The sequence below is a fragment of the Shewanella sp. SR1 genome (assembly GCF_020447145.1).
GTDB lineage: Bacteria > Pseudomonadota > Gammaproteobacteria > Enterobacterales > Shewanellaceae > Shewanella > Shewanella baltica.
The window spans coordinates 1-215,878 of sequence record NZ_JAJAEF010000009.1 but is presented as its reverse complement, the minus strand read 5'-3'; the positions used below and the strand labels follow the sequence as shown (position 1 = coordinate 215,878).

At 46.6% G+C, this 215,878-nt stretch carries 180 protein-coding genes, 3 tRNA genes, 1 rRNA gene, 3 pseudogenes and 1 riboswitch; of the genes and pseudogenes, 100 read left to right on the top strand and 87 right to left on the bottom strand.

What is annotated here, in order from left to right:
- Nucleotides 1-131: 131 nt before the first annotated feature.
- The gene (locus KV201_RS11120; RefSeq protein ID WP_226059353.1) at nucleotides 132-1,814 is read right to left on the bottom strand and encodes a pitrilysin family protein; all 1,683 of its coding nucleotides are present in this window, start codon (nucleotides 1,812-1,814) and stop codon (nucleotides 132-134) included.
- On the bottom strand, nucleotides 1,811-3,229 hold the full coding sequence (locus KV201_RS11115) for a pitrilysin family protein (RefSeq protein WP_226059352.1): 1,419 nt from the start codon (nucleotides 3,227-3,229) through the stop codon (nucleotides 1,811-1,813). The genes KV201_RS11120 and KV201_RS11115 overlap by 4 nt, the downstream gene beginning before the upstream one ends.
- A 217-nt stretch (nucleotides 3,230-3,446) precedes the next feature.
- Between KV201_RS11115 and KV201_RS11110 the strand changes: the two genes are divergently transcribed.
- Nucleotides 3,447-4,274, top strand: coding sequence for a M14 family metallocarboxypeptidase (locus KV201_RS11110; protein WP_012196740.1), 828 nt, complete (start codon nucleotides 3,447-3,449; stop codon nucleotides 4,272-4,274).
- A gap of 94 nt (nucleotides 4,275-4,368) precedes the next feature.
- On the opposite strand, the gene KV201_RS11105 is transcribed toward KV201_RS11110, so the two are convergent.
- Nucleotides 4,369-5,283: a L,D-transpeptidase family protein gene (locus tag KV201_RS11105; RefSeq protein ID WP_006082904.1), complete on the bottom strand. Its 915-nt coding sequence runs from the start codon at nucleotides 5,281-5,283 to the stop codon at nucleotides 4,369-4,371.
- Nucleotides 5,284-6,484: 1,201 nt separating this feature from the next.
- Between KV201_RS11105 and KV201_RS11100 the strand changes: the two genes are divergently transcribed.
- On the top strand, nucleotides 6,485-8,215 hold the full coding sequence (locus KV201_RS11100; protein ID WP_006082903.1) for a potassium/proton antiporter: 1,731 nt from the start codon (nucleotides 6,485-6,487) through the stop codon (nucleotides 8,213-8,215).
- Nucleotides 8,216-8,358: 143 nt separating this feature from the next.
- Here KV201_RS11100 and KV201_RS11095 read toward each other — a convergent pair whose 3' ends face one another.
- Nucleotides 8,359-9,285: an LpxL/LpxP family Kdo(2)-lipid IV(A) lauroyl/palmitoleoyl acyltransferase gene (locus tag KV201_RS11095; RefSeq protein ID WP_226059351.1), complete on the bottom strand. Its 927-nt coding sequence runs from the start codon at nucleotides 9,283-9,285 to the stop codon at nucleotides 8,359-8,361.
- A 103-nt stretch (nucleotides 9,286-9,388) separates the two neighbouring features.
- On the opposite strand from KV201_RS11095, the gene hldE reads away from it, so the two are divergent.
- From hldE to KV201_RS11060, 7 genes are all read left to right on the top strand, one after another.
- Nucleotides 9,389-10,819: a bifunctional D-glycero-beta-D-manno-heptose-7-phosphate kinase/D-glycero-beta-D-manno-heptose 1-phosphate adenylyltransferase HldE gene (gene hldE / locus KV201_RS11090; protein ID WP_226059350.1), complete on the top strand. Its 1,431-nt coding sequence runs from the start codon at nucleotides 9,389-9,391 to the stop codon at nucleotides 10,817-10,819.
- Nucleotides 10,816-11,643 carry a hypothetical protein gene (locus tag KV201_RS11085; protein ID WP_226059349.1) on the top strand — a complete coding sequence of 276 codons (828 nt, stop codon included), beginning with the start codon at nucleotides 10,816-10,818 and terminating at the stop codon, nucleotides 11,641-11,643. The genes hldE and KV201_RS11085 overlap by 4 nt, the downstream gene beginning before the upstream one ends.
- Before the next feature lie 151 nt (nucleotides 11,644-11,794).
- A complete protein-coding gene (locus tag KV201_RS11080) occupies nucleotides 11,795-12,274 on the top strand; it encodes a TetR family transcriptional regulator (RefSeq protein ID WP_006082899.1) in 480 nt (159 codons plus the stop codon).
- A gap of 156 nt (nucleotides 12,275-12,430) precedes the next feature.
- Complete coding sequence (locus KV201_RS11075) at nucleotides 12,431-13,015, top strand: hypothetical protein (RefSeq protein ID WP_107946634.1); 585 nt, start codon at nucleotides 12,431-12,433, stop codon at nucleotides 13,013-13,015.
- 145 nt (nucleotides 13,016-13,160) lie between these two features.
- Nucleotides 13,161-14,243, top strand: coding sequence for a rhomboid family intramembrane serine protease (locus KV201_RS11070; protein WP_006085935.1), 1,083 nt, complete (start codon nucleotides 13,161-13,163; stop codon nucleotides 14,241-14,243).
- A 203-nt stretch (nucleotides 14,244-14,446) separates the two neighbouring features.
- On the top strand, nucleotides 14,447-14,827 hold the full coding sequence (locus KV201_RS11065; RefSeq protein ID WP_226059348.1) for a hypothetical protein: 381 nt from the start codon (nucleotides 14,447-14,449) through the stop codon (nucleotides 14,825-14,827).
- 239 nt (nucleotides 14,828-15,066) lie between these two features.
- On the top strand, nucleotides 15,067-16,389 hold the full coding sequence (locus KV201_RS11060) for an alpha/beta hydrolase (RefSeq protein WP_226059347.1): 1,323 nt from the start codon (nucleotides 15,067-15,069) through the stop codon (nucleotides 16,387-16,389).
- Between the two features lie 207 nt (nucleotides 16,390-16,596).
- Here KV201_RS11060 and KV201_RS22530 read toward each other — a convergent pair whose 3' ends face one another.
- The gene (locus KV201_RS22530) at nucleotides 16,597-16,719 is read right to left on the bottom strand and encodes a hypothetical protein (protein WP_264175208.1); all 123 of its coding nucleotides are present in this window, start codon (nucleotides 16,717-16,719) and stop codon (nucleotides 16,597-16,599) included.
- A 216-nt stretch (nucleotides 16,720-16,935) separates the two neighbouring features.
- Here KV201_RS22530 and KV201_RS11055 point away from each other — a divergent pair, with 216 nt between their 5' ends.
- Nucleotides 16,936-18,189, top strand: a complete 1,254-nt coding sequence (locus KV201_RS11055; RefSeq protein ID WP_226059346.1) for a hypothetical protein — start codon at nucleotides 16,936-16,938, stop codon at nucleotides 18,187-18,189.
- Nucleotides 18,190-18,531: 342 nt separating this feature from the next.
- On the opposite strand, the pseudogene KV201_RS11050 reads toward KV201_RS11055, so the two are convergent.
- The 3 genes and pseudogenes from KV201_RS11050 to KV201_RS11040 form a co-directional block, all read right to left on the bottom strand.
- Nucleotides 18,532-18,769, bottom strand: a pseudogene (locus KV201_RS11050) (IS4 family transposase); the annotation flags it as partial.
- A gap of 154 nt (nucleotides 18,770-18,923) precedes the next feature.
- Nucleotides 18,924-20,408, bottom strand: coding sequence for a Re/Si-specific NAD(P)(+) transhydrogenase subunit beta (pntB, locus tag KV201_RS11045; protein ID WP_006085934.1), 1,485 nt, complete (start codon nucleotides 20,406-20,408; stop codon nucleotides 18,924-18,926).
- An 11-nt stretch (nucleotides 20,409-20,419) separates the two neighbouring features.
- Entirely contained in the window at nucleotides 20,420-21,946 is a 1,527-nt protein-coding gene (locus tag KV201_RS11040; protein ID WP_006082895.1) for a Re/Si-specific NAD(P)(+) transhydrogenase subunit alpha, read from the bottom strand.
- A gap of 419 nt (nucleotides 21,947-22,365) precedes the next feature.
- Between KV201_RS11040 and KV201_RS11035 the strand changes: the two genes are divergently transcribed.
- The 6 genes from KV201_RS11035 (at nucleotide 22,366) to KV201_RS11010 (ending at nucleotide 30,350) form a co-directional block, all read left to right on the top strand.
- Nucleotides 22,366-24,165 (top strand): assimilatory sulfite reductase (NADPH) flavoprotein subunit, encoded by a 1,800-nt coding sequence (locus KV201_RS11035; protein ID WP_063883805.1) that lies wholly within the window; start codon nucleotides 22,366-22,368, stop codon nucleotides 24,163-24,165.
- A 99-nt stretch (nucleotides 24,166-24,264) separates the two neighbouring features.
- Nucleotides 24,265-25,962, top strand: coding sequence for an assimilatory sulfite reductase (NADPH) hemoprotein subunit (cysI, locus tag KV201_RS11030; protein WP_063883804.1), 1,698 nt, complete (start codon nucleotides 24,265-24,267; stop codon nucleotides 25,960-25,962).
- Nucleotides 25,955-26,731, top strand: a complete 777-nt coding sequence (locus KV201_RS11025) for a phosphoadenylyl-sulfate reductase (RefSeq protein ID WP_226059345.1) — start codon at nucleotides 25,955-25,957, stop codon at nucleotides 26,729-26,731. Before cysI ends, KV201_RS11025 begins: the two co-directional genes overlap by 8 nt.
- Nucleotides 26,732-27,031: 300 nt before the next feature.
- Nucleotides 27,032-27,175, top strand: a complete 144-nt coding sequence (locus KV201_RS11020) for a hypothetical protein (protein WP_226059344.1) — start codon at nucleotides 27,032-27,034, stop codon at nucleotides 27,173-27,175.
- Nucleotides 27,176-27,487: 312 nt separating this feature from the next.
- The gene (mtgA, locus tag KV201_RS11015) at nucleotides 27,488-28,273 is read left to right on the top strand and encodes a monofunctional biosynthetic peptidoglycan transglycosylase (RefSeq protein WP_006082890.1); all 786 of its coding nucleotides are present in this window, start codon (nucleotides 27,488-27,490) and stop codon (nucleotides 28,271-28,273) included.
- Between the two features lie 340 nt (nucleotides 28,274-28,613).
- Nucleotides 28,614-30,350: a hypothetical protein gene (locus KV201_RS11010; RefSeq protein WP_226059343.1), complete on the top strand. Its 1,737-nt coding sequence runs from the start codon at nucleotides 28,614-28,616 to the stop codon at nucleotides 30,348-30,350.
- Between the two features lie 88 nt (nucleotides 30,351-30,438).
- Here the strand turns inward: KV201_RS11010 and KV201_RS11005 are convergent, their stop codons facing one another.
- Both KV201_RS11005 and KV201_RS11000 read right to left on the bottom strand, forming a co-directional pair.
- The gene (locus KV201_RS11005; RefSeq protein WP_226059342.1) at nucleotides 30,439-32,001 is read right to left on the bottom strand and encodes a S41 family peptidase; all 1,563 of its coding nucleotides are present in this window, start codon (nucleotides 31,999-32,001) and stop codon (nucleotides 30,439-30,441) included.
- Between the two features lie 193 nt (nucleotides 32,002-32,194).
- Nucleotides 32,195-33,079, bottom strand: coding sequence for a phospholipase A (locus KV201_RS11000; protein ID WP_006082886.1), 885 nt, complete (start codon nucleotides 33,077-33,079; stop codon nucleotides 32,195-32,197).
- 445 nt (nucleotides 33,080-33,524) lie between these two features.
- Between KV201_RS11000 and cobA the strand changes: the two genes are divergently transcribed.
- The 5 genes from cobA (at nucleotide 33,525) to cysC (ending at nucleotide 39,346) form a co-directional block, all read left to right on the top strand.
- Entirely contained in the window at nucleotides 33,525-34,361 is an 837-nt protein-coding gene (gene cobA, locus KV201_RS10995) for a uroporphyrinogen-III C-methyltransferase (protein WP_226059341.1), read from the top strand.
- Between the two features lie 140 nt (nucleotides 34,362-34,501).
- A complete protein-coding gene (cysD, locus tag KV201_RS10990) occupies nucleotides 34,502-35,410 on the top strand; it encodes a sulfate adenylyltransferase subunit CysD (protein ID WP_006085924.1) in 909 nt (302 codons plus the stop codon).
- A gap of 83 nt (nucleotides 35,411-35,493) precedes the next feature.
- Nucleotides 35,494-36,936, top strand: a complete 1,443-nt coding sequence (cysN, locus tag KV201_RS10985; RefSeq protein WP_226059340.1) for a sulfate adenylyltransferase subunit CysN — start codon at nucleotides 35,494-35,496, stop codon at nucleotides 36,934-36,936.
- 3 nt (nucleotides 36,937-36,939) lie between these two features.
- Complete coding sequence (locus tag KV201_RS10980) at nucleotides 36,940-38,664, top strand: SLC13 family permease (RefSeq protein WP_226059339.1); 1,725 nt, start codon at nucleotides 36,940-36,942, stop codon at nucleotides 38,662-38,664.
- Between the two features lie 64 nt (nucleotides 38,665-38,728).
- A complete protein-coding gene (gene cysC / locus KV201_RS10975; protein WP_006082881.1) occupies nucleotides 38,729-39,346 on the top strand; it encodes an adenylyl-sulfate kinase in 618 nt (205 codons plus the stop codon).
- Nucleotides 39,347-39,590: 244 nt separating this feature from the next.
- On the opposite strand, the gene KV201_RS10970 is transcribed toward cysC, so the two are convergent.
- The 4 genes from KV201_RS10970 to KV201_RS10955 form a co-directional block, all read right to left on the bottom strand.
- Nucleotides 39,591-41,489, bottom strand: coding sequence for a sensor histidine kinase (locus KV201_RS10970; protein WP_226059338.1), 1,899 nt, complete (start codon nucleotides 41,487-41,489; stop codon nucleotides 39,591-39,593).
- Nucleotides 41,486-43,630 (bottom strand): EAL domain-containing protein, encoded by a 2,145-nt coding sequence (locus KV201_RS10965; protein ID WP_226059337.1) that lies wholly within the window; start codon nucleotides 43,628-43,630, stop codon nucleotides 41,486-41,488. The genes KV201_RS10970 and KV201_RS10965 overlap by 4 nt, the downstream gene beginning before the upstream one ends.
- Before the next feature lie 231 nt (nucleotides 43,631-43,861).
- Complete coding sequence (locus KV201_RS10960; RefSeq protein WP_011847636.1) at nucleotides 43,862-44,701, bottom strand: TIGR03899 family protein; 840 nt, start codon at nucleotides 44,699-44,701, stop codon at nucleotides 43,862-43,864.
- A gap of 238 nt (nucleotides 44,702-44,939) precedes the next feature.
- On the bottom strand, nucleotides 44,940-46,148 hold the full coding sequence (locus KV201_RS10955) for an MFS transporter (RefSeq protein ID WP_226059336.1): 1,209 nt from the start codon (nucleotides 46,146-46,148) through the stop codon (nucleotides 44,940-44,942).
- Nucleotides 46,149-46,414: 266 nt separating this feature from the next.
- Between KV201_RS10955 and KV201_RS10950 the strand changes: the two genes are divergently transcribed.
- The 5 genes from KV201_RS10950 to KV201_RS10930 all read left to right on the top strand — a co-directional run bounded on the left by KV201_RS10950 (nucleotide 46,415) and on the right by KV201_RS10930 (nucleotide 52,362).
- The gene (locus KV201_RS10950) at nucleotides 46,415-47,821 is read left to right on the top strand and encodes a hypothetical protein (protein WP_107402542.1); all 1,407 of its coding nucleotides are present in this window, start codon (nucleotides 46,415-46,417) and stop codon (nucleotides 47,819-47,821) included.
- A gap of 41 nt (nucleotides 47,822-47,862) precedes the next feature.
- Nucleotides 47,863-49,023, top strand: a complete 1,161-nt coding sequence (locus KV201_RS10945) for an imelysin family protein (RefSeq protein WP_226059335.1) — start codon at nucleotides 47,863-47,865, stop codon at nucleotides 49,021-49,023.
- A 155-nt stretch (nucleotides 49,024-49,178) separates the two neighbouring features.
- Nucleotides 49,179-50,804, top strand: a complete 1,626-nt coding sequence (locus KV201_RS10940) for a di-heme oxidoredictase family protein (protein ID WP_226059334.1) — start codon at nucleotides 49,179-49,181, stop codon at nucleotides 50,802-50,804.
- A 389-nt stretch (nucleotides 50,805-51,193) separates the two neighbouring features.
- Nucleotides 51,194-51,715 (top strand): menaquinone-dependent protoporphyrinogen IX dehydrogenase, encoded by a 522-nt coding sequence (hemG, locus tag KV201_RS10935; RefSeq protein WP_107404864.1) that lies wholly within the window; start codon nucleotides 51,194-51,196, stop codon nucleotides 51,713-51,715.
- A 119-nt stretch (nucleotides 51,716-51,834) separates the two neighbouring features.
- Entirely contained in the window at nucleotides 51,835-52,362 is a 528-nt protein-coding gene (locus KV201_RS10930) for a cytochrome b/b6 domain-containing protein (protein ID WP_226059333.1), read from the top strand.
- Between the two features lie 156 nt (nucleotides 52,363-52,518).
- Here KV201_RS10930 and KV201_RS10925 read toward each other — a convergent pair whose 3' ends face one another.
- The 3 genes from KV201_RS10925 to KV201_RS10915 form a co-directional block, all read right to left on the bottom strand.
- Complete coding sequence (locus tag KV201_RS10925; RefSeq protein WP_226059332.1) at nucleotides 52,519-53,274, bottom strand: DsbA family protein; 756 nt, start codon at nucleotides 53,272-53,274, stop codon at nucleotides 52,519-52,521.
- A gap of 352 nt (nucleotides 53,275-53,626) precedes the next feature.
- Nucleotides 53,627-54,271: a DNA-J related domain-containing protein gene (locus tag KV201_RS10920; protein ID WP_006082872.1), complete on the bottom strand. Its 645-nt coding sequence runs from the start codon at nucleotides 54,269-54,271 to the stop codon at nucleotides 53,627-53,629.
- A gap of 346 nt (nucleotides 54,272-54,617) precedes the next feature.
- Complete coding sequence (locus tag KV201_RS10915) at nucleotides 54,618-55,271, bottom strand: oxygen-insensitive NAD(P)H-dependent nitroreductase NfsB (protein ID WP_011847631.1); 654 nt, start codon at nucleotides 55,269-55,271, stop codon at nucleotides 54,618-54,620.
- A 972-nt stretch (nucleotides 55,272-56,243) separates the two neighbouring features.
- On the opposite strand from KV201_RS10915, the gene KV201_RS10910 reads away from it, so the two are divergent.
- Together KV201_RS10910 and KV201_RS10905 are read left to right on the top strand one after the other, a co-directional pair.
- Entirely contained in the window at nucleotides 56,244-56,942 is a 699-nt protein-coding gene (locus tag KV201_RS10910) for a hypothetical protein (RefSeq protein ID WP_226059331.1), read from the top strand.
- Between the two features lie 112 nt (nucleotides 56,943-57,054).
- Nucleotides 57,055-58,389 carry a hypothetical protein gene (locus tag KV201_RS10905; RefSeq protein WP_226059330.1) on the top strand — a complete coding sequence of 445 codons (1,335 nt, stop codon included), beginning with the start codon at nucleotides 57,055-57,057 and terminating at the stop codon, nucleotides 58,387-58,389.
- Nucleotides 58,390-58,912: 523 nt separating this feature from the next.
- Here the strand turns inward: KV201_RS10905 and KV201_RS10900 are convergent.
- The 3 genes from KV201_RS10900 to KV201_RS10890 are packed head-to-tail and all read right to left on the bottom strand — an operon-like array spanning nucleotide 58,913 to nucleotide 61,053.
- On the bottom strand, nucleotides 58,913-59,638 hold the full coding sequence (locus tag KV201_RS10900) for an amino acid ABC transporter ATP-binding protein (protein ID WP_106649618.1): 726 nt from the start codon (nucleotides 59,636-59,638) through the stop codon (nucleotides 58,913-58,915).
- Nucleotides 59,631-60,311 (bottom strand): amino acid ABC transporter permease, encoded by a 681-nt coding sequence (locus KV201_RS10895; RefSeq protein WP_006082866.1) that lies wholly within the window; start codon nucleotides 60,309-60,311, stop codon nucleotides 59,631-59,633. The genes KV201_RS10900 and KV201_RS10895 overlap by 8 nt, the downstream gene beginning before the upstream one ends.
- Nucleotides 60,312-60,318: 7 nt before the next feature.
- Entirely contained in the window at nucleotides 60,319-61,053 is a 735-nt protein-coding gene (locus tag KV201_RS10890) for a basic amino acid ABC transporter substrate-binding protein (protein WP_226059329.1), read from the bottom strand.
- A gap of 369 nt (nucleotides 61,054-61,422) precedes the next feature.
- Here KV201_RS10890 and KV201_RS10885 point away from each other — a divergent pair, with 369 nt between their 5' ends.
- Nucleotides 61,423-62,304 (top strand): hypothetical protein, encoded by an 882-nt coding sequence (locus KV201_RS10885; protein ID WP_226059328.1) that lies wholly within the window; start codon nucleotides 61,423-61,425, stop codon nucleotides 62,302-62,304.
- 7 nt (nucleotides 62,305-62,311) lie between these two features.
- On the opposite strand, the gene KV201_RS10880 is transcribed toward KV201_RS10885, so the two are convergent.
- A complete protein-coding gene (locus KV201_RS10880; RefSeq protein ID WP_226059327.1) occupies nucleotides 62,312-63,202 on the bottom strand; it encodes a LysR family transcriptional regulator in 891 nt (296 codons plus the stop codon).
- A 122-nt stretch (nucleotides 63,203-63,324) separates the two neighbouring features.
- On the opposite strand from KV201_RS10880, the gene KV201_RS10875 reads away from it, so the two are divergent.
- From KV201_RS10875 to KV201_RS10855, 5 genes are all read left to right on the top strand, one after another.
- A complete protein-coding gene (locus tag KV201_RS10875) occupies nucleotides 63,325-63,759 on the top strand; it encodes a CidA/LrgA family protein (protein WP_006082862.1) in 435 nt (144 codons plus the stop codon).
- A 2-nt stretch (nucleotides 63,760-63,761) separates the two neighbouring features.
- A complete protein-coding gene (locus KV201_RS10870) occupies nucleotides 63,762-64,481 on the top strand; it encodes an LrgB family protein (RefSeq protein ID WP_071940135.1) in 720 nt (239 codons plus the stop codon).
- Between the two features lie 177 nt (nucleotides 64,482-64,658).
- Nucleotides 64,659-65,150, top strand: coding sequence for a GNAT family N-acetyltransferase (locus KV201_RS10865; RefSeq protein WP_226059326.1), 492 nt, complete (start codon nucleotides 64,659-64,661; stop codon nucleotides 65,148-65,150).
- 395 nt (nucleotides 65,151-65,545) lie between these two features.
- Nucleotides 65,546-66,511, top strand: coding sequence for a D-alanyl-D-alanine endopeptidase (pbpG, locus tag KV201_RS10860; protein ID WP_226059325.1), 966 nt, complete (start codon nucleotides 65,546-65,548; stop codon nucleotides 66,509-66,511).
- Between the two features lie 199 nt (nucleotides 66,512-66,710).
- Nucleotides 66,711-68,336: a rhomboid family intramembrane serine protease gene (locus KV201_RS10855; protein ID WP_226059357.1), complete on the top strand. Its 1,626-nt coding sequence runs from the start codon at nucleotides 66,711-66,713 to the stop codon at nucleotides 68,334-68,336.
- 29 nt (nucleotides 68,337-68,365) lie between these two features.
- Here KV201_RS10855 and KV201_RS10850 read toward each other — a convergent pair whose 3' ends face one another.
- The 6 genes and pseudogenes from KV201_RS10850 to KV201_RS10825 all read right to left on the bottom strand — a co-directional run bounded on the left by KV201_RS10850 (nucleotide 68,366) and on the right by KV201_RS10825 (nucleotide 78,874).
- Complete coding sequence (locus tag KV201_RS10850) at nucleotides 68,366-69,463, bottom strand: calcium:proton antiporter (RefSeq protein ID WP_071940138.1); 1,098 nt, start codon at nucleotides 69,461-69,463, stop codon at nucleotides 68,366-68,368.
- A 140-nt stretch (nucleotides 69,464-69,603) separates the two neighbouring features.
- On the bottom strand, nucleotides 69,604-71,916 hold the full coding sequence (locus tag KV201_RS10845; RefSeq protein ID WP_226059324.1) for a toxin-antitoxin system YwqK family antitoxin: 2,313 nt from the start codon (nucleotides 71,914-71,916) through the stop codon (nucleotides 69,604-69,606).
- Nucleotides 71,917-72,042: 126 nt separating this feature from the next.
- Nucleotides 72,043-73,758, bottom strand: a pseudogene (locus KV201_RS10840) (toxin-antitoxin system YwqK family antitoxin).
- A gap of 12 nt (nucleotides 73,759-73,770) precedes the next feature.
- Entirely contained in the window at nucleotides 73,771-76,068 is a 2,298-nt protein-coding gene (locus KV201_RS10835) for a hypothetical protein (protein WP_226059323.1), read from the bottom strand.
- A gap of 339 nt (nucleotides 76,069-76,407) precedes the next feature.
- Nucleotides 76,408-77,616 (bottom strand): NupC/NupG family nucleoside CNT transporter, encoded by a 1,209-nt coding sequence (locus KV201_RS10830; protein ID WP_226059322.1) that lies wholly within the window; start codon nucleotides 77,614-77,616, stop codon nucleotides 76,408-76,410.
- A 310-nt stretch (nucleotides 77,617-77,926) separates the two neighbouring features.
- Nucleotides 77,927-78,874, bottom strand: coding sequence for a LysR family transcriptional regulator (locus KV201_RS10825; protein ID WP_226059321.1), 948 nt, complete (start codon nucleotides 78,872-78,874; stop codon nucleotides 77,927-77,929).
- 220 nt (nucleotides 78,875-79,094) lie between these two features.
- On the opposite strand from KV201_RS10825, the gene KV201_RS10820 reads away from it, so the two are divergent.
- Entirely contained in the window at nucleotides 79,095-80,075 is a 981-nt protein-coding gene (locus KV201_RS10820; RefSeq protein ID WP_226059320.1) for a dienelactone hydrolase family protein, read from the top strand.
- 190 nt (nucleotides 80,076-80,265) lie between these two features.
- On the opposite strand, the gene KV201_RS10815 is transcribed toward KV201_RS10820, so the two are convergent.
- Genes KV201_RS10815 through KV201_RS10805 form a run of 3 tightly spaced genes read right to left on the bottom strand, consistent with a single transcriptional unit; the run spans nucleotide 80,266 to nucleotide 84,985 of the window.
- Complete coding sequence (locus tag KV201_RS10815) at nucleotides 80,266-81,558, bottom strand: cytochrome c (RefSeq protein WP_226059319.1); 1,293 nt, start codon at nucleotides 81,556-81,558, stop codon at nucleotides 80,266-80,268.
- Entirely contained in the window at nucleotides 81,558-82,091 is a 534-nt protein-coding gene (locus KV201_RS10810) for a (2Fe-2S)-binding protein (RefSeq protein WP_006082848.1), read from the bottom strand. The genes KV201_RS10815 and KV201_RS10810 overlap by 1 nt, the downstream gene beginning before the upstream one ends.
- A complete protein-coding gene (locus KV201_RS10805; RefSeq protein WP_226059318.1) occupies nucleotides 82,088-84,985 on the bottom strand; it encodes a xanthine dehydrogenase family protein molybdopterin-binding subunit in 2,898 nt (965 codons plus the stop codon). Before KV201_RS10805 ends, KV201_RS10810 begins: the two co-directional genes overlap by 4 nt.
- A 1,160-nt stretch (nucleotides 84,986-86,145) precedes the next feature.
- Here KV201_RS10805 and KV201_RS10800 point away from each other — a divergent pair.
- The 3 genes from KV201_RS10800 to KV201_RS10790 all read left to right on the top strand — a co-directional run bounded on the left by KV201_RS10800 (nucleotide 86,146) and on the right by KV201_RS10790 (nucleotide 88,400).
- A complete protein-coding gene (locus KV201_RS10800) occupies nucleotides 86,146-86,568 on the top strand; it encodes a hypothetical protein (protein WP_226059317.1) in 423 nt (140 codons plus the stop codon).
- Nucleotides 86,569-86,781: 213 nt separating this feature from the next.
- On the top strand, nucleotides 86,782-87,381 hold the full coding sequence (locus tag KV201_RS10795) for a hypothetical protein (RefSeq protein WP_226059316.1): 600 nt from the start codon (nucleotides 86,782-86,784) through the stop codon (nucleotides 87,379-87,381).
- Between the two features lie 11 nt (nucleotides 87,382-87,392).
- A complete protein-coding gene (locus tag KV201_RS10790) occupies nucleotides 87,393-88,400 on the top strand; it encodes a Kiwa anti-phage protein KwaB-like domain-containing protein (RefSeq protein WP_226059315.1) in 1,008 nt (335 codons plus the stop codon).
- Nucleotides 88,401-88,861: 461 nt separating this feature from the next.
- Here the strand turns inward: KV201_RS10790 and metH are convergent, their stop codons facing one another.
- The gene (metH, locus tag KV201_RS10785) at nucleotides 88,862-92,596 is read right to left on the bottom strand and encodes a methionine synthase (protein WP_226059314.1); all 3,735 of its coding nucleotides are present in this window, start codon (nucleotides 92,594-92,596) and stop codon (nucleotides 88,862-88,864) included.
- A gap of 428 nt (nucleotides 92,597-93,024) precedes the next feature.
- On the opposite strand from metH, the gene KV201_RS10780 reads away from it, so the two are divergent.
- From KV201_RS10780 to KV201_RS10735, 10 genes are all read left to right on the top strand, one after another.
- Nucleotides 93,025-93,756, top strand: coding sequence for a histidine phosphatase family protein (locus KV201_RS10780; RefSeq protein ID WP_226059313.1), 732 nt, complete (start codon nucleotides 93,025-93,027; stop codon nucleotides 93,754-93,756).
- Nucleotides 93,757-93,959: 203 nt separating this feature from the next.
- A riboswitch (cobalamin riboswitch) is annotated at nucleotides 93,960-94,125 on the top strand.
- A gap of 99 nt (nucleotides 94,126-94,224) precedes the next feature.
- Nucleotides 94,225-95,118, top strand: coding sequence for an ABC transporter ATP-binding protein (locus KV201_RS10775; protein WP_226059312.1), 894 nt, complete (start codon nucleotides 94,225-94,227; stop codon nucleotides 95,116-95,118).
- Nucleotides 95,087-96,244 carry an iron ABC transporter permease gene (locus tag KV201_RS10770; protein WP_226059356.1) on the top strand — a complete coding sequence of 386 codons (1,158 nt, stop codon included), beginning with the start codon at nucleotides 95,087-95,089 and terminating at the stop codon, nucleotides 96,242-96,244. Before KV201_RS10775 ends, KV201_RS10770 begins: the two co-directional genes overlap by 32 nt.
- Nucleotides 96,245-96,409: 165 nt before the next feature.
- Complete coding sequence (gene cobT, locus KV201_RS10765; protein ID WP_226059311.1) at nucleotides 96,410-97,492, top strand: nicotinate-nucleotide--dimethylbenzimidazole phosphoribosyltransferase; 1,083 nt, start codon at nucleotides 96,410-96,412, stop codon at nucleotides 97,490-97,492.
- Nucleotides 97,493-97,598: 106 nt separating this feature from the next.
- Nucleotides 97,599-98,387, top strand: coding sequence for an adenosylcobinamide-GDP ribazoletransferase (locus KV201_RS10760; RefSeq protein ID WP_006082834.1), 789 nt, complete (start codon nucleotides 97,599-97,601; stop codon nucleotides 98,385-98,387).
- The gene (gene cobU / locus KV201_RS10755; protein ID WP_226059310.1) at nucleotides 98,384-99,010 is read left to right on the top strand and encodes a bifunctional adenosylcobinamide kinase/adenosylcobinamide-phosphate guanylyltransferase; all 627 of its coding nucleotides are present in this window, start codon (nucleotides 98,384-98,386) and stop codon (nucleotides 99,008-99,010) included. Before KV201_RS10760 ends, cobU begins: the two co-directional genes overlap by 4 nt.
- Nucleotides 99,011-99,084: 74 nt before the next feature.
- Nucleotides 99,085-100,767 carry a cobyric acid synthase gene (locus tag KV201_RS10750; RefSeq protein WP_226059309.1) on the top strand — a complete coding sequence of 561 codons (1,683 nt, stop codon included), beginning with the start codon at nucleotides 99,085-99,087 and terminating at the stop codon, nucleotides 100,765-100,767.
- A 114-nt stretch (nucleotides 100,768-100,881) separates the two neighbouring features.
- Nucleotides 100,882-101,505 carry a cob(I)yrinic acid a,c-diamide adenosyltransferase gene (gene cobO, locus KV201_RS10745; RefSeq protein WP_226059308.1) on the top strand — a complete coding sequence of 208 codons (624 nt, stop codon included), beginning with the start codon at nucleotides 100,882-100,884 and terminating at the stop codon, nucleotides 101,503-101,505.
- 124 nt (nucleotides 101,506-101,629) lie between these two features.
- Complete coding sequence (locus KV201_RS10740; protein WP_226059307.1) at nucleotides 101,630-102,664, top strand: DUF2235 domain-containing protein; 1,035 nt, start codon at nucleotides 101,630-101,632, stop codon at nucleotides 102,662-102,664.
- Between the two features lie 23 nt (nucleotides 102,665-102,687).
- The gene (locus KV201_RS10735) at nucleotides 102,688-103,515 is read left to right on the top strand and encodes a cobalamin-binding protein (protein WP_226059306.1); all 828 of its coding nucleotides are present in this window, start codon (nucleotides 102,688-102,690) and stop codon (nucleotides 103,513-103,515) included.
- Between the two features lie 63 nt (nucleotides 103,516-103,578).
- Here the strand turns inward: KV201_RS10735 and KV201_RS10730 are convergent, their stop codons facing one another.
- Nucleotides 103,579-104,970, bottom strand: coding sequence for an NAD-dependent succinate-semialdehyde dehydrogenase (locus tag KV201_RS10730; protein ID WP_226059305.1), 1,392 nt, complete (start codon nucleotides 104,968-104,970; stop codon nucleotides 103,579-103,581).
- Nucleotides 104,971-105,208: 238 nt separating this feature from the next.
- Complete coding sequence (locus KV201_RS10725; RefSeq protein ID WP_226059304.1) at nucleotides 105,209-106,324, bottom strand: glycerol dehydrogenase; 1,116 nt, start codon at nucleotides 106,322-106,324, stop codon at nucleotides 105,209-105,211.
- Nucleotides 106,325-106,850: 526 nt separating this feature from the next.
- On the opposite strand from KV201_RS10725, the gene KV201_RS10720 reads away from it, so the two are divergent.
- The 3 genes from KV201_RS10720 to KV201_RS10710 all read left to right on the top strand — a co-directional run bounded on the left by KV201_RS10720 (nucleotide 106,851) and on the right by KV201_RS10710 (nucleotide 108,432).
- Nucleotides 106,851-107,369, top strand: coding sequence for an ATP-binding protein (locus KV201_RS10720; protein ID WP_226059303.1), 519 nt, complete (start codon nucleotides 106,851-106,853; stop codon nucleotides 107,367-107,369).
- Nucleotides 107,370-107,466: 97 nt separating this feature from the next.
- Nucleotides 107,467-107,862 carry a GNAT family N-acetyltransferase gene (locus KV201_RS10715; protein WP_006085872.1) on the top strand — a complete coding sequence of 132 codons (396 nt, stop codon included), beginning with the start codon at nucleotides 107,467-107,469 and terminating at the stop codon, nucleotides 107,860-107,862.
- A 186-nt stretch (nucleotides 107,863-108,048) separates the two neighbouring features.
- Entirely contained in the window at nucleotides 108,049-108,432 is a 384-nt protein-coding gene (locus KV201_RS10710; protein WP_011847592.1) for an MAPEG family protein, read from the top strand.
- Between the two features lie 9 nt (nucleotides 108,433-108,441).
- Here the strand turns inward: KV201_RS10710 and KV201_RS10705 are convergent, their stop codons facing one another.
- Nucleotides 108,442-109,899 carry a PLP-dependent aminotransferase family protein gene (locus KV201_RS10705; RefSeq protein ID WP_226059302.1) on the bottom strand — a complete coding sequence of 486 codons (1,458 nt, stop codon included), beginning with the start codon at nucleotides 109,897-109,899 and terminating at the stop codon, nucleotides 108,442-108,444.
- Between the two features lie 117 nt (nucleotides 109,900-110,016).
- Between KV201_RS10705 and KV201_RS10700 the strand changes: the two genes are divergently transcribed.
- The 3 genes and pseudogenes from KV201_RS10700 to KV201_RS10690 all read left to right on the top strand — a co-directional run bounded on the left by KV201_RS10700 (nucleotide 110,017) and on the right by KV201_RS10690 (nucleotide 113,459).
- Nucleotides 110,017-110,475 (top strand): GNAT family N-acetyltransferase, encoded by a 459-nt coding sequence (locus KV201_RS10700; RefSeq protein ID WP_012088437.1) that lies wholly within the window; start codon nucleotides 110,017-110,019, stop codon nucleotides 110,473-110,475.
- 565 nt (nucleotides 110,476-111,040) lie between these two features.
- Nucleotides 111,041-111,386, top strand: a pseudogene (locus KV201_RS10695) (ISAs1 family transposase); the annotation flags it as partial.
- A 171-nt stretch (nucleotides 111,387-111,557) separates the two neighbouring features.
- Entirely contained in the window at nucleotides 111,558-113,459 is a 1,902-nt protein-coding gene (locus KV201_RS10690; RefSeq protein WP_226059301.1) for a P-loop NTPase fold protein, read from the top strand.
- Nucleotides 113,460-113,801: 342 nt separating this feature from the next.
- Here the strand turns inward: KV201_RS10690 and KV201_RS10685 are convergent, their stop codons facing one another.
- The 3 genes from KV201_RS10685 to pyrC all read right to left on the bottom strand — a co-directional run bounded on the left by KV201_RS10685 (nucleotide 113,802) and on the right by pyrC (nucleotide 116,434).
- A complete protein-coding gene (locus KV201_RS10685; RefSeq protein WP_226059300.1) occupies nucleotides 113,802-114,197 on the bottom strand; it encodes a nuclear transport factor 2 family protein in 396 nt (131 codons plus the stop codon).
- Nucleotides 114,198-114,219: 22 nt separating this feature from the next.
- Nucleotides 114,220-115,263 carry a hypothetical protein gene (locus tag KV201_RS10680; protein ID WP_226059299.1) on the bottom strand — a complete coding sequence of 348 codons (1,044 nt, stop codon included), beginning with the start codon at nucleotides 115,261-115,263 and terminating at the stop codon, nucleotides 114,220-114,222.
- 139 nt (nucleotides 115,264-115,402) lie between these two features.
- Complete coding sequence (pyrC, locus tag KV201_RS10675; protein ID WP_107402502.1) at nucleotides 115,403-116,434, bottom strand: dihydroorotase; 1,032 nt, start codon at nucleotides 116,432-116,434, stop codon at nucleotides 115,403-115,405.
- A 376-nt stretch (nucleotides 116,435-116,810) separates the two neighbouring features.
- Here pyrC and KV201_RS10670 point away from each other — a divergent pair, with 376 nt between their 5' ends.
- From KV201_RS10670 to KV201_RS10625, 10 genes are all read left to right on the top strand, one after another.
- Entirely contained in the window at nucleotides 116,811-118,073 is a 1,263-nt protein-coding gene (locus KV201_RS10670) for an efflux RND transporter periplasmic adaptor subunit (protein WP_226059298.1), read from the top strand.
- Nucleotides 118,074-118,182: 109 nt separating this feature from the next.
- On the top strand, nucleotides 118,183-118,446 hold the full coding sequence (locus KV201_RS10665) for a hypothetical protein (RefSeq protein ID WP_226059297.1): 264 nt from the start codon (nucleotides 118,183-118,185) through the stop codon (nucleotides 118,444-118,446).
- 69 nt (nucleotides 118,447-118,515) lie between these two features.
- On the top strand, nucleotides 118,516-119,259 hold the full coding sequence (locus KV201_RS10660; RefSeq protein ID WP_226059296.1) for an ABC transporter ATP-binding protein: 744 nt from the start codon (nucleotides 118,516-118,518) through the stop codon (nucleotides 119,257-119,259).
- An 11-nt stretch (nucleotides 119,260-119,270) separates the two neighbouring features.
- The gene (locus KV201_RS10655) at nucleotides 119,271-120,581 is read left to right on the top strand and encodes an ABC transporter permease (RefSeq protein ID WP_226059295.1); all 1,311 of its coding nucleotides are present in this window, start codon (nucleotides 119,271-119,273) and stop codon (nucleotides 120,579-120,581) included.
- 10 nt (nucleotides 120,582-120,591) lie between these two features.
- On the top strand, nucleotides 120,592-121,791 hold the full coding sequence (locus tag KV201_RS10650) for an FtsX-like permease family protein (protein WP_226059294.1): 1,200 nt from the start codon (nucleotides 120,592-120,594) through the stop codon (nucleotides 121,789-121,791).
- A 123-nt stretch (nucleotides 121,792-121,914) separates the two neighbouring features.
- Nucleotides 121,915-123,396 carry a sigma-54 dependent transcriptional regulator gene (locus tag KV201_RS10645; protein ID WP_226059293.1) on the top strand — a complete coding sequence of 494 codons (1,482 nt, stop codon included), beginning with the start codon at nucleotides 121,915-121,917 and terminating at the stop codon, nucleotides 123,394-123,396.
- A 134-nt stretch (nucleotides 123,397-123,530) separates the two neighbouring features.
- The gene (locus KV201_RS10640; RefSeq protein ID WP_226059292.1) at nucleotides 123,531-125,219 is read left to right on the top strand and encodes a PAS domain-containing sensor histidine kinase; all 1,689 of its coding nucleotides are present in this window, start codon (nucleotides 123,531-123,533) and stop codon (nucleotides 125,217-125,219) included.
- Nucleotides 125,220-125,543: 324 nt separating this feature from the next.
- Complete coding sequence (locus KV201_RS10635; RefSeq protein ID WP_115335346.1) at nucleotides 125,544-125,954, top strand: curli production assembly/transport protein CsgE; 411 nt, start codon at nucleotides 125,544-125,546, stop codon at nucleotides 125,952-125,954.
- A gap of 10 nt (nucleotides 125,955-125,964) precedes the next feature.
- Nucleotides 125,965-126,360 carry a curli assembly protein CsgF gene (locus KV201_RS10630; RefSeq protein WP_006082812.1) on the top strand — a complete coding sequence of 132 codons (396 nt, stop codon included), beginning with the start codon at nucleotides 125,965-125,967 and terminating at the stop codon, nucleotides 126,358-126,360.
- Nucleotides 126,360-127,166, top strand: coding sequence for a CsgG/HfaB family protein (locus tag KV201_RS10625; RefSeq protein ID WP_006082811.1), 807 nt, complete (start codon nucleotides 126,360-126,362; stop codon nucleotides 127,164-127,166). Before KV201_RS10630 ends, KV201_RS10625 begins: the two co-directional genes overlap by 1 nt.
- A 177-nt stretch (nucleotides 127,167-127,343) precedes the next feature.
- Here the strand turns inward: KV201_RS10625 and KV201_RS10620 are convergent, their stop codons facing one another.
- Both KV201_RS10620 and KV201_RS10615 read right to left on the bottom strand, forming a co-directional pair.
- Entirely contained in the window at nucleotides 127,344-127,949 is a 606-nt protein-coding gene (locus KV201_RS10620) for a TetR/AcrR family transcriptional regulator (RefSeq protein ID WP_199850891.1), read from the bottom strand.
- A gap of 17 nt (nucleotides 127,950-127,966) precedes the next feature.
- Entirely contained in the window at nucleotides 127,967-129,391 is a 1,425-nt protein-coding gene (locus tag KV201_RS10615) for a coniferyl aldehyde dehydrogenase (RefSeq protein ID WP_226059291.1), read from the bottom strand.
- Nucleotides 129,392-129,634: 243 nt separating this feature from the next.
- Here KV201_RS10615 and KV201_RS10610 point away from each other — a divergent pair, with 243 nt between their 5' ends.
- The 3 genes from KV201_RS10610 to KV201_RS10600 all read left to right on the top strand — a co-directional run bounded on the left by KV201_RS10610 (nucleotide 129,635) and on the right by KV201_RS10600 (nucleotide 131,106).
- Nucleotides 129,635-130,018 carry an STAS/SEC14 domain-containing protein gene (locus KV201_RS10610; protein ID WP_006082808.1) on the top strand — a complete coding sequence of 128 codons (384 nt, stop codon included), beginning with the start codon at nucleotides 129,635-129,637 and terminating at the stop codon, nucleotides 130,016-130,018.
- A 41-nt stretch (nucleotides 130,019-130,059) separates the two neighbouring features.
- The gene (locus tag KV201_RS10605; RefSeq protein WP_006085854.1) at nucleotides 130,060-130,491 is read left to right on the top strand and encodes a universal stress protein; all 432 of its coding nucleotides are present in this window, start codon (nucleotides 130,060-130,062) and stop codon (nucleotides 130,489-130,491) included.
- Nucleotides 130,492-130,668: 177 nt separating this feature from the next.
- Entirely contained in the window at nucleotides 130,669-131,106 is a 438-nt protein-coding gene (locus KV201_RS10600) for a universal stress protein (protein ID WP_006082806.1), read from the top strand.
- Nucleotides 131,107-131,161: 55 nt separating this feature from the next.
- Here KV201_RS10600 and KV201_RS10595 read toward each other — a convergent pair whose 3' ends face one another.
- Both KV201_RS10595 and KV201_RS10590 read right to left on the bottom strand, forming a co-directional pair.
- Nucleotides 131,162-132,019 (bottom strand): ABC transporter substrate-binding protein, encoded by an 858-nt coding sequence (locus KV201_RS10595; protein WP_226059290.1) that lies wholly within the window; start codon nucleotides 132,017-132,019, stop codon nucleotides 131,162-131,164.
- 141 nt (nucleotides 132,020-132,160) lie between these two features.
- Complete coding sequence (locus tag KV201_RS10590) at nucleotides 132,161-132,712, bottom strand: DUF924 family protein (protein WP_226059289.1); 552 nt, start codon at nucleotides 132,710-132,712, stop codon at nucleotides 132,161-132,163.
- A gap of 207 nt (nucleotides 132,713-132,919) precedes the next feature.
- On the opposite strand from KV201_RS10590, the gene KV201_RS10585 reads away from it, so the two are divergent.
- Nucleotides 132,920-133,255, top strand: coding sequence for a winged helix-turn-helix domain-containing protein (locus tag KV201_RS10585; RefSeq protein ID WP_226059288.1), 336 nt, complete (start codon nucleotides 132,920-132,922; stop codon nucleotides 133,253-133,255).
- Nucleotides 133,256-133,279: 24 nt separating this feature from the next.
- Here the strand turns inward: KV201_RS10585 and KV201_RS10580 are convergent, their stop codons facing one another.
- The 7 genes from KV201_RS10580 to KV201_RS10550 form a co-directional block, all read right to left on the bottom strand.
- Nucleotides 133,280-133,624, bottom strand: coding sequence for a DUF2956 domain-containing protein (locus tag KV201_RS10580; RefSeq protein ID WP_071940176.1), 345 nt, complete (start codon nucleotides 133,622-133,624; stop codon nucleotides 133,280-133,282).
- 233 nt (nucleotides 133,625-133,857) lie between these two features.
- Nucleotides 133,858-134,730, bottom strand: a complete 873-nt coding sequence (locus KV201_RS10575) for a heme ABC transporter ATP-binding protein (RefSeq protein ID WP_226059287.1) — start codon at nucleotides 134,728-134,730, stop codon at nucleotides 133,858-133,860.
- 10 nt (nucleotides 134,731-134,740) lie between these two features.
- Nucleotides 134,741-135,757 (bottom strand): iron ABC transporter permease, encoded by a 1,017-nt coding sequence (locus KV201_RS10570; RefSeq protein ID WP_126491305.1) that lies wholly within the window; start codon nucleotides 135,755-135,757, stop codon nucleotides 134,741-134,743.
- Between the two features lie 222 nt (nucleotides 135,758-135,979).
- Entirely contained in the window at nucleotides 135,980-136,963 is a 984-nt protein-coding gene (locus KV201_RS10565) for an ABC transporter substrate-binding protein (protein WP_226059286.1), read from the bottom strand.
- Between the two features lie 247 nt (nucleotides 136,964-137,210).
- Nucleotides 137,211-137,648, bottom strand: a complete 438-nt coding sequence (locus KV201_RS10560) for a biopolymer transporter ExbD (RefSeq protein WP_226059285.1) — start codon at nucleotides 137,646-137,648, stop codon at nucleotides 137,211-137,213.
- Nucleotides 137,645-138,400, bottom strand: a complete 756-nt coding sequence (locus KV201_RS10555) for a MotA/TolQ/ExbB proton channel family protein (protein WP_226059284.1) — start codon at nucleotides 138,398-138,400, stop codon at nucleotides 137,645-137,647. The genes KV201_RS10560 and KV201_RS10555 overlap by 4 nt, the downstream gene beginning before the upstream one ends.
- A 164-nt stretch (nucleotides 138,401-138,564) precedes the next feature.
- Complete coding sequence (locus tag KV201_RS10550; protein ID WP_226059283.1) at nucleotides 138,565-139,431, bottom strand: energy transducer TonB; 867 nt, start codon at nucleotides 139,429-139,431, stop codon at nucleotides 138,565-138,567.
- 363 nt (nucleotides 139,432-139,794) lie between these two features.
- On the opposite strand from KV201_RS10550, the gene KV201_RS10545 reads away from it, so the two are divergent.
- The 4 genes from KV201_RS10545 (at nucleotide 139,795) to KV201_RS10530 (ending at nucleotide 145,312) form a co-directional block, all read left to right on the top strand.
- Nucleotides 139,795-141,885, top strand: a complete 2,091-nt coding sequence (locus KV201_RS10545) for a TonB-dependent hemoglobin/transferrin/lactoferrin family receptor (protein WP_226059282.1) — start codon at nucleotides 139,795-139,797, stop codon at nucleotides 141,883-141,885.
- Nucleotides 141,886-141,968: 83 nt separating this feature from the next.
- Entirely contained in the window at nucleotides 141,969-142,580 is a 612-nt protein-coding gene (gene hutX / locus KV201_RS10540; protein WP_226059281.1) for a heme utilization cystosolic carrier protein HutX, read from the top strand.
- 50 nt (nucleotides 142,581-142,630) lie between these two features.
- Nucleotides 142,631-143,188 (top strand): heme utilization protein HutZ, encoded by a 558-nt coding sequence (hutZ, locus tag KV201_RS10535; RefSeq protein ID WP_226059280.1) that lies wholly within the window; start codon nucleotides 142,631-142,633, stop codon nucleotides 143,186-143,188.
- A 219-nt stretch (nucleotides 143,189-143,407) separates the two neighbouring features.
- A complete protein-coding gene (locus KV201_RS10530) occupies nucleotides 143,408-145,312 on the top strand; it encodes an ABC transporter transmembrane domain-containing protein (protein WP_226059279.1) in 1,905 nt (634 codons plus the stop codon).
- A gap of 124 nt (nucleotides 145,313-145,436) precedes the next feature.
- On the opposite strand, the gene KV201_RS10525 is transcribed toward KV201_RS10530, so the two are convergent.
- From KV201_RS10525 to KV201_RS10515, 3 genes are all read right to left on the bottom strand, one after another.
- Nucleotides 145,437-147,038 (bottom strand): AMP-binding protein, encoded by a 1,602-nt coding sequence (locus tag KV201_RS10525; protein WP_126491312.1) that lies wholly within the window; start codon nucleotides 147,036-147,038, stop codon nucleotides 145,437-145,439.
- 504 nt (nucleotides 147,039-147,542) lie between these two features.
- Nucleotides 147,543-149,015 carry a cytochrome c oxidase accessory protein CcoG gene (ccoG, locus tag KV201_RS10520; protein ID WP_226059278.1) on the bottom strand — a complete coding sequence of 491 codons (1,473 nt, stop codon included), beginning with the start codon at nucleotides 149,013-149,015 and terminating at the stop codon, nucleotides 147,543-147,545.
- A 172-nt stretch (nucleotides 149,016-149,187) separates the two neighbouring features.
- Complete coding sequence (locus tag KV201_RS10515; RefSeq protein ID WP_011846018.1) at nucleotides 149,188-150,648, bottom strand: sigma-54-dependent Fis family transcriptional regulator; 1,461 nt, start codon at nucleotides 150,646-150,648, stop codon at nucleotides 149,188-149,190.
- A 382-nt stretch (nucleotides 150,649-151,030) separates the two neighbouring features.
- Between KV201_RS10515 and KV201_RS10510 the strand changes: the two genes are divergently transcribed.
- Entirely contained in the window at nucleotides 151,031-153,607 is a 2,577-nt protein-coding gene (locus KV201_RS10510; protein ID WP_226059355.1) for a TonB-dependent siderophore receptor, read from the top strand.
- A 122-nt stretch (nucleotides 153,608-153,729) separates the two neighbouring features.
- Here the strand turns inward: KV201_RS10510 and KV201_RS10505 are convergent, their stop codons facing one another.
- Nucleotides 153,730-154,281, bottom strand: coding sequence for a thioredoxin family protein (locus KV201_RS10505; RefSeq protein WP_226059277.1), 552 nt, complete (start codon nucleotides 154,279-154,281; stop codon nucleotides 153,730-153,732).
- Between the two features lie 235 nt (nucleotides 154,282-154,516).
- On the opposite strand from KV201_RS10505, the gene KV201_RS10500 reads away from it, so the two are divergent.
- Both KV201_RS10500 and KV201_RS10495 read left to right on the top strand, forming a co-directional pair.
- Nucleotides 154,517-156,058 (top strand): S10 family peptidase, encoded by a 1,542-nt coding sequence (locus KV201_RS10500; RefSeq protein ID WP_226059276.1) that lies wholly within the window; start codon nucleotides 154,517-154,519, stop codon nucleotides 156,056-156,058.
- 133 nt (nucleotides 156,059-156,191) lie between these two features.
- Nucleotides 156,192-156,806 (top strand): LysE family translocator, encoded by a 615-nt coding sequence (locus KV201_RS10495; RefSeq protein ID WP_226059275.1) that lies wholly within the window; start codon nucleotides 156,192-156,194, stop codon nucleotides 156,804-156,806.
- Between the two features lie 89 nt (nucleotides 156,807-156,895).
- Here KV201_RS10495 and KV201_RS10490 read toward each other — a convergent pair whose 3' ends face one another.
- A complete protein-coding gene (locus KV201_RS10490) occupies nucleotides 156,896-157,216 on the bottom strand; it encodes a DUF3144 domain-containing protein (RefSeq protein ID WP_226059274.1) in 321 nt (106 codons plus the stop codon).
- A gap of 73 nt (nucleotides 157,217-157,289) precedes the next feature.
- A complete protein-coding gene (locus KV201_RS10485; RefSeq protein WP_226059273.1) occupies nucleotides 157,290-157,853 on the bottom strand; it encodes a Tfp pilus assembly protein FimT/FimU in 564 nt (187 codons plus the stop codon).
- Between the two features lie 187 nt (nucleotides 157,854-158,040).
- On the opposite strand from KV201_RS10485, the gene ung reads away from it, so the two are divergent.
- Nucleotides 158,041-158,706, top strand: a complete 666-nt coding sequence (ung, locus tag KV201_RS10480; protein ID WP_226059272.1) for a uracil-DNA glycosylase — start codon at nucleotides 158,041-158,043, stop codon at nucleotides 158,704-158,706.
- Between the two features lie 84 nt (nucleotides 158,707-158,790).
- Here ung and ispB read toward each other — a convergent pair whose 3' ends face one another.
- Nucleotides 158,791-159,762, bottom strand: coding sequence for an octaprenyl diphosphate synthase (gene ispB, locus KV201_RS10475; protein ID WP_226059354.1), 972 nt, complete (start codon nucleotides 159,760-159,762; stop codon nucleotides 158,791-158,793).
- Nucleotides 159,763-160,033: 271 nt separating this feature from the next.
- On the opposite strand from ispB, the gene rplU reads away from it, so the two are divergent.
- The 7 genes from rplU to KV201_RS10440 all read left to right on the top strand — a co-directional run bounded on the left by rplU (nucleotide 160,034) and on the right by KV201_RS10440 (nucleotide 164,403).
- The gene (rplU, locus tag KV201_RS10470) at nucleotides 160,034-160,345 is read left to right on the top strand and encodes a 50S ribosomal protein L21 (protein ID WP_006080526.1); all 312 of its coding nucleotides are present in this window, start codon (nucleotides 160,034-160,036) and stop codon (nucleotides 160,343-160,345) included.
- Between the two features lie 14 nt (nucleotides 160,346-160,359).
- Nucleotides 160,360-160,614 carry a 50S ribosomal protein L27 gene (gene rpmA, locus KV201_RS10465; RefSeq protein WP_006080527.1) on the top strand — a complete coding sequence of 85 codons (255 nt, stop codon included), beginning with the start codon at nucleotides 160,360-160,362 and terminating at the stop codon, nucleotides 160,612-160,614.
- A gap of 214 nt (nucleotides 160,615-160,828) precedes the next feature.
- The gene (gene cgtA / locus KV201_RS10460) at nucleotides 160,829-161,998 is read left to right on the top strand and encodes an Obg family GTPase CgtA (protein WP_006080528.1); all 1,170 of its coding nucleotides are present in this window, start codon (nucleotides 160,829-160,831) and stop codon (nucleotides 161,996-161,998) included.
- A gap of 27 nt (nucleotides 161,999-162,025) precedes the next feature.
- Entirely contained in the window at nucleotides 162,026-162,787 is a 762-nt protein-coding gene (locus KV201_RS10455; RefSeq protein WP_107402474.1) for a threonine/serine exporter family protein, read from the top strand.
- Entirely contained in the window at nucleotides 162,784-163,257 is a 474-nt protein-coding gene (locus tag KV201_RS10450) for a threonine/serine exporter family protein (protein ID WP_226059271.1), read from the top strand. Before KV201_RS10455 ends, KV201_RS10450 begins: the two co-directional genes overlap by 4 nt.
- A 27-nt stretch (nucleotides 163,258-163,284) precedes the next feature.
- Nucleotides 163,285-163,767: a type 3 dihydrofolate reductase gene (gene folA / locus KV201_RS10445; protein WP_226059270.1), complete on the top strand. Its 483-nt coding sequence runs from the start codon at nucleotides 163,285-163,287 to the stop codon at nucleotides 163,765-163,767.
- A 222-nt stretch (nucleotides 163,768-163,989) separates the two neighbouring features.
- Complete coding sequence (locus KV201_RS10440; RefSeq protein WP_226059269.1) at nucleotides 163,990-164,403, top strand: DUF3718 domain-containing protein; 414 nt, start codon at nucleotides 163,990-163,992, stop codon at nucleotides 164,401-164,403.
- Nucleotides 164,404-164,713: 310 nt separating this feature from the next.
- Here the strand turns inward: KV201_RS10440 and KV201_RS10435 are convergent, their stop codons facing one another.
- From KV201_RS10435 to lptD, 7 genes are all read right to left on the bottom strand, one after another.
- Nucleotides 164,714-166,735: a methyl-accepting chemotaxis protein gene (locus KV201_RS10435; protein WP_226059268.1), complete on the bottom strand. Its 2,022-nt coding sequence runs from the start codon at nucleotides 166,733-166,735 to the stop codon at nucleotides 164,714-164,716.
- Between the two features lie 96 nt (nucleotides 166,736-166,831).
- Nucleotides 166,832-167,656, bottom strand: coding sequence for a symmetrical bis(5'-nucleosyl)-tetraphosphatase (locus KV201_RS10430; RefSeq protein ID WP_226059267.1), 825 nt, complete (start codon nucleotides 167,654-167,656; stop codon nucleotides 166,832-166,834).
- A 21-nt stretch (nucleotides 167,657-167,677) separates the two neighbouring features.
- Nucleotides 167,678-168,058 (bottom strand): Co2+/Mg2+ efflux protein ApaG, encoded by a 381-nt coding sequence (gene apaG, locus KV201_RS10425; protein WP_006080538.1) that lies wholly within the window; start codon nucleotides 168,056-168,058, stop codon nucleotides 167,678-167,680.
- 48 nt (nucleotides 168,059-168,106) lie between these two features.
- A complete protein-coding gene (gene rsmA / locus KV201_RS10420) occupies nucleotides 168,107-168,913 on the bottom strand; it encodes a 16S rRNA (adenine(1518)-N(6)/adenine(1519)-N(6))-dimethyltransferase RsmA (RefSeq protein ID WP_006085825.1) in 807 nt (268 codons plus the stop codon).
- A gap of 15 nt (nucleotides 168,914-168,928) precedes the next feature.
- On the bottom strand, nucleotides 168,929-169,915 hold the full coding sequence (gene pdxA / locus KV201_RS10415) for a 4-hydroxythreonine-4-phosphate dehydrogenase PdxA (RefSeq protein ID WP_006085824.1): 987 nt from the start codon (nucleotides 169,913-169,915) through the stop codon (nucleotides 168,929-168,931).
- Between the two features lie 6 nt (nucleotides 169,916-169,921).
- Nucleotides 169,922-171,226 carry a peptidylprolyl isomerase SurA gene (gene surA / locus KV201_RS10410; protein ID WP_011846029.1) on the bottom strand — a complete coding sequence of 435 codons (1,305 nt, stop codon included), beginning with the start codon at nucleotides 171,224-171,226 and terminating at the stop codon, nucleotides 169,922-169,924.
- 242 nt (nucleotides 171,227-171,468) lie between these two features.
- Nucleotides 171,469-173,766: an LPS assembly protein LptD gene (lptD, locus tag KV201_RS10405; protein ID WP_226059266.1), complete on the bottom strand. Its 2,298-nt coding sequence runs from the start codon at nucleotides 173,764-173,766 to the stop codon at nucleotides 171,469-171,471.
- A gap of 159 nt (nucleotides 173,767-173,925) precedes the next feature.
- Between lptD and KV201_RS10400 the strand changes: the two genes are divergently transcribed.
- From KV201_RS10400 to KV201_RS10380, 5 genes are all read left to right on the top strand, one after another.
- A complete protein-coding gene (locus KV201_RS10400; RefSeq protein WP_226059265.1) occupies nucleotides 173,926-174,969 on the top strand; it encodes an aminoglycoside phosphotransferase family protein in 1,044 nt (347 codons plus the stop codon).
- Nucleotides 174,966-175,643: an N-acetylmuramate alpha-1-phosphate uridylyltransferase MurU gene (murU, locus tag KV201_RS10395; protein WP_071940195.1), complete on the top strand. Its 678-nt coding sequence runs from the start codon at nucleotides 174,966-174,968 to the stop codon at nucleotides 175,641-175,643. Before KV201_RS10400 ends, murU begins: the two co-directional genes overlap by 4 nt.
- A 69-nt stretch (nucleotides 175,644-175,712) precedes the next feature.
- Complete coding sequence (gene djlA, locus KV201_RS10390) at nucleotides 175,713-176,501, top strand: co-chaperone DjlA (RefSeq protein WP_226059264.1); 789 nt, start codon at nucleotides 175,713-175,715, stop codon at nucleotides 176,499-176,501.
- A 41-nt stretch (nucleotides 176,502-176,542) separates the two neighbouring features.
- Nucleotides 176,543-177,175, top strand: a complete 633-nt coding sequence (locus tag KV201_RS10385; protein ID WP_226059263.1) for a porin family protein — start codon at nucleotides 176,543-176,545, stop codon at nucleotides 177,173-177,175.
- 35 nt (nucleotides 177,176-177,210) lie between these two features.
- A complete protein-coding gene (locus tag KV201_RS10380) occupies nucleotides 177,211-178,164 on the top strand; it encodes a D-2-hydroxyacid dehydrogenase (protein WP_226059262.1) in 954 nt (317 codons plus the stop codon).
- Between the two features lie 65 nt (nucleotides 178,165-178,229).
- Here the strand turns inward: KV201_RS10380 and KV201_RS10375 are convergent, their stop codons facing one another.
- The 4 genes from KV201_RS10375 to purT form a co-directional block, all read right to left on the bottom strand.
- Nucleotides 178,230-180,515: a hypothetical protein gene (locus KV201_RS10375; protein ID WP_226059261.1), complete on the bottom strand. Its 2,286-nt coding sequence runs from the start codon at nucleotides 180,513-180,515 to the stop codon at nucleotides 178,230-178,232.
- On the bottom strand, nucleotides 180,505-181,965 hold the full coding sequence (locus KV201_RS10370) for a DUF3142 domain-containing protein (RefSeq protein WP_226059260.1): 1,461 nt from the start codon (nucleotides 181,963-181,965) through the stop codon (nucleotides 180,505-180,507). The genes KV201_RS10375 and KV201_RS10370 overlap by 11 nt, the downstream gene beginning before the upstream one ends.
- A 144-nt stretch (nucleotides 181,966-182,109) precedes the next feature.
- Complete coding sequence (locus tag KV201_RS10365) at nucleotides 182,110-183,834, bottom strand: RluA family pseudouridine synthase (protein ID WP_226059259.1); 1,725 nt, start codon at nucleotides 183,832-183,834, stop codon at nucleotides 182,110-182,112.
- Between the two features lie 364 nt (nucleotides 183,835-184,198).
- Nucleotides 184,199-185,374 carry a formate-dependent phosphoribosylglycinamide formyltransferase gene (purT, locus tag KV201_RS10360; protein ID WP_226059258.1) on the bottom strand — a complete coding sequence of 392 codons (1,176 nt, stop codon included), beginning with the start codon at nucleotides 185,372-185,374 and terminating at the stop codon, nucleotides 184,199-184,201.
- 280 nt (nucleotides 185,375-185,654) lie between these two features.
- Here purT and KV201_RS10355 point away from each other — a divergent pair, with 280 nt between their 5' ends.
- Nucleotides 185,655-187,166, top strand: coding sequence for an AAA family ATPase (locus tag KV201_RS10355; RefSeq protein WP_226059257.1), 1,512 nt, complete (start codon nucleotides 185,655-185,657; stop codon nucleotides 187,164-187,166).
- Between the two features lie 106 nt (nucleotides 187,167-187,272).
- Here KV201_RS10355 and KV201_RS10350 read toward each other — a convergent pair whose 3' ends face one another.
- The 4 genes from KV201_RS10350 to cysP form a co-directional block, all read right to left on the bottom strand.
- Nucleotides 187,273-188,403, bottom strand: coding sequence for a sulfate/molybdate ABC transporter ATP-binding protein (locus KV201_RS10350; RefSeq protein ID WP_226059256.1), 1,131 nt, complete (start codon nucleotides 188,401-188,403; stop codon nucleotides 187,273-187,275).
- Nucleotides 188,400-189,266 (bottom strand): sulfate ABC transporter permease subunit CysW, encoded by an 867-nt coding sequence (gene cysW, locus KV201_RS10345; RefSeq protein WP_226059255.1) that lies wholly within the window; start codon nucleotides 189,264-189,266, stop codon nucleotides 188,400-188,402. Before cysW ends, KV201_RS10350 begins: the two co-directional genes overlap by 4 nt.
- Nucleotides 189,267-189,275: 9 nt before the next feature.
- Nucleotides 189,276-190,121: a sulfate/thiosulfate ABC transporter permease CysT gene (cysT, locus tag KV201_RS10340; RefSeq protein ID WP_012088487.1), complete on the bottom strand. Its 846-nt coding sequence runs from the start codon at nucleotides 190,119-190,121 to the stop codon at nucleotides 189,276-189,278.
- Between the two features lie 195 nt (nucleotides 190,122-190,316).
- Nucleotides 190,317-191,324: a thiosulfate ABC transporter substrate-binding protein CysP gene (cysP, locus tag KV201_RS10335; RefSeq protein WP_063883704.1), complete on the bottom strand. Its 1,008-nt coding sequence runs from the start codon at nucleotides 191,322-191,324 to the stop codon at nucleotides 190,317-190,319.
- 209 nt (nucleotides 191,325-191,533) lie between these two features.
- On the opposite strand from cysP, the gene cysM reads away from it, so the two are divergent.
- The gene (cysM, locus tag KV201_RS10330; protein WP_319000216.1) at nucleotides 191,534-192,415 is read left to right on the top strand and encodes a cysteine synthase CysM; all 882 of its coding nucleotides are present in this window, start codon (nucleotides 191,534-191,536) and stop codon (nucleotides 192,413-192,415) included.
- Nucleotides 192,416-192,507: 92 nt separating this feature from the next.
- Here the strand turns inward: cysM and KV201_RS10325 are convergent, their stop codons facing one another.
- Nucleotides 192,508-193,044, bottom strand: a complete 537-nt coding sequence (locus tag KV201_RS10325; RefSeq protein ID WP_226059253.1) for a DUF4136 domain-containing protein — start codon at nucleotides 193,042-193,044, stop codon at nucleotides 192,508-192,510.
- 205 nt (nucleotides 193,045-193,249) lie between these two features.
- Here KV201_RS10325 and KV201_RS10320 point away from each other — a divergent pair, with 205 nt between their 5' ends.
- A complete protein-coding gene (locus tag KV201_RS10320) occupies nucleotides 193,250-193,555 on the top strand; it encodes a DUF1289 domain-containing protein (RefSeq protein ID WP_011846045.1) in 306 nt (101 codons plus the stop codon).
- Between the two features lie 119 nt (nucleotides 193,556-193,674).
- Here KV201_RS10320 and KV201_RS10315 read toward each other — a convergent pair whose 3' ends face one another.
- The 5 genes from KV201_RS10315 to KV201_RS10295 all read right to left on the bottom strand — a co-directional run bounded on the left by KV201_RS10315 (nucleotide 193,675) and on the right by KV201_RS10295 (nucleotide 197,548).
- A complete protein-coding gene (locus tag KV201_RS10315) occupies nucleotides 193,675-194,943 on the bottom strand; it encodes an ATP-binding protein (RefSeq protein ID WP_226059252.1) in 1,269 nt (422 codons plus the stop codon).
- Nucleotides 194,944-194,954: 11 nt separating this feature from the next.
- The gene (locus KV201_RS10310; RefSeq protein ID WP_006080570.1) at nucleotides 194,955-195,668 is read right to left on the bottom strand and encodes a response regulator; all 714 of its coding nucleotides are present in this window, start codon (nucleotides 195,666-195,668) and stop codon (nucleotides 194,955-194,957) included.
- Nucleotides 195,668-196,078, bottom strand: a complete 411-nt coding sequence (locus KV201_RS10305) for a DUF3019 domain-containing protein (protein WP_006080572.1) — start codon at nucleotides 196,076-196,078, stop codon at nucleotides 195,668-195,670. Before KV201_RS10305 ends, KV201_RS10310 begins: the two co-directional genes overlap by 1 nt.
- A 5-nt stretch (nucleotides 196,079-196,083) precedes the next feature.
- Complete coding sequence (locus KV201_RS10300; RefSeq protein WP_226059251.1) at nucleotides 196,084-196,947, bottom strand: MipA/OmpV family protein; 864 nt, start codon at nucleotides 196,945-196,947, stop codon at nucleotides 196,084-196,086.
- Nucleotides 196,948-197,311: 364 nt separating this feature from the next.
- Nucleotides 197,312-197,548: a hypothetical protein gene (locus KV201_RS10295; RefSeq protein ID WP_006080575.1), complete on the bottom strand. Its 237-nt coding sequence runs from the start codon at nucleotides 197,546-197,548 to the stop codon at nucleotides 197,312-197,314.
- 781 nt (nucleotides 197,549-198,329) lie between these two features.
- Here KV201_RS10295 and KV201_RS10290 point away from each other — a divergent pair.
- Nucleotides 198,330-198,893, top strand: coding sequence for an acetate uptake transporter (locus KV201_RS10290; RefSeq protein WP_226059250.1), 564 nt, complete (start codon nucleotides 198,330-198,332; stop codon nucleotides 198,891-198,893).
- A gap of 73 nt (nucleotides 198,894-198,966) precedes the next feature.
- On the opposite strand, the gene KV201_RS10285 is transcribed toward KV201_RS10290, so the two are convergent.
- On the bottom strand, nucleotides 198,967-199,437 hold the full coding sequence (locus KV201_RS10285; protein WP_107946726.1) for a YcxB family protein: 471 nt from the start codon (nucleotides 199,435-199,437) through the stop codon (nucleotides 198,967-198,969).
- A gap of 279 nt (nucleotides 199,438-199,716) precedes the next feature.
- Between KV201_RS10285 and KV201_RS10280 the strand changes: the two genes are divergently transcribed.
- Nucleotides 199,717-200,055, top strand: a complete 339-nt coding sequence (locus KV201_RS10280) for a DUF1971 domain-containing protein (RefSeq protein WP_226059249.1) — start codon at nucleotides 199,717-199,719, stop codon at nucleotides 200,053-200,055.
- Between the two features lie 77 nt (nucleotides 200,056-200,132).
- Here the strand turns inward: KV201_RS10280 and KV201_RS10275 are convergent, their stop codons facing one another.
- Both KV201_RS10275 and KV201_RS10270 read right to left on the bottom strand, forming a co-directional pair.
- Nucleotides 200,133-200,549, bottom strand: coding sequence for a VOC family protein (locus tag KV201_RS10275; RefSeq protein WP_006080581.1), 417 nt, complete (start codon nucleotides 200,547-200,549; stop codon nucleotides 200,133-200,135).
- Between the two features lie 56 nt (nucleotides 200,550-200,605).
- A complete protein-coding gene (locus KV201_RS10270; RefSeq protein WP_226059248.1) occupies nucleotides 200,606-201,220 on the bottom strand; it encodes an NADPH-dependent FMN reductase in 615 nt (204 codons plus the stop codon).
- A 147-nt stretch (nucleotides 201,221-201,367) separates the two neighbouring features.
- Between KV201_RS10270 and KV201_RS10265 the strand changes: the two genes are divergently transcribed.
- Nucleotides 201,368-201,991, top strand: a complete 624-nt coding sequence (locus KV201_RS10265) for a metalloregulator ArsR/SmtB family transcription factor (RefSeq protein ID WP_006080584.1) — start codon at nucleotides 201,368-201,370, stop codon at nucleotides 201,989-201,991.
- A 106-nt stretch (nucleotides 201,992-202,097) separates the two neighbouring features.
- Here the strand turns inward: KV201_RS10265 and KV201_RS10260 are convergent, their stop codons facing one another.
- Nucleotides 202,098-203,024, bottom strand: a complete 927-nt coding sequence (locus KV201_RS10260; protein WP_012088501.1) for a hypothetical protein — start codon at nucleotides 203,022-203,024, stop codon at nucleotides 202,098-202,100.
- A 161-nt stretch (nucleotides 203,025-203,185) separates the two neighbouring features.
- On the opposite strand from KV201_RS10260, the gene KV201_RS10255 reads away from it, so the two are divergent.
- A complete protein-coding gene (locus tag KV201_RS10255; RefSeq protein ID WP_226059247.1) occupies nucleotides 203,186-203,893 on the top strand; it encodes a pseudouridine synthase in 708 nt (235 codons plus the stop codon).
- Between the two features lie 140 nt (nucleotides 203,894-204,033).
- Here KV201_RS10255 and hmpA read toward each other — a convergent pair whose 3' ends face one another.
- The 6 genes from hmpA to KV201_RS10225 all read right to left on the bottom strand — a co-directional run bounded on the left by hmpA (nucleotide 204,034) and on the right by KV201_RS10225 (nucleotide 208,661).
- Nucleotides 204,034-205,227 (bottom strand): NO-inducible flavohemoprotein, encoded by a 1,194-nt coding sequence (gene hmpA / locus KV201_RS10250; RefSeq protein ID WP_226059246.1) that lies wholly within the window; start codon nucleotides 205,225-205,227, stop codon nucleotides 204,034-204,036.
- Nucleotides 205,228-205,488: 261 nt separating this feature from the next.
- The gene (locus tag KV201_RS10245) at nucleotides 205,489-207,114 is read right to left on the bottom strand and encodes a methyl-accepting chemotaxis protein (protein ID WP_226059245.1); all 1,626 of its coding nucleotides are present in this window, start codon (nucleotides 207,112-207,114) and stop codon (nucleotides 205,489-205,491) included.
- A gap of 166 nt (nucleotides 207,115-207,280) precedes the next feature.
- A tRNA-Leu gene (locus KV201_RS10240) sits at nucleotides 207,281-207,367 on the bottom strand.
- Nucleotides 207,368-207,453: 86 nt separating this feature from the next.
- Nucleotides 207,454-207,540 (bottom strand) — tRNA-Leu (locus KV201_RS10235).
- Between the two features lie 54 nt (nucleotides 207,541-207,594).
- A tRNA-Phe gene (locus KV201_RS10230) sits at nucleotides 207,595-207,670 on the bottom strand.
- 229 nt (nucleotides 207,671-207,899) lie between these two features.
- Nucleotides 207,900-208,661, bottom strand: a complete 762-nt coding sequence (locus KV201_RS10225; RefSeq protein ID WP_226059244.1) for an outer membrane protein assembly factor BamD — start codon at nucleotides 208,659-208,661, stop codon at nucleotides 207,900-207,902.
- A 122-nt stretch (nucleotides 208,662-208,783) separates the two neighbouring features.
- On the opposite strand from KV201_RS10225, the gene rluD reads away from it, so the two are divergent.
- The 3 genes from rluD to clpB all read left to right on the top strand — a co-directional run bounded on the left by rluD (nucleotide 208,784) and on the right by clpB (nucleotide 213,265).
- The gene (rluD, locus tag KV201_RS10220; RefSeq protein WP_006080591.1) at nucleotides 208,784-209,758 is read left to right on the top strand and encodes a 23S rRNA pseudouridine(1911/1915/1917) synthase RluD; all 975 of its coding nucleotides are present in this window, start codon (nucleotides 208,784-208,786) and stop codon (nucleotides 209,756-209,758) included.
- Nucleotides 209,759-210,493: a peptidoglycan editing factor PgeF gene (gene pgeF, locus KV201_RS10215; protein ID WP_226059243.1), complete on the top strand. Its 735-nt coding sequence runs from the start codon at nucleotides 209,759-209,761 to the stop codon at nucleotides 210,491-210,493.
- 198 nt (nucleotides 210,494-210,691) lie between these two features.
- The gene (clpB, locus tag KV201_RS10210; protein ID WP_006080593.1) at nucleotides 210,692-213,265 is read left to right on the top strand and encodes an ATP-dependent chaperone ClpB; all 2,574 of its coding nucleotides are present in this window, start codon (nucleotides 210,692-210,694) and stop codon (nucleotides 213,263-213,265) included.
- A 270-nt stretch (nucleotides 213,266-213,535) separates the two neighbouring features.
- Here clpB and KV201_RS10205 read toward each other — a convergent pair whose 3' ends face one another.
- Nucleotides 213,536-214,003, bottom strand: coding sequence for a DUF4124 domain-containing protein (locus tag KV201_RS10205; protein WP_006080594.1), 468 nt, complete (start codon nucleotides 214,001-214,003; stop codon nucleotides 213,536-213,538).
- 94 nt (nucleotides 214,004-214,097) lie between these two features.
- On the opposite strand from KV201_RS10205, the gene pssA reads away from it, so the two are divergent.
- Nucleotides 214,098-214,949, top strand: a complete 852-nt coding sequence (gene pssA / locus KV201_RS10200; RefSeq protein WP_006085775.1) for a CDP-diacylglycerol--serine O-phosphatidyltransferase — start codon at nucleotides 214,098-214,100, stop codon at nucleotides 214,947-214,949.
- A 731-nt stretch (nucleotides 214,950-215,680) separates the two neighbouring features.
- Nucleotides 215,681-215,878 (top strand): 16S ribosomal RNA (locus KV201_RS10195); the annotation flags it as partial.

Genomic DNA, 215,878 nt, shown 5'->3' with positions numbered 1-215,878 from the left:
GCTTTTAGCTTTTAGCTTTTAGCTTTTAGCTTTTAGCTTTTAGCTTTTAGCTTTTAGCTTTTAGCTTTTAGCTTTTAGCTTTTAGCTTTTAGCTTTTAGCTTTTAGCTTTTAGCTTTTTTGCATTCAGAATTTAGTCCACCTTGACCCTTTCAAGCTGCCACTCTGGCAGCTTAGAGGTTAAGTCTGGGATTATTCGATCGATATCGCCCCGCAAGATAATCAATGGCTCACCGCTAAACGCCCCGTTGGCTAACTGCTGCAGCCTTTTTGGCGTTAGCGCCTGCAACTCTGCATTCAGCTTTTGCACATCAACTTGAGTTAATCCTGTTGCAAGTTGTTGGAGATATTGGTTTTCACGCTGAATGCTGTTGTCTTGGCTGAGTACATCCTCACCTATCAAATAGGTTTTAAGTGCATTGATTTCGCCTTGGCTGGCACTTTGGGTTTTAACGAGCGCGAGGTGATCAAGTATGCCCACCACAAACGCGCCCGTATGTTCTATGGCTGTACTGCCGTAAAACTTGATGCTGCTGGACAGCGGCGCATTGGCACATTGACCGTAAATGCCATAGGTGAGACCGCGCTTTTCCCGCAAATCATAATAGAGTCTACCCGAAAAACTGCGTCCCATCAGCGCGGATAAACTGCGACAGCTTAATGCGACTTCCTGTGAACTGAGTTGACTCGTCTCGGACATATCGCCTAATTCACTATCAACGGTATGACCTATGGCATGATTTATGGAATGGTCTATGCGATAGCCTATGCGATAGCCTATGCGATAGTCTATGCGATAGCCTAGGCGGACTTGGGTCTGCACACTGCCCGGCGCATCGATAAGGAAAATCTTCTTGGTTTGCTTAGGTGTAGTTGTTTCTAGCTTATCGGCTTGCTGTGGCGACTTAGACAAGGATTTAGGTAGCGATTTCGTCAACATAGGCCACTGTTTGATGCTGGCTTGAAGATCAAATTCGGCGTTTTTAGCCTGCATATTGGGTAGAAACAGATGCCATTGTGCTTGCGATGCGGCCTGCTGCTGGATCTGTTGCAGCTGCTTTAGGTTAAGTGAATCGAACAGCTCATCATTATTGAGTACTGTATTGTAGGGATGTTCAGGTCCGAGTAGCTTTTCGCGCCACAGTTTATCTATCTCGGCGCCACTAAAGGCATTCAAGTGTTTATTGAGCTTGAGTTGGCGGCGAATATTATCAATATCGACGGGGGCGGTTGTCGCATCAACAAAGGTATTGGGCTGCCAAAATTGGATTAGCAAGCCGTAGATATGATTAACATCGTCGGGGCAGGTGAGGCTTAGATTTATGCTATGTAAGCTAACGCGAATACTGAAAGTTTCAAGGCAAGGATCTGCGAGGCTAATCGCCAGTGCGCGGGCTTTCTGTTGCAGGGCAATCTGTAAAATATCGGGATTATTGAAGGGGGCCTGCGGACTTATCGCCGCTAAACTGACCCTGTTGCTTAGACTGTTACTGCTTAGAGCATGAGTGCTTAGACTATTGCTGTTTAGATCATGATTGCTTTGCACTGAAGCAAGTCTATGTAACTGATATGGTAATTCCAATTCGGTATAGACTTCATCGCTAAACATTGGATCCGTTGCGGGGATGATGACGCCGCTTTCGGGTAAATGACTGTTTAAAGGATAGGGCGTGTCAAAGCTGGCTAAGCTTGGCGGTTCAGTCGGCGTAAAGACGATTTGTGTTTGCTGGCAGGCGCTCAGTAATAACGCCACAACGCCGCACATTAAGCTTTGTAGTTGTTTAGTTCGTCCGTGAGTCGCAGTTAGATTCATCATAATACCGCATCCTCTAGGCTGTCGCTCATATCACTAGGTAGCCATTCCAGCAGTGTTTTTCCCCAGCGAATATACCAAGGTGGTAGTAGGTCGACCCGCACATAGTCTTGAGTAAAATACTGTTTTGCGACTCTTTGGATATCGCCTGCCGTGACTGCGTTAATCCGCTGCCACTGCGCGCTAAAGGGATTGTCTTTATCTTGAACTGAGGTCGCTGAAAGCTGCGTGGCTAATGCTTGGGTGTCACTGAGTTGTTGTAATCGATTGTTTAACCACACTTGTTTAAGTGCGCACAGGCTGGTTTCATCCAGAGTCTCTTGCTGTGTTTGTGCGACAAGTCCGAGTACTTTTTCCACTAAGGCATCGAGTGAAGTGCGAGCCCGCGGAACCAAGACAATATTGGCAATCCCATGATTTTCTAACTCAAAGGGCAGGGAATAACTGAGCATTTGCGCAGGATTATGCTGGCTCATTTTAGCAATTACACTGGCGGTATTTTGAAATAAATAGCCTTCGAGCAGTTGAATCGCTGCCGCATCGGGATGATTTTTACCTACGGTATGCCAAGCGAGCAATAATCCAGGCCAAGGTCCGCGCTCATCGACTAACTCAGCATGCACTTGTTTAGGCTGGATGTTCAACTCAGTGAATCTAGGCTCAGTCGTCGCAGGTTTAGGCCAAGTCGCAAAGTTTTGCTCAATCCATTGCAGGGTTTGTGGGCTCAACTTGCCGACAAGGGAAAGCTGCATCGCATCGGGGCGATAATAAGCACGGTGAAAGGCGGTTAGGCTTTCAGGTGTGGCTTGCAAGATATCTTCGCGACTACCAATAATACCGTGGCCGTAGGGCGTGCCTTGCACTTGGTCGAGTAAGAACGCCATCGCGCTGCGGACATAGGGTTGATTATCTATGGTTTGCGCCATTTCCTGCAGTACGGTTTCCTGCTGATTTTTAACGGTAGTGGCATTAAGGCTTGGACGGATAAAGCGGTCGGCTTCGAGATACAGCCCCAGTTCTAATGCTGGGCTTGGCAGCGTCACATAGTAATTGGTGTAGTCAAAATGTGTGCTGGCATTAAAACGTGCACCTAAGGCACTGAGCTGCTGGGCATAGGTATCGCCGGGGGCATTTTCGCTGCCTTTAAATAACATGTGCTCAAACAGATGGGCATAACCGCTCTGACCTTGGGCTTCGTTGCGGGCGCCTAAATTAAATTGGCTGGCGATTGTGACTGTCTGTTTATAAGCCATGGGCAGTAAGCGCACCGTCAAGCCATTTTCGAGTGTGTAGATTTTTAGATTCGCTTCGAGCGCGTATAAGGCTTGAGCATCCTGCTCGGCGCGACATTGTGCCAGCAGCGAATTGCTAAAAGCACTGGTCGCAAGGGCGATAAAAAAGGCGATGTGAGTTCTCATAAGTGCATCCTGCCGAGCATATTTTTTGAATTCGTTAAATAACTCATCGAAGCTGAATGCCGTTACCAAGTGGCGATTAACCCATCAACAGGTATCGATACCGATTGCGATGTGGTTAGCGACTGCTCGGATTTCATCGAAATCAGTTGAATAGCATTCAGTTTTTAAAAAGAACTGCTATGATGGCACAGTTCTTTTTCTGGCATAAGTACAAGATATGGTAAGCAGATCCCCGTTCGAATCCTTTCAGTGGAAAAGCGATATTTTTAACTGTGAAAGCACTGATATTGATAATTTTTATCTGCTGCTTGAGCAGGAAATGACCCGTTTGGGCATGGTTGAGAAGAATTTGGGTGAAGTCGGTAAATACAAGGTTAGCTTGTATCAGTCTCCCGCCGCTAAGTCAGGCTTACCTTCTTTATTGATCAGCGCAGGATTTCATGGCGAAGAATCTGCAGGCCCTTGGGGTTTGCTGCATTTTTTGAGTGAAGCGTCAGCAGACCTATTTGAACGGGTGAACTTGAGTTTATTGCCCCTCGTTAATCCAACCGGATTCAGCCGCGGCCATAGATTTAACAAATACGGTGAAAATCCAAATCGCGGTTTTGTATTTGAGAATGGTAAACCTAAAGCCAACGAACATACGTCGGTGGAAGGTAAGTTGTTGTTAGATCATGCGCAGTTACTGATTGCCGCTTGCCGTGACGGTATTTTAACTTGCCACGAAGATGTCTTGAGCCGTGAAGCCTATGTGTATTCTTTTGAGCCAAGCCAAGTGCCAGGACGCTTTAGCCTCGATTTGCGCGATACCTTAGGCGGTTATTTCCCGATTGCTGAGGATGGCGAGATTGATGCGTGTCCTGTGAAGGATGGCTTGATCTTCAATCACTTCGATACGTCGTTTGAAGCGTGTTTAGTGCGAAGCGGTGCCCGTGTGGGTGCTTGTACCGAAACACCAGCGCTGCAAAACTTCGATCAACGCGTATTGGCAAACAGTGCTGCTATGACTCACTTCTTAGCCCTATGTGCACCTTTATGTGATTGATCTTGTTATTCTATTAGGTGTTTAATTATCTAATAAATGACAAAAAAATACCCGCAGATAGCGGGTATTTTTTTAGGTGATATTTACCAGTGAATTATTGATTAATTCGCATCGGTACACCAGTACGTTCATCGAGCAGCTTTTTGATCACAGAAGAATTAGTGTCAGCTTTAGCGATAAACTTGGCGATATCTCTTGGTAATGAAATCGCGACTGGCTCATTGGATTCAAACTCAGCCACAGTGCGAGACAGAGGTTGATGCACGGCTAAGTAGCGCTTACCGTCTGGCTCTTCGGTTGCTTTAATCGGCTGGTTCACGAATTGTACGCGGGTGCCCACTGGGACATTCTTGAACAAGTGCTCGATATCTTCATGGCGTAAACGCACACAACCTTGGCTCACACGTAAACCGATACCGAAACTCGCGTTAGTACCGTGAATCGCATACAAGTTGCCGATATACAGTGCATACAGTCCCATAGGGTTGTCTGGACCCGCTGGCCATACTGCTGGCAGGATTTCACCCTTAGCAGCATATTCTTTACGAATGCGTGGCGTCGGTGTCCAAGTTGGATTGGCACGCTTACGTTGTACTGAGGTCACCCAGTTTTCTGGCGTGTCTTTACCAATCTGGCCAATACCAATAGGCAGGACTTCAACTGTCTTTTTGCCTTTTGGATAGTAGTACAAACGCATTTCGGCCACGTTGATCACTATGCCTTCACGGGGAGCGTTAGGCAGGATCAGTTGTAATGGAATTAACAGTTGGCTACCTGGCTTTGGCAGAAATGGATCTACACCTGGGTTAGCTTCGAGTAAGTTACTGAGACCGAGCTGGTATTTGGCTGCAATATCTTCGAGAGTGTGTTTACCCTCTGGAACCGTATAATACTGGTTCTCGCCAATTAGCCTGCTTTGGGCGGCTGGTAAAGGATATTCCGTTGCTAAAGCGGACAGACTAGGGAAAACCAAAGTCAATAATAAAGCTGTGGTGCGAAGCATACTCATAAGCGGATACTACGATTCCTGTTAATAAAAAAGCGTGTTTAACGCAGCTTTCTCTCTTAAAACGAGAGCGGCAATTTGACGAGCAAAATGCACTGGCGCGCGAAGCTCGCATCCTTCCTTATTTTGGACATTATTTCAACTGAAATATGATCCGTACAGCGTATTTATCGCTTAATTTTTGTTTTAACGGTTTTCATCGGCGACTGAGATTATCAGTATTTCGGCTTATCATTATACCAATCACATTAAATATCTAATCAGTTCAGAGCCTCACAGGCATTTCAATCCAAGGCGAATTGACGCAGAAATGGTCATTCCCTTTTAAGCCAATGCAACACGGGAGTGGGATGCCTGTGTAGCTCCCGAAGGGCGGCTGATGTTAACGGCATTGCAACGCGCTTTATACTGCGTTTAAGGCTTTCGACAGAGCACCACTATGCCTTCAAGCCTTCGCCTTGTCTAAAGCGCGTTGAACTCCCGCTGAATGAACAGATATTTAATACGATTGGTATTAAACCCTGTGCCTGCTTTATTGCTCTATGTGCTGCAAATCCCTGATCTAAGCTGCTGTGTTGCAACGTTTCTGTGATGATCACTCAGTCTAAAATATTGGAGTTATGCATAGTGTCTTCTTTGATGGCGAATTAAGGGGGTCTGAATTGATTGGTTTTGCGAAAACAGCGTTTGCGACATTTTCTTAAAGTACTTTTCTAACGGGGTGATGCTCAACCTGACAAAGTCCGCCTAGCTGAGCCGATTGTCGGATAAATGGAGTGAAAACAATTGGCTTGAGAGTGATGTTCGAATATTCGCCGTTTCAGTCGACATTGTTTTGTCTGGTGCTGAATTCACTATGATAACCCTAGTTTATACAGGTTTATGAGCTTAATTTTGCTTGAATGATTTAAGTTTACGTTTAGTTTGTTATTTTTAACTGTCTGATATTTATTTATTTTAATCTTTATAAGTCGTGTGAAAATGTTCTGCGCTTCTTTAGGTTTTACGTTAGCCTTTATCTCAAGGTTAATGCAAAGTTACATTTATGGCGTTTTCTATGTAGATGATTGAAATTTAATATTTAACGCTCCAATAATTCGCTATTTTTGTGCTAATATAAAATCATAAAATTGTAAGTTGAGTCATTTTTAACCTCGGTGATTTGTCTATCGTTTAACTAAACAACCTGTATAAGGAGGCGTTTGTGGATGCAAATTCCATCAATAGTTTTTTTCTGATTGGCGCCTTGCTAACTGCAGTGAGTGTTTTACTCAGTCCCATGTCTTCCCGTTTGGGTATCCCGATTCTTTTGATCTTCCTCGCCGTGGGTATTTTGGCCGGTGAAGATGGCCCTGGCGGAATATTGTTTGATGATTATTCCACCGCTTATTTAGTCAGTAACTTAGCGCTTGCTATCATCTTACTCGATGGTGGTATGCGTACCCGTGTCGCCAGTTTTAGGGTGGCACTGTGGCCTGCATTATCGCTAGCGACCTTTGGCGTCGCTATCACAACCAGTATCACTGGCATGATGGCCGCATGGCTGTTTGACTTGCATTGGTTGCAAGGTTTGCTGGTGGGCGCGATTGTGGGCTCGACCGATGCCGCCGCGGTATTCTCCTTATTGAAAGGGCGCAGTCTCAACGAGCGGGTTGGGGCAACCTTAGAAATCGAGTCCGGTAGTAACGACCCTATGGCGGTGTTTTTAACCGTGACGTTGATTGCGATTCTCGCCAATGTGGACACTGAGATGTCCTTCAGCTTTATGTTTATCAGCTTTATTAAGCAATTTGGTCTGGGTATTTGCTTAGGTTTAGGTGGCGGCTGGATGTTGTGGAAGCTGGTTAATTTGAGCAAATTAGCCGACGGCCTGTACTCTATTTTAGTCTTAAGCGGTGGTCTGATTATTTATGCTGCGTCTAACAAACTCGGCGGCAGTGGCATTTTATCGATTTACTTAGTCGGGCTTTTCCTCGGCAATAAGCCGACCCGTGGCCGTCATGCAATTTTAAACGTACTGGATGGCATGACTTGGGTCAGCCAAATCGGCATGTTCTTGGTATTAGGGTTATTGCTTACCCCTTCTGATTTAGTCGATATCCTGATCCCAGGTTTTGCACTGGCATTTGGGATGATTCTATTCGCCCGTCCTGTCGCTGTGTGGATCAGCCTATTGCCCTTTAAGAGCTTCAGCAGTCGCGACCGCTGGTTTATTTCGTGGGTAGGACTACGCGGCGCAGTGCCTATCATCTTGGCGGTGTTCCCTATGATGGCGGGCTTACCGGGCGCTCAGTTGTACTTCAACTTAGCCTTCTTTGTCGTATTAGTATCGTTACTGGTTCAAGGTGCGTCTTTGACCACTGCGGCGCGTTTAGCTAAGGTAGAACTGCCCCCAAAGCCGTTGCCCGTTTCGCGTTCGGGAGTTGAAATTTACCCGAGCAGCGAATGGGAAGTGTTTGTCTATCGTTTGAGTGAAAGTAAGTGGTGCATTGGTGAACCGCTAAAACGCTTAGCGATGCCAGATGGAACACGGATTGCGGCGGTATTTAGGAATGACACTTTACTGCATCCATCGGGCAGTACTCGCCTCGAAGCGGGAGATATACTCTGTGTGCTGGGTCAGGAGAAAAGTTTAGAAGCTTTGAGTAACCTCTTTAGCCAAGCGCCTGAAAATAAAGAAGTACAACGTTTCTTCGGTGATTTCTTTATTGAAACAGATGTTAAGCTGGCGGATCTCGCACCAATTTATGGCTTGAGTTTAGATAATCTCGCCGACGATATGACAGTCGCCGATCTGGTGGTGTCACAGCTTGGCGCAAATCCAGTGCTGGGCGATCAGTTCCAATGGCAGTCGTTGCATTGGGTGGTGGCGGGGCTGTATGAAGGCAAAGTTACTAACGTGGGTATTCGTTTACCGACCGAGCATTCGCTGTAATCTCATGCGCTAGATGCTTCTTGCCATATAGAGTTGCCATAGAGAGTTGAAGTTGAAAGTTGTAATCGACAATTGTAATCGAAAGTCGCCATAAAAAATGCCAGCTTATTTGCTGGCATTTTTGTATTCAAAAACTGAATGAGTTACTGATATAAAGATTTGTCCGTTGGATCTGGACGGGTTTTAAAGCGGCGATGCAACCACATATATTGGGCGCGGTTTTTATCTATGATGGATTCGATAATCTTGTTACCGCGAATGGCATCGGCTAACTCATCTTCGCCGGGGAAATTATTCAGCGGTGGCATCACTTCAATCCGATAGCCCTCATCACCTTCGGTACGTTCCACAAAAAAGGGCAAGACTTTGGCTTTGCCGAGTTTGGCTAACGTGGTGGCACCCGTAATTGTTGCCGCATCTGGCATGGCATAAAACGGGATAAATACCGCGCTTGATCGGCCAAAGTCTTGGTCGGCTGTGTACCAAATCACATCGGGATTACGCAGGCAGCGCACCATTTGGCGCAAGTCGCGTTTAGAAACAAGCCCTTTATTCGAGCGTAAACGGCCTTTAACTTGGAGGTATTCCATCACTGGATTGTTGTGTGGGCGATAAACCCCCACGCCGGGTTGGAATTGGCCGAAGATACGTGCGCCCATTTCCAGCGGTAAACAATGCACGGCAAAGAGGATGACGCCGTGGCCAGCATCGAGGGTGTCTTGCACGTGTTCTTTGCCTGTGATGCTCATGTGTTGCTGCACTTTTTCATCGGACCACCACCATGCATTGATGGTATCGAAAATGGCTTTGCCTGTTTCTTCAAAGTTACGCGTGAGTAGGGTTTCTCGCTGTGCTTCTGACATTTCAGGGAAACAGAGGCTCAAGTTACGGCGTGCCGTATGAGTGCGACTGCCTGCAAATTTCATCACTAAGCGACCTAAACCTTTACCCAGTTTCATCTGCCAAGAGAGCGGTAGAAGCTGAGTTAAGCGCATTAAAAATACGCCAAACCACATAGGCCAATGCTTAGGATGATATAAAGAAGATGAAAACTCGGCTTTCTCGACCACAAAAATACTCACTACTTTTGAAAATTACTGCTTATTCTAACTCAATTATTACTGAAAATTAGGTACAATCACGGTTTAATTTCTGCATAAAGATAAGAGCACTATGAAGGTTTCTCTGCCAGCATTTGAAAAAGCCAGAGTGTTAGTCGTCGGCGATGTGATGTTAGACCGCTATTGGGTTGGCCCAACGGGACGTATCTCCCCCGAAGCCCCCGTACCTGTGGTGAAGATTAATCAAGTCGAAGACAGACCCGGCGGCGCGGCCAACGTGGCGCTCAATATCGCGACCTTAGGTGGTCAAGTCCAACTTGCTGGGCTCGTCGGTCAAGACGATACCGCCCATGCCTTAACGCTTGGCGTGCAAACCTTAGGGGTTGAACCCCAATGGTTAACCATTGCAGACAAGCCAACCATCACTAAGTTACGGGTGTTATCACGTAACCAGCAGTTGATCCGCCTCGATTTCGAAGAAGCCTTCGACAAGGCCGATAGTGTGCGTTTGCTCAAGCAATCTGAGGCTTTACTCGATTCCGTCGATGTGGTGGTGTTGTCTGACTATGCGAAGGGCGCTATCGATCAGCCGCGAGATTTCATTGCCTTAGCACGCGCAAAAGGTGTGATGGTGTTAGTCGATCCTAAGGGCAGTGACTTTGGCCGTTATCAGGGCGCGTCATTGATTACCCCGAATATGAGCGAGTTTGAAGCCGTTGTTGGCGCAGTGACCTCAGAAGCGGATCTGCTGGAAAAAGCCCGTGGTTTACTTAAGCAACATAATTTTGATGCCATCTTAGTTACCCGCTCTGAAAAGGGCATGACCTTAGTGACCGCCAATGCGCCCGAGCTGCATATTCCTACCGTTGCCCGTGAAGTCTATGACGTGACGGGTGCTGGCGATACTGTGATTTCTGCCTTAGCAACCTCATTAGCCGCGGGCGCCGATTTACCGCAAGCTTGTGCGATTGCGAACACTGCCGCTGGCGTCGTGGTTGGTAAACTTGGCACTTCTACCGTGAGCCGCATTGAGCTTATCGAAGCGTTAGCTTTGCATCATGGAGAATCGGGTTTTGGGGTGGTGAGTGAAGATCAGCTCGCCTATGCCTTAGAGCGGGCCAAACTGCGCGGTGAGCGTGTGGTGATGACCAATGGTTGCTTTGATATTTTGCATGCGGGCCACGTGAGTTACCTCAAGCAAGCCAAAGCCTTAGGCGATCGTTTGATTGTTGCAGTAAACGATGATGCCTCGGTTAAACGCCTTAAGGGTGATGGTCGTCCGGTCAATCAGGTTGATCGCCGTATGGCCGTGCTCGCTGGCTTAGCCTCTGTCGATTGGGTGGTACCTTTTAGTGAAGATACGCCGCAGCGCATTATCACTCGACTGCTGCCAAATCTACTGGTTAAAGGCGGCGACTATAAGCTTGAAGATATCGCAGGCGGCGCTGAAGTGATTGCCGCCGGAGGTCAAGTACAAGTGCTGGGCTTTGAGGATGGTATTTCAACCACGGCGATTATTCAAAATATCATGGCTAATCAGTGAGCTTAGTTGCTCTGGTATTCGCATCTAGCTTGTCTTGGACGCCCATTGCCGATAAGCAGGCTTTGATTTGCCCTTTACCAGAGCTTGGCACTTGCTTGGCATTATTGCCTAAGCAAGTGTTGGCGCAGCTGCCCGCCACGTTAGATCAATTTAAGCGCGATTTAGGCCGCAGAAGTGCCATGGTCATGCCCGTCGATGACAATAAGATTGCAGGCCTAGTCTTAGTCAACGAGTTGCAGACGCCGCAAGTGCAGTTAGCCAGTGTCGATCTCGTGACTTATCAATTACCTTTGCTCGAACAGCCGCAATTAACCCTATGGCATGAGCTTGGTCATTTGGAGAACCTTGCCCTGCAAGGCACAGTGTTACCGACTCAATTGAGCGCATATCAGCATGAATGGCTAGCCGATATCTATCTGGTTTGGCGTATCGCGCGGGAGCGAGGGGGTTTTGCTTTGGCGTGGCAGCAATACCATAGACGCAACCTTGATGCGTTAACAAGTCCGCAACACTTGTCGCATTGGAGTTCACCCATGCTGATACAAGTGTTACATCACTACGAAGTGGCTCAAGTGGCGAGATTCGCCGATTATCGGGATTTTATGGCGTATTTTTATCCTAAAGCCGAGCAATTAGAGCCGAGGTTATTAGGAGAGTATTCGAGCTTAATGCAACGGACTTTTGGCGCGAGTGTGTTGCAACCCCTTCCTGAATATCTATTTTGGCGAAAAGCCGATCTTGGGCACTATCTACAACCTACCTTCGTTTTACTCATGGGTGAGGAAAAAGCGCATAACTGGTTGGTACAAAATTCAATGTTATGAGGGTGTTAACGGAATCGGCGTCTAGGCCTGTTTTAAACTGAACCCTAGCTGAACAAAAGCGAAATACGCTGGTTGCAGCCGAGTGAACAGCAGTAATCCCTGAGCGGCTTTGGTAAGCTTTCCCCCTAAAAAAAAGAGGGGAGACTTTACTATGGCTAAGCGCTCGCGAGTACAAACTGAGCAAACCATAAATCAGATTATGGATGAAGCGTTAAGACAAATTTTGACTATCGGCTTTGAGACTATGTCTTATACCACGTTATCTGAAGCAACGGGTATTAGCCGCACAGGTATTAGTCACCATTTTCCACGCAAGAGCGATTTTCTCGTTCGTTTAGATAGCCGTATCGGCAATCTATTTGTTGCGGCTCTGGATTTTTCTAGCCAAGAGGCATTAGAAACATCGTGGATGCAGGCAATGCAGGAAGAACATTACCGCGCAGTATTGAGACTGTTCTTTAGTCTTTGTGGTGGTGCCAACAATGAAATCACCCTCTTTAGAGCGGTGAGCACAGCACGTCAGCAAGCGATTGCTGAGTTAGGCTTAGCGGGCGATCGCACGATCAACCACTTATTAGGCCGTACTGCTGTGATGTTATTGTCCAATTTCGATGTGGCAAAAGCAGCATAATAGACTGACCAATTAATATAAAAATGGAGCCTGATGGCTCCTTTTTTATAGGTGAAAATCGTGATTTTTACTGAGGAAACTCATTCTTTAGTCGTGTAAGATATGCCCTTTATTGCGTTATACCGCCTTTTACTCTTGATTTGACAGGATAAACATATGGACATGACACCCAGCTCTAATGCCGCCGAGGCTCCCAAACGTAACATCAAGCTCGATAATACAGAGCTCATCAAAACCAGTTTTTGGGTGAGTCAGATCTTTATGATCATTGCGACGGTTGTCGGGGTGTATTTGGCCGCACAGGAAGGTTTATCGCAGGCGATTAAGTTCGATAACTTAAGTAATATGCAAAACAACTATCATCTGCGCCATGCGCTCTATGATGAGTTGAGTGACAACGTTGAAGTGCTAAACGCGTATGCAGAGAAGATTCGGACTGAGGCACCCTATGACATAAAGTCAGTGCATCCCAATATGGCGACCTTTGTATGGGAAAATATGCGTTATTCAGCCAATACTTTAGAAACTCCAAGCAAAATACTGAGTGATGCACGTCGTTTCTACCTCACATCGGCAAATGTGGTTGAAAAGATAGAAAGTAAATTCTATGGCCCACGTTTTGGGGCCACCCAACTTGTTGAGTTAACCGAAGAACTGACCAAATCCACTTTGCCCGCATTAAAAGCAAACTATGAGTCTTTAGCCGCAGAATTAAGAGCAAACGATATTTCGCTCGATTAATTCTAGGGAAGCCATTGCCAAAACGCTGGGTCTGATGCGCGTCACAAGCATGAAAAGTGGTGTGTAAACTGCTGGCTTTTTTGGTGATTAAGTCGAACTGTTGTATTTAAAAAAGTCAGCTCAAAGCTCAAAGAAAGGGAAGATTATGAGTTTCAAATGTCCTGGTTGTCATAACCATAAAATGCGTGAATATGAGTTTCACGGTGAAAAAGTGGATACTTGCGAGGCCTGTGGGGGATTGTGGTTTGATAACGGCGAACTCAACAAAGCGTTGTCGAAGGCTGACAATGGCGATGACAAAGTTCGTGTTGAAGAAACACTCGGTGCACATTTAGGTCAGGCTAAGCGCCAATGTGGCCATTGTGAGGTGTCGCTTGAGCGCTACCACTTGATGGATGGTTACCAAATAGAAGTCGATGTTTGCCATAGCTGCAGCGGCATATGGATAGACAGGGATGAAAGCGACAAAGTGGTGAAATCTCCACTTGTTAAAAACCTGCTCGCTGAACTGGACGCAAAAATAAGCACTAAGACTTGGATATTCCAATTCTTATCCCAGATGCCAGTTGAGTTTAACCTCAAGCCGAAAAAGCCGCCTGTGGTGACCTACTTGTTACTGGCGCTCAATATTTTGGTTTTTGTTGGCTATGGATTTGATCTGGATATGACTGATAACGTGTTTGCTCGTTTTGCACTACGGGCTGACGACGTAATGCACGGTAGCCATGTTTGGACTCTATTTAGCCATATGTTTTTACACGGTGATTTAATGCATCTTGCCGGTAATATGTACTTTTTATATGTAGTTGGCGATAACCTCGAAGATGCGCTTGGCCGCGCCCGCTTTTTTGTGTTGTATTTGGTGTGTGGTTTTGCCGCCGCTGCAACTCAAATTGCTGCCGATCCTGGCTCGAATATTTATATGGTTGGTGCAAGTGGTGCCATTGCTGGGTTATTTGGCATGTATTTAATGTGGTTTAGACATGCGAGTCTGACTTTCATGTTTATCATTTATCAGAAGAAGCTTTCGCCTATGGCATTCTTCAGCATCTGGTTAGTCTTTAATATTATTGGTTTAATCATGGCTGGTGAAGGCGTTGCTTACTGGGCACATATCGGTGGTTTTGTCGCGGGTCTGTTGATGGGTATTTTCCTAAAAGACAAAGTGATGCAAGCTAATCCACTGATTGCTATGCTCAACGAACCTGAGGTTAAGATAGCGCGCTAAAAGAGGCTCTTTACCAATTTGGCAGCTAGAGTGATATAGGATATAAAAAGGGAGCTGCTGGCTCCCTTTTCATTTCACATTTTTTTAAGCCTTTTAAGCTAGTCTCCGAACCCATAGGATGTGAGGTTTTTTCCCACAATACCCATCGTTTTCGCAGGCAAAAATACGAAGTGGGATCTAGCGCTATTTGAAGGAAAAAGTGAATGTTACTTGGACTGTTTATCCTGTCTGGCGTATTAATCAAAACCTCATTACTCGGATTTGGCTGGATATCGATTGCCATCGGCCTGAGTGGATATCTGTTATGTCGATGGTTCAATTTCAATTTGGATATCAAACTAATTGATAAATTTAGACGCCTTTTCATCACTGGCGCGGCTTTGCATCTTCTGGTCTATATCGGCTTAATCACTAAGCTTTTCCTTATCGACAGCTTAGAAGACTTACCCACATTCCTGATAAGTCACTTAGTATTTCACCACATCATCAGCGCCGCTATTTCTGCCGTATTAACCTTTATGGCAATTGGTATTTATCTACAGCAACAAAAAGTAAAAACGACTTATCCGCAGCAACTTAGGTAACGCGCTAAATGGCCTCAATACTATTTAAGCCACAGTTAACCCATTCACTCTGTTCTATTTTTACTTACAATTTATTCAGCCAGTGCACGCAGACTTATCTTTTCTATTTAAGCTGGATCAGTTAAAACTGTTCAACGGAATAGATAATTTCCACTGCAAGTCTGTCGACTCTAAATATCCCCAAACCATAACCTAGAACATTCACGATTGGTGAACTCAGCATCACAAGGAACACCTCAATGGACTGCACACTGAGATTATATTTAGCCCTTAGACACCAGATTAATCGCATCGCCTTGATAGCGTGTATTTTCCTTATATTACCGGCTCAGGCTGAGAATAGTTCGACTAACACAATTCCAGCACACCAGATAAGCAGCTTAGTTTATGGCCAAATTTTTACTCATAACTCCAACCTATATAATGCCGAACGTCGCTATATGGTGGCGCTGCCTGAACGCCATAACGCGACCCAACGTCATTACTCTGTACTGTACATTATCGATGGTGATTTTCAATTTCGCCATGTCTCAGCAGTGGTCAACAATCTCGCCCGCGTCGGTAAAATCCCACCAATGATAGTGGTCGGAATTGCGTTACAAGGCCAAGCGGATTATATAAAAAGCACCACGTGGGCGGCAGAGGATAATCCTGAATATGGTGGTGCAGCTTTATTGCAGAGTTATCTGAGTCAGGAGCTCATTCCTTTAATCAATCAGCAATTTCGCACTTCAGGTAACAATGCCTTGGCAGGATATTCTCTTGGAGGCTTATTCACCTTGTATAGCATGATGCAGCAGAAGACGCCCTTTAACGCCTATCTTGCCATGAGCCCAAGCATTTGGTTTGACAACTACAGCAGCAACGCCCTATTCACTCAGTATCTCAAACAAAAGCAGCAAGACAAATCTAAGCTGCCCCCCTTGTTTTTATCTGTGGCTAACGAGCAAGGCATGGGCGTGGTGGAAATGGTTGATGTGATTAACCCCATAGCAAGCGAGTTAATTGCAAATCAACAGTGGCGTTGGAAGTTCCAACAGTTTCCGAATGAAAACCACTACACCACAGCGATGCCAGCGCTGTTGGATGCTTTGGCTTTTCTTTCACCACAGTATTTTATCGACCTTGATGACCTAGTGAACATACCAAAGTACGCCGATGTATTCGCCTTATTTGCAGCTAAACAACAAACATGGGCAGGATTTCAACTCGAATGGTTACAGGCTTATACCTTCGCTAAATATGTCTTTATTTCAAAACAGGAAGGGCAAATTGATCAACTCCTAAAGGATGCCAAACAGCAATTACCAGCATCCTATACCGAATTATGTATTGGGCTCGCGAAAGTCTTTATTTATAAACAACAGGCTGATAAAGCGCAGCAAATATTACTCAGTGCAAAAAAAGAAGGCGAACTAAGCGCCGATTGGCAGCAACAGATGAGCCTAAGCTATGCCGCACTCGGCAATAAAGATGCCGCTCAAAAAACTCACCAACGCGCACTCTTCCTCGCTAAGTCACAAGGTCTAGAAAGTTGGGAATGGTGGGAGCTTGCACCTTAGCGCGTGCAAATACTTCAAACACTGTTAAAGGGAAAATATGCCCTTTAACAGTGTTTGGACATGGTGAACATCAACTTTATAAACGGATCAATCTACGGTAATGTCGTTATCGCTAAGCTCTTTTGACTGGGTTTCATAATTCGTTTTAAGCTTCGGCAAAGTATCTTCTTGGATCTTACTCAGTACATTTTGTAGCAGGCCCTTACCTTAGGAAACACTATAGTGGCGGGTTTCAATATCGCTAATGTTCTGCTCAGACTCTAAATAAAAACGACGAGTATCGGACAAGATGTGGCTCGGCGTCTCTAGGGCATTGGCTGAATAGCGCATATCGTGAGCTTTTTAATTGATTAATAATGAAATACTTATACATACTGTGAGTTTAAGTGTGTCACATTGTGAGAATGATGCAAAAGAGTTGCAGCGGCGCAAAGTTTCATTGCCATGAGTAGCTAGTTTTCGCAAGTATTTTATATCGCGAAGAATATGTCAGTTTACATGTTTACAGATTGAACCATTACTTGAAAAGTATAAGGATATATTTATATGTGTATAAATAATAAATTATTTTCAATTCGGAATTTCTATCTATTGGCTTCTGTATTTCTAGTTTTTACTAGTAACGTATATGCCAAGGAGCCAAGTGAGCTAGGTTTTTTGTATAAGCAAGTAATCGATGCGCCAAAAAATAACTCATACAATGATGCAATTAGTAAAGCCATTGAAGTAAATGATAAATATAAAGGCGATCAGCAAAGCCGATTTACTATAAATCAGCCGTTAACAACGTTATATTCATATGTGGGTCAATATGAAAAGGCAATAAGTTTCCCGACGGATGTTCCACTTATTTCAGAAGACCTTATTGAAAACCTTTCTGCCATATCGGCAGTTGATAAAATTCAAGCAATGTCCGAAGAAACTAAAATTGTTATGATAAATGAGGCTCACCACATAGCTCTTCATCGCACTTTAACAGCATCTTTATTGCAAAAGTTATGGAGTAGTGGGTATCGTTACTTAGCAATTGAAACGTTATCAAAGAGAGATGTTGATATCAATATTCGAGGATATGCTATCGAACGCTCTGGTACATATTCTAACGAACCCGTATATGCCGAAATGATCAGAACAGCTAAGAAACTTGGTTATCAAATTATAGCGTATGATGACTCAGGTAGTGAAAGGGAGAAGAAAGCCGCTGAAAATATATTTAATGCTACTTTTTCTATTAACAAAAATGCCAAGGTTATAGTACATTGTGGCTATAGTCATATTTTAGAAAAAAATATTAAAGATAAAAGAATCTGGCTGGCAAACGAATTGGCTAATCTTACCGGTATCAATCCGCTTACAATTAGTCAGACTAATTTAATGGAGTCGAAAACGTTAGAATTTGAAAATCCAATTTACAATAAAATTTTAAACAAATTTAACCCGAAAATCCCCATTGTTTTAACTGATAATTTGGGACTCGTATGGTCAACCATGCCAGGGCAGCATGATGTCGATGTCATTTGGCCGAGAACGACATACACTAATACTCGACCAGATTGGTACATTCAAAACTACGACTTAATTGCATTTGAAGGTAGATGGTGTAGAAATAAATACCCATGCATTATTGAAATAAGAAGATGGAATGAGTTGAACGCTATACCATTTGATCGACTACGTATTGAGGTTGAGCCAAATGAAAATGTTGTACTACGCTTACCTCTACATGAATCCATTATATTTGGTTTTAATGAACATGGAGAGAAAGTGTTTGAAGAAAAAATAAATGCTAGTAAAGGCTGATTTTATATTAGGATTTATTTTTATGGTTTAAAGTCTAACTTAATCCATAACAAGCTTACTCATACATTGAGGCATAGGTTGTTATACATAGGCATGTTCATAAGTTAAATGACGACTTTATAAATGTCGTGGCTTAAAATGAAGTTGGATTAAACTCAGGCATTAGTTAAATATGCGAATGAAGGTTATGATGTTTCTTACTTTATACTTATATCACGTTTTTGGTTAATAGTGTCTAAGTTTATTAGAGACTGGATTGTAGTTGGTGTTGGCGCCAGAATTCGTGCAACTGTATTCTCTAACTTCTGGAGTAATCAAAAAAATTTAAAATATATTTCTGGCTTGAGGCGAGACAATATCTTGTTTGTTGATTGATGTCCGAACAAACATCCTCGGAACAAGGTCATCTCGATAGCATTCTAATTTATTACATCTATTGGTGATTTACGCTGCCATCGCGTCATAACACCATTAGAACCCAAATAGGGCTGAACTAACTCGGCTCCAACGCATCAGCTATGCAGATGAATTCGGTGAGACGAGTAACGTGAGTATGGGCTAATGCTTTTGATAATTGCATAAAAAATCCGATGACATGATGTCATCGGATTTTTCAGCGGGATCTTTAAGCGAGCCTTTTTAACTGTTCGGCATTAAGCCAGCGGCTCCCTTTTTATCATTGAAACAGTGTGTTTCGCCTAAACGATTTCTACTCTGTTGAAGTTACATCAGGCTCAAAGCGCTTTTAAAATCGCTTCGACACTGGCCTTGGCATCCCCAAACAGCATTTGGGTATTATCTTTGAAGAACAGTGGGTTTTGCACGCCGGCATAACCTGTGTTCATCGAGCGCTTAAAGCCGATAACGTTTTGCGCTTTCCACACTTCGAGCACTGGCATGCCTGCGATTGGGCTACCTGGATCTTCCATTGCCGCAGGGTTAACCGTGTCGTTCGCACCAATTACGAGTACTACGTCAGTGTCGTTAAAGTCGTCGTTGATTTCGTCCATTTCAAGCACGATATCGTAGGGGACTTTCGCTTCCGCTAGCAGTACGTTCATGTGGCCGGGTAAACGGCCCGCAACTGGGTGGATGCCGAAACGGACTTTCACGCCAAGATCGCGCAGTCTTTTGGTGATTTCAGCGACAGGATATTGCGCCTGCGCCACTGCCATTCCGTAACCTGGGGTGATGATGACAGAGGTGGCATTTTTCAGCATATCCGCCACATCTTCGGCGTTGGTTTCACGGTATTCACCCATTTCTTCATCGGCAGTCGAGGCCACGCCATCTGTGCCAAAGCCACCAGCTATAACTGAAATAAACGAGCGATTCATCGCCTTACACATGATGTAAGACAGAATTGCACCCGATGAACCCACTAATGCGCCAACGACAATCAAGAGGTCGTTTGACAACATAAAGCCCGCTGCTGCCGCTGCCCAACCTGAGTAGGAGTTCAGCATAGACACCACCACTGGCATATCCGCGCCGCCAATCGATGCGACTAAATGCCAGCCAAAGGCGAAGGCAATCAAGGTCATCAACAGCAGTGCCGGCATAGTGCCGCCAGTTTGGACGAAGTACACCAACAGGGCGAAAGACACGAGCACAGCCACTAGGTTCAACTTGTGGCGATGTGGCAGCATCAAAGGTTTAGATGAAATCACGCCGCGTAACTTACAAAAGGCAACGATAGAACCTGTGAAGGTGACCGCACCGATGAAGATCCCGAGGAAGACTTCGACCAAGTGAATGTTAAGCATGGCGCCAGTGAGATGTTCTTTGCTGGCGGCTTTGGCCGCTTCACTTAGGGCATCGTGCACTGCGGCGAGGGTCGTATTGATATCGCCACCGACAGCTACGACGACTTGCGACACTTCCTGTGGGTGTAAGTCGATAAAGCTGTTAAAGCCAACCAATACCGCGGCCATACCAACAAAACTGTGCAAGATGGCAACCAGTTCAGGCATTTCAGTCATTTCGACTTTTAATGCTAAACGGATACCAATCGCGCCGCCAATCACCATGGCGATTAAGATCCACGCAATACCGTTAGTATCAGGGTTGAAAATGGTAGCCAGTAGGGCGATTGCCATACCTAAGATACCGAATAAATTGCCGTGTTTTGCCGTCTCTTGCTTCGACAGTCCCGCGAGACTGAAGATGAAGAGAATGGCGGCAATAATGTAAGCTGCTGTTACCAGTCCTTGAGACACGTTAAACCCCCTTAATCCTTACGGAACATCTTCAGCATGCGCTGAGTGACGGTAAAGCCACCGAAGATGTTAATACTGGCGATCAGCACGGCGATAAACGCCAGTACAGTGACCAACGTTGAACCCTGACCGATTTGCAGTAGGGCGCCGACCACGATAATGCCCGAAATCGCGTTAGTCACTGACATCAAAGGCGTATGCAGTGAGTGGGATACGTTCCACACAACATAATAACCCACGACGCAGGACAGCAAGAATACCGTGAAATGGGACAGGAACTCTGGCGGTGCAACCGATGCCACGGCTGCAAATCCGGCAACGCCTAAGGCGGCGAGCACGTATTTGAGCTTAGATGGCGCTTTCGGGGTGGTGTCTTTAGGCGCGATTTTCGCGGCAGGTTTTGCTGGCGCCGCAGAAACCGAAATCGGTGGTGGCGGGAAGGTCACTTCACCTTCTTTAATCACAGTCATGTTGCGCATGACCACATCATCGAAGTTGATGCTGGCAGTGCCGTCTTTCTCTTTGCACATTAACTTCATCAGGTTGACTAAGTTAGTGCCGTAAAGCTGTGACGATTGCGCGGGCAGACGACCGGGTAGGTCGGTATAACCAATCACTTTTACGCCGTTAGGAGTAACAAACAGCTCGCCAGATTGCGTGTATTCGCAGTTACCGCCAGTTGCAGCGGCTAAATCGACGATCACTGAGCCGCTCTTCATGCTATCAACCATAGCTTTGGTGATGAGCTTAGGCGCAGGACGCCCGGGGATCAGCGCCGTAGTGATGATGATATCGACTTCTTTGGCTTGCTCAGCAAACAGCGCCATTTCGGCAGCAATAAATTCATCCGACATGGTTTTAGCATAACCATCGGATGAGCCACCTTCTTCGTTACCAAAATCCAGTTTAAGGAACTGGCCGCCCATGGATTCGATTTGCTCGGCCACTTCTAAGCGCGTATCGAAGGCGCGCACTATGGCGCCAAGCGAACCAGCAGTACCAATGGCAGCAAGGCCTGCAACACCAGCACCAATCACTAGCACTTTAGCGGGCGGCACTTTACCGGCAGCGGTAATTTGACCGGTAAAGAAACGGCCAAATTGATGCGCGGCTTCAACAACGGCACGATAACCGCCAATGTTGGCCATAGAGGAGAGGGCATCAAGTGACTGGGCACGGGAGATGCGTGGCACCATGTCCATCGCCATCACGTTGATTTTGCGTTTAGATAACTTCTCAACCAGCTCAGGGTTTTGTGCGGGCCAAATAAAGCTGACGACAGTTGCTCCGTCTTTGATTTGTTCGATTTCGGCGTCGCTTGGCGCATTGACCTTAAAAATCAGATCGGCTTGCCAAACGTCAGTTGTCACCTTCGCGCCTGCAGCTTCAAAGGCTGCATCATCGAAACTTGACAGTTGACCCGCATTGGCCTCAATAACAACTTCAAAGCCGAGTTTTTTAAGCTGCTCGACGGTGGCTGGAGTCGCGGCGACCCTAGTTTCACCGGCGAGACTTTCTCTCGGTATTCCAATCTGCATGACTACTCCCTGATGGTTTATATAATCGTTCCGCCTGCTGTGCTTCCTTCATCGTACTCAACTGCAAAATCTGTCATCGCCAGCGATTACTCGGCTGGTGATTCGAGTCAGTTCGGGCATTCAATCTAGGATGGACACTTTTTGTTTTAAAAACAAACTATTCTGTGGGCAACAGAAATTTCTGTTCGACAGGCTCATGACCATTGTGGCAATACTTTAGCTTGGCACAAGTGCATATTTCTCAAGCAGGCCATTTCTGCACTGGTCGGATCAAAAACTTTTAACCAGTGCACACTTTTGTAGCTTAAATTTTGCACTTTGTATATTCCAAAATGGAATTAAAAATCCGATTTTATTCTTTTTTGCTTTTCTTAAACCGCGATAAGCTTGTGGACATTACACTGTCATAGGGCCGTCTCATGTTGTTAAAAGAACTTTCATCGCTGGCTTCGCCATTGTCTCAAGGACAAGTCGAGAAGCTAAAACAACTCACTTCTGAGTTAAGTGCTGTGCAACTGGCTTGGGTGAGTGGCTATCTTGCTGCCACCGCCAATGCTGGCCAACTAGCTCCCGCCGCAGAGGCGCAAACTGCTCAAACAGTGACGATTCTCTATGGCAGCCAAACGGGTAATGGCCGTGGTGTCGCCAAAGCGCTCGCTGATAAGGCACAGGCGCAAGGTTATGCGGTCAATCTGGCTTCAATGGGCGAATACAATGTTCGCCAACTGAAACAAGAAACTGTGCTCTTGCTGGTGGTCAGCACCCATGGTGAAGGTGAAGCGCCGGATGACGCGATTGAATTACATAAGTTTTTAGCATCGAAACGTGCACCTAAGTTAGACAATCTACATTACTCAGTGCTTGCGCTGGGGGATTCAAGTTATGAATTCTTCTGTCAAACCGGTAAAGACTTTAGTACTCGTCTAGCACTACTGGGTGCTAAGTCATTGTTACCTTTGGTTGAATGTGATGTGGACTATGAAGCCGCCGCCGGTCAGTGGCACGCCGATGTGTTAGAGGCCGTTAAGCCGCTTATCGAAACCTCGTCCGCCAGTGTGGTATCTATCGGTACCGCTAAAGCGATTGGCGAAAGCGAGTTTACTAAGCAAAACCCCTATAGCGCCGAAGTGCTAGCGAGCCAAAAAATTACCGGCCGCGGTTCAGACCGAGATGTGCGTCATGTTGAAATTGACCTTGGCGATTCAGGCTTAAGCTATCAAGCGGGCGATGCCCTCGGTGTTTGGTTTAGCAATAATGAAGTGTTAGTCGATGAAGTCCTCGTGGGTCTGTCGTTGGCCGCCGATGAGTTAGTGACCTTAGGCACAGAATCCTTGACCCTTAAGCAAGCTTTGCTTGAGAAGAAAGAGCTGACTCAGTTGTATCCTGGATTAGTCAAAGCGTGGGCCGAACTGAGCGGCAGTGCTGAACTGCTAGCATTGAGCGAAGATAAAGAGCAAGTGCGCCACTTTATCCTTAAGCATCAATTTGCGGATTTAGTTGCCCAGTATCCGTTAACAAATAGCGCTGTCACGTTAAGCGCGGCAAGATTGCTTGAGTTACTGCGCCCATTAACCCCAAGACTTTACTCTATCGCCTCAAGCCAAAGTGAAGTGGAAACCGAAGTCCATTTAACCGTGGCGTTAGTGGAAGATGAGCGTCACGGCGCGGCCCGTTTTGGCGGCGCGTCACACTTCTTAGCCTCTGCGCAGGAAGGCACTCAGGTTAAGGTTTATGTTGAGTCGAACAAGCATTTCCGTTTACCCGAGAATCCAGACACGCCAGTTATTATGGTTGGCCCTGGCACAGGTGTTGCGCCATTCCGTGCCTTTATGCAGGAGCGCGTGGCCCAAGGGATCCAAGGTGATAGCTGGTTATTCTTCGGCAATCCACACTTTGAGCAGGATTTCTTGTATCAAACTGAGTGGCAACAGTATTTGAAAAATGGCGATTTAAGCCGTATCGACGTGGCGTTCTCGCGCGATCAAGCCCATAAAGTTTATGTGCAGCACCGTATTAAAGAACAAGGCCAAGCCCTGTGGCAATGGTTGCAAAACGGCGCGCATCTGTACATTTGTGGTGATGCTGAACGTATGGCCAAAGATGTTCACCAAGCCTTGATTGAGGTGGCTGTCGAAGTCGGTGGTTTGAATACCGAAGCGGCCGAAGCCTATTTTGAAACATTGCGCAGCGATAAGCGTTACCAAAAAGACGTGTATTAATCTCAACCATTGCGCATATAAGAAACGCATAAGAATAGCCAATGCTGCACACGTGATGACTTGTGCAGTCAGCGAACCGAATTTGAAGAGGCAGTTGCCATGAGTGAGCAAAAGTTAGCGTTAAACGAATACCTAAAGACCGACAGTGATTACCTGCGCGGTACGATTAAAGAAGGCTTAGATTCTGCGGTAACCGGCAGTTTCAGTGACGGCGATCAGCAGTTGATCAAATTCCACGGCTTCTATCAGCAAGATGACCGTGATTTACGGAATGAGCGTAAAGAGCAAAAACTTGAGCCTCTATATAGCTTTATGTTGCGTGCCCGTGTGCCAGGTGGTATCTGTTCTCCGCAGCAATGGTTAGGTGTAGATAAAATTGCGTCGACCTTAACCAGCTCAAACAGCATTCGTTTAACGACCCGTCAAACCTTCCAATACCACGGTATTCCTAAGCGTAACTTGAAGACCATTATTCAAGACTTAGATCGTGAAGCACTGGATTCAATTGCCGCTTGTGGTGACGTTAACCGTAACGTGATGTGTAATCCTAATCCGGTGGAATCGAAACTGCATGAGCAGGCCTATGCGGTGGCGAAACAACTGTCTGATCATCTGCTGCCACACACGCGTGCTTATGCCGAAATTTGGTTAGACGAAGAAAAGTTACTCTCAACCGAAGATGAAACCGTTGAACCTGTATATGGCAAAACTTATCTGCCACGTAAGTTCAAAATGGCGGTTGCGGTTCCTCCCGATAACGATGTTGACGTTTACACTAACGATTTAGGCTTTATCGCCGTTGCTGAAAACGGTGAGTTGGTTGGCTTTAACTTAACGGCGGGCGGCGGCATGGGCTCGACCCATGGCGAGGTAGAGACTTTCCCACGTCTTGCAGATGACTTTGGTTTTATCAAAACTGAAGACGTGATGAAGTTTGCCGAAGCTGTCATGACAGTGCAACGCGACTGGGGTAATCGTGTTAACCGTAAACGTTCACGCCTTAAATACACTATCGTCGACCATGGCTATGAGAAATTTAAAGCCGAAGTCGAACTGCGCGCTGGGGTGAAGTTTGAGCCTAAGCGTGATGTAGTGATTGGCGATCGCGGCGATCGTTATGGCTGGGTCGAAGGCGTTGACGGTAAATGGCATTTAACCTTATTTATCGAAAGCGGCCGTATTAAAGATTTACCGGGCCAAACCCTGCAAACGGGACTGCGTGAAATAGCTAAGATCCACAAAGGCGATTTCCGCATGACCTCGAATCAAAACATGATCATCGCAGGTGTGGCGGCAGAAGATAAAGCCACGATTGAAGGCTTAGCCCGCAAACACGGACTACTGGGCCAAGTGTTAACGCAAACCCGCGGTCATTCGATTGCCTGTGTGGCGTTGCCGACGTGTCCATTAGCAATGGCGGAAGCTGAGCGTTACTTCCCTGAGTTTATCGATCATATCGATGCGCTGCAGGCAAAACACGGTATCAGCGAACAAGCGATTGTGGTGCGGATGACAGGTTGTCCAAACGGTTGTGCACGTCCATTTGCCGCTGAAATTGGCCTTGTGGGTAAAGCGCCAGGCCGTTACAACTTGTACTTAGGCGCAAGCTTTGAAGGGACTCGTCTGAACAAGATGCACAGAGAAAATATCCAAGAGGCGGAAATTCTCGCCGAATTGGATGCCCTGTTTGGCCGCTACGCCGTCGAGCGTGATGCAGGCGAAACCTTTGGTAACTTCACCGTCCGCGTGGGCGTTGTGAAGGCGGTGATTGATGCCGCTAAGGATTTTCATGGTTGATCAAAAAGCCAGTGATACAGTGCCGACTGTGGTCAGCACGGCCGAGTTAACGGCGCTATTGAGTGCGCCCAAGGCCGAGCAAACGATAGAGCTTGAGCGCATAAATCAGTTCTTAGCCGGATTGAGCGCACAAGAGCGAGTGTTATGGGGCTTAACTTATTTGCCCGGTAATCATGCACTGTCGTCAAGTTTTGGTATTCAAGCCGCAGTGATGCTGCATATGGTGAGCCAGGCACAGGCGAATATTCCGATTATCCTAACGGATACAGGGTATTTGTTCCCTGAAACCTATCAGTTTATCGATGAGCTGACACAGCGTTTATCACTGAATGTAAAAGTATATCAAGCGCCGATGACAGCCGCATGGCAAGAGGCACGCTTTGGTAAGTTGTGGGAACAAGGGTTAGACGGGTTAGAGCAATACAACCGTTTAAACAAAGTTGAGCCTATGCAACGCGCCTTAGCCGAGCTTGACGTCGGCACTTGGTTTGCTGGGCTGAGACGCAGCCAAGCCAGCACCCGTGAGGCGCTGCCGATACTGGCGATTCATGGCACTCGCTTTAAGTTACTGCCGATTATCGAGTGGTCGAATAAAGATGTGCACCTATATTTGACTCAATTTGACTTGCCGTACCACCCACTTTGGGACCAAGGCTATGTTTCTGTTGGTGATACCCATTCGAGTAAACCTCTTGAATTAGGGATGACAGAGGAAGAAACGCGCTTTAATGGGCTGAAACGTGAGTGTGGTCTGCACTACGAAATCTAGTCATCTTATTGATTTGAAATATTAAACGCCTCAATTGCCATTGGGGCGTTTTTTATCTCTGTAAGATAAGTGTTATCTTTGGTTGAATTTAATACTCTGGATTGACGATAAAGCGAATCGATGTCATTTAAGCGTCATTTCACTGAGATATATTGATATTCATAGGGTTAGTGTTAGTGGCTCTTTAAAGTATAAAAATGTTGTACATTTTTACTCACAGAGTTATGCACATTGGTTAAGCCTGAACTATATTTTGAAGTTCCCGTAGATGGTTTTGAGGGATTTTACTGTGAAATTGACATGATTCATGTCTTTTCCGAGGTTAAGTGGTTGTATATCGGTATTTATGGGCTGGGTTTGCTGTGTATTGATATCATTCGACTGGATGCAGTGAAAGCGTTGAAAACCGGACTCGCAGCTGCGAGTATCAAGCAGTTTGATTGACTTGCTAGCCCTCGTTAATCAGCCATCATTACCTCGGTCAGCTGTCGTCAAAGCTGCCGAGGTCAAGTTAAGTCAAGCCCTCGCCATCTTCAATAGTGATTTGTTATTGTGGTTATTTCTCTGCCTATCTTTGATTCTCGAGTAAGATATCCTTGGTGTTTCCTCCAATGTCGTAGCATGATCGACCCGCAACTCCCTTAACGCTTTAGGCGGTTTTCTAATAAGCCTTGGGTGTTGTAAAGAATGCCTAATGGATTGGCTTGACTGGATATCATAAATGAGAGATGAGAGTGCGCGGATGAGATGGTGTAAATGACGGCTCCTTTATATGCGATGCGAGATCATGTCAGGCGTCCTAGTGCCAATAAGTCGAGTAGTCCTGCTCCTCAAAGGCGTAAGCGTGGCTTTCGTCGTTTATTGTCTTGGCTATTCAAGGGATTAGTATGGGCATTAATTTGCTCAATCTTATTGGTTATTCTACTCAGATTCGTTAATCCACCCATGTGGACTTGGCGGATTGAGCGCGCCTTATTTCCACCTGCACCTATGGGGGAAGTCATGCATCAGTGGCGCGATTTAGCGCACATTTCTCCTGAGTTACAATTGGCGGTGATCGCCGCAGAAGATCAACGTTTTGCCGAGCATACGGGATTCGATTTAGCTGCGATAAGTTCGGCGCTGAAATACAATCAGAAAGGCACTAAAGTTCGCGGAGCCAGTACCTTAAGTCAGCAGGCGGCGAAAAACCTGTTTATGTGGTCTAGCCGCAGTTTCTTTCGTAAGGGACTAGAAGCTTGGTTTACCTTAATGATGGAACTGACTTGGGATAAGTCGCGCATCCTTGAAGTGTATTTAAATATCGTTGAATTTGGCCCAGGTATTTACGGCGCCGAAGCGGCATCAAAGCATTATTTTGGAAAGTCTGCGGCAAAACTAACCCAATATGAGGCTTCATTACTCGCAGCTATCTTACCCAATCCTTGGCGTTATAAAGTGTCACCTCCGTCGTCCTATGTGCAGCAGCGTTCCGCTTGGATCCGCAAACAAATGCGCCAGTTAGGTGACGTCACGCTTAAAAAAGTCCACGAAGCGGGATGAAGGTCTGGCGTGTGAGTTTGGCCCAGATGCATTTATGTGTCATTGGGCACTTTGTTTAATCGTCGACGACTTAAAGATCTTTTATTACTGAATTGAAATAAGATTGGAAACCTGTTGAATTAAGGTTAACGCTGATGCGTTTTAACGGTTTGATTCCCTATCCTGTTCGCTTCTGTATCGGTTTAATGTTAAATTATCGGGCAAAATTTATACCTTAGTTTTCTGATTTTGCATTATCTGCGTAAGGGATATGTAAGAGCGGATAAATATTCAAATACCTAGGGATTACTTTAGGTATTGATTTCATAAAATTGAATTGTCATTAAATGGAGTTTCTTAAATGAAAAAGATTGTGATTGCCGCGGCAATTATTGCAGCTGGTGCGGGTGGTTATTGGTATACGCAGAATGGTACTGGCTCGAGTGCCTCTGCAAATCCTTTGCTCGACTATGTGCCTGCTGATACGCCGATTTTTTCGGGTCAGCTTAAACCCTTCCCGTTAAAAACGTATTTACAGTCTATTTCTGGAAATTATCAGCAATATCCAAGTAATGCACTTGCTGAATCCGGTGAGCTGGATAGCCCTATGGGCAAGTTCTTCATCAGCATTTATCAGCAGTATATGGATGGCATTAAAGAGCCTGCTTTACTGTTGAAAACTTTTGGTTTTCCCGACGAAGTTAAGTCGTATTTTTATACTCTAGGTGCTTTACCTGTATTTAAGATTGATGTTAATCAGACGGATGCTTTTTGGGCTGCATTAGATAAAGCCGAAAAAGACAGTGGTGTGACCCACGAAATGCGTAAAGTGGGTGATGTTGATTATCGCGCTTATGCATTATCGGATGAAAATTCAACTGAGAAAGTTGAACTGTTATTTGCCCAAAAAGATGGCATTTTAACGATTACTTTCAGTACCTCTATTACCGAGCCAGAGTTATTAGAAATGGCATTCGGTATTAAGAAGGCACCGCACTCATTGGCTGCTTCTGGCATATTAGACGATATTATTAAGACCCATGGTTTTAAAGAAGACAGCATCGGCTTTATTAACCATGTTGAAATCGTGAAGGCGTTGACTTCAGCCGATAGCAATATGTTATCTAAGCAATTGACAAAGTTTTTTGCTAATGAAAGCGTCGGTGAAGATCCATTAACTCAAATTAGAACACCAGAATGTCGCACCGAATTAACTGCCATTGCTGCTAACTGGCCGCGTTCAGTTGCTGGGGTAACCGCGTTTTCTGTGACAGAAAAAGAAAGCCATATGGCGGTCTCATTTGTGGTCGAAACTAAGAATCAACCGATTCTTGCGGCCATGCAAAAGATGCGTGGCTTTATTCCTGCACATCTGGCGGATATCGACAGCACTATCTTCTCTATGGGCATAGGCTTAGATGTCAACGAAGTTGCACCTTCATTAACGGCTATTTGGGATGATCTGCAAAAGCCGCAATTGACCTGTGCGCCACTGGCCGAGTTGCAAGCTGAGTTGAGCCAACAGAGCCCAGCTATGCTAGGCATGTTCACTGGTATGGCGAACGGTGTGAAAGGCATGAGCGTTTCATTGCTCGACTTTAAAATGAGCACACAAGATCAAGAACCTAAGTTAGAAAGCTTAGATGCGTTAGTCAGCCTCAGCGCCGAAAACCCGTCTATGTTGTTCAATATGGTGAAACCTTTCGCGCCTATGTTGGCCGAAGTGCAATTAGCCGATAACGGCGATGCCACTGATTTATCACCCATATTGATGTTACCTCCTGAGTTAGGTATTAAGCCTATGCTCGCGATTAAAGGTCAGCATTTAGTGGTGTATAGTGGTGACAAAGGTTTGGCTTTGGCGAACAAATTAGCGGGCGAGAAACTGTCTGCGAATGGCATGTATAGCTTATCTGCTGACTACGGCAAGATGTTCACTCCAATGCTGACGTTGTTAGAAATGAGCGGCGAGCCAATCCCTGAAGAAATGAAAATGCTTAAAGATTACAACATGCGAGTTCAAATGAGCTTCGATGTGAATAAGCAAGGTTTGGTTATAGGTTCAGTTGTCAATTCTAAAGCGACTGAAAAGAAATAATTCTAGAATCCATTCTTTAGCTAACTGATATCAGTTAGCTAATCAATGTTTGAAATGAGCCAGCAGATTGCTGGCTCTTTTTTTTGGTTCAATTCAGCTTAGCTTGAGCTAGCTTAGTGGGTTGTGATGTTTGAATGATCTGAGTTTTTGGCTTAGCGGAACGCACTAAACTCACTAATCCTTGCCATTGAATATCACTGTTTTGGGGAAGCCAAATATCGGGCTCAGTCCCAGCACCTGACAAGAGTTTTCCCTGTGCGTCATAGGTCAATGAACTACTGAATCTTATGTCTAATCCACTGTTTGGCAGTTTAAAATGGTACTGTCGAGCAAAGTCGCCCGAGGTTTTTTCACCAATCAAATTCGCCCTAGACCAAGATTTAGTGCGATAGGCAATCCACTCACATTCTTGGCGGCATTTGGGGCTCACGAGCAGCGCTAAGCGATTTCGCCCTTCAGGAGTCACCGTAGGTTTAGTGCGAACGTACCAAGGGCTGAATTTATCTTCATCGACTGAGGGTAAGTCGCGGGTGAGAGATTTTAGTCGAGGCACACTGTATTCGAGCGCATCTAAAGGCTTAAAGTTGAGTGGCTGCAGATAGTCATTTCTCAGTTCCGGTGAGCGGCGATAGTGTGCAAATCCCATCACGTTCGGCGCTAAAGTATTATTTAAATCAGCATCTTGATATCGCGATAATAGGGTCAATAACTTTGGGCTAAAACCACTAGCGTCACGTAAGTCGATGATCAGTAGGGGATGCGTCATGCCCTTGAGCAGTTCTTGCTGTAGCTCTCTCTCTAATTCAAAGGCGTACAGATCGCTGATCTTCAGTTTGACCGTAGTATTGTTAACCGTCTCTAATTGATGTGGAACGTCTTGGAATTCGGTGCGCTCAAACTGAGACAACTGATTAATGAATTCCAAAACACTCATATCTTGTGTCTTAACATCTTGATTGTTTGTCGTTAATTGCGCTTGCGCTTGCGGTTCGTGGCTTGGCAGAGCGAGAGTCACCTGCTGGGTTTGCAGATCATCATTAATCAGCGTAACGAGCACATAGGGCTTGATACTGAGGCCTAAATCTTCACGCAGCAGGTTCAGTTTTTTCAGCCAAGGTAATTGCATTTCTTGGCTCTGTTTTGCAGGCTCAGGTAGATAGGCTTGGCTGGCCGCCACCCATTTACTCATAGGTAAACCGTCGATATGAGTCACAAAGGGGAAGTCGTTGTTGATTGGACTGTTACTGCTATCTAAGGCTAACCACTGGTCGTTGAGTGGCCGTAAGGTTAACGGGAGATCGCCGCTTTGATCGTTGAAGTTGTGCACTTGAGCGCCGGGATCTTTGAGGCTATTGAGTAGCTTAGTGATTTCAGCGGCAAAGCGGTCATTGGGAGTCATATCTTGATACTGCTCGACAATCAGGCTCGCCATATATTTGAGTTGCGGACTGGCTTTGTCGGGCGTTAACGCATAAAACGCTGAGTGTTGCTCGATTTGATCTAATAAGGCATAGAGATCTTGGCGTACCTCTTGCGCATTAAGCATAGGTGCAGTGTTATCTTTTGGCACAGCGAAAAACGCGAGCTTAAGTAAGCTCGCGAAAATAATGACACTGAGTAGCATGACTATGCTGCGGTAGCTAAAACTCATATTCCTCCATGATGTTAAGGCGTGGCTTCAGGGCACAAAAAGGTGTGCGACTATCGGCTTAAACGCCATTCGGATCAATGTAAATCGTCCCGCTGAGCCATAAACTCAGGTCCATCTGAGCAATTTAGCAGCAGGTTTTGTAGATTAGCAGCAAATTATGGCTGATTTTTGTACTCTGTCACTTTTATATTTGCTACAGAATATCGTTGAGCGAAATCCCGATACCAATACGTTGGTTGTGATAGTTGTAATCGATTAGGCTCTCGCCATAGCCATTAAAGTATTGAGTGTAAAGGCGTAAGTTACCGACGATAGGATAACTCCACGTCAGTTCTGCTGAGCCTCTGTCGATATCTTCTAGGTTTGTTTTAAGGGTTAAGGTGAATCTATGTTCATCGATACCATAGACACCAATAAACTCAGCTCTTCCTATGTAGTCATCAATATTGGGATTATCGTCACCGCGGGCTTGATGTGGATCTGTTTTTTCATCCTCAGGAATACGCCACCAGACTTTAGTTGAGAAGGCGAGTGGACCGGCATCAAAAATCATAGTGGCATAGAGTCGATTCCAGCTGCGAGAAAGCGGTCCTGATTTACCATTCGATTGATGCACAGCGCCAACGCCCCAAAAGGAATTGGTCACACTGCCTATTTTCCAATCGTTATTAAACAGCATAAAGACTTCAGGCTCGTGATTGGTTTCACGGAACGGAGATGAGGTGTCTTTGTTATAAACCTGCCAATAGGATTGATTGGTATAGGCAAAGAATAAATGACCATTATCACCAAAGACATTGTACCAAATAGGGAATTTGAAACTGATTTGAAACTTAGCCTCGAACTCATCCAAAGTGTAGGGATTGATGAGGGCATCTTCAGCGAACGGTGCCATGTTGGGATCTGGGCTATAGGTCGCAGGTAAAATGTAATTCACTTTATGTGGTGTAATCACAAAAGGCAGTTCTGCCGTGGCAAGTTCATCTTTGACTCTTCCTTCTACTAATGATTCTTCGGCATTTATACTCGTACAAGCTAATAGCCCAGCCATTGCAATACCTGAATAAAGTCGTTTCATCGGCCCTCCTTGATGTGCTTATTTGTGTATTTGTCAGTCGTACTCAACAAAGATAGTTATGCCCAGCTTACCATTAGAAAGTGAATTTATGGTTATGTAAAAATTCTGCATCATTTGGTGACAATTTATCTTGTTAGTGAGGTTTTCGCCCTGTTAGGGCAGGTTTGGGTAGAATTTTTGGCAATAACATAGTGCCAGAATCACACACTTAGCTGAGCGGTGTTCGTTTTATATAACAGATGAATCCATATTAAGTTATTTAAATTCAAATGGTTATTATTTTGTTGGGGCATTTTTAATTTTGAAACTCAATATTTTTCCACTTTAAATCGACATCAGCGATTTCTTTTATATCTAAATGATATAAAAACTAATAATTATCTATTTATTATGGAATATAAGACGCGCTATATTTCTACAGACTAAAGTGATCTTGGGGATACTGATGGAAATTTTATCTTTACCGGGCCAAGCGGCCAAAGGCAAAGTCTGGCTGGTGGGTGCAGGTCCTGGTGACGTTGAGTTATTGACGTTAAAGGCATGGCGCATCCTTAAAACCGCAGATGCTGTGCTATACGACGCTTTAGTCAGTCAAGATATCCTCAATCTTATTCCTAAAGACGCTGAAAAGATTGCCGTAGGTAAACGTGCGGGCAAGCATAGCGCCGCACAGGACGAGATTAATCAGTTACTCGTGACTAAAGCCTACACCCGTAAAAATGTGGTGCGTCTTAAGGGCGGCGATCCTTTTATTTTCGGTCGTGGTGGCGAAGAATTGCAAACCTTAGTCGAAGCGGGGGTTGAGTTTGAAGTCGTCCCCGGTATTACCGCCGCCAGCGGCACATCGGCCTATGCGGGAATTCCCCTGACTCACAGAGACCATGCCCAAGGCGTCACTTTTATCACCGGCCATTGTCAGTTAGAGAGTCGCCCTATGGACTGGCAAGGTTATGCGAATCCTAACAATACCTTAGTCGTGTATATGGGGATTCTTAACGCCGGCATTATTCGCCAAGGTTTAGTCGATGCGGGCCGAAGCCCTGACACACCGGTCGCGATAGTGTCAAAGGCGACCACTAAAGAGCAACGTCGTTTTATCGGCCGTTTAGGTGAGCTCGAACAGCTTGCCGCCGATCCTGAATTACAAATTCCAGCCTTGATGATCATAGGTGAAGTGGTTGCACTGAGTGACACTTTGCATTGGTTCAACCCTGAAGCGGTTGAATCGACTCAAGTCAGTGATGAGCACACTCAGTCGGTTAGCGTATCGCCGCGTCGATAAGCTAAGCCGCAAACAGTTAAAGATACTTAGCAGTTAAAGATACTTAGCAGTTAAAGATACTAAGTAGTTAAAGATATTAAGAAAATTAAGCTAACCCATGCTGTGGTAACGCAGCTAATTTATGGTAAACGGAGAATAGTATGGCCGGGCGTGAATTAAGCCACTTACAACAACTGGAAGCCGAGAGCATCCAGATCATTCGTGAAGTTGCAGCCGAATTCGATAATCCTGTGATGTTGTATTCCATCGGGAAAGATTCTTCCGTTATGTTGCACTTAGCGCGTAAAGCCTTTTATCCGGGCAAGATCCCGTTCCCGTTGCTGCATGTCGACACGGGTTGGAAATTCAAAGAGATGATCGCGTTTCGTGATGCGCAGGCAAAGAAATTTGGCTTCGAGTTACTGACGCACATCAACCCAGAAGGCTTGGCGCAGGGGATTAACCCTTTCGACCATGGCAGTGCGAAACACACTGACATCATGAAAACCCAAGGTTTAAAGCAAGCACTTAACCAATACGGTTTCGATGCCGCTTTCGGTGGGGCTCGCCGCGATGAAGAAAAATCTCGCGCCAAAGAGCGGGTGTATTCGTTCCGCGACCGTCACCACAGATGGGACCCTAAAAATCAACGTCCAGAACTGTGGCGCACCTATAATGGCGCAGTGAACAAGGGCGAAAGTATTCGCGTATTCCCGTTATCTAACTGGACTGAGCTGGATATTTGGCAATATATCTATCAAGAAAACATTGAGTTAGTGCCTTTGTATTTTGCGGCTAAACGTCAAGTTGTTGAGCGCGGTGGTCAGTTAATCATGGCCGATGACGAGCGGATGAAGTTAGCCGAAGGCGAGCAGTTTAAAGAAGAAGTGGTGCGTTTTAGAACCTTAGGTTGCTACCCACTTACGGCCGCCATGCATTCTGAGGCCGACAGCCTAGAGAAGATTATTGAAGAGATGCTGTTAACCCGTTCAAGCGAGCGTCAGGGACGATTGATTGACTCAGATCAAAGTGCCTCGATGGAGCAGAAGAAGCGTCAAGGCTACTTCTAATCTCGGCAAGGTTAGCCCTATTTCGCGAAGGTGGTGCAAGTAAAGCGCGACCTTCAGCCAAGCAGATCAAGAGTGAGAATAAGATGGACAAAGCGGTCAATAAAACCAATCTCATGGCGGCAGAAATTACCCTCCATGGTGTGAAAGAATATCTAGCCCTGCAGCAGCACAAAGGCTTACTGCGCTTTTTAACCTGTGGCAGTGTGGATGACGGCAAAAGTACCTTAATCGGCCGCCTGTTACACGACAGCGCCCAGATCTATGAAGATCAATTGGCGAGCCTCAAGAGCGACAGCGCTAAGATGGGCACCACAGGTGAAGCTATCGACTTAGCCTTGCTGGTGGATGGTCTGCAAGCCGAGCGCGAGCAGGGCATCACTATCGATGTGGCTTACCGTTACTTTTCAAGTGATAAGCGTAAGTTCATCATCGCCGATACGCCAGGGCATGAGCAGTACACGCGCAACATGGCAACGGGTGCATCGACCTGTGATTTGGCGGTGATCTTAGTCGATGCCCGCTACGGCGTGCAGACTCAGACTAAACGCCATGCGTTTATCGCGTCATTACTGGGGATTCGTCACTTCGTTGTTGCCGTGAACAAGATGGATTTGCTTGGGTTTGACGAGCAAGTCTTCAATCGCATTCGTGCCGATTTTACGGATTTCGTCAAAGATTTCGGTAACCTCGATATCCACTTTGTGCCGTTATCGGCGCTTAATGGTGACAACGTGGTTGAGCGCAGTAAGCAAAGCGACTGGTATCAAGGTGGTACTCTGCTTGAACTGCTAGAAACTATTGATACGCTACGTGAACTCAGCTCATTGCCAGTACGTTTTCCTGTGCAATATGTGTCGCGTCCTAACTTAGATTTTCGCGGTTTTGCGGGTACTTTAGCCTCTGGCATTATCAATGTCGGTGACGAGTTAGTGGCTTTGCCATCGGGCAAACGCAGCAAGGTTGAACGTATTGTCACCTTCGATGGTGACATACAAGAAGCGGTTGCTGGCCAAGCTGTGACCATCACGCTGGAAGATGAAATTGATATTTCCCGTGGCGATTTACTGGCAAAACCCGATTCTGCGCCCGCCGTCGCTAACGTGATCAGCGCTGACATAGTGTGGATGGATGAAAAGCCATTACAACTGGGCCAGTTATACGACATCAAAGTGGCCGGTAAGAAGACACAAGCCTCTGTGACGGCTATCGATTATGTGGTTGATGTTAATACCTTAGCGCGCAGCGCGACGGACACGCTTGGGTTAAACGCGATTGCTCGCGTGACCTTAGAGCTGACCGAAGACATAGTGTTCGATGCGTATTCGTTAGTACGCGATACTGGCGGAATGATCTTAATCGATCGCCTGAGCAATGCGACGGTTGCCGCAGTGATGGTGGTGTCGGGTCAGCATGTTAACAAGCAAACAGCATCACAATTTAGTGCTTTTGAAGTCGAGTTTAATGCCTTAGTGCGTAAACACTTCCCCCATTGGCAAGCGATAGATATCTCTAAGCTTGGAGCTTAATTTGTGAGTGACTTGTGGCTGTTAGCGATTATTTTGTTAGGTCTTGTGGCTGGCTTAATTAGCGGCCGTATCAATCCAGCGGTATTGTTTTTATTTGCATTTTTGCTCTGTTATTTGCTTGGCATGGTTGCGCTCGATACCGCATTAACAAGCTTTACAAATATTGGCTTAGTCACACTCGTCCTGTTGGTGTTGGCCGCGACGGCGTTAGAAAAAACCTCCCTGCTGGGTAAGTTGAGTCAAGTCATAGGCAATAGTTCTTTGCCTATGACAATGGCAAAGCTTGGGCTATCGACCGCCTTGCTGTCGTCCTTTACCAATAACACTGCGGTGGTGGCGTCGCTTATCGGGGTTGTGCGTCGCAATCAAGCACACACACCCGCTAAGTTATTGTTGCCGTTAAATTATGCGGCAATTTTAGGTGGCACACTGACCCTGATTGGTACCTCGACCAACTTGATTGTGAACTCCTTTGTGGAGAACGCCGGCTTACCCGCCTTAGGATTCTTCGAGTTCACGCCGGTCGCGGTTGTGATCGTCGTCGCTGGCATCTTGTTATTGATCTTACTAGCGAACATTCTGCCCGACAGACGGGAAGAGTCGGGTGAAGAGGCGCTGCCTTACTTGCTCGAAGCCCATGTGGCAAAAGGCTCATCCTTAGTCGGTCGCAGTGTGGTGGATAACAAACTCAGGGCGCTGAAGAAGTTATATCTGGTTGAACTAGAACGCAGCGGCATTTGTATTTGCCCTGTGCCGCCCCAGTTAGTGCTGCAAGCGGACGACGTGCTGCGCTTCAGTGGTGCGGTCGAATCGGTTGAGTTATTGCATCAATTCGATGGTTTAGATTGGTTTGGTAAGCATCAAGCTAAGGGACAAAATTTAGTTGAAGCTGTGCTCGCGCCATCATCCCGTTTAGTCGGCAGTTCGTTGAAAGAGTCGCGTTTTCGTGAACAGTTCGATGCTGCCGTGATGGCGATCCGCCGCGGCAATCATCCGCTGAAGGGCGGGCTTGGCGACATTATTCTGCAACCCGGCGATGTGTTGTTATTGACGCCAGGCGATGGTTTCAGCAATAGCGCAAAATTGAGTTCAGAATTTGCGGCGATCAGCGGCTTAGATTTGAATGTGCGCTTAGACAGTCGCCGTGGTCGTTGGGTATTGCTCGGCTTTGCGGTCACGATCGTTTTGAGTGTCACCGGTGTATTGCCATTGGCTAAAGGTTTAGTGCTCCTGCTGCTGAGTTATTTTGTTATTGGCGCTGTTACTTTGGCTGAGCTTAAACGCCGTTTTCCATTGGAACTAGTGGTGATAGTGGGGAGTGCGTTAGGGCTCGCTAACTTGATGATGAGCACTGGCCTTGCGGACAGTTTAGCCCAAGGATTACTCTCGGTTATTAATGGTTATGGGGTGTTTGGCGCTTTTGTCGGTGTGTATTTTATGACCTTGTTGTTGACTGAATTAGTCACCAACAACGCTGCCGCAGCGCTGGCTTTCCCTATCGCCTACGCGATTGCGCTTAATTACGGCGTCGATGCAAGGCCTTTTATTATGGCCGTAGTTTTTGGTGCCAGTGCGAGCTTTATTTCACCCTACGGCTATCAAACCAATTTGATGGTATTTAATGCGGGTAATTATCGCTTCAGTGACTTCGTCCGCCTAGGATTGCCGTTATCTGTGCTGTATTCCCTGATAGTGATATTTATGGTGCCGATCATCTTTCCATTTTAGTGATTAGCTTGAGTTTATTGCCCTTGTGTTAGCCGTTTAACAGCATGGGAATTGAGGAGTTTTTATGACAAATATCGTGTGGCATCAACATCCTGTAGATCAAGCCGCCAGAGCCGAACAGAAAGGCCAAAATCCAGTATTACTCTGGTTTACCGGACTGTCTGGCGCGGGCAAGTCAACACTGGCTGGTGCATTAGAGCGGGCGTTATTTGAGGCGGGATTCCACACTTATTTGCTTGATGGCGATAATGTGCGCCATGGCCTGTGTAAAGACTTAGGGTTTACGGTTGAAGACCGTGACGAGAACCTGCGCCGTGTCGGCGAAGTGGCCAAGTTAATGGTGGATGCTGGGCTTGTGGTGTTATCGGCCTTTATTTCCCCGACCCGTGAGGAGCGCGATAGCATTCGTGCCCGTTTCCCTGCCAGTCAGTTCATTGAAGTGCACGTGTCGACGCCATTAAGTGTGTGCGAGCAGCGTGATCCTAAGGGGTTATATGTGAAAGCACGCAGTGGTGAAATCAGTAATTTCACTGGTATTTCATCACCCTATGAAGCGCCATTAGCGGCAGAATTGACCATAGATACCAGCAAAGGTGATTTAGCGACTCAAGTGCGTGCCTTAATCGATTATCTAACGGCAATCAATGTTATCAATGCCGATAAGGCTAAAGCGCTCGCCTAGTGTTATGACTAGTTATACCTAGCCATGCCTTAGCAAGTGATTGAATGGTCATAAAAAACAGGAGCCTTGGGCTCCTGTTTTGTTTTGGGCGCAATGCGTCCGCTATGTTCAATGCTGACATTCAAGCGACATGGTTTAAGCACCGTGTTCAAACACCATAGTTCAAGCATCATGTTTAGACATCAAGTTTTAGCATCATAATCGGCCAGCGTATTAGCTATCTGTTGCCGCTGCGTATAACCGGTTAATTCAGGTTCAGCTCGGCGGCTTCTGGGGCTGTTACTGGGATTGCCAGACTAAAAACGCTGCCTTTACCTAACGTACTGCTGACCGTAATTTTCCCGCCAAGAAGTTGGCTGACAAGTTGATAGGTTAAGTGTAAACCCAGCCCAGTTCCGCCATTTCCCCTACGAGTGGTAAAGAAGGGATCGAAGATTTGTTTCATTGTTTCCTCGCTCATTCCTATGCCATTGTCTGAGACTGTGATTTCGACTATTTGCTCTTCTATCATCTTTGCCGAGATTTTGATTTGACCATTAACTCGCCCTTCAAAAGCGTGAGTTATCGCATTGGTGACGAGGTTTTCAAGGGATTGTCCGAGTGCGCCTGGGTAACTGTTCAGTTCGATATTGGCATCAACGTCGATTTCGAGCTCATGGGATTGCTTCTTCATCCGCAGCCATGAGGTATGTAGCATGTCCTGAACGAGGCTCGTGAGCTTAAAACTACGGCGCTCTTCCCTTGTTCTATCGACGGCTAAGCGTTTGAAACTACTGACTAAGGTTGCGGCTCTGCTTAAGTTGGCTTGCACTATCTCCGCGCCTTCATGGAAGTGAATAAAGTAAGTATCAACATCAGATCGCTTAAGACCCGTTTCGAAGGCGGTTTGCAACTTAGTGCATTCATTTTTCATGCTCGATAACGTGACCTGTGCAGCGCCGACTGGGGTATTGAGTTCATGGGCGACGCCAGCCACCATCATGCCTAAGGACGAGAGTTTTCCCGTCTCGATGAGTTGTTGCTGAGTGTCGTGTAAGTGCTGTAACGATTCGGCTAACGCGGCATTGGATTGGGTGAGTTTTTGCTGTTGCTCGGTTAACTCTTGATTCAACTTGTCCCGTTCTCGCATGGACTTTGCAGCGCGCCAACAGATCCCACCGCCGAGTAACAGTAATAAAATCCCTAGACTGAGCGCTTCTAGCAGGCTGCGTTGATTAATCTTTGAGAGTTGATCATTGGGGACCCGTATCACAAGTTTCCAATCTTGGTCAGAAGTGTTGGTGGCATCTTGTACATTTTCATAATCCCAGAGCCCTTCGGGGGTGATAAAGGCACCTTCGCTATCTTGAGTAATCTGTTGCCAAGCATCGGGATTGAGCTTAGCTAAGGTTAATTCCGGGCGATTAAACATAAATGCCCAGGTGAGTTCGGGATTGGATGAGAGTAGCCAGTAACCCTCTTTATTCAGCAGTGAAAGCTCGACATTGCTGTTCGCCGTAATTTTGGCAATGGCGTCTAACATGGATTGGGCGAGAAAATTGAGGGCAATAAAGCCTTGGCGCTCGCCCGAAGGTAAAAACACGGGAGTGGTGACTCTTAATACGGGCTTGATTGGATTTTCTATTTCTCCCTTTTCGACATTCAAATCTAAGGGCGAAAAGTAAAAACTATTAGGGGCTAAGCTTAAACTCTGGATGGCGTAATATCGCTTAGCCTTCAATTGCAATAATGGTTTAGCAACTATGTGTGGGAGATTCTGGACAAGATTGACTCTGACTTTTTCTAAGGCGTTATTATCGAGCCAACGTACTTGATCGTAGTTTTGTGATGCGGCACTAAAGCTCTCGAAGAAATGTTCGACCTGAGTGAGATCTTGCTCATTTCCCGCCGCCGCATCGAGGAGTGTTTGATATTTAGCAAGAAATAGGGCGTCGCGCTTAATATTACCAATATGGTAGGCAATGGTTTTAGCTGCATCACCTAAAAGGGTGTTCGCCTCTTGGTATAAGGGCACCATGGCATCTTCATGGCGCTTTTGATAAAGCAAAGTGGTGAGTATGGGCACTAACAATAACCACGGCAGCATGAATCTGAGCCAGTAGCCCCAGAAGGTAGGCTGAGTCAATTGCGATGGCGCTGTCATAGTGGTGTTTTTTGGTAGTTTTTAAGCCAAGTTAATAACTCCGGTAGTGGCATTGGCTTAGCATAAAAGTAGCCTTGGGCATCGTGGCAGCCGCGGTCGCTTAGCCATTTCGCTTGCTCTTTAGTCTCGACGCCTTCGGCAATCACATTCATGTGGAAGCGTTGTCCTAACAAGATAATGCTATCGACTATCGCAGCGGCGCCATCATCTGAGGTGACATTGTCGATAAAGGATTTATCAATCTTAATGCGGTCGAAGGTTAGTTTGCTGAGATAGGCTAATGAGGAAAATCCGGTACCAAAATCGTCAATCGCGACTCTAATATCTATCGAGCGTAAGTCATTTAACTGCTTGCGGATAGTTTCGAAATTTTGCATCGCAATCGATTCGGTGACTTCGACTTCTATCTGACCTGGAGGCATGTTAGCGTCGGCAATGTGCTGCTTTAAAATATCAACTATGTTCTCCTGTTCGAACTGCATAGCCGATAAGTTCACTCCCATACACAAATTGGTATAGCCCGCCTCATTGAGTGCGCAGAGTGCTTGGCAAGATTGCACGAATAGTTGCTCACCGAGTTGGGTGATCAAACCTGTCGCTTCGGCAATGGGGATAAAATCCAACGGCGGCACATTTTGACCATTTGGCAAGGTCCAGCGGGCCAGCGCTTCAACCCCGACGACTTCACCCGTTTTAATACAGACTTGCGGCTGCAGTGCAATATGGATGTCATTACAGGTAATACTGTGTTGCAGCGCTTGTAAGAGTTCGAAGTGATAGGCCACATTATCGTCATTGGCTTGTTGGTAAGTCACATGTTGTCTAATACCTAACTTTTTGGCAGTTTTCAGGGCCATGTTGACTTGTGTTATGGCATCAACCGCAGTGCCATCGGCTAATTCTAGCGGCAGTGTGACTGTGCTGATATTGACCGTGATCTTCGATTTTCCCTGTTGATAGGGTTGAATAAACAGTCGGCTAATAATGTCGGCGGTGACTAAGGTTTTAGGGCCGAGCACGGCAAATTTATCATCCTTGAGGCGAGCGACTAACACACAAGCATCAAAGTGTTCACGCAAACAAGAGGCAACGTGTTTGAGCATCTCGTTGCCTTGTGGCGAACCAAATACACGATTAAAGTCGGAAAACTTATCAATATCAATGATCAATAAATTAAATTTTTCACGAATGTCTTCCGCCAGCACGCCTTCTAAGGTGCGGATCAGCACGTTGAGATTAGGGATTTTGACGAGCGGATCTTCAAAAGCAATCTTATCTAGTTGGCTCATGAGCGACACGCTATGCAAGCCGCCACAAATATTCATACTAAACACACGGATCAGTTCAGTTTCCGTGATATCTAGTGGCCTACCTGTAGCTAAATAAACGGAGTAATCGGCGCCAGCGAGTTCGTCGGGGAAGAAGAGGCAAGTAAAGTCATTTTCGATACGAGACTGCCTGCGGCTGAGGCAAAGTTCAAGTTGTGCCCGGATATGTTGCTGCTCAAGCTGCTGTAAAGCATAGCCAAAATAAGGTTCAAACTCACCCGATGCGGCAATAATTTGGTGGGAAATACCCTGTTCAGTTAATTCCCCCGTTGATTTCACGCACACAATGCCGCCATGGGGCAGGTTTAATAGCTGGGATAATTGTCGCAGCATCTTGCCTGAGAGTTCTTTGATATTGCGAGAGGTGTAGAGCGCGCCGCTGGACTCGGCAATCAGTTGCAAACCCCGCTTAGCATTGGCAATACTGCTAATTTGTTGATATGAGCGTAGGTTAGTCGTGAGGATAGTTTGCAGTCTATCGGCCGATAACTCGGATTTAGTCCAATAGTCGTTGATATCGTAATTTCGCATTACATCGAAAATAGGGGCCATACCAGGCTGACCTGTAAGCAAAATAATGCGGATTTTTTCGTTACCGAGCACTTCCCGAATGGCACGGACTAACCGTAGCCCTGCATCTTCGGTTTCCATCACCACATCGATTAAGGCGATCGCAAAATCATTTTCCTTCGTTAACACTTGGCAGGCTTCTGCATAGCTAAAGGCTTGGGCCAGCTCAATTTTACAATCTAATACTTTGAGGGTAGATAACGCGAAGGCGGTCGAACGTTGGAAGTTTGAGTCATCGTCCACCGTGAGTATTTTGACTGTTTTTTGATTTTCGAAGTGCTGTGGTGAAGACTGTTCGTCTAAAAAAAGACATCTTGTTCTTGGCTAATCATTCTCTCTATCCTTGAGATGCCATTCGCATCCTTATTCACTCAATAAATAAAACGAGCATTTTTTATACATAGAGTATTTGCGACAGATGGGGTTTATTCAAGCAAATATTTTTATTAGTCAATAATATAAGCAATTATGTCGCTACTCGATCTTAAAATCCTTAGCGAACAAGAGTTGCAGGGCCTTGAGATATTCTTGATCCGGCTTAGGTTGCACGAGTTGGGCCAGTTCATCACCAATCGGCGTGAAGCGATAATAGCTAAAAAGCAGATTGCCGCTCTTAGGCGTGAGCTTCATTTGTATGCCTTGCAGGGCAAATTGAATCGGTGTTTTGTTGTTAAGTAAGCCGGTTTCGAACTCGCTGCTGTGCAGTATTCCCGCATCGACTAAGGTCAGAATGCTCGAGTAGGGTAGGCCAAACTGGGATAAGCCTAAATTGACTGAGGTCGTTTTACGAAAATACTGGCCAATACCACCGGATAAGCGATAGCCGCTGATGAGTTTTAGACGTTGTTCGCTATTGACTTTAGCCGCCATGCCGAGGGCTTTTTCAAGGATTTGTGCTTCCCTGTGCGTCAGTTGCTTGAGTAGCGCTAAGGTGCGCAGACTGAAGTTGCCGGGATTAACTATCTCGCTCGATAATATCCGTGCCCACAAGTCTTGCATTCTGCGGTTATGGATTTGCTCCGCCATCAAAAAGAATTGATGACTCCAATCGGGATCGAGATCGACTCCAGTCACATCCGATGGCGTATAACTGAGGGCTAAGGCAAAAATGGTTTCAACATTGGCTTGATACTGGCTCGATAACTTGCGGGCTCTATGTTGGGCGCGTTCGGCGATGGAAGCATTCGCAGGGCGATATTCTTGCTCACTGGCTAAGCCTAATTGACGGCCGAGTAGCAGGGCTTTTTTGCGAGCAGATGCCTCGGATGTTGACTCGCCTTCTTCTGCCAACATTAAAATATCTGAATCCTTCATCGCGTTAATCCTTGAGCCTGCATTGGTGGGGAGGTGAGAGCAAAGCGCTCACCTTTATCTGTTTAACTTGTTTGCCTAGCTTTAGCATTTAACTTGAATATCTTGTTTGAATAGCTCGCTTGAGTGCCTAGCTTAGATGGCGATCACTTTAGCGTTTAGTTCTAGACTCAACATTGAGCTTAGCTTATTCCTTGGCCCGTAATTATGCCGCTTTATTCGATCGCTTTATTCGATCGCTTTATTCGATCGCTTTAGCGATGGATTTCTCTTTTTTGCTCGTCCAAGACCATAAGGTTTCATTACCCGGTTCAGGATGGCGCGGTACATTGAGCGCCAGAATTAACGAACATACGGCAAAGCCTGCGCCTATGTAAAATACCAAGGCGGGATCGGTTAACCATAATAAGCCCAAAAGCACAGGAATAATCACTGCGGCAATGTGATTAATGGTGAAACTGACCGACATAGTGGCGGCAATATCTTTGCTGTCGGCAATTTTTTGAAAATAGGTTTTCATCGCGATAGCCATAGCAAACAGTAAATGGTCGATCACATACAGCGCTGCCGCCATGTGTGCTTGCTCGACTAAGGCGTAACTGATGAAGACTATGATGAGTCCGACGTATTCCACTGTCAGCGCATTACGCTCACCAATTCGGCCAATAAACCGCCCAATCGCAGGCGCAAACAGCAGATTGACGACATAGTTTATTAAGAACAGCGCGGTAATTTCACTCACGCTATAACCAAACTTTTCGACCATCATAAAGCCCGCAAACACCATAAAAATTTGCCGTCTCGCACCCGAGAAAAAGGTCAGCAGGTAATAGAGCCAATAGCGCTTACGCAGAATGATTTTCTTATGTTGTACTTCCGTGGTCTCAAATTTAGGGTAATACCAAGTCATGGTCAGCACCATGACCAGACCTAACGCACCAATAATTAAATACATGTGTTGATAGTCTAACTTCAACCAGGTCATCACTAGCCAAATACTGGCATAACCCACTAAGGCTGCGGCCGAGCGCCACGCCAGTGCTTTACCCATAAAACCCGCCGCATCTTTTTTATCGACCCACTGCAGCGTTAGTGATTGGTTGATGGTTTCAAAATAGTGAAACCCGACGGACATCAACACAGTCGTCAGATACAAGCCGATGACTTGAGGAAAGAAACCTGTCACCGCCACGCCGATACAAAGCAAGGCCAGCGAGAGTAGGGCGAAGGCTTGTTCTCGAATGAGTAAAAGCACAAAAATGGCGGTGAAAGCCAAGAAACCTGGGATCTCGCGCAGGCTTTGTAACATGCCGATTTCAGCACCGGTGAACTGGGCTTTTTCAATCACGAAGTTATTGAGCAGTGCCTGCCAAACGGCAAACACAAGCGACATCACAAAGGTCATCCACAGCAAGAGTGCTTTAGGATCTTTGGTTTGAATGGATTTCATGGATATGGACTCAGGCGATAAGTGTGCAAATGCTAATGCTTTTTTGGCTAATAGGCTAGATCACTTAACGCTTAAAGAGTGTGTGGTTTATGAATCAATATAGCGATTTCTTTGAATAAAAATACGGCCATCAGATCCGGTATACAATCAGATACTAATGTAATTTGTTTGTAAATTTAATTGTAAATTCTAATGCAAATCATTCTCAATTGATCTATTTTGTTCGCGCATTTACGGGGAAGCTGTTACACAGCGCGGAGAAAGAAATGAGAGCAGAGTTAAAGTTGAGTTCATTGGCCATCATGGTCACTGCGTTCATAGGTAGTGTTAATTGCACTGCACAGGCAGCGACGGACCCTGCGATTTTAGAGCAGGCTATCGAAAGGCAAGAGGCTCAATTACAAGAATTAAAGCAGCAGTTATCAGAATTAGCTGCGCAACAGAAACAGCAGCAAGTTCAGCAGACAGACTATCAAACTAAGACCAGTGTCGCGGTAGATCGTGTTGAAACCGCCGCCGATAAACTTAGCAAGTTTTCATTTGAATCCTACGGTACCGCCGTTTATACCAGTGATGAGTACTTTGATAACGTCCAAGACACCACACCAGAGCGCCGTAATCGTTTCGATTTAGAACGTGTTGTAACTGAGTTCGGCTATCAATTTACCGATGCTTGGAGCATGGAAGTCGAGATAGAGTATGAGCATGGCGGCACAGGCGTCGCTTTAGAATACGATGGTTTTGATGAGTTCGGTGAATTTGAAACAGAAGTCGAAGCTGGCGGAGAGGTGATGATCGAAAAGGCTGAGCTGCGTTATCGTCCGTCTAAAGCCTTTGGTATTAAATTTGGTAATATCCATGTTCCTATTGGCTTGACCAGTATGCTGCACAAACCAAATCAATATCTTACCGTGATGCGTCATCGAAGCGAAGCCGCCATGATCCCCGCCGTTTGGAATGAAAACGGTATCGGTATATATGGTGAAATGGCTGATTTCCACTATCAGGCCCAAATTATCAGTGGTCTCAATTCAGAATATTTTAGAACCTATGATTGGGCAGCGTCGGGTCATCAAAAACGATTCGAGCATGTTAATGGCGACGATTTAGCATTTGCAGGACGTTTAGATTACGGCAACTTTAAGAAAGGTTCCGCCGTTGGTGTCGCTTACTACTATGGCAATACCAGTGGTAATCGTCACAAGAGTAATAAAATCAATGTGGATGGCACAGTTAGCATAGTGTCCGTCGCAGCGGCTTATGTTGAAGGTCCTTGGATCTTACGCGGTCAGTATCTCTACGGTACCTTGAGCGACAGCGATGCCATTACTCAAGCAAATAAAACAACGCCAGGCTTAAGGCCCGGTAACTTCGCACAGTTAGGATCGCAGTCACAGGCTTTCTTTGTTGAAGCTGGCATCGATTTGAATCATTTCACCTCTCTTCCGTTAACCGTATTTGCCAACATAGATTATTCCAATCCTTTGATGGAAGTCGAAACTGGCACAGCGACTCAGCGTTTTGAAAATACTTGGACCAGTGTCGGTATTAACTATTTCCCTATCCCACAGATAGTGATTAAAGCGGAAGCAGGCTTACAACAAGTGGCTGTCGCGAGCATTCCAGATACTAATTTCTTCGCCCTTGGCGTGGGTTATCAATTTTCGCTCTAGTCACATTCACTTTTGATGGAACAAATAGGACATTAAGCACTATGACATTACGTAAAACGGCAATAGCCATCGCCCTTATGAGTACCTTAGCTGCCTGTGGTGGTTCTGGATCGGATGATTCAACGCCCACAACACCAACTACACCGGATAATCGCTTTAGTTACGCCGCCACTGAGATGATCATTAACTTGACCGATGACGTTATCGTGGCTGGTTATGCGGACTTAGCCGCGAAAGCGGAAGCACTTTTACTGGCGACTCAGAAGCTAACTAACTCAACAGCACAAGCGGATTTAGACGCAGCTCAAGCTGCGTGGAAAGCGGCACGTTTACCTTGGGAACAAGGTGAATCACATATTTTTGGCCCAGTTGACTCACTTAGCATCGATCCACATCTTGATAGCTGGCCACTTAATACGACCGATCTACAAACACAGCTAAATACTAACTCAGGTTTTGATGCTGAGACGATTAAGGGCTGGAACGATGATGTACAAGGTTTTCATACCATTGAATTTTTATTATTCGGCGATGGTGTGAATGGTAATACTAAACCTATCAGTCAGTTAACAGCAAAAGAACGTGAGTATCTCATTGCATTGGCCGAAGTGTTCCGCGATTACACTAAGCAGCTCTACGATGCTTGGCAGATAAACCACAATCCGCAAGATGCTGCCGCTAAACCCTACGCTGAGTTGCTGAAGAATCCCGGTGTAGCAGGCAATACTATTTACTCATCGCAATTGGCTGTAGTTGAAGAGTTGATCAATGGCATGATTGCGATTGTCGATGAGGTCGGTAACGGTAAGATTGCTGATCCCTTTGGTGATTCCCTTGCCACCGCTGATACTTCAAAGGTGGAGTCGCAATATTCTTGGAACTCATTAGATGACTTTGCCAATAACATCATTGGTGTACGAAATGTATATCAAGGAGAGTTTACCGGTAACAGTGATCGTCAGGGCATCATTAACTTCGTGGCCGCTGCCGATGCGAACTTAGCGACACGTGTTAGCAGTGAAATCGATGATGCCATTATCAAGATCCGCGCTATTGCCGGCAGCAATCAACAGCCTTTCCGCCAAGCGATTAAAGATGATGCGGGAAGAGCGCGAATTCAAGTGGCTGTGGATGCCTTGACTAAGCTGAAAACCACACTTGAGTCTGATGTCATACCATTACTTTCTCGTTGGAAATCTTAATTTCATATTCAGAGCAATGCTAAGGCGATAGAGGTTCTTCGCATTGTCATGAAATGACGCTAAACGACGGAACCCGTTTGGTGAGTTATGTCTTAAGCAGCAAGGATGCAATTGCATAGTTGCTGCTTTGTCATTTTATTTGTGTGAGATTTTTGATGAATAACAGACACGTTTTATTACCTGCATTTTTCATTGGCTGTTTACAGCTGAGCGCCTGTGGTGGCAGTGGCGATGCACAAGATGTTGATACACCCATACCTGAACCTATTGTTTATCCTGAATATACGGATATCACTGCCAGCGGCGGCGCAACGACAACCTTTGATGCAGGCAATTCAGGACATGGTTTCTCTACACCATCGGTAAATCTAACAGCGACAGAACTTGCGCTGCACATGGCGGGCGATAAGTTTTTTGAGACTTCTTTTACCACGGCGCCAAACGCTGAACACCCTGAGTTAGATGGTTTAGGCCCCGTATTTAATAACGCTAACTGCAATGCATGCCATCAACGTGATGGACGCAACTCGACTCCACAAGTCAGCGCAGGTCAGGCACGAGTCAAACTGGGATCAGATGCGGGCATCTTTTTGCGGATAAGTAAGGCTGCCAATGACGTCTGTATTAAAGGCGATGTGAGTAATGATTATTGTGCACCCATTCCAGTACCTGATTTCGGCGGACAACTGTTTCATCGAGGCGTACTGCAAGCACGTGGTGATTGGCAACAGAATCAGTTTATTGGGCAAGCGGATGTTTACTTATCTTATGAGACAAAATCAGTGACTTACCCAGACGGTACTGAAGTCTTATTGAAGAAGCCGCTATTTGAAGTGGAAAACCCCTATGATGCGCCAGGAGAAACTAAGCAAAGCCCCAATTTGACCTCAAATCTTTTGCAAGACGATGTGTTAATGGGATGGCGTAATGGAATGCCAGTATTTGGCTTAGGTTTGCTCGAAGCGATTGCGCAGGAGGATATTTTGCAACATGTCGATGAAAATGATGCCAATCATGATGGGATTTCTGCAAGGGCAAACTATGTTTTTGATGCTGTGAAGGCACAAGCGGGTGATCAGGAACCTGTGTCTTTAGGCCGTTTTGGTTGGAAGGCGAATACCCCAAGTGTGCGTGTACAATCCCTAGGTGCACTGCGTGGCGATATTGGCATAACCAACCCTTTATTCCCCGATGAAAGTATCAAAGGTACGGCGCTACATGATGCTTATCTCACTCGAACAGGTTTTATTGATACAGGGGAAGATGAAAATGGTGCGCCTGAAGTCGGAGCTGAGTTCAGTGATGCTGTTGTTTTTTATGCTGAAACCTTGGCCGTTCCTGCAAGGCGGAATGTCGCTCAACCGAATGTAAGAGAGGGGGCGAGATTATTCACTCAACTTAATTGTACCGCTTGTCATGTGCCCTCTTATACCACTAAAACGAGTGGCGACATTGGTGGACGAGCCATGAGTGATAGCTTAAAAAGACAGAAGATATATCCCTTCACTGATTTATTATTACACGATATGGGCGAAGGGCTCGCCGATGGCCGACCAGACTTTTTAGCCTCGGGAAACGAATGGCGTACAAGGCCACTATGGGGTATAGGTTTAACTCAGACGGTTAATCCTCAAGCCGGTTTCTTACATGATGGACGAGCCGCAACCCTAGAAGAAGCGATATTGTGGCATGGTGGTGAAGCTGAAAAGAGTCAAATTGCCTTTATGAATTTATCTAAAAATGAACGTGAGCAAGTCATTGCATTTTTAATGTCTTTGTAAAGCGTGACAGGATGATTTGTCGATTCATCCTGTTTACTGTATTTCAGTATGGGCAAACCTCAGGGTTTGCCTTTTTTTGTGAGCTTGCTAAAACTACCGCATATACCTGAGTGGTTTGGGGCTAAGCCCGTGATCTATTTCATGTAAATTGCAGGGTAAATCACCTAATATGAAATATCTTAATGGTTGTTTTACGTTTGCATACCCAGTTAAATCCCACGGGAATGCCAATGACTCTGAGTGTCTATCGCTGCTTTTTGTGTATTTAGTCTGTGCGTGGTGATGTCACTTGATGTGCCAAACGGGCATAGAGAGTCGAAATTAAGCCGCCAGTAACAGTTTTTTTAGGCCGCTTATGGTTATTTTACTTGGGATTAATCGAGGCTAAATTGAAAAGAATTCTCATCATTTATTCTAGTGTTCACGGCCAGACCCAAAAGATTGCAACTAAGCTCGCGCAGCAGTTAACGGCCTTGGACAATGACGTGGTTACCGCCGATATCAAGGCCGCTCCCGCGCTCACTGAGTTCGATAAAATCATCATAGGCGCCAGTATTCGCCATGGTAAACATAATCCTAGCTTGTACGAATTTATCGAAAAGCATCAAGCCGTGTTGACGGATAAGGTCAGTGGTTTTTTCTCCGTTAGCTTAGTGGCACGTAAACCCGAGAAAAACACGCCAGAAACTAATCCTTATATGCAGGCATTCTTAAGTAAAACTACTTGGCGGCCACAGTTGTTGCGGGTTTTTGGTGGTAATTTGAATTACCAAGGCTATAACGCCTTAGATAGAAATATTATCCGTTTCATCATGTGGCTAACTAAAGGGCCTACAGATCCTGTTACGAATGTGGAATACACGGATTGGCAGAAAGTGGCTGATTTTGGTGAGCAGATCCATCGCGCCTAATTTTGGCATTAAATCACGGCGCCGCGTTTTGCCCCTAGCCCACTTTATTCGCGCTCATTAAGCCGTCACGAATGCATTCATCGCAAAGGGCAAAGGAAGCATTAAGTAGGATGAAAAATATGATGAGTAAACTCAGCTCCTTGTTCCGAGTCATGATGGCGTATCTGCATGTGTGGATTGTGATATCGAGTAGTTTACTCGTGTGTGCCAGCCCGTGGATTTTTATGGGCCGACGGATACCCGATAACGCCGGTTTTTGGGACTATTTGCATGTGTATCTAGGTTTAGCGTGCGCAGTGCTGGGGATATTGTTCTTACTCAGCAATACCTTGCATGGCAAATGGCACCAATACTTTGGTTGGCTAGCTGGCGATTGGGCGCAGTTAAAACAGGATATGCTTGGACTCACAAAAGGCAAATTCCCCGTCGCAGGTGGCAAAGGGTTATTTAGTGCCATCGAAGGTATAGGCATGCTGTTGCTGGTGGCGACTGGGATTACGGGTGTCGCTTGGTTGTTATTTCAAGGCACACCCACAGCGCTGGCGTGGCGCAGTTATCATCAAATTTTTGCGCAGGCTTTTATCGGTTTCTTGATTGTACATTTAGTCTTGGCAGCGAGCCATATTCTCGATTTTATTCGCCAATAATAGATTGGAAAATATCACTAAGTGACTGTGTTTATATAGGCGATTGAATTATGTACTTATATTGCAAGCTTGTATCGAATGCGAATAAAAATGGCCTCCTAATTTGGAGGCCATTTTTTATGCTGACGGTGCCTTGCATTAACGCTTGTGTCTGGTTTAGCTAAGACGTTGCAGACGTGTCACACCAATTGCGGCGGCGAAGACTAAAAATAACCAGCCTAGGCTGCCACCCGATGAGGTTTTAGCGGTCGCGGCATCTTTCTCAACGGCAAGATAGTTAATTAATCCAATCAACTCATCTAAGGTTTTGATGCTGTTTAAATTTACTGCGTATTTATCGTTCACGATAAAGGCGGGGACGCTGTCGATTTTGAATTCATTTTGCTGAGTGCGCCACAGGGCCAGCTTTTCATCGGTGCTTTTGCTGTCGGCTAATTCGTCGTATTTAGCAGCATCGACACCAAATTGGGCGAAGACTTTTTTGATGTCATCACGGCTGTTAATTTGCGGCTCGTGCTGATGGCCAGGTGCACTATGATCGTGGCCGTTTGCGCCCTCTGCACCTTGGATTGCGGTAAACATGGCATGGGTTAAGGCGTCTTTGTTATCAAGGCTTTGGAGCACGGCCAAAGAGCGCATCACTTCGGTACCAATGTCGCTATTCATAAAGTCGACATGTTTATTGTCGAAACTTATCTGTTTGTTGAGGTTTGCCTTGATATCAGGCAAATAGTTGGTTTCCATATTGAAGCAGTTATGGCAATAAAATGAATAGAATTCAGTCAGTTTAGGTTCACTGCTAGGCGCTTTGGCCGAGATTTGAGTGTAATGTGTGCCTTCAACAAAATTGGCGGCAAAGCTGCTCAAGGGCGCAATTGCTAAGGTAACAGCCAAGGCTAATTGTTTAATCATAGTTTCCTCAAATTCGGTGGGATTGAATTCACTGTGTCAGTTGTGGGTATCGTTGATATTTAACGGCCAACAGAAGCCATAAAGTGAGCTTCAATCTAGAAGTTTAGCTAGCCAAAATGCCAGCGTAACGCATAGGTTCAGGTTAAATGGAAAGGCTTAATTATGACTGAATTGGCCAGTCGCGACTGGGCTAAATCTGTGATCCCAATGGAAGTTTTACCTAAGATTTACTTTAGCATTGCCTTGGCGTCGCAATAGTGCAGACAGGATCACACCGCTAAATCGATAGGTGTCGACAGGTAACGATTCGATAGTTGTTGATTAATGGCAAGTGCTCTCGCTGGTGAAATGCTTAGGCAATGTCCCTAAGTGACTGCCACGCTTCGCACACTTCGCGAAACCGCGCCGCATCACCATCGGGTCGGTCTGGGTGCCACTTGAGCGCTAAACGGCGCCATTGCTTGCGGATATCGCGGGCGGTAGCACTCTCGTCTAATTCGAAAACTCGCAGTGCATTGCCCTTGTTCATCAGATTGATATTTAAGCCAATATAGCTCTTATAATTGCTCCAGAAAGCCTCAAGTAATTCACGCACTACGTTTTCGCTGGTGTCGTAGTTATTCCAATCGAGATAATACTCACGTAGGGAAGTATCTTGCATAATCAGAAGATTAACGTTCGATGGGACTAAGCGGAAGATCTGGATTTCCATGGCTTTGACTTGCAGCCATTGCTTTGGCAGTAATATTTCCTGCAGTTCAAACAAGGCGTTCATCAGCAGGAAGTTACGTTTGAATAAATCGTTACCCGGATTTTCATCAAGCTGGTGGATCAGCCCTTGAGTTTGTAATTCTGTGGCTAAGTGATGGATTTTCCAACTTTGGTTCGAGGCTTGTAAAACCGTGAGTAACGGCCAAATCAGTGGGTTATCGCCCTTAGTGTTTGCAACTCGAATCGATTGAGGTTCTTCAGTGAGCGAGGGTTTGGCAAATAACATACTGACTGTCCCATCCTAAATTGTGAGTGTGACCAATGCGCCGATAAAACCGCTGGGCTGCAAAAAAGATGACTCGAAACGACGATAAACGATGATCCACTAAGCTATGCCGTTCTGGACTGTGCAGCAAATCATGCCATAGAGGCAAAGTGTAGGCAAAGATGAATTTTAGAGCAATACCGTGGTGGTTTACTCCTACTTTAGATGGCTTCTTGTGCAAATAAGCCGTTAATGGCAGGCAGGTTTTTGGATATTGTCGGCGAAGAGCGCTAGGGTGCAAAAAATTATGCCCTTGTTTATATCACATTAAATCAAGGGCATTTTTATTATTCACTTAATATGAGGGCTAGATTTCAGTAAAAATCACCTCTTGATCTAAGCGAGACTTAGGCAATTTAGCGTTGAAATCATCCTCTGCGTGATAACCCATAGCGACAACTACGCAGGCACATAGACCTTGCTCTCTTAAGCCTAAGACTTGATTCATTTTAGTGGCATCAAAACCTTCAATCGGACAAGTATCGATGTCTAATACGCTTGCGCCGAGCATTAAAGTGCCGAGCGCTAAATAGACCTGTTTCTCCATCCAATGTTGGGCATCTTTCATCTCAAATTTATGCATGTTGGCGAAGAAAGAACGGCCATTATGCTGGGCTTGTTTTGCTTCCTCATTAGCTAAGCGGCCATCTTTTTCCTCTTGTTCAAGGATTTGCAGCAAATACGCTTCATCTAATTGAGTGCGAGTGCAGAGCACCACCACATGGGAAGCATTGAGGATTTTTTGGGTATTAAAGGCATAATTCTCGGTTGCTTGGGCGATTAAAGCTTTACCTTCGGCCGTGCTTGCTAATACAAAATGCCAAGGCTGTGAGTTAACTGACGAGGGGCTGAATTGCAGTAGGGTTTTGATGTCTGCAATTTTTTCCGCTGGAATCGTCTTTGTTGGATCAAAGGCTTTAGTGGTGTAACGTTTTTTGGCGAAGAAACTTAAATCACTCATGTAACAGCTCCAAATCATCAGGAATACAAATTCAATGGCAGCATTTTAAGCAGGTTTAAGTAAAAAACAATGTGATCAAGACAGGTATTAGTTTCAAAAAATTTTTGAAACTGTATGCCGATGCAACGCCAAAAATGAGTAAAACGCCAAGTCGTTTAATTGAGATTTTGGATCGGGAATCGGTGTCTTTACCGTTGAAGCTCGATTTCAATTGTAGGGAAATTATAGATAAATATCAGGGACAGATGCTGGCAGCAAAGATTAGGACAAAGCTTTAGCTGCCTTAGTTGAATGGCTATTAACCCTCCAAAGCCGAGGTAAAGGAACCTTTAGTCATCCTGAATTTATTGTCACTTTTTTGCCCCAAAGCAAGATAACTTTGTTGTCAGTTGTGCAGCATTCATTGTCATTGTCATTGTCATTGTTTCCCCTGTGACTCGCCATAAACTCGTCCCTGAGGGCTCGACGACGGCATCCATGCCGCCAACGGTCACAGTTGCAACAATGCCAATCTTAACTAACACTTCTGCTGTTCGTTTAGCTAAAAAGCTATTGCCCCATTCTTAGTTAGCACTGTGGCATTGAGCTATCTCCAACATCAGTAGATTGCCCCAATTTTAGTAATGCTACAGAGCTCTGACCTTATAAGTTATCCAACCGAAATTACGTTAGCCAATGAGAAAATGTGGTACGAGTATCAGCCTGAATGCGAGGCCAAAATGCTGTCAATCAAGGTAAACAATCTGCCTGACGTGAGAATTAAATAATGATAAAGCTAACACAATATCAAGTGATTACCCTTCAAACTGCATAAAAACCGCTACCGCAATAAAGCAAATACCTATAGCATGAAGAATACCAATTAATCTGGATAAGGCATCGGCCAAGTCCAACAAGCGATTTATGCCCTGCAAACAGCGTAGTGCACAAATACTAAGACGTTAGCACTCTAGTGGAAGGTTTAAAGATTAGATGAATACAACTGATATGCTTACACATGGTTTTGCTTCCATTATTGGAGCTTTATTGCTTTATTTTACTGCTTATACAAAGGCGAAAGGCACGAATAAAGCATTAAAAGAGGATATTCAGTCTTTAGAAAGTGCTAAGCAAAAAATCATAACTAAACATGCAGCAGAACTTGAAAGTGTCAAGAAAGAGCATTTGCTAGATATTGAAAAACGGAAGTATAAATATGAAGATAAAAGAGCACAATTCACCAAATTTTTTAGTTTAATTGACGAGTTTAATGCCAAGTGTAACTCAGTGTTTATTGAAAGGTTCCCTCCAATGTTTCAGCGGTTACTTACAGGGCAATTATCGGAATGTGAGGAAACATCAACTCAAAGTATTTTGGACTTTAATGCTGAGATTATGCACTTGTTCAACGAGTTAAATAAAGAACAGATTAAAGTTACACATGAGTCTAGCAGTATAAGGTTAATCGCAACCCCTCAAATTGATGCTCTGTTGGACCAGCTTGCGCTAGATATAAAGTTATCCTATGACGATGCAGTAACCATGCTTAGATTCATGGGGACACCTGATCATTTTAGTGATAATTCAAATGTAACGCCATACCAAACTAGATTAACTGCAAGCGGATCTAAAGTGTTGATTAGTCGAGAAGCTTTAAAAGAGCAAATGAAGTTGGAGCTCAACGAAATATAGTGTGCTAACAAGGCCATGAATTACACTCGGCAGTTTTGGTATGGAGTTCAGTGCGCTTTGTTGGTTTTATGGGGCACACCTTAATAGCTGGCTTATGTTTTAGGAGAAACTTTTGAGTAACTTAGCATTAGATACGTTGATTGAAGTTGGGTTACTGAATGCCCAGGGGGCAGTCTGTGATATATCCTCTTTACCTGATCATGAGGTATCCAAAAGAATATCTGCCTATATACAGTCAAGAGTTTTTCAATTCCCCTTAGAATTAAATGGTTTTTCAGTATCAGGTAGGTTAAGTGGTTTATACAGTTCTACATCAGTTGCTCTAACTAACTCAAAAGTTTTAGCCTCGGCTTTGATATATGAGTCGCAAATAATAGATGACCCATTGATGGTTAGAGGAGATATTCGATACAAAGACTTAATGAAGGGGCTTAACCTTTTTTCGTATTTTTTTAAATTAATTCGAGCTGATATTGTAAGAATTTATCCATTATTAGATCTCGTTCAGCCTAATGGAAATGAAATTCCAATTTTAGCTTCAGACGATGCTTTTAAATCGTCTATTCCTGAAAGAATCCATGACTATATTCATGATAATGCAGTCCAAAACTCTGTTATTTCAAATGAGAGCGGCGGTATGTATGTGCTATCCGAGCTTGCACATATTAATCGTCGAATGGCTTTAAATGTTAGCTTTAAAAATGATTATTGGCAAAATGGGGTAAGCCTTTATTTATTTCAGACAAGCGTTGCTGAATCCGATGATGATAATTCTGAATTTTTTAAATTAAATATGGTATGGGACCATAAGGGTACATTAAGCAAAGAAAAATTTGACTTTTGGTCTTATCAAACAATTAACCAAGCTATGCGAGCACGATTAATTGGAATATCCACTGAGTCAAGTATTTCTCAAAAGCTAGGCCATACTTATATAACTGAGTCACCATTCGAAGCTAGATTGTTAAATATGACAACTGAGACGCCCCCTAACCAAGGAGGAGAGGCAAAGGGCTTTTTCGATGCTAATGGTAGTCTCTTGAATATTGATTGCCCCGAAACAATACTCACTCTTCGTACGAAAAACCCAAAACTATATCAACGCTTTAATGAAACTTTACTCGACCTATCGGGTGAGCTTTCTGGCTATGAAGGTAATGAATTCAATAGAAGAGCTAGGAGGTTGTTTTCTAGTGAGATTGAACCTCAAATTAAAGAGGTTAGTAATAGCCTAAGTGCTATGAAATCAGGTTTTACTAAAGGTTCATTGGTTAGTTTAGGTGGTTTGTCTGCATCAATTGTTAGTGGTGGCTCAGCTATACCATTTTTAGCAATGTTAGGACTCGGTGCAGCAAGTGGGTTTACTGAGTCTTTATCTGGATTATCTCAATATCAAAAGCTTAAAAAAACACCCGCTTTCATATGGCACCGTATGAAAAAAACATAGCAAGCCATTCAAGCTAGACTTTAACAGTTTGTCAGGCTCTTCGTCGCTTCACATTATGACCAACAATTAAAAGCTTCTTAATGGAGCGTTACACATAGAAATTTTAATTCGAAACTCACTCATTCGAGCTAAAAGTCTAACTCGGAAATGTCCAAAAGCGTGCTGCATAAGGCTTTTAAATCTACAGATTACGCTAATGCCAAAAAGGTGAGCTAGGGTGATTTGCGAGACGACCGTCCGCCCCATGGACGGGGCGGTCGAGCATCCACGGATGGACTGGCTGCGAGTCGATGAGCGAATGCCATGGCTCGCCCATCCGTAGGAGTCAGCATTTAAGTTACCAAGTAACAAGTCATTTTGTCGTACTAACCCTCTATTTTTTACGTGCTTCTGTCTAAAAGTGGGTTACGTATCTCTTTTAAATCTACAGGTTACGCTAGTGCTAAAAAGGCAAGCCAGAGAGCTATGCAAGATGGCAATCCGCCCCTGCCTCCAATAATGAATTTAACTAAAGCCGCTTAAGCTAGCGCAATACTTTGCTTAAAAACGCTTGGGTACGGGCTTCTTTGGGATGGGTGAATAGCTCATCTGGCGGACTCGATTCAACTACATAACCGCCGTCCATAAAGATCACTCGATCGGATACATCCCGTGCGAAGCCCATTTCGTGGGTGACAATGACCATGGTCATGCCCTTTAGCGCTAAGTCTTTCATCACGTCTAGCACATCGCCGACCATTTCTGGGTCGAGTGCCGATGTTGGCTCATCAAATAGCATCAAGTCTGGTTCCATTGCTAATGCGCGGGCAATGGCAACCCTTTGCTTTTGGCCGCCCGATAAACTGGCGGGATAGGCATTGGCTTTGTCACTCAAGCCAACCTGTGCCAGTAGGTCGAGGGCTTTGGTCTCGGCCTGAGCTGGCGTCATCAGTTTTAGACTAATGGGCGCTAAGGTGATGTTTTGGATGACAGTTTTATGTGGGAACAGGTTAAAGTTTTGAAACACCATGCCCACTTTTTGCCGCAGTTTATCGACGCAGGCGTTTGGCGCTGTGATCAATTGACCCTCAATTTCGATATCGCCTTGGCTTGGCTGCTCTAACAGATTGATACAACGCAAAAAGGTACTCTTGCCGCTGCCGCTTGGGCCAATCACACTCACCACTTCACCCTGACGAATATGCTCGCTAATACCCTTGAGCACTTGGTTATCGCCGAAGTTTTTATGCAGGTTGGTTATTTTAATCACTTTGTTTCAACCTCTTTTCAAATTTCGACAGCACAAACGTGAAGCTGTAGGTCAGGAATAGGTAAATAAGGGCGCAGGTAAATAAGGGCACACTGTCCTCGAAGGTACGGCTACGGATGATTTCACCGGCGCGCATCAGGTCAACGCCACCGATAAAGCCAATAACGGCGGTTTCCTTGAGGAGCACGATAAATTCATTTCCGAGTGCGGGCAGAATATTCTTGATCGCTTGGGGCAAAATAATCGATTTCATGGTCATGGCTTGGGATAAACCGAGTGAACGGGCCGCTTCGGTTTGACCTTTGTCGACGGCTTGAATGCCTGCGCGGATAATCTCAGAGATATACGCGCCGCTATTGAGACCAAAGGCGATGATGGCAGCAGTGATTTTATCGACATCTAAGGCTGAAAGCACGATGAAGTAAAGGATCACTAACTGTACAACCACAGGCGTGCCACGGATAACACCGACATAAAGATTGGCGGGGAAGCGGATATACCACTTAGACGACATCTTCATAAAGGTGGTGCCAATGCCTAACACTGCGCCTAATAACATGGCGAAGAAAGTGACGATTAACGTCACCTTCAAACCATTTAATATCAGCAGTATACCTATCATGCCATCTTCGCCAATTGGGCTGAACAGCGAGCTGTTAATTGCGTCTATCATGCTGATATCACTTTATATGGGCAGAAACGAGCGTCTGATATTGGCCGTCGGCTTTCATGTTAGCCAGTGTTTTATTGATGCTCGCCAACAGTTCAGGCTGCTCTTTTGACACGGCGAAACCATAAAACTCAGCAGGAAAATCCAGTTTGATCATCTTTAATTCAGGATTTTTAGCCAGATAGTTAGCGGCAGGTTCGCTGTCGAATAACACTAAATCTACCTTTGAATTTTTAAGCTCCATAATGGCTTCGAAACCCGTATTAAAGGCGGTGATATTTTGGGTATATTTTTTCGACATGATGTCAGCGGTTGTGCCTAACTGCACCGCAAAGTGTTTGCCTTTAATATCTTCAAGCGTATGAATACTATTGTTATCTTTGTTAACCAGCACCACTTGGGTCGCTTCGTAGTAAGGCTCTGAGAAGTTTACGTTTGCCTGACGTTCAGCGGTAATCGTCATGCCTGAGGCGATAAAATCAATCTTGCCTGAGTTAAGCGCGACGATCAGTGAATCGAATTTCATGTTTTCGACTTTGAGCGTCTTGCCGGCATCTTTAGCGATTTTCTTGGCCAGATCGATATCAAAGCCTTTGATTTCATCACCACTTTGGCCGCCAACATATTCAAAAGGAGGGAAGGCGGCATTAGTGCCAACGACTAACACGTCATCGCTTTTTCCGCATCCAGCTAACAACAAGGTGGCAGTTAAGGTCAGGCCGCCTAATAACATGGATTTTTTCATTTAAGACTCTCTTGTCGATTTCACTATCAGTGTGGCGACTATAGGCAGATGAGCATGTTGTGTCAATAATTATGCTGTTAATTTGATTAAAAATTCATTTTATTTTTGCGGTTTTCAGTCGCAAGATTGAGGGCCGCTGCTTTCCCGTACAAATTTGTGTATAAGTTGTTTTTTCTGGGTTGAATTCTTGTGCATTGGCCTATATCTATTGTTACTGTTAGGTTTTTGGCTATCTGTACTTCTGTGGTGTTTATTAGCAGCATCTCAATGAGAGTGTCATAATTTGCACTATCGCCTATTATTCTTCGATTAAATTGGCTAGTTTAGCCGCTCTTTAACGGCAACCTTCGTTGGTGTTATTCCTATTTTATGCAGTTTAACCCTCTGGTTGATTTGATTATCAAGCCAGAAATGATGTTTCAGGAGTCAAAAGTGAACTATCTCAACTCAGCATTAGTGTGTTTAGCCCTGTGCTTATCGAGTGCACTGCAGGCCGAAGAGCAAACTCAGTGGCATTACAGCTTAGGCAGCCATGATTTTGTGGTCGAGGATTCTCACACCTTAGGGGTGAATGCGAGTCTATTGTTAGAACATAAAACCCAAAGTGATATTTTGCTGACGGCGGCGCTGGATGCCTATATAGATGTAGATGTCGATAAACTCGACCCTGACCATATCCCAGTTTGGTTTAAGTCCACCTATGCTGCGAGTGGTGAGTTGTATCGTATTAATCCTGAATTTTCATTGGGTTGGCAGTTCGACTTACAAGGAAAGCGTAATACCGTTAGCTCGGTGGAGAAACAAGCTAAGGTATTTCCTGGGCTGACGGCTAACTTCGACGGGGAGCAATTACAGGCCCTGTTCAAGGCGGGTGCGGGTTATTACTATCTCGAAATCGATGACGATGTGCCTAGAACCCGAGGTTACGATCGTGGCGATTTTGGGAATGGTACGTTTGCTTATACCTTTATGGGAAGTGTAGGGGCGGATATGACGCCTAAGCTACATATGCAGGTTGCCGCGCAAACGTGGCAGGACGAGGGCAAATGGTTAGAGAATCAATATCGCTTTGAGCTGAGTTACCAAACCGATTTTTGGCGGCCTAACAGCATGCTCGTGTTGAGCGCCGAGCACACGCAATACAATTTAGACCACTATGCCAAAGTCGATATTAACTCGGCTGAGTATTTGCCTATTCTGCCATGGGATAGCGATACGCTAGTGCGTTTGAGCTTAGTGATCCCTTGGTAACATAGTGTCACTTATGAGTTAAGTGCTTCTCGACTAAAGCTATCATGGCTTGAGCTGCAAAGGACAATACTTGGTCTTTGCGCCAAAACAGCGATAGCTCCCAGCGCAGCTCGTCACTCGCCAGCGGGATATTCACGACGCCGGGCACGCTGTAACGCCGCGCGATGGAGCGCGGCAATACCATCACCCCAGTGCCCGCCGCGACTAAGGCAATCCCGAAATCGGCTTGGCTAACGCGGGTAATGTTTTTAGGGACAAATCCAGCGTGTCGGCAGGCATTAAGCACTAATTGATAGAGGGTGTATTCGGTTTCGAACATCACTTGAGGATCGGCGCTGAGATCCCTAAACGACAATATCTGTCTTGTGGATAACGGATTTTCCTTGGGAAGCACCACTACCATAGGATCGTTAAACACCCGAATACCATCATAGCCATCATCAAAATCGATAATCCCTGTGGCCAGTTCAATCTCACCCTTTTTGATCGCCGAAGTTTGTTCTACACCGCCACGGACTAGTAAGTGCATATCAATTTGCGGATATTGCTGGCGATACTTAGCAATAATGGGGGCAAAAATCTCGGCGCTGCCGAGCGGCGCTAATCCCAGATTGAGTTCGCCTGCGGTTAAGCTGCGCTGCGCCGTGAGTTCGGCGAGCATGCGTTGCCGCCCTGCGAGCAGGTCTTTACCGTGTCGATAAACGACTTCGCCTGCGGGAGTGAGTTTGACTTGGGTGCCGCGTTTACCGCGCTCAAGCAGGGTGAGATCGAGTTCTTGCTCTAATTGGCGCACGGCTTTTGATAACGCAGGTTGGGTGAGATGGACTTTTTCGCTGGCTTTACCAAAGCCTCCGGCATCGACGATTTCGATAAAATAGCGAATAACTTTGAGGTCCATTGGGCTTCACCTTTAAATGTATTCTTAAAGTTCATGTATTACATTCTTAATATTCATTTTTTTTATCAAATAAGCAAGCCTAGAATAGCCCCATAGAAAACTTTGTTCTAACCGAGAAAATCATGTCATTCCCACAAGCCGCAATACGTCAGTGTCGACATTGGGCTTTGTTATTAACCCAAATCGGCCTCTTCTGTTTACTGTCCTTCGCTTGTCACTGGTTCGCCACTTGGGCACATTCTCCTATTCCTGGGAGTGTGATTGGCTTAGGCATACTCTTATTTTTATTAGGTTTTAAACTCATCCCCGAAAATGCCGTGCAACTGGGCGCCGCTTGGTTGATTGGTGAATTATTGCTGTTTTTTATCCCACCTGTGATTTCGGTCATTAAGTACGAAGGTTTATTTGAGCAATACGGCACCAATATATTGTTCACCTTAGTGATGGGCAGTGTGTGCGTGATGTTTGGTACTGGCTTTGTGGTCGATAGAGTGTTTCGTTTTGAGCGCCAACTGAACATCAAAAAGCAGGCCCGTCGCCACGCTAAGGCAGCTTAGTTATGACTGACTCAAGAGTGGTGGATTTTGTGTTGTCGCAGACCGGATTAGCCCTATTTAGTTTATTGCTGACGGTATTTTGTTACTTCGGCGCTAAGCGTCTCTATAAGTACCACAGAGTCTGGTGGTTAGCGCCCATAGTGTTAGCGCCGATAGTGATTACCTTATTGGTGTTTAATCTTAAGATCCCGCTGCCAACCTATTTTGAATACACCCATTGGTTGATGGCCATGTTAGCGCCCGCGACTATCGCCTTTGCTTTGCCGATTTATCGTGAGCGTAACTTGATCCGCCAGTATCCGCTGACGATAGGGTTAGGTGTAACGGCCGGATTATTTCTGGGGATGATATCTTCTTGGTTGCTGGTGAAATTTATACCTCTGCCGGTGGAATTGTCTAAGAGTTTGCTGGTGCGTTCGGTGTCGACTCCTTTTGCGATGGAGGCCACCAGTGCCTTTGGCGGCGTGCCTGAGTTGACGGCCATGATGGTGTTAATCACAGGCGTGATCGGCATGTTGGTGTGTGAACCGCTATTCAAATTTATGCGGATTCGTACTTCGTTAGGTAAAGGTGTGGCACTCGGCGCCTCGGCCCACGGTGCTGGCGCGGCAAAAGCCACTGAAATCGGCCAGCAAGAGGGCGTTATCGCCAGTTTGACGATGATTTTTATTGGTATCGCTATGGTATTAGGCGCCCCCGTTTTTGCGTTGATCTTTATCTAGGCTTTGAATTCTATCGAGTGAGTTTTATGGCTTGAATTTACACACCTCAATTTTGGCAAATTTGCCTCTTCGGGCGCTAACACCTTCTCAGTTATGCGCCTTTTTTTTGCTTGTGACCCGTCCTAAATATGGCATGCTGTACCCAGTTGAAATACAAAGTATTCAGGATGATTACAGATGTCTAATGAGCGAGATAAACCGTTAAAAACACAACAAAACGTGAGTTTACGTCCGGTTGATGAAACTGATCTTGAGGCGATTTTTGCCCATCAAAGCGATCCTATTGCTAATCAGCTTGCTCAGTTTCCGCCAAGGGATCGGGAAGCGTTTTTTAAGCATTGGCATGGGAATATTCTAGGGCAAGTCAATGTGCTAGCAAGGGCTATCGATTTTGATGGCAAGTTTGTGGGCAACATAGGCCATTGGCACAGTGACGGGCAAGCGCTGATAGGATATTGGATTGACCGTGACTACTGGGGCAAAGGCATCGCGACCCAAACCTTAGCGCAATTCTTGCCTTTAGTGAGTGCGAGACCACTCTTTGCCGAAGTCGCTAAGCATAATCTGGCTTCCCAGCGAGTCCTCTTAAAACACGGGTTTGTGCTGACGGGTCAATTAATTCAAGAGAGCCAAGATACTGAAGCATTGCTCGAATTTGTTTTACGTTAGCTTATAACGGCACAATCGCGGCATTTATGGCGTATGTTAATGCGTTTATACGCCATAAATCACGTCTTCCAATCCTTAAAATCCCTGAACTGCAGCCGCTTTTGTTAAAAGTGCAAAAAGTCGTCCATTATTTTTATAGCCAATGATTCTACTGCCAAAACCCTCTTTTAAAGACGTAGTTGCTGTAGTAAGTCAAAAGGCTGGATCTAGCCGCTTGATTATTCAAGATTAGTGACAGGTTAAGCTGGTTTTACATAAGAAAAATCGAGGAGAAACTGCTGATCTTGCAGATAAAAGTCTAATTACATTCTATTTCTTTCACGGTAGAACTCCTATACTTAGCCAAACCTTGTGCCATAGCACAATCTATCCCTTATCTATTCAGTGAAATCTAAATGAAGATCCGTTTTCTGCTCAGTAGTTTTATCCTTATATGCAGCAGTCTAACTGTTGCCGCGACAGCGCATTCAGCCGATTCGGCCTCTGTCACTACTAAACATGCCAGCAAAAATGCACCCGCTAAAAAAGCGCCTGCAAAACAGCAAGAAGTGGCATCGAGTAGCGCTATGGTGGTCGACCTTAAAACCAATGAAGTGTTGTATTCGAGTAACCCTAATGCAGTGGTGCCCATCGCCTCAGTGACTAAGCTGATGACGGCCATGGTGACCTTAGATGCAAAGCTGGCGATGGACGAAAAGTTAGCGGTTAATATTAACGACACCAAAGAAATGCGCGGCGTGTATTCTAGAGTGCGCATCGGCAGTGAAATTAGCCGTAAAGACATGTTATTGCTGACCTTAATGTCATCAGAAAACCGCGCAGCAGCCAGCCTTGCCCACCATTATCCCGGTGGTCACAAAGCCTTTATTAAGGCGATGAATGCAAAGGCTAAAGCACTGGGCATGAAGAATACCCGTTATGTTGAGCCGACGGGTTTGTCGTACAAAAACGTCTCCAGTGCCAGCGACCTAATTGTGCTGCTTAAGGCCAGTGAAGGTTATCCTATGCTAGGCCAGTTGAGTTCGACCGAGAAAAAGACGGTCACCTTTGCTAAACCTAGATACAGCTTAGATTTTCGTAACACTAACCGTTTGGTTTATAAAGATAACTGGAATATCCATCTCACCAAAACCGGTTTTACTAACGAAGCGGGGCATTGCTTAGTGATGCGCACCGAAATGGCAAAACGCCAAGTGGCCTTTGTGGTACTCGATGCTTACGGCAAATATACCCATATCGCCGATGCAAACCGTTTACGTAACTGGTTAGAGACAGGTAAAGTCACCCCGATCCCAGCCGAAGCTAAGCAATATAAGAAACAGCGTAGCCAGCAGCAATTAGCTAAGTTGAGTGAGACCTAGGGCTAGGCTTTTACTTAGACGTCGAGCTGGAGCGACTCTCTTGCTTTAACTGCTTTATAAAGACTAAAAAAACCAAAGGCCAGATGAGCAATCAATCTGGCCTTTGGTTTTTTCAATACTGTAAGTCATTGATGATTTTTGGTAAATTCCCCGTGGTATTATTACCATAGTGATTGATGTACTCAAGGAAGAAATACGTGTGGATGTACTGCTAAAAAAACTTCAACTGATCTATTTTCCCTTCTTATTCACGAGCCTGTTATTTATCTCTGGCTATAGCTTAATCCATTGGCTGTTGTTGATTAAATTTGAGTTTTTTAGCATAGATGAAGATCTGATCAATTTTGGATTACCGCTGATACTGTCATGGCTCTTGTTGCTTGTTTTTCTGCGGCCAAGGCTAAAACTGCTGAAGTTTGTTAAGGATAATTCACGCTTTTTCTATCTACTTTTCGCCGTGCAGCTCGTGGCTGTGCCTTGTATTATTGCGCAGGAATATCTTAAAACAGCAACGGGTCAGTTAACCCAATTAGCATCGATCCAAGAATTGTATCTACATAAAAAGACACAGTATTACCAGTTACAGCACGCTTATATTGATAAGACGCAAATTGGTGTGCAGCGAAATATTGAGGTTACAGGAAAAGGTAACAGTCACTTGAATATGACGCTCTATATTGCGATGCCGATTTTTGCGAGTGGCGCCGATCGTCTCCGAACTTCTGTCTTAGCTTGGTATGGCAAAATTTATCAGCAGGAGATCAGTAATAGACTCGAACCCGATGAAAAAGAACAAGCATACAAGGCGTTTTTGACTCAATCCCAACGTGAGTTTGATAAGTTTGACCCGCAAACGTTTGTTTACCTTGAACGATTAGCCCCTTCATCTCTCCAGAGAGACTTACTTAGCGCAGCGGAAAAAAGTCCGCTTTATCAAGCTGAATACCCAACGATTTTTATGCCGAAGTTTGAGCCATTTGAAGCCCGCAATGGCAATAAACTCGCTTGGATGCTGATTTGGTTTGTTGCAGGTGCTTTAGTCTGGTTTGTGCTCTTGCTACGGGTGAAACTGGATGAAGAAGCGCTTAAAGCTGAAACAGTTACAAAGCGTTTGAACCATGCGGGCACAATCGCCGAGCTTAACGATTTTTTTGAAATGATACGGCCCAAGCCGGGTTTTATTGCAACTCCTATTCTGATGTATCTCAATGTTTTAGTGTTTATCCTTATGGCATGGTCAAGCCAACATTTTATTAATTTACAGGGTAGTTTCATGCTCGAATGGGGGGCTAACTTTCGACCTAAAGTGCTTGCTGGTGAGTGGTGGCGCTTAATCACGAGTACCTTTATCCATGGCGGTTTAGCACACTTAGCGCTGAATCTTTACGGCTTGTTTTTTGTCGGCAGCTTTCTTGAGCCAGTACTCGGTAAGTGGCGACTATTTTTGGCGTATTTGATCACTGGGATATTAGCCAGTATCGCCAGTATCTGTTGGTATGATGCCACTGTGAGTGTCGGTGCATCGGGCGCCATTATGGGGCTATTAGGAATACTCGTGATTTGGGCTTGGAAAAAGATTTTCCCTGAGGATATCAACTGGGTACTGAGTATTAACTTGGCATTTTTTGTGACCATAAGTTTGGTCGCAGGATTATTGGGTGGAGTGGACAATGCTGCCCATATTGGCGGATTGCTGAGTGGGTTAGTGTTGGGTTACCTTTCACTGCGCTATGCTCGAGGTGCTCAGGGGGCTCGAGGTGCTCAGAGAGCTCGGAAGATTGAGGGCCATAGCCCAGCTAAAAAACGTAAGCCGAGACGCAAATAAGTCGCGCTCGGCTTTGGATTTAAGAAGATTTAGGCGTGTTCAAACATTAAGAACAAGTAAACGATAAACAGCACTATATGCGTCGCGCCATGCAGAGCATTGGTGCGACCGCTGCTGAAGCTGACCTTGCAGACCATTAAGCTGGTGATTAACAGCACCATGTCGGCGGGTGACAAGCCTAAATGCACTTCTTGATCTATCACGCCGCCAATAATTAATACTGCGGGAACAGTAAGGGCAATTGTGGCGAGTACTGAGCCGAAATACAGATTCATCGCCCGCTGTAATTGATTGTTTAACGCCGCCTTAAATCCGCCCACCGCTTCGGGTGACAAGATCAAACAGGCCACGATAAAGCCACCTAATGCCTGCGGTGCGCCTAAGGTAGCGACACTGTAATTGATTGGCATGGCTAAGGTTTTTGCCAATAAGATCACCACCAGCAAGTAACCAATCAATAGCACAGTATGATAGGCATTACTGCGTAATATGCCGTGGTGTTCCTCGTGATCTTCATGGTCTGCATCGACAAAGAAATGACTGTGGCTCTTGGTTTGTACGACTAAAAATACGCCATAGAGCAGAATCGAAATAATGATCAGCATCCAAGACATGGCTTTAGACATGCTGCCAATAGTGCCGCCTTCGGTAAAATTGGGCAGTACTAAACAGAGTAAGGCGAGGGGGATAATGACGACCAAATAGGATTTTACGCCATCTAAATTAAAAAGCTGGGTGTGGTAACGCCAGCCGCCAAGTAATAAGGTGAATCCCACTAAGCCGTTGATAATCAACATGACCACGGCGAACATAGTGTCGCGCGCCATCACAGGGTTAGGTTCACCTGTCAGCATCACGGAGGAGATCATCACCACTTCGAGTGATATGACTGACAGGGTTAAGATTAAAGTGCCATAGGGATCGCCAAGCTTAATCGCTAGCGCATCAGAGTGGCGCACCACTGAGAAGATGGCCCAAGTGACAACGCCCAATAGGGCGAGTGATACGGGAATATAGGTCGAAAGCGCAGTGCCATCGGCGAGTAGGCTATCGCCACCGGTTTTAAAGAATACTAAGGTCAGTATTCCCAGTAGCAGGGCGAACTCGTCTTTCATAAATGTCTTCATAGGCAGTTTGTCCAAAGCGAAAAAAAGGCCGTTAGTATAGACACTTGTTATGGCACACTTTGCATGAAACTTCTTTTAGATTTGGGGTTAAGGATAAATATTTGAGCTAGATCGCTGTAATCCCCAACCCCATTTCTACGTTAGCCGTGGTGCTCGGTTTTAATCAGTTTGCCGAGTTGATCATAGTGATTCCAATCCCCTGATTCTCGGTCGCTGATGTAACTGCCTTCGGTGCGTTTTTCGCCATTAGGCCAAAAGCTTTGCCATAGACCTTCCTTGCGATCCCTCAGATATGTCCCTTGTTCGGCTAGTTTGCCATTATTGTGATAATAGCTGGCATCGCCTTCTTTTTGGCCTTTTACCCAAGTTTCAACGAGTTGTGGTTTACCGTTCTGGTGATATTGTTTAACCTGACCATCGAACGAGCCTTTGGCATAAGTGGCCTCTAGTTTGAGTTGGCCGTTACTGAAGTATTCCTTCGATTGACCATGGTTTTGCCCGTCTAAAAACTCAGTGCTGGCCGCTTGTATTCCATCCTCAAACCAGCTTTCCCATAGTCCAGTTTGATTGCCTTTATCCATAGTGCCGCTGAGTTTTAGCTGGCCATTATTGGGATAATATTCGGCATACGGGCCTGTTTTGTCATTTTTATCATAGGTTTCGGAGCGGTAAACCACTTGCTTAAAGCTGTAAAACTCCCTAACGCCGTGACGCTTGTTTTCCTGCCAATGGCTTTTTTGTTGGATATTCCCTTCTGGAATAGCGCCATAGGTCGGGTCTTTTTCTTCGTAGCGGTAGTCAATCCACAGACCTGTTTTTTGATTATCGAGATATTGCCCTGCCACACGGCGACGTCCGTGGTAATACTCTATGTAGTCACCATTGAGTTTGCCATCGGCGAAGGTTTGCTCCCGCTGTTTCTGGCCTTCGCTGTACTGGATCCATAAGCCTTGTTTATTGCCGTTTTGATATTCGCCTTCCTCATTAGGGTCGCCATTGGCATACCAACGGGCAAAATGGCCATCGAGCGGATAACGGCTGGCATTTTCCTTTTTCTCCGAGGCGTAATGGGCGAGTTCGCGAGGTTTGCCATTGTCATAAAAGGATTCATATTGACCCACCCATTGACCGTTAATGCGTTTGCCCCGCTCATTAACAGTGCCATCCTCAAAGTAGGACTCGGATTTACCCGTCAGTTTACCTTCGACATATTCATCTAAGCTGCGCAGTTGACCATTGCTATGGTAACGGCGTGATTCACCGTGTCGCTGCCCCTGTTGCCATTGCTCAGAAGATTGCAGTTTGCCTGCGCTATAGCGCTCAAATAGCCCATCTCGAATGCCCATGTCGTAGTGGCTTTTTTCGAGTAAATTACCTTCGGCATCATAACGCTCCGATGGGCCATGAAGCGGATACTGGCCATTCTCAGCCAGCTTTGAGTCTTGATAGCTGCGCAGTTCTTTAAGTTGGCCGTTGTCGTAGAAATACTTTTGCGTACCGGCAAGTTGGTTCTGCTTATAGTTGAGATCGCTGGTGAGGTTTCCTTCGGCATTAAAATATTGCTGCTGTCCATCTAAAGCGTCGTTAACATACTGTTCTTCAACTTGTAATTTACCCGCATCATTAAATTGCTGACACTTGCCTTGGCGTTGTCCGGCTTTATATTGGCAGAGGCTGGCGAGTTCGCCATTGGGATAAAATGTCCGTTCTTCACCATCGAGCTGATTAAGGTTGAACTGGCTGGCACTTGATTTAGTCCCGTCGTCGAAGAAGGTTTCCCACAATCCTTGGCGGCGACCTTCGGCATCGAAGCGGCCTGTCACAGAGGCTTGCCCGTCGGGATTTTGCTCTAAATAGGGGCCGGAGAGTTGGTTGTTCGCATAGCTTTGGCTTTGGGATAAAGTACCGTTTTCATAGAAACTTTCCCATTTACCGTGGCGCAGGTTATCGAGGTAGCTTTCTTGGGCTTGAAGTTTACCACTGGCATAGAAGCGTTTTACCTGCTCCTTTTTCCCGTCTTTATAGCGTGTTGTTTGGGTAAGCTGGCCGCTGCTGTTGTATTCCTTCCATTCGTCCGTGGGCACGCCTTTGGTAAATTGCTGTTCCTCTGTGACTGCACCGCTTAAATCGTACAGTCGCCAAGTGCCATCTTGATAACCTTGCAGGTAGTTTCCTTCGACAAGCTTGCTGTTATTGGTATGAAATACTTGCCATTTACCATTAGGTATCCCTTCGGAAAACTGCCCTAATGTATAACCTTGGTTATCGCGGACTATGGCGATATCGCCATTTAAGGGCATGCCAGTGGCGAGGTTATAGTAGCTAGGGATACCGTCTTGCTGACGAATTTCGACCATCATGGAGGAGAGGTTTTGCGCTGCCTGCGCATGGAGACTCAGTATACTAGCCCCTGCAATGGCTAGGCTAATCACGCGAAATGGGGTATTGAACATGCTGATTCCTTGTTCTGGGTCTTAAGGCCAAGGTATGTGCGGCCTATATAAGAATCCTAATTTTAAACTGCTTGGTTTATCTATTGCGCTGTGCACTCAATGCAGTGCACAGCGTCTAGGCTTAAGCTAAAACCGAGGGAAAACATCATCAGAAGTGACCACAGGTGGTGGCATTTCCTGATTTAAAAACTGGCCATTATGGTAGCTATTAATCACCCGTATCCAGCCATGATCCTTAAACTCGTATTGTTTACCATCAAGCCTGCCTAGTTCGTCATAATTGGCGATTTGGAGCACATAGTCTTCTGATGAGCGCAATTCCCAATGGCCGACTCGTTTACCTTGGTCGAAGCGACCATACCAATAGCGTCTTTCAGGGTTGGGTATTGGGCGGAAACCGTACTCACCATCGGTAAATATCCAATCGCCATCCTGTTGACCATTGCGGTATACGCCTTTTTCATACACTTGGCCATTATTGGCGTAACGTTGCACTAATCCATCGGGCTTGCCATGTTTAAAGTGAATAGACTCAACCAACTGGCCTAAGTTGGTCTCGTTATGGTATTCACCGTGGAGATCACCATTATCATCGTGGCTATAGGTGAGGGTGGCGTCGTCTTGAAATTTCTTCCAAGTGCCTGCTTGTTTATCCTTGGCATATTGACCTTGCTCTACTAGCTGAGTTTTCCCTGTGGCAGGCTCAATTTTTACCGTTTCATAGGCGCCTTCACGCTTACCCTCCTCATAATATTCGCGGGAGAGGGTGATGACATCGTTGTAGTCAAAGGACTTGATCTGTAAACCATTCAATTGCTTATTGAGTCGCTCCTGGCGCTCGATTAACAAGCCTTTTTTGAAGGTTTCGGAGAGTGACCAGTTTTTGAGTTTGTCTTCTTCTTGAGTCTCAATCAATTGGCCATCGCGATAGCGCTGCTGTTTACGATAAACCTAGCGATTACCTTGGTATTTGCTGTCTGTGGTTTTTTTAATTTGCCCTTGGTCATCGTATTCGATGGCTTGGAGGACATCCCCCTTATCGTTGGTCACTTCCTTTAATTTGATCTGCCCATTTTCATAGTAAGTTAGTTGTTCACCGACCTTATAATCAGCTTGATATTGATAGTGGCGCTCGACCTTGCCATCCGGGAAGTATTCAAAATAATCCCCCTGTTTTTTATCTTTAACATAAGCTTGGGTCGAAAGCAGTTTACCAAAGCCCCAACTCGTTTCGTTGCCATGTTTGAGCCCATCTACCATGGGGATTTCGAGGTGTAAGTTGCCATTGTCAAAGTACTGGGTAACACAAGTACCACTGTTGCAGACCTTGTCCCTAAGATTTCCATCCCTATCAAAGTGTTCGCTCATGCCGACCTTTTTGCCATTTTTAATGGTGGTCTTCATGCTGATTTGACCGTTGATATGGTAGAAAATTTGCTCACCTTCGCGTTGATTGTTAACAAATTGACAGTCGCAATCGAGCGAGCCATCTTCTTTGTAGATTTTGACTAGCCCTTGACGTTGGCCTTGTTTATCAAAATGGCCTTCTTCCTGTAGCTTGCCACTGCTAAAACGGAACTGATAGGGACCATGTAGTTGTCCGTCGGTGAAATTGTGGCCCGTTGCCATGCCGCTAAAGTGCATGACCTCGGTATTGAGATAATAGAGCTCAACTTTAAACTGGCCGTCTTTGACTTCAACGGGTTGTTTTAAATAAAAACTGGCTGCTTTTTTATTTTTTACTGGTTCCCAGCTTTCATCCAGCAAAATGAAATCAGCACTCACTTGGGTGCTAATAAATAACAGTGCTCCAAGGAGCCGTTTTACTGTAAATATACGCATAACCGCTCCTTTTTATGGCAAAGGTTTAAAGGTGAATTCATAGGGGATATCGACGGGCTCTTTGGCGATCGTCATATAACTCACCTTGGCGGCGGGGCCTGCGATACTCAAATAGCGGCCATCGACCAGCACCTCGTTAATCTGCTGCTCAGTATTTTCGGGGAGTCGAATGGTTAACAGATTGCCTTGGGCATCTTCGACCTTAAAGTAATTTTTAAGATCTCTAATTGGCTCATTGCCATATCCGGTTTGTGTCAGCCAAGACTCTAAATCGATTAACCAAGGGCGGTCGGTTACAGCCAGTTCTAAAGGCTGCCAATGGATATCACCTTGGCAACGGATCTTACCCTTGATCTGTTTATCGTAGAAAAACTGCCGCACGCGGTCTGGGGTCATCAAACTATAGGCTGCCCCGTTTGGGGCATTGGGATCAAACTGCCAAGTGACTGGATTTTTACCCTCATTAAAACCTTGATCTATTTCAGGTTTGCAGGCGGTTGCCAAGGCAGCTGACATGGGAATATACAGATTATGACCATTGTCAGTTACAGGTTTTATCCCTTGGATCGTACTGAACTCATTTTTTGCAGCATCTAGCGCTGGATTGATAAAGCTACCTAGGCCAGCGTTACCAAACTCGGTGGGAGGATTAGCCAGATTTTTGTTGTAGTCGCTAAATTGTACAAAGCGGATCGTTTTGGTTTGAGTCAACTCCGGCTGGGGTTGTTGCTCAATTAACATCAGGGTTTTAGGAATTTCATCCAGCTTGAGTAACAGTGCGTTGCTGGTGAGGTGATGGCTCTCATCGGCTCCAATCAATTGCTCTAGCAGTTCCTTTTCTGTCGCCGTTAGCCAAGAGGGATAATTACCTTCGCGACGGGCCTCCGCCATCATGCCTTTAAATTGTTGGAAAGGCAGATTAATACTCTGATCCTCACTCTGCTTTGACACGACTTTAAACAGTTTAGCTTCGGCATCGAGTACTTGGATTGTTAGGCTGGCATCGCCAACCCTGTAAGGTGTTGCCAGCAGTTCATCCCACGACTTTTCGACGATCTTATTCGTCTGTGGGATAAGCGTTAGCTTGGCATTAATATGGTCTATCTGCTTGAGTTTATTCGCGGTGTTATCCCAACCCGTAGCAATAATATCGGTTGAGGATTCAATCGAGGGATTATAATTCCTCGCCCAACCTTTACCGTGCTGCCAGAAGTGAATGTCAATCGGTTTGCCGTTAGCATCATAGGCGGTTAAGTCTTCATAACGCACATCGGCTTCCACATATTGCGGACTCATATTGTGGACAAAGCGCAATTGCAGATCTTCAGGGGTATCAGTGCCCCAAGGGCCAAGATTATCTAAAATACCTTGTTGATCAGGTAATAAGGATTGAATAAATACCTTATTATTGGGGCGATATTCCTGCGCTACATCGCTAATGCGGTACAGCTCCTTTTGCCTATCATCCCTATCGCGCTCAGCATCAAAGCTATCATCGGCATGCCAAAGCGTGCTCATGATGTAAGGGCGATCCTTAGGTGTCATCACGGTTCGGTGGGTGAAGGTACGCCCTTGGCGCTCTTCCCGTTGAAAAAACGCCATGCTCTCTAACCAACCAGTTTTGCGGTTAACTTCGAACTTGCCATAGGCCTTATACTTGTCTTTCTCCCCTTGTAATACGGCGATCAGCTTATCTTCACTGACCTGCTCAACCGTCCAAGTTAAGCGCCCATCCATGGGGGCGTTGATGCTATAACCTACGCTAGGCTCAAGCGCCACAGGCAAGGTTGGGGCTTGTTTAAACAAGTTATTAAGATTTTGCCAGCGCTCAAATAACTCCTTGATATCTTTTTGATCCATCTTGGCAATGGGGGTCAGTTGGCGGACTTCACCATTGTTAAATTCCACATTAAAGCCATCTTTAACCAATTGAAAGATTTCATTGGACTTGCCTTTGGGGTCAATATTGCTCACCGGGATCGGCATGCCATAATCGCTAATTTGCAGCAGGTTAGGTTGGATAAAAAAGCGGGCGTTATGGGTTAACGGTGTGGTTAAGTTGACCGCCTTACCCCCTGCATCTTGTAATTGGTAATCCAGCAGTAATCGTGCCTGCAACACTTTGCGAGTTTCGAAACCATCGTTGAGGCTTATGGTAGAAATAATCTGATACTCGCGATCTGTGGGTATATTCGCCGTAACCGATTCTGAGGACGTCGTTGAGTCATCGCAGGCGGTTAACAAGAGTGTGATACTTGCCACTGTCAGTGCGATTGCGGCGTGAACTGCCTTGTATTTCCCTGTGGCCATTTGTACTCCCTTGGCTACGCATGTTATTGAAATGTAAATATATTAATCTTAGTTTGGCGACATTATACACAAAAACTATCTGAGGCAATAAAACGACGTCATCAAAATGTGCGCTTAAAAGGCGAGCAAGCAAGGTAAAGAGACTGTCCGTGCTTATTTGTTTGCGACGAAGTTTAGGTCAGCCTTGCGGCAATAAAAGCGAGTTTAGCTGGGGGGATAAAACAAAACCCAAACCAAGGCGTGCTTGATTTGGGTTTACGCTGGGATCCGCTTTTTCTATTTCGATGCTCGAGATCAGTGATTGATACTCGAGGACAGAAACCTGTTATCGAAAACAAGCTACAGCGAGAGGATCACGCTGGCGATTGCTGCACTCATGAGGTTAGCAAATACACCGGCGGCAATGGCGCGAAAACCATTACGGGCGATAAATTCGCGGCGCTCTGGCACCATGCTACCCAGTCCACCGATCAAAATTGCCATGGTTGAAATGTTCGCAAAACCACACAGGGCAAAAGTGACAACTGCCTGTGAATGGGCACTCAGTTGGTCTTCTACTTTCATTAATTGAATAAAGGCCACAAACTCATTCACCACGATTTTTTGGCCGATCAGTGAGCCCGCGGTAATAGCTTCATGCCAAGGAATACCCAGCAGCCACGCCATAGGCGCGAACAGATAACCGAGCAAGAATTCGAAGCTTAACTGGTAACCGAACCATTCACCCACAGCGCCTAACATGCCATTCAGCAGGGCGATAACACTGACAAAGGCTAGCAGAGTGGCACCGATCCCGACTGAGATCCGCATGCCAGACATAGCACCATCGGCTAAGGCTTCAACCACATTGGTGGCGCGTGGCAGTTCGACTGAGGTGATTTCATCTGAATTGTTTTTGTCATTTTCGTTGGGTGGCATGAGGATTTTCGCCATCAACAGACCCGCAGGTGCTGACATAAAGGCAGCGGCAATCAGATAGTTAAGATCGACACCTAAAGCGGCATATCCCACTAATGTACCGCCCGCGACTGAGGCTAAACCACAGCTCATTACCGCGAAGAATTGCGAATCGCTCATGTGCTTTAAATAAGGTTTGATCACCAGCGGCGCTTCAATCATGCCGACGAAGATGTTCGCCGTGGCAGATAAAGACTCGGCGCGGCCCGTGCCCAATAAACGCTGCAGACCACCACCAATAATGTTGATCACCTTAGGCATAAGACCAATATGGTACAGGGCTGAAATCAGCGCCGAGAAGAAGATGATGATACCTAACACATTGATCGCAAATACGAAGCCGACTTTACCCGTGGCGATATCGCCAAATAGGAAACCAATCCCTTCGTTGCCGTAGGCTATCACGCTCGACACGCCCGCCGTAACAGACTGCAATACGGCCTTACCCGCAGGGACGTAGAGCACTAACAGGGCAAATATAATTTGTAGGCCTAGGGCTAAAATCACAGTGCGGTAGGGAATGTTCTTGCGGTTCACTGACAGTAACCAAGCAAAAAACAAGATGCTAATCATGCCTAATATCGCGGTCATAATGGGTTTATTCTTTTGAGTGATAGAAGAAGTCGCGCATTGTAGGCCGAGTCAGCGTAAGGGCAAGTCGAGGGCGTTACTGGGCTGTTACGATAAAATCGTAGAAAATAGCAACAGTTTAAGTTGCTGTTTATGCAGGATAATAAAAATGATTTTGGCTACTGTTGCCCAGAGGAAATAATATTTGTGTCTGCGGCAATAATAGACATCACGCCACAGACGGCTTTAGGCTGGTGCAGTAGTCAGTGCTGGTTTGAAATGCAGCTTAAGTGGCTGTAGTTTAAATGACAGTAGCTTAAGTGACTGGAGCTTAGGTGACAGTCTTACCTAACCAAGGTTTGAGCTTTTTATCCCAGTAGGGCGGGTGGCCGATATGGGACTTTAAACATTCGATAATCACTTTGTACTTAGTCGGTAAATGGCGCCGCCTTGGGTAAACCACGTAAACGGGCATCTGTTGCAGCGGTTTCCAATCGGGTAAGAGTTGAATAAGCTTGCCGCTTTGAAACTCATCACTGAGTAAATACGTGGCCACGTAGCCTATGCCTCGCCCTGCAATCACGGCATTGCGCACGGCTTCGGCTAAGTCGACACGGTAATTGCCTGCCACATTGACGGTTTGCTCATGGTCATCCCTAGCAAAACTCCAGCGATCATAATTACGGCTTTTACTTTGATAGATAACACAATTGTGCTGAGCTAACTCCCGTGGATGGTGTGGGATGCCGTGCTTGAGTAAATAATCGGGGGAGGCGACCACCACAAAGTTAGTCTCGGCGAGATGCTGGGCGATATAACCTTCGTTCAGCTGTTCATGGTTAGTGATCCACAGATCGAGGCCTTCCTCTAGCATGTCGGCCTTATGGTCGAACAGGCTCAGCTCAAATCGTAATTCGGGATATTTTTCCTGCAACACTTCCAGCGCGGGGATGATGTGTAAGGTGCCAAAGGATTGGGAAGAACCGAGGCGAATCGTCCCGCTAATGTCGTCGCGGGCATCCAGCATCATGGCCTCGGCATTTTGCGTTGCTTCAAACACTTGCTCACAATATCGCGCAAATTGCTGGCCAGCGTCAGTTAACACTAAGGTGCGCGTGGTGCGCTGCACTAACAGTAAGTTCAGCTCAGCTTCTAACGCGCCAATTTGCTTGCTGACATAGGAGGTCGAGGTTTTTAACTTAGCTGCCGCTTGGGTAAAACTGCCACTGGTTACCAGAGTGTGAAATATCACCATCTGGCTAGCTCTATGTTGTATCACGCCAAGCCCTCTAGAATCTAAATCGCTATTTTAAGCTAGCCTAGCCTTAACCGACAGCCGTTTGTGCCAATCGTGTGTTATTTCAAACTAAGCTTACAAAACAGCACACGTTAAAGTCAGTTGCCCTAAGTACGATTCTTCCTTTACTCTTGAGTTAAATCTTCACACCCACAAGCTAGGGAAGTGACCTGTGGTTAGCTTGTTCAACGGAGGAATAACGATGACACAGCAAGACAAGCAAGCCGTAGCAGAAAAAAGCCAGATGAGTGTTCAGAAAATACAACCGATACCGCAGGAAGCCTTTGACTGGTATGACGAATATGCCCACGGCATTATCGATCGCCGTGAGTTTATGGGGCGGCTTGCAGGACTGGTGGCGCTAGGGTTTACCCTGACAACGCTCACGGGCGCACTCATGCCGAACTATGCCCTTGCCGAACAAGTGTCGTTTAACGACCCGAGTATTCAAGCCAGCTATGTTAAATTTCCCTCGCCCAATGGTTACGGTGAAGGGCGCGGCTATTTAGTAATACCCAATGAGTTATTGCTTGCGGGCAGTGCCGCTGGTGAGCCCAAGACTTTAGATCCCAGTAAAAAAGCTGCTGTGATATTAGTGGTGCACGAGAATCGTGGCCTAAATCCCTATATCGAAGATGTTGCTCGCCGATTAGCGGCGCAGGGGTATATCGCCTTCGCCCCCGATGCACTTTATTCCCTCGGTGGTTATCCGGGCAATGATGATGCGGGCCGCGCGATGCAAAGCAGTTTAGACAGAGCCAAAATTGAACAAGACTTTATTGCCGCCGCGCAGTTTTTAAAATCTCATCCCCAGAGCAATGGCAAACTCGGTGCAGTAGGTTTTTGTTTTGGCGGCTATATCGTCAATATGCTGGCCGCCACGATTCCCGATGAGCTTAATGCTGGCGTACCTTTCTATGGCACACCCGCAGCTGCAGAGCTGCGTGGCCGCGTGAAAGGGCCGCTAATGTTGCAGTTTGCTGGATTGGATCAGCGGGTGAACGACACTTGGGCCGAGTATGAAACCCAGCTAAAAACCAATAAAGCCGATTATGTCGCTTATCTTTACCCGAATGTGAATCACGGTTTCCATAACGACTCAACAGGACGATACGATAAAGCCACCGCCGAGCTCGCATGGGCGCGCAGCTTAGCCTTCTTCGATACTCGACTGCGTGGCTAACTGGGAGTGAAGCTCCGCTTACTCTGATCCCGCTTATTCTGATTCAGCTTACTTTGATTAAGTCGATGAGTGGCCGATTCATGCGCGCTATATCATTCAAGCAAAAGCCGACGCTAGCGTCGGCTTTTATTTTTAATCTTCCACATATCCATGCGGGTTTTATCTTAAATCTCCCACATACTTATGCGGGTTATTCGTGCTCGAGGATCACTTCTTTCAAGCTTTGGATGGTCTTCACATCGAGATTACCGGGTTGTGTGCTCCAGGTGAGTCTTAGGTAATTGGCTAAGTCTTTAATCTGCTCGTCGCTTAACTCATCAGCATATCCCGGCATGGCATAAAAGCTGGTGGTGAGGTTGTAATGCTGGCTCTTAATGCCTTTTAGCATCACGGCGACGATATTGTGAGGACTGGCTTTATCTAAGGTGGCGTTACCAGCCATCGCGGGGGCGACGTTGGGGCGACCTTCACCATTTTGACCATGGCAACCGGCGCAGTAACCTTTGTAGAGCGTATAGCCTGGCAGTTCAGGTTTATGGCCGTTAAAGGTGAGCGCTTGTGGTTTAATATCTTCGTCGGTATCGAGCAGATAACTGCTTACCGCGCGCATATCATCATCGGTTAAGTGGCTGAAGCTGTGATACACCACGGGATACATGCCGCCAAAGACAGTACCTTTTCGGGAATAGCCTTCAGTAAACAGCGACTTAAGATCCTCATGGGTCCAGTTCTGCCTGTTAAGCTCGGCGGGGCGAATGTCCGATGCTTCTAGCCCTTCGATAATCGCGCCCTCAAAGTGCTTGTCCTGCTCCATCGCAAACATCGTGTCTCTTGGGGTGTGGCATTCACCGCAGTGCCCTAGGGCATTGACTAAGTAATTACCGCGGTTCCAATGCTCGCTTTTTTCCTTGCTCGGGGTAAATTCCTTAGCATCGTGGGCGACTAAGTTCCAGGCTTTTAGGCCAAAACGCAGGTTAAACGGAAAGTAAACATCATTGTCGCGATTGGCTTGCTTGATGGGTTTAGTACTCATCAAATAGGCATAAATCGCCTGAGTGTCGTCGTCCGTCAGCAGGCTGTAGGACGTGTAGGGCATAGCAGGGTAGAGGTTGCCGTTGACGCCAACACCGTGGTGCATGGCATCAAAAAAGTCCTCGTAACTGTATTTGCCAATACCGGTTTCTTTATCAGAAGTGATATTGGTCGAGTACACAGCGCCAAAGGGCGTTTCGAACGGTAAACCGCCTGCGAGTTCGCGCCCGCCTACCGCAGTATGGCAGGCCACACAGTCGCCTATCTTCATCAGATACGCGCCGCGTGCGATGTCACTATTTGTTGTATTGCCACCTTCATCGGCAACGCTGCTGGAACAGGCGAGCAAACCTAGCCCTAAACTCAGGAGTAGATTGTGACTCAACAGATTTTTTATCCTACTAATATGCGGGAAATGGCGCGAGAAATGGCGCAGATTGGCTGATGTCATCACAGGGTTAGCCCCTTAGTCTTGAGGATCAGATCTTTAACCGCCGCATAGTATTTTACGTAGCCAGTACAGCGGCATACGTGTTCACTCAAGGCATCTTCAACGACTTTTTCAACTTGATCTTTAGCGATAGGTTGTCGCTCTAATCGCTCAAGCAGCGCGGTCGATTCGTTGACAAAGCCCGAGGTACACCAGCCACATTGAAACGAGAAATGTTCCAAAAAAGCCTCTTGTACTGGGCTCAGGGCGGTGATTTCGCCAAGGGAGTTTTGTCTAGCATGACCTTCGACTGTGCGGACGCGTTTACCATTAAAACGCTCAACACCATTGATGCAGGTACGCACCACTTCGCTCATGCCTTGCTCGTCATCGACGATCACAGTACAGGCGTGGCATACGCCCGCGCCGCAACCAAACTTAGTGCCTGTGAGGTTCAAGTATTCGTGTAGAAACTCAATCATCATCACACCATCGGCGACTTCAATCGGGCCTACGGCTTGGTTATTAATGGTCAGTTTAATAGACTGGCTCATGCCATGGCCTCCTTAATTTTTTTCGCTGTCATAGGTAAATCGTAAAAGCGGACATGGGTCGCTTGATACACGGCTTCAATCAGCGCCGCGACCACAGGGATCATCACCACTTCGGCGATACCTCGGCTGGGATCGTTATCAGATAACTGCGGCAATATGGTATGGCGTTGATCCCACACGCCCACATGCCGCGCTAACGGCACCTGATAGCGATTGAGGTTCCACGTACCATTGCCAGCGCCTGCTTCAAATGGCGGTAAGCCTTCATGCAGTGCATGGCCAATCCCCATCGCAAGGCCACCTTGAATTTGCCCTTCGACCAGTTCTTTCACGATCACTTTGCCTGCCTCTAACCAAGTATGAGAACTCAGCAGCGTGACTTCGCCATTGCCTTCGTTTACGGCCACTTCAACCAAAGTGGCGCAGGGGGCGTAGTAGGTCACCATGGCATTGTTTAGTTCAGCCTTGGGATAACTCATGGCTTGACGATCGATCAAGTGATAGCCATTAGACTTCATGCTGGCTTGGCGCGCTTTGATACTCATAGTCGTGTCGGAAGTTGCCGCAAACGTCGCGTTCCCTTCGCCGTATTGCAGCGCCAGCGCATCGAGTGCTAAACGTTCTTTAGTGCCAAGAATGTCGAAATCGGCTTCGGCCCAAGCCCAGCGATTAAAGGCATGGCCCATCACGCCGACCACTAAGCCCATGTCGTGGGCGCGTTTCGCGAGAATATCGATCGACAGCGGCGGAAAGCCCAAGGCGGTTAACTTGCCATCGACCCAGCGACCATCGCGGGCGTTATGCAAATTAGTCGAGCCCATTGGGGTGTTAAAATACAACTCGTTCCAAATCGATACCGCCGCAGGCCACAGGCCGTGACGGTAGATCACGTCGGCGGCGATGCGGCTGACATGGCTTTGATAATAGGCCGACATAGATGCCGACGATGCCATGGCTTTAACCGGTGTCCAGCGTGGATTGGCCGCCATTTCATCTTGGCGTTGCTGCGAAATAATATAAGGATTATCGGTTTGCACTAATTGCATCGCATCCCAAATATCCACTTCGGCGAGTTTTACCTCATCGGCAAAGTTGCCGAGGGCATCGCTGACTACAACGGCTTGGGAGGTTTGTGTCCCTGTGCCCATTTCGATAAAGCCGATTTCCAGGGTGATTTTACCGTCTTTCGCTAGGCGAACCGCCGCACTTGGCGCCGCTGCGCCCGTACCATAATCTTTGGTGGCGATACCAAAACCGACGCCGTAACGCATCCCCGGATGTTTGGCCTCATAGTCCTTTTTATTCACCGCACGGTTTTGCCACACGGGATCTTGTTCGGCCATGTCGAGCATTTCGCGGTAACGCAAAGTGCCATTAGGAATTGCGCCTTGCGTATTACGCTGGCCAGACTCCATCACGTTGGCGGCGCGCAGTTTAAAGGGATCAACCTTTAACTCGTCGGCTATCTCGTGGATCATGCATTCCATCGCCGTCATCGATTGCAGCGTGCCATAACCGCGCATCGAACCCGCATCAGGGTTACGCGACGCATAGGCGGTGGCGATAATATCGTTGCGCGGTGTGTAGTAAATGCTTTGCATCGCCGTCGCGCCAACTGAGGTTACAGAAGGAGTGAAGTTCACTCGTCCGCCGCCATCGACTGTCATCTGCGAAGTTAAGGCTTGGATTTTTAAGGTCGATTTATCCACCGCTAAGCGGCTTTTCATGATGAACGGATGACGTTTAAGCCCAGATTGGAATTGCTCGAATCTGTCATTGGCGAGTCGGATTGGCCCCTTGGCATAAATGGCCGCGAGCACGCCGTAATAGGGGAATATCGAATGGTCTTTCGCGCCAAATCCACCGCCGATATAAGGCGAGTGCACCACCAGATGTTTTACCTTGCCTGCCAGTGGGCCAGATAACAGCATGTGCACTGCCATCTCTTGAAAGTCCTGCGGCGACTGCGAGGTAATCACTGTATGGAATGTTTGGCTAGTTGCGTCATACCAGCCGTTAAAGGCTTCGGGCTCCATCATCATAGGATCGATGATCTGGGTGCGATATTCCCGCTCTAGCACTTGCCATTGTTGATTAGCTTGGGCGCTAGCAATCTGCTTATCAATCTCGCCGGCATAATAAAGCCCGCGCTCAGACACTGTCCCTTTGGCATTCGGATTGCCTAACCATTCTGGCTTGCGATCTTTTACGCTGGGGAAAAATAGCCCATCGTGGAGCGGGCTATATAAATCTTCCCTTGCGCCATTTTCACCTTCAACTCGAATAAGGCGCCAGCTGGCGTAGGGGTCTTTGGTGTCCGACACAAACGGCGTTTGCTCACCAAAGCGCAGTAAGGTCTGGTCAAATTGCAGTAAGGACTTAGCTTGCTTAAAGGCGGGGAAACTGTCGAACAATAATATTGCCACCGCATGACCTAAGTAGTCGGCGGTTTGCCCTTCGGCCAGTAACATGTTGTCACCGTAAAAATCGGGCAGCTTGACCTTATCGCGGGCCAGATCGGCCGCAGTGATCACTTTATAGGGCTTAGCCGACGCGGGCAGGTGGTCGAGGGAAAAGCCTTGATAAACATGGGATGCATCGGCGGCGCGTAGGATAAAAGCGTAACCTTGCTGCTTGGGCCAGCCCTCCATGTCCATAGCGCGGTAATCACGGCCATAGACCTTTTGGCCTGTGACCTTCGCTATGCCATCGTTACGAAACTTAGGTTTGGATTGACCATTAACCTGAGTTTGCCATTGGGCTGCCAGTTCAGGTGAGACAATTGCCGCATTCGCGCGACTCATTTCCCACAACAAAGGGGCCGAATATACGGCAACCCCGCCAATCACACATTGCTTGATAAAGGTCCGGCGTGATGTATTAGATGGTTCCATATCTCAACCTCAGTTGTGCTTCCGTGTCATATCAGCCGCGCTGCTTGGTATCGCCCGATATAGGCTTGTTGTCGATCGACTTTTTATTGATTGTTGCGACATAACTTTGATAAACACTGAATGTAAATTTACATTAGCCACGTTAGCATGTAGGGCTGAAAATGCAAATTTAGGCGGTTAATTGTCGCAGTTTTAACCAAGCTAAATTCGTGTGTAGCACCTGTGTTATCAGGCTTCTACAGTGATGTTCGCTCTGTGATTCAACTCAGTTACGTTATGGCTGAATTTTGCTCAGCGCCCTTTGCTTAGTCCCCCTTTGCTAATGCGTTCACTGAACCCATTTTCGTATGTCAAAATTGGCTCGCTTGCCAAAATAAGACCGCCTGACACAGCGAGACTTCATGCCACTGCAAGATCAAGAGATAGTGCTATTTGATGGCGACAGGTTTAGTCATATACATTCATACCCATATCGTTAAATCAGTGTTTGCTTAATTACTTGATTTGTAATGCTAAAGTTATAGACAAGTGTACGCTATGTCGCTATCTTAGGTTTTTAACAAGGATGAGCTTTAATCGCGTACCCGCGATTCGAGTCACTTGCATCAGGACGATGTGTCTTTTCTCTTTCTTAGATACCCAACTCCTCCTGCAAGTTCGTGAATATGCTTTGGCACTTATTTTCTTGTTGCTCTGTGTTTGTAGCACTGTACTGAGTGTTATGGGTTAACCGTTTCGCGTTGAGTTCGTTGAGTTAATGCGGCCTAACGGCCGATGTTAATCAAGGTCGTGGGTCTTCAACCCACACCCGACCAAGAGGGGATCAACAGCAATTCCCTCTTGGATCTCCCTTGCCGCCCCCAACGGAGTTGAAAGCCCCTTGTGCTCATTGGCAAATTTGCTATCGCTTCCGAAGGATGCGTCCCTGCACCTGCGAAAGCTAGCTCGCCATCCATGGCGAGACTCACGCAATTTGCCTATTCGCCCTGCGGCAACTCCGAGGGGAAATGTATTCTGCGGCTACTGTGTTCGCTTAGTGTTTGGTGTGATTAAAGTTTTGATACTGGGCTTCATAGGTGCAGTCAGCAACATCTTAATGTTGCTCGGATTTTAACGGCATAAATCGCATTTTTATCGGTAATGGACTTTGGAAGTTAGGGATGAAATCAGTTTTACAAATTACGTTGGGTATCTTGTTAGCGGGTTTGGTCACTTTATTAGTGCGAATTGGCTATTTGAGTTATGTCGAATACCGCCTGACACAAGGGCTTAATGAGTTTGCTATGCAACAAAAGCAAACGGAACTTGCTCGCCAGCAGGCTGCGAAAGATCGCCAGCTTGCTGAGTACCAAATTCAGCAAGAGTTACAGCAAAATGCGGCTGAAAAATCCAGACTAGCCAAGCAAAACGAGGCCGCTCGATTACGCAAAGCCGAAGCATGGCGCAAGTATTATCTAGTCCCCGAAGACTGTAAAAACTTTAAGTCCGACGAACACATGGTTAACTGCATCAACCACAAAGCCGATGCAAAAGCAGAATTTGATAGAGCGTACGATTCAGGGGAATTGGTACTGCCGAAGTAAAGTAATCGATATTTAAAGCGCGAAAATAGAGGCCGCCATATTTTTTGAGTATGGAAGTGATGGCTGTACTATCCTTGCCAACAACTACTTGAATAAAAAAGGAAAGCGCATTATGTTATTGTTTTATATTGGGTGGACGGATTTGTTCTATAGATATAGACAAGTCTTCGATATATAATTAAATTCAATAAAATAGATAAATTTCAGGTGCAAATGATTAAGGATGCCAATCAAGAGATCTCTGTAAAGCTGTGGGCTGAGATAGTAATTTTTATCTCTTCATACTTCCCGTTATTTTTAATACTGTATATTAGGGATATCAATGACTGTGTGGGCTTGGAGATGTTTTATCTTGGCTCAGGAATTTATGTCAGACCAGTAGCGGTTGGTGCTCTCTTTGTATCTGGAATTTGTTTCTTAATTGTATCAGAGAGTCTTTCTAGAGTTTTTTCAGGTAAAAGAGGAGGAGAACCTGTTGTTATAATTGCTTCATCAAGCCAAAAAGGGGATATGATTAATTATACAATCCCGTTTTTAATTGGTCTTTTTGCTTTTAACTATAGCGACATTCAAAACATTGCTTCGCTTGTTGTTTTTCTTGTTTTCATGTTTGCATTTATCAAGAAAAATGAGAGTATATTTTTTAATCCGATGCTATTGCTTCTAGGTATTAGACTGTATCAAGTTGAGTATCAGCATGTCGGTAGTAATTTGAAACAAATCGAGTGCGCTTTATGTAAAGGTATTCCTCAAAAATCTTCTGCTATAGTCAATATGAAAGTTGTTGTAGGAATTCGATTTTTATTTAAATGATATAGGTGAACATGAATAATCAAGTTGGTAATGCCGAGCAGGTAGCAGTGGAGCGTGCGATTGAAATTGCAATGTTAAGACATCTTAAAGGTCTTGACTTCACTGGAGCCACTGTAAATATCTTTGTTACAACCGCATCAACTCGTTCAAAAGATAATAGGGTTAACTCTCTTTATCGTCTTGTATCTCAAGCGCCTATAAAAGATATGATGAAGGATGCTGTTAGTGATTCTATTAATGAGACTGATGACTTAATCGCATATAAATACATCAACACATTAGACGATGCTAAATATATCTATGTAGATTCTGATATCACGGGAGTAGATCAGTTTATTGACTCAATTGAGAACCAAGTAATTCCTCAAATTAAGGATAAGGGAGAGTTGAACGATAAGAATATGTATATTTTGCAAGTCGTTTTACATAGCGGTGAAAAAATATATGCATTTAAGTACATATCCTCGGTCTGGTCAGTAAAGAACGCAAATCAATCGTATTTGAAGTTGGATATGTTAGATGGTGATCTCGTTGCAGATGTAGCACAAAACACTGGTTTTAGAATTTATAAAAGTATTGATTATCTATGCTACAAAAGCGTTGTATATATCAAAGCAGTAACCAATTTCGAAACCTCCCTGAATTTCCATGAGAGACTGCAAGCTCAACGTGATCTGGCAATGAAGTCTATCAGTGAAAGCCCATTATTTGTCGAAAGTAAAGCAAATGCATTACAACAAGCAGTAGGCAAAAACAAAAACTTCATGAGACAGCTGGCCTCTGTCGCCGCAAAAGGTTATTACACCGATGAAGAGTGGTTAGGGAAGCTAAAAGTCGCCGCCCAAGAGGCTGGTGATTGGCTCATTGAGTTTGATCAAAATGGTGCAATTATTATTAAAGATGATACAGAGTACCTACAGGAACTATTAACACTGCTACAAAATAAACGTGTAAAGACAATTGTTGATGGTGAGGTATGTGATGTAAACGGCGAGCTCATACCAAGGGTTGCCCAGTAATATATAGGGATTGGACAAGCAAAGCCCTTCATTGCTAAAAATTAACTCTAATGCCACAGAAGTTCACCGATCCCCTGCGAAGTTGCTGAAGGGCGTTGAAGAAAATAGCGTGACGCAGACAGGACGTCTGCGTAGCTTTCGGGGTACAGGATGTACCATCGGAAGCGTTAGCGATTTTCGAATAAGCACGAAGCCAGTATTCAATGCATGTAACTTCGCTAGGGGCGGCAAGGGGAGATGCAAGAGGGGGATTGCTGTTGATCCCCTTCTTGCCCTGGTGTGGAATGGAATTCCACGACTTTGATTTTTTATTTTGATTTTAAAGTTAGACATTAAAACCAAAAATAAGGGGCTTCGACTCAGCCCCTTAATTCCAAATTTTGCCTAATTTCCCAAGTGAAACTTGGGCATTAACGAGTACCAATGATTACTCTGGGTCACTCCCTATTCAGGATCGCTGATTATTCAGGATCATAATCCAACACTGGCGCCAGCCACTTCTCCGTCTCTGCGACAGTCATCCCTTTACGCTTGGCATAATCTTCCACTTGATCTCGGCCGATGTTACTCACGCCAAAGTAGCGGGATTTCGGGTGGGCGAAATACCAGCCCGATACTGCCGCTGTGGGGAACATGGCGTAGCTTTCGGTGATGTTCAAGTCGATAGTCTCATCGGGCTTGAGCAAGTCCCATAACAAGCCTTTTTCTGTATGATCTGGGCATGCTGGGTAACCCGGTGCGGGGCGTATGCCTTTGTATTTCTCACGGATTAAGGCTTCGTTGCTTAACTGCTCGTCGGCCGCATAACCCCAAAACTCTTTACGTACCCGCTCGTGCATCCGCTCGGCAAAGGCTTCGGCCAAACGGTCGGCTAAGCATTTGAGCATGATGGCGTTGTAGTCGTCGTGGTTGGCTTCAAAACGTGCCACATGTTCGTCTATGCCGTGGCCCGTGGTCACCGCAAAGCCGCCCATGTAATCGGCGACGCCTGAATCTTTTGGCGCGACAAAGTCGGATAGGCAGAAGTTGTCGTTACCGACACGCTCAAGCTGCATCCGCAGGTGATGTGTGGTCATTTCAACTGTGGTGCGCGACTCATCGGTATACAGCTCAATGTCGTCGTAATTGACGGTATTGGCAGGGAATAAGCCGATAACCGCTTTCGCCGTGAGCCACTTTTCTTCGATGATTTGTTTGAGCATGGCCTGACCATCGGCGAACAGCTTTTGCGCTTCTTCACCGACCACTTTATCGGTGAGGATTTCAGGGTAGTGGCCGTGCAGTTCCCACGAGCGGAAAAACGGTGTCCAGTCGATACGCTCGACTAAGTCTTCTAACGGATAATTATCAAATACTTGGCGCCCGAGCACGTTTGGCGTGAACGGGGTGTAGTTCGCCCAATCGTGTTGGCAGCGGTTATCGCGCGCCGCTTCGATTGACACTATCTCTTTGCGCTTGGCTTGGGATAAACGCTTAGTGCGCATGTCGTCGTATTCGGCATAGGTTTCGTCTATGGTCGCTTGGCGAGTCTCGTTGTTGATGAGCTTACTCACCATTGGCACGGCGCGGGACGCATCGGCAATATAGATAGCGCCATGGGGATAATGGGGCGCAATTTTCACCGCTGTGTGGATTTTCGAGCAAGTTGCACCGCCGATAATCGCCGGAATGGTTAAGCCTTCGCGGTGGAAGGTTTTCACGTTATGCACCATCTCGTCCAGACTCGGCGTGATGAGCCCCGACATGCCGATGATATCGATATTGTGTTCTTTCACTGCGTCGAGAATTCGCTCCACCGACACCATCACGCCTAAATCGAATACCTCAAAACCGTTACAGGCGAGCACCACGCCGACGATATTTTTGCCGATATCGTGCACGTCACCTTTTACTGTCACCATCAAAATCTTGCCATTAGATTGGCCTTCGACCTTTTCCAGCTCGATATAGGGGTTCAAGTAAGCCACGGCTTTTTTCATTACTCGCGCCGATTTCACCACCTGCGGCAGGAACATCTTGCCCGAGCCGAACAAGTCGCCGACCACGTTCATGCCGTCCATCAAGGCGCCTTCAATCACATCCAGCGGACGTTTCGCTTCTTGGCGAGCGGCTTCGGTATCTTCATCGATAAATTCGGTAATGCCTTTCACTAGCGCATGGGATAAGCGTTGGCTCACTGGCCAGCTGCGCCATTCTAAATCTTCTTTCTTACCGACCTGCGCACCATCACCGCGGAATTTCTCCGCGATTTCAAGTAACTGCTCGGTATTGCTCGAGCCTTCAACTGGGCAGGGCAAGTTAAGCACCACGTTTTCGACCCGTACTTTAAGCTCAGGATCGATATCGTCGTAAATGGCTAATTGGCCCGCGTTGACAATGCCCATGTCCATGCCGACTTTGATGGCGTGGTACAGGAATACCGCGTGAATCGCCTCGCGTACTGGGTTGTTACCGCGGAACGAGAACGACACATTCGACACACCGCCCGAAATCATTGCGTGGGGCAGGGTGGCTTTAATCGCTTTGATGGCATCAATAAAATCGACTGCATAGTTGTCGTGTTCATCGATACCTGTGGCGATGGCGAAAATGTTCGGGTCGAAGATGATGTCTTCTGGCGGAAAGCCGACCTTATCAACCAGCACCCTATAAGCGCGGGTACAGATTTCGATTTTACGCGCCTTGGTATCGGCCTGACCTTGTTCGTCGAACGCCATGATAATGGCCGCCGCGCCGTAGCGTTTCACCAGTGTTGCTTGCTCGATAAACTTGGCTTCGCCTTCTTTGAGGGAAATCGAGTTAACTATGCCTTTGCCTTGAATACATTTTAGGCCAGCTTCGATCACTTCCCATTTGGATGAGTCGATCATAATTGGCACACGGCTGATGTCGGGCTCAGAGGCAATCAAGTTTAAAAACTTGTGCATGATCTCGGCGCCATCGAGCATGCCTTCGTCCATGTTGATGTCGATGATCTGCGCGCCGCTTTCGACCTGCTCGCGAGCCACATCGAGCGCTTGCTCAAACTTACCGTCTTTGATCAGCTTTAAAAACTTGGCTGAACCTGTGACGTTGGTGCGCTCACCCACGTTAACGAACAGGGATTGGGCGTCGATAGTCAGTGGTTCCAAACCGGCAAGGCGGCAGGCTACGGGGATATCGGGCAAGACGCGCGGGTTATGTCTGTCGACCGCTTCGCGAATAACGCGGATATGTTCAGGCGTACTACCACAGCAACCACCGATAATATTGAGCATGCCTTCGCGCGCCCAATCTTCAATCACGTTCGCCATGTCCTCTGGGGTTTCATCATAGCCGCCAAACTCGTTCGGCAGGCCCGCGTTCGGATGCGCCGACACATAACATTCGGCTATACGGGATAATTCTTCGACGTACGGGCGCAGCTCTTTTGGCCCGAGTGCACAGTTAAGACCGATAGATAACGGCTTGATATGGCGCAGGGAATTATAAAAAGCTTCGGTGGTTTGGCCGGTAAGGGTGCGGCCTGAGGCATCGGTAATGGTGCCCGAAATCATGATCGGTAATCTGTCTTTAGAATGCTGACCAAATAAGTCATCAAATACCGATTCAATCGCAAACAGTGCGGCCTTGGCGTTTAAGGTATCAAATATGGTCTCGACCATAATGATATCCGCGCCGCCTTCAATCAGCGCCTTAGTGGATTCTCGGTAAGCGCTCACTAACTCATCGAAGCTGACATTGCGATAGCCAGGGTCGTTCACATCGGGGCTGATCGAACACGTACGGTTAGTGGGGCCTAACACACCAGCGACGTAACGTGGAATGCCTGTGGCAGCAAACACTTCATCACAGGCTTCACGGGCAAGACGGGCACCGGCTAAGTTAATTTCGGCGGACAACGACTGCATGTCATAGTCGGCCATGGCGATAGTCGTAGCATTAAAGGTGTTGGTTTCAATGATGTCGGCACCGGCGTTTAAGTAGTCGGTGTGAATTTGTTTGATGATGTGGGGTTGCGACAACACCAATAAATCGTTGTTGCCTTTGACGTCAGTGTGCCAATCTTTAAAGCGTTCGCCGCGATAATCCTCTTCTTCGAGCTTGTGGTCTTGGATCATTGTGCCCATGGCACCGTCTAAGATTAGAATGCGCTCAGCAAGCTGTTTACGAATGTCTGCCAATATCTGGCCGGCTTTGGTAGAGGGTATCGTCATAAATAATTACCTTAAATACAGCTAAGTTAAGTCCAAGCATCGACCCTTGTTATGCTAAGTGCAGGGTAAAGCGTGTTGTGCAGTCCAGATATCGGCTCTCGTTATCGACCCTAGTTAGGCTAAGTGCACTTTATTCTGGTCGGTCGACATGTTGACTACTCGTTTTAGTTATTTATCGTTAGAGTTTAGTTTTGGACATTTAAACGTATAGACGTCCATAATACGCGACTTATGATTGTCAGGGCAAGGTCAAAATTGACTGACGACAATTGAGTCCTATCACCACTTTTCACCCAGTTTAACGGCTCTTTTTTTAGGGCTAGTTGTAGAGCTAGTTGCAGGGCTAGGGCGTAATTGAGTATATAGGACGACGGGTCTAATGTGGGCTTTCAACAAAATGTGCCACGAGTGATAGACATAGGAATACGATGAAACAAGTTCGATTGTTATTGTTACGCCACGGCGAGTGTGAAGGCGGCGCCATTTTACGCGGCCGTGTGGATGTGCCTTTAAGCGAAAAGGGCTGGCAGCAAATGTCGGCAGCGGTTGAGGCGCAGGCCAGCGTGTGCAGTGCGATTTATAGTTCGACTTCACGCCGCTGCGGCGAATTTGCCCAAGCCTTTGCCGCCGAGCTGCATTCGACGGCGGCGTTGGTATCAGAGTCAAGGCCATTGCAGGCGCAGTTTTTCTCGGGTTTACAAGAAATCGACTTTGGCGATTGGGACGGTTGTCGACTCGATGAGCTGTATCAGCAAGAGGGCGAACGCTTAGCGGCCTATTGGCAAAACCCTTGGCAAACACCGCCGCCCAATGGTGAGACTATGGCAAGCTTCGAGTCGCGGGTGAATGTCGCCATTGACCAGATACTCGCCGCCGAGTTTGAACGATTGACAGTTGACTCACAAAACGCCGAGCTGGCTGTGGGCGCTAGCGTGGGTGTGAGCTTGAGTGCGGGCGAACTGGCTGCCAAAGTATGGGTGGTGACTCACGGCGGAGTGATCCGTCACTTAATGGCGCGCGCCCTTGGGGTTGAACGGGCGGTGGGCTTTTACAGTCAACTCGATTTACCCGTGGCGGCCGTGGTGAGCATTAATGTGCTGCAGGATGAGCACGGCGTTTGTTACTGGCGTTTAGATTGGCCGAGCGGACGCTGCGAGTGATCCGCGTTGCCCTAAGGTGAAGATTTTTCTTGTCTTAGCAGCGTGATTGTCGATTGCCAATTAAGGTAAATATAGGATAATGCTTTTTCCTGACGTCCCCGATGCACACGGCCTTGCAAGGCTGGTGGCAGTGTACCGGATGACGTCACAGAAATAGGTGTTGGGAGTTTTGAGCGGTGCAAGGGTGTTCTGTGGCAGTTATGGCCGAGGCACGCTGCAAAGGCTTGAAATCAATCTCAACATAATAGGGAATCGGGGAGCTGCTCGTCAGTCAGCCCGAACTGTGCCCGCAACTGTGAGTGACTTTTTATATTGTTTTCAATAGAAAAGTGACGAGTCAGGAGACCTGCCTATTTCTGTTATCGCTGCGTGCAGCCTTAGTTCTCGAGCGGGTGACTCGAGGGAGCCGATGACAATGTGCACAACCTTTTTTTATTCAGGTTTGGACTCGCTAGGAGCACCACTTTGGTGAAACTCTCTGCCATCCAAACGAGCCATGCTTTGAATGACAGCGACACTCGCCCATCAGCGAGCCAGACGGCCGCGCTCGATGTCAGCCAGTTAAGCTGGTGTATCGATGGCAAAACCATTCTTTCCAATATTAACTTTGCGTTGCCAACGGGGCAGATGTTGGGTTTGATTGGGCCTAACGGTGCGGGTAAGTCTAGCTTGCTACGCTGTTTGTATCGGTTTGTTCGCCCGACTCAGGGCAAAATTACCCTGTTTGATCAAGATATTGAGCGTTTATCGCCCAAGGCGTTTGCCTGCCGTGTCGCTGTAGTGCAGCAAGACACGCCACATTATTTTGACCTAACCACAGAGCAATTGGTCAGCATGGGCTTAACGCCGCATAAGGGCATGTTCGATACCAATTCGAGCTGTGACGGCGAGCGCATTGCAAAGGCTCTAGAGAAAGTCGGCCTGAGCCATAAGATGCACCAACAGTACGAGCACTTATCCGGCGGTGAAAAGCAGCGTGCCTTGATCGCCCGCGCCATAGTGCAGCAGCCGCAACTGTTGATCCTCGACGAGCCAACCAACCACCTCGATGTGCGTTATCAAATTCAAATCCTCGAATTAGTGCGTAGCCTTGGCATCAGCGTGATTGCCTCCATTCACGATCTCAATTTAGCCAGCGCCCTGTGCGACAGTTTGTTGTTGATCCATAACGGTGAAGTTAGCGCTATGGGCACGCCAACCGAGGTATTAACCGAAGCGCGAATTGGCGATGTGTTCGGCGTTTGCGCTCAGGTGTCGACCCATCCACAACATAAAAAGCCCTTAATCAGCTACTTTTATGGCTACCATGATTCGACGCACAACATGGCTGATGCTTTGGCTGAGCGAGGCAAGGGCGGATGATTCAGGGAGTAAACAGCATTTCATCTCACATTTGGGGCGTATCGTGACACCTTTGACGAGACAACAACTGATGCTGGTCGCATTAGGCATAATCACTTTGATAACCCCCATTGCCGCCACGAGTTTTGGCGCGGCGAACATCAGTTTTATGGATGTTATCCAAGTGTTTATCAATAAAATGGCCAACCTCACTCAAGCCAATGGCATGACGGAGCGCATCGTGATGGAGCTCAGACTGCCGCGTATTTTACTGGCCTTTGTGGCGGGTGCGGGCTTGTCTTTGGCGGGCAGCGTGCTGCAAACCGTGACCCGCAATCCACTGGCCGACCCTTATTTGTTTGGCATTAGCTCAGGCGCGTCCTTTGGCGCTGTGGTGATGTTGACGTTATTCACGGGCTCTGGATTTTTTGAGAATGCGGGTGTGGCGGCGAACTCGGGGATTTTTAGTGGTTCGGGCGCCTTGTCGGGTTTGCTTTGGTTTAGCTTGCCCTTCGGCGCTTTTATTGGCGCCAGTTTGTCGGTACTGATAGTGCTGGCCTTGTCTGGCCTTGGGCTCAATAGCCAAGTGGAACGCATGTTGCTCTCAGGCGTGGCGACCTCCTTTATGTTCGGCGCGCTAACGAGTCTGCTGCTGTATTTCGCCAGTCCGCAGGCGACGGCTTCTGTGCTGTTTTGGAGTTTAGGCAGTTTCGCTAAGGCCAGTTGGTCCTTGCTAGTGCTGCCAACACTGGTGATTGGCGCGAGTTTGTTCATTATTTTAGGCATGAAACGGCAGATCATGGCGTTGCAAGCGGGGGATGAAACGGCGCATACCTTAGGGGTGAATGTGCCTAAGTTGCGACTCAATATGCTGCTGCTCTGCTCCTTGATTACCGCGATTTTGGTCGCTACCTGCGGCGGGATTGGGTTTGTCGGTTTGATGATCCCCCACACAGTGCGCATGCTGTTTCCCGGTCGTCAGCCGATTATATTAACGGCGCTGGTGGGCGGATTATTTATGGTGTGGATTGATGTGCTGGCGCGCTGTTTATTGGGCAATCAAGAGTTGCCCGTGGGGATTATCACGGCGGCCATAGGTAGCATGTTCTTTTTGCTGATTTTGCGTAAACGCAGAGTCATGCCGTAAGCACCTAGTCAGAACGTAATCCTAGAGTCATCTAGCAAGCGCAGACTGGCGGGATAATCAGCATTTTTGTTGATATCTGCCCCGCGATTGGAAATGCAAAATTGGACATGTTAGTCATAGACGCAGGATGCGTTGTGGTTATTTAAGATAATAAGTGGAGTGTGGATGTCTCAGTCAGCCGTGTCTTTTCAAATCAGCCCTGTGAGTAAAACGCAGGATCCGCTGATCCAGCAAAAAATTGATCTTAAGACTAAGCCGCCCGGCGCCTTAGGTCAGCTCGAATCCTTAGCCTTACAGATTGCCCGCGTGCAAGCGACTGATTTGCAACAAACGGATCAGCCACAAAATACTGTGTTGAAAATCGTTCATCCAACCATGTTAGTGTTTGCGGGTGATCATGGTATTGCCGCAGAAGGCGTGTCGATTGCCCCTAGCGAAGTGACGCGCCAAATGGTGCAAAACTTTGCCCATGGCGGCGCGGCGATTAACGTCTTTTGTCGGCAGGTGGGCTTTACGCTCGAAGTGATCGATTGCGGTATTTTAACGCCAGTCGAAGGGGTTGAAGGCATTATCGATCAACGTCTTGGCGCGGGCACAGGGGCGATTCATTTAGAACCCGCGATGGCGCTGGAAACCGTCGATAAAGGCTTTGCGATGGCGCGCGATTTGATTGAACGTCACCATCAAGCAGGTTGTAACTTAGTTGCCTTTGGCGAAATGGGCATAGGCAATACCTCGGCGGCGGCGGCCATTATGGCGGCGATCATGCAGCTCGACGTGATTGATTGTGTCGGCCGTGGCACGGGCATCAATAGCGAAACCTTAGAACGTAAACTGATGCTTATTGAGCTGGCGTTATTGCTGCATCAAAGCGCCTTAACTGGGCCAAAATCAGTGTTAGCTTGCCTAGGTGGCTTTGAAATTGTGCAGATGACGGGGGCTATATTAGCGGCTGCCGAGCGCAAAATGCTGGTGGTTGTGGACGGTTTCATTGCTACTGCGGCAGCATTAGTCGCGGTGCAAATCGCCCCCAATGTGCGTGATTATTTGATTTTTGCCCACCAGTCAGACGAGCAAGGCCATCAGCGGATGTTAGAATTTTTGCAGGCGAAACCTTTATTATCACTCGGGCTAAGATTAGGCGAAGGTACGGGCGCAGCTCTGGCGTTGCCGCTTATTCAAGCCTCAGTAAATTTTTACAATCAAATGGCGAGTTTTAGTGATGCGGGGATTGAGGCTGTTGTATGATGTGCTCTGCTAAGTCGCTTATTTTACTTATTTAAAATAATAACTTTTTAGCCAACCGTTTTAATCTTAAACCTTGCAGCAAGTGTTAATTCACTAAGGATGCTTTATGTCAGAACGCGAAAGCTGGCACAAAGAGATAGATTTGTTTTTAGTTGCCATGGGCTATTTTACCCGCATTCCTATGCCTAAATGGGTCGAAGTCGATAGCGATAAGTTGAATAAGGCCAGCCGTTATTTCGGTCTCGTCGGTCTTTTGGTCGGCCTGTTAAGTGCCATTGTATTTTGGCTGACGCAGAACTGGCTCCCCGCCGGCGTCTCTGTGCTGTTAGCTATGTTGGTTGGCGTCTTGCTCACGGGCGGATTTCACGAGGATGGCCTAGCCGATACCTTCGACGGTTTTGGCGGTGGTTGGACGGCGGAAGACAAGCTACGGATCATGAAGGACTCGCGCCTTGGCAGTTATGGCGCACTGGCGTTGATGTTGGCCCTGCTGCTGAAATGGCAGTTGCTAGTCGAGTTGGCGCTGTACGATCCTGTGGTGGCGGGCTCGGCGCTTATCGTCGCGCACACAGTGAGCCGCGTGGTATCAGCCAGTATTATCTTTAGTGAAAAATATGTCCGCGATGACGAGACCAGTAAGTCTAAGCCGCTATCGCAACATCAAGGCATTAATGAGCTGCTTATCCTGATCGCCAGCGGCGTATTAGTGTTGTTATTCCTCAAGGGGTTAGCGGCATTGTCATTGCTATTGGTGATGATAGGACTGCGCCGTTTGATCATAGTGATCTTTAGACGCCAGATTGGCGGTTACACGGGTGATACCTTAGGCGCGGCGCAGCAAATAGCTGAAATCGTGTGTTATTTTGTATTGCTCGTTGTGGGTAACATACTGTGATCCATCTCGTCCTAGGCGGCGCCCGTAGTGGTAAGAGTCGCTACGGTGAAGCCTTAGTGCGCCAGTACACAGCGCTCGGCTTTGATGCCTGCTATGTGGCCACGGCGCAGGCGCTGGATGATGAAATGGCGACCCGTATCGCCAAACATCAAGCGGGACGAACGGACGATGGTATCGAATGGCAATTGTTTGAAGAATCGCTCGCCCTTACGGCACTGTTAAAGCGCTTAGCAAAACCTGGGCGAGTGATTTTAGTGGACTGTTTAACTCTTTGGTTGACCAATCAATTACTTGCATCCAGCGCCAAGATTGATGATGAACCCGCGCCGACTGAGTGGCATGCGACTGACTTTGCCGTTTCAACCTCTGCTACTTCAACCTCTAACGATGAAGCTCTGGCGAGTTGGCAGGCAGAGAAAAGCGCTTTTGTGGATTCCCTTGCTGAGCTAGAAGGTGTGGTGGTGTTGATCAGTAACGAAGTGGGCTCAGGTATCGTGCCCTTAGGTGAATTGAGCCGACAATTTGTTGATGAAGCGGGCTGGTTAAACCAAGCCGTAGCCGCCTTGGCTGACAATGTCACCTTAGTGGTCGCGGGTTTATCCTTGGCACTCAAACCACTGTAATCTAAATCAGTTAAGTGATATTTAGACTGAGCTTTTATCTTTATCCCTGCAAACTAGAATAAGTTTTTAACCCTATGCCCTCTTCAAACACAGACAACACAGGCTGTGCAACTGCACTCGATACCGCTAACGCTTTAGCTATTCATTCTGCTGCTAATCTTGCGGTGAATCCCGCAGTGAATAGACCTGCGGTTAATTCGCTTCGACGCGCAAAAGTCTTGATGGTGCAGGGCACAACGTCCGATGCGGGTAAAAGCACCTTAGTGGCGGGGATTTGTCGTTTGCTCGCCCGTCAAGGCGTAAAGGTTGCGCCCTTTAAGCCGCAAAACATGGCGCTCAATAGCGCGGTGACTATTGATGGCGGCGAGATTGGCCGCGCACAGGCGTTGCAAGCCGCGGCCTGTTACCTTGAGCCCCATACCGATTTTAATCCTATTCTGCTTAAACCTAGCTCGGACACGGGCGCGCAAATTATCGTTCACGGCAAAGCCCTGACAACGCTGGAAGCCTCGGCCTTTTTTGGGCCTAAATCTAAGGATTACAAGGCAATGGCGCTCTGTGCTGTGCTGGAATCCTTCGAGCGATTAAGTGGCCAGTATCAAACCATAGTGGTGGAAGGCGCGGGGAGTCCGGCGGAGATCAATCTGCGCGAGGGCGATATTGCCAACATGGGATTTGCCGAAGCTGTGGATTGCCCTGTGATCATCATTGCCGATATCGACAAGGGCGGCGTATTTGCCCATTTGGTCGGGACGCTGGCGCTGTTATCTGAGTCTGAACAGGCGCGGGTAAAGGGCTTTGTGATCAATCGTTTCCGTGGCGATATTAGCCTATTGCAATCTGGCCTCGATTGGCTTGAAGCTTATACGAACAAGCCTGTTTTAGGTGTGTTGCCTTATCTGCATGATTTACATCTCGATGCCGAAGATGCGCTGATAAGCTCGCCATCTAAAGGCGCTAACAGCCGCTTAAAAGTGCGGGTATTAGTGTACCCAAGGATCAGTAATCACACGGATTTTGATCCGCTGCGGCTGCATCCCGATATCGATTTTGACTATGTGTCGTTGCAAACCCAAGCCGCGAGTCAAGCCATTCATTTGCCCGCCGCCGATTTATTGATCTTGCCCGGCAGTAAGAATGTGCGCGCCGATTTGGCCTTTTTACGCCAGCAAGGTTGGGATAAGGATATCGCTACACATCTGCGTTACGGCGGGAAAGTGCTCGGCATTTGCGGCGGTTACCAAATGTTAGGCCAAAGCATTGCCGATCCCTTAGGGATTGAAGACAGTGCGGGCGATACCGAAGGACTTGGCTACTTACCATTGAGCACAGAACTGAAAGTCGATAAACAGTTACGGCGGGTGAGCGGTGAGCTAACGTTACTTGGGCAAACAGTTGCTGTGCAGGGCTATGAAATCCACTGCGGCGAATCACGTTATCTTATCCCTAGGTTTGAACAAGCGAATCCGCCCTTGCAGTTAATCCCAGAATCGACATCATTAACCGCGCCAGCGATGAGTTTTGCCGATGGCCTGCAAAGCGATGACGGGCAAATCTTAGGTACTTATTTACACGGGCTGTTTGATAGCCCTGATGCCTGTCAGCTGATCCTGCGCTGGGCGGGATTAAACGATGCTAAGACCATCGATATCAATCAAATACGTGAGCAGCAACTCGAGCGTTTAGCCGATGTGTTAGCCGAGCATCTAGATATGCAAAAATTACAGACTATTTGGGATGCCGCAGTTCAGCGTTGAATTCGGCAAAGAATGGATATTGTGAGAGCGGCATTTACAAACTAACCATTTGCCGCTGTCTATTGAACCATTTATAAAAGCATACATTTTTAGCAGCAGAGTGAAGAGAAGACCATGACAGCACAAAACGACAATGAACAAGCGCAAATCAAGGCCGAACGCCACAAGGTTCGCCAACAAAAAGTGAAAGCCGGTGTGGATGCTAAAATTGCCGCCGCCCAAGAAGAAAAGGGCATTTTGCTGGTATTAACCGGTAACGGCAAAGGTAAATCGACCTCTGGTTTTGGCACCGTTGCCCGCGCCGTCGGTCACGGAAAAAAAGCCGCAGTTGTACAATTTATCAAAGGCACCTGGGAGTGCGGTGAGCGTAACTTACTCGAAGGCGCAGGGGTTGAGTTCCATGTGATGGGCACAGGTTTTACCTGGGAAACCCAAGATAAAGAAAAGGATACTGCCGCTGCTGTGCTCGCATGGGAAGCCGCCGAAAAGCTGCTGCAAGATGAGAGCATAGATTGCGTGATGCTCGATGAACTCACCTATATGGTGAGCTATCACTATCTGGATGTGGAACGCGTGCTCAATGCACTCAAAAATCGTCCACCCATGCAGCATGTGATTATTACGGGCCGCGCTTGTCATCGCGCTATTATCGAGCTGGCTGATACTGTCAGCGAAGTGCAGCCGCTGAAACACGCCTTTGAAGCGGGTATCAAGGCACAGCAAGGTTTTGATTACTAATCGAACTTGGTAAAAGTTGGCGCATAAGCGACTATCTGTTATTGGCTGGCAGCTAGGCCTTTAGCCACTACTAGCCGTTAGTCACTAACCGTTTAATGTTCAAAGTGTTCTCAAGGATGATCCTATGAATAAGCGTATTGTGATTTGTGCCGATGGGACTTGGAGTCGGCCCGAAAAAGATCTTAAGGTCGATTTCCCAACCAATGTGCTGCGCCTCGCGCGGGCGATTAGCCCCTTGGCCAGTGACGGCAAACCCCAGCAAGTGTTTTACGATTGGGGTGTCGGTTCCTATTACGATGAAGCCATGGGCGGCGCAACAGGGCGCGGTTTGCATAAAAACATCATGGATGGGTATCGCTACATAGTGCAAAACTATTCTCCCGGCGACGAGATCTATCTCTTTGGCTTTAGTCGTGGTGCTTACACAGTGCGTTGCCTGTGTGGCTTGATTAATAACTGCGGCATACTCAAACGCCCCGATGCAGCATTGATTCAGCAAGCCTTCGACCATTATAAAAAAAGCAGTGCGCCCTTTGCCCCTGATGGCGAAAAATCCCTCGAATTTAGAGCTAGATACAGCCACGAATCGCGGGACATCAAGTTTGTTGGCGTGTGGGATACCGTTGGCGCCATGGGGATCCCTATCTCGTTTTTAGGTTTGTTCGAAGATAAAGATGAGTTTTACGACACTAAAATCGGCCGCAATGTGCGCGTTGCCCGCCATGCCTTAGCCATAGACGAACACCGCAGCGACTTTGAGCCGACCATCTGGCAACTGCGCGACAATATGGACATGCAACAGGTGTGGTTTGCCGGTGCCCATAGCAATATTGGCGGCAGTTATAAACCCGATAAAGATGGCGCATTGCTGTCGGACAATGCGCTGCTGTGGATGATATCTGAGGCGCAGAAATTTGATTTAAGCCTAGAGCCACACTTAGCCGCGAGTGTGCATCCGAGTCCGTTAGCCACCTTGCATGATTCGAGGCGCAGCTTTTATCGGATAAAGCAGGAATACTTGCGGCCACTCGACCCTGAGCAAGTCCCAGTGCTTTTACATCATTCGGTGAAGGCCCGCTGGGATCAAGATCCTAAGTATCGCCCTAAGAATCTACAAACCTATATCGAACACTATGGCTGGCCAGAGCAGCTAGTTTAACTCTTTAAAAATTAAGGTATATCATGATTAAGCGACACTTAGCTGGACTCGTTTTTGGGCTCAGCTTGTTTCTTCCCCACGGCGTGTTGGCCGATCCCGCTAAACGCATTATTGCGCTCTCGCCCCACGCGGTAGAAATGCTCTACGCCATAGGCGCGGGTGATGCCATAGTGGCCGCAACTGATTATGCGGATTATCCCGAGGCGGCCAAAAAAATCCCGCGTATTGGGGGTTACTATGGCATTCAAATGGAGCGGGTGATGGAGCTTAATCCCGATCTGATTGTGGTGTGGGATACGGGCAATAAAGCCGAAGATATCAATCAACTTCGAACGCTGGGGTTTAACCTATATGGTAGCGATCCCAAAACCTTAGAAGGGGTTGCCAAGGAACTGGAAGAGCTAGGTAAATTAACTGGCCACGTTGAAGAGGCGAGTAAGGCCGCTGCTGCGTATCGCGCCGAACTTATCCGTTTACGGACTGAGAATGCCAGTAAATCAGAGCCTAAAGTGTTTTATCAACTCTGGTCGACACCATTAATGACGGTTTCTAAAAACAGTTGGATCCAACAAATTATCAACGTGTGTCATGGCCAAAATGTGTTTTACGATGCCGCCAGTGATTACCCGCAGGTGAGTTTAGAAAATGTGTTGCTGACCTTGCCCGAGGTGATTTTGCAAAGCCAAGAGGAAGGCAATGTTAAAGGTGTCGATTGGAGCCAATGGCCCGAAATTCCTGCCGTTAAAAAACAGCATATTTATCAACTCAATGCCGATTTATTACACCGTGCGACGCCCAGAGCCTTACTCGGCGTTCAAGCCCTATGTGATGCCTTGGATAAAGCGCGTTAAATAAAAACGCCTGACAGATTATTCCGTCAGGCGTTTAGTCAGATGTCGCTATTGTTTAAGGAGTTAGAAAGGTGCGTCTATATCGACCACATCAATCAGCTTGTGATTTACAAACTCTTTCAATCCTAAATCAATCAACTCGCGGCCATAACCTGAGCGGCGCACGCCGCCAAAGGGCAAATCGGCCTTGACCATAGTCGGATGATTAACAAACATCATGCCAGTGGAAACCTGCTTAGCGACCGCCAGCCCGCGTTTGGTATCGGCGGTAAACACTGAGCCACCCAGTCCAAAGGGCGAGTCATTGGCAACGGCAATCGCTGCTTGCTCATCCTTCACTTTGTGGATACTGGACACAGGACCGAAGAATTCCCAATAGTAGGCGGGATTATCTGGCGTCAGGTTTGTCAGTATTGTTGGCTGCACAAAGGCGCCTTGCTGCGGCACTTTTGGCCCCACTTCGGTCGCGGTCGCGCCGTGTTTTACGGCATCACGGATTTTCTGCTTCAACTCATCGGCGGCGCCTTGGGAAGACAGCGGTGCCAGTGTGGTGGTGGGATCCATAGGATCGCCCGCTTTTAAGGCTTCGATCCCTTTGATATAGCCTTGCATAAATTCATCATAAATGGCTTCAACTAAGATCATCCGCTTAGATGAGGTGCAGACCTGACCCGCATTCCAGTGACGACCAAATACAGCCCAATCAATGGTTTTTGGCAGTTCGGCGTCTTCAAGTACGATAAAAGCATCTGCGCCACCCAGTTCGAGGGTGGACTTTTTCAGCGCCTTACCGGCCTGAGCCGCAATGTGCGATCCCGCATCTTCTGAGCCTGTGAGGGCGACCCCATGCACTTTGGGTGAATTGATGATCTGTCCTATTTGTTCTCGAGTAGCGTACAGGTTTTGGAATGCGCCTGCGGGCAATCCGGCATCGCGCATTAGACCTTCAAAAGCGGCGGCGCACTGGGGCACATTGGACGCATGTTTGAGCAGTAGGGTATTGCCGGCAGCAAGCTGGGGCGCGAGGATGCGAGCAATTTGGTAGTAGGGAAAGTTCCAAGGTTCGATGGCCAGTAATACGCCCAGCGGCTCGTTAACCAGTATCGCTTCACCTTCGGCGGGATCGGCAACGGGCAGTTTTTGCGGAGCTAACAATCGCTCGGCATGTTCGGCGTAGTATTCGAAAATTTGCGCCGACAGTTCGACTTCTGCCTCAGCTTCTGCGGTAACTTTGCCCATTTCTAAGGTCAGCAATTTAGCGTAAGTGGGCTTGCTGTCTCTGAGGATGTGAGCGGCTTTAGTGAGTACGGCGGCCTTGTCGGCAAAAGGCGTGGTTCGCCAGCTTAAAAATGCCTGATGGGCGGATTCTATCGCCTGCGTGACTTCGGTATCTGTTGCATTTGGAAATTCTTTAACTAGCTCTCCCGTAAAGGGATTGATCGTTGCATAAGCCATATGTTCCTCCAAGCGTTCAACGAATAGAGAGTAAATGCCAACTCTTGGCATCGAGGGTGGAAGTATCGTGTCTGTTGTTATCTCCCTTGCGCTCTTGCTTAGCATTAATCTGAGGCAAGGGAGTTATTGATGATCTTTAAACTCGCGCAGTGGCAGGCTGAATTTTAGCCACATCCGTTAACTTTGATAAACATATCAAAGGGATGATGGGCGCCTGTCAGAGGCGTTTTTAACTGTTTTAAACCGCAAGCTTTTTATAACGCTCAGCCATCGCATTGGCGGCGATCATGGCTTGATAGACATCGTCGGCGGTTAACTGCATCCGCATATTGCCCATAGTGTCGCCCTCTGCGCAGGCAATCTCAGCCACTTTGCGCCACTCTGCTTCGACAAAGGTTTTTAGCCCCAAATCGGCGAGCGTGAGCGGCAGTCCCGCGGTTTTGATGATGTGAATGACGTTATCGATTTCGGCTTTGGGGGCATTTTCGAGTACTAGCTGGGTGAGCAAGCCAAACACCACTTTCTCGCCGTGTTGGGCTTTATGTAGGTCAGCTACCGCCGACATACCATTGTTCACAGCATGGGCTGCGGCTAATCCGCCCGCTTCGGCCCCGACACCACTGAGATAAATCGTCGCTTCAATGGTTTGCTCAAGTGCGGGAGTGACTATCTTGTTTCTCACCGCATCCATAGCGGCTTCAACATTTTCAGTTAGTAGTTGATAGCAAAGTTGCGCTAATCCCAGCCCAGTGCGGGAAGGTTTTTTCAATACGAGATTGACGCCATCCGATTGATAACAGGCGCGGGCTTCAAAGTAAGTGGCCAGTGCATCGCCTATGCCTGCTGCAAAGAATCGGGCGGGAGCAGCGGCGATAATGGCTGTGTCGGCAACAACAGCATCAGGATTTTGTGGCATAAACAGATAGCGCTCAAACTCACCGGTTTCGGAATAGATCACGGCAAGTGCCGTACATGGTGCATCGGTTGAAGCAATGGTTGGGTAGAGCACCACTGGCCGTTTTTGATAGAAGGCGACGGCTTTGGCGGCATCTAAGGTTTTACCCCCGCCAACTCCAACAATTACATTGGTATGATGCTGCTCTGCCAGTGCACCTAAGCGCTTTATCTCGGCTTCGCTGCACTCATAGTTGAATTTTTCGAGATGGCAGCTGATCCCATTTTGATCCAGCCCTGCGACCGCTTCATTCTCAACTCGGCTGAGGATAAATTCATCGCAGATGATAAAAGCATTGTCACCAAAGTCCTTAACATAATCATGCATTTGAGCTAATAAGCCCTTGCCGATAATGAATTTTTTAGGGGAAGTGACGGTACGCGGAACGACAGTGATCATAGAGCCTCCTTTGCACTTATGACGGTTATCCTTTCATGCTTACCCTAGCATACGCTTAATTTATCGTCACAGCATGAGTGGTGGTAATATTTTTATTATGCAGCGTAAATTACTACTTTAGTGCTTAATTATTAGATTAAAAATGTGGTTTATTATTTTATTGGTCGAGTTAAATACTTGGGGGTTTCTGGTTTAAGGCAGCGGCGAGGGCTCAGAGAGCGAGGCGAACTCAGTTGGTGAAGAGATGTAAGACGGAGCGGGCGAACAGATTTAAGACTGAGTGGGCGAAGTGATATAAGACATCTAAGCAAGTGATGAAGCTAAAACTGGATTGTGGGAATAGCGGAAACGCCTGCTGTGGAAACACAGCATAGTCATTAATTTAATGGGAATTTATTACCTCAAACCCGCCCTAAGCCTTGCTCGCTGTTCATGCTTTATGTGATGCTCTGTACTGTCGTTAGTTTGTGTCCTCACTAGATGAAATCGTTAGTTGAGATAAAAGATATGTAATCAAGGAGTGAAGATGACAGAGCAAAATGCGTTAGGGCAAGAAGCCAATAAAGGCATGTTAATATTCCTCTGTGGCAAAATGGGCGCAGGTAAATCCACCTTATCGCGACAACTTGCCGAGGCCGAAAACCGCGTTTTAATCTCAGAAGACGAATGGCTGGCGGCGCTGTATGCCGATGAAATTAATGATTTTGATACTTACCTGAACTATTCCGCTCGTCTTAAGCCCTTGCTTAAAAAGCATGTGCAGGAACTGCTCTGTTCGGGTGTGTCTGTGGTGATGGACTTTCCCGCGAATACCGTGAATCAACGCCTGTGGTTTCGAAGCATTTTTACCGATTGCGGCGCCGCTCATAAGTTGATGCATCTTAATCACAGCGATGCGCTTTGTTTGAGCCAACTCAATAAACGCAGACAAAGTCACCCTGAGCGCGCTATGTTCGATACCGAGGCGATGTTCTGGCATGTGAGCGGTTATTTTCAGCCGCCGACTCTGGATGAAGGCTTTGATCTTGAGGTGATTGAGAGCTAAATAGTTGAAAGCCAAGTGACTGAAGCTTAGTTATAGAATCAAGTTACTGAAGCTTAGTTGCAGAAGCAAGCGACTGAATAAAACAATAGGGAATATCATGTATCAAGTGCTTGAAGATGTTGCCTCTGCCAATGATTTTATCCGTTTACGGCAGATTTCGGGATTAAGTCCTCGGCCATTGGCGGGCGCTATTAAGGCCTTACCTAGGAGTTTATATGGCGTGCAGATAAAGCTTGCCGATCAAACTGTAGGTATGGGACGTGTGGTTGGCGACGGCGCACTGAACTTTGAAATTGTTGATATTGCGGTCGATCCCGAGCACCAAGGCAAAGGCTTAGGACGGCTGATTATGCAGCACATTATGGCCTATCTTGACCGTGAGGCTTTTGAGGGTGCGTATATTACCCTGATGGCCGATGTGCCTGAACTCTATGAAAAGTTTGGTTTTAAATTTAGTCGCCCCGCAAGTGAAGGCATGTACATAGTAAAATAACGCTGTTAACCCATACACTTTTAACTAAAATTCTCGTAGCGGCACTCGCAACAGGACTCGTCGCTGTAGAGCTTAAACAGCAGTACTCGCAGTAGCAGAGCTAAAACAGCAGAACTCAAACAGCAGATCTAAAACAGTAGAGCTTGAATAACAGAACTCGAACAACAATCAAAGGAAGCTTAACCTATGAATACTTTACTTATTTGCCTATTTGTCGCCATGTTATTGCCGTATCTGGCGAAAGGCCCCGTCGCTTGGGCGATGGCCAAGGCGGGCGGTTATGACAATAATCATCCCCGCGCCCAGCAAGCACAGCTAACCGGTTTTGGTGCTCGCGCCTTGGCAGGGCATCAAAATGCCTTCGAGTCCCTGTTAGTGTTTGGTCTGGCGGTATTAGTGGTTATCGCTACGGGCAAAGTAAACCCCACCACTGAGTGGCTGGCAATCACCCATGTCGCCGCCCGCTTTGTGTATCATATCCTATACCTTGCCAACAAAGGCACCCTACGATCCCTCTCATGGTTTGTCGCCATCTTCAGCGCCTTCGGGATTTTCTTTCAAGCTTTTTAATGCTGGGTATTAAAGGACTTGGGCGAGTTTTTTAATATTTTCCCGCAGCTCATCGGGTGTATGGGCTGCGTAACCCAGTAAAATCGCTTGCCTTGGATAGGGCGTTTGGCAATACCGAGACAAAGGCTGCGCCCCCAAGCTGAGCTGGCGGCATTTGTTGATCACTTCGTCTTCGGTCAAGCCGCCTTTTAGCCAACACACGAGGTGAATACCTGAATCTGAGATCTGAACTGACAATTTGTTTGGCAGATACTGCTCAATTGCAGTGATTAACGCCGTTTGGCGCGCTAAGCAGGCTTTTCGCACTCGTCGAACATGCCGCGCGTAATGTCCCTCTGCGATAAACAGCGCTAATGTGGCTTGTTCGAGGTAAGCCGTGTGCGAGTCGGCGTAATGTTTGGCAAGGTTAAAGGCGTCCACCAGTTTAGGCGGAACGACGAGAAAGCCGAGTCGTAGCTCTGGTAATAGCATCTTGGAAAAGGTGCCTGCGTAGATCACCCGCTGTTGTTTATCGAGTCCCTGCAATGCCTGTATCGGGCGGGCGCTATAACGAAACTCGCTATTATAGTCATCTTCTAAAATCCACTTATTCTGCTCAGCGACCCAATCGAGTAAGGCTAATCGCCGTGGCAGACTAAGCGTTCCGCCGAGGGGGAACTGATGTGAAGGTGCGGTAAAAGCCAGTTTCACCGAGGGCCATTGCTGTATCGCCTCGGCTATCTTTGTGCCTTCATCATCAAGGCTAACTGGGCGGACTTGCAGATTTTGCGAGAGAAAAGCGCCTAAGGCGCCGTCGTATCCGGGTTCATCGAGCCAGACTTCATCTCCCTGTTGTAGCAGTACCTGTGCCGTGAGATTAATGGCTTGCTGAGTGCCATTGACTATGATGATTTGCTCGGGCGTGCAATTTAGCCCTCGGGTTGAACGGGCATAGTCACTGATCGCTTCGCGTAATGGTAAATGCCCAGCACTATGGTTATGTTTCCCCTGCGTTTTACGCGATTGTCGCCAGACCCTGCCTAGCAGGCGGCCCCAAAGTTGGTGTGGGAAAAGATCAACACATCCCACGCCAATGTTGAACATGCTGTGGCGGGTATTTCCCTTGTCCCTCAGTCGCGCCATCTCCAGTAACTGTGGATTGAGTTCCAATGCAGAATCAAAGGCTTGAACGCTGACATCACTGCGGTTTGGAATATCGATCAGTTCGTCGGGAATCGTATCAGACACATAGGTGCCCGAACCTGGCTTAGTCAGCAGGTAGCCTTCATCAATTAGGCGATCAAACCCTTGCAGTACTGAGTTTCGCGAAATCTGCATGGTTTCCGATAAGGCTCTGCTGGAGGGCAGCTTCATTCTAGGATGCAAGCGTCCATCGAGAATGGCCTCTCTAAATGCCTGGTAAAGCTGGTCTTTGAGGGTGCCATCTTTGAGTTGCAAGTGAGGGAAGTTGGATTGTGATTTTTTCATAAGCCAAACTGGTACTGTAAAAAATACAAAAAGTGTACCTTATGTGGTACCGCAATTGAATCTAGAATCCGGTTTCAGCAAATCTGATGACTATATTCATTTCCAAGGAGCGAGCCTATGTCCAACCCACCACCAACGGTTACCATTGAACAGGTTAAAGAAACAGACTTTTCACTCTGGTTACCACACTGGCGTGATTACCAGACCTTTTACAAAGTGGCACTTTCGGAAGCGATCACCCAAACCACTTGGCGTCGGTTTTTTGATCGTCAAGAACCGCTTTATTGCGCCGTTGCGAGGGAGGGCGAAAACCTGCTTGGCTTTGTGCACTTTGTGTTTCATCGTTCCACTTGGGCAGAAACTGAGTATTGCTACCTTGAAGATCTGTTTGTCGCCCCAGCGGCGAGGGGCAAGCTTGTCGGTAAGCAACTGATTGAGTTTGTTCAGCAAGCGGCAAATGAGCGAGACTGTGCACGCTTGTATTGGCATACACATGAGACGAATCACACAGCGCAAAAACTCTATGATTGGATTGGCCAAAAGTCCGGCATGATTGAGTATCAAATGCCACTTTAGCTGCATCGGCATCTGTTATCTGTCGCTTGCTGTGCTAACAATTGAATCCGAATCCTAATGCTAAAGGCTTTCAGCATTAGGATTAGATCTTTATGACTTTGGGTTGTCTTTCAATACCTTTTCTATCGCCTTAAATTCCATGTTGTGGAGGGCGTTATCAATCCGCTGAAATCCATGTGATATATGCATTTCACTTAGAAAAATCAAAGTCGTGGGGCTTCACCCCACACCCGACCAAGGAGGACTGCTCGTCCTATCCTCCTTGGATGCTCCATGACGCCCCAACGGAGTTGAAAGCCCCTTGTGCTCATAGGCAATTTTGCTATCGCTTCCGAAGGATGCGTCCCTGCACCTGCGAAAGCTAGCCAGCCATCCATGGCTGGACTCACGCAATTTGCCTATTCGCCCTGCGGCAACTCCGAGGGGATGGTATATTCCTTAGACTCTGGCGTTATTGGTCAACTCTTAAGGCATAAAAGTTATGCTTATCCTAGTTATGTCCCGACTTTCCTTTAGTGCTACACAACTAGTGGGTGATTTCTCTGCCTAGAAAGGGCCCAACACTGTCGTCATGGTGGAAAACTTCCACGCTAAAAAAGGCAAGGCCGCGAACATTGAATATTGCTACTACATCAACTCCAAAGATCTCAGTGCCGGGCAAGCGATAAGAGCTCATTGGGAGATAGAATCTATGCACTGGATCCTAGATGTAAGTCTGCAAGAGGATGCCTGTCAAATCTATCGGGAAAATGCAGCAGAAAACTTGGCGGGTCTTCGTCATATGGCACTTAATATGCTGCGCGCTGAAACAACCAAGATAAGCGTGCCAATGAAGCAGAAACGTTGCATGATGACCCCCAGATTTTCTGGAATGCGTGTTATTAGCTGGTTTTGCCTCTATGGCCAATTAATGCACACTCATGTGGATGCGTTGGGATTAAGCTATGCAGCGCAGGAACGCAACCGTCAATAGCCATACTCATCAGTTGCTGTTTTCTGTGATATTGAACTTAAAGCGAATTTTGTGCAAATATAGCCAAAAGGTGAGAAGCCTATTTATTGACTTTCAAGGAGGAACGCTTGTGACTGATTTGAATAAAAATGCTCGAGATTTAATTGAATATTATTGCTCTATGGAAGTTGCTCCAGAGTATGCATTACTAGTCAAAGGTTTTTGGGGGTGCGGCAAGTCACATCTAGTCGAAGATGTTATTAGTAAAATGAAAAGTACTAATAGTGATCTCAAGTTTCTTCGAGTCAGCCTTTATGGCATTGGAGATATTACAGATATCGAAGCAAAGTTTTTTGAGCAGCTAAACCCTATCTTATCTAGTAAAAAAATGATGTTTGCTGGTCAAATTGCAAAAGGAATTTTAAAGGGAGCGTTAAAAATTGATTTGGATGGTGACGGAAAGGCCGATGCATCTGCAAATATTAGTGTTCCCGAAATAAATCTAGCTAAATATTTAACGGATACTAAACATTGTATTTTGGTTTTTGATGATCTTGAACGATGCTCAATGGATATTCAAGTTATCTTAGGTTATATCAATTACTTTGTAGAGAAGGATGGCTATAAAGTTGTTCTCATAGCAGATGAGTCGAAACTGATAGCGTTTTCGAATTCAAATCCCGAGTCTCAGATAAAATATCAAAAAATAAAAGAAAAGCTTATTGGTAAAACAATAGAAGTGAAACCAGATGTCGAAGGTGTATTTGACTATTTTGTAAAAAATCTGATTTCACTCGCTAACCAAAAAGCACTTGCTAAGTATAAAGCAGTCATAATTAGTACCTTTATCCATTCTGGATATAACAACCTAAGATCATTAAGAAAGTGCTTTCTAGATTTAGAATTGTGGTTCAGTAAGTTAGACGCTGATATTAGGGATAAAGAAGAGCTAATGGAGCATTTTCTTACTTTATTTATCGCGGTTTCAATGGAAGTGCATGCCGGAAGTTTACTTACTAATAATGTGGGTAAATTTTTCGGTTATGATTACCAGCGGAATGATAACTCAGAAAAAGAGGTAAATCCTGACGCGAAAAATAAGGGAAATTTACAAGATAAATATCCAATTGATTTTTATGATTCAATTATTGGTATAAGTATTTGGAAAGAGTTTTTTGAAAATAGCTGTACGAATTTTGTGCAAATAAACGCTGAATTTAGAACTTCTAAATACTTTGCTTTTGAACAGACTCCTAATTGGAAAAAATTATGGTACTTCTACAATTTAGATGATCATGAATTTACTAAGCTACAAGCCTTGGTAATCACAGAGTTTAATAACAGAGAATATCAGAATCTATGTGTATTAAAGCATGTTGCAGGTATGTTTTTGCGGCAATCACAATATGAGTTATTGAATAAAACGCCGCAGGATATTGTTAACGATGTGGAAGCTTATCTATATGACATTAAGAAATTAAACCTTTTTGAAATCACTGATGACCAACTCGAATCATTAAATGGATTTGGTTCATACCAAGGTTTAGGTTATACCTGTAGAGAACATCCTGACTTTCAGTTAATATCAAAATGTATTAATGATTATGTTATTAATGCTAATGAGAAGATAACGCAAGTGGATTCAGTTAAGTTAATCCAAATCATGAATTCAGACCCGAAACAGTTTATTTTATTTTTTGAGTGGTCTGACAAACAAAAACACTACAAAAATAAACCAATATTACAATTTATAAAACCTGATGAATTTCTTAATGCTTTTTTAAATTTACCAAATGAAACCAAGCGTCAGTTTATACCAATAATCAAAGATCGTTTAAATCAAGTTCTTGGTAAAGACCATGAGTTGTACCCTGAATTTGAATGGTTTAAATTGTTTAAAGAACAGCTTGAAGGCCATCTAAAGACTGCTTCAAAATCGATATCTACCATAATCCTTGAGTTTGTAATTCAGCAAATATCTGAAAATATTGATTTTATTGAAAGGCGGCTGACACATGACACATTGAGCTAATCCTGTATATTTTTAAAAAAGTCGGGACAGACATAATTCTTTTCAGAATAAGTGGCTAACACCGTGGCTACAGGAATACGCCAATTCCCTGCGAAGTTGCTGAAGGGCGTTGAAGAAAATCGCGTAACGCAGACAGGACGTCTGCGTAGCTTTCGGGGGGAAGGGACGCCCCATCGGAAGCGTTAGCTATTTTCGAGTAAGCACGAAGCCAGTCACTAATGCATGTAACTTCGCTAGGGACGCCGGGGGATTTCCAAAAGGGGAATAGGCGCTTTTTCCCTTTTGGTCGGGTGTGGGGTGAAGCCCCACGACGTTGATTTTAAAAACAATAATAAAAACCAATCAGTTGGTTGTAAAACTCCACATGGTTTGAATCAACCCATCATTAACTTCAAACACCACCATCACCTCAAAGGGTTCATCTCTAATCCCGCTGATGCGTTCGTGATCGACGACTTTATTGCCAACCACCATACGGCTGACAATTTCGGCATGGAGATTGGGCAGGTTAAAGCGTTCATACTGATAGAAGTCACTAAAAGCGGCTTTACCTTGGATAACGGGCGCTGTTGCGGGTGGACGATAGATGCACACATCATCACTAAACTGGGCGACAAAAGTAGCGAGATCGCGCTGGTTGTAGGCTTCAAGCTGGGCTTGCACTAAGGCTTCGGGTGAGCTTTCTATTGCTTTGGCTTTAGTTCTGGCACTTGCACCGATGCCTGTGGCTTCCGTCATATTCACTATCCTAATGTTTTTATTACAACAGCTTAAGCTGTGTTTGTCCCCATTGGGTGGCGAAAGGCATCGCCTCCTGCGGACTCAGGACAAACTCCTGTTCGCATCCATCGCCGCGGGGTGTTTCCCAGAATTTGATGGTCTTTGCCTCAAGGGTGAGCTGATAATATCCCGAGCCGTCTGATGAGGGACATTCTGGATCTAACTCTTTACCTGCAAACAATTTTTCCCTTAATGCTTGGGGTAAAGGATGGCTCATACCATCGAGCATGCTTTGCGGTTTGGTGTCGGCGAAAAACCATTGCCACGGGTGGAAAGGTTTGCCATCGCTAAGGGAGAAGCTGACAAATTCTTGGCTGATACCATTAGCGCCATAACCTGCGGCCCAGCGATATAGGCGCACACTGAGCCAATGCTTATTAATAAAAATCGGCTCGGCAAAGGTTTCGTCAGTCACAAAACTGCCCATTTGTGCCAGCATTCTGCGGCGGGTGTCAAAGGTTTGTGCTAGTTGGGCTTCATCGGTGAGCTTATGTTCAAGCCATTGATTAATTGCCAAGATCCCCGTTTGTGGGCCTTTAAATTCGATCCCTACTTCTGTACCGAACGTCAGCGGGCGATACTCAATATTTTCATAGGGTTGCCATTTCCCTCGGCTGAGTTTTGGCCTTGTTTCTAGTGGCAGGTTATACGCATCGGCGCCGCAATCTTCTATATCATCTGGGCTGATTGCTCGCTCAAGTTGTACGGGGAACGATTTACTCGCGCTATCTTTAAACCAATGGCCGCTCAGTTTTTGTGGCGTGACAGTATCAAACTGCCAGTTTCCCGTGTTGCCTTCTTCTTTCCACAGTTCATCTTGCTGCTCGAGCCTTATCGGCGTTAAGTAGCGTTGATAGTAATAACTGCCTGTTCCATATTGATTAAAGCAGACTCTGACTTTGCTTTTGCCTAATTGTCCCTGCCAGATCCCCGTCAGTTCATTGGCCGCAAAGGAATGTAGTGGGAGCGTAGAAGCAAGCAATAGGCTTGAAGATAAAACCGAGAATAACATCCTTGTGGGCATACTGATTTTCTCTTAAAAGGTCATAGGTTAGGGCTGTATTTTAAGCGAGAGACACTAGCCGATTGTGGTCTAAAAATCAAAATGAATCTGGGGCATAAAAAAGTCGCCCGTAGGCGACTTGATGTTAAAGACTTAAGGCTTACTCAACCTGCCAATCAATGGCTTCGCCTGCACGAATCGGCACTACGTTAGTGTCGCCCAGCGGGTAAGTTGCAGGGACATTCCATGGTTTTTTCACTAGCGTGATCGTGTCGGCATTACGTGGCAGATTGTAAAAATCTGGGCCATTGAAGCTTGCAAATGCTTCGAGTTTATCTAGCGCATTCACCGATTCGAAGGCTTCGGCATACAGCTCAATTGCGGCATGGGCCGTGTACGAACCCGCGCAGCCACATGCGGCTTCTTTCTTATCTTTAGCGTGGGGCGCCGAATCTGTGCCTAAGAAGAACTTCTTGCTACCGCTTGCTGCAGCGGCCAATAACGCCTGCTGGTGGGTATTGCGTTTTAAAATCGGTAGGCAGTAAAAATGTGGGCGAATACCGCCAGCCAGCATGTGGTTGCGGTTATACAGCAAATGGTGGGCTGTAATAGTCGCGGCCACATTATCAGAGGCTTGGGTGACAAAATCGACCGCATCTTTAGTGGTGATATGTTCAAGCACGATTTTAAGTTCTGGGAAATCGGCAACGATTTTGCTGAGGATATTTTCGATAAAGACGCGCTCGCGGTCGAAAATATCAATCGATGAATCCGTGACTTCACCGTGCACTAAAAACAACATACCGACTTCTTGCATGGCTTCGAGGGCTGGGTAGATGTTCTTCAAATCGGTTACGCCTGAATCCGAGTTGGTCGTCGCGCCCGCAGGGTAGAGTTTCGCGGCGACAATTTTACCCGAAGCTTTGGCTTTACGGATTTCATCTGGGCTGGTTTTGTCAGTTAAATACAACACCATCAAAGGTTCGAATTGTGAGCCCGCTGGCACCTGCGCTTTAATGCGGTCGTAATAAGTCAGTGCGGTTTCGGTATCGATAGCGGGGGGCACTAAGTTTGGCATGACGATAGCGCGGCCCATATAGCGGCTGATATCGCGCACGGTATCTTTAAGCTGGGCGCCGTCTCTTAAATGAATATGCCAGTCGTCTGGGCGAGTGATTGTTATTGTGGTCATAGGGTTTGGTCTTTTGATCGTTTTTGCTGCGAGGGTGGCAGGATCTTATGTGGCAAGGATTTTACTGTAAAGGGAAACTCGGTAGTTTCGGCTAATAAATCTGTTAGAACATGTAATTGAAACGCTTAGCTGCATGGCTCGCGCTACGTCGCTGTTTTTAGCATCGGACACTTTTGATTAATCTGCTGCGGACACTTTTCGATTTAAACCCCAGTGTCCGCGGACACTTTTATCAACAAAACAAAGTTAACGTTATGAATAATAATGTGTTTACTGATTTGGCATAGGCTTTGCTATCTCTGTGGTATAGATTTCCAATAGTGTCCGTTGATTGCGCTCCGGCACTGATGATTCCGACAGGGGAGCGAGTAAAGCCATGATTAAAGATACTAGCGGCCAAGATACTGTACTTGTGCCATCGACCACTAAACGTCTTAAGTTACCTCTGTTGATCGGCGGTTGCGCCTTATTAGTCAGCGCCTTAGTGTGGGCGAGCTTGGGCACAGATAGCGTGAGCAAATCCTTAAGCCGCAGCGACATCACTACCGCAACACTCTTTGTTGGAACGTTAACCCGCGATGTTGCGACCACAGGTAAAATTGTGGCGGCGAATGCGCCTATTTTGTATAGCACAGAGGAAGGCACAGTCACTCTGCTGAGTAACCCTGGCGATAGCGTCAATAAAGGCGATGTGGTTGCCAAACTCGATAGCCCAAGATTATCCAATCAGTTGGAGCAGGCTAAGTCGATTTTGGCGGGAATGCAGAGTGCGTTAGAGCGCGCCAAGTTGGACGCCAGACGCGGTCAACTGCAAGTGAATCAAACCTTAGACATGGCCGCGGTTGACCTAGAAGCCGCCAACAGAGAACGTCGCCGGGGTGAGTTGTTAATTAAAAATAAGCTGATCAGCGAAATCGATTACGAAAAAGGCAAAGACGAATTACACAAGGCTAAACTCAAGTTTGCCCATGCCGAGCAGGAAGTCGCGCTAACAAAAGACACCCTAACCTTTGAAGTTAAAAACAAAGCATTAGAAGTCGAGCGCCAAACCCTAGCCGTGCACGAACTCGAACGCCAAGTTGAGGCCTTGAATATCAAAGCCCCCGTAGGCGGCATTATCGGCAACTGGATCACCGAGCAGAAAACCCGTCTTAGCGCTAACCAACCGATTCTAACCGTTGTGGATTTAAGCGCCTATGAGGCCGAACTTGCGGTGCCAGAGTCCTACGCCGACGATTTGGGTTTAGGGATGGAAGTTGAGCTCAGTTTCGGCAGCGTGAAGTTAATGGGCAAGTTATCGTCCATCTCCCCCGAAGTACGTAACCGTGAAGTGACCGCAAGAGTGCAGTTTGTTCAAGATAACAGCTTGAAACTGCGTCAGAACCAACGTATTTCCGCCCGAGTCTTGTTAGAGCACAGACCCGATGTGTTGATGGTGAAACGCGGCGCCTTTATGACCAGCGGCGGTGGCGATGAGGTGTACCAAATTGAGGGCGATCTAGCCAGCCGCCGCGCAATCAAACTCGGCAGTACGAGCCTGAGCCAAGTCGAAGTGCTGGATGGCGGCAAAGCCGGAGATGAGTGGGTGATATCCAGTGTCGAGCCCTTTAATCACGCCGAACAGGTCAGGATTCATTGATGACCGATATTCGTAAATTACTAAATAGCCAATCTGATGAATTTAACAGCGCAGTGATCAAGGTGAATGACGAAACCTGCTGCGACATGGACAAGAATAGGAGCCGAATATGCGTGATACACAATTTGATTTCAGCATGTTGATGTCATCAAAAATGTTTGGCGTGTTGGCCTTACTGCTACTGGTGGTCGCGGTGGAGTTGAGTATCGGTGAAGCCAATAGCTGGTTTTTCCTTGGACTGAATTTGCTGGAATGGACCAATCCATTGGATGAAGTTCGCCAAGTGGGTGAGGTTTCGGTCGAAAGTGCCGACCTTATATTGGGCGTTTTTGTGTGGCTTTTAGAGTCTGTCGTTGAGCCATTTTTCGGCTGATGACGCTGCCATGCATCGAGTCGTTTAGATGCAGCGTAAAATTGATTTGATTATTTTAAGGAAATTAACATGTTATCAATGAAGAGTGTGAGCAAGGTTTTTAAAACGGATTTAGTGGAAACCCACGCCCTGCGCGATTTTAACCTCGAAGTGAATGAAGGCGAGTTTGTCGCGGTCACGGGTCCTTCTGGCTCAGGTAAAACGACTTTTTTAAATATCGCGGGTTTGCTCGAAGGTTTTACCCACGGTGACTATTTTCTCGATGGCATTAACGTGTCTAACCTGAGCGATAATAAGAGCGCTGCTATCCGTAACGAGAAAATCGGCTTTATCTTCCAAGGCTTTAACTTAATTCCTGACCTTAACTTGGCAGAGAATATTGAAGTGCCGCTGCGCTACCGTGGTTTTAATGCCAAGGAACGTCAACGCCGCGTACAGCAAGCATTAGAACAAGTGGGTCTAGCCTCACGACTCAAGCATTTTCCCACTCAGCTTTCGGGCGGACAGCAACAAAGGGTGGCGATTGCCAGAGCATTAGCCGGTGAACCCCGCTTCCTGCTCGCCGATGAACCAACAGGTAACCTCGACAGCTTAATGGCGCGCCAAGTGATGGAATTACTTGAAAATATCAACCAAGCGGGCACCACCATCATCATGGTGACCCATGATCCCGAACTCGCTCGCCGCGCCCAGCGTAATATTCAAATTGTTGATGGTCAAGTGTGTGATTTTACGATGTATCAGCCCCATGGCAGTGTGCAAACTGCGACGGCTCCGCACCCATTAGATAAACTTGTCGCCAACGCTGACTAAGGATACGCATTATGTTTTTTTATTATGTTGATTTAGCTTGGCGCAGCATTAAGAAAACCCCAGTGCTGTCGTTGTTGATGGTGTTGGCGATTTCGATTGGCATTGGTATCACGATCACCACGTTAAACGTGTACAAGATGATGTCATTTAATCCTGCGGGTGAACGCTCTGATGAGTTAAATGCGGTACAGCTTTGGAGCCAAGGCCCAGATTCTTGGGATGAGTTTAACTCGTTAGTGACTTACCAAGACGCGATGAATCTGCGCAACAATACCTTACCTAAACGCCAAGCGGCGATGTTTCGTACTGGGATGGCTGTGCAAACGGAGGATGCTAATTTTGCTCCTATTTTAGAAAGCATTCGAGTGACGGACAGTGACTTTTTTAAGCTGTTTGACGTGCCATTTTTGTACGGTAATGCGTGGGATAAATCCGTCGACACTGAACCTGCTTATCAAGTGGTGATTAACGATAAACTCAATCAAAAGCTGTTTGCGGGTCAAAACAGTGTTGGCAAGGTTATCTATCTTAATCGTAAACCTTATCAAGTGGTTGGGGTGATTAAAGCTTGGGATCTTAAGCCTAAATATTATGATCCCACTAACGGTGCCTTTAACGACACTGAACAAATTTTTGTGCCGTTTTCGCTGACGCCTATCGAAGAGTTTGATATATGGGGTAACACTTCGGGTTGGAAGTTTGAGACGATGAATAGTTACAGCGATCGCCTTAACTCTGAAAAAGTGTGGTTGCTGTATTGGGTTGAGTTGCCAAATAAAGACGCAGTAGCGAGTTACCGTTCTTGGCTCAGCAATTATGTGGCGGAGCAAAAAGCCCTGGGCCGTTTTACGGATAATAAATCTGCCACGGACTCAGTCAAAGTATCCGATGTGGCGACTTGGCTTGAATACAATAATGTGGTGCCAGAAGACAATAAAATCTTGGTTGGCTTGAGTGCGCTGTTTTTAAGTGTTTGTTTAGTCAATATATTAGGTTTAATGCTGACAAAGTTCCTCAAGCGTGCACCCGAGGTAGGAGTGCGCCGTGCAATCGGTGCTAGCCGTGCCCAAATCTTCGCTCAATATATGGTGGAAGTGGGCATGATTGGTTTATTAGGCGGCTTGCTGGGACTCGCTTGGGCCTACGCATCACTTTACGGCTTATCGGCACAGTTTGAGGTCTCGAAGGGGTTAACCCATTTATCGGCGAGTATGTGGATTATCACCCCAAGTATTGCAGTAGGCACAGCCTTGTTGGCTGGCTTGTATCCCGCATGGGTTGTGTGTCGCACTAAACCTAGCGTTTATCTGAAAAGCCAGTAAGGGACTTATTATGTTGCATATTAAACCTATTCTCAGCAGTTTATTGCGCAGTAAAAGTGGCCCAGTCTTACTGCTTATTCAGATTATCTTGTCTGTGGCGATTGTGGCGAATGCGAGCTTTATTATTCAAGAGCGTTTAGCCCTGATGCAGCGTGATTCGGGGATTAAAGAGTCAGAAGTCTTGACCTTTAGCTTGTTCAACTTTGATCCATTGATTGATAAAACCGCGCAAAACAAAATTGATCAGCAAATTTTGCGGGGGCTACCCAATGTGATTGATGCGACCTCAACCAATATGTTGCCGTTAAGCGGTGGCGGCTGGTCGAGCACGTTAAATCTGGGCCCCGATCCAGATAGCGCTAAATCGACACCGCAATTTGCCATGTATCTAGGGACAGATCACACCATTGAGACCTTAGGCATTAAGCTGATTGAGGGGCGTAACTTTTATCCCCATGAACTAAAGGACAGCCTCGATAGCCCGAGTCGCTTAGCGATCATCTCCAGCGCGTTAGCTAAAGCCGTTTGGCCTGATGAATCCGCACTTGGCAAAGTGTTGTACGAGGGCAAGGATGCGCAGATCACTGTGATTGGGGTTGTCGAAAAACTGCAAGGCGCGTGGATTGACAGTTCTAGCCTTGAAAACAGTGTGATTCAAAATGTGGATTATGGCAGCAGTTCTTACATGGTACGGGCCAAACCTGAGTTTCACGCCGAGCTTAAAGACGCAATAAAAAAAGCGCTGCTGGCGGAGAATCCTAATCGAGTACTCGATGGATTTAAGTCAATCGAGGCCTTAAAAGATAGCTCATATCGCGATCATAAATTGATGATTACTGTGTTAACTATGATGGTGGTGTTGCTACTGCTGATCACCTCGCTCGGTTTAACGGGCATGGTGATGTTTAATATCCAGCGCCGCACTAAGCAGATAGGTACCCGCCGCGCATTAGGTGCTAAAAAGCGCGATATTATCAGTTACTTCCTCGTGGAGAACTATTTGATTTGCTTAGCGGGAGGCGTGCTAGGCGGCTTGTTAGCGATACAGTTAGGTCAACAGTTAATGAAAATCTATAGCTTGCCTATGTTGGACTTAAGCTACCCACTATTTACTGTGGCAGGCTTGTTTATTGTCACCACGCTGGCGGTTTACTTACCGGCGCGTAAGGCTGCAAATATTTCGCCAGCAACGGCAACCCGCAGCGTATAGCGAAATATTTGATGTCACTCAAGGTACGATAAAAGCCCAATAAAAGTGCGATAACAATAGGATGTTATTGCACTTTTTGTTACTTTACGGTTAATAGTTTTATATAGGACAACACTCACACTTATGGATACTATCCTCATCGTCGACGACAATCATGCCATCTGCCAAGCCCTAGGTTTGATGCTAGAACTCAATGATTATCGGGTGCTGACTTGCCATAGCCCGGAGGACGCCCTTGGGTTATTGGCGACGCAAGATGTGGATTTAGTGATCCAAGATATGAACTTTACTCGAGATACCACGTCAGGTGAGGAAGGCAAGCAGCTGTTTTACGCCCTGCGTGAACGCCAAGGGGATCTGCCGATCATTTTGATGACGGCGTGGACCCAACTCGAAACCGCAGTTGAATTAGTCAAAGCGGGCGCCGCCGATTATATGGGTAAACCTTGGGATGACGCTAAGGTGCTTAATAGCATCAAAAATCTAATTTCACTTTATAAACTCTCCCGTGCTAACCATCGTCTCGAGCGGGTGAATCATCAACGCCAAGTGGCGATCGCCGATGCGGACCTCTGCGGGATTGTCTTTGGCAGCGGCGCGATGCAGCGTTGCATTGATTTAGCCTTGCAACTGGCGCGATCCGATGTGTCGGTCCTAATCACTGGCCCCAATGGCGCGGGTAAAGACAAGCTTGCCGATATTCTCCACGCCAATTCTCCCTTAAAAAACAAACCCTTTATCAAGGTCAATGTCGGCGCCTTGCCGATGGATTTATTAGAGGCAGAGTTGTTTGGTGCCGAGGCGGGGGCTTTTACGGGCGCGACTAAAGCCCGTATTGGTCGCTTTGAAGCGGCCGACGGCGGCACACTGTTTTTAGATGAAATCGGTAACTTGCCGTTATCTGGCCAAGTGAAATTACTGCGGGTGCTGCAAACCGGTGAATTTGAACGCTTAGGAAGCCATAAAACCCAAAAAGTGAAAGTGCGGGTGATCAGTGCGACCAATGCGGATCTGGCCCAAGATATTGCCGAAGGGCGTTTTCGTGAAGATTTGTTTTACCGCTTAAATGTTATCGAACTGGCGCTATCGCCGCTGAATCAACGTACCGACGATATCTTACCTTTAGTGCAGCATTTTATCGGCAGCGATTTTAGCTTGAGTAAACCGGCATTGCAGGCGTTATTGCACCATCGCTGGCCGGGAAATGTACGCGAGCTTGAAAATGCCTGTAAGCGAGCGGTATTGTTGGCGCAAAGTCATGTGCTGACTGAAGCTGACTTTGGTTTAGCTCCTGTCGTGAGTACCACAAGATCTGCTACTTCCCATATTTCGGTAGCTTCTGAGCCTCGACGCTTTGATCAGCGACAATCTGATCCTCAGCCAGCTTATGCGTCTGCTTCTATTCCCGCTAATGCCACTTTTTCTGATGGCTCTGAACGCGGTCAAGCGCCGTCTGCTAATGAGGCGATAGAAGTGAGTCGAGAAGATATCGAAGCGGCGCTAAAACAGCACCATGGTGTCATTGCTAGGGTTGCCAAAGCGCTTGGGCTCAGTCGTCAGGCGCTGTATCGGCGCATGGATAAGTTTGGTTTAGATAAGTCATAGGCCAGGCGCAGATGCTAGATCCCAGCTTTTAGGCAACAGCTACTAGGGCGTAGATACTAAGTCTCAGATACTAGGCCACAGATTCTAAGCTTCAGCTACTAGGCCACAGAAAGGCTATCGATTAAGGAATGTGAGTGTTAATTCGAACTAAACTGATCATTTATTCAATGGCTTGCTGCGCTTTTGGCGTCTTGCTCAGCTTTGCCTTAGTGAAATATTTCTCACCTAATGCTTCGTCTGTTGCCACGTCTAACACGATTGAAATCCCTGATGTGAATGTGCAACTCGATTTTGCGGAGCTGGAGAAAACCGTCGCTTCCATCGAGCTTGCCCTTAAAAATACAGAACAATTACAGCTGACGGCAGCCATGCAAGCGCGCCAGAGGGCCGAGCAGATTAAGGCAGAACTGCAAAAGCTTGAACAACTTAAACAAGAGCAGTTACAGATAAAACTCTTCAAGTTAGAACAGCTTAAAGAAGGGCAGTTTAATTTCACCGCTCATATTGCTGAGCCTTTACGTGTAGAACCGCTATCCATTTTACCGCCCAAAGCCCCTGTATCCCCAGTGGCGCCCGCTGAAATAGCAGACAACGAGCGAATCTCGAGTTTAACCTTAGGTGAAGGTTTGCTGGTGTTATTGCTTGCTTGTGGAGCGTGCGGTCTAAGTGTCGCTTGGTTAACACGGCATCTGGGTCGCAGTTTGGACTCCCTCGAAATAGGTCTACTGAACTTTAGCGATAATGACTTTAGCGTGAGTATTCAAGAGTATGGTGAAGGTCAGCTCAAAACCTTGGCCCAGTTATTTAATCATTCTGCGGCAAAATTGCGCCAAGAAAGGCAATACATTTACCAGCGTGAGTTATTGCTGGATAAGGTGATCCAAAGCTCTCCCAACGTGATGTTATTGCTCGACGACCATCAGCGGCTCATTTACGCCAACGATGCGGCGCGTCATCTATTCCACAAAAAGGGCAAAATGGAAGGTTTGAGCCTAGATGAATTGTTAGTGGACTTGCCCGAAGTATTGGCCTTAGCGCTTAAACATGAAAAGAACGGTCTCTTTGCCATGGGCGAAGATGATGTGGAAACTTGGTATTTGAGTCGTGGCCAGTTTTTGTTGAATAACCAACAACATAACTTGATTTTACTTAAGCAGATGACCCGCGAGCTTAATCGTCAAGAGGTGGCAGTGTGGAAGAAAGTGATCCGCATTATTAGCCATGAACTCAATAACTCAGTGGCGCCCATCGCCTCTATGGTGAACTCGGGGCGTTTATTGACTAAAGATCTGGATAATCCAAAACTTAAGCTGATTTTCGATACCATAGAGAATCGCACTGGCCATCTGAGTCAGTTTATCTTCAACTATGCCCGCTTTGCTAAGTTGCCGCTCCCGCAGCGACGTCAGGTCAATTGGACACAATTTACGACTCAGTTGACCCAGCATTATCCCTTTAAACTTACGCATGATTTGCCTGAAAACGATGGCTATTTCGACCTAGGACAGTTGGAGCAAGTGCTACTCAACTTGCTTAAAAACGCCCATGAATCGGGTTCAAACCCAGAGGAGGTTACCCTGTCGATTCGGTATCAAACCTTAGTGGATGGTGCAGGTTTTAGCATTGCGATCGAGGATCGCGGTACTGGCATGTCTGGCGAAGTCTTAGAGCAAGCGCTGTTGCCGTTTTACTCGACGAAACAATCGGGTACTGGGCTTGGATTACCTCTGTGCCGTGAAATTATCGAAGCCCACGATGGCAGTATTAGCATGCATAATCGTAGCGACGGTGGCCTCTTGGTTCGGCTGTGGTTACCACAATGACTATGGTTACCACCATGGGGCCACAATAATCCGCACGTTTTGTATTAGCACAGCAATGCGACCCTAGGGTCGCATTTTTATTGCTTCTTCATTTGTTCGTTTACCCTATGACTCCGGTCTTAACGGCTTCTTTGCGTATTAGCCAAATGGGCTATTTTTGCCTTTTTACCTTAGCTCTTCGGGCTAATTTGCCCCCCAGCGTAATGACGGGGGATCTTCAACCCTGTTAACCTGCTTTATCGAAAATTGACGCTAAAACTCCCGTTGTTAAAACAGAGGTTGGCGCGGTTTTTAAGGTTCGATTAAAAGGTTAAGGAGGGATAAGTGAAACAGTTAAAACAGCGTCTGCTGATCTGCGTTTTATGTCCATTCCTGCTGCTGGCTTCCCCTATCACTCTTGCCGATAACGACATTGAAATTAGTGGTTTAGTGATAGATAGAACCTTGACTCGGTTTGGTAAGGATTTTGGCTTCTACTACTCAAGCTATTGGCGCGAGCTGCCCTTTACCCAAGGCTTTAACGTAACGCTGTACGAGACTGTGTTTCCGCAGGCCGGAACCGTTTTAACCTTAGAAGTAAACGGGACACGGATTTACACCACCCATTTTGGTCGTCGTGCAAATCCGGTTAAAGAGAGTGCAGAGCAGGCGATTTTGATCACGATTGATTATTTAGCGCAAGTCAGAGCCAATGCAATAACAGGTGACTTTTCAGGAACATCGGACGACTTTTAGGATAATAATAATGACATACAGGACGTTACTTGCCCTTGTCACGCTATGTGTGGCAAGCAGTGGCCAAGCCACTGAATTGATTTACACGCCAGTGAATCCCAGTTTTGGCGGCAATCCACAAAATGGGGCTTTTCTATTAAATAAAGCCCAAGCGCAGAATGACAATAAATCCAACTCGACCGAGAAGGACTTTGTTACCCGTTTTAAAGAATCTCTAGAGCGTAACATCATCAACTCGATCACCCGCGGTGTCGCTGATGGCGAAATCACCGATGGTGTATATGATACCGGTGATTTTCGCATTGAAGTGGCATCGACAGGAAATGGCGTGATGTTGACCATCACGAATACTGAAACCGGTGAAATCACTGTGATTGAAATGCCGACGTTTGGAGGTATCAACTAATGGCCCGTTTAGTCTTTTTGGGTCTATTGCTGTTAAGCATGTCGGCCTGTAGCTTGATCCCAAAACCCGATTTAAATATCACGCCTGCCGAGGTTAACCCCTTGAGTGAAGTGATGCGTGGGCTACAAACTCAACCTGGCCCTAAGTTTCCTATCCCAGTAGCCGTGTATTCCTTTCGCGATCAAACTGGCCAATATAAACCACAGGCGAACGTGAGTTCGTTTTCGACTGCTGTGACTCAGGGCGCAACTTCGATGTTGATGCAGACCTTGCTCGATTCTAAATGGTTTACCCCAGTGGAACGTGAAGGGCTACAAAACCTGCTGACTGAGCGCAAAATTAGTAATAAACAGAGCGGTACTAAGGGTGATGATGTGCCCGTATTATCCACCGCCAGATTGTTACTTGAAGGTGGCGTCATTAGCTATGAGACCAACACCAGCACAGGCGGTAGCGGTGTCGAATACTACGGCATTGGCGCTTCGGAAATGTACCGTGAAGATCAGGTGACCATTTATCTGCGCGCCGTGGATGTGCACACAGGTAAAGTGATGATGTCGGTCTCGACCAGCAAACGAGTCTTGTCCCAAGAAATGCGCGCGGGCTTATTCCGTTACACCAGTTTAAATCGCCTCGCCGAGGCCGAAATCGGCTTTACTACCAATGAGCCAGTGCAGTTTTGCGTGTTGCAAGCCATTGAATTAGCGGTCGCTGAGCTGATTGATAAGGGCATTAAGCAAGGCTACTGGAGTCCAACTCAAGTCACGCAGCCAGTCGAGAAAGCGCAGGAGTTGAGTCAGAGTTAGACGTTAGACGTTAGACGTCGGAGTTAGATATCGCTGAAAGCAGGCCTCTGCTTTAACTCTTAGTCACTATATTTTTGAATACGTAAAAGAAAACCGAGCCAGTTAAACTGACTCGGTTTTTTATTGGATTAAATTCTGCTGTGGTTGGACGTTGGCAGTGTTGTGGGCTGTGTGGTGTTAGCCCGCTTGCATGGCCTTCCAAAACAGTTCAAAACTGGCATCGCGATACCTTGTATTCGTACCTAAGTGCGGGTTATCGATAAAGAATCGGGTTGCCGCCAGATATTGGCCATGGCAGTTTTCTAGCATAAGCTCCAGCGGATAGTGGGCGATTAATCCCTCTATTTGTCCTTGCTTAATAAGCTCGCTAATAAAGCCTAAGATGCTATTCATCGCTTGATCGCGCACCTTAGCGGCAATCATGGGCGACATTGAATATTGCTGAAAAAACAGTTGTTTGACAGGGTTGTCCAGCGACCAATCAATCGCACTTTGCCATAGTTGTAGGGCATTGAGCTTTAGATCGCTGCCCTTATGGGTGTTTAACAGTAAGGTATCGGCAAATTCTTGTTTTATAGTAAGAAACAAAGATTCCATCAAGGCTTCCTTGGAAGGAAAGTGATGGAACAAGGTACCTGTTGCTACGCCTGCTTGCTTCGCTATCGAGGCGGTGGACGTGCCATGAAACCCTTGGCTGACAAAGAGTGCTAAGGCCGTGTCGAGAATGGCTTGGCGCTTATCTGTCATGGTTTTAATAGGTTGCGGTGTTAATGGCTGATTCAAGATTTATCCCCCAATGACTAACGCAAAAATAACTTCATTAAGATGCGCTGGATAACAGTGCCATAGGGCGGGTGCACAAATTTACCCGTGTTGAATCGACCACGGCTGAGTACCGTTTTAGCGTGGCTGAAGGTTAAAAAGCCTTCCTTACCATGGTAATGCCCCATGCCAGACGGGCCGATTCCGCCAAAGGGCGCATCGTCGGCGGCGACATGGAACACGGTTTCGTTAATGCACACGCCGCCAGAATGAGTCTGTTGGAGGATTTTTTGCTGACTTTTCTCATCGAAACTCATCACATACAGCGCTAGCGGTCTTGCTCTCTGGTTGATGTATTGAATCGCTTCATCTAAGGAGTCGTAGCCAATGATCGGTAGTAATGGACCAAAGATTTCCTCTTGCATTAATAGCATATCTTCACTGGTATTAGTGATTAGTTGAGTTGCGAGTTTGCGATGTTGGCTATCTATAGCTTCATCAGTCGCCGAAATAACTTGGGCACCTTTAGCTTTCGCATCCTCGAGCACTGTCATAAGGCGGTCAAACTGACGTGTATTAATGATGCTGCCATAGTCTTTGTTGTGGTTTATCGCGCCGTACATGGCATTAAATTTAGTTCGGTAGGTGGCGATAAATTCATCCACTTGGGCTTTAGGGCATAGAACATAATCGGGTGCCACACAGATTTGTCCGGCATTCAAACACTTACCATAAATCATTCGTTCTACTGCTATCTCAAGCGGCATATCGGGGGCGATAATTACTGGCGATTTACCGCCCAGTTCGAGTGTCACTGGGGTGAGATTATTGGCCGCGGCGCGCATCACATGGCGGCCAACTGTGGTGGAGCCGGTAAAGAGTAAATGATCGAAGGGCAGGGCTGAAAATGCGGCGGCAACATCGGCCTCACCTTCAACGACTGCCACGTGTGACTCATCGAAGACGTGTGCCAGTAGTTGTTTAATCACTTGGTTGGTCGCAGGGGTAAATTCAGACAATTTGAGCATGGCGTGATTACCCGCGGCGATGGCGGTCACTAGCGGGCCAATCGACAGCATCACGGGGAAATTCCACGGCACGATAATACCGATAACGCCTAAAGGCTGATAATGCACTGTGACTTTGGCAGGGGCGAGCAACAACCCCGCATGGCGAGCGTTGGGCTTGAGCCATTTTTTTAGATTTTTCAAACTGTAATTGATGTTGTTGATGACAGGCATAATGTCTGAGATCAGGCTGTCATCAATCGATCTATGACCATAGTCTTGGCTTAAGGCTTCGACTAAGGGCGTTTTAAATTGCAGTATGGCCGCTTTAAGTCGAGTTAATTGCTCCACTCGCGTAGCGTAATTCGGATTCGGCGCCGCTAAATAACTGCTGCGTTGGCGTTGGAGCAACTGAGTCAGTGGCGAGGCATTAAGGTGTTCGGTGGCCATATTCATTGTGATTGCTCCAAGCGAGATTATAGGCTGAGTCTTATTCGGCACTTTAGTTAAGCTTTAATCTTAACGATTGAACCTGCTATTAAACAAAGACAGATAAATAAGTACCGACTGATTAGTCGGTTTATCCTAGCTTGCTTAGTGAGATGGTGCAAGATATCTGGTGTATTTTTGAGCAAGATCACGGCTTGTTGTGGCGTTAGCTTTTACACTAAATCAAGGGTTGTTACATAAGGAGTATGTATGGCATTGTTAAAGCACGGAATTTCGATTGGTATTGAACGCTATGGTGATGATGATTTTTTCGTTGCCTTTAAAGCTATCGGTACCTTAACTCATCACGACTACGAGATGATGGTGCCTGTGTTAGAGTCGGCACTGGCGGGCGTAAAAGATCCCGACATCTTCGCTTTAGTGGATGTGACCGAGTTGGATGGCTTGGAATTACAGGCCGCTTGGGATGATCTCAAACTTGGGGTGAAGCATATTCGTCATTTCGAGAAGATTGCCATAGTCGGTAAGACGACTCTGCAGGAAGTGCTGGCTAAATTGGCAAACTGGTTTACGCCTGCTGAGGTCAGGTTTTTTGTTGACAATGGCGACGCCGTTGCTTGGTTAAAAGACTAGTTGCTCAGCAATCCATTCGCGCCATAGAAGGAGTACAGATTATGCGTACAGGTCAAATACTCTGGCCCACAGATTTTTCGGAAACTGCGGCCCATGCACTGAGTTATGCCATTGAAATGGCTAATCTATACCATGTAGGACTAAAAATTTTACACGTGGTTGAACAGCCGCTCGGTGATGAAAACTTTATGATTTTATCGATCACTCCAGAAGAGCTGGCTAAGAGTATGGAGGAAGCGGCAGCAACCAAGATGCAGGCGCTGTTAGAAGGGTTAAACACTGAACTTTCCATCACGACCTTGATCCGCCGCGGCGATCCTGTGTATCAGATTTTAGAAGAGGCCAACAGTAAAGATATTGGCATGGTAGTGATAGCGAGCCATGGCCGAACTGGGATTTCGCATTTTTTACACACCAATGTCGCAGAAGCGGTAGCTAACGGTGCGGCTTGTCCTGTGCTGGTGGTGAAGTAAGTGAGTTAGTGGCTTGACTCAATAAATCCAAAGGACGCTTATTGCGTCCTTTCTTTTTGATTGATAAAGAATAATTAATTGAAATGGGTACGCAAGAAGCATAGCTAACTGCTATAAAATAGTGGTATTTTGACTTTAATAAATAGCCTGATTAAAACTCAAATGATGGATAAGCTTATGCGTACTCAAGAAGTGTTATGCCCTACGGATTTTTCATCAACCGCAGCCCATGCGCTCAAATATGCGGTTGAAATGGCTAATCTTTATCATGTCGATATTCGATTATTGCATGTGACAAGCCCAGCCCGTGGCGCCCATTGCTATGGTATTGCGGTCGATATTCCAGCTACATTGGAAAATGAACTTCAAGCCTTTGTCGATGCAAAAATGCAAAGTTTGCAGCAGGAAATGCAGCAAGATCTCAACGAGGGACTCAATATTAAGCTAGTGGTGCGCCATGGTGATGCTATCGATGAGATTTTAGCGGAAGCCGTTGATGTCGGCATGGTGGTGATTGCCAGTCACGGCAGCAGTGGTTTAGCGGATTTTTTAAAGCCCCATGTGACACAAGATATTGTTAAGTATGCTAAGTGCCCTGTGCTGGTGGTGAAATAAAGCTTAGATATATAGGTTTAAGTAAAGAGCTTTAGATAAAGCTCTTTGAGAAAACCTAGTAGGAATCGTTTTTAATTATTTTAGGTTCTGTTAGCTTGGTTGACGCCTCGGCTTCATTTTCTAATGACATCAGGCGTCGATATTTTTCCTGCAAGGCCACTAAGCTCCCATCTTGGGTAATTTGTTTGAGTCCCGCATTAAAATCATCTCGAATTTGTTCACTGAGAAACGCAAACTTATACTCCGTTGGTGGGAATATTTGGTGGCAAATGGCTTGTTGTTTTAAATCTTTTTCAGTCAGCTTTCCCTCAAGATAGGCCTGTTTTAGGTAATATTTGAAGATATTTTTATCCATCACCACGACATCTGCCCTGTGTTTCATCAGCATATAAACTTGCTGCACTTGCCTCGCTTGTTCTTGGTAGCCGCTATTGGCCTTAACCATTTTGGCAAACTCTTCCCCCAGTAACGATGATGCGCGCTGAAAGGAGACGACTTGCTTGTTTTTTAAATCGCCTATGTTATTGATAGTAAAATGATTGGCTTCGAGACTAATGGCGCAGTTTTGGTAGGTTATCGCAACATTGGAGTAAAATACGTTGTCGAGCATGCCATCTTTAATGTTGATGATGCCATCGAGTTTACCTTCCCTGAGTTCATGGAAAGTGCGCGCCAGTGGCAAGTAGTGGATAGAAGCGGTATGACCTTTAACGGCGAGGGCTTGGTTCAGTAATTCGAGTTCGAGTCCGCTATTGGTTGCTTGGATAACATAAGGGGGAATAGACAGGCTGACGCCTATCTTAATTTCTGCCGCTTGGCCGAGCTGAGCGCCGCATAAGGTGAGTAACCCTATCAATTTATAGCGGTTACGATGAGCCACTGAGCTATTTGGCTTATTTAGATTTTGCGCCATAAGTTACCAATACCTCCGCGGTACACACTTGCAACTGTGTTTGATACTCGCCAGTCTTTCCATGACTCGATTAAGTAAGTGTAGTGTGTCTGTGAACTCAGCACGGCTTTATTTATTCAAATACGCTAAAGAATGAGCAAATTAAAAGGATGAGCCAGATTCACGCAGAAAGGCAATTTCCTCTGCTGTCGATTCTCTGCCTAAGATGGCGTTTCTATGTGGATAGCGACCAAATCTGTCGATAATTGCCTTATGCCGCAGTTCAAACGCTAAGTTGGCCATCGCCGCTTCGCGATTAAACAGTTTAACCGCGACTTGATGGATCATGGGCGACTCGCTGTGCATATAGGGCATAAAGAGAAACGGCACTTGTTTTGGTTTAAGTGCTAAATCAACCTGTTGGGCAACGGCTTCTTGGGCTAGCACTAAGGCGATGGCATCGGCTTCGAAAGCGGCAGGCGTATCACGGTAAATATTACGGGAGAATTGGTCGAGCACTATGATCTCCGCTAATCGACCTTGGGGAGTGACTCGCCAATGGGAAAGCTCACCACGTTTAGCTTGAGCTAATATGTCTCCAAAGCGCTGTTTGATTTGTTCATCAAATTCAACATCTTTAATCCACCAAAGCTTTGGCTCAATTTCTTCAAACCAAAATGTCAGTATTTGATCGGCTGTAATTGTCTGGCTCATCTTAGCGTTCCCTCATAGGTGGTGAGTGACATTACAAATAACAGTTGTTGGGGGAGGATGACAAGTCGTTTCGCTTGATTTAGGGGGAGATTGGTTATCTGAAGAATTGGTCGCTCAGCGGAAGTATTTAGTGTTGGCTATTGCCTTATTGACTGAATATAAAGTAGTTTTGATGATAATTACTTTTGTCTCTAGGCAGGTCATTCTATGTCATCTTCAATGCCAGTATCGCAACAAGTTTCGAAGCAACATAAGGCGTTTTTGCGTAAGCTCTATTTAGCGCATTTAATGGATGACGACCGCCATAACCTTTTATCACTCAATAAGTTAACTGGAATGCCGCGCCGCACCTTACAGGATGCCATCGCCGCATTTGAGGATATAGGTATTCGGGTCGAGTTTGTGCAGGAAGGCAGCCGTAACAATGCTGGATATTACCGCATAGTGACGTGGGGCCCAATCAGCAGCGCTTGGGTTGATACCCATCTAAGTGAAATCGCCGATCTGATAGGTGTTGTTGAGATCGGCGAAACCGCAGTGTGAAGCGGTCAGTTTTAAGTTCGGCAATCACGTCATAAAAAAATAGGCGGCAAATCCTGCCCAACTTAACAGTAGTAGGGCGATGGCAACCCAAGTGGCACGGGTGAACTGGCTTTGGGAGTCGAAGGCTTCGTCAGCATCGTCTAGATCATTGATGTCATTCACTGTGCGAGATTTCGCTTTCAACTGTTGTTTACGGACTTTATCCCGCTCACGGGCTTTGGCTTTAAGCAGTTTTTTATACTCGGCGATGCCTTTTTCAATCCCTTGGGCAATGAGCTTAGTTTGCTCTTTGGTTTGTCCTGGCTTTTGGGTGGCTTTGGCTGCGACCAGTGCTTCTTGCTGAGTTTCTGTCGAGATAGTGGGTTTCATCTGGATTCTGCCTGATTTAACGCGACTTAAGTTAACGCGACTTAAGTGAATGCGGCTTAAGTTAATGCGGTTTGAGTTAACGCGCCTGCGGCTAAAATATACTCGTGAATACGAGAGTTAATATGCCCGCGAAGCTGCTCGTTAATCTGCTCCTAAAAAAGCGTGCGAAAAGTGTCAGCGCCAGATTATACCCGCATTAGACATTAAAACTTACAGCCAATATCTTCATTTCATTAAAAAATCAGTGGATGCCCGCCTTGTGGTGCAGGGACGTACACAGGTTCATAGTCCCATACATCACGAATGGTATCGACCGACAATGCTTTTGCTGGCGTGCCTTCGCTCACTATTCGCCCTTGTTTTAATACGATTAATTGATCGCTATAGCGAGCGGCTTGGTTAAGGTCGTGCAGTACCACTATCACAGTGTACGCGTGCTGATGAGCTAAGTTTTGGGCTAACTCAAGCACTCTGTGTTGCTGAGCGAGATCTAATGCCGATGTTGGCTCATCCAGTAACAGTACGGGCGGGAAAGGTGATTGACTGAGTTGAGTCAAGACGCGGGCGAGCTGGACTCGCTGCTTCTCCCCTCCCGATAGCGTTGGGTAACTGCGCTTGGCGAGATGAGTTAGCCCCACTTGTGCCAGCTGCTCGGCAACTAACGCTTCTCCTTCTTTGTTATTGATGGTTAAGGGATATAAACCCATAGCCACCACTTCGGACACAGTAAAGGGGAACGTCAGACTGGCGTGCTGTGGCAGTACGGCTAAGGATTTTGCCAGCTCGCGCCTAGGCCAATCCGCCAGTTGGCTATGGCCTAGGCGGATACTTTGCCTTGGCGTGCTGATTTCTTGGCAAAGGGCTTTGAGTAGCGTCGATTTCCCCGCGCCATTGGGGCCTAGTAGGGCGGTTACTGCCCCGGGTTTAAATTGCACATTAATATCGCTGAGCACCGTTTTCTGCCCAATGCTGACATCGAGCTGACTAATGCAGAGCTCAGTGCGCTCAAACTGTGCATTAACTGAATGAGTCAGGTGTGCTCTTGATGCTAATTCAGAATCTAATTTTGACTCTGATCCTGATTGGGCATAGGAAGTGGCTGTCATAACGCCTCGCTTAGATGAGCTTACTGCGTTGTTGCAGTAGTAAGAAGATGAAGAATGGCGCACCTATGAGCGCGGTCACTAACCCAACCGGTAACTCTGCTGGTGGCAAGAAGGCGCGAGCGCCGATATCGGCTAAGGCTAATAGGGCTGCACCTAAAAGGGCGCTGATGGGCAGCAGTTGGCGATGATCTGGCCCTAACATCATCCGCACTAAATGCGGTACCACTAGGCCGATAAAGCCAATAATGCCGGTCGCCGCGACGCTTACGCCAACGCCTAAGGCACAAAGTAAAATAAGTCTAAGCTTGAGCCTATCGACATCTATCCCTAAGTGGCGCGCTTCGGATTCGCCAAGCAATAAGGCATTGAGCGCCGCCGCATCTTGGCGAAATCGCCAGCTTAGTAATGCTAAAGTCACGAGACACAGGCTGACATACATCCACTGCGCACCTGCTATCGAGCCCATCTGCCACAAGGTTAAGTCGCGTAGCGCCATGTCGTTGGCAAGGTACGTGAGCATGCCAATTCCTGCGCCTGCCAGTGCTGCAATAGCGACCCCCGACAGTAGTAATAACACGACCGATGTTCCGGTTGGGCTACTGGCGAGGCGATAGACAACAAGGGTGGTGATTAAACCCGATACAAAGGCACTGATGGGGATCATGAATGGATTTGCGTTGGGTAACAGCACGATACAGATGGCCGCGCCAAGAGCTGCGCCAGATGACACCCCGATAATACCGGGATCCGCCAAGGGATTACGAAACAGTCCCTGCATCACTGCGCCGCATTGAGCGAGCGTGGCGCCCACCGCCAGTGCCAATAATGTCCGCGGCAGGCGAACATTGTTGATCACCAGTTGCTCGTGGGGTGCAATATTGCCGATGTTTTGCTGGGTCGCCCAATTAAGCACTGCGCTTAGGGCATCCACTAGGCTGATACTGACCGGCCCAGTGCTGACCGAGAGTAAGCAGCTTAGGGCTAACAGTGTGACTAAACCGGGCCAGAGCCAGCGATTGAGGAACATCTCAACTATCCTTTCTATTTTTATCAGGTGACTAATCTGGTGTGTGAGTCAGTGGCGCTAATCTGCGAGTCCGTTTAGTGGCTCATACAAGCCATTCAAATAAGTGACGTTATATAAGTGACCCAATATAAGTGACCCAATATAAGTAACTCAATATTAGTAACTTAGATAAGTGACTAGCATGATCGCCCTGATGAGTGACGGTATTGATAACTATACAGGTTACTGATTTTGCTTGAGCAATGTGCTGGCGAGCGTATCGGCTGCGCTAATCGCACTGATGCCTAAGCCGCCGAGAAGCGCTTGTGGCGCCAGCGTTTGAATATAGCCGTTTTTACCCGCGGGGGTATGGGCAAGCAGCGGCATCTCTTTTATCAGTTCTTGGGCAATTTGCGCGTTGGTTTGCTCGGCGGGTTTATCGCTGCGCTTTGACAGCAAGATAATGTCGGGCTGCAAGGACAAAATCCCTTCCTGAGACATACTTTTGTAGCCATCAAACTCGGCGATATTCTGTGCGCCTGATAGCGCGATAATAGTATCAGCGGCAGTGCCTTTACCGCCGACCCGTGCGCCACGGCCTTCTTGTAGCAGCATAAAGAGGATTTTTGGCTGAGCGCCAGCATCGCTTATTTGTTGTTTTTTATCCGCCAAGCTTTGCAGTTGTTGATGTAAGTCCAGCTTTAACTTAACAGCGTTATCAGGACGATTGAGTAATTGACCTAAGGTATCCACATTGCTCATTAGCTGCGGCTCATCGTTCGTTGCGGGTAACTGCACAACTTGGATATTGGCTTGTTTTAATACATTGAGCGTGGTCTCAGGCCCCATGACATCCGAGCCGACAACGAGTGTTGGCGAGAGGGCGATAATGCCTTCGGCAGAGAGCATTCTGTGATAGCCAAGCTTAGCCACATGGGCTAAACCGTCAGGTACATAGCTGGTGGAATCTATGGCGACCAGCTCATTACCCGCATCGAGGGCGAGCACGAGTTCAGTGACGCCCGTGCCCGCACTCACGAGTCTTATCTCATGTTCAGCACTAAAGACGCTGGACGATAGCAAAGCTGTCAATACTGAGGCGATAAACAACACTTTGCGTAATGGCTTAAATCGGCTTAACGGATTAAATGTGCACTTAGGCTTATGCCGATGGCCAAGGGCGCTAGTATCTATTTTTAATGATATTTTAGTTGCTTGAAACAACATGGTTGAACTCCTAATACAAACTTGTTCGCCACAGGCTTAGATACTGTTTCTAACATCAGACTTTTAAAATAGTGGCTTTAAAAATCAGTACGTTAAAGTTAGCGTGCTAAAAGTAACGATTTACTGCCTGCATCTTTTCGTGTTGGTTTTGGTCTTTAGTCAGAGAGACAACATTTGCTGTGTCTCTGGCTCATTATCTAGCTTGCTCATTTGGCTTTTTGGGGCAGATAGCGGGCTCGTCAATACGCTAATGCTCCATCAAGATTTGGGCCTGACTAATAGACTGCGTCTGCAACAGCGCGAGCAGTTGCATCAAGGGCTCCACCGGCGCAGCCTTATCGGCGGCAATAATCACGGTCGCCTCTGGCATAGCGTTAAAATGTGCGGTAAACGCGGCGGTAAAAGTCGCTAAATCATCAAATGTCTCACTATCGATTGCCCAATAAGGCGCTGTCGCCATGATATTGATGGCAATTGTTGGCTTGTTGTCGATTGCAGTGATGGCCGAACTTGGGCTTTGCGGCACATCTACCGGCAAGCTGAGTAGTTGGGTGTTTGCCGTCAGCAGTAGAAATACCAACACGATAAAAATAATGTCGATTAATGCGGTTAAATCTAGGCTTGGAAGCAACTCAGGCGAAGCAATGCCAGCCTGCGATCGCGGTGATGCATCTGCACTTATCATGTCTGTGGCTCAATCTGGGAATGAGAGTTGAATGCCGATTTTTGCTCAGTGCTGCTGTTGCTGACTTTGCTGAATGCTTGGTATTGATTGCTATCGATTGAAATATCTTCGATACCCGTTAACCACAGATTGAGTTGATTGAGCACGTGCCCTGCGCGCAGGCATTGACCTTGAGCCCAGATGCCAAAGAGATGGGCGGCGGTAATGGCAGGTACAGCGATAATAAGTCCGGCGGCTGTGGTGTTCATCGCAAGGCCAAGTCCGGCGCTGAGTTGCGCTGGGGTAACAGGGCCTTGTGATTGCCCAAGCTGAGCAAACATGTCGATGAGGCCTAGTACGGTGCCAAGTAGGCCGAGTAATGGGCTGATAATGCCAATCACCTGTAAAACCTTGAGTCCGGCTTGCAAGTCGCGTTGCTGTTTGTTGAGCCACAGACTGAGTAATTCTTCCCTTAGCACTTTGGGCTGGTGGACTTGTTTGAGTAACAAGGTCGCGCCACGGGCGAGTAAATCTTGCTGTGCGCTGGTTTGCGCTAGCAGTGCGCTGACGTTTTCAGTGGTCGCCGTCGAGCTTGATTGGCGCAATGACGTTACCCAAGCCTGTTTTTTCGGCCAGATTGATAGCAGAGTTTGATGCAAAAACAAGGCGCTACGTTCAAGGCAGATCATCAAGGCCAAAAAAGCACATAACAACAAGGGCCAAGTCAGCACGCCAAGCTGAGTCTGTAGGGTTGAGAAATCAGTTATGGGCATTAAGCCTCTCCAATCGATTGAAAAATCAGTTTTATACGTCAGTGAGTGAATCAAAAAGTGAGCTTTACTATGGCTCACTATTTAGCGCTTTATCTTTCGTACTGCAGGCTTTCCTGTTGCTTGTTTTCCTATGGCTAGCTTTTCAGCGATAAGATTGAGGCCCGCTAGTTAAGCGCGAAACGAATAGGCACTCTGACCTTGTAGTGACTCGCTAACCTTGGCGTCGGCGCCGCAAATTGCCAGTTTTCAACCGCAGCGATTGCTGCTTGATCTAGCAGGCTGAAGCCTGAGCTTGTGACTAACGTCAGTGCCAGTTGCTCGCCAAGTTCGTTAAACATCACTTCTATGGTTGCAGTTCCTTCGAATCCTTTCTTACGTGCTATTCGCGGATAAGTCGGTTGCGGTGGCGCTGTAGCAAACAGCGGTTTGGCTAATTCCACTATGTTCGTTTGGAGGCTGTCGTTAAATGGGGCATTGTCAGCGGCTGCACTGTCTACATTTTGAGTCGCTTTTGCATCTAGTTCGGCTGCGTTAGCGATTAAATTCGTTGGTTCTTGTGCTGTTTTGGGCTCTGTTTTTAGCTCTAATTCTTGTTCAACATGTTCGGGTCGCTTATGTGCTAAAGCGTTCGTCGCTGATGGATCTGTATCTGGATAACTTTTAGCAGTAGGTTTTGCGATAGAAGGTTTCTTAGCTAACTGGCTGTCAATTCGTTGATCAGCTTTGGGTTTTTCTACAGCCTCGATAACCGTCTTATCGACAGATTCTGCTGTTGATACTTTTCGCACTGTGCTGTTTACGCTTGCTAGCTTGGATTCTGCTTGCGTTATGGGCTCGACACTGCTGCTTGTTGTGCTTGTCGCAGCAGAAAAATTGAGGGTGACACGATTCGCGCTGGGAGCGTTCGATGCTTGATTTGCACTCGATGCTTGGGCGCTTTGCAGCATAGTGATAGCAGGCTGCGAGGCGATAACACCCGTTTGGATGGCAACAGTTAACGCGCCAAAGGCAAGATATCGTTTCGGTGTCACAGCAACCTCTTTTTCCCAATAAAGCACTTCTGCTCATTTATCTTCGCTAATTAAGATATCTCAATATAAACAAGATCGCAAATGATAATGATTTGCATTTGATCTATTTTGTTATCTCAGGTAGAGTGCCTGCAATAGCTCGAATGAGCGCTTAAAAAAACAGCTAAACCGGTAATTCATCCTACTTTATGGGTACTGATTGTCTTGGACTCTGTCTGGAAAGGGCTCAAGTTTGAAAGAGCCTAATCTGGAATTGAGCATCTGTAACAGACTCAATCTCAAAAGGATTGGTGTCTGGAAAGAGAGTCTGGGCTCAGTATTGAATTGCACGGGAACAGCTGATTATCACTTGAGGATGAAGAGATGAAGAAAAAGCCGTTAGTGATCGCCATGGCGATAGCACTGAGCAGTACGGCCCTAAGTTTTACGTTAGCGGCAGAAGAAAATGTTAAGCCTGTTGTTCAAGGTGATGCGGATAAGAAACTCGTTACGACAGAGTTTGATGAAGTGTTAGTGAGTGCAACCCGCATCAGCGAGAAAGCCTCCGAAACCAGCCGCAGCGTAGCCGTGGTGGGTGAAGAGCAACTTGCGGTAGCTCAAGCATCATCCGTGGCTAATGCCCTTAAAAACGAGGCGAATATTACGCTGACGAATGGCCCAAGAGCTTCATCTCAAGGGGTTGAAATCCGTGGTTTAAGTGGCAGTCGAGTACTGCAGACGATTGACGGAGCAAGACAAAATACCGGCTCTGGCCACAGAGCTACCTACTTTATGGACCCTGAGTTACTGAAATCCATTGAAGTGCTGCGCGGTCCAGCCAGTAGTTTGTGGGGCAGTGGCGCACTGGGTGGCGTCGTCGCGCAAAATACTAAGTCAGCGCAGGATTTCTTAGCGCCCAATGAAACCTTTGGTGGCTATTTCAAACAAGGTTATGAAACCAATGGCTCGCGCACTAAAACCAGTGGCGCGATTTATGGTCAACAAGACAGTATCGATTGGTTACTAAACGGCTCTTACACCGACTCAAACAATATAAAAACCGGTAATGACGAAACCCTAAGCAACAGTTCATCCCATGGCAGCAGTGGTTTAGCTAAATTCGGTTGGCAAGCCGATGAGGCGTCACGCTTAGAGTTATCGGCGAGAGTCAATAAGATCAATGAATTAGTGCCAAGTAATCCTTCTGCGGCAGCCAGTAATTCAATACCTTTAGTGCGTCGCAAGACAGACGATCAAAATATCACTTTAGATTACAGTTTTAATCCTGCCAATAACCCGTATCTAGATACTAAGATGCAAGTGTATTGGAACAGTACCGACTACGATGAAGACCGTATTACTAAGGGCCAGCTAGACAGCACTGAGTATCGCACTGTGGGCATTAACCTCAATAACAGTTCGCGCTTGGGCAATACTTTGTTGACCTACGGCGTTGATGGCTTTCGCGATACCATAGAAACGACGCGTGATGATTCGGGTCAAGTGGGCCAGCGTCCGGGAAATATCGATGGTGAAACCACAGTATGGGGCGCTTTTACGCGGGCAGATATTGAGCTGACTCAGACATTAAATCTGGATGCGGGTCTGCGTTATGACAGCTTTAAAAATGACAGTAACAACCTCAATTTATCCTCCGATGATAATGAGTTATCGCCATCACTAGGGCTAGTTTGGCAGACTCAATCTTGGTTGACCTTAAGTGCCCGTTACGATCAAGCCTTCCGCGCACCTTCGGTAGAGGAAATGTATTCTAGCGGCACCCATTACTGCATTCCACCTATTCCGGGATTTTTGCCCCAAGGTCTATGCAACACCTTTGCGACCAATCCGGATCTAAAGTCTGAAAAAGCCCGCAACAAAGAAATCAAAGCAGACTTACGTTTCAGTGAGTTAGCCGGTGATGATGAATTAGCTTTGACGTTCAACATCTTCCGTAACGATGTGGACGATTTCATCGTGCAGCAAGTGTCTAATCCTTGGCATGGTATTCCTGGGTTCGAGCAAACGACCTCATGGAATAACGTCGAAGATGCGCGTTTAACTGGCTTTGAAATTAGCGGTCGTTACCGAATTGGCCAAACTCGCTTAGCGATGAATTATGGCCAAACCCATGGTGAAGATCGTAAAAATGGCGGCGATATTGAAGGTATACCCGCCAATAAATTTAACGTTGATTTATCCCAAGGCATTATGGAAGGCGACATGAAACTCGGCACTCGCGTCACTTATGTGGCGACGCAGTCGAATACGCCTGATGGCTTCAAAGTGGCGAAATACGACGATTACACCCTATGGGATGTGTATGTTGCGTGGGAGCCGACTATGGGCGCGATGGCGGGTGTGAGAGTGGATTTCGCCATCGAAAACATCGGCGATGAAAAGTACCAACAAGCGTGGCAAACCTTGTATCAACCGGGCCGTAATATGAAGTTATCGGCGCGCTATATGTTCTAAGCCCTGCATTAAAGTGCTGACTTCCGTTTCGGCAAATGCTGAGTGTTAAATCTGAGCAAGCGGTAAACGGGAGTCAGCGTTTAATGCCAAGCCACTCAATAGTCATTACCGCTGGAGACAGTAAAATGAAGATGACACTCGATAGCGAGCTCGATGTCGCGCCAGATTTAGGCTCTGAGCAACGTCAGCTAAGTGAGCAACAGGCGCAACTGCGACAACGATTTGAGCAACAAGCTGATTTGATGCCAGCGCAGCTCGCCAGTGAATTAGGCATTGCCGAGCTCGAAGTCGTTGCCGCCCTGCCGCCCGAACAAGTGGTGTTTGTGCCGTTAACTCAGCTCGATGTCTTACTACAAGCCTTACCCGAATGGGGAAAGTTAACCACTATTGTGATGTTATCGGGCAGCGTATTTGAATTTAAAGGGGATTTTCCCGAGGGAAAATATGCCCATGGTTATTACAACCTTTACAGCAAGGGCGACGGTTTGCACGGGCATCTCAAATTAGATGCCATGCGTGGCATCGCTTTGATCAGCAGACCTTTTAGAGGCAGCGAGAGCCATTCGATTAACTTCTTCGGCAGCGAAGGTGAGGTCGTGTTCAAAGTGTATTTAGGTCGCGATAAACAAAGAGCGCTGTTTCCTGAACAAGTTCGCCAATTTAAAGCGCTCGCAACTGCCTTTGCCTCGGTGTAATCACACCTCTGAATTGCAGCATTAACGACAGTATTTAAGGAACACAGCAAATGAAGCCTGAAATGACCGAACAAGAACAACGTTTAAGAGACAAGCTTTTACCTGAGATAGAAGCCTTCAAACAGCAAAGGGAAACCTTACAACTGGCCACGCTAGGTATTGATGGCCAGCCGAATGCGAGTTATGCACCCTTCGCACTGGCCGATGATGGTTTTTATATTCTGGTGAGTGACTTAGCCCGTCATGGTCATAACTTAAAGCACTCATCTAAGGTCTCTGTGATGCTTGTTGAAGATGAAACCGCGGCCAAATCGGTTTTTGCCCGCAAGCGTTTGACCTTTGATGCAATTGCCGAGACCGTGCCCCGTGATACGCCAGCCTTCATTAAGGGCGTTGGTGTGTTGTCGGCCCGTTTTGGCGAAATGTCCGATAACCTTGCGGCATTAACCGATTTTAACTTATACAAGCTCGCGCCCCATCAGGGTCTTTATGTGAAAGGTTTTGGCCAAGCATTTAGCCTGAGCGGCGCAGAGTTGTTAGATGTGGATTGGAAGCGTGATGGCCACCATGGCACGCCCAAAACGCCAGAAAACCAGCAAGTCGCTTAAGTCGCGCTAAGCGATGGCAATAAAACCAACCCGCACTCGCTGCGGGTTTCTTTTATGCTTTCTTTTGAGTAAAACCACGCTTTGCCCTTGAATTTACCCGCAACAGGTAGCATCTAATTGATATGCTTTAAGCAAAGCTGCGCGGTTAACGGCTTGCTGATACCCAGTTCAGGCGAATGTTATGCTTGAATTGCCGTTCCCTACCGAAGGATATCACCCGTGACAGAGCCGACCGTCGAATTAGCCAAATCACCAAACTCCATTAAAGCGGGCGCAGAGCCATTGCCTGAAAAGTTAATTCCAGTCACGCCTACAATAAGCGCTGATGCTTCGAAGGTTAAACCAACCTCAGCGCAGCAAAGATCCGTATTGCCTTGGATTATGGGTTTTCTTAAACCCTACAAACTGAAAGTCGTCGCGGCGATTATCTGCTTGATGATAGGGTCACTCGCTTGGCTATCATTGGGCCAAGGTGTGCGCTTAATGGTTGATGAAGGCTTTGTGCGTGACAATGCGCAGCGGCTGAATGAAATCATACTGTTAGTGCTTGGGATTACCGCCGTCAGTGGCACTGCGGTGTTTTGCCGCTTCTATTTAATGACTTGGCTCGGCGAGCGGGTCAGTGCCGATATTCGTCTAACTGTTTACAATCAACTGCTTAAACTTTCCCCCGCCTTTTACGCTAAAGTGCGCACCGGTGAAGTGATCTCCCGTTTTACCGCCGACTCTACTTTGCTGCAAACCGTGGTGGGCTCGAGTTTATCTATGGCATTGCGCTCAAGTGTGACGGTACTTGGTGGTTTAGTCATGATGGGCATCACCAGCGTTAAGATGACCTTATTAGTGTTATTGGCTGTACCTTTAGTGTTGGGACCTGTGATCTTTTTCGGCCGTAAAGTGCGTACGCTGGCGCGAGAAAGCCAAGACAGGGTTGCCGATCTCGGCGCTTATGTGGATGAAACACTTCATGAAATACATACGGTACAAGCCTATGGTCATGAAGATAAAGACCGTAGCTTATTCAATACCCGCGTCGAAGATGTGATGTCTGCGGCAAGCGGGCGGATCCGTTACCGTGCCTTGCTGATCTCAACCGTGATGTTTTTAAGTATCGCGGCGATTGCTATGGTGACTTGGGTCGGTGCCCACGATGTGATGGCGGGTAAGATGACGGGCGGCGAGCTATCCGCATTTATGTTTTACGCTGTGATGGTTGCAGGCGCTGTGGCGACGATTAGCGAAGTGATCGGTGAGATCCAGCGGGCTTCTGGCGCCGCCGAGCGTTTAATTGAACTGGCTGAAACGCTAGTGGATATTCCCGTTGCAACTCATCCTATTGTTTTACCCGCCAAGGTCAGTGGTGAGTTAGTCATAGAAGGACTCAACTTTGCCTATCCAGAGCATGATGCCTTAGTGCTAAAACAGCTCAATATGGCTATTGCCGCGGGTGAGCGGGTCGCCTTAGTCGGCCCAAGTGGCGCGGGTAAGAGTACCTTGTTCCAGTTATTGCAGCGCTTTTATGTCCCTAGCGCTGGCAGTATTCGACTGGAAGGAATTGATATAGCCAGGCTTTTGCCACATGACCTAAGAGCGCAGTTTGCTCTGGTGCCGCAGGACTCAGTGATTTTTGCGACCAGCGTACTTGAAAACGTGCGTTATGGCCGAGTCGATGCGACTGAGCAAGAAGTGATTGATGCTTGTATTGCAGCCCGTGCCCACGAGTTTATTAGCGAGTTTACTGACGGTTATCAAACCTATTTAGGTGAGCGTGGCGTGCGGCTTTCAGGCGGACAAAAACAGCGGATCGCCATTGCACGGGCGATTTTAGCCGACAGACCCATATTGTTACTCGATGAAGCGACCAGCGCTTTAGATGCGGTAAGCGAGCAGAAAGTGAAGCAAGCGCTGGATGTATTGATGGCGGGTAAAACCACCTTAATTATTGCCCATCGCTTATCGACGGTGATCAATGCCGATAGGATTTTTGTGTTCGATAAGGGCGAGATTGTTGCCTGCGGACGCCACCAAGAGTTGATGCAATCCAATGCGTTATATCGTGAATTTGCCAGTCTGCAATTGTTAACCGAAGAGGCCAATGCCAGCGCCTTGAATGAGACCATTTAAGTAAAATAAAACCCAGTTGCTAGCCGAAACGCTCAAGCTAGCTCACTGGGTCTTTTATTGTGCGTTTGTCTCTAAGCTCTGTTAATCAGCTTTGTCTTTAAGTACGGCACTTTAAGTGCGGTCTCTAAGCTTTATCTTTTAGCTCGCGGCGCAGAATTTTACCTACGGTACTCTTAGGCAATTGCGTCATAAATTCAATGGTTTTTGGCAATTTATAGGCGGTCAATTGCTCACGGCAATAGGTTAGAATGGCCTCTTTTGCCTGTTGATGATCTTGGCTATCATCCTTGAGCACGATAAAGGCTTTAACCGCTTCGCCCGAGTGTTCATCTTTTACTCCCACCACGGCGCATTCGATCACACTTGGATGGCTCGCCAGCACGTTTTCCACCTCGTTGGGATAAACGTTAAAGCCTGAGACTATGATCATATCCTTTTTGCGATCAACAATTTGATGGAAACCTTCCGCTGTTGCTATGGCAATGTCACCGGTTTTAAAGAAACCTTCTGGAGTCATAGCGTTGACGGTTTCATGCGGATTATTCCAATAACCCCGCATCACTTGTGGGCCACGCGCGGCTAATTCTCCCGCTGTACCTAAGGGCACTTCAAGGTTGTTTTCATCTAAGAGTTTAACTTCAGTGCCAATCACAGGTTTACCAATAGTGCCAAGTTTTTGATAACCGGGCGCATTGAGTGAAATCACTGGCGAAGTTTCAGATAATCCATAACCTTCGCTGATCATATTGCCTGTCGTCTGTTGCCAAATATTCGCCGCTGCGGCAGTGAGTGCAGTGCCGCCCGAGATAGTGATTTTTAAGTGGCTAAAGTCCAGTGCTTTAAACTCGGGTTGATGGCATAGGGCGACAAACAGGGTATTGAGGCCTGCAAATCCCGTGAAGGGGTATTTGGCGAGTGTCTTAATTAAGCCACTAATATCACGCGGATTTGGAATTAATACCGAGCAACCGCCGCACTCGAAATACAGCACTAAGTTCACCATAAAAGCGTAAATATGGTAAATCGGCAGTGGCGCAACAAAGATATCTTCCCCTTCGGTGATCACGCTCGCGATGCGGGATTTTACCTGCGCCGCATTGGCGAGCATATTGCCGTGGGTCAACATGGCACCTTTAGATAATCCTGTCGTGCCACCTGTGTATTGCAACGCCGAGAGGTCGTCAAGATTTGAGATAAATCGGCTAAAAGGAAGGTCAGCCCCTTGCTTTAAAATCTGACAAAACTCGACATTCTTAAGCCCTGTTTTTGGCTGCACATGCGGATCGATCAAATCTAAAGGATGGGTGGAGATGACGAGTTCTATTTGAGTACTGTCGATGACTTTGGCCAAGGTCGGCAATAGGTCGGATAACACCACGAGCGCTTTAGCACCAGAATCATTGAACTGATGAATAAGCTCGCGCTCGGTATATAAAGGATTCGTATTAACAAGGATTAGCCCAGCCCTGATTGCGCCGTAGGCCGCGATGACAAATTGGGTGATATTGGGCAATTGAATGGCGATGCGATCGCCCGGTTTGAGTGTGGTCTTATTTTGTAAATAGGCGGCAAAGTAACGAGAATCGCGTTCTATCTCATTAAAACTGCTGGTTTTACCAAGGCAGGCATAGGCGGGTTTATCGCCATAACGTAGGCTGGTTTTCTCGATCAGATCGACCAGTGATGAGTAGTCTAGTTTGAGTTGAGAGTCTTGATCGTATGCCATGCTGAACTACCTCAAAGATGATGTTTATTAGTTGTTATTATTCTGGAGTTAAACAGGTGTTTAGATTAGAGGGTGTTAGCACTAGAGGTCAATGCTTATCGCGAAAAACATCGCTATGCCAATAACGGTATCTTTATGTAACAAATAGTATTTTTACTCTAAAACTTAGGCGTTAACGATAGCGTAATTATCGTGTCATCGATAAAGCACTAAATAGTGCGTGAGTGGAGAGCATTCGAGATTTTGTAATGGATATGTTTATAAGAATTCAATTTGCTTTTGCTTAAGCTTATTTTGCGTAACGTCGAATACCTGATGGATTGCAGCCACTGCTAATAGATGCCTAAGATTGGATTTTATTGAACGAAGAAGCGCTAAAGATATCGCAAGAAACACACTGTCTTTTGGGGATGAGTGTTTGATTTAGAACGGCGCTTGGGTTGACTCCCCAAGCGCCGATTTAGCGGTTAATGTAGACGGTTACCGATATTAACCGCTAAAAGCCTAGGGACTGAAGAATCCAGTTTCTTGACTCACTTGCTGGCTTGGCTGTGTAACATCCGTCACCGAGAATTGGATCATTTTGCGCCCCGAGGGGATGGCATCCTTATCGGCTAATACAGTGACGGGATAGTCCACTTGTTCACCCGCAGCCAAGGTAATAATAGGATCGGCAATCAAGCTGAAGGGCATTTCACTGTCGACGGCGAGTTGATACTGCTTAGTGTCCTGCGTTTTGTTGCGGATCTTCAGCTGATAGGTATTTTCAATCTTATTGTCAGCCGTTTCGCGGTACAGGCTCTGACGGTCTCGGATCACGTTAAGCTGGATCTCGCTGCGGCTATTCAAATCTAACCCTATCACTATGAGCATGATCACGACCGCTGCGCCGTAGCCTAAAAATCGCGGCGAGCGCCAATAGGAGTAGCTGACTCCCTTAAGATCATTCTCACTCATGTAGCCGATAAGGTTCGGTTTATAATCGAATTTCAACATGGTTTCATTACAAGCATCGACACAGGCACCGCAGTTGATGCACTCATATTGCAAGCCGTTACGAATATCTATTCCTGTTGGGCACACTTCGACACATAAATTACAGTCAACACAATCACCAAGATTACTCTCTCTGAGATTGGTTTCTTGCTTACGTTTACGTGGGCCGCGGGATTCACCGCGCTGTGCATCATAGGTCACAGTTTTAGTGTTGGCATCGAACATTACAGCTTGGAAACGTGAATAGGGGCAGCAATGTAGACACATTTGCTCGCGCATCCAGCCCGCATTCAGATAAGTACAAATGGCGAAAAACCAGACCCAGCTAGTCACCCAAAAGCTGGCATTACCCGTCAATATGTCCATATAGAGTTCGCTGGCGGGAATGAAATAGCTGATAAAACCACAGCCAGTGAGCAGGGCGGCGAGACCCCAAAGTAAGTGCTTGGTGCTTCTTTTACCTATTTTGCTGCCAGACCAAGACGCTTTGTCTAGTTGCTTGCGTTTGTTGCTGCTGCCTTCGATGCGCGTTTCAATCCACACATAGATAAAGGTCCACGCCGTTTGTGGGCAAAGATAGCCGCACCAAACGCGGCCCCAGAATACGGTAATAAAGAACAGACCGAAGGCGGCGGCGATAAAAATCCATGCGAGTAGGGTAAAGTCCTGCGGCCATAGCGTGATGCCAAAGAAGAAAAACTGTTGCTGGCTGATATCTAACAATATCGCTTGGCGGCCATCGATTGAGATAAACGGCAAGGCGAAAAACAGCACGATCAGCAGGCTATTCATCATGGTTCGCAGGCGCTGAAAATCACCTTTCTGCTCACGAAAATGGATGTTGCCAGAGGGCGTATTGCTCCCTGTTGCAGTTTCGCTGGAGAGGATTTTAATCGGAATGTGCAGCTCGACTGAGGAAGGTTTCGCGTTCACACTCTTATTCACACTTGGAGAATTGGGGGTAACTTCGCTCTTGGGCATAAAGGGTCCTAACGGCTTAAATAAGATTCGCCTCCCTATAGCAAGCGCTAGGCCAAGTTTTAACTGATTCAACCTTATGATATATATGGTTATTTTGCAATGCGAGCTAAGTGGTAGTCACGATATATCACATATTGGCGATATATCGTGCTTTTAGCTTGTGTGGTTTGAGTTATATTTCACTCGATTGACGTTGGATCCCCAGTTTTTTCATCCGCGATCTCAGCGTACTTGCCGGAACGCCTAGCACATTCGCCGCGCCGAGTGGACCGGATATTCGCCAGTTTAAGCGTTTAAGGGTCTGTTCTATATGTAAGGCTTCCGCTTCTGCTAAGGTTTGGCCTTGTGCTTGAGCTAAGGGGTTGTTGCTCGGCATCGCATGGATCTGCAGAATATCGCCTTGGGATAGAATGGCTTCGCGTTCGAGAATATTTTGCAATTCGCGCACATTGCCCGGCCATGTGTAAGCCATGAGTTTTTGCAGCCCTTTTTGGCTCACACCGCGGATTTTTTTGCCTAACTTACGATTCAAGCTGTGCAGTATATGGCTGACGAGTTCGGGGATATCTTCGATCCTCGCGCGCAGTGGTGGTACTTGAATAGGGAATACATTCAAGCGGTAATAGAGATCCATCCGAAATAATCCCTGCTCGACCCGCTTGAGTAAGTCGTGATGACTGGCGGCGACCAAGCGAATATCCACTTGAATGGTTTCGCTGCCTCCGAGGCGTTCGAAGGATTGCTCTTGGATGACCCGCAGTAGTTTTGATTGGGCTTCTAAACTGAGTTCTGCCACTTCATCGAGGAACAGCGTGCCTTGGTGAGCAAGTTCGAAGCGACCCTTACGGCGACTGGTGGCACCGGTAAATGCGCCTTTCTCGTGACCAAAGAGTTCACTTTCTAACAAAGATGCCGAAAACGCAGCGCAGTTGACGCTGATCATCGGCTTGTCTTTGCGGCGACTGAGTTGATGTAAGTTACGGGCAACGAGCTCTTTTCCTGTGCCATTTTCACCACAAATGAGCACAGTACTGTCGGTATTGGCCACCATATGCAATTGCTGGATCATGTGGCGGATCACGCTACTGGCGCCCGAAATATCCACATCACCCGTTTTGTCAGCAAGTTCAGCCTGCAGATAATGATTCTCCGAGGCGAGTCGCTCCGAGAGCGCCTGCACTTGCGCCAATGCTTGGCGTAATGACTGCTCTGTTTGCTTTTGAATACTAATGTCACGAAATATCGCGACTACGCCAATCAGTTCATTATCACGGTAAACGGGGGTGGAACTGTAATACACGGGGAAGCTGCTGCCATCTTTACGCCAGAACACATCGTGGGTGATTTCTCGGGTAATACCATCCTTTAAGGTGTTGTAAATCGGGCAATCTTCTTGGGGATAATGGCTACCATCCGCATGGCTGTGGTGATGGCAGTTATGGATATTTTTGCCCAGTAACTCTTCATTCTTCCAACCTGTCATGCGTTCTGCCGCTGGATTGATAAACACCGCATTACCGCTTAAATCAAATCCATAAATACCTTCACCGACAGCGTTAAGCAGTAACTGGTTTTCCGGTAAGAAATGCTTATCTACCGATTTTTCATTATTGACCGAAATCTCATTTGTCATCTGTGGTACTCAGGTTTGGGCGGTATTGCCTGAGTATACCTTAAGTCGTATAACGCGATATATCGTGTTTTTGATTGAACTATTGAGTACTTACCTCTTTATGGTGACATTTTGGATCACATTTTTAGCACTCTGAAATGCATTTTTACCCAATGCAGTACCTTAAAAAATATTTACCTATAACAAACTGATCTAAAAGAGAAATGACTAATATTCATTCAAAAGTCTGATTTAACATTGGATATTGTCTTATTTATGTTATAAAAATGTTCTTGTTATGTAAAAAATAACTTTGTATTGACCGTAGTTGCAAGGTTTAGGGATGAGAATCGCATAAAGCAGGTCAGGTATTCTAAAAAAATAATAAGCAGTTGGGATGAATATGATGACCTCAAAGAAGCAGAAGTTTGGATTAAGTGCAGTCAGTTTGGCGATTACATTAGCTTTGTCTGGTAGCTTCATTAGCCCGCAAGCCATGGCTGAGGAAGAAGACGCTGCTGTTAAAAATGAAGGCGTGGAAAAGATTGCGGTTGTTGGTTCACGTGCGGCACCACGCTCAATCGGCGATTCCCCCGTTCCAATTGATATTATTAGTAGTGACGACCTTAAAAAGAATGGTTCGACTGACATGATTGATATGTTAGTGACATCGGTACCTTCGTTTAACTCGCGCGCTCAACCCATCAGTGATGCGGCAACCTTAGTACGTCCCGTTAACTTACGAGGTTTGCCTTCCGACAGTACCTTAGTGTTAGTCAATGGTAAGCGTCGTCACCGCGCAGCTGTGATTGCGTTCCAAGGCGGTGGCATTAACGATGGTGCTCAAGGCCCAGATATTTCAGTTATTCCTGGTTCTGCATTGAAGCAAGTCGAAGTGCTGCGTGACGGCGCTGCGGCGCAATACGGCTCTGATGCGATTGCTGGGGTAATGAACTTTGTCTTAAAAGATAATTCCGATGGTGGCTCCATCACAGTGACCCAAGGTGAATATTACGAGGGTGACGGTGCCACAACCACAGTCGAAGGCGATGTTGGTTTACCGCTGACAGATAATGGCTTTGTTAACTTAAGCTTCCAGTATAAAAATGCGGATGCAACCAGTCGAAGTGTGCAGCGTCCCGATGCGGCTAACTTAGCAGAGCAGGGTAATACTGCGATTAATGACCCCGCTCAAGTATGGGGTAATCCTGAAATCAATGATGACTACTCAGTGTTCATCAACTCAGGCTTAGACATTAATGCCAATATGCATGCCTATGCCTTTGGTAACCTGTCATCCCGCGATGCCGTGGGTGGTTTTTATTATCGTTACCCGCAAAATCGTAGCAACGTGTATTCCAATGACGATGGTCAAAACTTACTCGTAGGTGCGGTTAATGGTGTTCAGTCGACTTGTGCGGCTGTGCCTATCCCTAAAAATGCTGATGGAAGTGACGGCAACGTACTCGATACTGATGCTTACAAGGCGATGGTTGCCGATCCAAATTGCTTTGCCATGAACCAGATATTCCCTGGTGGCTATACGCCGCAGTTCACTGGCACCATTGAAGATATGTCTTTCTTCGCCGGTGTAAAAGGCGATATCGGCGAGTGGAATTATGATTTCAGTGCCGGTACGGGCAGTAACAAAGCCAGCTTTGGCCTTAAAAACTCTTTAAATCCATCACTGGGATTAGACACGCCGACTGATTTCGATACGGGTGCCTATGAGCAAGTTGAAACCACAGTTAACTTAGATTTCTCGCGTTTCATTACTATAGGCGGCATCGAAGACATTAGCTTTGCTTCTGGTTTTGAATGGCGTAATGAGTCGTTTGAGATATCTCAAGGTGATGAAGCCTCGTGGATTGCTGGCCCTTATGCTAACCAAGGTTTCAATATTGGTGCGCACGGATTTAAAGGCTTTGGCCCAGAATCTGCGGGTAAAAACTCTCGCCACAATATCGGTATTTATACTGATCTAGAAGCCTATTTAAGTGATGACTGGTTAGTCGGTTTAGCACTGCGTTACGAAGACTTTTCGACCTTTGGTGATACGTTAAATTACAAACTGACATTGCAGTATTCCGCAACGGATGAGTTGTCGTTCCGCGCATCACACAGCACAGGTTTCCGTGCGCCAACAGTGGGTCAAGAAAACGTCGTCAACACGCAGACATCGATTATCGAAGGTGAACTGATCCAGACGTTTATTGCGCCACCCACCGATCCACTTGCGGCATTTTATGGCGGGGAAGTGTTAAAGCCTGAAGAGTCAACAAGCTATGCGTTAGGCGCAGTGTATGAATACGAAAGCTTTTTCTTAACGGTCGATTATTACAACATTGGCGTTGAGGGTCGTATTGCGCAGTCGAGTAAGATTGATGTTGAAGCTAAAGACTATGATGCGCTGCGTGCAGCGGGCGTTGAGTTCCCTGAGTTGATCCAAGGCGTGAGTTATTACACCAACGACTTTGATACTACGACTCAAGGTATCGATATCGTCGCCTCCTATGATGCGGAAATTCTGTCGGGTAATGCTAAATTCAGTCTTGCCTATGGTTGGACCGATACCAGCGTTGATAAATACGATCCCGAAACCACTGATGAAGGCAAGGTTCGCCGTTTAGAAGATGGTATTCCTGCACACCGTGCAACCTTGACCTGGGCGCAGTCATGGGATCAATTAAGCATGTCACTGCGTGGTAACTACTTCGGTGAGTACTATGCGACTCATGCTGACGATACCTCTGATTGGGGTTCTGAAATGGCCGATGCTGCAGTCACCATAGATCTGGAAGTGAGCTATGAGTTATTTGATGGCTTAACTCTGGCGGTAGGAGCAAATAACCTATTCGACCAAAAAGCGCAAAAGCTGAAAGACGGAACCTTAGGCGAACTCGGTGGCGTTTACTATGAAAGTGGGCCGTTCGATTACAACGGTGGCTTCTACTATGGCCGTGTAAATTACCGTTTTTAATGAGTAAGCCAATTTATAGAAGCGATTTCTAACCCACCTTTCAAGAAATTTGGCTTTTATAGATTTGAAGTGAAGTGAGCAAAAAGGCTGCAGTGCAGCCTTTTTTATTGGTTATTTTTTCGTTAGCTGCGATTCGTTTGTGCGGCAGCAAGGCCATTCAGCACATCACTCATACTGAGTTTTGACGGCAAAAGAATGCCATTGGGTGCGCTTGGACCGTAGATTTTATTGTAGGGCGTACCAGGTACACCTTCATGGCGCATATAGCTTTCAATCGTTTTGTTGGCTTCACTCCAGTTGCCTTGCATCAGGATAATGTTGTCTGCCATTAAGGCATTCACAATTTCTTCCCTGTGGGTGACTTCGGCTTTATTGGTTTGGCAAATGGTGCACCAATCTGAAGTAATATCGACAAATACGGTATAGCCTTGGGCAACCAGAGGCGCAATTTGCTCGGGCGCTAAGGTGTGCCATTGCAGTTTTTGATAGGCTTGATAATCCTCGCCTTTATGTACAAATCCAATAATAGCGCCGAGTCCTAAGGCGAAAAATCCCAGTACAAATATCACCGCCAGCGGTATGGTTTTTCCTTTTTGTCTTTGCCAAAGCAGCAGCAAGATAGCGCCGATTAATAGACAAAGAATGATAATACTGATCAGAGTAATAGTGCTCATAAAACTTCCTGCTGGAGAATGGCGTGCCTTTATTAACCATAGAGGCTTAGGAATACAGACTTAGATTCGTGCTTATCTTAGCGGTTAACGGCTTAAATCAGCGTGAATTTATGGGATTTCATTTGTGCAGCCCTTTGACGCATTCAGTTGCAATTGTGTTTTGCGCCTGCTGTTGAGTCTTTGTAAGCTGGGCAAGATGATAGTTACCGCTATAACAAAAATAAAAGGAAGTAAGATGACACCTTTACTATCGCGTCGACGCTCGTCGGCTAGGCCGCTTTGGTCATTATTACTGTTGCCGTTGATCGTATTCTGCTCGAGCCTGAGCTATGCCGAAACCGCCAAAAAGGCCGAAGATAAAGCCGACAAGCTTGTCCCTGAGGTGGTTAAAACCGAGCATAAGATGACGATTCAAGGGCAAAAAGTCAGTTATCAAGCGATAAGTGGCGAGACTATTTTAAAGGATGATAAAGACGAACCGCTGGCGAGTATTTTCTCTATTACCTATTTACGTGACGATGTTAAAGACAGCAGCAAACGCCCCGTAACCTTTATTTTTAACGGCGGTCCGGGTTCGGCATCGCTCTGGTTGCACATGGGCTTATTTGGCCCTAAACGTGTGGTGGTGCCGGATGCAAAGGATGACGGCGCAGCACCTTATCGTATTGAATCAAACGATTACTCTGTGCTCGATGAGTCCGATCTTGTGTTCATCGATCCCGTAGGTACTGGCTTTAGCCGCGCTTTAGGCGATAAAAAAGGTGCTGACTTTTGGGGCGTGAAAGAAGATGCCCAGTCGATTGCCGAGTTTATTCGCCGCTGGTTGATTGAGCATAAACGTTGGAACTCCCCTAAATATTTGGCCGGCGAGAGTTACGGTACTACCCGCGCGGCAGCACTTGTGAATGAATTGCAGGGTGGTTGGACCGACATTTCGGTCAATGGAATTATGCTGATTTCATCCATTCTCGATTTTAGTCATGCCCGCTACCAGCCGGGTAATAATCAACCATACATTGGTTTTTTACCGACCATGGCGGCGACGGCTTTTTACTATAATAAAGTCAGCGCTGCGGATAAAGCTTTAGGGCTGGAGGCTTTTATTGAGGAAGCGCGCCAGTTTGCGATCAAAGATTATGCCCTCGCGTTGTTGCAAGGCAGCCGCTTAACACCCGAGGCATATCAAGCTGTACGTCAAAGCTTGGCGCGCTTTACGGGTTTAAGTGAGCACTATTTAGATCGTGTTAATTTGCGCGTGAGCGCCAGTCGATACACTAAGGAGCTGCTCAGAGAGCAAGATTTGACGATAGGACGCTTAGACAGCCGCTACACAGGTAAAGACTACGACAGTGGCGGCGACTCAACCGACGATGATCCATCAGGTTATGGGATTGATGGCGCTTATACGGCTGCCATGCATCAATATCTGTATGACGATTTGGGCGTGACCTTATCCCGTCCTTTCAACGTTCTCTCCGTTGATGTGAACCGGAGTTGGAATTGGAATATCAGTGGCAAGCAGATGCACTATGTCAACGTCGCCCCTTATCTTGGCCAAGCGCAGCGTGAGAACAAAGATCTGCGGATTTTTGTCGGCAACGGTTACTTTGACTTTGCGACGCCATTTTTTGCCACCGAAAATACCTTTGCTGATAACGGCATAGATAATAGTCGTGTGAGTATGCATTACTATAAAGCGGGACACATGATGTACGTTGAGCCCGAATCCTTAACACAGTTAGTGAAGGATATCCGTGCTTTTTATCAGCCTAAATAGCCGTTAATTTATCGACAAACGGATTGATTAGCGTTAACGCCTTAATGGCGCAATGCTAGAATAGCAAACAAGTTAAGGCCCCAGAGTTTATATACATCAATGGGGCCTTTTTATTCGGCGTAAGGTGTGTTCAATGAGTTTTAGTACTTGGTTAGGTTTATTGGCTATTTGTTGTTTGGGGGCTATGTCGCCGGGCCCAAGTTTAGCTATGGTGGTGCGCCATACATTAGGCGGTGGACGGGGCAAGGGCATAGTTTGTGCGTGGGCACATTCAATAGGCATTGGGATTTATGCGCTGGTGACGTTACTTGGCTTAGCCGTCGTACTTAAAAAGGCGCCCTTAGTCTTTAATGGCATTGCGATTCTCGGTGCTTTGTATCTGGCTTGGATGGGAGTTCAGGCGCTGCGTTCCAAGGGCGGTATGCAAGCTAAATTGGCCGCAGGGGAGGCGACAGATACCTTGACCGCAGCCCGTGATGGTATCGCCATTTCCTTATTCAATCCTAAAATCATGCTATTTTTCCTCGCATTATTCAGCCAATTCGTGATGGTGGCCGACAGCATGACAGCCAAAGCCTTAATCATTTTTACCCCATTAGTGGTCGATGGCCTTTGGTACACGCTTATCGCTTTATTGTTATCCCACTCAAGCGTGTTGCCTAAGTTACGGGAAAAGGCAGGGTTAATTGATAAGTTGTCTGGCGTGGTATTGATACTGCTGGCGATCCGTGTGGTATACACGCTTTAGTTATTGATTGCAGGTCATCTGTTTAAACAAACAAAAACGCCATCAATCGATGGCGTTTTTTATGTTTTCGCTATACATGAAGGGCGTACTTAGCCTTTAAACATTTGCACTGAATTGTCGGCTTGTTCTGCCACCGCGTCTTGGAGAATTGGCGGATTCGCGATGTGATCGTCTAAGTTGTCACTCAGCATTTCTTTGAATTCACTGCTAAACCATTCTAATGCACTTTCTTTCTCGGCGCCGAGATCCGCTGATTTAATCGCGGCTTCGAAGGCGTTAAAACGTGCCGCGGCAAAACGGAGTGCTGTGCCCACTTTACCTACATCTGCTTCTTGTTGGCTTAGCTGATTGGCTAAGGCAATAAACTGATCGGCAAGTTCGTAAATGGTGGTGTTGCTCGTGTCGGTCATGGCGTTCACTCTAAAAAGTAACAGATTAAAGTTCGATTCTAACTTAATTGACGTAAGAAGGAATCGTCAGGCATTAACTATTGGGATCTGTGTCGGTAATGACGACTCCGGTTTGGGAGTCATAACTGATCGAGAGTTTGTCGTTTGTTCGATAGAAATAAGTGCACTTGCCAGGATTGGTATAACTGGCTTTGTAGTCGGTTTCTGTCACATCAACATTTAAGCGCGAGACACTCGGTTGGGTATTTTGGAATAATACTTCCCATACAGAGATACAGTCTTCGACATTATCAAGTGACGGTGAGGCTTCATTACCAAAGATATAGTGCTGTGCAGGCCAGCCGAAGGCGTTGAAATCCACTTGTTCAGATTGCGCCGTGCCAAATACAGGTAAGTCTTCTTTTGGACCTGAGCCCACTTTTACCGCCCAAACGGAGCGCGCCAGATTGATGGCTGACTTAAAGCCACCGCCTGCGGCTTTGACTGTAGCGATTTGCGCATCTTGCTGCACATTGATAAATTTTGGCAGGGCCACTACCGCTAAAATACCGAGCACTATGATGACCACCACAAGCTCTATTAAGGTGAAACCCGTTTGATGTCGTTGCATCAATTTATCAGAATGTTGGATCATCATGGCGTATTAGACAGTGCGAGAATGGGCGCACTATAGCATTTAAATTCGAATGTTTTAAATTGAAAGTCTTAAAGCGAAACACTGCAAACATAGCCGTATCACTTATCGACAAGCATAACCTTCGAACTTGCCATTCTACAGCAGGGCTTTTAAGCTAACCCGATAATAGGATTGAGGAAGTAAAATCGTGACTCAGGTGACATGGCAAACATTTATCGATGAGCAAAGGGCTTTGCCTTATTTTCAGCAACTAAGTGCATTTGTAGACAATGAACGTAGGGCTGGGAAAGTGGTTTATCCCCCCGAAGCCGATGTTTTTAATGCTTTTACTATGACTCCGCTTGAAAAGGTTAAAGTGGTATTGATTGGCCAAGATCCCTATCACGGCCCAGATCAAGCCCATGGTTTATGCTTTTCGGTCAAACGCGGTATTAAACCGCCGCCTTCCTTAGCCAATATGTACAAGGAATTAGCGACAGATATTGAGGGCTTTACCATTCCATCCCACGGGGATTTATCCGCATGGGCGGAGCAGGGGCTCTTAATGCTCAATACGGTATTAACCGTTGAGCAAGGTAAGGCGCACTCCCATGCTAAAGCGGGCTGGGAAGTGTTTACTGCTGCCGCGCTGGAATTATTAAATCGCCAGACACAGCCGATTATTTTCGTGCTTTGGGGCAGTCATGCCATCAAAAAAGGTCAAGTGATTAACGCACCGCAACATCAAGTGCTCACTGGGCCGCATCCTTCACCTTTATCGGCCTATCGGGGTTTCTTTGGCTGTGGGCATTTTTCTCAAGTGAATCAATTATTACTTGAGCGGGGCGAAGCGCCGATCCGCTGGCAGGTTTAATCTTAGGATTGCGGATTTGAGGCAATAAAAAAGGTCTTACTGAGTAAGACCTTTTCTTTGGGCTAAACACGAACTAGCGAGCGATCAATGATTACGGTCGACCGAAATTTTAGCAAGCGCAACTAAGGCTTGCTTGTAGTCGCTGTCGGGCAGAATCGATAATGCCTCGATGGCTTTCTCTGATTCTTCAATTGCTTTTTGTTGGGTGTAGTTTAACGCGCCGCAATGGTGCAGTGCTGCCACGATTTTATCTATGGCCTGTGTACCATCGCCTTGCTCAATTGCTTGACGTATGAGGTGTTTCTCTTCGTCTGTGCCATGGGCAATGGCATAGATGAGTGGCAGAGTTGGTTTACCTTCAGCAAGGTCATCACCTATGTTCTTGCCTAGCTCATCACTGTCGGCGGTATAGTCGAGTAAATCGTCGGTAAGCTGGAAGGCGGTACCAAGATACTTACCATAGTTACCTAAGGCGGTTTCTTGCTCTGGCGTCGCACCCGCTAACACACCCGCAAGCAGAGTAGCCGCTTCAAATAACTTAGCGGTTTTGCAATAAATGACCCGCATATAGCTTTCTTCTGTGGTGTCAGGATCGTTGCAATTCATCAGTTGTAAGACTTCGCCCTCGGCCAATACGTTCGTGGTATCTGCTAACACTCTGAGCACTTTCATGCTGTCGAGTTCAGTCATCATCTGGAATGAACGGGTATAAAGAAAATCCCCGACCAGCACGCTGGCGCTATTGCCGAACAGTGCGTTGGCGGTTTCTCGTCCGCGGCGCAATGTCGATTCATCGACTACATCATCGTGGAGCAATGAGGCCGTATGGATAAACTCAATAATCGCCGCTAGCTTAAGATGCGCTTCGCCTTCGTAGGTCACCGCACGTGCGGCTAATACCGACAGCAGAGGACGAAGACGTTTACCACCACCATTAATAATGTAAAAACCTAATTGATTAATTAGGGCGACATCTGATTCAAGCTGTTTATATATCAGCTGATTGACTGCTTGCATATCAGTGTCAGCCAGTTGACGAATAGCGTTTAAATCCATAGTAGACTCTGGTTGTGGGGTCATTACGTACCGGCCCCTGTTTAGGCTCACGTGTTATAATGAAATGAATTTTACCTAAAATTCTGACATATGACAGCACTAGCTCAACTAATGTGAGAGTTAATCCGGTCTTTTTTTATTCTTTCCTAATTAGGGCTTGCCAGAGTTAGATTCTTCGCGTAAACTCCGCGCCCATTGTCAATAAAGTTTTTATAGCACCCTGCCTCATCCAAGAATGAGCCCGCGTGTTAGGAATTGGAGTAAAATAGCTATGTACGCTGTTTTTCAAAGTGGTGGTAAACAACACCGTGTAGCCGAAGGCCACACTGTTCGTTTAGAAAAGTTAGAAGTTGCAACTGGTGAAACTATCGAATTCGATCAAGTTCTTTTGATCGCTGATGGCGAAACAGTGCATGTTGGTGCTCCTTTAGTAGCTGGCGGTAAAGTCGTTGCTGAAGTTGTAAGTCACGGTCGTGGCGATAAAGTAACTATCGTTAAGTTCCGTCGTCGTAAGCATCACGACAAGAAAATGGGCCACCGTCAGTGGTTCACTGAAGTTAAAATTACTGCTATCAACGCATAATAGGAGTCTAACTCATGGCACATAAAAAAGCTGGCGGTTCTACTCGTAACGGCCGCGATTCAGAAAGTAAACGTCTAGGTGTTAAGCGCTTTGGCGGTGAATCAGTTCTAGCTGGTAACATTATCGTTCGTCAACGTGGTACTAAATTCCACGCTGGTGTAAACGTAGGTATTGGTCGTGACCATACTCTGTTTGCTCTGACTGACGGTAAAGTGAAATTCGAAGTTAAAGGCGCTAATAACCGTAAGTTTATTAGCATCGAAGCTTAATTTTCGAACCTAGCTTATACTGTTAAAGCCCCGCCATTGGTGGGGCTTTCTGTTTTTTGTGCTTCTATTTACGCCGTGTAGATGCTTGAGTTGGTAAATGATTACCAAGAATGAGCATTGACAGGTAAGATTGGGAGCAAAGTATCTCGAGTTTTTTGGCGACCAATGAAGTTAGACGGTATAATTGCTTCATTCAGTGGTGCCAGGAGTAAGTATGAAGTTTGTCGATGAGGCAGTAATTAGGGTCGAAGCAGGCGACGGCGGTAGCGGTTGTGTTAGCTTTAGGCGCGAAAAGTATGTACCTGATGGTGGTCCTGATGGTGGTGATGGTGGCGACGGCGGCAGTGTTTTCCTGCAAGCTGACGAAAACTTCAACACTTTGATCGAGTTCCGTTTTGAACGTTTTCACATGGCTGAACGTGGCGAAAATGGTCGTGGCCGTGATTGTACCGGTCACAGCGGTAAAGATCTGATCTTAAAAGTTCCTGTTGGTACTCGCGCGGTCGATCATGATACTGAAGAAGTCCTTGGGGATTTAACGACCCACGGTCAAAAGCTATTGGTTGCCAAAGGTGGTTTCCATGGTTTAGGTAACACCCGTTTTAAGAGCAGTACTAACCGTGCCCCACGTCAAAAGACGTTAGGAACACCTGGTGAAGTTCGTAGCCTTAAATTAGAGTTGTTACTGTTGGCTGACGTTGGTTTGCTTGGCATGCCTAACGCGGGTAAGTCGACATTCATTCGTGCGGTTTCCCGTGCAACGCCGAAAGTGGCTGATTATCCGTTTACAACACTCGTGCCTAACTTAGGTGTGGTTAATCCACGTCCTGGTCAAAGCTTTGTGATCGCGGATATTCCAGGTCTTATCGAAGGCGCAGCCGATGGTGCGGGTTTAGGTATTCGCTTCTTAAAGCATCTTGAGCGTTGTCGTATTCTACTGCACATCATCGACATTGAGCCTATTGACGGAACCGATCCGGTTGAGTCTGCGCGCGCTATCGTTGGTGAGCTTGAGAAATACTCTCCAAAGTTGGCGAGCAAGCCACGTTGGTTAGTCTTTAACAAAACCGATTTGCTGCTTGAAGAAGAGCTGCAACAAAAGGTTGATCGCATCGTTAAAGAAATGGGTTGGGAAGGCGACGTTTACACTATTTCTGCCTACAACCGCGACGGCACTAATGAGTTGGCATTAAAGCTCCTCGATTATATTGCGAGCCTGCCACCAGAAGACAATGAAATCGACCCAGACAGTGAAGTCGAGTTCAAGTGGGATAATTATCATCAAGCTAACTTAGATTCTGTGAATGAAGACTATGTTGATGAAGATGATGACGACGACTTTGATGATGACGACTACGACGTAGAAGTTATTTACCAGAGATAATCTTACCGTCTTAATTTTGAGAGTTCCGTGTACGCAGATACTCAAAATGATATTACTCGGCAAGTTGTGCGTGCTGCACAACTGCTACTGGCCTACGGCGCAGAATCTGATTTAGTTGAAGAAATCAGCCAGCGTCTAGGTCAGGCTTTAGGCCTTGCCAGCGTAGAGCTCTCTATTTCCTCCAATTCCCTCGTATTAACCAGTTTGGTTCATGGTCGCTGTATCACTACGACTCGTCGTATTCGTGAGCATGGCATTAATATGACCATAGTTTGTGAATTACAACGCATCTGTTTATTGGCTGAAAAAGGTCTGTATGGCCCCAACGAAGTCCGTAAACGTTTGGCGCGGATTGAGCCTAAAACCTATCCACCGAGTTTAGTAGTCTTCATGATTGGCCTGTCTTGTGCCAGTTTTTGTCACCTGTTTAATGGTGATCTTATCTCGTGTGTGATTACCTTTTTTGCCGCAGCTGTGGGCATGTCGGTACGTTTAGCGATTGCTAAGCGGCATTTTAATTTATTGGTTAACTTTGCCGTCACGGCTTTTGTCACCAGTATGTTGGCTCAAACTGGCTATGTGTTTGCATTGAGTGAAACGCCTAAGGCTGCTATGGCCGCGAGTGTGCTAATGCTGGTGCCGGGTTTTCCGATGATCAATGCGATTTCCGACATGGTGAAAGGGCATATGAATGTTGGCATCTCCCGTTGGGGCCATGCGACCTTGCTGACCGTTTCTTCTGTGATAGGCATTACGATTGCAATGCAGATCGGCGGGATTTTCCTATGATGGAATTACTGATAACGCTGCTGCACGATGCTTTTTTCTCAGCAATTCCCGCCGTGGGATTTGCTATGGTGTTTAATGTTCCTAAACGATTTCTTCCCTATTGCGCCTTAGCGGGAGCCATTGGTCATAGCTCGCGTACTTTAATGCTACAGTTTGGTTTACCGATTGAGTGGGCCACCTTTGCCGCGGCTGCAATCGTCGGGGTTATTACGATAGGGTTTGGAAAGCGCCACTTAGCGCCACCTTTAATGTATGCTGTCGCCGCTATTATACCTATGATCCCAGGCACTTATGCCTTTAATACCGTCATTGCCTTAGTGCAACTGACTGCTCAGTCTCAGGTGAGTCCTGAACTGACGGCACAAGTGATTAGTAATGGCCTCAAAACCGTCTTTATTCTCGGGGCGTTAGCTGTGGGGCTGGCCATGCCGAGCTTGCTGTATTTCAGAACCCGCCCCGTCATTCAATAATTCTATTTCAATAAAACAGGAGTGAGCATGCGCATTGCTATGATAGCCGCGATGGCAAACAATCGAGTCATCGGAAAAGAGAATAAAATGCCATGGCATCTTCCTGAAGATCTACGTCACTTTAAAGCCATGACCCTAGGTAAGCCTGTGGTGATGGGGCGTAAGACCTTTGAGTCCATTGGTAGACCCCTTCCTGACCGACATAACATAGTGATTTCACGTCAAACGGATCTCGTCATTGAGGGAGTGACCTGTGTGACCTCTTTTGATGCAGCCAAACAAGCCGCCGGCGAGTGTGAAGAGTTAGTGGTGATTGGTGGCGGACAGCTTTATGCCGAGTTATTACCTTACGCAGATACCTTATATTTGACGCAAATCAAGCTTGAGGTTGAGGGCGATACATTTTTCCCCCATTGGGATGACGGAACTTGGAAAGAAACGGAATCTTTGTCTAGTATAAATGCGGATGGTTTGGAATATCGCTTTATCAACTTGGCAAAAAAATGTTAAATTGCAGCCTCTGTTGTGTACCCTGTGTGTATGGGTCGTCAGTTTATCTAACGTATTGCATCATATCGGACATTTAGTTTTCACGGAAAGAAGAGATAGCCTATTTCGTTATCCTAGATTTCGAACGAGAGCTAAAGCCAAGAGGTCAATACCCTTTAGAGACGAGATGCAGCCCATACAAAATTGATAATAAAACTATAAGAAAGTATTAAGGAGTATCGGATGCGTCTTATGCCTGTAGCCTTGGCTGCGTTAATTGGATTTAGCTATATCACTGTACCAACCCCTGCTATTGCGGGCGTTGATCCACTCGTAGCGAGTATTTGCGATTACGTAAAAGCTAACGATAAAAACCGCCTACGTAAAAAGTTAAAAGAAAGCCGCGTTAAGCTACGTCAGATTTACAGTGGCATCAGTTGTGATGGCGCAAGTCTATTGCGTACCGCTTACGGCGCGAGTGCTAACGATGCCGGTGAGTTTGTGGCTAAACGTTTGTCGGTGACGGAACTGAGTGTCGCTGAAGCCGATGGTATGACTATCCAAGCTTGGGCTGAAGCAAACGGTCATGGTGATAGCCCTATCACTGCAGCAGTGAAAGAGCGTCTTGGCGCTGCTGCGGGCGGCGAAGAAGAGTAATCGCTGAGATGGACTCGTTGCTCCGAACTAGCGGCACTTTAGCTCTATTTGCAGCTTAGTGATTTTAATTGACGAGTATTAAGCAACGGGTTTAAGCCATTAGCGTTAAGAGCCTAGTATTAAGCGCTTTGCATTAAACGCCTTGTCTTGAATCAGAAAAAATGCCGAACTTAAGTTCGGCATTTTTTATGGCCCTAATTTGCACTAAGTCGGTCAGACCGAGTGATTGGTATGATAGGGAAAGTAAATTTGGCCCAAAAGAAAGGGCCGCTAAGCGACCCTTGGTTTAGAAGATTTTAGCAATTAACATTTAGACTCTAAATTCGCCGACTGAGGCTTGAAGCTCTTCAGCTAGTTTGGCGACTTGATGGCTAGACTGAGCCGTTTGATCTGCGCCGATAGCGGTTTCTTCTGAAATGGCAGCAATATGCTCCAGTTTCTCAGACACTTGCTGACTCACTAAATTCTGCTCTTGAGCAGCATGGGCGATATGAGTGCCTGAGTCATAGGCCTTATGCACAGACTGGCTAATGGTTTCGAGGGCAATGTTGGCTTGCTCAGTTTTTTCAACACAGGCGTTTGCCTGAGCACGTCCCATATCCATGGCGGCAACGGCTTGCTCTGCACCTTGTTGCAACACTTCGATCATCTGTTGGATCTCTCGGGTCGATACTTGAGTACGTGAGGCTAAGCTACGGACTTCATCGGCAACTACCGCAAAACCACGACCTTGTTCACCGGCTCTAGCAGCTTCAATGGCGGCGTTAAGGGCGAGTAGGTTAGTCTGCTCTGCAATGCCGCGGATCACATCCAAAATTGAGCCAATTGAGGCGCTATCAGACTGCACTTTATTGATCACAACGCCTGCCTTGGCCACTTCATCGGCTAAAGCCAAAATCGTCAGTTTGTTCTCTTCGGCAATGGCTCGCATATGCTGAGTTTCTTGGTCGGCTTGCTTGATTTGCTCAAGGGCTTGATCGGCACTTAACGACACTTGTTGCGCGCTAGAACTCAGTTCTGTGGTTGCAGTGGCCACTTGGTCCACTTGGCTTTTTTGCTCTTGAATGCCGGAGGTTGTTTGCGCTGTGATGGCCGACGTTTGTTCAGCTGCCGCGGCCAGTTGGTTCGATCTATCCAAGATACCGATAATCAAACTGCGTAAGCTATCGACGAGACGGTTGCAGTTTTTCGCCAGCTCTGCAAATTCATCGTGTCCAGAGTCATCCAGCTTATGGGTAAGGTTGCCTGAGGCTAAGACGTTAAGGGCATTGTTCACTTGGCTGAGTGAGCGTTTGAGCGGGTTCACTACAGCAAAACTCACAATGACAGCGACAACAATGGCAATTAACACTACAACCATGGTTTGTATGCTAGCAGAGTCAATCTTAGCTATGGTGTCGTTGCTCATGTTGGCGGCAACAAGTTCGATGTTATTACTCACATCATCCATGTTGGAATTAATAACTTTCACGTCTTTTTCGATAATACCGAGTTTGACCACAGCTTCTTTAGCATGGGAAAGCTGGCTCGATTTCAGCTGCAACATAGATTGCGGGCCAGTAACAAGCGCTAAAACTTTTTCAATATCTTTAGTGACTGAACTTAAGGTATCCGCATCGACGATACCTTGACCGTGACGATTCACATATTCAAGTTTGTTTTTGGTTTCGCTGATAATGTAGTCAAGTTCTTTAGAGATCAGTTCGTGTTTATTGTCTTCTTCATTGGTCACTAAGTCTGCGATAGTGGTGATGATATTCCCGAGGCTAGTATCAATCGCGCTGGCTGACGCGGCCAGACTCTGCTCATCGGGATTTTGACTGCTTTCTAAATCAACAATATCGAGCAGTTCCGATGAGGCATCATCGGCGGCATTTTCGAGTTTTTTCTTTAGATTAACTAACTGTTCTTGCTTGCTTAATGAAGCTTCACGTTCGGCGATCATAGCAAGGCTGTCTCGCTCGAAGGTGGAGAAATTGCCGCTTAATTGGCTGATTAAGGAGGTGAGCTCTGGCTGGCTTTTGACTAATTGAGTGACGTTGGCTATTTCGTTTTTGAACTGAGTGCCATGATCATCGAACACTTTACGAATACTGGGAATATTGGCCGATTTAGGCGTGTGATAGGCAATCAGGATTTGTCTTTGTTGCTCGCTCAAGGTTTCACTGAGGTGATTGGTTGACTTAAGCGCAGGCAAGCTTAATTCTTGCATCATCGCCGAGCTTGCTTTTAGGCTGTTGTTGGTGAGGTAGGACGTAAATCCTAGCACCACGAGTAAAAGCGTGACAATACCAAATCCGCCAATCACTCTGGTGGCTACGTTAAATTTCATAGGATACTCCGATTTTTATTATATTTTTCCAAATGAAAACAGGGCGATTTCAGGGTTAGGCGGCTCAGTCTGTTATCGACTTTAAGCTGTTTTAGTTTAACTCTTTTTTAACTTTTTTTGCGTAATTTTTTGGTCTTTTTCAAGATGCCATAGGGTTAAGTGTTCACCCCAGCAACAACCTGTATCTAAAGCCTTTAATTTAGTATCGCCGACATTGCCCATCAGTGCTGCCCAATGGCCGAAAACCAAGGTATGGCTCTGGCGCAGGGGCGAAGCAAACTCAAACCAAGGTTTGAGTTGTGGATTAGTACAGTTTTCAGGAGGTTGTTTACAATCAAAATCGAGTCGGCCATCGACATAGAGGTAGCGCATGCGTGTTAATGCGTTGATGCAGTAACGTAGGCGCTCTATGCCAATTGCACTTGGGTCCCATTGTTCGGCGCTATCCGAATACATTTGGCTTATCAGTGCCTCAAGATAATCATCTTGTTTGAGTGCGCAACTGACGAGTGCGGCTTCTTCTTTTAAGACTTCAAGCGACCACTGCGGTGGTACACCCGCATGACTCATGATGAGTTGGTGTTCAGGTAATTCACGCATTAGGGGTTGCTGTCTCAGCCAGTCAATTGAGGCTGAAATATCGGGCGATTCAAGAATTTCAGTTAAATTATCGCTGGGCTTAGCGCGTTTGAGCTTGCCGTGTAACGCCATTAAGTGGAGATCGTGATTGCCTAAAACCGTTTTAGCGGAATCACCTAAAGAACGAAAAAAGCGCAGTGTAGCTAAGGAATCTGGTCCGCGAGCAACAAGATCACCTACAGCCCAGAGTTCATCACGTGAGGGATTAAAATCGACCTTAGCGAGTAATTTTTGTAATTCAGCGAAACAGCCTTGAATATCACCAACAAAATAATGCGCCACAGTACCCCTTTCCTAACGATATTAATGTAGTAAGCCTGGGGTCGCTAAACGGAAGGGACGGATCGTCGCTTGGAAATGCTCACCCGATTCGCTGACCATACCATAAGTGCCATGCATTATGCCAAGGGGGGTATCGAGCACTGTGCCACTGGTGTATTGATAGGCAGTATTTGGCGCTATGGTTGGTGTTTCACCGACAACTCCGGCGCCTTGGACTTCACTGGTATTGCCATTGGCATCTGTGATTATCCAGTGACGGGTTTCGAGTTTAGCCGCCTGCTCACCTAAATTGATGATAGTGATGGTATAGCTGAAGAGGTATTTTTCATCCTCGGGCGAGGACTGCTGCTCTATATATTCAGTTTTAACTTCAACCCGAATGGAGGTGTCCAATGCGCTCATTCTTGTTCCTAGGCTCTGGTTAAAGGGCACCTAAGTGCCCAGACATATTTATGCTTTCTTATCGCAAACCATGTTAGCCATAGCAACATACTGTTGCACGCTAATCTGCTCTGGGCGTTGACTTGAGTCAATCCCTAATTGCTCGAACTCATCGTCAGATAACATGTGCTTTAAGTTATTACGCAGAGTCTTACGACGCATGTTGAACGCCGTAGTACAAAGGTGACGTAGTACGGTCACATCTTTGCAAGGGAACGGCTTTACAGCGTATGGCAATAAGCGTACGACTGCTGAGTCGACCTTAGGCGCGGGCGTAAAGCTGTGGGGCGGCACTTCAAGAACCGGAACCACTTGGCAGAAGTATTGCGCCATTACCGTTAAACGGCCATAGGCTTTACAGCCTGGGCTTGCCGATAAACGCAGTACCACTTCTTTTTGCAGCATAAAGTGCATGGTTTCAATCTGTTCGGCAAATTCGAACAGGTGGAACATCAGCGGCGTTGAAATGTTGTAAGGTAAGTTACCAAACACTTTCATCTTTTTGCCTGGCACACTCAGTTGACCAAAATCAAACTGCAGTGCATCACCTTGGTGAATGGTCAGTTTATCTTTAAGGACTGGGTGATGATGTAAGCGTTCAACTAGATCGCGGTCAAGTTCGACGACGGTCAGGTTATCTACAGCTTCGGCTACGGGTTCGGTTAAGGCACCAAGGCCTGGGCCGATCTCGACCATCACATGGTGATTATCGGGGGCAATTGCGCCCACAATGCGGTCAATCACATTGCCGTCGGTAAGGAAGTTTTGTCCGAAACGCTTTCTGGCCGTGTGGCCTAAATGTACTTTGTTGCTCATTAATAATGTAATCGTTTAGTTCTTTGAGGATAACTCAATGGCTTTATTCAGAGCACACACAAAGCTGCCAATATCGGCTTTGCCTGTACCCGCGAGATCGAGCGCCGTACCATGGTCAACCGAGGTACGAATATAAGGTAAACCTAAGGTGATGTTTACCGATTTGCCAAATCCTTGTGACTTGAGAACGGGAAGTCCTTGGTCATGGTACATGGCCAAGACGACATCGGCGTCCTGTAAATATTTAGGTTGGAACAGGGTATCGGCCGGTAATGGGCCGACAATATTCATCTGGAACTCTTCTCGCAACTCGTTGAGTGCAGGAATAATCACGTCGATTTCTTCACGCCCTAAATGGCCGTCTTCACCTGCGTGTGGATTAAGGCCACAAACATAAATTTTCGGTGAAACTATGCCAAATTTGCTGATGAGATCGGCATGTAAAATCTTGATAATATGCTGTAGGCGTTGACGCGTTATCGCTTTTGCAACATAGGCCAGTGGAATATGTGTGGTCACGAGTGCCACTTGTAATCCCGGCGTTGCCAGCATCATCACCACATCTGGGCAATTTGCTTGATGGGCAAAAAACTCAGTATGGCCACTAAAGGAAATACCCGCTTGATTGATAATGCCTTTGTGTACCGGACCTGTCACGACTGCATCAAACTCGCCGCTCATGTTTTTCTCGCCCGCATAACGCAAGGTTTCAACCACATAAGTGCTGTTTTGCTCATCGAGCTGACCGCAAATCGATTCGGTCACTAGCTTGAAGGGGGCAATGGTTAATGTGCCCGCTTCTTGCGGTTTAGGCGCTTGATTTGGCTGGTAAGGACGGAAAGTCACTTGCAAACCGAGTCGTTTAGCACGGCTGGTTAATAATTCTGGATCCGCACAAACGACTAACTCAGCAGGCCAAGCCTGCTGAGCGAGTTGTACGACTAAATCGGGGCCAATACCTGCGGGTTCGCCTGGGGTAACGGCAATACGTTTAGTGCTCAATTAGAATTAACCTCGATTGGTCTCTGGCTGGAAGATTTCAATGTATGCGTCTGAACGCATTTCGTCTAGCCAGTTTTGCAGTTCTTCGTTAAATTTGCGACGGAAGATTAACTGGTGCGCACGGTTACTGTTGAACTGATCTGTGGCATCGGTTTTTCTGCGTTCTTCTAACTGGGTAATGTGCCAACCGTGAGTAGTACGGAATGGCTCGCTGATCTGGTCAGTTTTTAAACTGTTAAGGGTTTGAGCGAACTCTGGCACGTAAATGCTTGGCTCTGCCCAACCTAATTCGCCGCCTTTAGTGGCTGAACCTGGATCTTCAGAATATTGACGCGCTAGGTCTTCAAACTTAGCTTCACCTGAGCGAATTTGCTTCAGAAATTGCTCAAGCATGGCTTTAGCACGATCTTCTGACAAAATTGGCGATGGCTTGAGCAAAATGTGGCGCGCTCTGACTTCTTCAATTTCTTTGGTTTGTAGGCCGCGAGCATCCATGATCTTAATGATATGGAAACCTGCACCACTCTTAATCGGGCCGATAATGTCACCTGTTTTTGCACCATTGATCACTTCGGCGAACAGGGTTGGCATTTCGTTGATGTTCATGTAGTCCCAAATACCGCCTTCGAGTGCTTTAGGGCCCGAAGAAGATGCGATAGCGGTACGACGGAAATCTTCACCACTCTTTAAACGCTCCAAAACGATATTGGCACGTTTGCTCGAGGATTCCAGTTGTTCACTGGTAGGATTATTTGGCACGTCAATCAGGATGTGGCCAATTTGGTATTCCACATCTTTCATCCCTTGTTCTTGGATGAGTTTGACTAGGCTAGTAATTTCCTGTGGTGACACTTGGATACGACGTTGTACTTGAATACGTTGAATTTCACCTAAGGTGATTTCTTCGCGCAACTGCTCGCGGTATTGGCTGAAGCTTAACCCTTCGCTTTCAATTTTCTGTTGCATCTGCGCCACAGATATTTTTTGTTCGCGTGCGATGTTTTCAATCGCTTGGTCTAATTGTAAGTCACCAATATGCAGGCCAATACGATCTGCCATTTGCAGTTGTAAACGGGTCAAGATCAAACGTTCAATCACCTGAGTACGCAGGGCACTGTCAGAAGGTAACGATTGGTTTGCCGTTTTGGCATTGGCTTTAACAGTGTCAATCATGTTAGTGATTTCACTTTCGAGCACTATGCCGTCGTTAATTTGGACAGCAACGCGGTCGAGCGGCTGAGGTGCGGCCAATGTAGGTTGGCTGATAGCGAGTGCAAATAAAGCAAAAATCAGATGTTTACTGGGTTTCATCCACAAAATCCTTGGCACGTTCTAAGGTCAGGTTCGACGGCTTAATTGAAATAACTTTACCATTTATATCGAAATTACAGCGAGTTGCCCTAATGTAATTTTTTGGCGATGCATTTGAGTGCATGGTTAAACCTTAAGATCCGCTTTTATTAGCGTTAGCAAAAGGCAAACGATAAAGCACTCATTAACCTGTTTGGACTCTCAGTCCTTGTTGAGGTTCAGCAATCTATCACAATTCTTTGCTAATTCCTCAGATAAAGCGGTTTTCTGTAGTTAAACAGGCCGTCATTGAGCATGTCGGTTACGCCTAATGGGCCAGAACCACCGAGTCCTTTAATGACTAAATTCAGGTAGAAGCCGCTTTCAAACTGCTCACGCGAGTCGATAGCAGCAGAGCCTATGTTGTCGTCATAGTTAGTTTTAATGCGGTAGTGATAACTAAATCGCACCGCATAACAACATGATTCGTATTGAATACCTGTGTAGGTTTCAATGCTGCGGCTTTCGTTTAAGTCATAATACCAATTACCCACGAAGTAGAGATCGTCACTGATGGGCCAAGCGCCACGAACACCCGCTTGGGAGATGTTCACAGTATCATTGGTATTGGAGTTCAATAAATCGGGGACGTAGCGATAGCTAAATTGCAGCAATTTGTTCGCTTCGGGTCTGAAATCTAAGGTGACTTCCGTTTTTTTATTTTCACTGGTGTTGGTGTCGTATTGAATCGCCGCACCCATGTACCAATCATTCGTCAAACGGGTATCTAACTCGGCAGCGAGTACAGATGTCGATTGATTTGATTCAAAAATATTGTCTTCGTAGCCGACTTTACTGTCTTGCAGGTAAAAAATTTGCCCTAGGCTGAATTTAGTCGCCTCTTGGTTATGACTATCAAAGATACGCGTGGTAACACCTAGTGTGACTTGGTTCGCATCGGAAATACGATCTAGCCCCGAGAAGCGGCGATCACGGAATAGACCAAAATAGTCATCCTGTAATTGGGCCGTATCGTAAATTCCTATGCCGCGTTGGTCTTCGTAGCCAACATAAAGATATTGGAATTGCGGTTCCAGTGTTTGGCGATAGTTTTCATCGAAAAGCTCAGTAAAACGCTCGAAGTTAATCTGACCATTAATCCGTACCTGCGGAATAGTACGGCTTACCGTGTCATCGACAACAAGATCAGGGTCTTCATTATGCTGCCAATAATTGGTCTGCATCAGCTTCACTTGGCTGGTGAGTGAGCCTGAAGGTCCGTGAATTGGCAGGGTCACGCTCGGTGACATATGTAAACGCGTCGCCGTGTTCACATTATTGTCTTGATGGGCAAAATTCGTCAGCTCTGAATTAAAGCCAAAATCTAAATTGTTCCAAAAATCGGCGGCGCGATAGTTAAAGTTGACCTGAGGCATCACCTGATACGGTTTTTCGTCTTCACCGAGTACTTTAATATCTTGAACCCGGGTGCTGATATCCCAGTTACTTTCGAAGTAGTTGATTTCACCTATGCGCGACAGCTGGTTGTCGGTAGCACGGTTAACATCTGACTTTAAGTCATTGAAATAGTTGTTGTCTGACACGTCGGTAAAATTAGCTAATACCCGCCAATTCTTGTCGATTGATCCTTGGTGTTGCCAGTTGTACAGGTAGCGATTAGGGCTGCCACTGATCAATTGATCGTTGCCTAGATATTCAAAATTGACTCGGCCTTTTTGAGCCTCGCCTGCTAAATAACCAAACTCAGTCTTAGTGAATAAACCACGGTTAGACATATAGTTAGGCGTAAAGGTTAAATCATATTCTGGGGCAATGTTCCAGTAATAGGGTGCAGCTATTTCGACGCCATTGGTGGTACTGGTACTAAAGCTTGGGTAGAGAAAGCCCGACTTACGTTTATCAGAAACCGGCACTGTCATGTAGGGAATGTAGAATACAGGCACGCCGCCGACTCTTAACTTGGCATTCCAAATTTCGCCCCATTCTTCTTCACTGTTAATCTTGATTTTCTCGGCTTCGAGCAGCCAAGAGACATTGTCGGGTGGACAAGTGGTAAAGTTAGTATTGGTTAAAATTAAATTGTTATTGATGGTAATTTGCAGCTTTTCTGCATCGCCATGAACCTGTTGTCCATGCAGCCAATATTGCGCCCCTTTAAGGGTGGCACGATTGGAGCGCATTTGAGCTTGTAATGACTCGGCGGTAACAGTGAAGTTACTGTCTTGGAAGACTAAATTACCATTTGCATCAAACTGTTCGGTCGCTTGATCTAGAATCGCCTCATCGGCCGCTATGTGTCTATCGCCTTGGCTAAAAAGCACATCACCACGGAAAATCGCCTGTTTGCCCATTTCGGCATTGGTATTATCAGACGTGATACGAATTTTGTTGAGTTCAGCCGCACTCATCCCTTGGGTTTGAGATACGATACGGGGTACTGGCGGTTCGATTAAGCATTGAGATGCCGAAGCGGTTGGAGAGTCGTCTGCCAGGACTAATTGCGGTAACAGGCTCAGGGCCAGAAGGTATCGGATCTGCATCTTTAGGTCAGTAATTATGATTTCTTATTCTGGACAAGTATGGATGGGGAAAGTTGCAATTTACAAACGCAACGCCGCTTAATAAATCTCTCAATTTCTTAGCTGTTTCCAAATTATATGCCAGCTATAATAAAGCAATTTTTCTTTAAGAGCCATGAAATGACTTTATCCGATCCGAGATTTCTTTCCCTAAATCAGTGGCTGAATGCATATTTTTCCGATGAGGTAACACCGATATTGATTTCCGGTGACGCAAGTTTTAGACGTTACTTTCGGATCACGACGCCCGATGCCACCTTTATCGCCGCAGATTCACCGCCACAACTGGTGCCCATCGCACCCTTTATCGCCTTATCTAATGCCTATGCCGCCGTGGGACTGACAGTTCCAAAAGTGATCCATGCCGACGCCGCTCAAGGTTTTATGCTGATGAGCGACTTAGGCGATACACAGCTGTTATCAGTGCTTAACGTGCAAAACGTGGCTGACTATTATCGTCAGGCGCTCGATTTACTGCCGCAAGTGGCTTCTGTGGTTGCAAGTCAGCATCTTGATAGCGGCCTCGTTCAGCCCTTACCGCTGTACGATGAAGCCTTTGTTCGCCGTGAATTGCACATCTTTACTGAGTGGCTACTCGGCACTCATCTTAATTTGTCTTTGGACGAGTCAGAGCTGCAAATGCTAAGCGATAGCTTCGATCTGCTTGTCGACAATGCGCTATCTCAACCTAGTGTGGGGATGCATAGGGATTTCCATAGCCGCAATCTTATGCTGCAAGCAGGCGAATTGTGCGTAATTGATTTTCAGGATGCTGTCGTCGGCCCTGTGACCTACGACGCGGTATCGCTATTGCGTGATTGTTATATTCGCTGGCCGCAGCCGTTAGTCGCAGACTTGATGCAATACCATTATCAGCAAGCACTCGCGCTAGGCTTCATTCCCGCACAGACCACTCTTGAGCAATATCAAACTTGGTTTGATCTCATGGGCTTGCAGCGTCACATCAAGGCGGTGGGGATTTTTGCACGGTTAAATTATCGTGACAGTAAACCTGCGTATATGGCGGATATTCCACTGACATTAACGTATATTGTCGACATTGCCATGCAGTATCCCGAACTCGTGCCATTTGCACACTGGTTGACTCGTCGCGTGTTGCCTGCGTTTACAGCTAGCCAGTCTTTATTTGAGGTTAAGCAATGAAAGCCATGATCTTGGCCGCCGGACGAGGTGAGAGGTTACGGCCGTTAACGGATAATATGCCTAAACCTATGGTGCCAGTATTAGGTAAACCGTTGATTGTTTATCATATTGAAAAACTTGCCGCGTTAGGCATAGTCGATATCGTCATTAATCATGCTTGGCTGGGGCATAAATTAGTCGAGGCGCTGGGCGATGGCAGCGCTTTTGGGGTGCGAATTCGCTATAGCGCCGAAGAGAGTGCGCTTGAAACCGGCGGCGGCATTAAACGGGCTTTGCCTTTATTGTGTGAGGGTGAAAGCGATGAACCCTTTTTGGTCATTAATGGTGATGTGTTTATCGATGCCTTACCGCCAATCACGCAGCTTGCTGCCGATACGCTCGCCCATCTCTGGCTAGTGCCTAATCCTGAGCAGCATCCGCAGGGGGATTTCGCCTTGAGTGGCAATCGAGTGCAGGAGCTTGGTGAGACTAAGCACACTTTCTCTGGCATGGGCATTTATCGGCCTTCGCTGTTTAATCACACGCCGCAGGGCGCGTTTGCACTCGGTCCGCTGCTTAGAAAGCAAATGGCCCAAGGCCGAGTCAGCGGCGCGCTGTTTCACGGGCTTTGGTGCGATGTTGGCACGATTGCACGCCTGCAAGGGCTCGAACTGAGATTACAAAGCAATACCTAAATATCTGTGCTTGCTTATCCATAGGATAGTGCTGGCACATCAAATACATTATTGAAATCAGGATATAAGATGCGCTTTTGGGGTAAGTTTTTTGGGTTTATCATTGGCTTTATGTTCGGCCGCATCTTTGGTGCTTTGCTCGGCTTGTGGCTCGGACACCTCTACGATAAGCGCGCGGCTTCTGGCGTGGGGTTTCGCGAGGTTCTAGGGCAGTCTAAGAATCGCCAAGCGATCTTCTTTAACACTACCTTTGCGGTGATGGGGCATGTGGCGAAAGCGTCGGGACAGGTGACTGAAACCGATATTCGCATCGCGACCCTGTTGATGGATCAAATGCGCTTAACCGGTGAAGCCCGTAAAGAAGCGCAGCAGGCGTTTCGCGAGGGGAAATCGGCGGATTTTGATCTACGCAGCAGCCTCCAAGCTTTCCGCGTTATTACCATGGGACGCAAAGAGTTAGTGCAGATGTTCATCGAAATTCAGATCCAAACGGCATTGTCCGATGGTGAACTGGATCCCGCTGAACACGCTATCTTGATGACGATTGCCCAAGAGTTAGGTTATGGTCGAGCGCAGTTAGATGAGTTACTGAAGCGCTGGCAAGCGGAGTTTCGCTTTCATCAGACCTCAAGTGGCAACAAAACATCGATTACCGATGCCTACAGTTTGCTGGGGATTACTAACGAGGCCAGCGACCAAGAAGTTAAGCGAGCTTACCGTAAGTTGATGAACGAACATCATCCCGATAAGTTAGTCGCTAAAGGCCTGCCACCGGAAATGATGGAGCTGGCAAATCGTAAGGCACAGGATATTCAAGCGGCCTATGACAGAGTCAAGTCTGAGCGCGGTATGCGTTAGTCTTGATTGCTTTGGATTGTATAAAAGATAAGGAATTCATTATGAAAAACACGCATAGCCTGTTGCTGTTGGCGAGTTTGTTACCTGTGACTATGTCCGCGCAGGCTGAGGTGTTTGTCGCACCTTTTGGCGGTTATAGTCTGGGCGGCGGTCAATTTGATGTTAATCAAATTGACGTCAACGCAGATCAAACGGGCGACAAGAAAAATGTGAAGGTCGAGGAATCAAGCCATTACGGCCTGATGCTGGGCATTGGCACGAATGATCCCGGTAATATTTATCTTTTATACAGTCACCAAGCCTCTGAACTCAAAAGTGGCGGTTTGTTTACGCCCGATCGTCTTACCTCTTTAGACTTAGATTACATCCACTTAGGCGGGACTTTATATTTCCCCCGTGGCGATATTCGACCCTACGTCACCGCAAGTGCGGGGATAACCCGCATGTTGCCCAACGCTTGGTCGAGTGAAACGCGTTTCTCTATGGGGATTGGCGGTGGGGTCGAGTATCAAGTGACTCAACACTTTGGTTTGTTTGCAGATATCCGCGGTTACGCGACGTTTATCAACAGCGACAGTTCGTTGTTTTGCAATGAAGATGAATGCCTATGGCACATTACGTCGGATGTGATGTGGCAGGCGCAGGCTAACCTTGGGTTCAAAGTCAGTTTTTAGCGCTAACACATCGTCTTAAAAGGAGATTTAGCGGCATGAAGATAGTTGTACTCGATGGCGAAACCTTAAGTCCTGGCGATCTCAGTTGGCAATCCTTGACTGAATTAGGCGAGTTTGCGTGTTTCCCCCGCACCGCTGGCGCCGATATTGTCGCGCGTGCCCAAGGTGCTGAGATCATTCTCACCAATAAAACACCGCTTAATGCTAAGACTCTGGCGCAACTTCCGGCACTGAAATACATAGGCGTATTGGCAACGGGTACTAACGTTGTCGATATAGCGGCTGCAAAAGCGCGCGGTATAGTGGTAACGAATGTGCCCGCCTATGCGCCCGATGCCGTAGCGCAGATGGTGTTTGCCCATATACTGCATCACACCCAAGCCGTGGCTGCCCATCATCAAGCTGTGGTTGATGGTCAGTGGGTGAACTGCCAAGATTTTTGTTTCACCTTAATGCCGCTGCAATCCTTAAAAGGCAAGACCTTAGGTTTGATTGGTTATGGTGATATTGGCCAGCAGGTTGGGACGCTCGCTCTTGCATTCGGGGTGAAAGTGCTCGTCAATACCCGCTCTGTTATCAAAGACTTGCCCCAAGGTGCCACTTGGGCACCGCGTGATACTGTGCTGAGCGAATCAGATATTATTTCGCTGCATTGCCCGCTTACTCCTGAAACTGAGCAATTTATCAATCAACAAACTCTTTCTTTGATGAAGCCTAATGCGCTGCTGATTAATACGGCGCGCGGTGGATTAATTGATGAGGCCGCGCTTGCTGCAGCGCTTTGGCAAAACCGTATATTTGCCGGTGTCGATGTGTTATCGACCGAACCGCCCAGCGCGGATAATCCCTTGTTGCATGCACCGAATATCAGTATTAGTCCCCACAATGCGTGGGCGACGAAGGAAGCGAGACAAAGTCTACTCAATATTGCCGTGGCGAATGTGCACGGTTATTTGCAGGGTGACGTGATTAACTGCGTGAACAAGTAAAGCGGTATGCGTCTTTCTCTCTTTTCATCATATCGACGTTGAGAGAGAAAGACCTGAATGGTTAGTTATTGTTGAGTCTTTCTTCTACGCATCCACCACACACTCAATAAGCCCGTGATGGCTAATACGCCAAATACGACGGGCTTTTTCAGCTTGTGATACAGGGCGTTCCATTCTGCAATTTCATTGGCCTGCGCTCGTTTTTCTGCCCCGTCAAAATCGGGCGTTTCACACTGCATACCAAAGTTGTCGGCCCAAGGCACAAAGGGGCCGTTGGCGACGTATTTTTTGTAGTAGCGTAGGGCAAGTTCTTGATCTCGATACAATACCCAACCTGTGGCTTGGCAGAGTAGCGCGGCGTAGGCTTGGCTGTTGTGGGGCACATGATCCGATGCCTTGTTGGCCAGTTCCGCCGCCGTGTAACGATAATGAAAGCGTTTATCGGGAACGGCTTGGCTGGCGCTTAACCGCAGCTGTTCTTTCTCGGCCAATTTGCTCGGTTCATTCCAATCGCTTAGATCGAATACCCCTTGGTAGATAGCGTAATCTGGGGCTAATTCAAACCCTAAGATTTCCATACCTTGATGGCGGGCAAGTTCTGCTGCAGCCCAATAGGCCTTAGCGCTATTAATGCCTGTTGCATTTTTCGCCGCGTTCAGCTCAGTGCCATAGGTGAGGGCGCTGGCATTAAGATTAGGATTAGGGAAATAATCAGGCGCTTCGGCAATTGCGCCTTCACGTAATAATCTGCGGCCCAGTAAATAGCGTAAGCGATTGTTAATCGGCTCTATATTATCGTACCAGTCGCTATCTTTAGGATATTCGAAGGCGATAAGCGGCACATGCTCATCGATAAATAACTTAAGTTCAGCCGTGGTGAGCACGCGCTCCGCCACATAGGCGATGTCTTGCCAGTACTCGTCGCCGCTGGCGAGTAAGTGATTGAGCGCATCGACATATTCGCCGCGCTCTAGGGATAACACGCCTTGCTCGGCGCGAATACGGCAGTAAGTGGCTGTATCTTCATCGGCATTAATGGCTTGCTGCTGAGTCTCTTTGGCATCAACTGTAGCCAATACTTCATTGGACTGTTTGGGGAAGTGACGCGCTGCCTGAGCATAGGCCTTGGCCGCTTCAGCTTGATCGCCCTTTTGTAGCAGTAATTTTGCGTTGAGCCACCAAGTGAGGCCGCTGGGTTTCGCGAGCGTCAATAGGCGCTCAGCACTGGCATAATCCCCAAGCTGGTAATAAATCGCGGCTAACTTATCGCCATGGTTGAGTTGTAAGCCATCGGTTGGAAACACTTTGAGGATTTCAGCTACCTTTGAGCCCATTTCCGAAAGCTGGCCATCGTAGGCAAATTCATTGGTGCTGCTTTGCCAATAGGCAATCAATAACTGCTGCACGCTCGTCTGTTGCAGTAACGGTTTCAGCTCAGCAATGTCTTTCCCCATCAAGGTGCGGCTTAACATCAATAAGGAATCATAACCGCCGCTATCGCCTTGCACCGATTGGGTGGCGTAGAGCTCAATCGCCTTATTCAGTGCATCAGGGTTAAGCATCATTTGCAGCTCTGACTCGGTTTCACCTGCACCTTGATTAGTCACTTGCGGGAGCCGCTGGCCTTGGTGAAGCAGGATATAGGCTTGCTCCCCCAGGCTCGCTAAGCTCAAACGCAGGGGATCGGCGGCGCCTTGGGCGACTTCGGTTTGCAATTGAATCAGGTAAGCGTTGGCACGATTAAAGTGCTCAGGATCCGCCGAGGTTTTACTTAAGATAAGCTCGATACGCGACAGCGAATAGAGTGCCCACAGGCTACGAGAAGCGCGTTCGCTTTCTGGTAATTTAATGATTTTGCTAAAATAGTTACTCGCTCTATCATAATCTTTTGCCTCAAACGCCACGGCGCCTAAGGTGTACCAGGTCAGCGCTTGGGGCAGATCCTTATCCAACTTCGCAGCCATTTGTTCGGCCTCGATTGGACCTGTCGCATCCCGTAGTGTGTTCACTAAAATTAAATGTGCTTCACTTAACTCGCTGTTTTCAAAGGCGCGAGTTTGTGACAGGTAACGGCTATGCACTTCATCCCACAGATATTCCTGCGCGGCTGGCGCATCTTGATACTGCCAAGGCAAAGGTTTTGCGAGGGCGGTAAGCTGCTGGCTAAAGGAGGTTTGCGGTAAATAACTGAGATTACTCTGCCTGTCTTGAGTCAATTGCAAAGGGAAATCGGGGCCGCAGGCCAAGAGCATTGGCGAAAATAGGCTTAAACAGATAAGTGTGGTCTTTTTAAGCATAAAAGCCCGATTGGATGTTGCCATTGTGGATGATGATTTTGGCTTATGGCGCATAAATTCCCTGTAAATATAATGACTCACAACGTGCCCAGCCTATCACTTTCTGGCCGCCAGGGTTGAGCATGTGTTTTTGAGTGTCTTTGTTTGGTTGCGGCATTGGCATGTTCGTAGCGCTTGAAGCTGTTTCAGTCGGCGCCAACGCGGCGGTATTGTCAGCTCGCCACTGCCAGACTAACAGCCCATTTTTTTGTATTACGCGATAGCCATTTTGCGCATCATACCCGCTGCAAGCTTGTCCCGCTAGGGACAAAGTCGCGGGAATCTCACCAGCAATATTACCGCGATTAATTAAGCTCAGTTGGAAGAGCTGTGGCTTGAGGATTTCTTGGTTTTTAGTCTTATTTTCAGTGGCTAATGTCGTTTGGGTATCGTTATCGCTTGAGATCACTAATTCAATCTTGGCGGCAAGTTTACCTTGCTGCGCAACGGCGATTAAGGTGTCGAGTGGCCAGACTCTTTTATCCCCTTCCAGCGGCAGCCTGAACCAGATAATGCCTTTGAGCTTGCCATCCGCGTGGCTTTGCAGTTTTTGCACAAAAGTTTGCAACACTTGCGGATCGGCCATCAGTTCCTCAACGGCATGGGTGTCATTGAGTTGACCCCGCAGCGGTGTTTCACTCTCCACTTTATAACCTGAAGCTGTGCTGATGACCGCCGAGCCGTAAGCGGGAAGCGCAATAAGATAAGGCACAGTACTGATTTTTGAGAGTTGCTGCACCCATTGCCAACCTTGAGCGGCATCGAATAGTCCGAGGCGTGGGTCGCTCACGCTGTGAATTTGCAGCACGAGTTCATCGATATTGGTGAGTAATGCGGGGAAATCGGCGCTATTGAGCCAAGCGGGCAGGGCGGTAATGCTGAGTTTGAGGTCTGCTGGCAACTGCGCTTTAAACTTTTTAAGAAAATCCCGATAGACGGGCAGTTTGCTGCTAGCGCTGTCGTGATCGATTTCAACTCCGGCGATGTGCGTGCCTTTTGCCTGCCAATTTGCCAGTACTTGGCTAATTTTATGGATCACTGCTTCATCATTTAAATGCGCGAATTGGCCATCTAAGCGAACCACGGCGATTTTGGGCCTAGGATCTGCCTGTAGCCAAGCATGATTGACCGCGACTTCAAACCAAATATCTGCGCCATTGGGTTTGGGATGTGCTTGCAGCGCTAAAATGCGTAATCCTTGGAATGCTCCTTGGCTTTGCACTAATGCCGTTTGATTGGCGGGGCGCCATTGGCGCTGCCAGATATAGACTTCCTGCGCGAGTGGAGTACGAATAGCTGCGGATTCTGAAACGGCTTTTGTTGGGTAACTGGCATTTGGGTTTGCCGTGAGTTTGCTCGGTTCCGATGCGGGCTGACAGGCGCTTACGAATAGAGTGGTGCTCAACAAAGCGAATAAGAACCATTGATTTCGGCTAATGTTTTTAACCAGATTGCCTATGCCCATACTACTGCTATCGATTCCGTTTTTGAGTGAGGCATTACTATGCCCGAAAAAGCCCGCTTTTACATCGCGGTCAAACTTCTGATAATGCCCCCTAAGCTTGGTTCTTCCTTGGGTGCCTTGCTAATCAATATCAGAACACAGGTCTCAAAAATCAGGATCGACCTGAAAGCGCATCCGTTCACGGGTAACGGGATGCTGAAGCATCAATAAATCCGCATGCAGATGCAGGCGATTGGCGCGAGTGCCGTAGAGGTCGTCACCGACAATCGGGGTATTTAGCCCCTCTGAGTGGGCGCAGTGAACCCTGAGTTGATGGGTTCTGCCTGTTTTTGGATACAGATATATGCGGGCTGTAAGTTCCATTTCATCAAGTTGGCTCAATTCCCAATGGGTTTCGGCTGCTTTACCAAACTCGTGGCAAACGAGTTGTCTCGGTCTATCGTCTAAATCACCACGCAAGGGTAAAGAGATGTTACCCGTCGCCTGCTTATTTGCCATTACCGCAGGAATTCCCGCTAAAAGTGCTACATAACGTTTAGTCACAGTGCGCTGGATAAATTGTTTTTGCAGCTGTTTATGGGCATCTTTTGTCAGCGCGATCACCATTAATCCCGAGGTCGACATATCGAGCCTGTGGACGATTAGCGGCCCTGTGGCATGGGGAAAGGTTTGGCACATACGCGAATACACTGAGTCTTCAATTTCTTTGCCAGGCACGGATAAAAACTCGGCGGGTTTATTCACAATCGCCATCGCATCGTCTTGGTAGAGGATGGCTAAGGTTTTGCCTTCGGCGGGGTTGGTCAGCAGAGGGTTGTCATCAACCACGAGTCCTTCGAGCATATGTCCCAGAATAGGTTGGCATTTTCGCAGGCAGGCGGGATAAAACTGCTTATGCTGGCGGATTTCTGATTTTGGCGGCGCGCCCCACCAAAACTCGGCAATCGCCAATGGTTTAAGGTCATGTTTAAAGGCGTAATGTAACAACTTAGGCGCGGCACATTCGCCCGAGCCTGCGGGCGGGGTTAACTCAACCGTGCCATTAAATATGCCGTTCAGACTCTTTTCTGTGCCTTTAATATTGAGAAAACGATACTGCTCAAACAGCTTTTGCTGCAGCGCCGCCGAGAGCCGCTTACGCTGTTGTCGTAACGCATCGCGCTCATCTGTCAGTTGGCTTAGCGCTTGGCTGATGGTATGAATACGTTCATCCCAATAGCGTTTAATATCTCTTAACTGATTCTTTTCACTGATGCTTTCCTGGCTGAGCTTTGCTTCAGTTATTGCGTTTTCACGCAAGGTCTCATCAGTCGGATTGGCAGCCAATTGGGCTGCGAGTTGATTACGCTGCGCCTTGCGAGATTGGCGGCTATCGATCATCACTTGTCTGTGGGCGTCAAGTTCGGCTTGCGCTTGAGCTTGTTCAGTTTCTAGCTCGGTTGATAGCCTCGGAATGTCGGGATGGTTTTCTACTGCAAACAGCTGCTCGTTAATTTGGTTGATTTGCAGATTTTCGGCGTGGAAAAAATTGTCCTTAGCCAGCATATCAAACACAGGTGGAACAAAGCGTGGCCAATGGTTTTGCTCGGCTAATTTGCCCGAAAATGCAGATAAATAGCCGACTTCACCTTGCGGATTTTGTACCAGCAATACGCCGAACATCTTGCCAATGGCGCCAGTTAACTCACCCGTTAGGCCAAAGTTATGTTGCCATTCGTGCTGAGTCTCGAGGTGGTGTTGTAATTCGTTGGCTGCAAGCACGCATAATGGATGCGGTTCGTAATAGAAAGGAAAAGTAAAACGTTGCGGCAGGGCATAGGCATCAATGGCTTGTGTGAAAGAGGTAAAGCAAGAAGGCTGAAGCTGCATATGGATTTCTACTACTATTGGTTTCTATTACTAATGGTTTTTTTGCTGCTGGAGTTTACTTAGATCACGCTCGAATTAAGCCACAGCTCGAAATCAATCGTCTTAATCAGCGCTCGCAATAAATTACTCTGAACAACTCGCCCGAAATTAAACTCGTACCACAGGGCTTGTTCTGCTTAGCGTGCAATCTTAGGCCACAAGACAAGGGTGCTAGTTTACTCTGTCGGTTTGGGTGGGTCACTTTTTATTGGTAAAGGTTCTGGATGCTGTACTGTGTGCATTGAAAAAGGGAAATGGCGTTGAAGCGCATTTCCCTTTGATTTGTAGCTTGTGCTTGAAGCCAATTTTAAGCAGCTAAACCCGCTTAAAAGATGACCTTCACTTTACTGGCGCTATCGAGTGCTTTGCTGACTGCGCTGTCGATATCGATATCACGGGCAAGCGCGACACCTAAGCGGCGGCGGCCATCGATATCGGGTTTGGCAAATAATCTGAGTTGAGTGTTGACCGCCTCTAATGCAGCGGCAATACCTTGGTAGCGGATATTACTTGAGGTGCCTTCGGCCAAAATCACCGCCGAGGCGCTTGGTCCATGCTGATGGATATTGGGGATCGGCAGACCCAGAATCGCTCTAACATGTAGGGCAAATTCCGATAAATCTTGGCTGATGAGAGTCACTAAGCCTGTGTCATGTGGCCTTGGTGAGACCTCAGAGAAATACACTTCATGGCCTTTAACAAACAGCTCTACGCCAAATAATCCATAACCGCCAAGGGCTTCGACGACTTTGCTCGCAATCGCTTGGGATTTTGCTAGCACTTCATCGGACATGGCTTGTGGCTGCCATGACTCACGGTAATCGCCATCTTCTTGTCTGTGGCCAATCGGCGCACAAAAATGAATGCCATTGACTGCGCTAATGGTTAACAGGGTGATTTCATAATCAAAGGGAATAAAACCTTCGACTATCACGCGCCCGCCGCCGGCGCGGCCACCTTCTTGAGCGTATTGCCATGCTTTATGGCTGAGGGCGATATCGCGAATAACGCTCTGACCTTTGCCCGATGAGCTCATGACTGGCTTAACCACACAGGGCACACCGATTTCGCTAATTGCTTGATTAAATTCGGTTTCAGTATCGCAGAAAAAATACGGAGAAGTCGGTAAACCTAAGGTCTCAGCGGCGAGGCGACGAATCCCTTCTCTGTCCATCGTGAGCTGAGTTGCCCGGGCTGTCGGGATGATATTTACCCCTTCGGCTTCCATGTCCACTAAGGTTTGGGTGGCGATGGCTTCAATCTCTGGGATGACTAAGTGCGGTTTTTCTAACTCGATAACTGCACGCAGGGCGTTGGCATCGAGCATATTGATCACATGGGAGCGATGCGCGACTTGCATGGCGGGGGCGTTGGCGTAACGGTCAACGCCAATCACTTCAACGCCTAAGCGTTGCAGTTCAATGGCCACTTCTTTGCCAAGTTCACCGCAGCCGAGCAACATGGCGCGACGTGCGCCCTCAGTGTAGGGAGTGCCTATCATGTGTGGGTACCTTTATGTTTGTAGGTGATGTTATATTTTGTTCTATATTATTTACCGCAATGCTTTGGCTGACATTTTTGTATGAAATGTTTTCGCCTCGTTTGGGTATTGTTATGCAGCCAGTTTACCCCAAACAGACCTTAGTCGCCCACGCTAAATCTGCTACTGTGCTTGGGATCACGGCTTTGGCGTTTTATTAATAATTAGTATTGGAAGCAGTATGTTAGTGCTGCTGAACAGATGAGTTTTGCGAGATAAATAAAAAAGGAATGTGAAAGACATGCAAGATATTCGCGATTTAACCTCAGTGCTGCGCTCCAATACGCCAATCGTAGTGATTGAAACCTATGAAGAATATCGCGTGGTCGAGCTACTTAAGCGGGTCGCCAGTGTGCTTTATCAACCTGTGTTTACTTGGAGCATTACCCAAGGTTTAGCACGGGTCGATAAACCTATGGCGGCGCAAAAGTTTAATAGTGAACCCACAGATTTACTTGGGCAAATTAAATCAACCTCGCAGCAGGGGATTTATGTGCTGTGCGACTTTCATCCCTTTGTGATTGATGCGCCAAAGAATGTCCGTTTACTCAAAGAAATCGCCCTCGAATACGAGACACTGCAACACACATTAGTGCTAGTGAGCCATGCCTTTGATATCCCGCCCGAAATCAAACGTTATTGCGCCTATTTTCAATTAACCTTGCCAAGCACAGTGCAATTGCAAAACCTGATTTACCTTGAGGTCGATAAAATTCGTCACCAAGGCACGCCGTTATTGGTCGATGATACCGCTGTAGTCAAATTGGCAGAGAATCTGCGGGGCGTGACCTTAGACGATGCCCGCCGTCTGGTGCGCAAAGCCATAGTTGATGATGGTGCTATTACCTTGTCTGATATCGATGCCATCAATAAAGCCAAGTTTCAGTTACTCGACTTAAATGGCGTGCTGCAATTTGAATACGACACCAGTGATTTTTCGCAGGTCGCTGGATTGCATAATCTAAAAAAATGGCTCAAGCAGCGCGCGCCCATAGCGGCAGCTAGCACTATTGATCAAGGCGCCCAGCTGGCTCCAGTTCTGCACGCCAAAGCGCTCGAAGCACCTAAGGGGATTTTACTGCTCGGTGTTCAGGGCAGTGGTAAGAGCCTTGCGGCTAAGGCTGTGGCGGGCGTTTGGCAACGACCTTTGCTCAGGCTCGATATGGCTGCTTTATATAACAAATACATAGGTGAAACCGAGAAGAACCTGCGAAATGCACTGGAGCTCGCCGACATGATGTCGCCCTGCGTGCTTTGGATAGATGAAATTGAAAAAGGCTTAAGCGGCAGTAGCAGCGATGAGGGCACCTCGACGCGGATCCTCGGTACCTTACTCACTTGGATGGCGGAGCGTAAATCTGAAGTGTTTGTGGTGGCGACCGCGAATGACATTCAAGCCTTGCCGCCAGAATTGATGCGAAAGGGCAGGATGGATGAAATCTTTTTTGTCGATTTACCCGACGAAGCCATACGTAAAGCCATCTTCTTAATCCATTGTCAGCGCCGTGGAATCGATGTGGCGAGCTTAGATCTCGCCCAATTATCGGCCCGCAGCCAAGGATTTTCTGGCGCCGAAATCGAACAAGCGGTTATTGCTGCCATGTATACCGCAAGAAGCGTTGAGCGCAGTGTCGATCAAGTGTTACTACTAGAAGAACTCAGTAAAACTCGGCCTTTATCTGTGGTCATGAGCGATAAAATCAATGCGCTACGACAATGGGCCGCAAGCCGAACCGTGAATGCCCATGAGTAAGATTTCTGCTTCATGCCATGAGTGCTAGCTAGATCCGGCTGACGGCTTTAGCGGTATCACTGCCCAGTGATACCGCCAATGCTGCTGATTTCTATCAGAATGAAATTTAGATGTCGAAGGCGAGACTGCCAGGTGCCAGGAATGGCCAGCTTAGACGCGTTGGTGAGCTTTCACCTTGCGCCCCAAAGAAGTAACCGGTTCTTGGGGTGGCGTAAACCATACTGCCTTTTTGTAACCCGAGTTCATGCAGATTATGGTGGGTGAACTTGGCTTCCCACAGCTCTTCGCTATGCCAGCCGTGTGGGGCTAATTCCACTCTGACTTCGGCGCCAATGGGGGTCATGGCGACAATATCGAACGGTAAATTTGCCTGACTATTAGGCTTGTTTGACAGCGCTAATTCGTGACTGCGAACATAGAGCACGCCATCTTGCTGTAATGTTTGTTGTTCTGGGGGCGTTAAAAATGCTTGGCCATTTTCCCAACGTTGATGTTGCCAACTAGCTTCAAAGACATTGACGTTACCGAGAAAATCAAACACAAAGCGACTATTGGGATGCGAGTATAACTCAGCAGGCGTATTGATTTGTTCTATATGACCATTGCTCATTACCACCACTCTATCAGAGAGTTCAAGCGCTTCATCTTGATCGTGGGTCACAAACACGCTGGTGAATTTCAATTCCTCATGCAGGCTGCGTAGCCAGCGGCGTAGTTCTTTACGCACTTTGGCATCCAAGGCGCCAAAGGGTTCATCGAGTAGCAAGACTTCGGGTTGCGTCGCGAGTGCACGGGCCAACGCAATTCGCTGTTTTTGTCCACCCGAGAGCTGTTCGGGATAGCGCTGCGCGAGATGGCCTAGTTGCACTATCTCCAGCAGTTGTGTCACTCGCTTATGAATTTCTGCCGCCGAAGGTCTTTGCTTTTTGGACATGACTTCGAGTCCAAAGGCGACGTTATCGGCGACCGTCATATGGCGAAACAGCGCATAGTTTTGAAACACAAAACCCACGCGTCTTTCACGCACATGCACTTGGGTGACATCTCGGTCACCGAAATAAATGTTGCCGCTATCCGCTCCCTCGAGCCCAGCAATAATCCGCAATAACGTGGTTTTACCCGAACCAGAAGGCCCCAACAGACCAATCATTTCCCCTTCTTGAATATCAAGATCCAGCGGGGAAAGCGCCTGAAACTTGCCAAATTTCTTGGAAATATTAGTAAGACGAATACTCATAATGGGCTCTGCTCTTTATTGTCATTGGCGGATAAACTGCGTTGTTGTCGCCATTCAACGACGGCTTTTAGCATTAGGGTCACTAGCGCAATCAGGGCGAGTAATGACGCGCTCGCGAAGGCAGCTTCGGCCTGATAATCTTCATACAATAATTGTACATGTAAAGGTAAGGTATTGGTTTCGCCGCGAATGTTGCCAGACACTACAGCAACGGCACCAAATTCGCCCACGGCTCTGGCATTGGTGAGGATCACACCGTAAATCAGTGCCCATTTGATATTAGGGAGCGTTACTCTGCGGAAGAGTTGCCACCATGAGGCGCCAAGGATCACTGCGGCTTCTTCTTCCGATGCGCCCTGTTGTTGCATTAATGGAATGAGTTCTCTGGCAACAAAGGGACAAGTGACAAAAATGGTGACTAACAGTATTCCCGGCCAAGCAAACATGATCTGCAGATCGTGCTCATAGAGCCATTCGCCCAGCCAACCACTGTTGCCATAGAGCAGTAAATAGAGCAAACCTGCGACGACAGGGGAGACCGCAAACGGAATATCAATTAGCGTGATTAATAACTTGCGACCCGGGTATTCAAACCGAGTGACACTCCACGCCAGCATAATTCCGAACACTAAATTAATAGGGACTGTGAGCGCCGCAACCATCAGCGTCAAACCAATCGCATGCAGCGAATCTGGCTGACTTAAGTGGCCGATATAACGCTCCCAACCACCAACAAACGCTTGTTGAAAAATACTCACCAGCGGCAATAGCAACAATAGCAAGCCTAAGAATACGGCGAGTGTAATCAGGCTCCATTTGATAAGAGGGGCTTCACCGACTCTTAAGGGCTTAAATGAGTTCATGTTTGCTCCTTATCGTCCATGAATGCGGCGCAGATAACGCGCCTGCCACAGGTTTATTAGCAGTAATAGCAGTAGCGAGGTCATCAGCACCACTGAGGCAATGGCACTGGCGCCGGCAAAATCAAACTCTTGTAGGCGGACAAAGATCATTAACGATGTGATTTCGCTGATATAGGGCATGTTGCCCGCGATAAATATAACGGCACCAAACTCACCTAGGCTACGGGTAAAAGACAGTGCCGTCCCGACCATCAAGGCTGGCCACAATGACGGCAAAATGATCCGCCAGAATACCGCGCGATCCGAGGCGCCAAGGGTCATGCCCGCTTCTTCTTCATCGTGGGATAATTCTTCGAGAACCGGTTGCACGGTACGCACCACAAAGGGAATACTGGTGAAAATCATCGCGACCACTATGCCCAGCGGGGTGTAGGCGACTTTTATACCCAGTTCTGCCAATACACTACCGATTTGGCCGTTTTCCGCATACAGGGTCGCTAAGGTGATGCCTGCAACGGCAGTCGGCAACGCAAAGGGTAAATCCACCAATGCATCTAAGATGCGTTTGCCGGGGAATTCATAACGTACCAGCACCCATGCGAGTAACAATCCGAAAAGGCAGTTAAATAGCGATGCTGCGAGTGCTGATAGAATGGTAACTCGGTAACTCGCCAGCACCCGAGGATCTGTGATGACGCCCCAGTATTCGGACAAGCTCATTGAACTGGTCTGCATAATCAGTCCAGTGGTTGGCAATAATAGGATCAGGCTGACAAACAGTAGGGACACACCTAAGCTGATGGTAAAACCTGGAAGAACCCGCTTATGGCGTAAACGCCCGTTATTAAAAATCACAGAATAATCACCCGGTCAGGTTAATTGAGTTAATCCAATACGCTGTATTTGCCGTCAGCGATCGGCTGTCTGAGTTAAAGACTATTGAATTCGTCTTCGCTGCTTGAAAATCATCACTCGTCAATGCGCTAAAATTGCTTAACCCGGGACTGGGCCCGGGTTGCAATATTAACCTGTTATAGCATCAAGCTGAAATTAGCGCTTGAGTAACTCATCGAGTTTTGCACCGTTAGCAAACTGCGTTTTCATGGCATTATCCCAACCACCAATGATTTGCTCAACAGTCAGCAGGTCAACCGTAGGAAACTGTTTAGCAAACTCAGCCTGAACCTTTTCGTTGTGTACACGATAGTTGAAGCCGGCCAATAGTCGTTGTGATTCTTCGCTGTAGAGATAATTCAAATACTCAGTCGCTAGCTCCTGTGTGCCGTTGCGTTTAGCGTTTTTCTCTACCACAGCGACGGGAAACTCAGCCAGAATCGATGTTTTTGGCACAATAACTTGGTAATCGTCCGCACCATATTGCTGACGGATATTGTTCACTTCCGATTCAAACGTAATCAGCACATCACCGATACCACGTTCTACAAATGAGGTCGTTGCACCACGACCGCCAGTATCAAACACGGCTACGTTGCCGAGGAATTTTTTCAGGAATTGATCCAGTGAAGCCTGATTATCCTTACCATAGCTTTTTTGGGCATAACCTAATGCGGCTAAATAGGTGTAGCGCGCATTACCAGAGGTTTTAGGGTTAGGGAAGACCAGTTTAACGTCATCTCTTGCTAAATCGCCCCAGTCGCTGATCTGTTTTGGGTTACCTTTGCGTACCAAAAATGCGATGGTGGAATAGTAAGGTGAACTGGCGTTAGGCAGTAATTGTTGCCAATTTTCTGGGATCAATTTACCGCGGTCATGGAGTACCTGTACGTCTGTCACTTGGTTAAACGTCACCACATCTGCTGGCAATCCTTGCAGAATTGAGCGTGCCTGTGCCGATGATCCAGCATGGGATTGTTTAATCTCGACGGTTTTACCTGTTTTCTCTTGCCAATGTTTGGCGAAAACGGGGTTGTAGGCACTGAATAATTCCCGCGCGATATCGTAAGAAGAATTCAGCAGGGTTTGATCTGCGGCAGCCACATTGAGCGACGTTCCCAGAAAGAGCGTTCCCAGTAGGGCCTTTATCACTTTTATTTGCATTTGCTACTCCTTGAACTGGCAACTTTGTCAGCGTTATGACATATAGAGTAGTGGAAGTAATTATTTATAAGAAGTCAGTTAAATAGAACTTTTTTGAATAAGTATGAGCGATTTATTGTATGCCATAGATCATTTTCACTGTGTTTGTGCATGCTAAGCCACTTAGAATAGGCTAACGCTTAGTTGTTTTTATCAAGTAAAGGATAATCATAGTGTCTGACTTTCCGACAATTGAAGCCTGTATTGGGCAAACTCCGCTGGTTCGCTTGCAGCGGCTTAACTGTGGCACCTCAACTGTACTGTTAAAGTTGGAAGGGAATAACCCAGCAGGTTCAGTAAAGGATCGTGCTGCACTCAATATGATCATTCAGGCCGAACTGCGTCAAGAGATCCGCCCGGGTGATACGCTCATCGAGGCGACAAGTGGCAATACTGGGATTGCGCTAGCGATGGCGGCGGCGATCAAAGGCTACAAGATGATCCTGATTATGCCCGAAAACTCGACCCAAGAGCGTAAGGATGCGATGCAAGCTTATGGCGCAGCACTCATGCTGGTGGATAACATGGAGACGGCGCGGGATTTGGCACTGCAGTTACAAACCGAAGGTAAAGGCAAGGTGCTGGATCAGTTTAATAATCAAGATAATGCGAATGCGCACTTCCTCACCACAGGTCCGGAAATCTGGCAACAGAGTCAAGGAAAAATCACTCACTTTGTCTCTAGTATGGGGACAACTGGCACCATAATGGGCGTGTCTAAATACCTTAAAAGCTGTAATCCTGACATCACGATTGTTGGCCTTCAGCCCGCCGATGGCAGTAGCATTCCGGGGATCCGCCGTTGGCCGCAGGCCTACTTGCCGGGGATTTTTGATGCATCCCGTGTTGATTTAGTCATGGATGTTGAAGAGCAAGACGCAAAAACCATGGCGAGAGCCATAGCGCGCGAAGAAGGGATTTGTGCCGGCGTCAGCTCGGGTGGTGCAGTGTTTGCTGCGCTTGAGATAGCCAGACAATATCCAGATTCAGTGGTCGTGGCGATTATTTGTGATAGGGGCGATCGTTACCTTTCATCAGGGCTTTTTTCCTGAGTCCAAGATATTTCGCCTAAGTTATTTGACGACAAGCATTCTTCATTAATAAAAATGGGCGGAATTCGCCCATTTTTATTGACTCTTCATGATCATTTTTTCGGTGGGAACTGCGCCAAAATCCGACTGACGGCTTTGGCGGTATCTTGGGCTTTCTCATTGCCGCCTGCATCGAAATCATAACTGTCGCTACCACGCCAAATGAGCGCTTTGGTTTTTGGGTCGACAATATCTATCTGAATAGTTTGAATTTTAGCGGTATCACTGCCAAGTGGCACCCCAACGCTAGTACCTATTCCTATCCCACCTGAACGGCCGAATGTGCCTGTGCCTAATCCAATCGATAGCCCTGAATCCTTAGGTTTATCTTGGGTCAGTAGGGCGTAGGCGACGTTAAAGTCGGGGGCTTGGGTATTTTCGACAAAGCCTTTTTGAGCCAACTGATTGTTGATTTCTACTTGAATGCGTTGGGCGCTGAGTGGGTCGTCCGTTGGCTGTGGTGTTAGCTGGGTAAAGCTGTGCAGTGTGCTGAAGTCGTAATTGAGATCGTAATCGTTTTTCGGTTTACTGCTACAAGCGCTTAATAAGGCAACGGCGACGAGCAGACTGGCAAAGTGACGGTATCCCATGATAGTGCTCCAAGTTGTACAAACTCTGTTCAATGTGCCTTGATTAAGGTTGTTTCTGCAAGTACTTTAGATAAGTGTGTTGTATTTGAATTGCTTTAAACGCCATTCGGCAGCTTCTTTTTTAGCATGGGGCGTTTAACCATGGTTCATCTGAGCATGCTTCATTTGAGAACAGCTCATTTTGACAGAGGAATAGCGGCGGGTTATGGAACAGTTAGCCTTTTTTGATATCCCCAGTCCCTGTATCGGTGTGTGTGCCACCGATGCGCGCGGTTACTGTAATGGTTGCCTGCGAAGCCGTGACGAAAGATTCAATTGGTTAACGTTTTCAGATGCGCAAAAGTACGATGTCATTCGGCTGTGCACTCAACGTAAACGCCGTCGCCAGTTGGCGATGATGAAAGCACGGCAAGCGCAAATTGAGCAAGAAAGGGCGGCGTTAAATCCGCAGTTGAATTTTGAGCCTGAGCCCGAAGCCGATCTCGATTTTGGTGGCTTCGAGCTAGACTAATATTTTGAATTGCAATTTAAATAGGCCAGTTAAATAGTCTTGTTTAACTGACCAGTTTTACTGGCTTGTAGAATTAGCGCGTTAGATGAATAACAGATCCGCAGTCGTTTAAATCCCTATTACAGCTTGCGCTTCTTCGGCCAGATTAAATTAAATCGGGTATGTTGCTCATCGCTGGTGACGCTCACATTCCCCTGGTGTCGCTGCATAATCCGTTTGATGATCGCAAGTCCCAAACCATGCCCTTTATTGCCATTTTGCACCGATTGGCTGCGATAAAAAGGCTCGAACACTTTCGGTAAATCCACCGAGGGGATAGCTTCACCGTCGTTACTCACACTTAAATTCACCCTGTGCTGCGTCTGCTTAACCTCAATAATGATTTCAGTGCGGGCAAAGCGTTGGGCGTTGGTCAGTAAATTTTGCAGTGCACGTTCAATTAATGCCGGTTCCCCAAACAAGGGCAGTTTTTCGACTTCTGTCTTTAAGATAATAGGTGTTGGGCTTAAGGTTTCAAGGCGCTTAATGCTTTGATTGATGAGATTAATTAAATCGTACTCATCCAACTGGATGCCTTCTCGCTGGGACTCTAAACTGGCGTAGGTCAGCAGTTCTTGGAGTAAGTCTTCCATTTCTTTGATATCGAGCTGCATCTCATCGAGAAAGTCTTGGCGCTTTTGTTCGTCAGAATCGGGCTGACAATACATGGGCATGAGTGCAAGGGCGAATTTGAGTCTTGCCAGCGGCGTGCGGATCTCATGGGAGACCGCATTAGACAGGTGTTTTTGGTTCTCAATCAAGGCGCTGATATGTCGCGCCATTTCGTTAAAGGTATTGGCTAAGGGTTTGACCTGAGAGCGATTTGACAGGGTAATCCGCGTGTTCCATTTAGCTTCGCCAAACTCTTTGGTAGCTTTACGCAGTATGCTCAAATCCCGAGAAAGCGGGCCTACCCAAATCAACGCTACTAACGCAAGTGATAAATAGAAGAACAGGGTGAACAGGCTGCGAAGGTTGGCTCTGGGATCGATGTCCAGCGGCCCCGCCATTAAGACTTGATCGCCGACTCGGATAAATTGCAGCAGGTTATCGTCATTGGTCGTGGTGGTGAACACAGTACTGGTACTGAGGGCTTGATTGTCAGCCAGCGCGACTTGATCGGCACTGAGCAATTGCAACGGCATCACAGGATTAGCTGGGATCGCCTCCAGATACCTTTGGCGGGTATCGGGAGGCAGTTCCGCTAACAATTGAGCCAAGGCTACTAATGGCGCATCGAGGGCGTTATTGTCATCCACATTTTTCTGCCACAGGCTGTCGAGTGTCCAGCCAATCCCAAGCACGCTGAGACTGAGTAGCAGATATAAACTGATAAAGAGACGTTTCACTGTATCTGTGCTTAGTTATTCCAGGCTTCAGGAGCAAAGAGGTAACCTTGTCCCCAAACGGTTTTAATTCTGAAAGGTGTCTCGATATTATCGTTGAGTTTTTTACGTAATCTAGAGATACGCACGTCAATTTTTCGATCTTTACCATCGAAATCAATATTGAGTAACAGCTGATAAATATACTGACGGCTGAGCACTTGGCCAGCTTGTGAGGCCAGTAACCACAGCAACTCGAATTCGTGGCTGGTGAGATCGATTTCAGTTTCATTGAGGCGAATCGCGTGGGTATGCGGGTCGATACTCAGTTTACCAAAGGTCAAGCAGTGGGATTCCGCCTGAGGTGGCTGATTCTGACGACGAAGTAAGTTGTTAATCCGCGCAACTAACAGAGCAGGATCAACGGGCTTAACCACATAGTCATCGGCACCGAGCTCTAAGCCTTTGATTTGATCTTCGCTTGAGCCAAGCGCGCTCATCAATAGGATTGGGCCGGCAAAATAGTCGGGCAGTTTCTCACACAGGGTGAGGCCATCCATGCCCGGCAGCATAATGTCTAACAGTATGATATCTGGCTTGTAATTGATTAATCGCGTTAATACTGTGTCGCCACGGCGTTCAACTTCAACATGCATACCATGGGATTTTAGGTAATCTACAATCAAGTTTGCTAGGCGAACGTCGTCTTCAACCAATAATACTCTGTGGTTCGATTGTGGGCTTGTCATTAAAATAAACTCCAAGGGTTGCGGTAACGTCTGCGAACCTGAGGTTGTGATGCAGAAGTGATTTTAAGTTTGGCACCAGCCAAAGTTTGGTTACTGTCTTTACTCACCATGACAAATTGAATATCCGTCATAGTGTGGATTTTCATGCTTAACGTATGGGTTGAAACTGAATCACTGCACCATTTTGGATAGGCGGCATTGTCGGACAAAATACAGATAAGCTCATCTTTGGCGAGCTCCCACTGCAGTTCAATATAGACGTCGCAGGCCTGAGTTTCTGAACTGGTAATACAAATTTCGGGTGTGAGTTTAAGTGACGAGTCGCGAGTTTTAGCTTGAGCAGAACTTGGGCCCATCAAGCCGAGGCTTAGACCAAGAAAGCAAAGCAAGCTTAACTGAGGCAGCGTCACTAACGTTAGAACCTATAGGCTGCGCCGATAAAGTAGGTGCTGCTATAGTCTTGGTCTAACAAGGGACTGGCGGCAATCTCATCGGCAATTAGAGTGTAACGAACTGCCAAGAGTAGATCCCAATTGTCAGTTAATATATAACGGGCCGTCATTTCCGCACCTTTATCCCAACCTGATTTTGCTTGATATTGTTCACTCCAATAGGCGTTTTCACTCGGTCTAACGCCATAATAATAATCCACCACTGCTTGGCTCTTCCAATCAAACACCAGTGCGAATTCAAAAATGAAACGATCGTAATCCCAGCCATAGGTCCATTTTATTTGTGCTTCTGAACCTTGATGAACATTAAACATATCATGGGTGTACGCCAATCGAATAATGCCGAGTCGGGTATAGATGAATGCTTCGGCACCGCCAAGTATGGTGAAGTTCCGCGTCTCTAAAGAATTAAATTCACGTTCGGGCTCTGTCGACAAAGACATACTCGTTATGGCTTTGGCTTCGACTTGTGTGCCGCGGTTTAAAAAGATATTCGATGGGTCCCATCGATAGAAATAGGCCCTATCTAAGCTATAACTGGTGACGAGATTGAACGTGAAGCTTTCTTGCTCGGCTAAGGTGTAGCCTAAATTACCATTATCGAAGAACCAGTGTTCGCCGTAATAGGCCACTGTAGGGATAAAGAATAGTGGAATATCGTCAAAATCCTTGAGTGGATTGCTTTTTTGTCCCCAGCCAATGGCGACGCCGAGATCCCAGTTGTTCATCTCAATACACTGATTTTCTGATGCGCAGGTTTCTTTCGCCATTCCGACAGAAGGCAAAATACTTAAACTTGTAATGAGGACAAAAAGAATGCGATACATGATTTAACGATTAAGGGCTGAGGTTCATAATACAGGAAAATAGATTAGCATTTTATGCCCAATCCAACAGTGGTTTCATTCGCAGGGATGCAAAATGATACAGCTATCAATTAAATAGTAAATTTGTAGATCGCACAATACCTTGATACTCATGCTAAAAGCCTATTTTGGTGGCTTTCATACGGTTAATTGTGGATGTTAAATTTTGTATTCGATACGTTTCGTCTGTAACTGAAATGATATTAATTGTGAACTGAATAGCTGTGTTACTTGAAAATAATAATGCCATTCGCATATGTGAATGGCATTGAATGAAGCTGAAGAACGCGCTTTTGCGGTAATAACGTTGGGATTAGAATGAAGATTAATTAACCTCAGTAACCGACTTGTAGCCCATTTCTGTCAGTTGATCGTTTACACAATCAAGCACATATTGTTTTAGCTCTGCATTTTCGACTTGATCTTCAGAGGCCATCTGCTGGCACACTTCTTTCAGCTGAGCGATATCGGCTGCTGGTGCAGGCGGTAAAGATGAGTCGTCAGCAAGGGTCGTGAAGCTCACTAATGCCAACAGGGTGAAAACAGCTGATAACTTATTCATTTTATTTCCTTTAGTTATGTATTGTTAACTACAGATTAAGAAGCATTCTCTTAATACCACTGCGCCAACATCAGCAATTTATCACTGCTATTCTGTTTTAGATATAAATAATTTTTACCTTTTTGGGTTAAGGATTTTTAGCTTATTTTCCCTTGATTCGCTTCAAGTAAATGACCAGCCTAAGTGCAGAGCCATTGACTTCGATTTAGCCATTATCCCAACAGATGAACCTGTTGAGTTTGGCTTCAGCGCAAAGGGCTTTGTGCAAAGGTTATGTGCAGAGTGAGTTGTGCTTAACTCCTGCATTAGCTTCGTAGGCTAAAATAGGCTAAATCTGGCATCCCAGAGTTGTTTTTTTCCAAAAGTGCCACTTACATCACCTTAACCACTGATTTGCGATTAAGTGCAGTATTTTTTGCTGTTTTAGCCCTCGTTTTGATTAAGGTTTTAAGGGCGCTTAATACCAAACTATGCGGCAGTTATAAAAAGTCGCATAAAATGCGATATGACGCAGGTTGTAGTCGGCTTTCTTCCTAGAATATTGAATTGAAAAGAATTAATTTTTAATCAAAATTAGGAATCGGTTTATTTTAAGTATATTTAATTTTAAGTGTATGTTTTTATTTTGTATTTATTGCTATTTATTCATTTTTAATGATTTCGTTGCCAAGGTTGTGGCTATCCTCTAGAATGCGCCGCTCTCGCAGGTGAGCGAACATAAGGTTTACGGTTAATGCCGTTGATTTTTATTGAATTATTGATTTTTCTCTAGGGGAACTCTGTGTCTACAAAACTGGCTAATCCAGCGCCATTAGGTTTAATGGGCTTTGGTATGACAACGATTTTGTTAAACATCCATAACGCGGGATATTTCCCTATTGATTCTATGATCTTAGCCATGGGGATTTTTTACGGCGGCATTGGTCAAGTGATTGTGGGTATTATGTGTTTTATGCGCGGCGATACTTTCGGTACGACGGCATTTACCTCTTACGGGTTGTTTTGGTTAACATTAGTGGGATTAATCTTAATGCCTAATGCGGGCATTGCGGCGAGTCAAACGTATTTTATGGGCTGGTATTTAACACTTTGGGGCATATTCACCGCATTTATGTTTGTGGGTTCTTTGCGTTATCCACGAGCTAAGCAGTTTGTATTTGCTTCTTTGACGCTCTTATTTTTCCTGCTGGCTGCGCGTGATTTCACGGGCAGCGCCTTGATTGGCACTATTGCTGGCTTTGAAGGGATCATCTGTGGTGCGAGTGCGATTTATTTTGCGATGGCGCAGGTGCTCAATAATGAGTATGGCCGCACGATTTTACCGGTTGGTGAATTGAAAAAGTAACGATTCAGCGATGGATAGTAGTGAAAAAGGCTGATGCAGATCAGCCTTTTTTATGGATGTTTTTTTAGCGGGACTAGATTTTAGTTTTAATATAGGCCGCAGCCGCATCATCTAAGCTACGCAAGGAAACATAGCTCGTGCCTGCCTTGTGGGTGATCAAGAAGCCTTTTTCAGTTTCTTTAATCCGGTAAATGTCGGTCCATAAAATTTGGCTGGTCACTGACATGGATTGAGTGTGAATCCCTTGCTCATCAATGGTGAGCGTGACCTCATTGCTGGCCGCTTTACTCATCATTTGACGCATCAACCACCATGCCTTGTGATACTTCACATTGAGCGCATCGATAACGCCGAGTCCAACGAAGAAGTAAGCTAAATAGAGGCTAATGTCGGCGAAGATCAGTGCGATACCTATCAGGGTCAACCCTATGGCTTTGTAGTAAGGTTTGAGCGTGGGATCAGGTACGACAGATTGGGTATAGCACTCATCGAAATGGGCTTTATCTAAAATATAGGTCGTTGAGTAAGAATAGGGTGTCGGCATAATGTCATCTACTTTAGGTGCAGCTTAATGCGGGCTAGTGTAGCGATTACAGTGATGAAAGTAACTAAAGTAACGAATGCATAAAGTTGCTGCGTATAAAGCGCTAAGGTCGCTCGTGTGAGTATGGGTAAGTGCGGCGTCGCGTCCTATGCCAATGTTGGAAGGATCTCCTCGATGAAGCTAACACTTTGAGTTGGACAGAAATGCTGCAACGGCTATATTAGTATTGTCGTCAGCGTTATTCGATCCCATGAGTTCCTCAAGGAGTGCGAAAGCATAATGGCCTTAGTCCCTAAAGATTTTGTTAATTATAAATCAACGCCGGTTTTCAGCCGTGACAACGTCCCTAACATGTTGTTACACATGCACAATACTAAGGCTGGCGTGTATGGGCAGATCCAAGTGCTAACGGGTAGCTTAAAGTTCTATGGCTTTACGGGCAGCAGCGGCGAGTTAGATAAAGAGATCATCATTCGCGCCGGTGAAACGGCCATTTCTCATCCCGAGTATTGGCACAAAGTGGAGCTACTGACTGAAGATACCCAGTTCAGACTCCATTTTTATGCCCATAAGGATTCGGTCATAGTGGCACAGCAGCAATCCGAGCGAAGTGAATAGTCTCTAGCTCCTAGCACCTAACATCTAGCAACTAACACTCAGTCCAATTCGCACGGTTCGCGGCTTACCACTTCTCGCTAATAGCGATTTCGCTCCGCTGGAATATCAGTTAAATATTCGACAAATTCCACTTCAAAACCATGGGCGTCAAAGAAGTAAATATTACGTCGATAGGGATCTTCCATGCCATCTTTGGCAATCGGGAAGCCTGCTTGGGTCAATCTTGCTATCACAGCATCTAAGTTGTCAGTGACAAAGGCAAAATGCGCCAGTCCAATTTGATGGCCAGTTAAATCTCGGTTTTCTCCCTCACCATTATCACTAAAAGCAATGTATTGATAATCATCGCCAAAATGAATCCAATTGCGAGGTTTGCCGTACCAAGTGCCCTTATCGCCACCGCGTACACGCCAGTGGGGAAAAGCCGCTTGATAAAAGCGCAGTGCTGCGGGGATGTCGTCTACCACTAAGTTGATATGCTCTAAATGAATCATAATGCGTTCCTTGTAATGATTTTAGTCTGTTGCTGGTGGTTAAAATCTCAAGCCGCTTACATACCGTAACAGTATTCCTGCTGCTTTGGGTACGCTTGTCCGGCATGTTGTTGACGAATGGGGGCTAATGCTTGGGCGTATTGATGCAGCATATACAAGCTGTACTGCACTCTTTCCCTGAGTGCGATATCGCGGGCTCCCTCGGGTATGGCATTGAGTACATGGCTGACATTACGGATGATCAAGTAATCGGGAATAGGCACTAATTTATTGTTTTTGAGTGCATTCATCTTCACTTCAACGATGGGATAGGTACCGCCAATCCCGTTCGATACTGAGATTAGCAGTGCTGGTTTATGGGCGGTTTCTTCGCGAGTACACATCAATAAAAAGTTCTTCAGTAGTGGCGATGCCATGCCACCCCATTCAGGGGTGATAAGCACTAGCGCATCGGCTTCGTCGACGCTTTGTTCTATTTCGGGCCAGTGCTCCCCTTTGTTGTCTTCCTCTCCATCCCAAAACGGCAGGTTAAATTGGCATAACTCTAAGTGATGTATGCTGGCGTAACCCATAGCATGGGGAGATGAGAAACTGCTTTCGGCAATGTAACGACCGACTTTAGCACTTTGGGAGTTGGGTCTTTGGCTGGTGCTGATGATGAGTAACTTCATTAAGTAAACCTATTTGTTTATAAATTATTTATAAGGTAATTACTTTATTTAATCTTGTAAAGGATAAAGTAAATAAAAAAGTTTATTTAATCTATTAAAGCGTTACTGGATCGGAGATAATGCGCTGGCTAACATCGGAGAGTTCAGATGAAAACCACTGATAAGATTATTCAATTGCTCAAGTTACATGGCCCACTTACCGCTAAAACCTTAGCGGAGGAATTGGCGTTAACGACGATGGGCGTGCGTCAACATCTTCAGGCATTGGAAGACGCAGGCGATGTGGACATCGAAGATAGAGTTGAAGGTCGTGGTCGCCCAACACGTTACTGGAGATTGACGGAACAAAGCCGTAGTCATTTTGCCGATCGTCATGAGGAATTGACGGTACAGTTAATTGATTCGGTGAAAATGATCTTTGGTGACCAAGGCTTAGATAAGCTTATCGACCACAGGGAGCAAAGTGCGTTAGTTCAGTATCGTGCCGCTATGGAAGGGGCGACAGATATTCCGACACGTTTGGCCATCCTTGCGAAATTACGCTCGAACGAAGGTTATATGGCGACGATGGAACAGGTAGATGGCGTGTATTTTTTACTCGAAAATCATTGTCCTATCTGCGCCGCAGCGACTAAGTGTTTAAACTTTTGCCGCTCAGAGTTACAACTTTTCCAGCAATTATTCGCCGATATCGCGGTGGTGAGTCGCGAAGAACATATCATCGAAGGTGCACGCCGCTGTGCATATAAGATTGAGGCTATTCCTCACTAGTGGGACTTAAACCGCTCATTTATGGCGCTTTATCTTTAGGATAAAACGCCACTGAGCGCCAACGCCATATATCAAGCGTTAGTGCGGAGCTTAGTAGCTTAGTAGTTTAGGGCTTTTCAGGTTCGTGATAGGCCAATAAGGTCTCGAAACGAGCATGTCCTTTAAGTTGTGAGAAATCTGCCTCATCTAAGGCCAGTTCCTTGAAGGATGCACTGTTATGAATGGCGCGCTCTAAATCAGAAATTGCTCTATCTTCAACCCCTAAGCACGCAAAGGCGCAGGCTCTTTGATAAAAAGCGTGGGCGTTAGTTGGGTCCACTTCCAGAACGCGATTACACAGGCTTTGTGCCCAGTTAAATTCACGCATTTCCATTGCGGCGTCGGCCTTGTAGGTCAGGGCTTCTAAATCCCCTGGTCGAATCGTGAGGATCTCATCATAGACTTCAATCTTTTGCTCTGGCGTTTGCGCACTTTGCGCCCGTAGCCAGAGGTTATGGATTTCATTGATAATCTCAATCTCGCGATTATTGTCCGTGATAGTACGGCTCTTACGCTTGAGTTCTTGCTCAAGTACTTTGAACTTTTCTTCGTATTGTTCGGCAATACTTTGCAGCTGGTTAGCAGCCAGTTTGGCTGTGTGCGTTTTGATTTCCCGCAGGGATTGCCAACCGATAAAGGCGACTAACGAGGCGACACCCGCGATGATGTAGAAGAAGTAAGTTACAGTGACATTGGCGTAGTTCATCGATTTGTCAGCTACGGCGAGTTCGCGGTCGGTGATGTCGATGGTGAGACGACGCTCGAGATCCTGTTGATCGTGTCTGAGGGATTTAAGTTCATCGAGGACGTAACGCTCGACCAGCGGTTTATCATGGATAGCGGAGGGGCGAGCCGCTTCAGGAGGATTTACTGCATCGTTTGCTTGGGCGAAAAAAGAGCTCGCTAGCGTCACTAAAAACAAGGCTAAAAATAGCAGGTTCGAACGTATTAAAGCGGGACTTGCGGATAAGTTTTTGATGCGGTAACCACTCACAGTAAGATGAATTGAGCGCCTAGCTTAACAAATTTTACCTCGTTCGATCCAATTTAGCCCAGAATAGCCTTTGTGATGCCCCTCTAGTTCGGCTTGCTATGAGCTGAACTTGCATCCTGCTAGAATGGCTATCCCATTCATATTTCTTCATTTGTGGTGTTATGCAATCTAAGCGCGGCCGACTCGATCGTTATCTTTGTACCCAGTTACACACTCACCGTAAAGCGGTGCGTGAACTGCTATTATCGGGCCGAGTGTGCGTCGATGGATTGATAGTGAAAGATATGGATAGGCAAGTGGATGAGTTTTCCCACATCCAACTCGATGAGCACATACTGCAGGCCAATGCGCCCGTCTACGTGATGCTTCACAAGCCGATTGGAGTGGTGAGTGCTACCAAAGATATTCAGCATAAAACAGTGATTGATTTGCTTGATTGCGAAGCCCGTGATGAGTTGCATATTGCTGGCAGACTAGATTTAAACTCTTCGGGTTTGTTGTTATTGACCAATGATAGCCGCTGGTCTGATGCGCTGATGTCACCCACACACAAGGTCGACAAAGTGTATCGGGTTACCTTAGCTAATCCCATAACCGAAGAATACATCGCTGCATTTGCCGAAGGGATGTATTTTGGCTTTGAAGATATTACAACCCAACCCGCTAAACTGGTTATCCTCGCTGATAACGTAGCTGAAGTGACTTTACATGAAGGTAAGTATCATCAAATCAAGCGGATGTTTGGTCGGTTCCGCAATCCGGTTGTTGGCCTGCATCGATTATCGATAGGCGATATTGTGCTTGATGAAAAGTTGGCACCGGGTGAAAGTCGCGCGCTCACTGCCGCTGAAGTTGCTTCTATCCGTTAAAAATGATGAACAAGAAAAGTACATCAAGCATTCATCGTTCTTGTCGTTATTGTTTGCCATGCTAACAATGAAAGCTAAGCATAAAAGCTAAGCATTCAAACGGACCTGAGCGTGAATTCCCTCAAGTCCGTGTCATGCCATTAAAGATCGGCGTGGGGGCCGAACACTTCATAGTGCATGTTTTCAGCCGCGACACCCAGAGCGAGTAGTTGTTGCTTGATGGCTGACATGAATCCAAGGGGGCCGCAGAAATAATAACGTGCGTGGGGAAGCAGCTGTTCGGCGACTTTACTTAACTCCATTTGCCCTTCGAAATCATAATCATCACCTAACATATCGGTCGTGGCTGGCTCACGATACCAAACATGACTTGTCAGATTATGATGTTGCTGGCGCTTGGCGTGGATAGCCTGTTTGAACCCGTGTACGGCGCCTTGCTCACAGGCATGCAGCCAAGTGATAGTGCTGGGATGCTGCAGCTTGAGTAATTGATTGAGCATACTTTTCATTGGTGTTTGGCCTACACCAGCCGAAATGAGCACTACGGGGGTGTCCGCCGCGACTTCTAGGGTAAAGTCTCCCGCGGGTGGCATCACCGCGATTTTGTCGCCGACGTGTATCGCATCATGCAGCAAGTTCGACACTTGTCCGCCGAGTTCGCGTTTCACACTGATGCGGTAGCTGGTGCCATTGGGTGCATCGGATAAGGAATATTGGCGGATTTCTTCATATGCCAAATTCGGGTGTGTTAGCTTCAAACTTAAATACTGACCGGGGATAAAATCTTTAATGGGCTTGCCATCTGCGGGCGTCAATATGAAGGAGGTGATGACTGCTGACTCGGTATTTTTCGCGCTAATGACAAACTGACGCTCGCCCAACCAGCCACCATCTTGCTCTGCATGCGCTTGATAAATCTGTGCTTCTCGCTGAATAAATATGTTGGCTAAAAATCCATAAGCCTGTGCCCAAGCTTCTAACACTTCTTCGGTTACCGTATCGCCCCCTAATTCTTTAAGCGTTGCCAATAAATGGCTGCCGACGATCGCATACTGCTCAGGTTTGATCAGAAACCCCGTATGTTTTTGGGCAATGCGCTCGACGGTTGAACTCAGTACCGCTAAGTTTTCGATATTTTTCGCATAGGCTGCGACGGCATTGAACAGGGCTACAGGCTGACCACCAGAATGTTGGTGCGCCAAATTGAACACATCTTTTAATTCAGGATTATGTTTGAACATGCGTTGATAAAAATGGGTCGTCAGGGCAGGGCCTGCAGATTCGAGTAAGGGAATAGTGCTCTTGATAACTTGGATAGTACGGCTGTCCAACATAGAAAATCCTTAACGTGCAAATATTATGAATGTTTAATAAGTTTAAAGATCTATTTGATTTGAATCAATAGGGATTATCGCTATCTGTGCTATCGATAACGAGGCTGAGATCATTTGAAGTGTTCAATAGAAGGAGAAATTAAATCGAGAAATGATGAAACGGATATTTTATTTCAATGGGTTACAGATGATGTAAATAGAAGGGAGTTTGACTGCAACAGCTAAAATGGTTGCAGTCGTTTTGTGGTTGATTGAGTTAAATTAGAGCTTAAATGCGCTCACTTGATTGCGCATGCTGCTGGCGAGCTTAGTCAAATTAATCACAGATTCACTTAATTCAGCCGCCGAAGCAGTGGAATGCTCGGCGATATCGCTGATGGCAATAATGCTGCGATTAATACTCTCGGCAACGCTACTTTGCTCTTCAGCTGCGGTCGCAATGTGGGTATTTAGCTCGGTGATGCTGTCTACTGAGGTGACAATTTCTTTCAGCGCTTGACCCGCCTGATTGGCTTTATCGTTGGCATCATCTACTTGATTGATTCCGATTTCCATGGCGCTGACGGCTTCTTTAACCCCTTGTTGTAGGGTGGCAATTATGGCCTCAATTTCTTGAGTCGATTTTTGGGTGCGTTGCGCTAAGGTTCGCACTTCATCGGCAACGACCGCAAAGCCGCGACCTTGCTCTCCCGCCCGTGCGGCTTCAATGGCGGCATTGAGTGCCAGTAAATTGGTTTGTTCGGCAATGCTCTTAATCACATCGAGAACGCGGCCGATATTTTGGCTTTCATTAGATAAAAATCCAATGACCTGCGCCGTTTTTTGAATTTGATCAGAAAGCTGCGACATACTGCTAATCGATTGCATCACAATATTATTGCCGTTAGCGGCATAGGTATCGGCATCTTTGGCTGAATCTGCCGCGGCAGATGCGCTTTGGGCGACTTCGGCAACGGTGGCCGTCATCTCATTCATGGCCGTTGCAGTCTGCTCCGTTTCGGCTTGTTGCTGTTGCATCCGTTTATTGGTGGCTTGGGTGAAGCTACCTAACTCATTTGCCGAACTGTTGACCGTAGTTGCTGCCTCGGCAATGGAATGAAGAATGCCCCGTAAGTGTTCAATCACTTGGGTGAGGCTCGTGGATATTTGCCCTAGCTCATCGTGATTAAAAGTGGTGAATCTGACGGTGAGATCAGAGTCTTGATGGATCCTCTTCAGTTTACCGAGGATGTCATTAATGGGATTCATCACGCTGCGATTGACCCAGAGTCCAATCACAATACTGATGATCATGGCGGCACAGGCTAATGCCATAAAAATAGTGATTGAAGATTGATAAATGGCATTTACACGATCTTTTTCTTCGCCCGCCACGCGGATTTGCAGTGCAATCAGTTCAGATATTTGGTTACTGATAGGATCAATTGCTTGGTACAGCGGCAGGATGTTGGCTGAGAGTTGGCTTGAAACATCACCGTTTAATCCTCTTAAGCGCGAAATCAGGGTATCAATCTGTTGATTCGCGGGGGAGAACAGCACTTCGGCTTGTTTTACGAGTCGGGATTCTTCTGAGGTAAGCTCGGTAGATAGGTATTTTTGCCAATATTGAGTAATAGTCGATTTGGCACTGTCTAGCGCTTCAGCCGCTTGCGAGGCGGTGAAACCACCCGCGTTCGCCTTATTGACCGCATCGATAACATCGACCGCATACTTATCGGCAATCACTTTTAAATCATCCAGCGGCACCACTCTGTCGTTATAGATGCGTTCAACACCCGACTCAATGTTGCCCATCATATTAATGGCGAGAAAACCAATCGTCAGTAACATTGCAAGGGGGACCAAAATACCGATAAACATTTTTTGTTTTATTTGTAGACCGTTCATATAGGATAGCCTCAGTGAACTAAAGAGTCCTTTAGGCAGAGCTCGAGCTATCCCTACGATGAGTCTGTAACATTAGGTATAGCAAATCAGCGGAAAGAGGGGAGAGTAACAGAGGATTTATTTTGTTTTAGATACAAAAAAACCTCGCTAAGCGAGGTTTAAATGTTGGTACAGATGAGAGGACTTGAACCTCCACGCCCTTGCGAGCACCAGCACCTGAAGCTGGCGTGTCTACCAATTCCACCACATCTGCATGGCTATCCGAAATTTCATCGAATGAGTAATCTCAAAACCGAAGAAACAATCTTAATGCTTTGTTTCATTCGTTGAACTGCAATTTGGTACAGGTGAGAGGACTTGAACCTCCACGCCCTTGCGAGCACCAGCACCTGAAGCTGGCGTGTCTACCAATTCCACCACACCTGCACTGTACCTATTGCAGTTCTCTAACATTAGTCGCTGAAGCAACCAATTTAAAGATGGTGCCCGAACCCGGAATCGAACCAGGGACACGAGGATTTTCAATCCTCTGCTCTACCGACTGAGCTATTCGGGCGACGGGCGCAATTTAAAGGCTTTTCGGGTTTTGAGTCAATAGATTTTTACTAAATAACGTAAAAAGTGACTCGGTTGGATAAGATTTACACGAAAGTGTCATTTACGCTGCAAGTGGCGAGCTAAAAATAGGCAAACCACTATCCACGCTGGGGACTTAGCAATATCCAGTGATGGGTTAACTTGGGTAACAAAGCAAAAAAATGCCCCTATTAAAGGGGCATTCTCGGCTAGTTTGATAAGATTTCATTGTTTGGATAGTTAGCTTGCATTACCATGAGCACGTTTTGCTTCAGCTTGCTCTGACCTAATTCGCCATAAGCTTCTATCATTATCTCTAATGCCTGTTCATTTGAAGGGGTGCCAGGATATGTTTCCATTACAGATTGTGCTCGGATTGCTGCGGCGCTCCATGCATTCATCTTAAGATAATATTCGGCAACTTGGATTGAATATCTTGCTAAGCGATTCTTCAACGCTAACATGCGTTTTTGCGCATCGGCGGCATATTTGCTGTTAGGGTAAGTTTTGATAAGACGATCAAAATCTTTGAAAGCATCTTGAGCATTTTTAGGGTCACGATCGGTTCGGTCGATATTAAGCATATCGTGGAACAAATAGTTGTCGGCTTGCATGTTCACTAAACCGCGCATATAGAACACATAGTCAATATCAGGGTGGGTAGGATTAAGACGGATAAATCTGTCTATGTTCGCAATCCCCGAAGCGACATCGTCCATTTTGTAGTAAGCATAAATCAGGTCTAACTGGACTTGAGTTTTGTGAGGTCCGAAGGGGAAGCGTGAGTCTAACGCCTCCAAAGAACGGACAGCTTTAGAGTAATTGCCAAGTTCCATAGAGGTTCTTGCCTGAGTGTAAAGCACATCAGGTGACGTTTTGGCGGCAATATCGTTATCATCAGGGCTGCTGCTACAGGCTGATAACGCTAGTGAAAATAGGACTAAGGTAACGCCTTTGGAAAATTTATACATACTTGAATTCAATTCTTTTTAAGTTGTAGTTAAGAATTTTTCCATTTCACTATAAAATAGAAAACATCCGATTGTAACAGATAGCACACATTTTTTGACCCCTAAATGGGGATACGGTTCCTATGACACAAGAGATTAATCTAAAAAGCGAGATTTCGGCAACACAAACTGGACTGAGATTAGATCAGGCCCTAGCAGAGTTGTTCCCAGATTACTCGCGCACGCGCATCAAGGAATGGATCCTATCTGATGCAGTTCATGTTGACGGCGTTGTCGTTAATAAGCCCCGCGAGAAAGTTTATGAGCTGCAACAGATACTCATAGACGCCACTCTCGAAGAAGAAGTCCATGCCGCGGCGCAGGCCATTGATCTGGATATCGTCTATGAAGATGACGACATTATCGTGATCAACAAGCAAGCTGGATTGGTGGTTCACCCAGGTGCTGGCAATGCCGATGGCACTTTGATGAATGCACTATTGCACCATTGTCCTGATATTGAGCATGTGCCACGTGCAGGTATTGTGCATCGTCTGGACAAAGATACAACAGGTTTGATGGTCGTTGCCAAAACCGTTGAAGCGCAAACGCATTTAGTTGCCGCTTTGCAGGCCCGTGAAATCACTCGTGAATACGAAGCGATTGTTATGGGTACTATGACTGGTGGCGGTACAGTGGATGAGCCTATTGGTCGTCATCTTACTAAACGTACTCACATGGCCGTGCTGCACTCAGGTAAACCTGCGGTGACGCATTACCGTGTCGCGGAAAAATTCCGTAACCACACGCGTTTGAGATTACGTCTAGAATCTGGCCGTACTCACCAGATCCGTGTGCACATGGAATACATAGGCCACGTGTTAGTGGGCGATCCTGTGTATGGTGGTCGTCCAAAACCGCCTAAAGCTGCGAGTCCAGAGTTTTTCGATATCCTGAAAAACTTCAAGCGCCAAGCGCTGCACGCAGTTCGTCTAGAATTAGCTCACCCAGTGAGTTGTGAAATCATGAGCTGGCAAGCGCCAATTCCTGAAGACATGGTGATTTTGACTAAAGCACTGCGTCAAGACACGGTAGAGCATCCGATCGAGTATCTCTAAGTGTTTGCTCACGATTGGCCTGTTCCTGCTAATGTTGGCATCGCTATGACAAATCGTCATGGCGGCGTGAGCGTGCATCCCTATGACAGTTTGAATCTTGGACTGCATGTCGGTGATGCTGAACAGCAGGTGATGGCTAATCGTGAATTACTCTGCAAACAATTAGCGTTAACTGCCGATCCTGTCTGGCTTGAGCAAGTCCATGGTACCCATGTGCTCAATTTAGACACGCTGAGCTTAGCTCAGGCAGCGGGTACGCCGATTGCCGATGCCAGTTTTAGCCGAACAGCGAGCCAAGTTTGCGCTGTAATGACCGCCGATTGTTTACCTGTATTGCTGTGTAATCAAGCGGGAACCGAAGTTGCTGCGGCTCATGCCGGTTGGCGCGGTTTATGTGATGGCGTGATTGAGGCCACCGCGGCGCAGTTTAGTTCTCCTATGGATGAGTTGATTGCTTACCTAGGCCCGGCGATTGGTCCACAAAAGTTTGAAGTCGGCGTCGAAGTGAAGCATGCATTTTGTGGGTTACATCCACAGGTGGCAGCGTGTTTTATTCCCAGTGGCGACAAGTATCTGGCCGATATTATTGGCTTGGCTAAATTACGCTTGAGTTTACTCGGCATCAAGCATATTTATAGCGCCGATATCTGCACTGTCAGTGACACCGATTACTTCTCTTATCGTCGCGATAAGGTGACGGGGCGCATGGCATCGTTGATCTGGCTTAAGTCTTAAGTTAATTCCCCTACAATTTATATTTATTTCCGCGTTATCCGCTTGAATTTGGCTAAATAGCCCCCATCTTTTAACTAACGAAATGTAATACCAATCCTATTAAGATCTCTTCATTAGCGGTACTGATCTAACGCCACTAAATTGGCAAGATATCTTGTGGATTGGCATATCTCTACTATGTGAGTTTTAGGAGGCTGTATGCGACTCGATCGTATGACCAATAAATTTCAGCTTGCCATCTCAGATGCCCAGTCTCTCGCACTCGGGCGTGATCATCAGTTTATTGAACCGCTGCATTTGATGATGGCATTGTTGAACCAAGATTCAGGTTCAATCCATCCCTTATTGACCCAAGCTGGCATTCGCGTGAGTGCGCTGCGCTCGCTTTTGAGTCAAGAGCTGGAACGCTTACCTCAAGTCGAAGGTACCGGCGGCGATGTGCAATTATCCCAAGGTTTAATACGTTTATTAAACCTGTGCGATAAATTGGCGCAAAAGCGTAAAGACAAATATATCTCTAGCGAGTTATTTGTATTAGCTGCGTTAGAAGGAGGCGATGCCCTCGCGCAAGCGTTGAAAAAAGCCGGCGCGACCAAAGAGTTGATGGAGCAAACCATTGAACAAATGCGCGGCGGCCAAAAAGTGGATGATCCGAACGCTGAAGATCAACGCCAAGCGTTGAAGAAGTTTACTATCGATCTGACCGAGCGAGCCGAACAAGGCAAGTTAGATCCTGTGATCGGCCGTGACGATGAAATTCGCCGCACGATCCAAGTATTACAACGTCGCAGTAAAAACAACCCCGTCCTTATCGGTGAACCGGGTGTGGGTAAAACGGCGATTGTTGAAGGACTTGCCCAGCGTATCGTTAATGGTGAAGTCCCTGAGGGGATTAAAAATAAGCGCGTCTTATCCCTCGATATGGGCTCATTGATTGCGGGCGCTAAATATCGCGGTGAGTTCGAAGAACGTTTAAAAGCGGTATTGAATGAGTTAGCGCAGGAAGAAGGTCAAGTGATCCTCTTCATCGACGAGCTGCATACTATGGTCGGCGCCGGTAAAGGTGAAGGCGCAATGGATGCAGGTAACATGCTCAAACCTGCGTTAGCGCGTGGTGACTTACACTGCGTGGGTGCGACCACACTTGATGAGTATCGTCAGTACATTGAAAAAGATGCGGCGCTTGAACGTCGTTTCCAAAAAGTGCTGGTGGATGAGCCAAGCGTTGAAGACACCATCGCCATTTTGCGTGGCCTGAAAGAACGTTACGAGCTGCATCACCATGTGGAAATTACCGATCCGGCGATTGTGGCGGCGGCGACCATGTCGCACCGTTATGTGTCGGACCGTAAGTTGCCCGATAAAGCGATCGATTTGATTGACGAAGCGGCATCGAGCATCCGTATGCAGATGGACTCAAAACCTGAGTCACTCGACCGACTCGAACGTCGTGCTATCCAGCTCAAACTGGAGGAGCAAGCCTTAGCCAAAGAAAATGATGAGGCGAGCCGTCGCAGGCTTGATCATCTGCAAGAGGAATTACGTGACGTTGAAGCTAAAGCTTCAGAGTTGAACGAAATCTGGCGTACTGAAAAAGCCGCACTAGCGGGAACTCAGCACATTAAAGCCGATCTCGAACAGGCTCGAATGGACTTAGAAGTGGCGCGTCGTGCGGGTGATTTAACTCGGATGTCTGAGTTGCAATACGGTCGTATTCCTGAGCTTGAAAAACAGCTCGATTTGGCATCGCAAGCCGAAATGCAGGACATGACGTTATTGCGTAACAAGGTCACTGAGTTCGAAATCGCCGAAGTCTTGTCGAAAGCGACGGGAATTCCCGTATCGAAAATGCTTGAAGGCGAGCGCGAAAAATTACTGCAAATGGAAGTGGCGCTGCACGAGCGGGTGATAGGCCAAAACGAAGCCGTCGATGCGGTCGCGAATGCGATTCGTCGTAGCCGCGCGGGTCTGGCGGATCCAAATCGCCCGATAGGCTCGTTCCTGTTCTTAGGCCCAACGGGTGTGGGTAAAACTGAGCTGTGTAAATCACTGGCGAGGTTTTTATTCGATACCGAATCGGCCTTAGTGCGCATTGATATGTCTGAGTTTATGGAGAAACACTCAGTATCGCGTTTAGTGGGTGCGCCTCCTGGATACGTGGGTTATGAAGAGGGCGGTTACTTAACGGAAGCCGTTCGTCGTAAACCGTATTCGGTGATATTGCTCGACGAAGTCGAGAAAGCGCATCCCGATGTGTTTAACATCTTACTGCAAGTGCTTGATGATGGACGCTTAACCGATGGTCAAGGTCGTACTGTAGATTTTAGAAATACAGTGATCATCATGACCTCGAACTTAGGCTCTGACATTATCCAAGAAGGATTTGGTCAAGTGACCTATGCAGAGATGAAAGCGGCGGTAATGAATGTGGTCACTCACAGTTTCAGACCCGAGTTTTTAAACCGTATCGATGAATCTGTGGTGTTCCATCCATTGGATGCTGCCAATATCAAGCGTATTGCTTCGATACAGATTGCTTCCTTACGCCAACGTTTGGCGGAAAAGGACTATACATTGGAAATCACCGACGACGCATTATCACTGATTGCGGAAATTGGTTTCGATCCTGTGTATGGCGCAAGACCGTTGAAACGGGCATTGCAGCAAGAAGTCGAAAACCCGCTGGCGCAGAAATTACTGCGTGGCGACTTGTTACCGGGTAAACCGATCAAGGTTAGCTGTGCGGGTGGCGAATTAGTGTTCGAGCAATAACCAGTAGCTGTAACTTAGTGTGTTGTTTGAATGCGATACGTTAACAGCAAGCTTGAAGTTGGGTAGGTTGAAATAGGCGAACTGAAATAAGCGTTCTTGAATGAACGAGCTTGAAATAAACTATCTTGCAATAAGAGATAGCGCTTTCTTAGTCAGTATCGCTCCCGCTTCAAGTACTAAAACGAAAGGAGCCGAGTTTTTAACTCGGCTCCTTTTTTATTGCATCAGCGTTAATCGTTGTTCGTTAATGTAGTGGCATAGTAAATTTGGCTACTTCTTATCACAGAAGAGTTTGATTCTTTCCTGTTGCTGAGCAATCGAGGCTTGGCGGTCTTCCTCTGTCATAGCGACAGATTCACCCGAATCGGAAGTTTGGCGGATAAGCTTAGTGTGCGTTGTGAGAATATCTAAATTGTGTTTAGCACTCTCACAAATGGATTGAGCCTGTTTAGCATCTTTCTCTTTAATCAGCGCAGCTGACTTTTCTAATTCATTGGCTTCAGAAGTGGCTTCCGCTTTCTTTACCGGTGCGATAAAACCCACTTTCGCCTGCTCTAAATCTTCACTGTAGAGCTTTTCTGCTTTGATGTTTTCTTGTTGCGGGGCTTGTTGGCTGTAATGCGTCACCCCATTTTCGTCGACCCAAGTATAGATAACGCCCGCAGAAACGGGGCCAATGAAAAGGCCGAGCCAAAACCAGCGGCATAGCATAGTGCTGAACGTGTTCACTTTTAACATCGAAATCATCCCTAACTGGTCTCTCATCGACATGATAATAAAATATGTTATCTTGAAAGCTAACTTCTCTTCACTGAACTAGCGTAATAAGTGTATGCAAAATTCTTCAAATCAAACAGTAAAGAATAAAGGTATCTATTTATTACCGAACCTTTTTACCACCGCGGGTTTATTTTCTGGCTTTTATGCCGTAATTGCTTCCATGAATGCTAACTTTGAAGCCGCAGCGATAGCCATTTTTATTGCCATGATTTGTGATGGGCTCGATGGACGAGTGGCAAGACTGACTAATACCCAAAGTGATTTTGGTGCTGAGTACGACAGTATGGCCGATATGGTGTCCTTCGGAATGGCGCCAGCACTACTTGCCTACAATTGGGCCTTAGCGGATTTAGGTAAAATTGGTTGGCTGGCCGCATTTATCTATTGCGCAGGTGCAGCACTCAGGCTTGCTCGATTTAATACGCAAGTTGGCGTTGCCGATAAGCGTTATTTTCAAGGTCTCGCCAGCCCGGCAGCCGCCGCTGTTATTGCTGGCAGTATTTGGCTTGGTAATCAATATAGTCTCGATGGAAGAAACATCAGTTGGATTGCGGCCCTTGTTACTGCAGCAACCGGTTTACTGATGGTCAGCAATTTCCGCTATCACTCCTTTAAAGAAATTGATTGGCGCGGCAAAGTTAACTTTATCGTGATCTTACTGGTCGTCGGTGTGTTTGTGGTGGTGTCGGTTCAACCTGCATTGATTTTATGTGTCGGCTTCTACTTATATGCGATTTCAGGCCCGATCATTACTATCAGAACGGTGAGAAAACTCAAAGTCGCTCATATTGTCGGTGATGATACGGTAGCGAATGTCGAGACGAACTCCTCAGTCCAAGCCGCTGCACAAACTCAAGTCGTTACAGATCTCGAGAAAGAGAAACAAGAAGAGCATAAACCTTAGGGCTCGTGCATTTGATCATTGCTTATCATTAGCTAGGTGCAAACAAGAGTAAGGCATCACACTAGGCATAACGTTTTTAGAGGTTTGCTGATAGATATAGCGAAAAATAGCTATCAACTTCTGTTTATGCCCATTCAATCTATTAAAACCTCTGCAATAGGTGATTTCTTCTGCCAGACTTATCAACCCAAACAGCGATATTGCTCAAGATTGCAGTATATTTCTGCAGTTTGGTGGTTATTCATTCGCTTGGCGCAGATTGTTAAAAAAGCCCTTGCACAAAATCTCCTGCTCCCTATAATGCGCATCCACTGACACGGCAGACAGCGTTAAGCAGCCTGATGTGGCAGTTCATCAATGAGTTTACTGATTGATGAGAGTTGAGAAAGTTTGCAAAAACTCCTTGACGCGAAACGGGAAATGCGTAGAATACGCAGCCCTAGCCACCTGGAAGCGTTCGGCGCTCAGTGTGGTACTCAAGTCCTCTTACGGATAATGAGTTGCTCTTTAACAAGATAAAACAAGAAATCTGTGTGGACACTCACAGGTGTTGAGTTAATCGAAACTGCTTAACCTTCGGGTTGGCAGTCAAAAATTTAAATCAATGTAACAATGAGTGTTCATAGCAATATGTACAGTTTGTTTCAGCCCTTCTTTTATAAGGAGTGCGAGAAACAAAAAATCAGAATTCATTGAGCCGCTGAAGTCGCAAGACGGAAGCAACAAAACTTTAATTGAAGAGTTTGATCATGGCTCAGATTGAACGCTGGCGGCAGGCCTAACACATGCAAGTCGAGCGGCAGCGGGAAGATAGCTTGCTATCTTTGCCGGCGAGCGGCGGACGGGTGAGTAATGCCTAGGGATCTGCCCAGTCGAGGGGGATAACAGTTGGAAACGACTGCTAATACCGCATACGCCCTACGGGGGAA

Coding starts and splice junctions, on each gene's coding strand:
- mtgA (WP_006082890.1), top strand. CDS start 27,488: ATGACGGCTCCTTTATATGCGATGCGAGATCATGTCAGGCGTCCTAGT.
- KV201_RS10510 (WP_226059355.1), top strand. CDS start 151,031: ATGATGACCTCAAAGAAGCAGAAGTTTGGATTAAGTGCAGTCAGTTTG.
- surA (WP_011846029.1), bottom strand. CDS start 171,226: ATGAAACCCAGTAAACATCTGATTTTTGCTTTATTTGCACTCGCTATC.
- KV201_RS10630 (WP_006082812.1), top strand. CDS start 125,965: ATGACATACAGGACGTTACTTGCCCTTGTCACGCTATGTGTGGCAAGC.
- KV201_RS10500 (WP_226059276.1), top strand. CDS start 154,517: ATGACACCTTTACTATCGCGTCGACGCTCGTCGGCTAGGCCGCTTTGG.
- KV201_RS10830 (WP_226059322.1), bottom strand. CDS start 77,616: ATGACCGCGATATTAGGCATGATTAGCATCTTGTTTTTTGCTTGGTTA.
- KV201_RS11070 (WP_006085935.1), top strand. CDS start 13,161: ATGAGTTTCAAATGTCCTGGTTGTCATAACCATAAAATGCGTGAATAT.
- cysP (WP_063883704.1), bottom strand. CDS start 191,324: ATGCAAATAAAAGTGATAAAGGCCCTACTGGGAACGCTCTTTCTGGGA.
- rsmA (WP_006085825.1), bottom strand. CDS start 168,913: ATGAGCAACAAAGTACATTTAGGCCACACGGCCAGAAAGCGTTTCGGA.
- KV201_RS11105 (WP_006082904.1), bottom strand. CDS start 5,283: ATGAGTATGCTTCGCACCACAGCTTTATTATTGACTTTGGTTTTCCCT.
- KV201_RS11060 (WP_226059347.1), top strand. CDS start 15,067: ATGGACTGCACACTGAGATTATATTTAGCCCTTAGACACCAGATTAAT.
- KV201_RS10435 (WP_226059268.1), bottom strand. CDS start 166,735: ATGAAATTTAACGTAGCCACCAGAGTGATTGGCGGATTTGGTATTGTC.
- KV201_RS10945 (WP_226059335.1), top strand. CDS start 47,863: ATGACATTACGTAAAACGGCAATAGCCATCGCCCTTATGAGTACCTTA.
- KV201_RS10800 (WP_226059317.1), top strand. CDS start 86,146: ATGAAATCAGTTTTACAAATTACGTTGGGTATCTTGTTAGCGGGTTTG.
- KV201_RS10780 (WP_226059313.1), top strand. CDS start 93,025: ATGAAACAAGTTCGATTGTTATTGTTACGCCACGGCGAGTGTGAAGGC.
- KV201_RS10810 (WP_006082848.1), bottom strand. CDS start 82,091: ATGAGCCAGTCTATTAAACTGACCATTAATAACCAAGCCGTAGGCCCG.
- KV201_RS10595 (WP_226059290.1), bottom strand. CDS start 132,019: ATGGCGCAAAATCTAAATAAGCCAAATAGCTCAGTGGCTCATCGTAAC.
- KV201_RS10915 (WP_011847631.1), bottom strand. CDS start 55,271: ATGAGTGATTTAAGTTTCTTCGCCAAAAAACGTTACACCACTAAAGCC.
- apaG (WP_006080538.1), bottom strand. CDS start 168,058: ATGAGCGCATTGGACACCTCCATTCGGGTTGAAGTTAAAACTGAATAT.
- KV201_RS10890 (WP_226059329.1), bottom strand. CDS start 61,053: ATGAAAAAATCCATGTTATTAGGCGGCCTGACCTTAACTGCCACCTTG.
- lptD (WP_226059266.1), bottom strand. CDS start 173,766: ATGCAGATCCGATACCTTCTGGCCCTGAGCCTGTTACCGCAATTAGTC.
- KV201_RS10655 (WP_226059295.1), top strand. CDS start 119,271: ATGTTTTTTTATTATGTTGATTTAGCTTGGCGCAGCATTAAGAAAACC.
- KV201_RS10310 (WP_006080570.1), bottom strand. CDS start 195,668: ATGACAAGCCCACAATCGAACCACAGAGTATTATTGGTTGAAGACGAC.
- hutX (WP_226059281.1), top strand. CDS start 141,969: ATGCCAAGCCACTCAATAGTCATTACCGCTGGAGACAGTAAAATGAAG.
- KV201_RS11055 (WP_226059346.1), top strand. CDS start 16,936: ATGTGTATAAATAATAAATTATTTTCAATTCGGAATTTCTATCTATTG.
- pssA (WP_006085775.1), top strand. CDS start 214,098: ATGCAAAATTCTTCAAATCAAACAGTAAAGAATAAAGGTATCTATTTA.
- KV201_RS10865 (WP_226059326.1), top strand. CDS start 64,659: ATGTCTAATGAGCGAGATAAACCGTTAAAAACACAACAAAACGTGAGT.
- KV201_RS10920 (WP_006082872.1), bottom strand. CDS start 54,271: ATGTTATTTGCCAAACCCTCGCTCACTGAAGAACCTCAATCGATTCGA.
- KV201_RS10645 (WP_226059293.1), top strand. CDS start 121,915: ATGGATACTATCCTCATCGTCGACGACAATCATGCCATCTGCCAAGCC.
- KV201_RS11065 (WP_226059348.1), top strand. CDS start 14,447: ATGTTACTTGGACTGTTTATCCTGTCTGGCGTATTAATCAAAACCTCA.
- KV201_RS10615 (WP_226059291.1), bottom strand. CDS start 129,391: ATGAATATGGCCACCGAACACCTTAATGCCTCGCCACTGACTCAGTTG.
- KV201_RS11000 (WP_006082886.1), bottom strand. CDS start 33,079: ATGAAACGACTTTATTCAGGTATTGCAATGGCTGGGCTATTAGCTTGT.
- KV201_RS10600 (WP_006082806.1), top strand. CDS start 130,669: ATGCGTACTCAAGAAGTGTTATGCCCTACGGATTTTTCATCAACCGCA.
- KV201_RS10590 (WP_226059289.1), bottom strand. CDS start 132,712: ATGAGCCAGACAATTACAGCCGATCAAATACTGACATTTTGGTTTGAA.
- KV201_RS10450 (WP_226059271.1), top strand. CDS start 162,784: ATGATGGAATTACTGATAACGCTGCTGCACGATGCTTTTTTCTCAGCA.
- KV201_RS10875 (WP_006082862.1), top strand. CDS start 63,325: ATGTCATTCCCACAAGCCGCAATACGTCAGTGTCGACATTGGGCTTTG.
- KV201_RS10565 (WP_226059286.1), bottom strand. CDS start 136,963: ATGTTGTTTCAAGCAACTAAAATATCATTAAAAATAGATACTAGCGCC.
- KV201_RS10285 (WP_107946726.1), bottom strand. CDS start 199,437: ATGCCGACACCCTATTCTTACTCAACGACCTATATTTTAGATAAAGCC.
- metH (WP_226059314.1), bottom strand. CDS start 92,596: ATGACGATACCCTCTACCAAAGCCGGCCAGATATTGGCAGACATTCGT.
- KV201_RS10610 (WP_006082808.1), top strand. CDS start 129,635: ATGGCATTGTTAAAGCACGGAATTTCGATTGGTATTGAACGCTATGGT.
- cobO (WP_226059308.1), top strand. CDS start 100,882: ATGACAGCACAAAACGACAATGAACAAGCGCAAATCAAGGCCGAACGC.
- KV201_RS10730 (WP_226059305.1), bottom strand. CDS start 104,970: ATGGCTTATGCAACGATCAATCCCTTTACGGGAGAGCTAGTTAAAGAA.
- KV201_RS10795 (WP_226059316.1), top strand. CDS start 86,782: ATGATTAAGGATGCCAATCAAGAGATCTCTGTAAAGCTGTGGGCTGAG.
- KV201_RS10555 (WP_226059284.1), bottom strand. CDS start 138,400: ATGCCCATAACTGATTTCTCAACCCTACAGACTCAGCTTGGCGTGCTG.
- KV201_RS10815 (WP_226059319.1), bottom strand. CDS start 81,558: ATGACATCAGCCAATCTGCGCCATTTCTCGCGCCATTTCCCGCATATT.
- KV201_RS10575 (WP_226059287.1), bottom strand. CDS start 134,730: ATGACAGCCACTTCCTATGCCCAATCAGGATCAGAGTCAAAATTAGAT.
- pbpG (WP_226059325.1), top strand. CDS start 65,546: ATGAAGATCCGTTTTCTGCTCAGTAGTTTTATCCTTATATGCAGCAGT.
- KV201_RS10925 (WP_226059332.1), bottom strand. CDS start 53,274: ATGATTAAACAATTAGCCTTGGCTGTTACCTTAGCAATTGCGCCCTTG.
- KV201_RS10570 (WP_126491305.1), bottom strand. CDS start 135,757: ATGTTCCTCAATCGCTGGCTCTGGCCCGGTTTAGTCACACTGTTAGCC.
- KV201_RS10940 (WP_226059334.1), top strand. CDS start 49,179: ATGAATAACAGACACGTTTTATTACCTGCATTTTTCATTGGCTGTTTA.
- KV201_RS22530 (WP_264175208.1), bottom strand. CDS start 16,719: ATGCGCTATTCAGCCAATGCCCTAGAGACGCCGAGCCACATCTTGTCC.
- KV201_RS10385 (WP_226059263.1), top strand. CDS start 176,543: ATGAAAAACACGCATAGCCTGTTGCTGTTGGCGAGTTTGTTACCTGTG.
- KV201_RS10355 (WP_226059257.1), top strand. CDS start 185,655: ATGCAAGATATTCGCGATTTAACCTCAGTGCTGCGCTCCAATACGCCA.
- KV201_RS10835 (WP_226059323.1), bottom strand. CDS start 76,068: ATGGCCACAGGGAAATACAAGGCAGTTCACGCCGCAATCGCACTGACA.
- KV201_RS11005 (WP_226059342.1), bottom strand. CDS start 32,001: ATGAGTTTTAGCTACCGCAGCATAGTCATGCTACTCAGTGTCATTATT.
- cysW (WP_226059255.1), bottom strand. CDS start 189,266: ATGAACTCATTTAAGCCCTTAAGAGTCGGTGAAGCCCCTCTTATCAAA.
- KV201_RS10225 (WP_226059244.1), bottom strand. CDS start 208,661: ATGTATAAATTTTCCAAAGGCGTTACCTTAGTCCTATTTTCACTAGCG.
- KV201_RS10350 (WP_226059256.1), bottom strand. CDS start 188,403: ATGAGTATTCGTCTTACTAATATTTCCAAGAAATTTGGCAAGTTTCAG.
- KV201_RS10750 (WP_226059309.1), top strand. CDS start 99,085: ATGCCCTCTTCAAACACAGACAACACAGGCTGTGCAACTGCACTCGAT.
- hutZ (WP_226059280.1), top strand. CDS start 142,631: ATGAAGCCTGAAATGACCGAACAAGAACAACGTTTAAGAGACAAGCTT.
- clpB (WP_006080593.1), top strand. CDS start 210,692: ATGCGACTCGATCGTATGACCAATAAATTTCAGCTTGCCATCTCAGAT.
- KV201_RS10680 (WP_226059299.1), bottom strand. CDS start 115,263: ATGCCCACAAGGATGTTATTCTCGGTTTTATCTTCAAGCCTATTGCTT.
- KV201_RS10970 (WP_226059338.1), bottom strand. CDS start 41,489: ATGACAGCGCCATCGCAATTGACTCAGCCTACCTTCTGGGGCTACTGG.
- KV201_RS10505 (WP_226059277.1), bottom strand. CDS start 154,281: ATGAGCACTATTACTCTGATCAGTATTATCATTCTTTGTCTATTAATC.
- hmpA (WP_226059246.1), bottom strand. CDS start 205,227: ATGTTGGACAGCCGTACTATCCAAGTTATCAAGAGCACTATTCCCTTA.
- KV201_RS11115 (WP_226059352.1), bottom strand. CDS start 3,229: ATGAGAACTCACATCGCCTTTTTTATCGCCCTTGCGACCAGTGCTTTT.
- rplU (WP_006080526.1), top strand. CDS start 160,034: ATGTACGCTGTTTTTCAAAGTGGTGGTAAACAACACCGTGTAGCCGAA.
- KV201_RS10715 (WP_006085872.1), top strand. CDS start 107,467: ATGTATCAAGTGCTTGAAGATGTTGCCTCTGCCAATGATTTTATCCGT.
- KV201_RS11025 (WP_226059345.1), top strand. CDS start 25,955: ATGGTTGATCAAAAAGCCAGTGATACAGTGCCGACTGTGGTCAGCACG.
- KV201_RS10275 (WP_006080581.1), bottom strand. CDS start 200,549: ATGATTCATTTAGAGCATATCAACTTAGTGGTAGACGACATCCCCGCA.
- KV201_RS10525 (WP_126491312.1), bottom strand. CDS start 147,038: ATGGCATACGATCAAGACTCTCAACTCAAACTAGACTACTCATCACTG.
- KV201_RS10515 (WP_011846018.1), bottom strand. CDS start 150,648: ATGACAAATGAGATTTCGGTCAATAATGAAAAATCGGTAGATAAGCAT.
- KV201_RS10670 (WP_226059298.1), top strand. CDS start 116,811: ATGATTAAAGATACTAGCGGCCAAGATACTGTACTTGTGCCATCGACC.
- KV201_RS10885 (WP_226059328.1), top strand. CDS start 61,423: ATGCAGTTTAACCCTCTGGTTGATTTGATTATCAAGCCAGAAATGATG.
- KV201_RS11110 (WP_012196740.1), top strand. CDS start 3,447: ATGGTAAGCAGATCCCCGTTCGAATCCTTTCAGTGGAAAAGCGATATT.
- KV201_RS10605 (WP_006085854.1), top strand. CDS start 130,060: ATGCGTACAGGTCAAATACTCTGGCCCACAGATTTTTCGGAAACTGCG.
- KV201_RS10370 (WP_226059260.1), bottom strand. CDS start 181,965: ATGGGCATAGGCAATCTGGTTAAAAACATTAGCCGAAATCAATGGTTC.
- rpmA (WP_006080527.1), top strand. CDS start 160,360: ATGGCACATAAAAAAGCTGGCGGTTCTACTCGTAACGGCCGCGATTCA.
- KV201_RS10735 (WP_226059306.1), top strand. CDS start 102,688: ATGATTAAGCGACACTTAGCTGGACTCGTTTTTGGGCTCAGCTTGTTT.
- KV201_RS10280 (WP_226059249.1), top strand. CDS start 199,717: ATGGCCTTAGTCCCTAAAGATTTTGTTAATTATAAATCAACGCCGGTT.
- KV201_RS10490 (WP_226059274.1), bottom strand. CDS start 157,216: ATGACCGACACGAGCAACACCACCATTTACGAACTTGCCGATCAGTTT.
- cobA (WP_226059341.1), top strand. CDS start 33,525: ATGGAAATTTTATCTTTACCGGGCCAAGCGGCCAAAGGCAAAGTCTGG.
- KV201_RS10720 (WP_226059303.1), top strand. CDS start 106,851: ATGACAGAGCAAAATGCGTTAGGGCAAGAAGCCAATAAAGGCATGTTA.
- murU (WP_071940195.1), top strand. CDS start 174,966: ATGAAAGCCATGATCTTGGCCGCCGGACGAGGTGAGAGGTTACGGCCG.
- KV201_RS10955 (WP_226059336.1), bottom strand. CDS start 46,148: ATGAAATCCATTCAAACCAAAGATCCTAAAGCACTCTTGCTGTGGATG.
- ccoG (WP_226059278.1), bottom strand. CDS start 149,015: ATGCCCAAGAGCGAAGTTACCCCCAATTCTCCAAGTGTGAATAAGAGT.
- KV201_RS10255 (WP_226059247.1), top strand. CDS start 203,186: ATGCAATCTAAGCGCGGCCGACTCGATCGTTATCTTTGTACCCAGTTA.
- KV201_RS10380 (WP_226059262.1), top strand. CDS start 177,211: ATGAAGATAGTTGTACTCGATGGCGAAACCTTAAGTCCTGGCGATCTC.
- hldE (WP_226059350.1), top strand. CDS start 9,389: ATGAAGGTTTCTCTGCCAGCATTTGAAAAAGCCAGAGTGTTAGTCGTC.
- KV201_RS10320 (WP_011846045.1), top strand. CDS start 193,250: ATGGAACAGTTAGCCTTTTTTGATATCCCCAGTCCCTGTATCGGTGTG.
- KV201_RS10580 (WP_071940176.1), bottom strand. CDS start 133,624: ATGAAACCCACTATCTCGACAGAAACTCAGCAAGAAGCACTGGTCGCA.
- KV201_RS10625 (WP_006082811.1), top strand. CDS start 126,360: ATGGCCCGTTTAGTCTTTTTGGGTCTATTGCTGTTAAGCATGTCGGCC.
- KV201_RS11010 (WP_226059343.1), top strand. CDS start 28,614: ATGAAAAAGATTGTGATTGCCGCGGCAATTATTGCAGCTGGTGCGGGT.
- KV201_RS10870 (WP_071940135.1), top strand. CDS start 63,762: ATGACTGACTCAAGAGTGGTGGATTTTGTGTTGTCGCAGACCGGATTA.
- folA (WP_226059270.1), top strand. CDS start 163,285: ATGCGCATTGCTATGATAGCCGCGATGGCAAACAATCGAGTCATCGGA.
- KV201_RS11035 (WP_063883805.1), top strand. CDS start 22,366: ATGTTGTTAAAAGAACTTTCATCGCTGGCTTCGCCATTGTCTCAAGGA.
- KV201_RS10245 (WP_226059245.1), bottom strand. CDS start 207,114: ATGAACGGTCTACAAATAAAACAAAAAATGTTTATCGGTATTTTGGTC.
- KV201_RS10685 (WP_226059300.1), bottom strand. CDS start 114,197: ATGACGGAAGCCACAGGCATCGGTGCAAGTGCCAGAACTAAAGCCAAA.
- ispB (WP_226059354.1), bottom strand. CDS start 159,762: ATGGATTTAAACGCTATTCGTCAACTGGCTGACACTGATATGCAAGCA.
- KV201_RS10560 (WP_226059285.1), bottom strand. CDS start 137,648: ATGATAAGTGCAGATGCATCACCGCGATCGCAGGCTGGCATTGCTTCG.
- KV201_RS10770 (WP_226059356.1), top strand. CDS start 95,087: ATGCTTTGGCTGAGCGAGGCAAGGGCGGATGATTCAGGGAGTAAACAG.
- rluD (WP_006080591.1), top strand. CDS start 208,784: ATGACACAAGAGATTAATCTAAAAAGCGAGATTTCGGCAACACAAACT.
- cobT (WP_226059311.1), top strand. CDS start 96,410: ATGTCTCAGTCAGCCGTGTCTTTTCAAATCAGCCCTGTGAGTAAAACG.
- cysC (WP_006082881.1), top strand. CDS start 38,729: ATGACAAATATCGTGTGGCATCAACATCCTGTAGATCAAGCCGCCAGA.
- KV201_RS10300 (WP_226059251.1), bottom strand. CDS start 196,947: ATGTATCGCATTCTTTTTGTCCTCATTACAAGTTTAAGTATTTTGCCT.
- KV201_RS11120 (WP_226059353.1), bottom strand. CDS start 1,814: ATGATGAATCTAACTGCGACTCACGGACGAACTAAACAACTACAAAGC.
- KV201_RS10265 (WP_006080584.1), top strand. CDS start 201,368: ATGAAAACCACTGATAAGATTATTCAATTGCTCAAGTTACATGGCCCA.
- KV201_RS10325 (WP_226059253.1), bottom strand. CDS start 193,044: ATGGGATACCGTCACTTTGCCAGTCTGCTCGTCGCCGTTGCCTTATTA.
- KV201_RS10365 (WP_226059259.1), bottom strand. CDS start 183,834: ATGCAGCTTCAGCCTTCTTGCTTTACCTCTTTCACACAAGCCATTGAT.
- KV201_RS10930 (WP_226059333.1), top strand. CDS start 51,835: ATGATGAGTAAACTCAGCTCCTTGTTCCGAGTCATGATGGCGTATCTG.
- KV201_RS10880 (WP_226059327.1), bottom strand. CDS start 63,202: ATGGACCTCAAAGTTATTCGCTATTTTATCGAAATCGTCGATGCCGGA.
- KV201_RS11020 (WP_226059344.1), top strand. CDS start 27,032: ATGATTCATGTCTTTTCCGAGGTTAAGTGGTTGTATATCGGTATTTAT.
- KV201_RS10295 (WP_006080575.1), bottom strand. CDS start 197,548: ATGAATAAGTTATCAGCTGTTTTCACCCTGTTGGCATTAGTGAGCTTC.
- KV201_RS10960 (WP_011847636.1), bottom strand. CDS start 44,701: ATGAAGGATTCAGATATTTTAATGTTGGCAGAAGAAGGCGAGTCAACA.
- cgtA (WP_006080528.1), top strand. CDS start 160,829: ATGAAGTTTGTCGATGAGGCAGTAATTAGGGTCGAAGCAGGCGACGGC.
- KV201_RS10375 (WP_226059261.1), bottom strand. CDS start 180,515: ATGCGCCATAAGCCAAAATCATCATCCACAATGGCAACATCCAATCGG.
- pyrC (WP_107402502.1), bottom strand. CDS start 116,434: ATGACCACAATAACAATCACTCGCCCAGACGACTGGCATATTCATTTA.
- KV201_RS10585 (WP_226059288.1), top strand. CDS start 132,920: ATGTCATCTTCAATGCCAGTATCGCAACAAGTTTCGAAGCAACATAAG.
- KV201_RS10760 (WP_006082834.1), top strand. CDS start 97,599: ATGTCAGAACGCGAAAGCTGGCACAAAGAGATAGATTTGTTTTTAGTT.
- KV201_RS11080 (WP_006082899.1), top strand. CDS start 11,795: ATGGCTAAGCGCTCGCGAGTACAAACTGAGCAAACCATAAATCAGATT.
- KV201_RS10910 (WP_226059331.1), top strand. CDS start 56,244: ATGAATACAACTGATATGCTTACACATGGTTTTGCTTCCATTATTGGA.
- KV201_RS10440 (WP_226059269.1), top strand. CDS start 163,990: ATGCGTCTTATGCCTGTAGCCTTGGCTGCGTTAATTGGATTTAGCTAT.
- KV201_RS10710 (WP_011847592.1), top strand. CDS start 108,049: ATGAATACTTTACTTATTTGCCTATTTGTCGCCATGTTATTGCCGTAT.
- KV201_RS10270 (WP_226059248.1), bottom strand. CDS start 201,220: ATGAAGTTACTCATCATCAGCACCAGCCAAAGACCCAACTCCCAAAGT.
- KV201_RS10725 (WP_226059304.1), bottom strand. CDS start 106,324: ATGATCACTGTCGTTCCGCGTACCGTCACTTCCCCTAAAAAATTCATT.
- djlA (WP_226059264.1), top strand. CDS start 175,713: ATGCGCTTTTGGGGTAAGTTTTTTGGGTTTATCATTGGCTTTATGTTC.
- KV201_RS10400 (WP_226059265.1), top strand. CDS start 173,926: ATGACTTTATCCGATCCGAGATTTCTTTCCCTAAATCAGTGGCTGAAT.
- KV201_RS10665 (WP_226059297.1), top strand. CDS start 118,183: ATGCGTGATACACAATTTGATTTCAGCATGTTGATGTCATCAAAAATG.
- KV201_RS10705 (WP_226059302.1), bottom strand. CDS start 109,899: ATGAAAAAATCACAATCCAACTTCCCTCACTTGCAACTCAAAGATGGC.
- KV201_RS10805 (WP_226059318.1), bottom strand. CDS start 84,985: ATGGAACCATCTAATACATCACGCCGGACCTTTATCAAGCAATGTGTG.
- KV201_RS11040 (WP_006082895.1), bottom strand. CDS start 21,946: ATGCAGATTGGAATACCGAGAGAAAGTCTCGCCGGTGAAACTAGGGTC.
- KV201_RS11075 (WP_107946634.1), top strand. CDS start 12,431: ATGGACATGACACCCAGCTCTAATGCCGCCGAGGCTCCCAAACGTAAC.
- KV201_RS10895 (WP_006082866.1), bottom strand. CDS start 60,311: ATGATAGACGCAATTAACAGCTCGCTGTTCAGCCCAATTGGCGAAGAT.
- cysI (WP_063883804.1), top strand. CDS start 24,265: ATGAGTGAGCAAAAGTTAGCGTTAAACGAATACCTAAAGACCGACAGT.
- KV201_RS10820 (WP_226059320.1), top strand. CDS start 79,095: ATGACACAGCAAGACAAGCAAGCCGTAGCAGAAAAAAGCCAGATGAGT.
- KV201_RS10660 (WP_226059296.1), top strand. CDS start 118,516: ATGTTATCAATGAAGAGTGTGAGCAAGGTTTTTAAAACGGATTTAGTG.
- KV201_RS10205 (WP_006080594.1), bottom strand. CDS start 214,003: ATGTTAAAAGTGAACACGTTCAGCACTATGCTATGCCGCTGGTTTTGG.
- KV201_RS10950 (WP_107402542.1), top strand. CDS start 46,415: ATGAGAGCAGAGTTAAAGTTGAGTTCATTGGCCATCATGGTCACTGCG.
- KV201_RS10790 (WP_226059315.1), top strand. CDS start 87,393: ATGAATAATCAAGTTGGTAATGCCGAGCAGGTAGCAGTGGAGCGTGCG.
- KV201_RS10650 (WP_226059294.1), top strand. CDS start 120,592: ATGTTGCATATTAAACCTATTCTCAGCAGTTTATTGCGCAGTAAAAGT.
- cysD (WP_006085924.1), top strand. CDS start 34,502: ATGGCCGGGCGTGAATTAAGCCACTTACAACAACTGGAAGCCGAGAGC.
- KV201_RS10845 (WP_226059324.1), bottom strand. CDS start 71,916: ATGTTCAATACCCCATTTCGCGTGATTAGCCTAGCCATTGCAGGGGCT.
- KV201_RS10485 (WP_226059273.1), bottom strand. CDS start 157,853: ATGATGATCCAACATTCTGATAAATTGATGCAACGACATCAAACGGGT.
- KV201_RS10850 (WP_071940138.1), bottom strand. CDS start 69,463: ATGAAGACATTTATGAAAGACGAGTTCGCCCTGCTACTGGGAATACTG.
- KV201_RS10545 (WP_226059282.1), top strand. CDS start 139,795: ATGAAGAAAAAGCCGTTAGTGATCGCCATGGCGATAGCACTGAGCAGT.
- cysN (WP_226059340.1), top strand. CDS start 35,494: ATGGACAAAGCGGTCAATAAAACCAATCTCATGGCGGCAGAAATTACC.
- KV201_RS10700 (WP_012088437.1), top strand. CDS start 110,017: ATGTCCAACCCACCACCAACGGTTACCATTGAACAGGTTAAAGAAACA.
- purT (WP_226059258.1), bottom strand. CDS start 185,374: ATGATAGGCACTCCCTACACTGAGGGCGCACGTCGCGCCATGTTGCTC.
- KV201_RS10495 (WP_226059275.1), top strand. CDS start 156,192: ATGAGTTTTAGTACTTGGTTAGGTTTATTGGCTATTTGTTGTTTGGGG.
- KV201_RS10740 (WP_226059307.1), top strand. CDS start 101,630: ATGAATAAGCGTATTGTGATTTGTGCCGATGGGACTTGGAGTCGGCCC.